Genomic DNA, 216,368 nt, shown 5'->3' with positions numbered 1-216,368 from the left:
TACCTTGCGCCTGTGGCCCCTTTTTTCCCTCCTGGCGGGGATAGGCCTTGGGGGCTACCTGCCCCTGGCCTTGGAGGTTTTGCGGGGCCTATCCGTGAACACCTTCCACTACCAGGCCTTCCACTGGGCCTATACCACGGGGATGGCCTTCCTCCTCCTCGCTTTGGCCCACCGCTTGGCCCAGGGGCCCCTTAGGGCTCCCTTGGCCTTTTGGGGCCGGTATTCCTTGCAGATTTACCTTCTCCACCCCATGGTGGTGCGCCTTTTGGAGAGGTACCCGGGCTTTCCCGAGCCTTTGGGCTTCAAGCCGGCCTTCTTGATTTACCTCCTTTTGGCCCTGTTCCTTCCCCTTTTCCTGGCCCGTTTCCTCACCCGCTTGGGGGTTTCCCCCTTGGTGTTTGGGCGACGAGGCTTTGGGTGTGGCCTTTCCTTTTCCTGGGCCTTCTGGGGCTTGGGGCCTTAAGGCCTCCTGGGGGTTCCTTTCGCCTCGAGGGCCAAGGCCTCCGCTACGTCCGGGAAGGGGTTTCCCTCTACGCCGGCCTGTGCCGGCCTTCGGGGAAGGCCGAGGCGGCGGTCCTCCTGGTGCCCGGGGGGTTCGGTCCCCCCACGGAGGCCATGGAGGAGCGGTGCCGGCGCTATGCGGAAAAGGGCTTCTTAGCCATCGTGCCCCACCTGAGGGGTCGGGGGCAAAGCGGGGGCCGGGTTACGGGCTGCCTGGAGGAGGCGGCGGACCTTGCCCACCTGGCCCGCCTCCTGCCCCAGCTTGGGGTAAAGCGGCACGCCTACGCCGGCTACTCCCTGGGGGCCTGCGTGGCCCTAAGGGCCGCCGCTAGGGAGGGGGCTTCCAGGGGGGTGGCCTTCGTCATCGGCCCGGTGGATTTCGCCGAACAGGTGGCCCTCCTGCGCCAAAGCCGCCCAGAAGCCCTAAGGCGGTGGCGGGAGCTCTTTGGGGGCCTGCCCGAGGACTGCCCCGCCTGCTACGCCCAGCAAAGCCCCCTGCCGGAGGCGGCCCGCCTCCGAGCCCCCCTCCTCATCCTCCAGGGGGGCAATGACCCCCTCATCCCCCCCACCCAGGCCTGCTCGCTCCGGGACGTGCGGGAGGCCTCGGGCCGCCGGGTCTTCCAGGTGGCCCTGACCCGGGAGGGGATGCCCTGGACGGGCCCCCTTACCAAGGGACGGGCCTGCCTAAGGCCCACAGGCTTCGGACCCTTAGGGGAAGACCACCTGGTCCTTTTCCCCGACCTCCACCACGCCGTGGTGCCGGCCATGGAGGCTTTGGTGGAGCGCTTTTTAGTGGGTTGGCTAAAGCCTTGACAGGCCCAGGCCTTTGCCGCATAGTAAGGCTTGCGGCCATACCTTGGAGGGTTGGCCGAGCGGTTGAAGGCGGCGGTCTTGAAAACCGCTGTGGGCCTTGGGCCCACCGGGGGTTCGAATCCCTCACCCTCCGCCAAGAGCATGGAGAGGTGGCCGAGTGGTCTAAGGCGGCACCCTGCTAAGGTGTTGCACCGGGAAAACCGGTGCCGCGGGTTCGAATCCCGCCCTCTCCGCCAAGCTGGCCCGGCCTAAGGCCGGGCCTTGGTGTATGGTGCTTCCCCTTCCTCCCCTTAAGCCTTGCCGCTTCCTAAGGCGGAAAAACCGCTTCCTGGTGGAGGCGGACGTGGGGCCTTTGCACCTCCCCAACTCCGGGCGCATGGCGGAGCTTCTCCTCCCGGGGACGCCCTGTTACTACCACCCCAAGCCTACCCCCAAGACCCTAGGCCGGATGGTCCTGGTGGAGGCCCAGGGGGTTCTGGTGGGGGTGGATGCGGGCCTGGCGGGCCGCCTCCTGGAGCTCCTTTTGCGGGAAGGCCTCCTGGGCCCCGTGGAGGGGCTTAGGCGGGAGGTCCCTTTGGCTGGGGAGAGGCTAGACTTCTTCGCCCTTCTTGGGGGGAGGGAGGCCTACTTGGAGGCGAAAAACTGCAACCGGGTGGAGAAGGGCCTCGCCCTCTTCCCCGATGCCCCCACCGCCCGGGGGGCGCGGCACCTCAGGCTTCTCGCCGCCTTGGCCCGGGAGGGAAAGGGGGCCTACGCCCTCTGGTTCGTGCAGCACCCCCTGGCGGAGGCCTTCGCCCTGGACCCCGCCGATGGGGCCCTCTACCGGGCGGCCCAGGAGGCCCTGGAGACGGGGGTTGTCCTTAGGGCCTACCGGGTGCGGCCTACCCTGGCGGCCTTGGTGGTGGAGGGGGAGCTCCCTTGGGCCTCACCCCCCCAGGAGGATCTGGAAGGCCACCATGAGGGCCACGGCCAGGGTTAGGACCGTGGCCACCCCTTCCGCCTCCGCCTCCTTGAGGGCGTCGGGGAGGATTTCCGCCACCGCCATCCAGATCATGGCCCCGGCGGCGAAGCCAAGCCCCACGGGGAGGACCGGCCGGAAGGCCTCCACCAAGAGGAAGGCGGGCACGGCCATGAGGGGCTGGGGCAGGCTGGAGAAGACGCTCCAGAAGGCGGCCCCCAGGACGCTCACGCCCCGGGGAATGAGCACCAGGCTGATGGCGAGCCCCTCGGGGATGTTGTGGATGGCGATGGCCAAGGTGATGAAGACCCCCAAGGCCTCCCCACCCCCGAAGGCCACCCCTACCCCCACCCCCTCGGCGAAGGAGTGGAGGGTCATGATGCCCACGATCATGAGGGCCTTGCGGGCATCCAGGCCCTTGAGGTCTCCAAAGCTTACCTCGCGCCCTTCCAGATAGCGGTGGGATAGCAGGATGAAAACGAGCCCCAAGGCTACGCCCAAAAGGGTGCGGCCCAGGCTGTAGGCCACCCCCTCGTAGATGAGCCCGAAGCTGGCCGCCAGCATGAGCCCGGCTGCGGCAGCATTGGCCAGGCCCAGGTGGCGTTTGAGGATCTGCTTGGTGAAGAGAAAGGGCAGGGCTCCCAGGCCGGTGGCGATGGCAGTGAAGAGGGCATAGAAGAAGACGCTCCAGGGGGAGATGGGTAGGGCCTCCATACCGCATCTAGCTTACTGCAAGCGATTACTAATATCAATAAGCCAGTCCCGTACCGCCTCCGCCACCGCTTGCCGGTTCCGGTCTAGGAGGAGGTCGTGCCCGCTTTCCGGGAAGACCCGGTAGGCCTTCTCCGGGCTTCCCAAAAGCGCATGGTAGCGGCGTACCCCTTGGACCACCCGGTCCCGCCCTGCCTCCACCACCAGGGCAGGGGCCTTGACCCGGGGGAGGACCCCTGGGGTCAGGCGCATGAGGTGGAGGAGTTCCCCCACCGCCCGGGTGGGGAAGTAGGGGTAGTTGGGGTTTTGCTTCCTAAGGGCAGGGTCTTCCACGGAGTTGGGCCCGGGAAAGCGGGGGATGAGCCAGGCCAGGTAGGGGGCCAGGGGCGCCAAGGGGTTTTTCAGGGAAAAGGCGGGGGCCAGGGCCACCAGGGCCCTTGTGGGGTGGGCCGCCGCCAGGTGGGCGGCGAGGAGGGCCCCCATGGAAAGCCCCACCACCCCCCGGGGCTCGGGGAGGGCCAGATAGGCTTCCTCTGCGGTAGCTAGCCAGTCTTGCCAGCGCACCCTTAGGAGGTCCTCGGGCCGGGTGCCGTGGCCGGGCAGGGCGGGCTGGGCCACGGCGAAGCCCGCCTCCCGCAGTACCCCAGGCAAAGGCCCCAGGGTGAGGACGGGATGGGAGGTGAAGCCGTGCAGGAGAAGGAGGTGCATACTCCAGAATACCCCGCCTGGACGCCTCCAAGGTGGCATGGTAAAACGGGGGAGAATGCTTGAGGGTAACCTTGCGGAGTTCCCCTTTCCCTCCCTGGTGGGCGCCCTAATGAGCGCTGGGCGCACGGGGAGGCTTTGGGTGAGGTCTCCCCACCTCGAGGGGGAGGTTTATTTGCAGGGCGGCCAAGTGGTCCATGCCCGGGTCCAGGCTGGGGAAAAGGCCTTGGAAGGGGAGGAGGCTTTGGACCTCTTGGCGGGGCTCAAGCGGGCCCCTTTCCGCTTTGAGCCGGAAACCCTTCCCCCCCGCACCACCCTCCTGGGGGGACTGGCCGTCCCTGTCCGGCTGGCGGAGGCCCAGGCGGTGTGGCAGTCCCTAAGCCTCCCTTCGGACTGGGGGTATGTCCTCCGCCTACCCAGCCAAGGGGGAACGGCGGAACTCACCCCGGAGGCTTTAAAGGTCCTGGCCCAGGTGGAGGGGAAGCGCATCGCCGAGGTCCTGGCGGCCCCCGGGGTGTTGCGCCTTGCCCGCATCCTCCACACCCTCCTCGGGATGGGGGCTTTGGAGGCGGTGCCGGTGGTGGAGGTGGCCCCGGAGCACCTTTTGGTCCTGCCCATCTACGGTCCGGGGCACGGGATCGCCTACGTGGACGAGGCCCTTTATGCGGCGTGGGCCCGGGCCATCCGCCACGGGTTCCGCCTGCGGGTCACCCCCCCCGGGACCACCTTGGAGGTGCGGCCCAGGCCCAACATCCCCGGGCGGCTTGGGCTTTTGGAGGAGGACCTTAAGCGCCTGCGCCTCAGGCGCGGGGACAAGGTAGAAGCGGTGCCGGAGGTTTAGCCTATGGATATCCTGACCCTGAACGAGTATCTCAACCGCATCGTATACGGCTTCCCCATGAAACTGGTCTTTCTTCTCGTGGGGGCTTACCTGGTTATTTTCCAGATCCGCTGGTTTAGCGCCCCCTTCCGGATGATGCGGGTTTCCTTCAGCGAGACCTTCGGGGCCATCCGGGAAAGGGCGTACGGCTTCGGCGGCCAGATCACCCCCTTCCAGGCCACCATGGTGGCCCTTTCCGCCACGGTGGGGACCGGGCACCTCCTGGGGATGCTGGCGGCGGTTTTGGTGGGGGGCCCAGGGGCGGTCTTCTGGATGTGGGTGGGCTACTTCTTTGGCACGGGGAGCAAGTTCGCCGAGGCCACCTTGGCGGTCCACTACCGCCGCCGCTTCGCCGATGGCTCGGTATCCGGCGGGCCCATGTACTACCTTTCCCGGGGCTTGCCCCGCCTCCGCGTTTTGGGTTTCCTCTTTGCCCTTTTCGCCGCCGTGGCCGCTTTTGGCATCGGCAACCTGGCCCAGGCGGGGGCGGTGGGGGGAGCCTTGACTCCTTTGGGGGTGCCCCCAGCCCTGGTGGGGCTTGGCCTCGCCCTTCTGGTGGGGGTGGTGCTGGGTGGGGGGATTATGCGGGTGGCCCGCTTTGCCCAGGTGGTGGTGCCGTTGAAGCTCCTCCTCTTTTTGGTGGCGGTTTTGCCCCTTCTCGTCCTGTACGGCGGGGGTATCCCCGAGGCCTTGGCCCTGGTGTTCCAGGCGGCTTTTACCCCGGAGGCTGCTCTTGGAGGGGCAGCGGGGTATAGCCTCTACGCCGCCATCAACGCCGGGCTTGGCCGGGGTATCTTCGCCAACGAGGCGGGGCTGGGTTCGGCGGCCATCGCCCACGCCCAGGCCCAGGTGGACCACCCCGTGCGCCAGGGCTTCTGGGGGGTGACGGAGATGTTCGTGAGCTTCCTGGTCACGAGCCTCACCGCCCTCACCTTCATCGCCTCGGGGCTTTGGCGCCAGGGCGGAAGCGCCGCCGAGGCCGCCCAGGCCCTCTTCCAGGCCCATCCCCTGGGAGGGGCTATCCTAGCTGCCACCGTGGCGGTGTTCGCCCTTGGGACCATGGTCTCCTGGGGGTTTTACGGGGAAGAGGCGGCGGCGTACCTCCTCGGCGAGGGGGTGCGCTGGCCCTACCGCCTGACCTTTGCCGTCTTGGCCTTTGTGGGGCCCTTGGGGGGCCTCGAGGCCTTCCTGGCCATCTCCGACACCCTCAACGGCCTCATGGCCATCCCCAACCTCCTGGGGCTTGTCCTTTTGGGGCCTGTGGTGGCCCGCCTGGTCTACGGCTTCTTCCGGGGGGAGCCTTGGGTGCCGCCCCGCTAGCGGAAGAGCTCCCGGATGGCCTTTTCCAGCTCCTCCCCCGCCTTGCGGTCCAGGGTGAGCTTCACCTTGAGGGCCACGCGCAAGGCCTCCTCTTCCAGGGCCTCCCGGCTTTCGCAGGCTTGAAGCCGGGGGATGAAGGGGCCGGCCCGGGGGCCTAGACGGGCTTTGAGGAGGTCCACGAGCTTCCCGCAAAGCGCCTTGGGGCCCTCCACGGGGAGGATGAGGCCCCGCTTGAGGAGGCTCGCCAGGATGGCGTAGGCCTTTTCCCCTAAGCCGCTATCCCGCACCACCTCCTCCTCCGTGCGCCGGCCATCGCAGAGGGTATAGACCCGCCACTCCTCGGGGGAGGGCTTCCAATCGGCCTCAGGAGGGTTGGGGTTGCGGCGGAAGACCATGGCTACAAGGAGGCCACGATGGCGTCCACCAGGCGCAGGACCAGATAGACGAAGACCGCTCCCAAGAGGAGGACCAAGGAGAGGAGAAGGAGGAGGAGGCTAGCGGGCTCGCTCCAGGTGAGGAGGAGGATAGCGAGGTAGGCCAGGGCGAAGAAGGCGATGAGGAAGAGCATCTGCCCACCCCGTTCCCCCATCACCCCCCCGGGGATGGCCCGCTTGAGCCGGAGGCCGTAAAGGACGTTGTAGACCATGAGGAGAAGCCCTAGGAGAAGCAGGATTTTTGCCATAGCCCTATTCTACAACCTACCACTCCCGGATGGGCACGAGTTCGCCTCCCTCCACGTTTTTGCGCACGGGGCGGTAGCGGCGGTCAAACCAGATCTCCAAGACCGCCCGGTCCAGGCTTTGGGGAGCCACGATCTCCTTGCGCACGTAGTAGCCCTCCTCCGTGGGGCTAATCTCCATGCTCTTGGAAAGCCTGAGCTCCACCACCTCCCCGCTTTGGGTGCGCACCCGCACCCGGAAGGCCAAGGGGCCCTCCGGCTTCACGTGGGGGTCTTGGCGGAAGGGCCACATTACGCCTCCTTGAGGTCGGCCACCTTTGCCCCCGTGAGGGCCAGGAGCTCCTCGGGCGTGGCGCGGAAGAGGGCCCTTGGCGTGCCTGCCGCCGCCCAGACCTCTCCGTGGGCCAGAAGGTCCTGGTCCAAAAAGGCGGGCAGGGGGGTGGTGTGGCCCAGGGGGGGCACCCCTCCGATGGCGAAGCCCGTCAAGGCCCGCACCTCCTCCGGGGTGGCCCGGCGTAAGGGGTCCCCGGTCAAAGCCTCTGCCTTCCTCAGGTCCAGGCGGTTTTGGCCGCTCACCAGGAAGAGATAGGCCCCCTTTTCCCCCACGAAGACCAGGCTCTTCACGATCTGGCCCACCTTCGCCCCCACCGCCTCCGCCGCCTCTTGGGCGGTGCGGGTGGAGGCGGTGAGCTCCACCACCCTCAGGTGGCCAAAGCCCCGGGCTTCCAAGGCCTCCTGCACGCGCCGGGCGGAGGGGCTCATAGGGCGTAGAGGAGCTCGGCCAAAAGGGCGGTGCGCCGGGGGATTTCCGAGACCACCACGTACTCCGTCCGTTGGTGGGCGTCCCCGCCGAAAAGCCCCAGGCCGTCCAGGGTGGGGACCCCCAGGGCGGCGGTGAAGTTGCCGTCGGACCCCCCGCCCACCCGGCCCGGCTCCAGGCGGAGCCCTAAGGCCTCCCCGATGGCCTTGGCCTTGGCGAAGAGGGCGAGGCTCGCCTCGGTGGGCTCCATGGGGGGGCGGTTCAGGCCTCCTGAAAGTTCTAGCCGGGCCCCGGGGAGGACGGGGGTGAGGCCCCTAAGGGCCTCTTCCACCCGACGCACCTCCTCGAGGGTCCAGGCCCGGAGGTCCAACTCCACCCAGGCCTCTTCCGCCACCACGTTGCTCACCGTGCCCCCCCGGACCACGTTGGGGCCTAAGGTGGTGCCCTTCTCCCGGTCCTCCAGGGCCGCCACCTTCAGGATCTGGTGGGCCAGCTCCAGGATGGCGTTCACCCCCTTTTCCGGCTCCACCCCCTGGTGGGCGGCCTTGCCCCGGGCCTTCAGGCGGTACAGCCCCACCCCCTTGCGGGCCACCTTCAGGTCCCCCGTGGCCGTGGGGGGCTCTAGGACCAGGACGGCCCTCGCCTTCTTGGCCGCCGCCTCAATGAGGGGGCGGCTTTCCTTGGAGCCCGTTTCCTCGTCGGGGGTGAAGAGGATTTCCAAAGGGGGAAGCCTCCTCCCCGTGGCCTCGGCGTGGCGGAGGGCGTAGAGGAGGGCGATGATCCCCCCCTTCATGTCGTAGACCCCAGGGCCCACCGCCTTGTCCTTTTCCAGGTGGAAGGGCTCGGGGAAGCTCCCCTTGGGGTGGACGGTGTCGTAATGGCAAAGCACGAGGACGGGCGCCCCTTCCCCCTCCCGCCGCAGGAGGAGGACGGGCCCTGCGGGGGTGTCCTTGCGGGAGAGCCGCCCCTCCAGGGGCCCGAAGGCTTCTTCCAGGAAGGCGGCGGCTTCCTCCAGGCCTGCCCGGTCCCCCGAGGGGGATTCCCGGCGCACGAAGGCCTCGAGGTCCCTGAGGAACTCGGGGAGCTTGGCTTGCATCCAGGCCAGGGTTTCCATGCCCCCATTATGCCCCGGGGATATGGGGGAGATGTGTCCTTAGAAGGGCAGGGTGAGGGTGAAGGCGGCGGCGAAGCCTTCCCCCTCAGGCCTTAAGGTGAGGAGGAGGTCGGCGCGGAAGATGCCGTCTTGGCGGTTGCCCACCCGGGGCAGGCCCCGCTGGGCGTAGGGGGGCTGGGCGTAGACCTGGCGCTGGGCCTCCTCGGGGAAGAAGAGCTGGGTGGCGAAGCCCCTGCCTCCCGCCTCCACCCTTAGGTGCAGGTGGGGGGTGCGGCTTGGGTACCAGCCAGGGAAAAGGGTGAGGAAGGCCACTTCCCCCTTCTCGTCCGTGGCCTGCCATCCTCGGCAGAAGGTCCCGGGGGCGTTGACCCCGGAGTAGCGGCCCAGGGCGTCCGTGTGCCAGAGGTCCACCCGGGCCCCCCCCAGGGGACGGCAGGCGGCGTTTTGCACCTTGAGGGTGAGGCGCAAGGGAACGCCGGGAAGCCCTTCCCGCAGGTCCGATCTTTGGGGCACCTCCCGGAGGTAATAGGGGCCTTCCGTGAGGGCGGGGGTGGGGCGGCAGGCCCCCTGGGCCCGGGCCAAGGGGAGGAGGAAAAGGCCCATGAGCGCACGCCTTCGCATCACCGCCTCCTTAGGAGGAGGTCCACCTCTAGCCGGATGCGGTTCTCCACGCTGAGGAGGATGGGCACCCGGGGCTGGGTGAGGCGGAACCTCTCAAAGGGGAACTCCGTCTTCAAAAAGACCCTCACCTCCTGGCCCCGGAACTCCGCTTCCCCCTCCCAGACCGCCTCCGCCGTCACGTCCCGGAGGGTCAGGTCCCCCACCACCTGGATAGGGACCTTGCCGCTTTGGGGTAAGGGGTTGGGAAGGCCCTTCACCTCCTTGGGGCGGAAGGTGGCGGTGGGGAAGCGGCTCGTCTCCAGGGTGTTCTGCCTCAGGTAGTTGTCCCGGCGGGACTGGTCGCTCCTTAGCTCCCTCAGGTCCACCACGAACTCCCCGCTAATCCGCCCTCCCTGGAGGACCACCCGGCCCTCCACCGCCTTGGTGGTGCCCACGGCGTCGGCAACGCCCACCTGCAGAAGTTCCTCCTTCACCCGGTAACGGGCCTCCCCCGAGGCTACCTCAAAGGTTTGGGCCAGGGCTGGTACAAAAAGGGCCAAGCTCCACACAAGCCACCGCATCCCGTTCACCCCCTCGCTATAAAAAGCGTAGCTAGGGAGGGTTAGACCTAGGTTAGAGGGAAAGGATTTAGACTTGAGCCATGACCCGGGCCGTGCTCTTTGACGTGGGGAACACCCTGATCCTGGCAAGCCCCCGGTTTTGGCTCCTGCCCTTTTTGGAGGAGCGGGGCCTGAAGCCGAGGAAAGATCCCAAGGAAGCGGCCCTCGCCGCTTTCCGCTTCTACGAGGAGAACCACCTGGCGGCCAAAGACCTGCCCACGGCCCTCACCCTCTGGCGGGAGTTCCACCGGAGGCTTTTTGCGGGCATGGGCCTCGAGGCCGAGGCGGAGGCCCTTTCCCGGGAACTGGTGGAGAACTGGAAGAACCCCCGTTTCTGGCCCATCACCCCCGGGGCCCAGGAGGTCCTGGAGGTCTTGAGGGAGCGGGGCTATTCCCTGGCCGTGGTCTCCAACTGGGACGCCACCTTGCCGGAGATCCTGGAGGTGGTGGGGTTAAGGCCCTACTTCCAACACCTGGCGGTGAGCGCCCTTTCCGGGGTGGCCAAGCCCCATCCCAGGCTTTTCCAGGAGGCCCTGGAGGCCCTGGGCGTGGCCCCGGAGGAGGCGGTGCACGTGGGGGACTCGGAGGCGGACCTTTTGGGGGCGGAGGCCGCCCGGGTGAGGCCCCTCCTCTTTGACCCCTTGGGCCAAAACCCCAAGGCCCTCCACCCCTTGGAAAGGGTGCTAGACTTCCTCCCATGAGCGTGCGGGCGGCCATCTGGGGGGAGAAGCAGGAGGCCATAGAGGAAAGCCTCAAGGCGGTGGACGAGGACCTTTTCCGCTACATCCGCGACTTCGCCTACGAGGAGGTCCTGGCCCGGCCCGGGCTGGACCTGAAGACGCGGGAGCTCCTCGCCATCACCGCCCTCATCGCCTTGGGAAGCCCTAAGGAGCTCGCCACCCACCTGGAGGGCGCCCTGCGGGTGGGGGCCACGGAGGAGGAGGTGCGGGAGGCCATCCTCCAGTCGGCCCTCTTCCTGGGCTTCCCCCGGGCCCTGGCGGCCATGAGGCTTTTCCAGAAGGTGCGAAAAGGCCGTGGTGCTCCTCACGAGGGGGAAGGATAGGGCGCTTTTGGAAAGGCTGGCCGCCTGGGGGATCAGGGCGGCGGAAGTGGCCCTCCTGGAGCAGGTGGACCTCCCCGGCCTGGCCCGCCTGCCTGAGGCCCTGGGGGAGGGCTTTGACTGGGTGGCCGTCACCTCCAAGGAAGGGGCGCGGCGCCTCCTTGGCGCCTGGGAGCGGGCGGGAAGGCCCCCCCTAAGGGTGGCGGCGGTGGGGGAGGGGACGGGGGAGGTCCTGCGGCAAGGGGGGCTTCCCCCCGCCTTCCTCCCGGAAAGGGCCACGGCCAAGGACCTGGCCGAGGCCTTTCCGGAGGCGAAGCGGGTCCTCTTCGTGGCGGGGGACCTGGCGGGAGGGGAGCTGGAGCGGGGGCTTCGGGGGCGGGGGGTGGAGGTGGTGCGCCTCGAGGTCTACGCCACCCGGGAAAGGGCGCTCTCCCCAGCGGAGCGCCGCCTGCTGGAGGAGGCGGAGGTGGCGGCCTTCTTTAGCCCAAGCGGGGTGCGGGCCTACGCCCGCTGGACGGGGAGGCGGCCCAAGGCGGCCTGCATCGGTCCCGCCACGGCGGAGGCGGCGAGAGGGCTTGGCTTTGCCGTGTACGAGGCCCCGCGCCCGGGGCTCGAGGGGCTATGGGAGGCTATCCTTCGGGCCCTTTGAGGGACGGGTGTCCCTACCCGGCTTGGGTATACTGGCGGGAGGCTATGGCCCTGCCCCTCTACCTGGTGGGCCTTTCCCACAAGACCGCTCCCGTGGAGGTGCGGGAAAGGGCGGCCTTGGACCCGGCCGTGGCCCTTCCCGCCGCCCTCCGGCGCCTGGGCAAGGCGGTGGTGCTTTCCACCTGCAACCGCACGGAGATCTACGGGGTGGGTGCGCCCGAGGAGGCCAAGGCCCTCCTTCGGGAAAGGGGTGTGGAACCGCGGTACCTGTACGTGAAGGAGGGGATGGAGGTCCTCCGCCACCTCTTCCGCGTGGCTGCGGGGCTGGACTCCTTGGTGGTGGGGGAGGCGCAGATCCTCGGCCAGGTACGGGAAGCCCTTTTCCTGGCCAGGGCGCACAAGGCCACGGAAAGCCTTTTGGAAAAAGCCTTCCAGTCCGCCATCGCCCTGGGCAAGCGGGCCCGGAGCGAAACCGCCATCGGGGCTGGGGCGGTGAGCGTGGCCTACGCCGCCTTGGACCTGGCCCAGGCCGTCTATGGCGACCTCACGGGGCTCACCGTGGCGGTCCTGGGGGCGGGGGAGATGGCGGAGCTTTTCCTCACCCACCTCCGCGCCCACGGGGTGGGGCGGGTTTTGGTGGTGAACCGCACGGCGGAAAGGGCCAAGGCCTTGGCGGAGCGCTTGGGCGGGGAGGCCTTTGCCCTGGAAGCCCTGCCCCAGGTCCTGGCGGAGGCGGACCTGGTGGTGGCCTCGGCGGCCGCCCCCCACTACCTGGTGCGCCCCGAGGACCTGCCCCGGCGGGCCAAGCCCCTTTTCCTCATAGACATCGCCCTCCCGAGGAACATTGACCCCAGGGTGGGGCGGCTTCCCCACGCCTACCTCTACAACCTGGACGACCTGCAAAGGGTGGTGGAGAAAAACCTCAAGGCCCGCCTGGGCGAGGTGCCCAAGGTGGAGGCCCTGATAGAGAAGGCCCTGGGCGACTACCTGGAGTGGTACGCCGGCCACCGGGTGCGGGAGGCCATCCGGGCCCTGGAGGAGAGGCTTCTTAGGGAAGTGGCCAAGGAGTTTCCCCACGCCGACCCCCTCACCTGGCACAAGGAGGCGGGCCGCCGGGCCCACCCCTTGATCCTGGCCCTCAAGGCCCAGGCCCGGCCATGAGCCTGGCGAGCGTCCTGGCCTTTTTGGGCCTGGCCCTTTTGGCCTTGGGGTGGTTTTGGCCCCGGGGGCTTGGGCTTGGGGCTTGGCTTTACCTAGGGGCCGCCTTGGCCGATGCGCTATCTAAGGGGGTTTTTTCGGGGCCGGCCCAACCCGCCTTGGTCCTCGGGGGCCTTTTGGCCCTGCGGGGCGAGGCCCTCGCCCTTCGCCCTAAGCTTTCCTCTTTGCGCCGCTATCTCCTCGCCCTCGCCTTGGTCCTCGGCCTTTTCGCCCTAAAGGCCCTGCCCCACCCCCGGGGGGAGCTTCCCCTTTTCCTCACCCTCTTCCACGCCGGGGCCTTTTTGGTGGCCTACCTGGCCTTGGCCGTGGGGGTGGGGGCGGGGGTGATGTGCGCCCTGCAGGACCTGCGCCTGCGGGCGCACCCGGAGCGAGCCCTGGGGGCGCCTCCCCTTTGGAGCCTAAGGCGGCTTGAGCGGGGCTACCTGAGGGTGGGCTACGGGGCGGCCACCTTGGGCTTGGGAAGCGGCATGGCCTGGGCTTTTAGCTACTTCGGGAGCCCTTTGAGCTTAGATCCCAAGGAGGTTTCCGCCTTTTTGGGCTGGCTCCTTTTTACCCTTTACTTTCTCCTGGAAGACCGGCTTCGGGGCCGGGTGCGGGCGGGGCTTCTCCTCCTCGCCTACGCCCTTCTCCTCTTCGCCTTCCTGGGGGCGCCCTTCCTGGGGTCCCGGCACCCCTCGAGGCTCCCCCCTTAAATATAGCAAGCAACACTTGACAATCTATAAATCCCCGGTTTATCCTTTTGGCTAGGAGGTGAGCATGGGGCTAGGGCACTGGGACCGGGAGGCTCTCCTGGAACGCCACCGGGAGCGCCTTTGGGAGGCGGAGCGGGAGAGGCTTCTCCTTCCCCTGCGCCGTCCCTGGCGGGTGCGGCTTGCCCAGGCCCTTTGGCGCCTGGCCCAGGCCTTGGCGCCCGAGGTGCGGTGGGAGGTGGCCCGTGGAGGCTAAGCGGCGCATTCTGGAGAGGCTACGGGCAGGCGCCACCACCCCCGAGGAAGCCTGGGGGGGATGGGGCCTGGAGCTCCAGGTGGGCAGCCTGGAGGCGAGCCTTCCCGTGCGGGAGGGTGCCCACCGGCTTTGGGTGGGACTAGGCCACGCTAGGCTCCCTTTCCTCCCTGGCTCCAGCGTGGCAGCGGCCCAAGCCCAAGCGGGCCACGGGGCTTGGGAAGGGCATGGGCTTGGGGACGGCCGGGCCCACCTGGAGGCCCGGGTGCGGCTTGGCCATCGGGAACCTGGGACGAAGGAGGCGTGATGGAGGAGAAGCGGAGGGTTCTGGAGATGGTGAAGGCGGGGGAGATTGGGGTGGAGGAGGCCCTGGCCCTTCTAGAAGCCCTGGGGAATGGCCCCAAGGCCTCCTCCCCGGCCCGGCTTTTGCGGGTGCGGGTGGACGGCCACGACCACGGCAAGCCGGTGAAGGTGCACGTCAACCTTCCCCTGGCTTTGGCGGAGCTTTTGGAGAAGCTCCTGCCCGAGGAGACCCAGCTCACCCTGGGGCGCCAGGGGGTGAGCCTGAAGGAACTCCTGGCGGTGGTGGGCCAAGGGGTGCCGGAGGGAAAGCTGGTGGAGGTGGAGGCGGAGGAGGAGGGCAAGCCCGTGCGCATCCTGGTGGAGGTGGTTTGAAGGTTCCCCTTTCCGCCCTTCGCCCCCGTTTCCTTTACCTGGGGGTGTGGTGGGGGAAGGTGCCCCTGGGGCTCGTCCTGCCCCTCTGCGCCCTCGAGGGGCTCCTTCTGGGGGTCCTTTGGATGGAAAAGGGGCGGGCCCTCCGGGGCCAGCGCCCCCGCATCTCCCTTCCCCTGGGGGCGGTCTTTGCCCTGCGGGCGCTTCCGCCTGCGGTCTTCGTGGAGGTGGAGGCGGAGGGGGTGAAGGTAAAGGTGGGACTATGGTGATGCGACCGCTTCCCGTGCGTTGCCCGGTTTGCGAAAGCCCGTTGGCGGCGAAGGTCCTTTTCTGCCCTGCCTGCGCCACGGAGGTTTCGGGGCGCTTCGCCCTAAACGAGTTCGCCCTCCTTCCCAAGGAACACCTGGACTTCCTGCGGCTTTTCGTGAAGGCCCGGGGGAACCTCAAGGAGGTGGAGCGCCTCCTAGGGGTTTCCTACCCCACGGTGCGGGCCCGGTTGGACGCCCTCCTGCGGGCGTTGGGTTACGAGGACGAGGCGGAGCCGGAGGGTGCGGAGGCGGCGCGCCTGGAGGTCCTGGAGGCTTTGCGCAAGGGGGAGATCAGCGTGGAGGAGGCGGTGGCGCGCTTGCGGGGAGGGAAAAGCTGAAGGCCGTCCCCTTGCCCACCTCGCTTTCCACCCAGACCTCCCCCCCGTGGGCCTCGAGGATGGCCTTCACGATGGCAAGCCCAAGCCCAGAGCCTCCCCGTTCCCGGTCCCGGGCCTTATCCACCCGGTAGAAGCGCTCAAAGAGGTGGGGGAGGTGCTCCTCGGGGATGCCCTCCCCGTCGTCCTCCACCCGCACCACCACCTTGTCCTTAAGGTCAAAGGCCCTGAGCCAAACCTGCCGGGCCCCGGCCTTGAGGCTGTTGGACACCAGGTTGGCCAGGACCTGGTGGAGCCGGTCGGGGTCCCCCCGGACGTACACCTCCGGGGGGGCTTCCACCAGGATCTCCCCCTCAAAGCTCCTTTTGAACTCCTCCCGCACCTCCTCCAAGAGGTCCAGAACCCGCACGGGGATGGGCTCTATGCGCCAGCTTCCGCTTTGGGAAAGCTCCAATAGGTCGGAAACCAGCTTCCCCATGCGCTCGGCCTCCCGCCGGACGGTTTCCAGGCTTTCCCGCTGGACCTCGTTCAGGGGGGTGCGGCGGAGGAGGTAGCCCACGTGGCCCAGGATGGCGGTGATGGGGGTCCTGAGCTCGTGGGAGGCGTCTTGGAGGAAGCGGGTCTGGGCCTCAAAGGCCTTTTGCATGCGGGAGAGCATCCCGTTTAGGGCCTTGACCAGGGCCGCCACCTCGTCCTCCCCTTCGGGCTCGGGCAGGGGCTCGGGGCGCTCGGGCATGGCCTCGGCCTTCCGGGCTACCCACTCCAAGGGGGAAAGGGCCCGGGCCACCAGGTTCCGCGCCAGCAGGACGCTTAGGAGGAGCACCAAAAGGGCGGTGCCGGCGTAGATGCGGGTGAACTGGGTGAGGGTGGCCTCTATCCCTTCCGTGGGCCGTCCCACCAGGAGGAGGCCCTTCCACACCGTGCCGGCCACGTTCACCTCCACCCGGCGGGCGTAGACCAGGAGGGGAAGAGGCGTTCCTTCCCGGGGTAGCTCCACCCGGGCCCAGACCTCCCCCCGGGCCAGGAGGGCCCGGTAGTCCCCCTCCTTGAGGAGGAGGCGCCCGCTCCCCAATGCGGGGCTTTTCTGGAGGCTAATCCCCCCTTCCCGGGCCAGAAGGGCGGGGTCCTCCTCGGGGAGGAGCTGGAGTTCGGCGTAAAGGCCGGCGGGAAGGCCCGCCTCCAGGAGGGGCTGCCCCCCGAGGTTAAGGAGGCGCACCACCTGGTTGCTGGCCTCCAAAAGCTCTGCCCGGAGGCTTCGGTAGAGGAAGCTCCGCAAGACCCCTTCCAGGGCTACCCCGAGGACCACCAGGGTGACGAAAAGGAGGCCCGCCGTGAGGAGGGTGATGCGGGTGCGCAGGGTCATGGAAGGGGGGTTAGTCCTCCCTAAGGACGTACCCCACGCCCCGCACCGTGTGGATGAGGCGGCGCTCCCCCCCGGCCTCCAGCTTCTTGCGCAGGTAGCCGATGTACACGTCCACCACGTTGCTTCCCCCTTGGTAGCCCGGCCAGACCTTCTCCTCTATCTCGTAGCGGCTAAAGACCTTGCCGGGGTTCTTGGCGAGAAGCTCCAGAAGCTCAAACTCCTTGTTGGAAAGCTCAATGCGGCGGCCGCTCCGGAAAACCTCCCGCCCCTCCACGTTGATGATGAGGTCCGCCACCCGGATTTCCCCGGTGATGGCCGGGCTTACCCGGCGCAGGTGGGCCCGCACCCGGGCGAGGAGCTCTTCTATGGAAAAGGGCTTCACCAGGTAGTCGTCCGCCCCGGCGTCCAGGCCCTCCACCTTGTCCTCCACCCGGTCCTTGGCGGTGAGGATAAGGATGGGCACGTTGGAGGTCTTGCGGATGCGCTTGGCCACCTCAATCCCGTCCATCACGGGAAGCATCAGGTCCAGGATCACCAGGTTGGGGTTCACCTCGCGGAATCGGGAAAGGCCGGTGATGCCGTCGTGGGCCACCTCGGTGCGGTAGCCCTCCGCTTGGAGCTCTAACTCTATGAAGCGGGCGATGTCCTTCTCGTCCTCCACGATGAGGATTAGAGGGGCTTCCATACCCTCCAGGATACTCACTTTCTCATGAGAAAGCTAGGTGTAGAGGCTGAGGACCGCCAGGTACATGAAGAGGCTCCCCAAAAGCACCAAGAGGTGCCAAAGCCCATGGAAGCCCACCGCGTGCGGCCAGGGGTTGGGGTGCTTGCGCCAGTAGACCAAGGCCCCCAGGGTGTAGAAAGCCCCCGCCAGGGCCATAAAGGCGAAGGTGGAAAGGGGTAGGGCCAGGCGGGGGAGGAAGAGGACGGAAAGCCACCCGAGGCCCAAGTACGCCAAGGTGTAGAGCCAGCGGGGGGCCCTGAGGAAAAAGAGGCGGAAGCCCACGCCCAAAAGGGCAAGCCCCCAGACCAGGCCCAGGACCCATCCGGCGCCCTCCCGCATGCCTTCCAGGAGGAAAGGGGTGTAGCTTCCGGCGATGAAGAGGAAGATGGCGGCGTGGTCCAGCCGCCTTAGCCAGGCGAGGGCCCTTTCCCCCACCTTTAGGGCGTGGTAGAGGGCGCTGGCCCCAAACATCAGGGCCATGGTGAGGCCGAAGAGGAGGAGGCCACCCCAGGCCTCCTTGGGGGCTAGGAGGAGGAGGATTAGGGTTCCCATAAGGGCTAAGGGCACCCCCAAGGCGTGGCTTAGGGCGTTAAAGGGTTCGCGGACCATGCCCGAGCTTACCCCAAGCCCAGGCTCTTTTCCACCTCGGCCACCTTCCTCACCGTGCGCAAAAGGGCGTCGGGGTTGAGGCTAAGGGCGTCAATGCCCCGTTCCACCAGGAAGGCGGCGAACTCGGGGTAGTCGGAAGGGGCCTGGCCGCAGATGCTCACCGTTTTGCCCCGGGCGTGGGCCTTCTCTATGAGGAGGGCGCAGAGGGCCTTCACCGTTTCCCGCCTCTCGTCAAAGAGGTGGGCCACCCGCTCGGAGTCCCGGTCCAGGCCCAGGGCCAGTTGCGTGAGGTCGTTGCTGCCGATGGAGAAGCCGTCAAAGAGCTCGGCGAAGGCCTCGGCCTCGAGGACGTTGGAGGGGATCTCCGCCATCACGTAGACCCTAAGCCCCTCCTCCCCCCGCCTTAAGCCCCCTTCCGCCATGGCCTCCAACACCTTCGCCCCCTCTTCCGGGGTGCGGCAGAAGGGCACCATGACGTGGAGGTTTTTCAGGCCCATCTCCTCCCGCACCCGCTTCACGGCGGCCACCTCCAGAAGGAAGCCCTCCTTGTAGTCCGGGTGGTAGTAGCGGCTCGCTCCCCGCCAGCCCAGCATGGGGTTCTCCTCCTTGGGCTCAAAGAGGTGCCCCCCCACCAGGCGGGCGTACTCGTTGGTCTTGAAGTCGGAAAAGCGCAGGACCACAGGCCTCGGGTAGAAGGCGGCGGCGATGAGGCCGATGCCCTGGGCCAGGCGGTCCACAAAGTAGGCCCGCTTGTCGCCGTAGGCCTCGGTGAGGGCCTCCACTTCCCGCTGGAGGCTTGGGGGCAGGGTTTGGAAGCGGGTGAGGGCCAGGGGGTGGATGCGCACGTGGCTGGCGAAGATGAACTCCATCCGGGCAAGCCCCACGCCATCCGTGGGCAGGAGGCTCGCTTTCAGGGCCTCCTCCGGGGTGCCCACGTTGACCAGGATCTGGGTGCGGGTGCGGGGCAGGCTTTCTGGGTGGACCTCCTCCACCTCAAAGGGCAAGGCCCCCCGGTAGACCCGGCCCACCTCCCCCTCGGCGCAGGAGACGGTGACCTCCTCCCCCTCCGGGATAGCCCGCGTGGCCCCCACCGCCCCCACCACCGCCGGCACCCCCAGTTCCCGGGCCACGATGGCGGCGTGGGAGGTGCGCCCGCCCCTTTCCGTGACGATGGCCGCCGCCTTCTTCATGATGGGCTCCCAGTCGGGGTTGGTGGTTTCCGTGACCAAAACCTCACCCTCCTGGAAGCGGTCCATCTCCCTGGGGTCTTTGAGGATGCGGGCCCGCCCAGCGGCGATGGCCTCCCCCACCGCCAGGCCCTCCACCAGCACCTCTCCCCGGGCCAGGAGCCGAAAGACCTTAAGCACTGGGCTTTTTTGCGAATGCACGGTTTCGGGCCGGGCCTGGAGGATGAAAAGCTCCCCCGTGGGCCCGTCCTTGGCCCACTCAATGTCCATGGGGGTGGGGGCGCCCCGCTTCCTAGAGTAATGGTCCTCAATCTTCAAGGACCAATCGGCAAGCTGCAGGGCCTCCTCGTCCTTCAGGGCGAACTGGTGGCGCAGGTAAGGGGGGGTGGGGCGGTTTTTCAGGCGGCCTTCCTTGGGGTCAAAGGCCAGGGTGAGCTCCTTGGTCCCTAGGCGCTTGTACACGAGGGCCTTGTACCCCGCCCTTAAGGCCTCCTTGTGCACGTAGTACCCGTCCGGCACCACCCGCCCCTGGACGATGTTCTCCCCGAGGCCGTAGATGGCGGTGAGGTAGACGAAGCCCCGGTGGCCCGTGTCCGGGTCCAGGGTGAAGATGACCCCGCTGGCGGCGGTGTCCGCCCGCACCATGCGCTGGACCCCCACGGAAAGGGCCACCTTCAGGTGGTCAAAGCCCATGTGGGCCCGGTAGCTGATGGCCCGGGCGGTGAAGAGGCTGGCCATGGCCCGCTTCACGTGGAGGAGGAGGTCCTCTTCCCCTTGCACGTAGAGGTAGCTTTCCTGCTGCCCGGCAAAGCTCGCCGTGGGCAGGTCCTCGGCGGTGGCGCTGGAGCGTACGGCCACGGGGATCTCCTCCTCCCCCGCCTCCTCGGAAAGCTGGCGGTAGGCGGCAAGGATCTCCTCCTTTAGGTCCTTGGGGTACTCCCCTTTAAGGATCAGGTTGCGGAGGCGGCGGCTCGCCCCTTGGAGGGCCTTGGGGTCTTCCACGTCCAGGCCCTTTAGTTCCTGGGCGATGGCCTCCCTTAGGCCGTTATGCTCCAGAAAGTACCCGTAGGCCTCGCTGGTGGTGGCGAACCCCCCGGGCACCTTGACGCCCAAGGGGGAAAGCTCCCGGATCATCTCCCCCAAGGAGGCGTTCTTGCCGCCCACCAAGGGGACGTCCTCCAGGCCCACCTCGTGGAAGAACCGCACCCACCTCATGGCACCCCTCCTTTCCTCAAGACCTCCTTCAGCACCCCTTCGGCGCTTTCCCCCTCGTAAAGGGCCTCCTCCGTGAGGAAAAGGCGGTGGGGAAGGGCAAGGAAGGCGGCATCTTTGAGCTCCTTCCAGTCTACCAGGGGCTTGCCCCTGAGGTAGGCCAGGGCCTTGGCCAGGGCGAGCCAGGCCTTGGCCCCCCGGGGGGAAAGCCCCATGCGAAGCCGCTTGTCCTCCTGGGTGAGGAAGGCCACATGGGTGATGGCGAGAAGGGCCTCCTTGGCCACCCGCACCTCCATGGCCTCCCGTTGCGCCTGAAGGAAGTCCACGCCTTGGGGCTCGGGGGGTTGGGGTTCTTCCGTGAGGATCCTGAGCCACACCTCCCGCCTGGGGGGGCGGAAGGGGATTTTGGCGGTGAAGCGGTCCAGCTGGGCCTCGGGGAGGGGGTAGGTGCCCTCCAATTCCAGGGGGTTTTGCGTGGCGATGACGAAGAAGGGCTCGGGCAAGGGGTAGCGCACCCCGCCCGCGGTTATTTGGCGTTCCTGCATGGCCTCGAGGAGGGCCGACTGCACCTTGGGCGGGGCCCGGTTGATCTCGTCCGCCAACACCACCTGGGCGAAGATGGGGCCCTTAACGAACGCAAACCTTCCCTCCCGGAAAACCTCGCTCCCCGTGAGGTCCTGGGGAAGGAGGTCGGGGGTGAACTGGATGCGCTTGTAGGATAGGCCGCTTCCTTTGGCGAAGCTTTCCGCCAAAAGGGTCTTGCCCAGGCCTGGTACCCCTTCCAGAAGGGCGTGCCCGCGGGCCAGGAGGGTGGCCAAGAGGGCCTCCACGGCCTCCTCCTGGCCGAAGAGGGTCCCGTTCAGGGCTTCCTGGAGGCGCCTTAGGGCCTCCACCTACCCCTCCTGGGCCCGGCGCTCCTGGACGATCTTCTGCGCCAGGTGCGGGGGCACCTCGGCGTAGTGGCTGAACTCCAAGGTGTAGGCCCCCGCCCCCCCGGTGAGGCTCGGGAGGGTCTTGTAGTACTCCAGCACCTCGGCCAAGGGCACCTCGGCCCGCACGGCGCTCAGAGCGCCTTCCTGCTCCATGCCCAGAATGCGGCCCCGGCGGGCCTGGAGGTCGGAAAGGATGTCCCCCACCCGCTCCTGGGGGGCCAGGACCTTGATCTGGTAGATGGGCTCCAGGAGGACCGGGCTCGCCTCGGCCATGACCTTCTTGAAGGCCAGGCTGGCAGCGATCTGGAAGGCTAGGTCGGAGGAGTCCACCTCGTGGTAGGAGCCGTTGTAGACGATGGCCTTGAAGCCCATCACCGGGTAGCCCGCCAGGACCCCCTTCTTGGCGGCCTCGAGGATGCCCTCCTCAATGGCCTCCTGGTACTTGCTGGGGATGACCCCTCCCGTGATGCGCCACTCAAAGCTGTACTCGGGGGCGGGCTCCAGCCTAAGCCACACGTCCCCGTACTGGCCGTGCCCTCCGGTCTGCTTCTTGTACTTGCCCTGCCCCTCCGCCACCTTGCGGATGGTTTCCCGGTAGGGCACCTTGGGCACGGAAAACGCCACCTCCACCCCGTAGTCGGCAAGGCGCTCCTTGGCGGTGGTGAGGTGGAGCTCCCCATGCCCCCAAAGGAGGAACTCCCCGGTTTCCTCTTGCCTTTCCAACTTGAGGCTCGGGTCCTCCTCCAAGAGCTTCCTCAAAGCCTCCCCCAGCTTGGCCTCGTCCGTGCGCCCCTTGGGGTAAAGGGCCACGGGGACGTTGGGTTCGGGCAGGCGGGCGAAGGGCACGGCCTCGCTTTCCGGCTTCTCCCCTTGCCAGAGGATCATCCCCCGGTGGAGGGTTTCCGCCTTGGGCAGGCCCAGGATGTACCCCGCCTCCGCCTCTTCCACCTCCAAAAGGTCCTTGCCCATGGGCACGTAGAGGTGGGGGAGGCGCACCGTCCCCGCCTCGCTTTGCAGGGTGTCCCCGGGCTTCAGCCTTCCCCGGTAAAGGCGCACGTAGGCCACCTGGCCCATGAAGGGGTCCACCTGCACCTTGAAGACCTTGGCCAAGGGGGGGCCCTCCCCGAAGCGCTCCTCGGGGGAGGGGAGGGCTTCCAGGATCAGGTCCAGAAGGGGGAGGACGCCAATCCCCGTCTCCCCCGAGGCCAGGGCCACGGGGTAAAGGAGTCCCCGGCGCACCGCCTCGTGGAAGGCCTTTTCCAGGGCCTCTCCCGTGACCTCCTCTCCCTCCAGGTACTTTTCCAGGAGGCCCTCGTCCGTCTCCACAATGGCCTCCAGCACCTCCTGCCGAAAGCGCTCCGCCCGCTCCCTTTCCGCCTCGGGCAGGGGCACCTCCACCTCCTTGTTCCCCTCGAGGCGGTAGGCCTTGCCGTGGAAGACGTCAATGAGCCCCACCCAGCGCCCCCCTTCATAAAGGGGAAGGTCAATGGGGAGGATGGGCCCCAAGGTGGCCCTTAGATCCTCCAGGAGGGCGTAGTAGTCCCCGCCCTTGTCCAGCTTGGTCACCACCACCATCCGGGGCAGGCCCAGCCTTTCCGCCACGGTCCAGGCCCTTTCCGTGCCCACCTGGACCCCGCTTTCCGCGGACACCGCCACCAAGGCGGCGTCCGCCGCCTCCAAGGCCCCCCGGATCTCCCCCACGAAATCCCCGTACCCGGGGGCGTCCAGGAGGAAGATGCGGTGCTCCTTGTAGCGCAAGGGGGCCACCCCGGTGCGCACCGTGGTGCGGTGGAGCTTGGCCTCGGGGGTGTAGTCCGTGGTGGTGGTGCCCTCCTCCACCCGGCCCATCCGCTCCTTGGCGCCCGTGTGGTAGAGAAGGGCTTCCGTTAGGGTGGTCTTGCCGCTACCTGCGTGGCCCACCAGGGCTAGGGTACGGATCATGGTCCCTCCTTCTTGGTGCCCATAGTATAGGGCCAAGGAGGGGGCGATTGTCCCAAATCCTTTACGTGCCGAAAAAGCTCTTGGAGGAGACCCGGGCCCACCTGCAAAAGGAGGCCCCTCGGGAAGGGGTGGGGCTATGGGCGGGCCGGAGGGAGGTGGAAAGGGTCATCCCCCTCCCCAACGCCCACCCGAACCCCCTCACGGGCTACCTGGCGGAGCCCCTGGCCCTTCTCAGGACGCTTAAGGCCTTGGAGCAGGAGGGGCTTTCCCTCCTCGCCATCTACCACTCCCACCCCGCTGGCCCCGCCCTCCCAAGCCCAAGGGACATCAAGGAGGCCCGCTGGCGCGTGCCCTACGTCATCTTCGGCACGGATGGGGTACGGGCCTTCCTCCTCCCCGAGGGGGAGGAGGTGGCCCTGGCGGTCCTATAATCAGAGGCATGCGCACGGCGGAGATCCGCGAGAAGTACCTCTCCTTCTTTGAGGGCAAGGGCCACCTGCGCCTGCCCTCCTTCAGCCTCATCCCCGAGAACGACCCCTCCCTCCTCTTCACCTCGGCGGGCATGGCCCCCCTCAAACCCTACTTCCTTGGGGCCAAGCCCATCTTCGGGGGCAAGGAGTGGCGAAGGATCACCACCTGCCAGGAATGCCTCCGGGTAGGGGATATAGAGAACGTGGGCCGCACCTCCCGGCACAACACCTACTTTGAGATGCTGGGCAACTTCTCCTTCGGGGACTACTTCAAGAAGGAGGCCATCCTCTGGGCCTGGGAGTTCCTCACGGACCACCTGAAGCTGGACCCGGCCCGGCTCTGGGTTACGGTCTACCAGGACGACGACGAGGCCTACGCCATCTGGCGCGACCTCGTGGGGGTGCCGGAGGAAAGGATTGGCCGCTTCGGGGAGGACGAGAACTACTGGCCGGGGGGAGCCATCACCCACGGGCCCAACGGGCCTTCGGGCCCCTGCTCGGAGATCTTTTACGACCGGGGACCGGCCTTTGGCACCCCGGACGAGACCGGGCCCAACACGGGGAGCGGGGACCGGTTCGTGGAGATCTGGAACCTGGTCTTCACCCAGTACGACCGCCAAGGCCCCATCCCCGGCCCCGGCATCCTCAAGCCCCTGCCCCAGAAGAACATCGACACGGGGATGGGCCTTTACCGGGTGGCGGCCATCCTGCAGGACGTGGAGGACTTCTACCGCACGGACACCTTCTTCCCCCTCATTGAGCAGGTGGCCCTTTGGAGCGGTAAGCCCTACGAGGGCAAGGCAAGCGTGAGCCACCGGGTCATCGCCGACCACGTGCGGGCGGTGGTGGCGGCCTTGGCGGACGGGGTGACCTTTGCCAACACGGGCCGGGGCTACGTGATCCGCCGCCTCCTCCGCCGCGCCCTGAGGCACGGCTACCTCCTGGGCCTCAAAGGGCCTTTCCTCCACCGCCTGGCCCCCGTGGTGGCCGAGCTTTTGGGCGACTTCTACCCGGAGATGCGGGAGAACCTCCCCATGGTGGAGAAGCAGATCCGCCTTGAGGAGGAGCGCTTCCTGGAGACCCTGGAAGGGGGGTTGAAGCGCCTGGACGCCCTCCTCTCCGGCCTTAAGCCGGGGGAGGTGCTTCCCGGGCAGGAGGCGTTCCGCCTTTACGATACCTACGGCTTCCCCCTGGACCTCACGGTGGAGATCGCCGCCGAAAAGGGCTTTGGCGTGGATACCGAGGGCTTCCAGCAGGCCCTCGAGGCGCAACAGGAGCGCTCCCGGGCGGCCATGGCCTTTGAGCGGGAGATCTTCAAGAAGGGCGCCCAGGTGTTGGAGGAGCTCTACGCCGAGCGGGGGGCCACGGAGTTCTTGGGCTATGGGGCCCTCGAGGCCGAGGGGGAGGTGTTGGCCCTCCTGGCCGGGGACCAGAGCCTAGGGGAGGCGGGCCCCGGCACCGAGGTCCAGGTGGTCTTGGACAAGACCCCCTTCTACGCCGAGGGGGGCGGGCAGATTGGGGACTTCGGCCTCTTGGAGTGGCCGGGGGGCCGGGCGCGGGTGGAGACCACCCAAAAGACGGAAAGGGGCATCTTCCTCCACAAGGCCCGGGTGGAGGAGGGCGTCCTGCGGGTGGGGGAGCGGGTGCGGGCAGTGGTGGACCCGGGGCGGCGGGACACCGAGCGCCACCACACCGCCACCCACCTCCTCCACGCCGCCCTTCGCGCCGTCCTCGGCCCCCATGTGCGCCAGGCGGGGAGCCTGGTGGCCCCGGACCGCCTTCGCTTTGACTTCACCCACCCCGAGCCCCTGACCCCGGAGGAGCTGGAGCGGATTGAGCTCCTCGTCAACCGCTGGGTCATGGCGGACTTCCCCGTCACCTGGCGCTACATGCCCCTGGAGGAGGCGAAGAGGGAAGGGGCCATGGCCCTCTTCGGGGAGAAGTACGGGGAGGTGGTCCGGGTGGTGCGGGTGGAGGGGAGCCCCCTGCCGGGCCTGGAGTCCAAGGAGCTCTGCGGCGGCACCCACGTGCGCCGCACCGGGGAGATCGGGGCCTTCCTCATCCAGAAGGAGGAGGCGGTTTCCGCCGGGGTGCGCCGGATTGAAGCGGTGGCGGGGGAGGCGGCCATCCGCTTTGCCCGGGGCATCCTAAACCGCCAGCGGGCCCTCGCCGAAAGGCTTTCCGTGGGGGAAAGCGCCCTGGAGGAGCGCTTGGAGAAGCTCCTTTCCGAGCTCAAGGCCAAGGAGCGGGAGGTGGAAAGCCTTAAGGCGCGCCTGGTCCAGGCGGAGCTCAGGAAGGAGGTGGCCCTTTCCGAGAAGGGCGGCCTCCGCTACGCCGTGGTGGAGATGCCTGGGCTGGACGGGGAGGCCTTGCGCCAGGCGGCGGACGACCTGGTGGAGCGGGGGGCGGATGTGGCCCTGGTCCTCTCGGAGGGGCGTGCGGTCCTGAAGCTTTCCAAGAAGGCAAAGGAGAGGGGCCTCGAGGCGGGGAGCCTCTTCCGTGCCCTCACCGAGCGGGCGGGGGGCCGGGGGGGCGGCAAGGGGGCCTTGGCCCAGGGGGCGGGGCTGGACCCGGCGACGGCCAAGGAGGCCCTGCCCGGGCTTTTGCCCGTAGAATAGCCCCATGGGAACCGCGTTTGGCCTGTTGGCGGCCGCCCTCTCCTGGGGGCTTTTCGCCCTCACCTTTGCCCGCTACCAGAGGCGGCCTGCCCTGCACAACGCCCTTTATTCCCTAGGGCTTTTCCTCTTCGCCCTGGCGGTGACGGCGGAGCTTTGGGCGCGGCTTGTGGGGGCGTGGGACCCCGCCCTTTACCGCCTTTGGTACCTGGCCGGGGCCATGCACGGGGTGACCTTCCTGGGCCTAGGGAGCCTTGCCCTCCTCAACCCCAGGGCGGCCCGGGGGCTTCTCCTCCTCCTCAGCCCCTTGGTCCTCTACGGGCTTTGGCTGGTGGCCTCGGCCCCCCTGGACCTAAGCGCCCTTCCCAGCCCTTACGCCCCCTCGGGGAAGGCCTTCCCCGAGCCCAGCCTCACCTCCCCTAGGCTTTGGACCATCCCCTTTAACCTCCTGGGCACCCTTCTCATGGCCGGGGTGGCCCTCTACACCACCCTTCTCTTCTGGCGGCAAAACCCCTTGCGGGCCCAGGGCACGGCCCTCATCCTCGTGGCCGCTTTGGTGCTCGCCTCCACCAGCACCCTGAACCGGTTCGGGGTGGTGGGCCTGGAGGAGCTGGGCCGGGCCTTGGGGGTGGCCCTCCTCTACCTGGGGGTGGTCTTGGCGGACCGGAGCGCCTATGCGGGTGGGCGCGCTTGACGTGGGGGAGGCCCGCATCGGCCTGGCGGTGGGGGAGGAGGGAAGCCCTTTCGCCTTCGGCCGGGGGTACTTGGTGCGGAAGGGCCTCGAGGCCGACGTGGAGGCCCTTTTGGCCTTTGTGCGGCGGGAAGGGTTGGGCAAGCTGGTGGTGGGGCTTCCCCTGCGCACCGACCTTAAGGAGAGCGCCCAGGCCCAAAGGGTCCTTCCCCTGGTGGAGGCCTTGAGGGCCCGTGGGGTAGAGGTGGAACTCCTGGACGAGCGCTTCACCACCCAGCTCGCCCAGAGGCGGCTCGCCCACGCCCCCAAGCGGGTGCGGCGGGACAAGGGAAAGCTGGACGAGCTGGCCGCCGTGGCCCTATTGGAGGACTACCTTGCCCGAAGGCTCTAGGAAGTGGCTTTGGCGGGGGGTTTTGGCCCTCTTCCTCACCTTCGCCCTCCTCCTCGCCTACGCCCTTTGGCTTCTTGGGCCCACGGGGAAGAAGGCCTTGGTGCGCATCCCCCGAGGGGCCAAGGGGGCGGAGGTGGCGAGGCTTTTGGAGGAGGCGGGGCTTCTGCGCTCAGGGTATCTTTTCTCCGCTTACCTGCGCTTTTCCGGGCGGGAGAGGCGGCTCGTGCCGGGGGTGTACCGCCTCAAGGGGGAAGGGGCCTTCCGCCTCGCCCGCGCCCTCACCGGGGGGGAAAAGCCCTTGACCCTCACCCTCACCTTCCCCGAGGGGGAAAGGGCCAGGGACTATGCGGCCCGGCTTTCCCAGGCAGGCCTGGACGGGGAAGGCTTCCTCGGCCTCGTGGAAAACCCCGGGCCCCTAAAGCCCCCTTACGTGGAGGGGAAAACCCTGGAAGGCTTCCTCTTCCCCGCCACCTACACCTTTGACCTCCTCGCCCCCCCTGAGGAGGTGGTGCGGGCCATGCTCCGCCGCTTTGAGGCGGAGCTCACCCCGCCCGTGCGGGCCCTCCTGGCCGAGCGGGGGCTTTCCGTCCACGCCTGGGTGACCCTGGCCTCCATCGTCCAGGCGGAGGCGGGAAGCGAGGCGGAGATGCCCTACATCGCCGGGGTTTTCCTGAACCGCCTGGAAAGGGGGATGCCCCTTCAGGCGGACCCCACCGTGGCCTACGCCCTGGGCAAGCGCCTTCCCGAGCTTTCCCGAAGGGCGGGGGATTTCGCCGTGGACTCTCCCTACAACACCTACCGCTACGCTGGCCTTCCCCCTGGGCCCATCGGCAACCCGGGGCGGGCGGCCCTCCTGGCCGTCTTAAACCCCATCCGCCAGGACCCCAAGGGCCGGCCCTACCTCTACTTCTTCCACGCCCAGGGGAGGCTTTACCTCAACGCCGACTTTGCGGCCCACCTCCAGGACCTTGCCCGCTACCGCTACTCCTCCCCGTAGCGGAGAAGCCTAAGCTGGGCGTAGGCGAAAAGCAGGGTGAGGAGGAGGATGACCACGGTGACGGCGGCGGCGTAGCCTAGGCGGAAGTTCTCAAACCCCGCCTCGTAGAGGTAGTACCCCAGGACCCGGGTGGCTCCATAGGGCCCGCCCCGGGTGAGGAGGAAGACGGCGGCGTAGGACTGGAGGGAGAGGATGGTGCCCACCACCACCAAGAAGGCCACCGCCGGGCGCATGAGGGGAAGGACCACATAGCGCAACGCCTCCCACGGGCCTGCCCCGTCCACGTAGGCGGCCTCCAGGAGGGTTTTGGGGATGGCCTTGAGCCTTGCCGAGGCCACCAGGACCCCGTAGCCCAGGTGCCGCCAAAGGGTGAAGAGGACTACCATGGCGAGGGCCCAGAACCCCTCCCGGTCCCACGGGGGGATGGGGAGGAACTGGGCCAGGGCCCCGTACTCCGGGGTGAAGAGGGTGTACCAGGAGAGGGTGGCCCCGCCCAGGGTGACGAGCCCCGGCAGGAAGAGGAGGCTTTTGGCGAAGCGCTCATAGGGGGCCCCTTCCAAGGCCACGGCAAGCCCCAGGGATAGCCCCACAAAGAGGGGCAGGGCCAGGAGCATGAACTTGAGGGTTACCCAGAGGCTTCCCCAGAAGGCGGGGTCTAGGAGGAGGTCCCGGTAGTTTTTGAGCCCCACGGGTTTGGGCTCGGAAAGCCCCGACCACTCCCAGGTGGAAAAGCGGATTACGTCCAAAAAGGGGTAGAGGACGAAGACCCCTAAGGTCAGGAGAGCGGGGAGGGAGAAGAGGACCAGAGGCAGGCGGCGCACGCTAGAAGAGGTAGAGGAGGCTTAGGCGGAAGGGGAAGCGGTCGGAGGTGGCGGCCTCGAGGGCGATGGGCTCCAGGTAAAGCCTCAGCCCCAGGCCCCAGGCCAGGTGGAGCCCGCTTCCCGCCTGGTACCCGAGGCCCAGGGTGCCGGAAAGGGCCCCACCCGGAAGCTCCAGGCTCGCCACCGGCCCCACGTGGACCCCAAAGGGGTAACGGAGGTCCAGGCCGAGCCCCACGGAGGTGTAGAAGTCGGCAAGGACCAGGCCCGGGAAGAGGTTGGCCTTGAGGAGGGCGTGGAACTCGGGGTTTTGCGCAAGGAGGACCTCGGCGTCCAGCCCCGTGTCAATCCCCAAGGGGCTAATGGGGAGGAGGAGGCTTCCTTGCAGGTAGGCTCCCTTGTCCGGGGCGTAGCCCACGCCCAGGGTGTTTTCCGGGTAGGCCGGGGCCTGGGCCAAGGCCAGGCCCAGGAGGAGGAGCAAAGCCAGGGCGCGCTTCATATCCCCCCCATCCTACCAGGTAGCATGGGCCCATGCCGGTGGCTTTTTCCCTAGAGCCTTTGGAAGGATTTCTTCCCGCTAAGGCGGTGCCGCTTTTGGTCCTGGTGGGCCTCACCGGGGTGGGGAAGAGCACCTTGGTGGAGGCCCTTGGCCTTCCCCGGCTTCCCGACCGCAGGGAGCTCGTGGACCGGTATGTCCTTCCCCGCTACGGGGCCAAGCCCCCCATTCCCCGGGAGGAGCGCTTCCGCTACACCCGGCTTTTCCGCGAGGAGTTTCCGGGCGGGGTGGCGGAGGTCCTGGCGCGGGGGTATGTGGAGGCCAGGGGCCTCCTCCTCTTTGACGGCCTCAGGGGGGAGAAGGAGGTGGCCTTCGCCCTAGAGCACCTGCCCCGGGCCCACTTCGTGGTCCTCCACGCCCGGGAGGCCACCCGCCTCAAGCGCCTCCTTTCCCGCCAAGACGCCTTTGACCGGGTGGCCCTGAAGCCGGAGGAGTGGGCGGACCTCCAGGCCCTGGCCGAGGGGGTGCTTTCCCGGGAGGAGCTGGAGGAGGCCTTGGCCCTGGCCCCCCTGGAAGAGGTCCTCGCCAAGCTCAAGATTGTGGCGGAAGAGAAGAAAAACTACGACCCCGAAGGCCCCTTGCGCCTCCTCACGGGGCATCCCCGGGCCCTCCTCCTGGACACCGAGGCCCTCACCCCGGAAGCGGAGGTGGCAAGCGTCTTGGGCTTCCTACGGGAGAAAGGGCTTCTAGAATAGCGGGTATGGCGACCCTAAAGGACTTCCGCCTCATCCCCTTCCGCATCCCCCTCAAGGCCCCCTTGCGCTGGGGGAAGGCCTCCGAGCTCGCCGCTTTGGAGCACGCCCTTTTGGAGGTGGAGCTTTCCGATGGCTCCGTGGGCCGGGCGGAGGTGGCCATCCGGCCCACCATCTACGGGGAGACCTTGGGCAGCGTGGAGGCGGGGCTTCGCTACCTGGCCCCCCGCCTAAGGGGCCTCGAGGCGGACGACCAGGAGGCCATCCGGCAGGTGCTGGAGGCCTTCCCCTTCAACTTTGGCCTCAAGGGGGCCCTGGACACCGCCATCTGGGAGGCTTGGGCGCGGAGCGAGGGGGAGGAGCTCCACCAGGTCCTCAAGCCCGCCAAGCACCGGGTGCGGGTGGCCTACATCCTGGGCTTGGGCGGGGAAGAGGAGGTCTTGGAGGACGCCCGCCTGGCCTATGGGGCGGGGGTTAGGGTCTTCAAGGTCAAGGTGGGGCGGGACCTGGAGGAGGATACCCGGCGTATCCGCCGCCTGAAGGAGGCCTTCCCGGACGTGGACCTTTACGCCGACGCCAACGAGGCCCTTTCCCCCAAGGAGGCCGAGGGCTACCTGGAGGCCTGGAAGGCCCTGGGCCTCCGCTACGTGGAGGAACCCTTGCCCATAGAGGAGGTGGAGGCGAGGAGGCGGCTTAAGGAAAAGCGCATCCTCCCCCTCATCGCCGACGACTCGGCCATGACCCCCAGGGATCTCAGGCGGGAACTCCTCCTGGACACCTTTGACATCCTGAACCTAAAGCCCGCCCGCACCGGCGTCACCTGGACCCTGGAGATGCTCGCCTTGGCCCGGGAAAAGGGGAAGAAGGCCATGGTGGGAAGCCAGGCCCAAAGCAGCTTTGGCGCCTACCAATCCGCCCTCCTCGCCTTCCAGCAGGGGGTGACGGAGCCCTGCGAGCTCGCCTTCCACCTGAAGGCCGAAGGGGGCTTCTTCCCCTTCCCCGCCTTCCGGGAGGGGTGGCTTTATTGGGAGGACCTGGTGGAGGGCCGCTTGGACGAGGTGGCCTTCGCCCGGTATGCCCTAAAGGAGGTCTAGGGCTTCCCGGAAGTCCCGGAGCACCCCCTTGGCCCCCGCCTCCAGGAGGCTTTCCGCCCCGTGCCCCGTGAGGAGGGCGTAGGTGGGGATGCCGGCCCCCACGGCGCTCCTTACCCCAGAAGGGGAGTCCTCAAAGGCCAGGGCTTCCTCTGGGGCCACCCCCAGGCGCGCTAAGGCCACCCGGTAGGGGAGGGGGTCGGGCTTGCCCCGGCCCACCTCCTCCGCCAGGACCAGGAGGGGCGGCTTTAGGGAAAGGGCTTGGAGCACGTGGTGGGCGTTTTCCCTAGGGGCGTTGGTGACCACCCCCCAGAGGAGCCCTTGGGCCTCCGCTTTTTGGAGAAGGTTGCGAAGCCCCGGGGTGGGCTCAAGCCCCTGGGCGAGCTCGCGAAAGCGGGCCTCCTTGGCCTCTATGAGGCGATTTGCCTCTTCCCCCTCGAGGCCCAAGAGGTCCCGCACGATCTCCGGGTTGAGCCTCCCCGAGATGCGCTCCCGGTAGAAGACCGGGTCCACGGAAAGCCCGTAGGGTCTTAGCACCTCCCGCCAGGCGGGGAGGTGCAAGGGGTCGGTGTCCGCCAGGGTGCCGTCCAGGTCAAAGAGGAGGGCCTTAACCATGGGTCTCCCGCTCTAGCCCCTGAAGGAGGAGGAAAATCCCCGCCGCCAAGGCCAAAAGCCCCAGGGGAATCCCCCCTTGGGGCAGGAGGGCGAAGAGGGCGGGGATCAGGGTGCTCCCCGTGGCCCCGGCGTACATGAGCCCTCCCAGGGCCTTGTGCCCAAAGCGGGCCTGCACCAGGGCGAAGAGGGTGGAGAAAAGGGGCCCGAGGAGGAAGCCCGTCAGGGGGAAGAGGAGGGCGGTGGGGGGAAGGAGGTTGAGGCAAAGGAGCCCCATCACCCCCATCAGGAGGACCTTTAGGGCGAAGAGGGGCCTTGCTGCCACCCGCCTTGCCAGGAGGAGCCTTCCCAAGGCCAGGAAGAGCCAGTAGAGGGAGAGGAGCACCCCCCCTAGGGCGGTGGGGTGGCCCAGGGCCTCGAGCCAGACCCGGTTCCAGGTGGCCAAGGCCCCTTCCAGCCCCGTGTACAGGGCCACCAGGAGCAAAAAGGGCCATAGCCGCCCCCCCTCGCCCTGGTGCGCGTGGGCCACCGCCGGGGCGTTCCAGACGAGGAGGGCGGCCAGAGAGGCTAAAAGCCCCGCCAGGGCGAGGAAGAGGCCATAGGGCAGGAAGGTGAGGGCGAAAGGGGTAAGGACCGCCCCCAGGCCAAAGGCCACGTTCACCCGGTTTAGGAGCTCCACCCGTCTCCTTGGGTCCAGCTCCCCCACGAGGCTATTGCCGTGCACGTTCATGGTGCCCTCGCCAAGGCCCAGGAGAAAGGCCAGGGCCACCACCCAGGGGAAGGTGGGGGCCAAGGCCAGGCCCAGGAGGGCTAGCCCCACCAGGAATAGCGCCCCCGGAAAAAGGGGGTGGCGCCTTTCCCCTTGGGCCAGGCGCACCCCCAGGAGGAGGCCCAAGAGGAGGGCGGTGAAGAAGAGGGAAACCTCCTCCCCCACCCCGTACCGGGCCCGCCAGAGGGGGAGGGCCGCCCCCGGGAGGGCCACGATGACCCCCACGAGGAAAAGGGCGAGAAACGAGCCCCAGAAAAAGCGCACGTCCGCCATTCTCCCCCTTCCTGACCCTTTGGTCAATAATGGGAGGCATGGAGGCCCTGTTGGCCAAGGCCCTTTCCGGGGAAGGCTTCTTCGCTTTTCCCGGTGTCCTCCTGGTGCGAGGGCCCGACGCCCTTTCCTTCCTCCAGGGGCAGTGCACCCGGGACCTGAGGCGCCTTGCCGCCCCCGCTGGGGCCCTATTCCTCAACCACAAGGGTCAGATAGAGGAGGCGGCCACGGTGTTCCCCCACGAAGAGGGCTTCCTCCTCGCCCCCTGGGGCACCCTGGAGGGGCTTCTGAAGCGGCTTAAGCGCTACATCGTCTTTGATCAGGTGGCGCTCCAAGAGCTTCCCCTTTACCGGTTGGTCTACACGGATGGACGGGAGGCGATAGGGGAAAAGCCCGAGGGGGCGTGGCCTGAAGAGCTTTACCCCCTCTACACCCTCCTCAAAGGCCTTCCCCTCCTCTCGGACATCCGCGGGGAACTCCCCCAGAGCGTGGGCCTCCTTTCCCTGGTGGACTACGGCAAGGGGTGCTACGTGGGCCAGGAGATCATGGCCCGCACCGAGGGCAAGGCGGTCCCTTACCGCCTGGTGGGCCTGCGGGCCGAGGTGGCGGGGGAGGCCCCGGCGGAGCTCCTTTGGCAGGGCAAGCGGGTAGGGGAGGTGAAGCGCCTCGAGGCCACCCCCTTTGGCCCCTTGGGCCTAGGGGTGGTGCGGCAGGAGGTGCCCTTCGGGGCGGTGGTGGAGGGGGGCGGGGGGCGGTACCTCCTCTCCCCCCTTCCCTTTGAGTGAGGTTAAGGAGGCGGCGTGGAGCGGGCAGAGCTCATCGGGGTAGGCACGGAACTCATCTACGGGGAAACCCTGGACACCAACACGGCGGAGCTGGCCAGGAGCCTCAAGCCCTACGCCCTCAAGGTGGAGAGGACCCTCCGGGTGGTGGACGAGCCCGAGCCCTTGGCCAAGGAGGTGCGGGCCGCTTGGGAAAGGGCGCGGCTTGTGGTCCTCTCGGGGGGGCTTGGCCCCACCCCGGACGACGTGACCCGGGAGGCGGTGGCCCTGGCCCTGGGGGAGCCCTTGGAGCTGGACGAGGCCATGCTGGCGGAGATTGAGGCCTTTTTCCGCGCCCGTGGGCGGGATATGCCCGCGGCGAACCGCAAGCAGGCCCTGAAGATTCCCTCGGCCACCTGGCTTAAAAACCCCGTGGGCACCGCCCCGGGTTGGTGGTTGCGCAAGGAGGGGAAGGACCTCGTCCTCCTCCCGGGGCCCCCTCCCGAGTGGCGGCCCATGTGGCGGGAGGTGCTTCCCAAGCTTTCCCTTCCCCAAAGGCCCTACGCCGAGCGGGTCTTCAAGACCTGGGGCATCGGGGAGTCGGACATCGTGGAGCGGCTTGGGGAGCTTTTTGTCCGGGGCGAGGAGGTGGAGGTGGGCACCTACCCCAAGCTCCACGGGGTGGAGGTGGTGGTCCGGGGCCGGGAGGACCGGGTGGCGGAGCTTTCGGAAAGGATTAAGAAAAAACTCTTACGGGAAATCTGGGGCGAAGGGGACCTGACCCTGGCCGAGGCGGTGAAACGGCGCATGGAGCGGGAAGGGGCCACCTTGGCCACCATGGAAAGCCTCACGGGGGGGCTTCTTGGGGCGGAGATCACCCGGGTTCCGGGGGCGAGCCGCTTCTACCTGGGGGGCGTGGTATCCTATTCTGTAGGGGCCAAGGCCCGCTTCGGTGTGCCTGAGGAGCTTTTGGCCAAGACGGTTTCCGCCGAAACGGCCAAGGCCATGGCGGAGGCCGCAAGGTCCCTTTTTGGCGCCACCTACGCCCTGGCCACCACGGGGGTGGCGGGGCCAGACCCCTTGGAGGGCGAGCCGGTGGGCACGGTCTACGTGGCCCTGGCGGGGCCTAAGGGGACGGAGGCCAGGCGCTACCGCTTTCCCGGCGACCGGGAGGCGGTGCGGCTTCGGAGCGTTTACGCCGCCTTGGCCCTTTTGCTGACATGAGGCTTTTCTACGCGGTCTTTCTTCCCGAGGAAGTGCGGCGGGCCCTGGTGGAGGCCCAGGAGAAGGTGTCCCGCTATAAGGGCTGGAAGGAGGTGGCGCCCCACCAGCTCCACCTCACCCTCCTTTTCCTGGGCGAGAGGCCGGAAGGGGACCTCGAGGACCTCCTTTCCCTAGGCCACCGCCTGGGGCGCCTCTATGCCCCTTTCCCTGCCCGCATCCGGGGCACGGGCTACTTCCCCAACGAGGGTACCCCCAGGGTCTGGTTCGCCAAGGCGGAGGGGGAAGGTTTTTCCCTCCTGGCGGGGGCCTTGAGGGAAGGGGTGGCGGAGCTTTTGGGGGAGGAGGCCCTCAGGGCGGGCGGGGACAAGCCCTTCAAGCCCCACATCACCCTGGCCCGGCGCAAGGCCCCCGCCCCGCGGGTGCCCCCGGTGGTCTTCGGCCTGGAGTGGCCGGTGACGGAGTTCGCCCTGGTGCGTTCCGAACTCAGGCCCAAGGGACCCGTGTATACCATTCTGGAAAGATTCCCTTTAAGAGGTGACCATGGACGAGAACAAGAGGAAGGCGCTGGAGAACGCCCTAAAGACCATTGAGAAGGAGTTTGGCAAGGGGGCGGTGATGCGGCTTGGGGAGATGCCCAAGCTCCAGGTGGACGTGATCCCCACGGGCTCCTTGGGCCTGGACCTGGCCCTGGGCATCGGGGGCATCCCCCGGGGCCGGGTGGTGGAGATCTACGGCCCCGAGTCCGGGGGCAAGACCACCTTGGCCCTCACCATCATCGCCCAGGCGCAGAAGCAGGGGGGTGTGGCCGCCTTTGTGGACGCCGAGCACGCCCTGGACCCCCTCTACGCCGCAAGGCTGGGCGTCAAGGTGGAAGACCTCCTGGTTTCCCAGCCGGACACGGGGGAGCAGGCCCTGGAGATCGTGGAGCTTTTGGCCCGCTCTGGGGCGGTGGACGTCATCGTGGTGGACTCCGTGGCCGCCTTGGTGCCCAAGGCGGAGATTGAGGGGGATATGGGGGATGCCCACGTGGGCCTCCAGGCCCGGCTCATGAGCCAGGCCCTGCGCAAGCTCACCGCCGTCCTGGCCAAGAGCAACACCGCCGCCATCTTCATCAACCAGGTGCGGGAGAAGGTGGGGGTGATGTACGGCAACCCCGAGACCACCCCAGGGGGCGGGCCCTCAAGTTCTACGCCAGCGTGCGCCTGGACGTGCGCAAAAGCGGCCAGCCCATCAAGGTGGGGAGCGAGGCGGTGGGCATCAAGGTCAAGGTCAAGGTGGTGAAGAACAAGCTGGCCCCGCCCTTCCGCGAGGCGGAGTTGGAGATCTACTTCGGCAAGGGCTTTGACCCGGTCATGGACCTGGTGAACGTGGCCGTGGCCGCCGGGGTCATTGAGAAGGCGGGGAGCTGGTTTTCCTACGGCGAGCACCGCCTGGGCCAGGGCAAGGAGAAGGCAGCGGACTTCCTCAAGGAGCGGCCCGAACTCCTGGAGGAGATCCGGGCCAAGGTCCTGGAGCGGGCGGACCAGGTGGTCCTCGCCGCCAGCGAAGAGGGGGAGGAATGAGCCTTCTGGACCTGGTGCTTTTGGCCCTGGTCCTCCTCCTTTCGGCGGCGCTTTTCCTAAAGCGTAAGGGCGAGGACCGCACGGGGGAGGAGGCGAGGCGCCTCCTCGAGGCCGCCAAGGAGGAGGCGAGAACGGCCCTGGAGGCGGCCCGGAAGGAGGCCAAGGAGATCCTGGAAACGGCCCGGCACGAGGCCAAGGCCCTAAGGGAGGAGGCGGAGGCCCGGGCCAAGGTTCTTAAGGAAGAGCTGGAGGCCGAGCTCAGGCGGCGGGCGGAGGCCGCCGAGGCCGAGGCCAAAACCCGCCTGGCCCAGCTGGAGGAGCGCCTAAAGGCCGAGCGGGAAGAGCTAAGGGCGGAAAGGGAGCGGCTTAGGGGCCTTCAGGAGGAGCTAAAAGCGGAAAGGGAGCGCCTTAAGGAGGAAAGGGAGGAGCTTCGCCGGGAGGCGGAAAGGCTTTCCAAGCGGGGCGAGGCCCTGGATGCCCGGGCCCTAAAGCTGGACGCCCTGGAGGAGGCCCTTGCCCAGAAGGAGGAGGCCCTCAAGGCCAGGGAAGCGGGGCTTTGGGAGCGGGAAAAGGAGATTGAGAAGAAGCTTTACGAGGTGGCGGGCCTCTCCCCGGAGGAGGCGCGCAGGCTCATCCTGGAAAAGCTAGACCAGGAGCTGGAGGAGGAGAAGGCCCAAAGGGTGCGGGCGGCTTTGGAGAAGGCCCGCCTCGAGGCCCGGCGGGAGGCGCAGAAAATCCTGGCCCAGGCCATGCAGCGCCAGGCCTCGGAAACCGCCGCCCAGCTGGCCGTTTCCGTGGTCCCCATCCCCTCCGATGCCATGAAGGGGCGCATCATCGGCCGGGAGGGGCGGAACATCCGCACCTTTGAGGCCCTCACGGGGGTGGACCTCATCATTGACGACACCCCGGAGGCGGTCCTCCTCTCCTCCTTCAACCCCATCCGCCGGGAGATCGCCCGCATGGCCCTGGAGGAGCTCTTAAAAGACGGCCGCATCCACCCAAGCCGCATTGAGGAGGTGGTGGAGAAGGCCAAGCAGGAGATGAAGACCTTCATCTACGAGAGGGGGGAGGAGGCGGCCTTGGAGGCCGGGGTGGTGGGGCTGAAGCCTGGCCTCATCCAGCTCCTGGGGCGGCTCCACTTCCGCTCCAGCTACGGCCAGAACGTCCTCAAGCACTCCATCCAGGTGGCCCACCTGGCGGGGATTATGGCGGCGGAGCTGGGCCTGGACGCCGTCTTGGCCAAGCGGGCCGGGCTCCTGCACGATATCGGCAAGAGCGTGGACCGGGAGGTGGAGGGGAGCCACGTGGAGATCGGCATCGCCTTGGCCCGGCGTTTCGGCGAGCCCAAGGAGGTCATTGACGGCATCGCCCACCACCACGACCCCGAAAACGCCGAGACGGTTTACGCCGTCTTGGTGGCCGCCGCCGACGCCCTTTCCGCCGCCCGCCCTGGGGCCAGGCGGGAAAGCCTGGAGGAGTACCTCCAGCGCCTCGAGGCCCTGGAGCGCATCGCCCTCTCCTTCCCCGGGGTGGAAACGGCCTTCGCCGTGCAGGCGGGGCGGGAGGTGCGGGTCATCGTCAAGCCGGACAAGATCACCGATGCCAAGGCGGTGCTCCTGGCCCGGGAGATCGCAAGCCGCATTGAGCGGGAGATGAACTACCCCGGCCAGGTCCAGGTAACCGTGGTGCGGGAGAGCCGGGCGGTGGAGTACGCCCGATAGGCTAAAATGGGGCGATATGCTTCGGGGCGAGGACATCGGGATTGACCTGGGGACGGCCAGCGTCCTCATCTACGTGCGGGGGAAGGGGATTGTCCTCCGCGAGCCCTCGGTGATCGCCGTGGTGCAGGGGAAGCGGGAGGTGAAGGCGGTGGGGGCCGAGGCCTACCGGATGCTGGGGCGCACCCCCGGCAACATCGTGGCCGTGCGCCCCCTAAAGGACGGGGTCATCGCCGACTACGCCCTTACTGAGCGCATGCTCCTCCTCTTCCTGCAGAAGGTGCTTTCCCCCTTAAGCCGCTTCTTCAAGCCCCGGGTGATGGTGGGGGTGCCCTCCGGGGTCACGGACGTGGAGCGGCGGGCCGTGGTCCAAGCGGTCTCCGCCCTGGCCCAGAAGGTCTACCTCATTGAGGAGCCTTTGGCGGCCGCCATCGGGGCCGGCATCAACGTGGCCGAGCCCACGGGGAGCATGGTGGTGGACATCGGGGGAGGCTCCACGGACATCGCCGTGATCTCCTTGGGGGGCATCGTGCGCTCGGAAAGCCTCCGCATCGCCGGAAACGAGATGGACCAGGCCATCATCCGCTACATCCGGCAGAAGTACAACCTCCTGATCGGCGAGCGCACCGCCGAGGAGCTGAAGATCCAGCTGGGCCGGGCCAAGCTCCTTCCTGGGGAGGAGAAGGAAGTGGCGGAGGTCCGGGGGCGGGACCTCATCACCGGCCTTCCCCGCACGGCGGAAATCCCTGCGGAGGACGTGGCCGAGGCCCTTAAGGAGCCTTTGGAGAAGATTTTCCAGGGGGTGAAGGGCGTGTTGGAGACCACCCCGCCCGAGCTGGCCTCCGATATCTACGAAAGGGGCATCCTCCTCACGGGAGGCGGGGCGCTTCTCAAAAACCTGGACGTGGCCCTGCAGGAGGCCACGGGGGTGCCCGTGGTGGTGGCGGAAAACCCCATTGAGGCCGTGGCCCTGGGCACGGGGAAGGCCTTGGAGATGCTCCACGTCCTCGAGGACACCATCCTCTCCTCCGACGATGTCCTCCGGAGGTGACGCTTGGACATCCAGGAGATCCTGAAGCTTCTCCCCCACCGCTACCCCTTCCTCCTCATAGACCGGGTGCTCCAGGCGGACGAGAAGGGTTTCCGCGCCCTGAAGAACGTGACCTTCAACGAGCCCCACTTCCAGGGGCACTTCCCCGGCTACCCCATCATGCCGGGGGTGCTTATCCTGGAGGCCATGGCCCAGGCGGCGGTGGGCACCATCGCCAAGCAACCGGGCTTCGCGCCGGGGGGGCTCGTCTTCCTGGTGGGGGTGGAGGAGGCCCGCTTCAAGAGGCCCGTGGTCCCGGGGGACACCCTCATCCTGGAAGGGGAACTCCTCTTCTTCCGCCGCGGCCTCGGCAAGGTGGCGGTGAAGGCCTTGGTGGAGGGGGAGGAGCGGGCGAGCGCCACCCTTAGCTTCGCCGTGCGGGAGGGGTGATGGACCTTGCCGCCTACCTGAAGCGGGCCCGGGGCGGGCGGGTGGTGCGCACGGGGTTTTTGGAACCCGAGGACCAAGCCCTCCTGGAAGAGATGGCCCGGGCGGAGGGGCTGAAGGTTTCCCTGTTCGGGGGCTTCCCCTTGGCCGAGCGCAAGGTGGCCATCCTCTACCCCGAGGAGGTCCCTAGCGTCCAGGACCCCGTGGAGGTCTACCTTCTGGAGAAGGAGCCCCCGGACCTGGGGGAGGCCATGGGGGACGTGGAGGCCCTGGAGGAGGGGTTTTTGGTGACCCTCCTTCCCGAGGGGAAAAAGGCCCTTCTGGAGGCGGGCTATACGCTCCATCCCGCTCCCGAGGCCGTTTTCAAGGCCAGCAAGGGGGTGCGCACCTTGGTGGTGCCCTCCCTCCGGGTGGACGCCCTGGGGGCCAAAGGATTCGGGGTTTCCCGGAGCTACTTCGTGCAAGGGGTGAGGGCGGGGAAGGTGCGCCTAAGGGGCAAGCTCGCCTCCCCCAAGGACGAGATGCGCCCCGGGGATACCCTCTTGGCCGAGGGGTTGGGAAGCCTCCGCCTCCTGGAGGTCCTGGGGTCCACCCGGAGGGGTAACTTCAAGGTGAAGGTGGAGGTGGAGCGGGGCTAAGTGTGAGCCCCCCCACTTGCCGTGAAAACCCAACCAGTTGTACTATCTCCGGCGAAAACCCCAAGATCTGGGGGTGCGTGGAGGGGTTATGGAACGGTATTTCTTTGACGAGCACGCCCAAGCCATTGCCAAGCGCCAGTATCTCCAGCCCGGTGACGGGGACATTCTGGGCATGTTCCGGCGGGTGGCCCGGGAGATGGCCAAGGTGGAGCGCCCGGAGGAAAGGGCCCATTGGGAGGAGAAGTTCTACGAGCTCATGGCCACGAAGCGCTTCTCCCCCGGCGGGCGCATCCTGGCGGGGGCCGGCACCGCCCACGGCAACCTTCTCAACTGCTTCGTCCAAGGGGCCACGGAAAACCCGCCGGAAAGCTTTGCCGGCATTATGGAGGTGGCCAAAAAGCTCGCCCTCGTCACCAAGGTGGGCGGGGGGAACGGGGTGAACCTGGACCCCTACCGCTCCAAGGGCGGGAGGAGGCGGCGGCCGGTTCAGGGCGTGGCCTACCTAGCCGCAAGCCACCCCGATGTGGAGGACTTCATCCGCGGCCTCATGCGCCCTCCCATCAACCCCGATGGCCCTAAGGAAGAGATCGCCCTGAAGAACTTCGCCCGGGTGGTCTACGGGGAGGCCTCCCCCGAGCTCAAGGCCTTGGCGGAGCGCTACGGGGTGGCCCTGGCCCAAGAGCCCCCGGAGGACGCCATCCGGGTGCCCGACGACATGGGGGGCATCGTGGACGCCGCCAGGGAGGCGGCGGACCGGGCGAGGCGGGGGCTTGTCGCCCACGTGGACTTCTCCCTTCTCCGCCCCGAAGGAGCCCCCATCCGGGGCAGCGGGGGGACCAGCTCGGGGCCCGTGAGCTTCCTCTTTGAGATCTTTGACAACTTCCTGGAGTGGGCGGCCTGGGGGGCGGAGGTGGCGGGCCCTGTGGCCACCTTGCGCTACGTCTACGCGCCCGTGCTCCGGGTGGTGCGGCAGGGGGGATGCCTCCATCCGGACACCCTGGTGCACACCGACCGGGGCACCTTGCGCCTGCGGGAGCTTGTGGACCCCTTCAGGCGGGGCTGGCAGCCCCACACCCTGAGCGTGGCCACCGATGAGGGCTGGCGGCCGAGCCCTGAGGGGTACAACAACGGCGTGGCCTCCACCCTGCGGGTGGTGCTGGAAAACGGCCTCGAGGTCCAGGGAACCCCCAACCACAAGCTCAAGGTTCTCCGGGAAGACGGGACGCGGGCGTGGGTGGAACTCCAGGCGTTGAAGCCTGGGGACTGGGTCATCTGGGTGCTGGACGAGCACACGGGGACCCCGGTCCAACTGGCTCCCTTGGACGAGCCCCTCCACCCCAACGCTACCCCCATCCGCACCCCGGAGGTGCTCACCGAGGACCTGGCCTTCCTCCTGGGGTTCTTCTTCGGGGAGGGATTTGTGAGCGGGGACCGCATCGGCTTCTCCGTCCACGAGGAAGAGCCCATGAAGGAGGAGATCAAGGGCCTCTTCCGCAAACTCTTTGGGCTGGAGCTCCGGGAAGAAAGGAAACCCGCTGACCGGAGCCTTACCTTGGTCGTCCATAGCCGCCCCCTGGTCACCTGGCTCAGGAAAAACGGCCTGCTTAAGGGGAAAGCGCGGGAGTTGGAGGTTCCGAGGGCCATCCGCCAAAGCCCCCGTCCTGTCCTCGCTGCCTTCCTCCGGGGCCTCTTTGAGGCCGACGGGACCGTGACCGCAGGCTACCCCATGTTGACCACCGCCTCCAGGCGCTTAGCCCAGGATGTGATGGTTCTCCTGGGAGGGCTTGGCATCCCCTCCAAGCTTCTCCGCTACAATCCCCTGCCGGGGCGCTTTTCCAAGGCCGAGCACTACCGGGTTCGGGTGGTGACCGCCAAAGGCCTGGAGCGGTACCTGGAGCGGATCGGGGTGCCCCAGGGCTCTCGCCTTCAGGTCCTCTACCAAAGCCAACCGGATACCCGCCGGGAGTCTAGCTGGCCCTTGCCCCACGCCCAGGGGCTGCTTGGCCCCCTCCTTGCGGTGGCGGCAAAGGGCAGGAAGGGCCACGCCTCTCCCTACACCTCCTTGCGCAAAGACCTCCTCCGCTACCTCCGGGGGGAGCGCCAGCTTACCGCCACGGGGTACGCCCTGGTCCAGGAAAAGGCCCAAGGCCTAGGCCTGGAGGCCGAGTACTTCGCTTACAACGAGTACTACGTGCGGGTAGCGGCCGTGGAACCCGCCGGCGAGATCCTTACCCTGGACCTTTCGGTGGAGGGCAACCACACCTACCTGGCCAACGGTCTGGTAAGCCATAACACCCGCCGCGGGGCGGGGATGGCCACCCTCGCCATTGAGCACCCGGACCTCTTGGACTTCCTCACCGCCAAGGACCTGGACCGGGAGAAGGCGGAAGGGGACATCTCCACCTTTAACATCTCCGTCCTGGTGAGCGACGCCTTCATGCGGGCCCTGGAGGAGGATGCCCTTTGGCCCGTGACCCCCATTGAGGTTCCCGGCAAGTACTACCCTTACCCCCTGGAAGGCCCCTACACCGGGAAGCTCCCCGAGCTCCCCGAACGGGAGGACGGGGCCAAGGCCATCCCCCTCTTTGGGGGCAAGGTTCCGGCCCGTTGGCTGTGGCACGAGATCGCCTGGCACGCCTGGGCCACGGGGGAGCCGGGGCTCATCTTCGTGGACCGCATCAACGCCCTTTCGGCCCTGAAGGGGTTGGGGGAGCGTTTTTGGATTCGTTCCACTAATCCGTGCGGGGAAATCCCTCTCACGGTGGGCGAGCCCTGCGACCTCGGGGCCCTGAACCTCGCCGCCTACGTGAAGGACGGGGAGTTCCAGATGGAGGCCTTCCGCCAGGACGTGCGCACCGCCATCCGCTTCCTGGACAACGTCCTGGACGTGAACCAGTTCGCCCTGAAGGACAACGAGGAGGCGGCCAAGCGGCTAAGGCGCCTGGGCCTTGGGGTCATGGGCCTCGCCGACATGCTCATCCGCCTGGGCCTCCCCTACGACTCGGAAGCGGCCCGGGAGAAGGTCTACGAGATCATCTCCGCCATGCGGGAGGAGGCCATCAAAGCCTCGGAGGCCCTGGCGGAGGAACGGGGCCCCTTCCCCCTTTACAAGGCGCACGCCGATTACTTCCAGGCCCTTGGCATCCGTCCCCGGCGCAACGTGGCCGTCCTCACCGTGGCCCCCACCGGCACCACCAGCATGCTCATGGGGGTCAGTAGCGGGATTGAGCCCGTCTTCAGCCCCTTCGTCTGGCGCAGGATTGGCGGGGAATACAAGCCCCTCCTCCACCCCCTCTTCGTGGAACTCATGGAGGGCTACCCGCCCGCCCCCGGCTACGAGAAGGACGGGAAGTGGGACTGGGACAAGATCATTGAGGAGATCCAGCGGGACGGCCACGGCTCCGTGCAGAGCCTCCCCTTTGTCCCCGAGCCCATCCGCCAGGTCTTCCGGTGCGCCCACGACATCCACCCCTTGGACCACGTGCGCATGCAGGGGGTTGTGCAACGGGCCTTCGACGCCGAGGGGTACGCCGCCAACTCGCTATCTAAGTGCATCGCTAAGGGTACCCTGATTCCTACTTCCAAAGGGCTCATCCCTGTTGAGGAGATTGCCCCACCCCATCCCGAGGACACCTTTGCCCCGGTGGACGGCTTGTACACGGCGGAGGGATACCGCATCACCGCCCACTACTTCGCCGGCAAGAAGAGGGGGGTTCGGGTGCGTCTAGATAACGGGGCGGAGCTGGTGGGTGCTTGGGAGAGCCACCGCATCCTCACTCCCCAAGGCTGGCGCCTGATGCGGGAGCTTAAGCCTGGGGACCTCGTTTTGGGCAAGCTGGTTCCCGCTCATGGCCCTGGGGGAGCCCCGATTTCGCTGGAGTTTCCCCTGCGCACCAACGCCAAGGTCCTTCCTCTGCCCGAAAGGATGAGCCCCGAACTGGCCCTTTTCCTGGGGATGTTGGCTGCGGATGGTTCCACGGTGGAGAGCACCGGTTTTGTGGGCATAGCCACGAAGAGCCCGGAGGTGGAAGCGGCCTTCCGGGATGTGGTCCAACGGCTCTTCGGTGCGGAGCCCAAGGTGACGGTGGACAAGCGCACGGGGGTGCGCAACCTGTACCTTACCTCCAGGCGCCTGACGCGTTATGTAGAGGCCTTGATCGGCAAGGGGGCTGCTGAGAAGCGGGTGCCACGCCAGATCCTTCAGGGGAACGCCGAGGAGAAGCTGGCCTTCCTCAAGGGGCTGACCCTGGACGGCTATGCCCGCCCGGATCTGGGTCTTGTGGTTTACGAGGGCAAGAGCGCCCGGCTTGCTTACGAGGCCGCGGAGATGGCCCGGAGCTTCGGGTTGCCCCAGGTGTACCAGGGGCGCAAGAAAGTAGAAGCGCCTAAGGGGACGTACTTCGTCCATTCGCTGGTCGTTTCGGGCCCCCTGCAAGAGCTGGTGGAGCCCATAGAGGTCCATAAACGGATTCCCCGGGTGGACAGGCAGTACAGGGTGTTCGTTCCGGAGGAGGTTGTGGAGGCCACCCGGGTGGGGGTGCGCCATCCTGGATACGCCAATCTAAAGTCGGTGAGGAGCAGGGGGGTTTCCCACGTTTACAACCGCACCGCGGACCGCCTGGGTTGGCCCACGGAGGTGTTGGCCTTTAGGGTGGTGGAGGTGGAGGATGTGGGCGAGGTGGAAATGTACGACATAGAGGTGGAGGAGGTCCACCGCTATGTGGTAAACGGCATTCTTTCCCACAACACCATCAACCTGCCCCACGAGGCCACGGTGGCAGACGTGGAGGCGGCCTACGCCGAGGCCTACCGCACGGGGTGCAAGGGGATCACCGTCTACCGGGATGGCTCCCGGGAGTTCCAGGTGCTCACGGTGAAGAAGGAGGCGAAGGAAGCGAAGGGGGAGCAAAAGGAAAAGGCGCCCGAAGGGGAACCTTGGGTGGCCCAGGCGAAGGAGCCGCAGGCTCAGGAGAGGCCAGGGGGTCCCGTCTACGAGCGCCCGGGGCGGCTCATGGGCTTCACGGACATGGTGAAGCTCCTCACCCCCGAGGGGGCCAAGCGGAGCTTCCTCGTCACGGTGAACCTCCTCGGGGACCGGCCCATTGAGGTGATCCTCACCTCGGGCAAGGCGGGGGACGAGGCCAACGCCGATAGCGAAGCCTTAGGCCGGGTGGTGTCTATCGCCCTGCAGTACGGGGTGCCCCCCGAGGCCATCGTCCGCACCCTTCGGGGCATCAACGGGGGGCTTTACGGCACCTACCAGGGGCGGCTTGTTTCCAGCAAGGCGGACCTCATCGCCGTGGCCCTGGAGACCATCCCTCAGGCCTTCAAAAAGGGTCTCCCTCCGGAGGAGGCGCAAGAACCCCTCCCGAGCCTTTCCGGTGGGGGCCTGGCCCTTCCCGGGGCCTTGGCCTGCCCGGTGTGCGGGGAGAAGGCCTTGGTGCGGGAAGAGGGTTGCTACAAGTGCCAGGCCTGCGGCTATTCCAAGTGCGGCTAGGGGATGGTTCGGGTGAAGATCTGCGGCCTCACCCGCCTCGAGGACGCCCTCCTCGCCGAGGCGCTTGGGGCCTATGCCCTGGGCTTTGTCCTGGCCCCCGGGTCCAGGAGGCGCCTGGCCCCGGAAGCGGCCCGGGGGATCTCCCGGGCCCTGGGGCCCTTCGTGGTGCGGGTGGGGGTCTTCCGGGACCAGCCCCCGGGGGAGGTGCTCAGGCTCATGGAGGAGGCCCGGCTCCAGGTGGCCCAGCTCCACGGGGCAGAGCCCCCGGAGTGGGCGGAGGCCATTGGCCGCTTCTTCCCCGTCATCAAGGCCTTCTCCCTGGATGGCCCCGCCAGGCCGGAGTGGGCAGGGTACCCCGCCTGGGCCCTCCTCCTGGATAGCCCCTCCCCGGGAAGCGGGAAGCCCTACCCGAGGGCCTGGGCCGAACCCCTTCTGGGGACGGGGAAGCGGGTGATCCTGGCCGGGGGGATCACCCCGGAGAACGCCCCCGAGGCCCTGGCCCTCCGGCCCTACGCCATAGACCTGGCGAGCGGGGTGGAGGAGGCGGTGGGGGTGAAGAGCCGGGCGAGGCTCGAGGCCCTTTTCGCCCGGGTGCGGGCCTTTATGATGGGGGCGTGAAGGGCCATCCCTTCTTTCCCCATCTCATGGCCATGCTGGAGGCGGCGGACCTCGCCCGGGGCATCCACGCCTACTACCTGGCCAAGGGCTTTACCCAAGGGACCAAGTCGGGCCCCACGGACCTGGTGACCCAGGCGGACCGGGAGGCGGAGGCGGCCATCAAGGACCTCCTCCTCTCCCGCTTCCCCGAGGCGGGGTTCTTGGGGGAGGAGGGGGGGAGCGAGGGGGGGAAGGCCCTCCGCTTCGTGGTGGACCCCTTGGACGGCACGGTGAACTACGCCCACGGCTTCCCCTTCTACGGGGTTTCCCTGGCCCTGGAGGTGGAGGGGGTGGTCCAGGCGGGGGTGGTGATGGACACCGCCCGGGGGGAGGTCTTCTACGCCCTGAGGGGCGGGGGGGCGTACCTGGACGGGCGGCCCATCCGGGTCACGGAGCGGGCGGAGCTTTTGGGAAGCCTCCTCGCCACGGGCTTCCCCTACGACGTGGCCCAGGACCCCGAGAACCTCACCTACTTCGCCCGGGCCCTAAGGCGGGGGCTTCTCGTGAGGCGGCCGGGGGCGGCCGCCCTGGACCTGGCCTACGTGGCGGCGGGCCGCCTCGAGGGCTTCTGGGAGGTGAAGCTCAACCCCTGGGACGTGGCGGCGGGGTGGCTTTTGGTGGAGGAGGCGGGGGGTAGGGTGACGGACCTGGAGGGGAGGCCGTACGCCTTGGGCCACCGCTACATCGTGGCCACCAACGGCCACATCCACGAGGCTTTGCTCCGGGCCCTCTTGCAAGATTAGAATGGGGGCATGGACCTGGAGGCCAAGAAGAAGGTTCTTCGGAGCTTTACCTACGGGCTTTACATCCTCACGGCCAGGGACGGGGAGGCGTACGCCGCCGGCACGGTGAACTGGGTGACCCAAGCCTCCTTCACCCCGCCCCTCATCGCCCTGGGGGTGAAGCGGGATAGCCACCTCCACGCCCTCCTAGAGCGCACGGGGAAGCTCGCCCTCATGACCCTCGCCGCCGACCAGAAGGCCATCGCCCAGGACTTCTTCAGGCCCACGGTGCGGGAGGGGAATACCTTAAACGGCCACCCCTTTGAGCCTTCCCCCACCCTGGGCCTGCCCCTCCTCACCGAGCTCCCCTACTGGCTCGAGGCCGAGGTGCGCCACCTCTACCCCGGGGGGACCACAGCGTGGTGGTGGCGGAGGTGGTGGGGGCGGGGGTGCGGTACGAGGCCAAGCCCCTCGTCATGTGGGACACGGGCTGGTTCTACGGGGGCTAGCCCTGGCAGCGGGGGCAGAAGTGGGTGCTCCGCCCCGCCACCACCTGCCGCCGGATGGGCGTGCCGCAGGCGGGGCAGGGGAGGCCCTCCCGTCCGTAGACGGCGTGGCGCTCCTGGAAGCTCCCTGGGCGGCCATCGGGCTGTTGGTAGGTCCGGTCGGAAAGCGTGCTTCCCCCAAGGGCGAGGGCCTCGGCGAGGACCTCCCGTAGGGCCCGGTAGAGCCTTTCCCCTTCCCCTGGGCTAAGCTCCTGGGCCGGGCGCAAGGGGTGGAGGCGGGCCCGGAAGAGGGCCTCGTCGGCGTAGATGTTGCCCACCCCCGCCGCCAGGGTCTGGTCCAGGAGGAGGGCCTTGAGGGGCTTGGCGCTCCGGCGAAGCCCTTGGAGGAAGCCTTCCAGTTGGAAACCTTCCGAAAGGGGCTCGGGGCCGAGGCGGCCCAGGAGGGGGATTTCCCGGTAATCTCCCCGTTCCACCACCCAGAGGCGGCCGAAGCGCCGGGGGTCGTGGAAGTGGAGGAGAAGGGAGGGAAACTCCAGGGTGAGCCGGGTATGGGGGGTGGCCTCGAGGCGGAAGCCCCCCGTCATCCCCAGGTGGACCACCATCTCCAGCCCCCCGGAAAGGGCGAAGAGGAGGAACTTGCCCCGGCGCCCGAGGTCCAATAGGCGCGCTCCTTCTGCCCGTTCCGTGTGGCGGTAGCGGCCGGGGTCCTGGTGGCGCACCCTTAGGAGGGGTTTCCCCTGGAGGAGGGGGAGGAGGCGCCTTCTTGTGGTCTCCACCTCGGGAAGCTCAGGCACGGGGCCTCCGCGCCGCCAGGAGGCGGTAAAGGGGCTTCCCCAATGGGCTTAGGAGGTAGAGGAGGGGAAGGAGGGGCCAAAGGGGGGGGAGGCGGCGGGCCAGGTGGAGGAGGGCAGGGTAGCCCCGGTAGACCCTTTCCCCTTCCAGGACGTGGAGCTCTTGGAGGAGGGCCTCCTTTTCCAGGTCTGTGGCCGTCTGGAGGGGCTCCACCCGGAGGTCCTTCCGGAGGTCCAGGGCCTTTAGGGCCTCTCCCAAGGCCCGGCAGTAGGGGCATTGGGCGTCAATCAGCACCCGCATGGGCCTCCACGGGGACGGGCTCCCCCTTCTCGTTCACCGCCACGTAGGTGAGGATGCCCTTGGTGGCCAGGGTGCGGCCGTTTTCCTGGCCGAACCGCTCCTTGTACACCTCCACCTCCACGGTCAAGGAGGTGCGCCCCACCCGCACCACCCGGGCCACCACCTCCAGGAGGTCCCCGGTGCGGATGGGCACCTTGAACTCCACGCTCCCCACCGCCACCGTGACCACGGGCTTTTTGGCGTAGCGGGCGGCGGCGTAGGAGCCCACCTTGTCCATGAGGCCCAGGACGAAGCCGCCAAAGGCGGCCCCCAAGGGGTTGGTGTGCTCGGGGAAGACGAGCTCGAGGGTCCGCGCCTCCATGCCCTTAGCCTACAGGAGGCTGTCCGTGAGGCGGGCCATCTCCTGGTCCTTCTCCGTGATGCCCCCGGCGCTGTGGGTCCACCATTCCACCTCCACCTGGCCCCACGCCACGGTGAGGCGGGGGTGGTGGCCCTTGGCCTCGGCCAGCTCCCCCACCCGGTTGGCGAAGGCCAGGGCCTCCCGGAAGTCCTTAAAGCGGAAGCGCTTGTAGAGGCGCTCGGGGTCTTGGCGCACCTCCCAGTCCATGCCCTAAGGGTATAAGGAAAATCCCCGGGCCCATTGTGCCCGGGGGCGGTTTGGTTGCGGGGGCGGGATTTGAACCCGCGACCTTCGGGTTATGAGCCCGACGAGCTACCAGGCTGCTCCACCCCGCGTCGCCATCCTTAACTATAGGGAAGCTTGGCCCCTTTGTCAAGCCAAGGTGACCCGGTCCCGACCCGCCTCCTTGGCCCTGAGGAGGGCGTAGTCCGCCTTCAGGATCCACTCCTCCAGCTGGCCGTCCCCTGCCGGCACCTCCCCCCCGGCGATGCCGGCGGAGAGGGTAAGGGCGTAGGGGATGGGCTCCACCCGCTCCGTGCGGAACCGGGCCCGGATGCGTTCCACCACCTCCTTGGCGGCCTGGCGGTTGGCGCCGTAGAGGAGGAGCAAGAACTCTTCGCCCCCGTAGCGCACCGCCAGGTCCTCCCGGCGGACGCTGGCCTGAAGGATGCGGCCGAGGCGCTTCAGCACCTCGTCCCCCACGGGGTGGCCGAAGGTGTCGTTCACCCGCTTGAAGCGGTCAATGTCCAGCATCACCACGCTCACCGGGGCCTGGTACCGCCCGGAAAGGGCCAGGAGCTTGGGGAGCTCCGCCTCGAGGCCCCGCCGGTTCAAAAGCCCCGTGAGGGGGTCGGTGAGGGCCAGGGTGCCCCACTCCACCTGTTTGAGCACCTGGCGAAGCCGCTCCCCCAGGAGGGAAAGGAAGCCTGGAGGAATGTTTTCCTTTAAGGGCTCCCGCAGGTAGAGGTAGGCGGCATCCCCGTTTAGGGGTACGGGAAGGATGTGGGGGGTGCGCGCCCCCACCAGGCCCCGCCGGCTCCGCACCTCCAGGCCCACGGCCTGGGGCAGGAGCACCTGCGCCGCTCCCAGGGCGCCCAGGAGGGCGGCCTCGGGGCTCAGGGTCTGGGTGACGCGAGGGGAGAGGCGGGCGAGCTCTTCCAGGAAGCGGGTCCAGCGAAGGCGCTCTTCCTCCGTGTGCCGCCACCCCCGATGTTGGGCGTAGAGAAGGCCCAAAGCACCCATAAGCCCGGCGTAGAGGGAAAGGATGCGGATGGGCCAGGGCGTGGGTTCGGCTAGCAGGGTGGCGGGCAGGAGGAAAACCCCTCCAAGGGCCACGACCTGGGTGCTGAAGGAGGTGCTTCCCTGGTTTTCCGCCGCCACCCCCAAGGCCAGGAGCAAATAGCCTAGGGGCCAGAGGAGGTGGACCGGGTGGCCCGTGGGGTAGCCGCCTTGGGCTTCCAGGTAGGTGTAGGTCAGATCGGCCATAAAGACCAGGAGGAAGCCCACACCCCAAAGGGCCCTGCTACCCAGGAAACGTTTTTGGAAAATGGGTTCTAGCCGGGGTAGGAGGAGGAGAAGAAGCCCGGTGTCCCAGGCGGTGTAAAGCCGGTCCACGCCCAGGTCCCCTTGCCAAAGGGTGGCGAGGCCAAAGGCGCCCACGGGAAGAAGGAGAAGGGTAAGCCTGGGGGGGTGGCCCGGCACCTGCAGGATGGCCCAGGTGAAGGCCCCATAACCGAAGATATAGGGGAACTCAAAGGCCAAGGCCCCAAGGGAGCGCTCCCTTGCGAAAAGGTCGCCCAGGGTCCAGCCCAGGTCCCCTAACCCCCAAAAGAGGAGGCCAAGCCCCCAGGGGAAGGCGCGCCGCCAAAGGAGATACCCACCCGCCCCAAGGGCCACCAAGGGGGTAAGGAAGCGTTCGCTCCAGGGAGCGGTGGGGGGAAATAGACCGAGGAATAGGAGCAGGGCTAGGAGCCCAAGCCCATAGGGAACCACGAACCCAGTTTAGCCTAGGCGCCTAGGGGAGCTTGGGGGGTGTGGCCAGGGCCTCGAGGGCCTCCCGCAAGACCTCAATGCCCTTTAGGAACTCCGGGACCTCCACGTGCTCGTAAGGGGTGTGGTCCAGGGTGGAATCCCCAGGGCCGTAGGCCACCATGGGCACCTGCCAATGGGGCGCCAGGACGTTCATGTCGCTGGTGCCCGTTTTCAGCTTGAAGACGGGCTTCCCCCCGGCCTTGCGGATGCCCTGGCGCAAGGCCCGGGTCAGGGGGGTGTCCTTGGGGCCCAGGTAGGGCACCTCCCGCCCGAAGAACTCCAGCTCAATGGTGGGGGGGGCGTAGGCCGTGAGGTGGCGGATGGCCTCCTCCGGGGGAAGCCTCGGGGGCAGGCGCAGGTCAAAGAACATCTCCGCCACCTGCTTGAGCTCGGCGGGCTGGATCTTGAAGTCCCGCAGGGTGTACTGCACCTGGTCAAAGGGGCGCTGGCCCACGTTCATGGCCTCGGCCCAGGCCTTGATGGCCACGAAGTAGCTGATGAGCTCCTCGGCGGCGTTGGGCTCGTGGTGGGCCGAGTGGAAGTTGTCCTTTTCCCGCCTGGCCTTCACCAAGAGCCTCCCCTTGTACCCCAGGGTGATGCCCTCCCACCCCGAGGGCTCCCCGATAACCACGTAGTCCGGCTTGAGGCGCGGGGCCACGAAGCGGGCGCCCTTGGAGCTTGGCGCCTCCTCCTCCGTGGCCCCCACCAGGTGGACGGTGAGGCGCCTTCTTGCCTCCTCGGAAAGCCCTGCTGCGGCGAAGATCATGGCCACGAAGGGCCCCTTGGCGTCCACCGCCCCGCGGCCGAAAAGCCTGTTTCCCTCTAGCCGCACGGGTACCACCCCGGGTACGGTGTCAATGTGCCCCAGGAGGACCACCTGGAGGGGGCCTTCCCCTACCTGGCCCCGGGCGTTGTCCGCCTCGTCCACGAAGCCCTTGAGCCCGAGCCTTTCCATCCCCTCCGCCAGGTATTCCGCCACCAGGCGCTCCTGGCCGGAGGGGGAGGGGATCTCCAGGGCCCCCTTGAGGAACTCCACGGGGTCCAAGGCCATCATGCCAGGAGCACCGCCTTGACCGCCTCCACCACCCTTTCCAGGTCCTCCTTCTCAATGACGAGGGGCGGCAGGAAGCGGATCACCGTGGGCCCCGCCTGGAGGGTGAGGATGCGGTGCTCCTTCTCCAGGCGTTCAATGTAGGGGGCCACCTTCTCCTTGAGCTCCAGGCCCACCATGAGGCCCAGGCCCCGCACCTCCCGGATCTTGGGGGAGGGAATTTCCCGAAGCTTTTCCATAAACCAGGGGCCAAGCTCCGCCGCCCGCTCCCAAAGCCGCGTGCGTTCCAGGTAGCGCAGGGCCGCCACCCCGGCGGCCATGGCCAGGGGATTGCCGCCGAAGGTGGTGCCGTGGCCCCCCTTGGGCATGCTCTTCGCCACCTCCTCCCGCATCACCGCCACGCCCAAGGGCACCCCGCCCCCGATGGCCTTGGCCAGGGTGAGGATGTCGGGCACGATCCCGTAGTGCTCAAAGGCAAAGCGCTTCCCCGTGCGGCCCATGCCGGTCTGGATCTCGTCCAGGATGAGGAGGGCACCCTTTTCCTGGGTGATCTCCCGCGCCGCCTGGAGGAACTCCCGGGTGGCGGGGCGCACCCCACCTTCCCCCTGGACGGGCTCGAGGATGACCGCGGCCGTCTCCTCGTCCACCGCGCGCTTAAGGGCCTCCACGTCGTTATAGGGGATGAAGGCCACGGGCTCCACCAAGGGCAGGAAGGGCTCCCGGTACTTGGGCTCCCAGGTGACGGAGAGGCTGCCCATGGTCCTGCCGGAGAAGCCCCGCATGGCGGCCACGAACTTCTTCCGCCCCGTGTGGGCCCGGGCGAACTTGAGGGCCGCCTCGTTGGCCTCGGTGCCGGAGTTCACCGGGAAGACCCGGTTGAGCTCAGGGGGGAGCAGGGAAACCAGGGTGCGGTAGAACTCCCCCGCATGGGGGTGGGGAGGGTCTGGGGCATGCTCATGAGGGTTTCCGCCTGCCGCTTCACCGCCTCCACCACCTCGGGGTTGCTGTGGCCTAGGTTGGCCACCCCGTAGCCGCCCACGCAGTCTATGTACGCGTTGCCCTCGGCGTCCCACACCCTGGCCCCTTGGCCCCGGACCAGGAGGAGGTGGTGCTTGGTGTAGACCCCGGTGTCCAGGGTGAGCTCTGCCTCAAGAAGCGTTTGCCAGTCTTCCCGTACCATGTGCACCCCCATAAAGAAAAGCCCCCGGGACGGGCCCGGGAAGCCAGGCTTCCCAGGCCGTGCTAGGGTTTGCGCCGGGCGGCCATCTCCCTTCCAGGGTAGGGGGGCTTTTCCCCGGTGTCAACGGGATAGACTTTAGGGGTGCTGGCCTACGTGGGCCTGGGTTCCAACCTGGGGGACCGGGCGGGCTACCTCCTGGCCGCCCTGTCCCGCCTTTCCCGCTTGCCCAAGACCCGCCTTTGCCGCCTCTCCCCCGTGTACGAGACGGCGCCCGTGGGCCCCCCGCAACCCTTCTACCTGAACCTGGTGGCGGAGCTGGACACGGGCCTCGGCCCAAGGGAGCTCCTCCAGGCCCTCCTGGAGGTGGAAAAGGCCCTGGGCCGGGAGCGCAAGGAACGCTGGGGTCCGAGGACCATTGACCTGGACCTCCTCCTCTATGGGGACCTGGTCCTGGAGGAAGAAGGGCTTCAGGTGCCCCACCCGCGCCTCCACGAGCGGGCCTTCGTCTTGGTGCCCCTGGTGGACCTCCTCCCCGAGGGACGGCACCCCACCTTGGGGGTGCGCTTCGCCGAGCTCTTGGCGGCCCTTGACGCCTCCGGGGTTTCGCTCCTTGTGCTATAGTGGGGGCATCGCGGGCAAGACCGCGCGAGGAGAAGGAAAGTGGAGCTAGAAGCGGGAAGCATCGTGGAAGGCCGCGTGGTGCGGGTAACGGATTTTGGCGCCTTTGTGGAGCTCCCGGGTGGGGAGCAGGGGCTCGTGCACATCTCCCAGATCGCCCACGAGTTCGTGAAGAACGTCCGGGACTTCCTCAACGAGGGGGATATCGTGCAGGTGATGGTGAAGGGCCGGGACGCCAAGGGGCGGCTGGACCTTTCCATCAAGGACCTGACCCCGGCCCCCGAGGGGGCGCCGCCCCCCCGGCCCCGGCGGCTCCCCAAGCAGTCCCCGGAGTTTGAGAACAAGCTCAAGAGCTTCCTCCGGGGCACCGGGGGGTTCGGCGGCGGGAAGGGCAAGAAGGGCGGCCGCAAAAAGCGCTAGCGCCCGAAAGGGACCCCGGGGGGTTTATCCCTCCGGGGGTTTGCCGTAGAGTAGGGGGGTATGGCGAAGCCCCTCGAGGTCACCGACCAGAACTTTGACGAGCTCTTAGGCGGTCACCCCTTGGTTCTCGTGGACTTCTGGGCGGAGTGGTGTGCCCCTTGCCGCATGATCGCCCCCATCCTGGAAGAGCTCGCCCAGGACTACGAGGGCAAGCTGGTGGTGGCCAAGCTGGACGTGGACGAGAACCCCAAGACGGCCATGCGCTTCCGGGTGATGAGCATCCCCACGGTGATCCTCTTCAAGAACGGCCAGCCCGTGGAGGTCCTGGTGGGGGCGCAACCCAAGCGCAACTTCCAGGCCAAGATAGAGAAGCACCTGCCCCAGGCATGAGGATTGCCCTGGACGCCATGGGGGGGGACCGGGCCCCGGGGGTCACGGTCCAAGGGGCCCTCTTGGCGGCCCAGGAGGGGGTGGAGGTCCTTCTGGTGGGGGAGGAGCACCGGCTTCGGGAGGAGCTTGCCCGCCTGGGCGGCCGGCTTCCCGTCCATCACGCCCCGGACTGGATCCGCATGGAGGAGCACGCCACCGAGGTGCGCAAGCGCCGGGAAAGCTCCATCTGGGTGGCCCTGGAGCTCCTCAAGCGGGGGGAGGTGGACGCCGTGGTCTCCATGGGCCACACCGGGGCCACCATGGCGGCGGCCCTTTTCGTCCTGGGAAGGGTGAAAGGGGTGGAGCGGCCGGCCCTTTTGGTGGAGTTCCCAAGCCTAAAGGGGCGCACCTTCCTCCTGGACGGCGGGGCCAACGCCGACTGCCGCCCCCCCTTCCTGGTGCAGTTCGCCGCCATGGGCCTGGCCTACGCCGAGGCGAGCGGCGTGCCAAGCCCCCGGGTGGGCCTCCTTTCCATCGGGGAAGAGGAGGGGAAGGGAAACGCCCTCACCCAGGAGACCTATCCCCTTTTGAGGGAGGCCTTGGGCCCCCGCTTTTTCGGCAACGTGGAGGGGCGGGACATCTTCTTGGGTACGGCGGAGGTGGTGGTCACGGACGGCTTCACGGGCAACGTGGCCCTGAAGCTGGCGGAAGGGGAGGCCAAGGTCCTCTTCACCTGGATTAAGGAGGCCTTCGCCGCAAGCCCTTGGGCGAGGCTCGGGGCCTTCCTGGCCCGGGGCGCCTTGCGCCGGGTGAAGGCGCGGGTGGACCCTTCCCAGTACGGGGCCATGCCCCTTCTCGGGGTGGAGGGGGCGGTCTTCATCGGCCACGGCTCGGCGGACGCCCTGGCGGTGAAAAACGCTCTCCTCCGGGCCCGGGCCCTGGTCGGGGCGGGGCTTCTTACGCGGGTGCGGGAGGCCTTGGCCGCCCTACACGTCTAGGATCACCCGGGCCCGCCACCTTCCCCCTTCCTGGGCCACCTGGAGGCCGTGGAAGGTGGCGCTTTTCACCTCGCCCTGGAAGCCGAAGGCCTCCTGGAAGGGCTCCCCTTGGAGGCTTGCCTGGAGGCGGAACCCCCCTTCTTCCGGGGCGATCCGCACCTGGGCCCTTCCGGGCACGAAACCCTTGGTCTGGATGAGGTAGAGGAGCTCGTTCAGGTAGCGCACCAGGAGGGTGTCCAGGTCCTCCGCCCAAAGGGAGAGGCGCCGCCTCCTCTTTCCCCCATCCGGGGGGTTTTGGAACATCACCGCAAGGAGCCCCTTGAGGGCGGCCTGGAAGAGGCCCTCGAGGCTTTCCGCCTCTACCTCAAAGCCGATGTCGGCGGTGTGGTCCAGAAGCCTCACCACCATGGCCCCTCCACCAGGCCCGCCTCCCCCACCACGTGGAAGGTTTCCGTCCAGAGTCTTTCCGGGTGGCGTTCCAGGAAGGCGAGGACGGACAGGGCCTGGGTCCTGTGCTGGGCGATGGCCCTGAGCTTTTCCCTCAGGGCCCACTCGGGGAGGCGCAGGCGGTGGGTTGGGGGGTAGGGCCCTTCCGGGCGCACCATGTAGACCACCCGGGCGAGGCCCCGGGCCGCCCCTTGGACGTAGCGGCTTGCTGCCACGTGGTCGGGGTGGCCGTTGATGCCGTCCGGGGGGAAGGTGACCACGAAGCGGGGCCTTAGGGCCTGGAGGCGCTTCCGGATGGCATCCTCCGCCTCGGGGTGGTCCAAGAGGCCTTCCCCCTGGGCCTTGCCCCGCTCTCCTTCTTCCGCCTCCTGGGGCAAGCCGTTGGGGAAGGAGAGGACCTCGAGGAAGTCCACCCGGAGGATTGCCGCCGCCCGGGAGAGCTCTTCCGTGCGCACCTCGGGAAGGGCCTCCGGGGGGCAGAGGCCCAGGGTCCTCCCCGCCTCCCCCCGGGTGAGGGTGAGGATCCCCGTCCGAAGCCCCGCCTCCTTGGCCAGAAGGAGCGCCCCCCCGGTCCCGAAGCTCTCGTCGTCGGGGTGGGCGACCACCACCAGAAGGTCCAGCATCAGGGCATGGGGTGGGCGAGGGCCAGGGCCCGCACCGCCTCCCTCAAGGCCTCGGAGGGGCCTTCCGTGAGGGCCCGGTCCATGAGCTCCGCCACTAGGGGCATCTCCTCCGGGGTGAAGCCCCGGGTGGTGATGGCGGGGGTGCCCACGCGGATCCCCGAGGTGATGCGGGGGGGCTTGGGGTCAAAGGGAATGGCGTTCTTGTTCACGGTGATGCCCACGGCGTCCAGGCGCTCCTCCGCTTCTTTGCCCGTGAGGCCCTTGGGGCGGAGGTCCACCAGGAAGAGGTGGTTGTCCGTGCCCCCGGTGACGATGCGGTAGCCCCTCGCTGCAAGCTCCGCCGCCAGGCGCTGGGCGTTTTCCACCACCCGGCGGCTATACTCCTTGAACTCGGGCTGCATGGCCTCAAAGAAGGCCACCGCCTTGCCGGCGATGACGTGCTCCAGGGGCCCCCCCTGGATGCCGGGGAAGATGAGCTTGTCAATCTTTTTGCCCAGCTCGGGGTCGTGGGAGAGGATCAGGCCCCCTCGAGGGCCCCGCAGGGTCTTGTGGGTGGTGCTGGTCACCACGTGGGCGTAGGGGACGGGGTTGGGGTGGAGCCCCGCCGCCACCAGCCCGGCGAAGTGGGCCATGTCCACCACCAGGTAGGCCCCCACTTCGTCGGCGATCTCCCGGAAGGCCTGGAAGTCCCAGAGGCGAGGGTAGGCGCTGGCCCCGGCCACGATCACCTTGGGGCGGTGTTCCCGGGCCAGGCGGCGCACCTCGTCCAGGTCTATGCGCTCGGTGTCGGGCCGCACCCCGTAGGAAACCACCCTGTAGAGTTTCCCGGAGAAGTTGACCTTGGCCCCGTGGGTCAGGTGCCCCCCGGCCGCCAGGTCCATGCCCAAAAGGGTATCCCCCGGCTCCATTAAGGCCATGTAGACCGCCATGTTGGCCTGGGAGCCGGAGTGGGGCTGGACGTTGGCCCAGGCTGCCCCGAAGAGGGCCTTGGCCCGCTCTATGGCCAGGGACTCCACCTGGTCAATGACCTCGCACCCCCCGTAGTACCGGGCCCCGGGGTAGCCCTCGGCGTACTTGTTGGTGAGGACGCTTCCCACCGCCTCCCGCACCTGCTTGGAGACGAAGTTCTCGCTGGCGATGAGCTCTAGGCCCTCCCGCTGCCTCTTTTCCTCTAGGGCGATGAGCTGGAAGATGGCCTCGTCGCGGACGCTGGTGCCCACCATAGGGCGATTATAGGCCCTCCCTCCCTGCTAAGCTAAGGCCATGAAAGGGAATGCCTTCACCATCGTGAAGTGGGGGGTCCTCCTGGCCCTGGCCGTTTTGCTCCTCACCATTCTCCTCATCAACTTCACCACAAGCCGCGACCTGCCCGAGCTGGTGCGGGTGCAGGTGGAGCGGTACGCCGTGTGCAGCTACTGGTTTTTCGGCTGGCACCTGGCCTCCACGGGGGCCTTCGCCTTTGCCTTTTTGCTGGTGGGCTTGGTGTTGGGCTTCCTCCTGGGCTTCTTCCTGAGGCGGCGCTAGAGGAGTTCCAAGGCGAGCTTTTCCCCTTCCTCGGGGACGCCCGCTGGGTAGCGGCCGTTAAAGCAGGCGAGGCAGACGGGCCCCCCGATGGCCCGCTTGACCCCCTCCTCGGAAAGGAAGGCGAGGGAGTCGGCCCCGATGTAGGCCCGTATCTCCTCCAGGCTCTTCTGGGCGGCGATGAGCTCCTTGCGGGCCGCCGTGTCTATGCCGTAGTAGCAGGGGAAGCGGATGGGGGGGCTGGAGACGCGGAAGTGGACCTCCTTGGCCCCCGCTTCCTTGAGGAGGGCCACGATGTGGCGGCTGGTGGTCCCCCGTACGATGGAGTCGTCAATGAGGACCACCCGTTTGCCCCGCACCGCCGAGGTGGGGGAGAGCTTCAGCCGGGTCTTCAGGTCGCGCAGCTCCTGGGTGGGCTGGATGAAGGTGCGCCCGGCGTAAGGGTTTTTGTAGAGGCCGTACTCCAGGGGGAGGCCGCTTGCCCGGGCGTAGCCGATGGCGGCGCCAATCCCCGAGTCGGGGACAGGCACCACCATGTCCGCCTCCGCCGGGGCTTCCCGGAAGAGCTCCTCGCCCATCCTCACCCGGGCGGCGTAAGCCTCGGTGCCGTCCAGGAGGCTATCGGGCCGGGCGAAGTAGATCCACTCAAAGGCGCATGGGGTGGGGTTTGGGGGAAGGGCTTGGAGGCTTTGGAGCTCCCCCTCCTCCACCCAGACCACCTCCCCGGGCCGCACGTCCCGCAGGTACTCCGCCCCGAGGAGGGCAAGGGCCGGGGGCTCGGAGGCGAAGGCGTAGCCCCACGGGGCCTTGCCGATGGCGAGGGGCCGCACCCCGTGGGGGTCCCGTAGGGCGAGGAGGGTTTTGCGGTCCATGAGGAGGATGGAGTACCCCCCTTCCAAGCGCCGCATGGCCTCGAGGGCCGCCTCGGGGAGGGAGAGGTGGGGAAGCCGGGCTAAGAGGAGGAGCATGACCTCGGTGTCCGAGGTGCTCTGGAAGGTAGCCCCCTCCTGGAGGAGGCGGTCGCGGAGGGGCTTGGCGTTCACGAAGTTGCCGTTGTGGGCGATGGCCAGGACCCCGTGGGCGGTGCGGGCGGTGAGGGGTTGGGCGTTGAAGCGGAGGTTGGACCCCGTGGTGGAGTAGCGGGTGTGGGCGAGGCCCATCCGGGCCCCGGGTAGGCGGAGCCTCCCCAGGCGCTCCTCGGTGAAGACCTGGTGGACGAGGCCCAGGTCCTTTTCCACCAGGAACTCCTTCCCGTCCGTGACGGCGATGCCGGCGGCCTCCTGGCCTCTATGCTGCAGGGCGAGGAGCCCCAGGTGCAAAAGCCCCGCCACGTCCAAAGGCGCTTGGCTCCAAAGGCCTAGGACGCCGCACTCCTCCTGTGGCTTATCCATCCAGGACCTCCCGCAAGGGGCGTTGCCAGATGGCCTTAAGCTCGGCCACCTCCCACTCTAGCACCCCCTTGGGGGTGAGGACCGTGAGGGTCTTCCCCCCCGTCTCCCCCAGGATGCGGTAGGGAAGGCCTTGGGTCTCCAGGCGGGCCGTGGCCTCCTTCAGGCGGTCCTTGGCCACGGTGAAGAGGATGCGGCTAGGCGCCTCGCCGAAGAGGGCCTCGAGGCCTTCTTCCCGCACCTCCACCGTGGCCCCAAGGCCGTAGGGGAAGGCCATCTCCGCCAGGGCCACGAGGAGCCCCCCTTCCGCCAGGTCGTGGGCGGTGTCCGTGAGGCCCAGGGCGATGAGCTCCCGGATGGCCTCCTGCACGGCCTTCTCCCGCCCCAGGTCCAGGGCAGGGGGGTGGCCCACCTCGAGGCCCGTGAGGAGGTAGAGGACCTCGCTCGCCCCAAGGGTTCCCCGTTCCTCCCCCAGGAGGACCACCACCTCCCCGGGCCGCCTAAAGCCCATCTCCGCCCGGCGCCCGAGGTCCAGGACCCCCACCACCCCCACCATGGCCGTGGGGGGGATGCGCTTGCCGCCCGCCTCGTTGTAGAGGGAAACGTTGCCGCTCACCACGGGCACGCCCAGGGCGGCGCTCGCCTCCTTCAGCCCCTCAAGGGTTTCCTTGAGCTCGTAATAGCCCTCAGGGGTTTCCGGGCTTCCCAGGTTGAGGCCGTCCGTGTAGGCGAGGGGCTTCGCCCCCACCACGGAGACGTTCCGGCAGGCCTCGGCCAGGGCGTGCATGGCCCCAAGGCGGGGGTGGAGGCGGCTATACCGGGGGTTCTGGTCCACCTTGGCGGCGATGCCCAGGTTCGTGCCCTTGATCCAGAGGATGGCGGCGTCCCCCTTTCCCGGCACCAAGGCGGTGCGGGTGCCCACCTGGTGGTCGTAGCGCTCGTAGACCGCTCCCCGGCTCGCCAGGTTGGGGGAGGCGAGGAGCCTTGCCAGGACCTCCTTGGGGTCCGCCTCGAGGGGGGGAGGGGGGGTTTCCCGTAGGCGTTGCACCTCGGGGTCTTCTTGGGCCAGGCGCACGTAGGTGGGGGCTTCCGCCAGGGCCTCCGTGGGCACCTCCGCCACCACCTCTCCCCTATAGAGGACCCGGAAGACCCTCTCCGGGATGGTCCGGGCCACGGCCACGCAGTCCAGGCCCCACCTGCGGAAGACTTCCTCCAGCTCCGCCTCCTTCCCCTCCTTGGGCACCAGGACCATGCGCTCCTGGCTTTCGGAAAGGAGGAGCTCCTCGGGGGCCATGCCCGCCTCCCGGGTGGGGACCCGGTCCAGGTCCAGCTCCACCCCGAGGCCGGACTTGTGGGCGAGCTCGGCCAGGCTAGAGGTGAGGCCCGCCGCCCCCATGTCCTGGACCCCTTCCACCAGGTCCTTCTCTATGGCCTCGAGGGTGGCCTCCATAAGGAGTTTTCCCAGGAAGGGGTCCCCCACCTGCACCGCCGGGCGGTCCTCCTCCTTCTCCTCCCGAAGCTCCCGGCTGGCGAAGGCCGCACCCCCGATGCCGTCCCGCCCCGTCTTGGCCCCGGCGTAGTAGATGGGCCGGCCCAAGGAGGCCCGGCTTCGCTTGAGGTTTTCCTCCCTTAGGAGCCCCAGGCACATGGCGTTCACCAGGGGGTTTTCCCGGTAGCCCTCGTGGAAGTAGAGGTCCCCGCCCACGGTGGGGACCCCGATGGCGTTCCCGTAGAAGGCGATGCCGGAGACCACCCCCTTGAAGAGGTAACGGCTCCGGCCCTCCGGGGGGCCAAAGCGCAGGGAGTCCAGGAGGGCGATGGGCCGGGCCCCCATGCTCATGATGTCCCGGAGGATTCCCCCCACCCCGGTGGCCGCCCCTTGGAAAGGCTCCACGGCGGAAGGGTGGTTGTGGCTTTCGATCTTGAAGGCCACCGCCCAGCCTTCCCCCAGGCGCACCACGCCGGCGTTTTCCCCGGGGCCCTGCAGGACCGCCTCCCCTTCCTTGGGCAGTTCCTTGAGGAGGGGGCGGGAGTTCTTGTAGGCGCAGTGCTCGCTCCACATCACCTTGAAAAGGAGGAGCTCCACCCGGTTGGGCTCCCGCCCAAGCCGCCTAACCATCTCCCGGTACTCCCCCTCCGGGATGCCGATTTCCTTGGCTAAGGCTTCCATCACTCCAGGAGGGGGAGGAGCTCGCGGTGGTCCTTCACCTTGGCCGTGGGCTTCACCTCCCCGTTCACCTCCCTTAGGCCCACGTACTGCACCGCCCAGGGGTAGCCGGCGCCGAAGGCTCCCTTGATGTCCGTGTGGGGCAGGTCCCCGACGTGGAGGGCCTCCTCGGGGGGGATGCCCAGGGCCTCGAGGGCCACCTGGAAGGCCTCGGGCTTGGGCTTCACAAACCCCGTTTCGTCGGAGAAGCTATAGGCCTGGAAGACGTCCAGGCCTTGCCGCCGGAGGTGCTCCCTTAAGAGGCGGCCCGGGGTCACGCCCGTATCGGAAACGATGGCCAAGGGGTACTTCCCCGCCAGGGCCTTTAGGACCTCCACCCCGGGCAGGGGCTTGAGGTCGGCGAGGAGGGAGGTTTCCTCCAGCCTCCTTGCGGTGAGGGCGATGAGCCCGGGGTCGTGGGGGGCCCCGAGGAGGGCGAAGATGCGGGCCACCCGGTCGTACACGGACATGTGCTCCCCCGCCTTCCAGGCCTCCTCAAAGGCCAAGGCCGCCTGCCGGTAGGCCTCCCGCACCTCGCTTTCCTCCGCCGGGTGCCCCGCCTCGGAAAGGGCGTCCAGGAGGATCTCGTACCGGGCGGGCATGACCTTTTCCAAAAACGCCTCCCCCTCGGTGAAGAGGGTGCCCCAGAAGTCAAAGGTGATGGCCTTGGGTTTCATGGCTTAACCTCCTTCTAAACCGCTAAAAGCCCCAGGAAGAGGGGAAGCCCGTCCTCCCCTCCCAGCATGGGGTCCACGGCCCGCTCGGGATGGGGCATCATGCCGAGGACGTTGCCCCGCTCGTTCACGATGCCGGCGATGTCGTTCAGGCTCCCGTTGGGGTTATAGTCCCTTTCCCCGGCTAAAGGGGCGTAGCGGAAGACCACCCGCCCCTCTTCCTCTAGCCTCCTTAGGGTCTCGGGGTCGGCGTAGTAGCGCCCCTCGGCGTGGGCGATGGGCAGGCGGAGCACCTGCCCTTGGGCGTAGCGGCGGGTGAAGGGGAGATCGTTCCTTTCCACCCGCACCCCCACCTCCTTGCAGGTGAAGTGGAGGTTGAGGTTGGCCAGGAGGGCCCCGGGGAGGATGCCCGCCTCGGTGAGGATTTGGAAGCCGTTGCAGACGCCGATCACGTACCGCCCTTCCGCGGCGAAGCGGCGCACCGCCTCCATCACCGGGCTCTTGGCGGCCAGGGCCCCCGCCCTCAGGTAGTCCCCGTAGCTAAAGCCCCCGGGGAGGAAGACCCCATCAAAGCCCTTGAGGTCCCTTTCCGTGTGCCAGACGAAGGCCGCCTGTATGCCCGCCTTCTCCAGGGCGAAACGGGCGTCCTCGTCGCAGTTGGAGCCGGGGAAGCGGACGATGGCCCACCTCATAGCTCTTTTAGGGCCTCGAGGGCGTAGACCTCCATCACCGGGTTGGCGAGGAGGCTTCCGAGGAGCTTGGCCTTCTCCTCGGCCTGGAGGAGGTTTTCCGCCGAGAAGACGATTTCCAAAACCTTCCCCACCCGCACGGACTCCACCGGGTGGCCGAGGTCCTTTAAGACCCCCTCCACCGCCCGGCCCTGCGGGTCCAGGATGCCGTCTTTGAGCTCTATGAGGAGCGTGGCCTGGTACCTTGGCATCTACCCTCCCAAAACCCGCCTCAGGACCTCCTGGTACGCCGCCTCCACGCCCCCCAGGTCCTTGCGGAAGCGGTCCTTGTCCATGGGCTCCCCCGTGGCCATGTCCCAAAGGCGCATGGTGTCGGGGCTGATCTCGTCGGCGAGGAGGATTTCCCCCTCCCTTTCCCCGAACTCCAGCTTGAAGTCCACCAGTTCCAGGCCCCTTTCCGCGAAGAACGCCTTCAGGATCTCCCCCACCCGCAAGGTGGTGGCCTTCACCGCCTCTAGGGCCTCGGGCGTGGCGAGCCCTAGGGCGAGGACGGCGTCCTCGCAGATCAAGGGGTCCCCCAGGGCGTCGTTCTTGAGGGAGAACTCCACCAAGGGAGCCTTGAGGGGCGTGCCCTCCTTTAGCCCGTAGCGCTTGGCGAAGCTCCCCGCCGCCTTGTAGCGGAGGATCACCTCCAAGGGGAGGATCCTCACCCGCTTCACCCGCATCTCCCGCTCCGAGAGCTCCTCCACGAAGTGGGTCTTGACGCCCCGTTCTTCTAGGAGGCGGAAGAGGGCGGCGGAAACCTTGTTGTTCACCACCCCTTTACCGGGGATTATCCCCCGCTTTTGCGCGTTGAAGGCGGTGGCCTCGTCCTTGAAATAGACCCTTAGGGTGTCCTCCCCTTCCGGGTAGAGGACCTTGGCCTTGCCCTCGTAAAGCTTCTCCATGCCCCTCCTTATGGCCCAAAGGCCCTTTCCCCCATTCTAAAGCCCAAAGCGGGCGTAGATGGCGTCCACGTGGCGGAGGAAGGCCCTGGGGTCAAAAAGCGCCCTTAGCCTTTCCCCCTTGAGGGGGTTTTCCGGGTCGGCTTCCAAAAGCTCTAGGAAGCTTTTCCCTTCTTCCCAACTCCTCAAGGCGTTCCGTTGCACCAGGGCGTAGGCCCTTTCCCGGGGCAGGCCTTCGGCGATGAGGGCGTTTAGCACCTGCTGGGAATAGACGAGGCCCCGGGTGAGGTCCAGGTTCCGCTGGAGGTTTCCCTCAAAGACCTTGAGCCCCTCCAGGATGCCCTTAAGCCGCCTTAAGGCGTAGTGGAGGGCGGTGGTGGCGTCGGGGAGGATGACCCTTTCCACTGAGGAGTGGGAGATGTCCCGCTCGTGCCAGAGGGCGATGTTCTCCAGGGCGGGGTGCAAATAGCCCCTAAGGAGCCGGGCCATTCCCGTGAGGTTTTCCAGGCCTACGGGGTTTTTCTTGTGGGGCATGGAGGAGCTTCCCGTCTGGCCCTCGCGGAAGGGCTCTTGGGCCTCGAGGACCTCCGTGCGCTGGAGGTGCCTTAGCTCCACCGCCACCCGCTCCAGGTTGCCCCCCAGGATGGCCAGGGCGGCGAGGACCTCCGCATGCCGGTCCCGGGGCACCACCTGGGTGGAGATGGGCTCCACCTTGAGGCCAAGGCGCTTGGCCACGTGGGCCTCCACCTCGGGGGGGACGTGGGCGTAGTTGCCCACGGAACCCGAGAGCATGGCCACGCCCATGGTTTCCCTGGCCCTTTGAAGCCGTTCCTCGTCCCTAAGGAAGGCGGCGTAGAAGGAGAGGAAGCGGAGGCCGAAGCTCGTGGGCTCGGCGTGGACCCCGTGGGTGCGGGCGATGGCGGGGGTGTGCTTGTAGCGGAGGGCGAGGGCCTTGAGGGCCTCCTGCACCCCCTTAAGCGCCTCCAGGATGAGGTCCAAAGCCCGTACCAAAAGGGCGTTTTGCGCCGTGTCCACGATGTCCGAGCTGGTGAGGCCCAGGTGGAGGTAGCGCCCCACCTCCTCGTCCCCGGTCCACTCCACCAGGGCCCGGGTGAAGGCCACCAGGTCGTGGCGGGTGGTTTCCTCTATCTCCGCCACCCTTTGGGCGAAGGCTTCGGTGAGGGGTTTTTCCTCCAGGGTTTGGAGAAGCCTCGCCGCAAGGCCCCGGGGCACCTGGCCCAGGGCCTCCCAGGCCTCGAGGGCGTAAGCCTCCACCAGGGCCCACATGCGGTAGCGGTTTTCCTCGGACCAAAGGGCCGCCATCTCCGGGGTCTGGTAGCGGGGCACCATGCCTAAAGGCTACCGGCTTGGGCTCCTGTCCCGCTACCCCGGGTTTTTGGGGCCCAGGGGGTGGGGGTACTTGACACGTTCCAGGGGTCTTGGTAGTCTTTTCTTTGCGCTGCCTGGTAGGCGGCGGGGGATCTTGAAAGCTGGGGTGGATGGTTGAGGATGTGAGGCCATGCGGGAGCGTGGCCTTTGAGGGTCAAGATGCTAAGGGCCCACGGTGGATGCCTTGGCACCCGAGCCGATGAAGGACGTGGCTACCTGCGATAAGCCAGGGGGAGCCGGTAGCGGGCGTAGATCCCTGGATGTCCGAATGGGGGAACCCGGCCCGTGGGAACACGGGTCACCGCCGTTTGGCGGGGGGAACCTGGGGAACTGAAACATCTCAGTACCCAGAGGAGAGGAAAGCGAAAGCGACTCCCTGAGTAGCGGCGAGCGAAAGGGGACTAGCCTAAACCGTCTGGCTTGTCCGGGCGGGGTAGTGGGGCCCTCGGATACCGAATCCCTAGCCTAGCCGAAGCTGTTGGGAAGCAGCGCCAGAGAAGGTGAAAGCCCTGTAGGCGAAAGGTGAGGGGATAGGTGAGGGTACCCGAGTACCCTGTGGTTCGTGGAGCCATGGGGGAATCTGGGCGGACCACCGCCTAAGGCTAAGTACTCCGGGTGACCGATAGTGGACCAGTACCGTGAGGGAAAGGTGAAAAGAACCCCGGGAGGGGAGTGAAATAGAGCCTGAAACCGTGGGCTTACAAGCAGTCGCGGCCCGTTGAGGGTTGCGGCGTGCCTATTGAAGCATGAGCCGGCGACTCACGGTCGTGGGCGAGCTTAAGCCGTTGAGGCGGAGGCGTAGGGAAACCGAGTCCGAACAGGGCGTTTAGTCCGCGGCCGTGGACCCGAAACCGGGTGAGCTAGCCCTGGCCAGGGTGAAGCTGGGGTGAAACCCAGTGGAGGCCCGAACCGGTGGGGGATGCAAACCCCTCGGATGAGCTGGGGTTAGGAGTGAAAAGCTAACCGAACCCGGAGATAGCTGGTTCTCCCCGAAATGACTTTAGGGTCAGCCTCAGGTGCTGACTGGGGCCTGTAGAGCACTGATAGGGCTAGGGGGCCTACCAGCCTACCAAACCCTGTCAAACTCCGAAGGGTCCCAGGTGGAGCCTGGGAGTGAGGGCACGAGCGATAACGTCCGTGTCCAAGCGCGGGAACAACCGAGACCGCCAGCTAAGGTCCCGAAGTCTGGGCTAAGTGGGAAAGGATGTGGCGTCGCGAAGACAGCCAGGAGGTTGGCTTAGAAGCAGCCATCCTTTAAAGAGTGCGTAATAGCTCACTGGTCGAGTGACGCTGCGCCGAAAATGATCGGGGCTTAAGCCCAGCGCCGAAGCTGCGGGTCTAGGGTGTATGCCCTAGGCGGTAGGGGAGCGTTCCCGATGCCGATGAAGGCCGACCCGCGAGGGCGGCTGGAGGTAAGGGAAGTGCGAATGCCGGCATGAGTAACGATAAACAGGGTGAGAATCCCTGTCGCCGTAAGCCCAAGGGTTCCTACGCAATGGTCGTCAGCGTAGGGTTAGGCGGGACCTAAGGTGAGGCCGAGAGGCGTAGCCGAAGGGCAGCCGGTTAATATTCCGGCCCTTCCCGTGGGTGCGATGGGGGGACGCTCTAGGCTAGGGGGACCGGAGCCATGGACGAGCCCGGCCAGAAGCGCAGGGTGGGAGGTAGGCAAATCCGCCTCCCAAGAGCTCTGCGTGGTGGGGAAGCCCGTGAGGGTGACAACCCTCCGAAGCCAGGGAGCCGAGAAAAGCCTCTAAGCACAACCCACGGGAACCCGTACCGCAAACCGACACAGGTGGGCGGGTGCGAGAGCACTAAGGCGCGCGGGAGAACCCTCGCCAAGGAACTCTGCAAGTTAGCCCCGTAACTTCGGGAGAAGGGGTGCTCCCCGCGAGGGGAGCCGCAGTGAATAGGCTCTGGCGACTGTTTACCAAAAACACAGCTCTCTGCGAACTCGTAAGAGGAGGTATAGGGAGCGACGCTTGCCCGGTGCCGGAAGGTCAAGGGGAGGGGTGCAAGCCCTGAACCGAAGCCCCGGTGAACGGCGGCCGTAACTATAACGGTCCTAAGGTAGCGAAATTCCTTGTCGGGTAAGTTCCGACCTGCACGAAAAGCGTAACGACCGGAGCGCTGTCTCGGCGAGGGACCCGGTGAAATTGAACTGGCCGTGAAGATGCGGCCTACCCGTGGCAGGACGAAAAGACCCCGTGGAGCTTTACTGCAGCCTGGTGTTGGCTCTTGGTCGCGCCTGCGTAGGATAGGTGGGAGCCTGTGAAGCCGCCCTTTCGGGGGCGGTGGAGGCGCCGGTGAAATACCACCCTGGTGCGGCTGGGGGCCTAACCCACGGGAGTGGGGACAGCGCTTGGCGGGCAGTTTGACTGGGGCGGTCGCCTCCTAAAGGGTAACGGAGGCGCCCAAAGGTTCCCTCAGGCGGGACGGAAATCCGCCGGAGAGCGCAAGGGTAGAAGGGAGCCTGACTGTGAGGCCTGCAAGCCGAGCAGGGGCGAAAGCCGGGCCTAGTGAACCGGTGGTCCCGTGTGGAAGGGCCATCGATCAACGGATAAAAGTTACCCCGGGGATAACAGGCTGATCTCCCCCGAGCGTCCACAGCGGCGGGGAGGTTTGGCACCTCGATGTCGGCTCGTCGCATCCTGGGGCTGAAGAAGGTCCCAAGGGTTGGGCTGTTCGCCCATTAAAGCGGCACGCGAGCTGGGTTCAGAACGTCGTGAGACAGTTCGGTCTCTATCCGCCACGGGCGCAGGAGGCTTGAGGGGGGCTCTTCCTAGTACGAGAGGACCGGAAGGGACGCACCTCTGGTTTTCCAGCTGTCCCTCCAGGGGCATAAGCTGGGTAGCCATGTGCGGGAGGGATAACCGCTGAAAGCATCTAAGCGGGAAACCCGCCCCAAGATGAGGCCTCCCACGGTGTGAAGCCGGTAAGGACCCGGGAAGACTACCCGGTGGATGGGCCGGAGGTGTAAGCGCCGTGAGGCGTTGAGCTGACCGGTCCCAATCGTCCGAGGTCTTGACCCTCTTTGCCCTGATGAGTCCACCCCAGCTTTCCTCCCCCGTCGCCAAGGCGGGCGCAGGGATTTTGAAAAGCAAAACACGAGAATCCCCCGTGCCCATAGCGGCGTGGAACCACCCGTTCCCATTCCGAACACGGAAGTGAAACGCGCCAGCGCCGATGGTACTGGGACCGCAGGGTCCTGGGAGAGTAGGTCGGTGCGGGGGATTTTCCCTTTGCGGGAGTAGCTCAGTCGGTAGAGCACGACCTTGCCAAGGTCGGGGTCGCGGGTTCAAGTCCCGTCTCCCGCTCCAACCTTTGCCCGGGCCTATGGCCCGGGTTTTTTTATTGCACGCTCTCGTCGGAAAGCCAGTCGGCCCAGGTTTCCAGGTGGGCCACGTCGGATACGCCGAGCACTTCCCGGTTGGGTAACTGGATGCGGGTGATGGAGGTGTTGGGGATGTGCACCCGGCGCCAGGCGTGGCCTTCCAGGTCCAAGGCCAGTTTGAGGGCCGCCCGGATCACGCCCCCATGCGTCACCAAGAGGTGGCGGCCTGGGGGAAGGCTTTCCCAGAAGGTGAGGAGGCGCTGGGCGAGGTCCGCCATGCTCTCTCCTCCAGGGCGGGGGGTGTGCCAGGGGTCTTCCTGGGCCTTTCGCACGAACTCGGGGAAACGGGCCTCGGCCTCCTCCCGGCCCAGGCCGGCGAGCTCCCCCACGTCAATCTCCCGAAGGAGGGGGGTGGTCCTTAGGGGAAGGCCCAGGACCGACGCCAAGGGCTCGGCGGTTTCCTTGGCCCGGCGCAGATCGGAGGAGAAGAGGCTGTCAAAGGCGAGGCGGCTTCGGGCCAGGCGCTGGGCCAGGCGGAAGGCCTGGCCGATGCCCACGGGGGAGAGGGGGACGTCCAAATGGCCTTGGAAGCGCTTCTTTACGTTCCATTCCGTTTCGCCGTGGCGGATGAGCCAAAGCTCCTTCATAGGAGGCGCACTCCGTTCCCAGGGACCACCCGGCCCACCCGGTAGCCCTCCACCAGGGCCAAGGCCTTTTCCGCTTCGCCTTCGGGGAGGATGAGGATGAGCCCGAGGCCCATGTTGAAGACCCGGTACATCTCCTCCTCGGGGATTTGCCCTAAGCGTTGCAGGTAGGGAAAGATGGGGGGAATGGGCCAACTGCCCCTTTGGATTTCGGCGCCCAGGCCTTCGGGAAGGGCCCGGGGGAGGTTTTCCGGAAGCCCGCCGCCCGTGATGTGGGCGATGGCGTGGATCTCCACCCCTCCTTCCTTGAGGCGCAAGAACTCCTTTAGGTAGGCCCGGTGGGGGCGGAGGAGGGCCTCCTTGAGGCTTTCCCCCAGCTCCGGCACGGGGACGAGGAGGTCCTGCCCGGCCACCACCTTGCGGATGAGGGAGTAGCCGTTGGTGTGGGGGCCGGAGGAGGGGAGGGCGAGGAGGACGTCCCCTTCCCGCACCCGCTCGGGGCCCAGGATCTCCGAGCGCTCCACCACCCCCACCAGGGTGCCCGCCACGTCCCAGGCCCCTTCCCGGTAGACCCCGGGCATCTCCGCCGTCTCCCCGCCCAAAAGGGGGATGGAAAGGGTCCGGCAGGCCTCGGCCAAGGAGGTGAGGAGGGCGGCGAGGATGGGCTCTTCCAGGCGGCTTGCCGCCAGGTAGTCCAGGAAGAAGAGGGGCCTAGCCCCCTGGCAGAGGAGGTCGTTCACCGAGTGGTTGACTAGGTCAAAGCCGAGTCCCGAAACGTCCCCGGCCTCGAGGGCGAGGAGGGTCTTGGTGCCCACCCCGTCTGTGGTGGCCACCAGGACGGGGTGCTCCATCCCCTTTAGGGCCCTGGCGTCAAAGAGCCCGCCAAAGGCCCCTAGGCCTCTAAGGACTTCCTCCGTGTAGGTGGCGGCGATGGCGGCCTTGGCCCGCCTGAGGGCCTCGGCCTTGGCCTCTATGTGGACCCCGGCCTCCTCGTAGCGCATCGGCCCTATCCTACCCCAAGGGCCTCCTGGAGGAGGCGGCGCACCAGGTCGGGCCGGGCCTGGCCCTTGGTCCTCCGCATCACCTGGCCCACCAGGGCGTCCAAGGCCTTGAGCTTGCCTTGGCGCACACTTTCCGCCGCCTCGGGCATGGCGGCGATCACCTCGGCCACCACCCCCTTTAGGGCGGCCTCGTCCGCCACCACCCTTAGCCCCCGTTCCCGCACCAGGGCCTCGGGGTCTTGGCCTTCCAGGACCTCGGGAAGGAGCGCCTTGGCCACCCGGCTCGTGATCTCTCCCCGTTCGAAAAGGGCCACCAGGCGGGAAAGGCCTTCGGGGGTGAGGCGGGTTTCCTCCAGGGTGAGGCCCTGTTCGTTAAGGAGGCCCGCCACGTCGGCCAAAAGCCAGTTGGCAAGGGCCTGGGGGGAGGCTTCCCCTAGGGCCAGGGCCCGGTCCAGGAAGCGGGCGAGGGAGGGGGTGTAGGCCAGGACCTCGGCGTCCTTTTCCTTGATGCCCAGGGAGCGGTAGCGGGCTTCCTTTTCCCAAGGGAGCTCGGGAAGGTTGGCCCGGATCTCCTCTACCCAAGGGCGAGGGATGGGGATGGGAGGGATGTCGGGCTCGGGGAAGTAGCGGTAGTCCGCCTCCTCCTCCTTGGTGCGCATGGGGTAGGTCTTGCCGCTACCCTCCTCAAAGCCCAGGGTGGCCTGCTTGACCTTTTCCCCCCGCCTAAGGATTTCCGTTTGCCGGCGGATCTCGTACTCCAGGGCCCGCTGGACGCTTTTAAAGGAGTTCAGGTTTTTGATCTCCACCTTGGTGCCCAAGGGCTCCCCTGCCCGGCGCACGGAGACGTTCACGTCGGCCCGTAGCTTTCCCTCCTCGGGGCTCGCCTCGGAGATGCCCAGGGTCTGGACCAGGGCCTGGATGCGCTGGAGGAAGAGCCGGGCCTCCTCGGGGGTGGTGAGGTCGGGCTCGGTGACGAGCTCAAGGAGGGGGCTTCCCGCCCGGTTCAGGTCTAGGAGGGTGCGGCCCTCCAGGTGGAGGCTTTTCCCGGCGTCCTCCTCCAGGTGGAGGCGTTTGATGCGCACCTTTCGCCCTCCCAAAGGCAAGGCCCCCCCTTCCCCCAAGGGCAGGTTGTACTGGCTGATCTGGTAGTTCTTGGGCAGGTCGGGGTAGAAGTAGTTCTTGCGGTGGAAGAGGAGCTTCTCCGGCACCCGGCTTCCCAGGGCCAGGGCGAGGCGCAGGCCGAACTCCACCGCTTTCCGGTTGGGGACGGGCAGGGTCCCGGGAAGGCCTAGGCAGATGGGGCAGACGTGGGTGTTGGGCTCGGCCCCAAAGTAGTCGGCTTGGCAGCCGCAAAAGGCCTTGGTCCGGGTTTTCAGGTGGAGGTGGACCTCGAGGCCGATGACGGCTTCGTACATGCCCTAAAGTTTACCCGTTAGCGCTTCGCCCCTTCCTGCACCCCAGCGAGGCGCATGAACTCCTTGGGGTCCACGGCCCGGGCGAGGCCTAGCTCGTAGGTGATGAGCTTGCGCTTGTAGAGGTCGGCCAGGCAGGCGTCCATGGTGATCATGCCGTACTGGCCCCCCGTTTGGATCACGCTCCTCAGTTGGTGGCTCTTGCCCTCGCGGATGAGGGCCCGCACCGCTGGGGTGGCGATCATGAGCTCGTAGGCCAGGACCCGCCCCCCGCCAAAGGCCTTGGGGAGGAGTTGCTGGGTGAGCACGGCCACCAGGTTGTTGGAAAGCTGCACCCGCACCTGCTCCTGCTGGTTTTCCGGGAAGACGTCGATGATGCGGTCAATGGTTTCCGGGGCGGAGTTGGTATGCAGGGTGCCCATGACCAGGTGGCCGGTTTCGGCGGCGGTGATGGCGGCGGCGATGGTTTCGTAGTCCCGCATCTCCCCCACCAGGATCACGTCCGGGGCCTGGCGCAGGACGCTCCGTAGGGCCTTGTGGAAGCCGTGGGTGTCGGCGCCGATCTCCCGCTGGTTGATGATGGCCTTCTTGTGGCGGTGGAAAAACTCTATGGGGTCCTCAATGGTGACGATGTGCACCGGCTTGCGCTCGTTGATGTAGTCGATCATGGAGGCCAAGGTGGTGCTCTTACCGCTTCCCGTGGGGCCCGTCACGAGGACCAGGCCCCTTGGGGCCATGGCGATCTCGGCGATGTTCTTGGGCAGGCCCAGCTCCTCAAAGCTCTTGATGACGGCGGGCACCACCCGGAGGACCCCGCCCACGCTTCCCCGCTGGAGGAAGACGTTCACCCGGTAGCGCCCTTTGCCGGGGAGGCTAAAGGAGAAGTCCAGCTCCTTCTCCTCCTCAAAGATGCGCTGTTGCTTCTCGTCCATCAGGGCGTACATGAGGCGCCGGGTGTCCTGGGGGCTTAGGGGCTCGTACTCCGTGGGGTGGAACTCCCCGTCCACCTTGATCATGGGGGGAAGCCCTACGGTGATGACCAGGTCGCTCGCCCCCCGTTCCACGGCCAGGGTCAGAAGGTCCACGATATCCGGATTCTTGGGCATGACTGCCTCCTTCACTCAATGGTACGCGCCAGGACCTCCTCGAGGGTGGTAATCCCCTGGAGGGCCTTGTAGACGCCGTCTTCCCGCAAGGTCTTCATGCCCTTCTTGCGGGCGATCTCCTTGATTTCCGTGGCCGACTTGCCCGCCACGATGGCGTGCCGGATCTCGTCGTCCACCACCAACAGCTCGTGGATGGCGTAGCGGCCCTTGTACCCCGTGCCCCCGCAGCGCTCGCACCCCGTGCCCTTGTAGAGCTTTGCTCCTTGCATCTCCTCCTCGGGGATACCGAGCCGGCGGAGGACCTCGGGGTCGGGCTTCACCTCCACCTTGCAGTGCTCGCAGATCCTGCGCACCAAGCGCTGGGAAAGGACGCCGATGAGGGCGGCGGAGATGTTGAAAAGCTCCACCCCCATTTCGTCCAAGCGGGTGATGGCCTGGGCGGCGTCGTTGGTGTGCAGGGTAGCGATGACCAGGTGGCCGGTGAGGGCCGCCTCCGTGGCGATCTTGGCGGTCTCCGGGTCGCGGATCTCCCCCACCATGATGATGTCCGGGTCCTGGCGCAGGAAGGCGCGCAAGGCCCGGGCGAAGGTGAGCCCGGCTTGGGGGTTCACCTGGGTCTGGTTGATGCCGGGGATCTCGTACTCCACGGGGTCTTCAATGGTCTGGGTGTTCTTGTCGGGGGTGGCGATGCGCTTCAGGATGGAGAAGGTGGTGAAGCTCTTGCCGCTTCCCGTGGGGCCGGTGATGAGGAAGATGCCGTAGGGCTTGGAGATCACTTCCTGGAAGCGCTCAAAGACCCCGGGGGCGAAGCCCAGCCCCTCTATCTCGGGGATGTCCGCCGCCTTCTTCAAAAGGCGCATCACCGCCTTTTCCCCGTAGACCGTGGGGAGGGTGGAAAGCCTGAGGTCCGCGTCAATGGCCCCTTCCCGGTAGCGGACGCGGCCGTCCTGGGGGAGGCGCTTTTCCGCGATGTTGAGCCCGCCCATGATCTTGATGACGCTGATCACCGGGCCCAAGGCCCCTTTAGACAAGGTGGTGTATTGGCGCAGGGTACCGTCAATGCGTAGGCGCACCAGGACGTCCGACTGGCGGGGTTCTATGTGAATGTCGGAGGCGTCCTGAAGGTAGGCCTCCCGGATCACCTGCTTGACGAAGCGCTGGGCGGCGCTTTCGTCCAGCTCCGTGGTGAGGGCTTCTTCCTCCGCCTGGTACCCCTTGGAGAGCTCCTTGGCCAGCTCGCCCAGCTCCTCCTTGCCGTAGAAGCGCTCAATGAGCTTGACGATGGCCGCCTCGGTGGCCACGGCGGGGGTCACCTCGTACCCCAGGCCCTTCCGCTTCAAGGCCAGGCGCACGTCGTCCAGGGCCAGGATGTTCCGGGGGTCCTTCATGAGAAGGACCAAGGTTTTCCCCTCCAGGTGGTGGGGGAAGACGCCGTAGCGCCGGGCTAGGTCCTCGGGGAGGAGGAGGGCGGCGCCGGGGTCTGGAGGATTTTCCTGGGGGTCAATATAGGGGTAGCCCAGCTGGTGGGCCACCGCCTGGGCCAGGGCCTCGGGCTTGAGCTTGCCCGACTGGACCAAGGTGTCTTCCAGGCGGCCTCCCCCTTGGCGTTGCTTCTTGAGGGCCTCCTCCACGTCCTCGGGGCGGGCCAGGCCAAGCTCCACCAGGATCTCCCCCAAGGGCTTCGCTTTGGGGAGGCGCTTTTGCACCTCCAAGGCTTCCCGCAGGTGTTCCCGGCTCAGGCGGCCTTCCTGAACCAAGACCTCTCCTATACGGCCCTTCTCTGGGTAGGCCTGGTGGAAGAGGGCTTCCCAGGCCTTGGACAGGGTGAGGTAGAAACGGGCCGGGCGGCCCAGAAGCTCCTCCACCGCCTGCTTGTGCCGGGGGTCGGCCAGGACCACCTCCACTTTGCCCTCGCGGATGGCCACGGGAACGGCGCTATAGCGCAGGGCATCCGAGCGCAGGAGGAGGGCGGTGGCGGCGGGGTCGGGGGTTAGCCCCTCGGTGGAGGGCAGGAATTCTAGCCCCTTTTGCTCGGCCAGGGTCCGATAGAGGACCTCCTCGGAAAGCCCCTTTCGCACCAGGATCTGGCCTAAGAGGTCCCCCGTCCGCTCCTGTTCCACCAAGGCCTCTTCCAAGGTTTCCCGGTCAATGAGGCCCTTTTCCAGAAGGAACTCCCCTAGGCGGAGTTCCCCTTGGCTTGGCCCCGTGGGTGGGGGCGGAAGGGGTAGGCCGAGCTCAGGGTAGTTCTTGGCCAGGGCGTACTGGAAGGCGCTCTTGGTGGTTTGGTAGGGCTCCACCACCAGGCCCGTGAGGTCTTCCACCTCCTCGAGGGCCAAGGTGTCCAAGGGGTTCACGAAGGCCACCCGCACCACCCCCGCCTCCTCGTCCAGGGCAAAGGGGATGGCGCCCAGCTCCTTGGCCTTCTCCGCCGGTAATAGGGCCTTCACCTTCGGGGGGATTTCCAGCTGGTGGAGTTCCACCAGGGGGATGCCGAAGTGGTCCTCAATGGCCTGGGCGATGCGCCTTTCCGAGAGGAGGCCCGATTCCACGATGACCTCCGCCAGGCTTCCCCCCACCTCCCGGTGCTTCTCCAGGGCCAGCTGGAGTTCCTCGTCCGTGAGGAGCCCGGCGTCCAAAAGGATGGCCCCAAGCCGCTTGTCGCCAATGGTCAGCACGCTCATGGACTCCCTCCCCAAGGTTTCCTAAATGGAGTCTCCAGCATCCGTATGAAACGCGTGTAAAAGAATTCCTTTTCCCGCAAGGGGGGCACCAGGACGGTGTAGGCCCCCACCAGGTTCCCCCCCAGGATGTCGGTGAAGACCTGGTCCCCCACCACCGCCACCTCCCGGGCGGGAAGGCCTAGGGCCCTAAGGGCCTTGTGAAAGCCCAGCCAGGGTTTCAGGGCGGGGGCGTGGCCGGGAAGGCCAAGCCGCCTTTGCACCCGGGCGAAGCGCTCGGGCAGGGCGTTGGAGAGGAGGTAGATGGGCACCGCTTCCTTCAGAGCGGAAAGCCAAGCGGCGTACTCGCTGGGGAGCACCTCTTCCCCGTAGGGCAAGAGGGTGTTGTCCAGGTCTAGGATAACCCCCTTAAGCCCCCGTGCCTCAAGCCAAGCGGGGGTGAGGTGGAGGAGGGAAGGGAGGACCTCCCGGGGGAAAAGCATGGCCTTATTGTGCCACGCCCTAAGTGAACATCGCCTTAATGGGGAAGCATCACAAGCCCCCACATCCTTCCCGTCCTCCCCCGGTCGCGGCGGTGGGAGAAGAGGGCCTGTGAACAGGCGGTGCAAAGCCCCACCCGGTAGGTGCGTTTTGGGGAAATCCCCGCCCTTTCCGCCTGGAGGAGGATGGCCCTTTCCAGGTCCAAAAGGTACTTGCCGGGGGCGCTTTCGTCCTTGCGGAAGGTGGGAAGGCCGGCCCCTTGGAAGGCCTCCGCCACCTCCTCCCCCACCTGGTAGCAGCACCCCCCGATGCCGGGGCCTATGGCCAGGTGGGCCTCCTTGGGGTCCAGCCCCAGGGCTTCCAGGAGGGCGAGGGCCTTGGGCAAAATCCCCCCCACCACGCCCCGCCAGCCGGCGTGCAGGGCGGCCACCGCCCCTTGGGGGTGGTAGAGGAGGAGGGGGTAGCAGTCCGCCACCCCTACCCGGAGGAGGAGGCCCGGGGCGGTGGTGAGGAGGCCATCCCCTTCCCAAACCCCAGGGCCCTCCACGAGGTGGAGGGCGGTGCCGTGCACCTGCTTAAGCGCCGCCACCGGGGGGTGGCCGAAGGCGCTGAGGACCCGGCGCTGGTTCTCCGCCACCTTCTCCGGGTCGTCCCCGGTGGCGGGGGAGAGGTTGAGGCTATGGAAGGGGCCTTCCGAAACCCCGCCGAGCCGGGTGGTGAAGCCGTGGGGTGTGGGCAAGGGGGTGGTGAGGAGGGGAACCACGGGACCATTCTGCCATGGGGAATGTGCCCTTTACCCCTAAGCTTCACGGGCTAAGGTGTATAGTAGCCCCTATGAAGACGGACCAGAACCAGCTCCGTTTCAACCAGGCCCTCTTGGTCCTCCTTCTGCCCCTGGCGGCCCTGATGGACCTCCCCTGGCTCGTGTACGCTCTTTTCCTCCTCATGGCGAGCCAGCACACCCCCTACGACCTGATGGTGGCCCTAAAGCGCCTCCTGCGGGTGCCCCCAAGGCTGGCGGAGGAGGACCCCAGGCCCCACCGGTTCGCCCGCACCCTGGGGGCGGTCTTCCTGGGCTTGGCCTCCCTTTTTCTCCTCTTGGGGCTAGAGGGGGTGGGCTACGCCTTGGCCCTTTTGGTGGCCCTCTTGGCCTTCATCAACCTGGCCTTTGGCTTTTGCCTGGGCTGCTTCCTTTACCTTCACCTCCGCTACGCCCGGGCCCTTTTCACCGGGAAATAACCTCTAGGAGGCGCACCATTTCAATGGCGGTGAAGACCGCCTCGGCGCCCTTGTTCCCGGCCTTACCCCCGGCGCGCTCTTGGGCCTCCTCGGGGGTGTTGGTGGTGAGGACGCCGAAAACGATGGGCTTTTCCGTCTGGAGCATGGCCTGCATGAGGCCGCTTGCCGCCTGGGCCGCCACGTACTCAAAGTGGGGGGTCTCCCCCCGCACCACGGCCCCTAAGGCCACCACGGCGTCCACATCGGGGCGCTGGGCCAGGCGCTTAGCCACCAGGGGAAGCTCAAAGGAGCCGGGCACCCAGGCCACCAGGACCTCGGCCGGATCGCCCCCGAGCCGGGCGTAGGCCTCGAGGGCCCCCTCCAAGAGGAGCTTGGTCACCCGCTCGTTGAAGCGGCCCACGGCGACGGCGAGCCGCACCCCCTTGGCGGTGAGGATGGGGGAGAAGGTCTTGGGCCTCATGGCCCCAATATACTTTTTGCGTGGAGCGCTACCTCCTGGTGGCCTTGGGCGGGGCCTTGGGCTCGGCCTTGCGCTACGGGCTTGGGGCCTACGTCCAAGGGCTCTTGGGCCCGGGTTTTCCCTACAGCACCCTTTTCGTGAACGCCCTGGGGAGCTTCCTCATCGGGGCGGTGCTTCGGCTTTCCCTAGAGGGGGCCCTTTCCCCTGAGGCGCGGCTTTTCCTGGCGGTGGGGGTCCTCGGGGGGTTCACCACCTTCTCCACCTTCAGCTACGAGACCTTAACCCTCCTGCAGGACGGGGAGGTGGCCCGGGCCTTGGCCTACGTGGGCCTAAGCCTTTTCCTAGGGCTTTTGCTGGTGTACTTGGGCTACCGCCTAGCGGGGCTTCGCTAGCCCACCTCCAGAACCTCCGCCAGGTAGGTGAGGGCGAGCTTGTAGGAGAGGGGGCCAAAGCCGGAGATGATCCCCCGGCAGGCCCCGGCGGTCACGGAGTGCTGGCGAAAAGCCTCCCGGGCGTGGAGGTTCGTCAGGTGGACCTCCACCACGGGGAGGGGCTGGGCCCGGATGGCGTCCAGGAGGGCGTAGGAGTAGTGGGTGAGGGCCCCGGGGTTGAGGACGATGGCCAAAAACCCTTCCCGGTGGGCTTGCTGTACCCACTCAATGAGCTGCCCCTCGTAGTTGCTCTGGCGGAAGGCCACCCCGAGGCCAAGCTCCGCGCCCCAGGCCTCACAAAGGGCCTCCAGCTCCTCCAGGGTGGTGCGGCCGTAGACCTCAGGCTCCCGCGTTCCCAATAGGTTCAGGTTGGGGCCGTTTAGGATCAGCACCATAGGGGCTCCTTTCCCCCTAGCATAAGGCCATGCCCCGCCTTTTTTCCCTCGCCTTCCTCCTTCTCGCCGCCTGGGCCAAGACCCACACCGTGGCCCCGGGGGAGACGCTCTATGGCATCGCCAAGCGCTACGGCACCACGGTGGAAGCCCTGGCCCGCCTCAATGGCCTCGCCGACCCCAACCGCCTCCGGGTGGGGCAGGTCCTGTGGGTGGGGCCGGAGGAAAGGGCCCTTCCCCGGGGCAAGGTCCTTTTCTGGCCCCCGGTGCAGGGGCGGGCCTTCGGCCTTCGGGTGGAGGGCTACACCTCGGGCGAGGCGGAGTTCCTCGGGGTACGCTATCCCTTGGTGCCCGGCTCCCGGGGGCTTTGGGGGCTCCTGGCGGTGGGGGCTTTGGTGGCCCCAGGGGAGTACCCGCTACGCCTCCTCCTGGAGGGGGAAGCGGTTTCCCTAACCCTGCTGGTCGCCCCGGGGCAGTATGGCCAGGAGGCCCTGGCCTTGAGCCCAAGCCTCGAGGCCCTCCTCCAGGACCCGGAGGCGAAGGCGGAGCGAAAGCGGGTGGTGGCCGCCTGCCCCAAGGAAGGGCCCCTTCTTGCCAAGGCGTTTCTTGCCCCCGTGGAAGGGGCCAGGGTCACGAGCCCCTTCGGCACCCGGCGGCGTTACGGGAACCGCTTCGCTTCCTACCACGAGGGCCTGGACCTCGCCGCTCCTTTGGGCACCCCGGTGCGGGCGGTGGCGGAGGGGGTGGTGGTGCTCTCCCAGAGGCTTCGGGTGCGGGGCGAGGCCGTGGTCCTGGCCCACGGGATGGGGCTTTGCACCGGGTATTGGCACTTGTCGGAACGAAGGGTGCGGGAAGGGGCAAGGGTGCGGGCGGGGGAGGTTTTGGGGCTCCTCGGGAGCACGGGGCTTTCCACCGGGCCTCACCTGCACCTGGAGGTGCGCCTCCAAGGGGTGCCCGTGGACCCGGCCCCCTTTTTCCGGGGGCTTCCCCTACCCTAGCCGGAGGAGGGAGAGGACCTCCACGTGGTGGGTGAAGGGGAAGAAATCGTAGGGCCGCACGAAGGCCAGGCGGTATCCCCCCCGCACCAACTCCCCCACGTCCCGGGCCCAGGTGGCGGGGTCGCAGGCGATGTAGAGGATCTCTTGGGGCCGGCTTTCCAGGAGGTAGGCCCGCACCTCCGGGGCGAGCCCGGCCCGGGGTGGGTCCACCGCCACCAGGTCAAACCGCCCAAACCGAAGGGCTTCCCGGACATCCCCCCGGTGGAAGCGGAGGTTTTCCACCCCAAGCCGCCTCCGGTCCGCCTCGCCCCGGCGCACCGCTTCTTTGCTCACCTCCACCGCCACCACCTCCCGGTAGCGGGGGGCGAGGAGGAGGGAGAGGAGGCCGCTTCCGGCGTAGAGCTCCAAGGCCCTTTCCCCCCCTGAGGCGAGCCCGGCGGCTTCGGCGAAGAGTTCCCCGGCCGCCAAGGGGTTCACCTGGCTGAAGCTTTCCACGCTCACCGTGGCGGTGAGGGGGCCAAAGCGCTCTAGAAGGGTTCTCTCCCCGTGGAGGGGCGTGACCCGGCCGCGAAAGCGCCCCTTGGCGGAAGGTTCTGCCCAGACCACCCCGGCGAAGCCCTCCTTCACCAGGGCCTTGGCGGGGCGCTTTAGGGCCTCGAGGCTCCCCCCGATGAGGCCTAGGAGCACCCTCCCCTCCAAGAGGCTACCCCTAAGGGCCACCTCCTCCACGGGAAGGGGCCAGGTCTTTAAGAGGGCGAAGGCGGAGGCCAAGGGCTCGGCCAGGAGGGGGTCCTCCTCCAAGGGGTAGAGGGCGTGGCTTTCGGGAAGGCGGTAGGCGAGGCCCCCCAAGGGGTAGCGGGCGTACTGGGCGGCGGTGCGGTAGCCCAAGGGCCTGGGCGAAGGGCGGATGGGCAGGAGGGAGGCTTCCAGCTTGGCGATGCGCGCCAAGGCGTCCCCTACCAGGGCCTCCTTGAGGGGGAGCTGGGCCTCGTAGGCCAGGGGGAGGTCGGCGGAGGGGGGAAGGGGATGGGGGTAACGCTGGGGGTGGGGCTCTAGGATTTCCACCTCTTCCAGAAAGAGGGTTCCCTTTCGCCGCACGGGTACCCCCCGCACCACCTCCCCCGGCAGGGCCCCCTTGACCAGGATGGCCCCTTCCTCCGTGCGGGCGAGGCCGTACCCTCCCGGGACGAGCTTTTCTATCCGTGCCTGCATCCCCTTACCCTAGCAGAAGGCCCGGGATAAGATGAAGGGGTGATCCGGGTACTGCTAGCGGACGACCACGCCCTCTTCCGCCAAGGGCTCAAGAGCCTCTTGGAGGCGGAGGGGGACTTCCGGGTGGTGGGGGAGGCCAAGGATGGCTGGGAGGCCATGCGGCATGCCCTCGAGGCCAAGCCGGACGTGATCCTCATGGACATCCAGATGCCGGGCCTGGATGGGGTCCAGGCCACCCAGGCCATCCTCAAGGAGTGGCCCGAGGCCAAGGTCATCATCCTCACCATGTACCGCCAGGACGCCTACGTGTTTGAGGCGGTGAAGGCGGGGGCCCGGGGCTACCTGCTAAAGGACACGGACGCGCAGGAGCTCATTGAGGCCATCCGCCGGGTGCACGCCGGCGAGGTGCTTTTGGATGCGGAGCTTGCCGGGCGTATCATCCAGGACTTCCGGGCCAAAAAGGAGGCCCAGGCCCCCTTGCACGCCGAGCTTTCCGAGCGGGAGGTGCAGATCCTCAAGCTGGTGGCCCAGGGCTACACCAACCTGGAGATCGCCGCCGAGCTCGGCCTTTCCGAGAAAACGGTGCGCAACCGCCTTTCCGAGATCTTCCAGAAGCTCCACCTGAACAACCGCACCCAGGCGGCCCTTTACGCCATCCGCGAGGGGCTCGCCCAGCCCGAGCCCGAAGAGTAGTGGACCCGGTGCGCCACCTCTTGGAGCTTGCCCCCTTGGTGGGGGAGGAGGCGCGGGGGGCCTATGTGGCCCGCCACCTCCCCGGGGCGCAGCGGGACGGGGTGGGGAACGTGTGGGCGGGGGAGGGGAGGGTCCTCCTTCTCGCCCACCTGGACACCGTTTTGACCCCGGTTTCCCCCAAACGGGTGGGGGAGCGGCTTTATGGCCCTGGGGTGGGGGACAACTCGGCGGGCGTGGCCGTCCTCCTCTCCCTACCCCCTTGCCCGGGGTGGTGCGGGGCTTCACCGTGGGGGAGGAGGGGCTTGGGAACCTCAAGGGGGCCCGTGCCCTGGTGGAGGCCTTGAGGCCCCAGGTGGTGGTGGCGGTGGACGGCTATTTGCCCGGGGTGGTGGACCGCGCCCTGGGCTCGGTGCGCCTGCGGCTTCGGCTGCGCGGCCCCGGGGGCCACGCCTGGGGGGACCGGGGAAACCCTAACCCGGTCTTCGCCCTGGCGGAGGCCTTGGCGGGGCTTCCCCCTTTGGTGGCGGGCCTCGAGGCCAGCCTGAACGTAAGCGGCCTTAAAGGGGGCGAGGCGGTGAACGCCATCCCCGAGGAAGCCGAGGCTCTTTTGGAGGTGCGCTCCCCCGACCCCCTTCTCCTGGAAGACCGGGTGGAAAAGGCCTTGGACCTGGTGGCGGACGTGGCCAGGCGCCACCGGGTGGCGCTTTCTTGGGAGGAGCTCGGCCGTAGGCCTGCGGGAACCACGGCCACTTCTGGGCTTCTCCAGGCGGCGGAGGCGGCCTTGGCCGCCGTTGGGGAAAAGCCCCTTTTCCAGCCTGGCTCCACCGATGCCAGCGCCGCCATTGAACGGGGTATCCCCGCCCTGGCCCTGGGCGTTTACCGGGGAGGAGGGGCGCACACGCAGGAAGAGTGGGTCCTCCCCCAAAGCCTCTGGGAGGGCCGCACGGTGCTTCTCGCCTTTCTTGAGCGCCTTGGCGTAGGATAGGGCGTATGCGCGTGGGCGTCCTCAAAGGCTTCCTCTCCCGGCGGTACCTGGGCTTCTGGGAGGCGTACTTGGAGGCGTTGGGCGTGGAGGTGGTGCGGGCCGAGGCGGCCCCCGACCTCCGCCAGCCCTACTGCCTCCCGGTCCAGGGGCTTCTCGCCCAGGTGGAGGCCCTGAAGGGCAAGGTGGACTACCTCCTCCTCCCCGACCTCCAGGCTGGGGTGGAGTCGGAGAAGGGCGGGGGGCAGTGCCCTTGGCTTTTGGACCTGGAGGCCGCCCTCCTCCGCTACTTCCCCGGGCTTCCCCCGGTGCTCAAGGTGCCGGCGGAGCTTTCGGATAGGGTCTTGGGGCGGGCCGGGGAGGTGGGGCAGATCCTCACGCAAAACCCCATGCTGGTGGGCCGGGCCCTGGACCGGGTCAAAAGCCTCCTTAAGCCCCCTCCTCCCTTCAAGTCTCCCCCGGGGAGCGTGGGGGTGGTGGCCCAGCCCTACCTCCTGGAGGACGAGGCCTTCCGGGAGACGGTGGAGGAGGCCCTGCGCAAGGTGGACCTCCTTCCCTTCTTCCCCGACCTGCCCCCGGAAAAGCTTCGGGAAGAGGGGGATAAGCTCCTCCCCATGGATCTACCCACGGACAAGGAGCTTGTGGGCATGGTCCACTACCTCCACCGCCTGGGCCGGGTGAAAGGCCTCCTCCTGGTGGTTTCCTACGCCTGTCCCCCCATCCCGGGCCTCCTGCGGCGGGCGGCCCGGCGGCTGACCAAGCCCCACCGCCTCCTCACCCTGGGGGAGGACTGGACGGAAAGCCTAAAGGCCCTCAGGGCGGAGATGGCGGCCCTATAGGGGCTCCACCCCCCAAAGGGGAGGGGGTTTTGCGGTAGACTCAAGGGCATGACCGGTCGGTCAGTTCCCCCCTTGCGCCGCCTTTTGCCCTACCTGTACCCCTACCGCTTCCGCTACGCCTTGGGGGTAGGGCTTGGGCTTCTTTCCATCTTCTTCTTCGTCCTCGGTCCCTACTTTCTGCGCCTGGCGGTGGACGCCATCGGGCACGGGGGTCCCTATGGGCGCTATGCCCTGTTCCTCCTCCTCTCCGCTGGGGTAAGTGCCCTCCTCTCCTACTTCATGCGCCGCCTGGCGGTGGTGGCCAGCCGGCAGGTGGAGTATGACCTGCGCAGGGACCTCTTCCACCACCTCCTCCGCCTGGACCGCTCCTTCCACCAGAAGACCCGGGTGGGGGACCTGATGAACCGCCTGAACACCGACCTCTCCGCGGTGCGGGAGATGGTGGGGCCGGGCATCATGATGGGAAGCCGGCTTTCCTTCCTGGTCCTCCTGGCCTTCGCCTCCATGTACGCCGTGGATGCCCGCCTGGCCTTCTACCTCACCCTGATCCTCCCGGCCATCGCCGGGGTCATGTTCTACCTCCTCCGGCTGATAGACCGCCGCTACCGCGAGGCCCAGGAGGCCTTTGACGCCATCAGCACCCTGGCCCAGGAGGCCTTCAGCGGCATCCGGGTGGTGAAGGGGTACGCCCTGGAGGGGCGGATGCTCACCCGCTTCCAGGACCTCAACCGGGCCTACATGGCCAAGAGCCTGGCCCTGGTCAAGGTGGAAGGCCCCATGCAGGCCCTTCTGGGCTTCCTCATGGGCTTTGCCTTCCTCACCGTCCTCTGGGCCGGCGGGGGGATGGTGGTGCGGGGGGAGCTTTCCGTGGGGGAGCTGGTGCAGTTCAACGCCTACCTGGCCCAGCTCACCTGGCCCATCCTGGGCCTGGGCTGGGTGATGGCCATGTACCAGCGGGGCCTCACCAGCCTGAGGCGCCTTTTGGAGCTTTTGGACCAGGAGCCCGCCATCCGCGATGAAGACCCCCTGCCCCTCCGCCTGGAGGACCTTTCCGGGGAGGTGCGCTTTGAGGGGGTGGGCCTCCAGCTGGGGGGGCGCTGGCTCCTCAAGGACATCACCCTCACCGTGCCCGAGGGCATGACCCTGGGCATCACTGGGCGCACCGGGGCGGGGAAGAGCCTCCTGGCCGCCCTGGTGCCCCGGCTTCTGGACCCCACGGAGGGGCGGGTCTACGTGGGGGGGTACGAGGTGAAGCGGATTCCCCTGGCCGTCCTGCGCCGGGCCGTGGGGATGGCCCCCCAGGAGCCCTTCCTCTTCAGCGAGACCCTGATGGAGAACATGGCCTTTGGCCTCGAGGCCCAAGACCCCGAGCGGGTGGCCTGGGCCGCCCAGCTGGCCGGGGTCCACGAGGAAATCCTGGCCTTCCCCAAGGGCTACGAGACCGTCCTGGGGGAAAGGGGGGTGACCCTTTCCGGGGGGCAAAGGCAGCGGGTGGCCCTGGCCCGGGCCCTGGCCAAGCGCCCCAAGGTCCTCATCCTGGACGATGCCCTAAGCGCGGTGGACACCGAGACCGAGGCCAGGATTCTCCAGGGCCTGAAGACGGTGCTGGGCCGCCAGACCACCTTCCTCATCTCCCACCGCACCGCCACCCTGCGCCATGCGGACTGGATCATCGTCCTGGAGGGGGGAGGATCGTGGAGGAGGGCACCCATGAGAGCCTCCTGGAGGCGGGCGGCCTCTACGCCGAGCTGGACCGCATCCAGCGCATGGAAAGCGAGGTGGAGGGATGACCCACGAGGACGCCTACAGCAAGGCCTTTGACCGGGTGCTCTTCGCCCGCATCCTGCAGTACGTGAAGCCCTACCGCCTGCAGGTGGGCCTGGCCCTCCTCTTCCTCCTCCTCACCACCCTGACCGCGGCCGCCACCCCCCTCTTCTTCAAGTGGGCCATTGACGGGGCCCTGGTGCCCAAGGAGGCCAAGCCCCTGGAGGAACGCTTTTCCCTCCTCCTCTGGGTGAGCCTGGGCTTTTTGCTGGTGCGGGGGCTCAACTTTGCCGCCACCTACGGCCAGACCTACCTCATCCAGTGGGTGGGGCAGCGGGTGCTCTTTGACCTAAGGAGTGCCCTCTTCGCCAAGCTCATGCGCCTCCACCCGGGCTTCTACGACAAAAACCCCGTGGGCCGCCTCATGACCCGGGTCACCTCCGATGTGGACGCCATCAACCAGTTCATCACCGGGGGGCTGGTGGGGGTCATCGCCGACCTCTTCACCCTCTTTGGCCTCCTGGCCTTCATGTTCGCCCTAAGCCCCAAGCTCACCCTGGTGGTCCTCCTGGTGGTGCCCGTGCTCCTTTGGGTCACCGCCTGGGTGCGCAACGGGATGCGCCTGGCCTACCGGGAGATGCGCCTGAGGCTTGCCCGGGTGAACGCCGCCCTGCAGGAGAACCTTTCCGGGGTGGAGACCATCCAGCTTTTCGTCCGGGAGAAGGACCGGGAGGCCCGCTTTGACCGGCTGGCCCAGGACCTCCTGCGCGCCTGGGTGGAGATCGTGCGCTGGTTCGCCCTCTTCTTCCCCGTGGTGGGCTTTCTGGGGGACCTGGCCGTGGCGGGCCTCCTCTTCTACGGCGGGGGAGAGGTGGTGCGGGGGGTGGCCTCCTTGGGGCTTCTGGTGGCCTTCGTGGACTACACCCGCCAGCTCTTCCAGCCCCTGCAGGACCTCTCCGACAAGTTCAACCTCTTCCAGGGGGCCATGGCCAGCGCCGAGCGCATCTTCGGCGTGCTGGACGCCGAGGAGGAGCTCAAGGACCCCACCTCCCCCAAGCCCGTCCAACGCTTCCGGGGGGAGGTGGTCTTCAAGGACGTGTGGCTGGCCTACACCCCCAAGGGGGTGGAGCCCACGGAGAAGGACTGGGTCCTGCGGGGGGTTTCCTTCCGCATCGCCCCCGGGGAGAAGGTGGCCCTGGTGGGGGCCACGGGGGCGGGGAAGACCAGCGTGGTGAGCCTTATCGCCCGCTTTTACGACCCCCAGCGGGGCGAGGTGCGCATAGACGGGGAGGACGTGCGCAACTACCGCCAGGAGGAGCTCAGGCGGCACGTGGGCATCGTGCTCCAGGACCCCTTCCTCTTCTCCGGCACCATCCTGGACAACCTGCGCCTCTTTGACGAGAGCATCCCCGAGGAGCGGGTGGTGGAGGTGGCCCGCTTCCTGGGCGTGCACGAGGCCATCCTCCGCCTGCCCCAGGGCTACCACACCCGGGTGGGGGAGCGGGGGGCGGGGCTTTCCACGGGGGAGAAGCAGCTCCTGGCCCTGGTGCGGGCCCTGCTGGCCAGCCCCGACATCCTCCTCATCCTGGACGAGGCCACGGCCAACGTGGACTCCGAAACGGAAAAGCGCCTGCAGGAGGCCCTCTACAAGGCCATGGAGGGACGCACCTCCCTGATCATCGCCCACCGGCTCTCCACCATCCGCCGGGTGGACCGCATCCTGGTCTTCCGCAAGGGGCGGCTGGTGGAGGAGGGGACGCACGAGGCCCTCCTGGAGCGGGGAGGGTACTACGCCACCCTCTACCGCCTGCAGTACGCGGAGCCATGACCTACCGGGAGGCCTTGGAATGGCTCTACGCCCGGCGCCGCCAGGGGGAGCGGGGCACGGGGCGGGTGCGCGCCTTGCTGGAGCGCCTGGGCCACCCCGAAGGGGCCTTCCGGGCGGTGCACGTCCTGGGCACCAACGGCAAGGGGAGCGTGGTGGCCTACCTGGAAGCGGCCTTCCGGGCGGCAGGCGTCCCCTTTGGCGCCTACACCAGCCCCCACCTCCAGGACTTTCGCGAGCGCATCCGCACCCACCTGGGCCTCATCCCCGAGGAGGAGGTGGTGGCCTTCGCCGCCTGGGCCCGGGAGGAGGCCTGGCCCGAGCCCCCCGGCTTCTTTGACCTGGCCACCGCCTTGGCCTTCCACCACTTCCGGAAGGCAGGGGTGGCCCTGGCCGCGGTGGAGGCGGGGGTGGGAGGGGAGAAGGACGCCACCAACGCCCTGGCCCACGTGACCCTCACCGTGCTCACCAACGTGGGGGAGGACCACCTGGAGGCCCTGGGGGGAAGCCTCCAGGCGGTGGCCCAGGACAAGGCCGGGGCCTTTCGCCCCGGGGTGCCGGTGGTCACCGGGGCCAGGGGGGTGGGCCTCGAGGTGGCCCGGCAGGTGGCCGAGGCCAGGGGGGCACCCCTTTATCCCCTGGACCCCGAAGACTCCCTCTTTGCCCTCCCGGTGCCTCCCGGGCTTAAGGGCCGCTTCCAGGAGGAAAACGCCCGCCTGGCGGCGGCCGCCCTGCGCCTTCTGGGCTTTGCGGAAGAGGTCATCGCCCGGGGGCTCAGGGAGGCCCGCCACCCTGGGCGCTTGGAGCGCTTCTTGCTGGAAGGGGTGGAGGTCTACCTGGACGGGGCCCACAACCCCCCTGCGGCGGCGGCCTTAGCCCAGGAGCTCCCCGCCTACCACCTGGTCTTTGGGGCCTTTCCCCGGAAGGACGTCCGGGGGTGCTGGCCCACCTCCTGCCCCAGGCCCGAAGCGTCCGCTACACCCGGGCTGGGGAGGGCGCTTTGGGCCCCGAGCTGGGGAAGCCCTTCTTTGAGGAGCCCTGGGAAGCCCTCCTGGACGCGGTGGAGGCCGCCAGGAAGGATGGGCTTCCTATCTTGGCCACGGGGTCCTTGTACCTGGTGGGGGCCCTGCGGGGCCGCCTTACTCCCTAGCCTCCGCCAGCACCTTGCCCGCGGGGTCGGCGAAGACCACCCGCCGCACCCGCTCCAGCTCCAGGATCACGTAGGGGCTGGTGAGGGCCTGGGTGACGATGGCCCCTGGCCTGGGGCTTTGCAGGTTCAGGATCACCCGCGCCACCTCCCCGCCGTAGGTGACCCCCACCACCTCCATGGCGTACCCCCCCGTGGGCTTCAGGCCCCAGAAGAAGGCGGCCACGCTCCGGGTGCGGAAGTCCACGCTGGGGGCAGGGGGACGGGGGATGCGGTTGCCCACCGCCAGGTTCCAGACCTCGGCGAAGCGGGTGGGGTTGTTGGCCAGGAAGGCCCGGGGCTCGGTCTCCTGATAAGCGGCGTTGGCGCCGCGGTCCAGGATCTGGTAGGGAGGCGTGGGCGGGGTCACCAGCTCCACTCTAAGCCCGTACTGGACCAGGAGGGCGCCCACCCGGTAGCCGTCGGGGGTGGGGTCTAGGGTGAGGGGCCTGAGGACGGGCTCGCTGAGCTCAAAGACCACCACCTGCCGCCCGCCCCGCCGGGCCAGGATTTCCCGCAGGAGGACCTGGGTCTCGGGGCCGGTAAAGGCGTAGAGGTCCGGGGTCAGGTAGTTGGCGGGCTGCACCAGGGCCCGCTTTTCCCCTTCCCGCATGGCGGCCGTGAGGCGGACCCAGCCCACGCCGTCATAGAGCCAGGTGGCCCGCAGGTTGGCCTGGGTTCGCACCTCCACCAGGTTCCCCGAGAACCCCCTCACCGCCTCGGCCGCCGGCCTCAGGGCGGGCCCCACCTCCCTGAGGACCGGGCTTCCCTCCACCCAAAGGGCCCCGGGGACGGCCCAGAGGTTCTCCCCGGTGCCCTTTTCCAGCCGCAGGACCTTGGGCCCCAGCTTCACCTCCCGGGGCTCCCCGTAGAAGTAGGTCCAGCGCTCCGTGGCCTCGGGGAAGAGGAGCTGGGCCTCGGCCACCCGGTAGCCCGAGCCTTCCAGCACCTCGCAGGCGGAGAGGAGGGGCACCAGGAGGAGGGTGGCGTACAGGGCTTTTCTCATGGTTCCATGATACCCCTCTAGGGGATGGGGGTGTTGAGCCTTTTTTAAGCCTTGGCCGGGGGTAGGAGGGCGGGCTAGCGGCTCCTGGGGTCCAGGGCGTCCCGCAGGGCGTCGCCCAGGAGGTTGAAGGCCAGGACCAAGCCCACGATGGCCAGCCCCGGGAACGTGGCCACGTGCGGGGCCACCGCCAGGTACTCCCGTCCCCGGGCCAGCATCAGCCCCCACTCGGGCTCCGGGGGTCTGGCCCCCAGGCCCAGGAAGCCCAGGCCGGCGGCGAAGAGGATGGCGATGGCCATCTGCAGGCTGGTTTGGATCAGGATGGGCCCCAGGGCGTTGGGGAGGAGGTGGCGGAGGAGGATGCGGGCGTGGCTTGCTCCCAGGGCACGGGCGGCCTCCACGTAGTCCAGGGCCTTCAGGGAGAGGACCACGCCCCGCACCAGCCGGGCGTAGATGGGGATGGCGGCGATGCCCACGGCGATCATGGCATTCCCCAGCCCCGTGCCCAGGATGGCCACCAGGACGATGGCCAAGAGGATGCCGGGAAAGGCCAGCATCACGTCCACCAGGCGCTGGACCAGGAGATCTATCCGCCCCCCGAAGTAGGCGGAGAGGGCTCCCAGAGGGGCTCCCAGGAGAAGCCCGATGCCCACGGCCACCAGCCCGATGGTGAGGGAGACGGGGATGCCGTAGAGGATGCGGGAGAAGAGGTCCCGGCCCTGCTCGTCCGTGCCCAGGAGGTAGAGGCGCACCGGGCCCTCCACCCCGAAGAGGTGGAGGTTGCCCGTAAGGCCAAACCAGCGCCACTCCTCCCCCCGCACCCAAAGCCGCACGGGGTACTTCTCCTCCCAGCGGACCTGGACCCCCTCCAGGGGATGCCGGAAGACCGGGCTCACGAAGAGGCCTATCTGCCCCTCTGGTCCCCGCAGGCTCACCCCGGCCAGGGGGGGCACGTAGGCCGCCCGCAGGTCCTGGGTGTAGGGGGAGTAGGGGGCGAGGAGGGGGGCGAGCACGCCCCCGAGGAGGTAGAGCCCCAGCAGGACCAGGCCCGCCTGGGCCAGGCGGTTTCTCAGGAAGCGGCGCAGGGGTCTAGTCATAGCGCACCCTCGGGTCAATCCAGGCGTAGAGGAGGTCCACCAGCAGGTTGACCAGGATGAAGCTGACGGCCACCAGGAGCACGGCCCCTTGGACCACGGGGTAGTCCCTGGCCAGGATGGAGCCCACCAGGAGCTGGCCGATGCCCGGCCAGGCGAAGATGGTCTCGGTGATGACTGCCCCTGCCAGGAGGCTACCGAACTCCAGGCCCGCCACCGTGACCACGGGGATGAGGGCGTTTCTGAGGGCATGCTTGAAGATGACCACCCGCTCCGCCAGGCCCTTGGCCCGGGCGGTGCGGATGTAGTCCTGGGAGAGCACCTCCAGGAGGGTGCCCCGGGTCATGCGGGCCAGGAGGGCGGTGGCGTTCACCCCCAGGGTGATGGCGGGCAGGACCAGGTGGGCCAGGGTGCCCTTGCCGGCCACGGGGAACCAGCCCAGCTCCACGGAGAAGATGAGGATGGCCAAAAGCCCAAACCAGAAGACGGGCATGGAGACCCCCAGGAGGGCCAGGACCATCACGAAAAGGTCCAGCCCGCTTCCCGGGCGCAGGGCGGCCAGGATGCCCAGGGGGATGCCCGAGAGGAGGGCCACCAGGATGGCGGCGCTGGCCAGCTCCACGGTGTTGGGGAAGTAGGTCCTTAGCTCCAGGAGCACGGGGCGGCGGCTCCGGGCCGACTCGCCCAGGTCGCCCTGTAGGAGGGCTCCCAGATAGATGGCAAACTGCTCGGGGAGGGACTTGTCCAGGCCGTAGCGGGCCCGGATGGCCTCGAGGGTCTCCGGCGTGGCGAACTCCCCCGCCAGGAGCACCGCCGGGTCCCCCGGGGCCAGGCGCACCATGAGGAAGACCAGGAGCACCACCCCGAACAGGGTGGGCACGGCGATCAGCAGGCGGCGAAGAGCGTAGGTGAACATGTTCCTCCGCACCTTACCCCGTGGGGGGTACCCCCCCACGGGGTAGGGGCAATGGGGCCTCCTAGCGGAAGCGGGCCTTGTAGGCCAGGTAGCGCTCCGTGGGGTGGACGATGAAGCCCTGGACCTCCTGGCGGATGGCGGTCACCTGCACCTCGGAGTGGAGGAAGAGCCAAGGGGCATCCCGGAAGATGCGGGTCATGGCCTCGCGGTAGAGCTGCTGTCTGCCCTGGGGCAGGGTGGAGATGCGGGCCTGGGCCAGCAGCTTGTCCACCTCGGCGTTCTTGTAGAAGGCCCGGTTAAAGCCCGGGGCCCACTGGCTGGAGTGGAAGAGGGGGTAGAGGCCGTAGTCCGCATCCCCCGTCACCGTGCCCCAGCCCAGCATGGCCATCTGGATCCGGTTTTCCTTCAGGGGCCGCTGGGTCTCCTGCAGGTAGGCCCCCCATTCCATGGTCTGGATGGTGGCCTCCACCCCTACCCGCCGCAGCTGGCCCTGGATGGCCTCACACACCTGGATGTCCTGGAAGTAGCGGCCCGTGGGGCAGTGCAGGGTGATGCGCAGGGGGGTGCTCACCCCTGCCTGGCGCAACAGCTCCTGGGCCCGCTGGGGGTTGTACTCGTAGCGGCCGATGCTGGCATAGCCAAAGATGCTGGGGGCGATGGGGGCATCGGAGATACGGCCAATCCCTCCCAGGACGAACTGCAGGATCTCCTCCCGGTTCACCGCGTGGTTCAGGGCCTGCCGCACCCGCACGTCGTTGAAGGGGGGGCGCTGGGTGTTGAAGTAGATGTAGATGGTGCGCAGGCTGGGGGTGCGCACCACCTCAATGGCCCGGTTGGCCTGGAGCCGGGGGATGTCCTGGGGCGGGATGCGCACCGCCACGTGGGCCTGTCCCGTCTCCACCAGGGCCACCCGCGTGGTCCCCTCGGGTACGGGGATGAAGCGCACCTGGGGGATGGCGGGTTTTTCGCCCCAGTAGTTCTCATTGCGCACCAGGTCCACGAACTGCCCTTTCTGCCAGGCCTGGAAGCGGTAGGGACCGGTGCCCACGGGGTTGTCCCGGTACTGGGCCCCGAAGCGCTGGATGGCCGTGGGGCTCTGCATGGCAGTGGAGCTGTGGGTCAGGTGGGCCAGCACCGGGGCAAAGGGGTTCTTGAGGCGTAGCCGCACCGTGTGGCTGTCCACCACCTCCACCCGCTCCAGCTCGGAGAGCAGGAAGGCGAAGGGGCTGGCCAGCTCCCGGGAGACGAAGCGCTCCAGGTTGAACTTCACCGCCTCGGCGTTGAAGGGGGTGCCGTCGTGGAAGGTGATGCCCCGCTTGAGGCGGATGGTGAGGGTCTTGCCCCCGTCGGAAAAGCTATGCCCCTCGGCCAGGAGGGGGACGATCCGCCCCTCGGGGGTGAGTTCAAAGAGGGTTTCGCTGATGTGGGTTACCACTGTGGCCGAAGGGGAGTCCTGGGCCAGGGGGGCGTCCAGGGTGATGGGGTCGGTGCCTTGGGCCACCACCAGGCGTTGCTGGGCCCAGGCACCCGCCAGGGCCAGTAAACCGAGGGCCAGGAACAGCTTTCTCATACTCGCTCCTTTCTGGGGACCACCCTTGTAATTCAGGCCAAGTATAATGCGCCCCCTTCCGGGGGCGCAAGCCGGGGTATGGGCTCAGCCTTCCCCCAGGTAGGCCTTCTGCACCTCGGGGTTTTGCGCCAGCTCCCGGGCAGGCCCAAAGAGGGTGATCTCCCCCGTGGCCAGCACGTAGCCCCGGTGGGCGATCTGCAGGGCCAGCCGGGCGTTTTGCTCCACCAAGAGGATGGTCTTGCCCTCCTGGTTCAGCTTCTGGATGGTTTCAAAGATGAAGTCCACCAGCACCGGGGCCAGGCCCATGGAAGGCTCGTCCATGAGGAGGATCCGGGGGTTTTGCATGAGGGCCCGGCCGATGGCCAGCATCTGTTGCTCCCCGCCGGAGAGGGTGCCTCCCTTCTGGCCCCGCCGCTCGTAGAGCCGGGGGAAGAGGGCGAAGACCTGGTCCTTCCGCTCCTGAACCACCTTGCGGTCCGTCTCCAGGTAGGCCCCGATCTCCAGGTTCTCCTCCACGGTGAGCCGGGGGAAGATCCGCCGCCCCTCGGGCACGTGCCCCACCCCCAGGGCCACGATCTGGTGGGCAGGGAGGCGGTGGATGGGCCGGCCCTGGAAGAGCACCTCCCCCTGCCGCGGCTTCACCAGGCCGCTGATGGTGCGCAAGGTGGTGCTCTTGCCCGCCCCGTTGGAGCCAATCAGGGTGACGATCTCCCCTTCCTCCACCTTCAGGGAGACCCCCTTCAGGGCGTGGATGTGGCCGTAGTAGGTGTGGACGCCCCGGAGTTCCAGGAGGCTCATGCCGCACCTCCTGCCGCCCCCTTGCCCAGGTAGGCCTCGATGACCCGGGGGTTCTGCCGCACCTCCTCCGGGGTGCCCTCGGCGATCTTGGAGCCGTACTCCAAGACGGCGATGCGGTCGGAGATGCGCATCACCAGGCGCATGTCGTGCTCAATGAGCACGATGGTGATGCCAAGCTCCTCCCGTAGCCGCCCGATGAAGTGCTGGAGCTCCTCGGTCTCCTTGGGGTTCATGCCGGCGGCGGGCTCGTCCAGGAGGAGAAGCCGGGGCTTTAGGGCCAGGGCCCGGGCGATCTCCAGCTTGCGCTGTTCCCCGTAGGGGAGGTTTTTGGCCAGCTCGTCCTTGCGGTGGAGGAGACCCACGTATTCCAGGAGGCGCTTGGCCTCCTCTTCGGCCCGCTTCTCCTCCCGCCGCGCCAGGGGGGTGCGGAAGACCGCGTGGAAGTAGGGCACGCGGATGTGGATGTGCATGCCCACCAGGAGGTTTTCCAGCACGGTCATGGCCCCGAAGAGGCGGATGTTCTGGAAGGTGCGCCCCACCCCTTCCTTGGCCACCCGGTCGGGGGGGAAGCCGGTGATGTCCTTGCCGAAGAGGAGAATCTTCCCCTCGTCGGGGGCGTAGATGCCGGTGAGGAGGTTGAAGAAGGTGGTCTTGCCCGCCCCGTTGGGGCCGATGACGGAGAAGATCTCCCCCTGGTTCACGGTGAGGCTCACGTCGTTGACGGCCACCAGGCCGCCGAAGCGTTTGGTGGCGTGGGCGACCTCGAGGGCCTTCATGCTTCCTCCATCTCCGCCTTGTGCCGCTTCTCGGGGATGAGCCCCTCCGGGCGGAAGATCATCATCAGCACCAGGATAAGGCCGAAGACCAGGCGCTCGTACTTGGCGGGGTCCACCTGGCTCGGGATCTGGGGCAGGCTGGTGCGCACGAACTCGCTGAAGGTCTTGAGCACGTCCAGGTTGAGGATGGTGAGGGCGGCCGCCCCCAGGATGGCCCCGGGGATGGACCCCATCCCGCCCAGGATCACCATGCCCAGGATGGTGATGGAGGCCAAAAGGGTGAAGGACTCGGGGGAGACGAAGGTGCGCTGGGCGGCGAAGATCACCCCCATGACCCCGGAAAAGGCCGCCCCGGTCATGAAGGCCAGGAGCTTGGTGGGCAGGAGGGGGATGCCCATGGAACGGGCGGCGATCTCGTCCTCGCGGATGGCCACCCAGGCCCGGCCGAAGCGGGAGTTGGCCAGGTTCACGTTCACCAGCACCACCAGACCGATCATGAGGAGGACCAGGAGGTAGAAGAAGAGCTGGTAGTCCGTGGTCTGGTCCAGGCGCACCCCCATGGCGGCCATCAGCTCGCGGAACCAGTCAATGGGCGGGCGCTGGATGGGGGTGATGCCCTGGGGGCCGTTGGTGAAGTTGATGGGGTGGTCCAGGTTGTTGGCCAGGATGCGCACCACCTCCCCCAGGCCCAGGGTGACGATGGCCAGGTAGTCCCCCCGGAGCCTTAGGGCGGGCAGGCCGATGAGGAGGCCGGTGAGGGCGGTGGTGACGATGGCGATGAGCATGAAGAGGTACATGTACTCCCCGGGCAAAGGGAAGTTCCCCGCCAGGAAGTTTCTTGCCTGCTCGGAGCCGAAGATGGCCCAGGTGTAGGCCCCCACGGCGAAGAAGGCGGCATAGCCCAGGTCCAGAAGCCCCGCCATGCCCACCACCACGTTGAGCCCCAGGGCCATGGCCGCGTAGATGCCGATCTGGATGCCCAGCTCAAAGACGAAGGTGTTGGCGAAGCCCGCCAGGGGCACGCTGATGAGGAGGATGGCCAGGCCCAGGGCCGCTCGGATCCAGGTGGGGACCCGGGGCAGGGTGGTGAGGGCCACCAGGATGCCCACCAGGCCGATGAGGCCCAGGGTGTTCCCTGAGCGCACCAGGCCCACGGTGAAGGCCAGGGTGAGGAGGGCCAGGTTCAGGGTCCTGAGGTTGGGGGAGAGGCGCAAAAAGGCCGCCGCCGCCAGGGCCCCCAGGCCGAACAGGTTGGCTAGGGCCCCAGGGGCCAGGAAGGCCAGGCCCAGGTAGGCCAGGCTGAGGAGGAGGGAAAGGGCGCTCATACCTTCTCCTTGACCACCTGTCCCAGGAGGCCTTGGGGCCGCAGGAGGAGGATGAGGATCAGGATGAGGAAGGCCACCACGTCCTTGTACTCGGTGCCGAAGTTGCCGTTTGTGAGGATGGGCAGGTAGGTGCCGAAGAAGTTTTCCAGCTGGCCCAGCACCAGCCCGCCCAGCATGGCCCCGGGAATGTTGCCGATGCCCCCCAGGACCGCGGCGGTGAAGGCCTTGAGGCCGGGCAGGAAGCCCACGTAGGGGGTGATGGTGGTGTACTGCAGGGCAAAGAGCACCCCCGCCACCCCGCCCAAGGAGCCCCCGATGAGGAAGGTGCGGGAGATGATGCGGTCGGGGTCAATGCCCATGAGGCTGGCAGTGGAGAGGTCCTGGGCCACGGCGCGGATGGCCACCCCCAGCTTGGTGCGGTTCACCAGGTAGGTGAGGCCCAGGAGCATGAGGATGGAGACCCCCATGAGGACGAAGGATTTGGTCTGGGCGAAGATGGCCCCCCCGAAGAGGCTCACCGAGCCCTCCAGGTCCTCCACCGTGCGCATGCGCAGGAAGAACTCGTTGTGCCAGAGCCCCTCAATGAGCCGCACCAGGTCCTGCAGGATGAAGGAGACCCCGATGGCGGTGATGAGGGGCACCAGGCGGTTGGTGGTGCCCCGCTTGCGCAGGGGGCGGTAGGCGAAACGCTCCACCAGGATGGCGGTGAGCCCGGCGATGGCCCCGCCCAGGAGGAGGGCCAAAAGGAGCAGGAGGAAGCCATTCCCCACGTGGGGGGCCAGGTAGCGGAAGACCTCCACCCCCACCACGGCTCCGATCATGAAGATCTCGGAGTGGGCAAAGTTTATGAGCTCCAGTACGCCGTACACCATGGTGTATCCCAGAGCCACCATGGCGTAGACGAACCCCAGCACAAAGCCGTCAAAGATGACCTGGGGGAGTAGAGCCAGAATCTGTTCTAGCAAAACGCCTCCTTTCTCCGGGCCAAGGGGGTGGCCTCGAGGCCACCCCCTTGAGGCTTGGGCAGAGTTTACCTGGCGCCGGGGGCCGCCATCTCAATGGTGCGGATCAGCTTGTTGTCGGCCCAGTTGCCGGTGCTGGCCACCTGCATGACGAAGTACTTGGCCTTCTTGTTGTCGCCCTTGTCGTCAAACTCAATGGCCCCGGTGAGGCCCTCCATCTTGACCTTGCGCACCTCCTGGGCCACCTGCTCCCGGGTGGGCTTCTTGCCCCCGGCGGCCTTGATGGCGGCCTCGAGGGCGGTGAGGATCACGTTGGCGGAGTCGTAGGCGTAGATGCCGAAGCCCTCCATGTCCTTGCCGAACTTCTGCTTGAAGCGCTCCGCCACCGCCTTGGCCTTGGGGAAGGCGGAGACGGGGCCGGCCACGGTGGTGTAGTAGGTGCCGGCAGCGTTTTGCGCACCCGCCAGGCGCAGGAACTCGCTGGAGTCCAGGCCGTCGCCGCCCATGAGCCGGGTCTTGAGGCCCCGCTCCCGGAGCTGCTTCAGGAAGGGCCCAATCTGGCTGTAGATGCCCCCGAAGTAGATGAGCTCAGGGGTGGGACGGGCGCCGCGGATCTGGTTGATGATGGGCACGAAATTGGACTGCTCCTCAGTGCCCACGAAGGCCACCGCTTTGCCGCCCAGGGCCTCGAGGCGCTTCCTGAACTCCTCGGCCAGCCCCTGGCCGTAGGCGGTCTTGTCGTGGATGACGAAGACGTTCTTCACCTTCAGGTTGTTGAAGGCGTACTCCGCCCCCACCGGCCCCTGCACGTCATCCCGCCCGCAGATGCGGTTCACGTTGGGAAGCCGGCGGTCGGTGACCCGGGGGTTGGTGTTGGCCGGGGAGACCATGACCAGGCCCACCCGGGCGTAGACCTCGCTGGAGGGGATGGCCACGCCGGAGTTCAGGTGGCCCACCACGCCCAGGATGTCGGGGTCGTTGATGATGCGGTTGGCATTGGCCACGCCCACGTCGGGGTTGGCCTGGTCGTCGTAGGGTACCAGGACCAGGTCAAAGCCCAGGGCCTTGAACTTGGCCTTGGCCTCCTCCACCGCCAGCTCCGCCCCCAGCTTGATCTGCTCCCCCAGGGCGGCCTGGGGGCCAGAGAGGGGGGACTGGGTGGCGATCTTGATGACGTTGGCCTGGCCCAACGCCATGCCCAAGGCGGCTACACCTGCTACCAGAAGCCCGATTTTCCTCATAGGCACCTCCTTGAAAGGCACGCGTTCGCGTTGCGGCCCTATTCTACGGGGGGGTAGCGGGCTTTGTCAATGCCCCCACGGAAAGTTTATGCCTGACCCACGGGTCAGGCATGCAGAAACCCCCACCCGGTACGGGGGCCGGGTGGGGGGCAAGGGGTCTAGTACGTGGCCAGGTACTGGTCCAGCTCCCACTGGTGGACCGTGACCCGGTAGTCGTCCCACTCCATCTGCTTGGCCTGGAGGAAGTGGGTGTAGACATGCTCCCCCAGGGCTTCGCGGATCACAGGGTCCTTCCTCAGGGCCTCGAGGGCCTCCCGCAGGGTACCGGGGAGCTCGCGGATCTTGTGCTTGCGGCGGTCGCGCACGCTCATCTGGTAGATGTTGCGCTGGATGGGCGGGGGCGGCAGGAGCTTCCGCTCAATGCCGTCAATGGCGGCGGCGGCCATGACCGCCAGGGCCAGGTAGGGGTTGGAGGAGGGGTCGGGCATCCTGAGCTCCGCCCGGGTGCCCACCCCCCGGCGGGCGGGGATGCGGATCATGGCGGAGCGGTTGGAGGCGGACCAGGCGATGTTGGTGGGGGCCTCGTACCCCGGGGTGAGGCGCTTGTAGGAGTTCACCAGGGGGTTGGTGATGGCCACCATGCCCTCGGCATGCTCCAGGAGCCCGGCGATGAAGTGGAGGGCGGTCTTGGAGAGCTGGTACTCGGCGTTGGGGTCAAAGAAGGCGTTCTGCCCGTCCTTGAAGAGGGAGAGGTGGGTGTGCATGCCGCTGCCGTTGATGCCGCGGATGGGCTTGGGCAGGAAGGTGGCGTGGAGGCCATGGTTCAGGGCCACCCGCTTCACCACCCACTTGAAGGTGGCGATGTTGTCCGCGGTGGTGAGGGCATCGGCGTACTTGAAGTCAATCTCGTGCTGCCCGGGGGCCACCTCGTGGTGGGAGGCCTCAATCTCAAAGCCCATGGCCACCAGGGCGTTCACCATGTCCCGCCGGGCCTCCTCCCCCTTGTCCACCGGGGCCAGGTCAAAGTAGCCCGCCTTGTCGTGGGTCTCCACCGTGGGCAGGCCCTCGGGGGTGCGCAGGAAGAGGAAGAACTCGGGCTCGGGGCCGGCGTACATGTTGTCAAACCCCAGCTTCTGCAGGCGCTCCACCTGGCGCTTCAGCACGTACCGGGGGTCCCCCTCAAAGGGACGGCCATCGGGGTAGGTGACGTCGCAGATGAGCCGGGCCACCCGCCCCCGCGTGGGGTCCTCCACCAGGTCGGGCAGGATGACGAAGGTGTTGTAGTCGGGCTTGAGGAGCATGTCCGACTCCTCAATGCGGGTGAAGCCCTCAATGGAGGAGCCGTCAAACATGATCTCCCCGTCCAGGGCCTTCTCAAACTGGGAGGCCGGCACCTCCACGTTCTTCACCACCCCGAGGATGTCGGTGATCTGCAACCGCAGGAAAGTGACCTTTTCCTCTTTCAGCGCCTTGAGGATCTCTGCCTTGGTGTACCCCATCTTCCGCCTCCTTTGCCGCCTTGCCCAGGGTTTTTCGCCAACAACCCGGGCAGGTTGTGCAGAGTGTACGGCATAAATCTGCATGATGTCAAGTCTTTGCTGAACGGGCGTGCCAAAAATCCCGGACGCCCGGCCGGGTCCCTCTTGACCCTTTCCTGACCCAGGGGCGAATAGACTGGTCGGTGGAGGGGCTTATGGTAAAACGGCGCAACCTATTGAAAGCGGGAGCGGCCCTGGGGGCTTTGGGGCTTGGCCTGGGGCGGGCCCAGGGGGCCTTCACCCTGACCCTGGTGCACACCAACGACACCCACGCTCACCTGGAGCCCATGGAGCTCACCCTCTCCGGGCAGCGGGTCAAGGTGGGGGGTGTGGCCCAGCGGGTGGCCTTCCTGGACCGCCTCCGGGCCCAGCGGCGCAACCTCCTCCTCCTGGACGCGGGGGACGTCTTCCAGGGCACCCTGTACTTCAACCAGTACCGGGGGCTGGCCGACCGCTACTTCATGCACCGCATGCTCTACCGGGTGATGGCCCTGGGCAACCACGAGTTTGACCTGGGCCCTGGCCCCCTGGCCGAGTTTTTGCGGGGGACCAAGTTCAAGGTGGTCTCCGCCAACGTGGGGGTGGAGCGGGAGCCAAGGCTCAAGGGGCTGATCGCCCCCTATGCCGTCCTGAGCGTGGGGGGGGAGAAGGTGGGGGTGATCGGCCTCACCACCCCGGACACCCGGGAGATTGCCAACCCCGGGCCCACGGTGGACTTCCTGGACCCCTACGAAAGCGCCCAGAAGGCGGTCTTTGAGCTGCTTAAGCAGGGGGTGAACAAGATCGTGGTCCTCTCCCACCTGGGCTACGGGGAGGACCTGAAGCTGGCCCGGCGGCTGGTGGGGGCCCAGGTGATCGTGGGCGGCCACTCCCACACCCTCCTGGGAAGCTTCCCCCACCGGGAGCTCACCCCGGCGGGTCCCTACCCCACGGTGGTGAAGAACCCCGAGGGCAAGGACGTCCTGGTGGTGCAGGCCTGGGAGTGGGGCAAGGTGGTGGGGGTCCTCGAGGTCACCTTCGGCCCCAAGGGGGAGGTGGTGGCCTACAAGGGGGAGCCCTTCCTCATGATCCCCCAGGTGGCCCCCGAGGACTTCTTCGCCAAGGAGGCCCTCATGGCCTACGCCCAGCCGGTGATGGCCCTCATGGGCCAGGTGATCGCCGAGGCCCGGGTGGACCTGGTGGGCGAGCGGGCCATCGTGCGGCGGCGGGAGAGCAACCTGGGCAACCTGATCGCCGACGGCATGCTCTGGAAGACCAAAAACGCCGGGGTGCAGATTGCCCTGCAAAACGGCGGGGGCATCCGCGCCTCCATCCCCAAGGGGCCCATCACCGTGGGTAAGGTCTACGAGGTCCTGCCTTTCGGCAACACCCTGGTGGTCATGGACCTGAAGGGTAAGGAGATCAAGGCCGCCCTGGAGAACGGGGTCTCCCAGTGGGAGCAGACCGCGGGCCGCTTCCTCCAGGTGGCCGGCCTGCGCTACGCCTTTGACCTTTCCCGGCCGGCGGGGGACCGGGTGGTGCGGGTGGAGGTGAAGACGCCCCAGGGCTTCCGTCCCCTGGACCTCGAGGCCACCTACCGGGTGGTGGTCAACAACTTCATCGCCGCCGGGGGCGATGGCTTCACCGTGCTCAAGGAGGCCCAGGGCTATAGGGTGGACACCGGCTTCAGCGACGCCGAAAGCTTCATGGACTACCTCCGGGAGCTCAGGGTGGTGGAGGCAGGGCTGGAGGGGCGGATTGAGGTGCTGAACGAGCCCCGTGGGGAAAAGCCCGCTTACTGGGCCTACGGGGGCCTGGTGGGGGCTTAGGCCCCAAGGCCAGACCCCCCGGGGCCAGCCCCGGGGGGTCTTTCCGTCCCCTTATCCTGCAGGGGTCAGAACCTGCACCGGGTCTCCCACCCGCACCAAGCCCCCCACCAGCACCCGGGCATAGAGCCCACGGCCGCCAAAGAGGAGCTTGGGCAGGCGGAGGTCAAACTGGGAGAGGCTCTGGCACACGGTGCAGACCTGGGCCAGCTCCAGAAGGGCCTCCCCCACCTGGAGCCGGGCCTTTGGGGGTAGCCCGTGGGGGTCCAGGTCCAGGAGGAGGTTTTCCCCCAGGGCGCCATAGGGCAGGGTAATCCCGGCGCCAAGGGCCTTCTCGTAGGCGGAAAGCCCCGCCACCAAAACCGCCCGGTCGGGGTCCTTGCCCGCGTGCCGGTCCCCCCTGGCGCCAAACCCGGCCACCAGCTCCAGGGCCTCCACCGGGGGCTTGGGAAGCCCCGGGGTGGTGCCCAGGTGCAGGGAGACCACCCGGCCCGTCATGGCAGCTTGAGCCCCTGGCGGAGCTTGAGGACCTCCTCGGGGGTGAGGGGTTTGGCCCGGGCGGCCTTGACCTCCTCGGGGGCGTAGGCCTTGAAGCCCTGGGGGGCGCCCCAGGCGGCCAGGTGGTTCAGCACCAGGGCCAGGTCCTCGTCGGAGAGCCAGGCAAACCCCGGCATGATGCCGCTATACTCCTGCCCCTCAATCTTCAGGGTTCCCTGGACCCCATAGAGCACGGCCAGGAGGAGGTAGTCCCGGCCTCCCTGGGCCTTTAGGAGCTTTTCCGTGTGGCCCTTCAAGGGCGGGAAGATGGGGGGGTTGCCCTCGCCCTGGGGGCCGTGGCAGCCCAGGCAGTTGGCGTAGACCTGGGCCCCCGTCTTGGAGGCGGGGGCGGCCGCCACCGGGGCCGGGGCGGGCGGCGGCTGGGTGCCCAGGTAGAGGGCCAGGTAGTCCAGGATGGCCCCCCGTTCCTCGGGGGTGACCTGGAGGCCGCGGGAGACCATCTCGGTCATGATGGCGTCCCAGCGCTCCCGGGAGAGCCGCTCCCGGGCCACGAAGCCGATGTCGTGGCAGGCCTGGCACTTGGCCAGGACCAGCTCCTTGCCCGGGCCCTCGGGGAGGGTGTACTGGCTCAAGGCCCAGTACCCGCCAAGCCCCAGGGCCAAGGCGCCCAAAAGAACCAGGGTTTTCCTCATGGGTAAAGACTACCTCCCTCTTCTTGGGGCCGCCATGGGGCGGCCCACAAAGCCCCCGGGGAAACCCCCGGGGGCAACCGCAAGCCTCAGGCCACGGTGAAGTTCACCCGCATCACGCCGCTGTACTCGTAGCCCCGCTCGTTCCAGGCGATGTTGCCGTCCAGGGGCTGGCTACGGCCCAAGGCGTCCCAGGCCCGGGCCATGACCTCGTGGGCCCCGGGCCGCAGGTAGACCGTGGCCCGCCAGCGCACCCAGCCGAAGGTCTTCTCCTTGCGCTCCAGTTCGGCCTGGTGCCAGGTGCGGCCGCCGTTGGTGGACACCTCCACGCTCACGATGGGGGCGATGCCGTCGTTGAAGGCCACCCCCTCCACCCGCACGTAGGGGCCCCGGACGGTCTGGCCCTCGAGGGGGGCGAAGATGAAGCTGTTGAGGGTTACCAGCCAGTTGGAGCGGGAGTTGGCGAAGTTGTAGGGGTAGGTCTTGCCCGGCTCCTGGGGGAGGAAGGGGAGGCTGGTGTTGGGGATGGTGGGCACCCGGTAGCGGGGCATCTGCTCGGCGGTGGTGTTCTCCCCCTCGGTGAACTCAATCTTCTCCACCCACTTCACGTTGTTCACCCCGAAGTACCCGGGGAAGACCAGCCGCACCGGCCCCCCGTGCACCGCGGGCAGGGGCTCCCCGTTCATGGAGAGGGCTAGCAGGGCGTTTTCCAGGGCGTGGATGGGCACGGAGCGCACGAACTCGGGGGCGTTCCCCTGGCGGCTGGCGTGGGCGGTGATGTGCAAGGCCTTCTCCCCCAGCTTCACCCCCTTGGCGGCCAGGAGGTCCTTGAGGCGCACGCCGCGGAAGGTGACGTTGCCCACCCCACCCCGCTTCCAGGGGTTGCCCGAAGGGCGGGGCTGGTAGAGGGTGCGCCCGTTCCCCGAGCACTGCAGGACCATGGTGACCTCGTGCTGGGGGAGGGTCAGGAGCTCCTTGGCCTCAAAGGTAAAGGGCTTGTCCACCAGGCCCCCCACCTGGATCTTCCAGCCCTCCAGGTTCGCCCCCTCCACGGTGTTGTACCCGGGCAGGTCCACGTTGTTGCGGATGTAGAGGAGCTCTTTGGGGGTGCGCTCGGGGTTGGCGGCCAGGAGGTCGTAGGGGGTCTCCAGGACGATGGGGCGTTGGGAGAGCACGATCAGCTTGGCGTTTTTGCCCTTTACCAGCTGGTCCGCCGTGGGGGCCTGCTGGGCCAGCCCTCGTCCCCCCGCGGCCAGCACCGCCGCGCCCAGGCCCATGAGCTTCAAGGTGGTGCGCCGGTTCACCTTTTCCATACCTTGCCTCCCGTGCGAGCCGGGGGGACTTTTGTCCCCGCTTTCCGGTTGCCCCCAATCTAGGCGGCACACCTTACCCCTGTCAAGTGAGGGTTTGCCCTCCTGAAGCCCATAGCTAAGGGAAAGGTCAAGGAGTCTACAGGGGGGTATGGGGAGGCGTATCATGGAGGACATGCTCAAGGGCGAAGGCCCGGGTCCCCTCCCTCCCCTCCTGCAGCAGTACGTGGAGCTCCGGGACCGCTACCCCGAGTACCTCCTCCTCTTCCAGGTGGGGGACTTCTACGAGTGCTTTGGCGAGGACGCCGAGCGCCTGGCCCGCGCCCTGGGCCTGGCCCTCACCCACAAGTCCAGCAAGGACTTCACCACCCCCATGGCGGGCATCCCCATCCGGGCCTTTGACGGCTACGCGGAGCGCCTCCTCAAGATGGGCTTCCGCCTGGCGGTGGCCGACCAGGTGGAGCCGGCGGAGGAGGCCGAGGGCCTGGTGCGCCGGGAGGTGACCCAGCTCCTCACCCCGGGCACCCTGGTCCAGGAGACCCTTCTCCCCAAGGAGGCCAACTACCTGGCGGCGGTGGCCACGGGGGACGGCTTTGGCGTGGCCTTCCTGGATGTGTCCACCGGGGAGTTCAAGGGAACGCTCTTGCAGAGCAAGAGTGCTCTTTACGACGAGCTTTTCCGCCACCGGCCCGCCGAGGTCCTCCTGGCCCCCGAGCTGCGGGAGAACGAGGCCTTCCTGGAGGAGTTCCGCAAGCGCTTCCCGGTGATGCTCTCCGAGGCCCCCTTTGACCCGGAAGGGGAAGGCCCCCTGGCCTTGCGCCGGGCCCAGGGGGCGCTTCTCCGCTATGCCGCCCGGACGCAGGGGGGAAGTTTTGTCCCCAGGCCTTTCCGCTTCTACGACCCCGGGGCCTTCATGCGCCTGCCCGAGGCCACCCTGCGGGCTTTGGAGGTCTTTGAACCCCTGCGGGGGCAGGACACCCTCTTCGGCGTCCTGGACGAGACCCGCACCGCCCCGGGCCGCAGGCTCCTGCAGGCCTGGCTCCGCCATCCCCTCCTGGACCGGGGGCCCCTGGAGGCCCGGCTTGACCGGGTGGAGGCCTTCGTGCGGGAGGGCACCCTTCGGGAAGGGGTGCGGCGCCTCCTCTTCCGCCTGGCCGACCTGGAGCGGCTCGCCACCCGGCTGGAGCTGGGGCGGGCGGGGCCTAGGGATTTGGCTGCCCTGCGCCGCAGCCTGGAGATCCTGCCCGAGCTCAAGGCCCTCCTGGGGGAGGAGGTGGGGCTTCCCGAGCTCTCCTTCCTCCTGGCGGAGCTCCGGGCTGCCCTGGTGGACGACCCCCCCCTGAAGCTCTCCGAGGGGGGGCTCATCCGGGAGGGGTACGACCCCCACCTGGACGCCCTGCGCCAGGCCCACCGGGAGGGGGTGGCCTACTTCCTGGCCCTGGAGGAAAGGGAGCGGGAGCGCACCGGCATCCCCACCCTGAAGGTGGGCTACAACGCCGTCTTCGGCTACCACCTGGAGGTGACCCGGCCCTATTACGACCGGGTCCCCCCGGAGTACAAGGCGGTGCAGACCCTCAAGGACCGGCAGCGCTACACCCTGCCGGAGATCAAGGAGCGGGAACGGGAGCTCTACCGCCTCGAGGCCCAGATCCGCCGCCGGGAGGAGGAGGTCTTCCTGGAGGTGCGGGAGAAGGCCAAGAAGGAGGCCGAGGCCCTCAGGGAGGCGGCCCGGGTGCTGGCCGAGCTGGACGTCTTCGCCGCCTTGGCCGAGGTGGCCGTGCGCCACGGGTACACCAGGCCCCGCTTCGGAGAGCGCCTTCGCATCCGCGCCGGGCGCCACCCGGTGGTGGAACGCCGCACGGTCTTCGTCCCCAACGACCTGGAGATGGCCGGGGAGCTCATCCTGGTCACGGGGCCCAACATGGCGGGGAAGAGCACCTTTTTGCGCCAGACCGCCCTCATCGCCCTGCTGGCCCAGATGGGGAGCTTCGTTCCCGCGGAGGAGGCGGAGCTTCCCCTTTTTGACCGCATCCTCACCCGCATCGGCGCCTCCGACGACCTGGCCGGGGGGCGGAGCACCTTCATGGTGGAGATGGAGGAGGTGGCCCTCATCCTCAAGGAGGCCACGGAGCGGAGCCTGGTCCTCCTGGACGAGGTGGGGCGGGGCACCTCCAGCCTGGATGGGGTGGCCATCGCCACCGCCGTGGCTGAGGCCCTGCACGAGCGGGGTTGCTACGCCCTTTTTGCCACCCACTACTTTGAGCTCACCGCCTTGCCCCTACCCCGGCTTAGGAACCTGCACGTGGCCGCCAAGGAGGAGGAGGGGGGGCTTACCTTCTACCACCAGGTCCTGCCGGGCCCTGCCTCCAAGAGCTACGGGGTGGAGGTGGCCCGGATGGCCGGCCTGCCCAAGGAGGTGGTGGAGCGGGCCCAGCACCTCCTCAGGGCCATGGCCGCCCGGCGAGAGGGGCCGGGGGAGGCGGTTTTGCAGAGGCTCCTGGCCTTGGACCCCGACCGCCTCACCCCTCTGGAGGCCCTCCGCCTCCTCCACGAGCTCAGGGCCTTGGTCCTGGGGACCCCCTTGGGTACCATGAAGGGGTGAGGGTCTGGCCGCGCCGCGGGCCTGCTTCCCCGCTGGCCCGGGTGGGGGCTCCATGATCCGGCCCCTGCCCGAGTCCCTCCGGGGCCTTCTGGCCCGGGGGGAGGTGCTCCTTTCCGTAAAGGACGCGGTGCGGGAGCTTTTGGAAAACGCCCTGGACGCGGGGGCCAAGAGGGTGCGGGTGGAGCTTTGGGGTGGGGGCCTGGAGCGGCTGGTGGTGGAGGACGACGGAGCGGGCATCCCCCTGGCCGAGCTTCCCCTGGCCGTGGAGCCCTACGCCACCAGCAAGCTGGAGACCCCTGAGCGCATCGCCACCCTGGGCTTCCGCGGCCAGGCCCTTTATGCCCTTAGGCAGGCGGCCCACCTGCGCCTCCGCTCCCGCCCCCGGGGGCAGGTGGGGGGCGGGCTCCTCCTGGCCTCGAGGGAGGAGGTGGCCCTCCAGGAGGTGCCAGCCCCCCCGGGCACCCGGGTGGAGGTCCTGGGCCTCTTCCGGGGAGAGGGGCGGGACCCGGCGCGGGAGGCCCGGGGGGTGCAGGAGCTCCTCAGGCGCTACCTCCTCCACCACCCCCACCTCTCCCTGGCCCTCTTCGTGGAGGGGGAGGCCCGGCTCCTTTTCCCGGGTTCGGGCCTCAAGGAAGCGGCCCGGCTGGCCTTTGGCCGGGTCCTGGCCCAGAGGCTTATTCCCCTCGAGGCCCACCAAGGGGAGATGCACCTACTAGGCCTCCTTTCCGGCCCCCAGGCCTCCCGCACCCGGCCCGACCTCCTCTTCCTGGCGGTGAATGGCCGCCCCGTGGCCTGGCCCGAGGGGCTCCTTAGGGCCCTGCGCCGGGCCTACCGCGAGCTTCTCCCCGAGGGGCACTTCCCCCTCGGGGTGGTCAACCTTACCCTTCCCCCAGAGGCCTTCCGCCTGCGCCTGGACGCCCGCAAGGAGGAGGTGGCCGTGGCGGAAGGGGTAGAGGCCTTCCTGGAGGAGGCCCTGCGGGAGACCTTCCAGCGCCACAGCCTGGCCCGGGCCCTGCCGGAGCCCAAGCCCCTCCTGCCCCTCCTGCCCCCCACGCCCTCGGGCCTCCCCCGGCTACGCTACCTGGGCCAGTTCCGGGAGAGCTACCTCCTGGCCGAGGCGGGGGACACCCTCTACGTGGTGGACCAGCACGCGGCCCACGAGCGGGTGATCTTTGAGGAGTTCCAGCGGAGGCTTGGGGAAGAGGGGCTACGCCCCCTGCCCCGCCCGGTCCTGGTGGAGCTCGCCCCCGAGGAGGAAGCCCTCTTAGAGGAGGGGCACCCAGCCCCCCTCTTCGCCTACGAGCCCTTCGGCCCGGGGCGGGTGCGGCTCCTGGCCGCCCCCCCCTTTCTCCACCCCTACCCCCTGCTCCTGCCCGAGGTCTTCCGCGAGGCCCTAAGGGGGGAGGGGAGGAGCCTCAAGGACCTCCTGGCCCGCCTGAGCTGCCTGCCCGCCCTGAAGGCCGGTCACCCCCTGGGCCGGGCCGAGGGCCAGGCCCTTCTGGACGCCCTCCTGGCCTGCGAGACCCCTTGGGTCTGCCCCCACGGCCGGCCGGTGCTCCTGGCCCTTAGGGAGGAGGACCTCATCCGCCGCTTTGGCCGCCGCTCGGGGGCCCGGGCAGGAGGAGAATCCCGTCCTCATCGGCCACGAGAAAGCTCCCCGGAAGAACCCTCACCCCAAGGAGGCTGAGGGGCACATCCACCTCCCCCTTCCCCTCCTTGGCGCTTTTTTTGGGGGTGGCGGCCAGGGCGCGGACGCCGATGGGCACCTCCTTCAGCTCCACCGCATCCCGCACCGCCCCGTGGACCACCACGCCCGCCCAGCCCCGCTCCCAGGCCAGCCGGGCCAGGTTCCCTCCCAAAAGGGCGGTGCGCAGGGAACCTCCCCCGTCCACGAAGAGGACCTGGCCCTGGCCTCCCTCCTCCAGCACCCTTCGCACCAGGGCGTTGTCCTCAAAGACCTTTAGGGTCCGGACCCGGCCGAAAAAGTGGGTTTTGCCGCCGAAGTCCCGGAAGACCATGGGTAGGGCCTCTGCCTCAGGATGGGCATCGGAAAGGTCCGTGGTGCGCCATGCCATGGGTATATAGTAGCCCCCATGGACGAGGCGCGGCTCCTCATCACCTGCCCGGACCGCCCCGGCATCGTGGCCGCGGTCTCGGGCTTCCTCTACGCCCATGGGGCCAACATCACGGATTTGCAGCAGCACTCCACCGATCCCGAAGGGGGGACCTTCTTCATGCGGGTGGCCTTCACCACCCCGCACCTGGACCTCTCCCGCCCCGCCCTGGAGCGGGCCTTCCAGGAGGTGGTGGCCGAGCGCTTCGCCATGGCCTGGCGCCTGGCCTACGCCTCGGAGCCCAAGCGGGCGGCCATCCTGGTCTCCCGGCCGGCCCATGCCCTGCTGGAACTCCTTTGGCGCTATCGGGTGGGAGAGTTGCCCATGGACCTGCGCCTGGTGGTCTCCAACCACCCCCACCACCGGGAGGAGGTGGAGCGCTTCGGGGTGACCTACCACCACGTACCCGTGGAGCCGGGACGCAAGGAGGAGGCCGAGGAGCGCATCCTTGACCTCCTCGAGGCCGCGGGGGTGGAGGTGGTGATCCTGGCCCGCTACATGCAGATCCTCTCCCCGGCCTTCGTGGCCCGCTACCCCATGCGCATCCTCAACATCCACCACTCCTTCCTCCCCGCCTTCGCCGGGGCCAATCCCTACCGCCAGGCCCACGAGCGGGGGGTGAAGCTCATCGGGGCCACGGCCCACTACGTGACCGAGGAGCTGGACGCCGGCCCCATCATTGAGCAGGACGTGGCCCGGGTCTCCCACCGCCACTCCGTGGAGGACCTGCGGCGGATCGGCCAGGAGTTGGAACGCACGGTCCTGGCCCGGGCGGTGCGCTGGCACCTGGAGGACCGGGTGATCGTCCACGGCAACAAGACCGTGGTCTTCGTCTAATCGCCCCCTAACCCCCGGGGCTTAGGGTAAGGCCAGGAGGTGGCGCATGAACCTCGGGCGTTCTTTCGTGGGTTTTCTGGTGCTCTCCCTCATGGCCGGGGCGGTGCTCTGGTGGGGGCTTGGGAACGGGCAGACCCAGCGTCCCCAGGCTTCCCAGGCGGCCCCTGCCGAGGCCGGGCTTCTGGAGTACGAGCGCAACACCGTGGAAATCGTGGAGCGCTACGGGGACGGAGTGGTGTACGTAGGGGTGGTGGCCCGCCCCCAGAACGTGCAGCTTCCCCCGGGGTTTGAGTTCTTTGCCCCCTTCCTGCCTCCCCAGGAGGGCACGGGCTCAGGGTTCGTCATTGACAAGGAGGGCTACATCCTCACCAACTACCACGTGGTGGAGGGGGCAAGCCGCATCACGGTGAAGTTCCACAACGACCCTAAGGAGTACACCGCCCGCCTGGTGGGGGCAGCCCCGCCCCTGGACCTAGCCCTCCTGCGGGTGGACGCCCCTCGGGAGAAGCTGGTGCCTCTGGTCCTAGGGGACTCGGACCGCATCCGCGTGGGGCAGAAGGCCATCGCCATGGGTAACCCCTTTGGCCTGGAGTTCACCGTGACTCAGGGGATTGTCTCCGCCATCCGCGAGAACCCCGGGGCCATCGGGGATGACTCCGGCCTGGTGCCCCAGGTGATCCAGACGGATGCCGCCATCAACCCTGGCAACTCCGGTGGGCCCCTCCTCAACTCCCGGGGGGAGGTGATCGGCATCAACACCGCCATCTTCACCCCCACGGGCCAGATGGGGGCGGCCCAGTTCGCCGGGGTGGGCTTCGCCCTGCCCATCAACCTGGTGAAGCAGTACCTGCCGGAGCTTAGGGCGGGCAAGACCCTCACCGCTGAGGCCATCATCCGCTCCCGGCCCCGGCTTGGGGTTGCCCTCATCCCCCTCTCCGTGTACCCGGAGAGGCTACGCCAGCAGTACAACCTGCCCGCAAGCGGCCTCATGGTGCAGGAGGTGGAGCGAAATAGCCCCGCCGAGCGGGCTGGCCTCCGCCCCCCCACCCGCTTCGCCTACGTCCAGCTGGCCAGCGGGGAGACCCTCCAGGTGGGGGTGGACGGGGATGTGCTCCTCAAGGCGGATGGGGTGGCCCTCACCTCCATCGCCCAGCTACGCCAGGTCCTCTACGCCAAGAAGCCCAATGAGGCGGTGGTCCTCGAGGTCTGGCGCCAGGGCCGCACCCTCACCCTGAAGGTGGTCCCCCAGGTCCTCCGCTAGGGGGGCCACAGGAGGCGGACCCTGAGGCACCCCCCTTCCACCGGGAACCAGGTGCCGCCCAGCCGTAGGGCCAGCCCCACCTGGGAGCAGTAGCGGAGCTCCCGCCGCCTTTCCTGAGCCAGGGCCTGGTTCCAGGCGTACTCCCCGCCCGTGTAGTAGGCCTCCGTCTCCGGGTCGGTGTAGGCCTTGAAGCCCTGGAACCCGCGAACGAGGCGGAACTCCAGGAGGACCGGCCTCCCCGTTACCGAGTTCATAAACTCCACCCGCCCGCTGTCCCAGGGGGTGAGGAGGAGGTAGGTCTTCTTCCCTTCTTCCTCCACCTCCACCACCCGCACCAGGGCGAGGAGGAGGCCAAGCCCCAAGACCAGGAGGAGCCCACCCACCCCCCTGGCGGGTGGGCTTCCTTGGGCCGGAGGCCCGTCTGCTGGCTTGCCGCGTCCTGGGCTCAAGGGCGGCTGGCCCTAGCGGAGCGCCCCCACCTCGCGGAAGTAGCGCAAGGCCCCCTCGTGGTAGGGGATGGTGCCCCCCACGAAGCGCACCGCATTTTCCAGGCTGGTGTCCCGGGCGGCGGCCACCGCCTGGCGCAGGGTGGCCAGGTTTTCAAAGGTGGCCTTGGTGAGGGCGTAGGCGGCCTCAGCGGGCAGGCTCTCGGGGCAGACGAAGAGGTTCCAGAAGGCCAGGGTGGGGGTGTCGGTGCGGGCCCCGTAGGTGGCCTTGGGGATTACCCCGGGCCCGGCCAGGCCGGGGAAGCGCCGCTGGAAGGTCTGGACCACGGTGCTCTTGGGGTCCAGGGGCACCAGGTAGATGCGTTGCCCCTTCCGGGCCAGGGCGGCGGAGAGCTCGGTGATGGCCCCGGTGGGTAGCCCCCCGGACCAGAAGAAGGCGTCAATGTTGCCCTCCGCCAGGGCGTTGGCGCTCTCCTGGGCCCCCAGGCGCTCCTGCTTGGCGAAGTCCTTGGGGGAAAGCCCCGCCGCCTGGAGCACCAGGAGGGCCTCCACCTCGGTGCCCGAGCCCGGGGCCCCGGTGGAGACCCGCTTGCCCTTCAGGTCCTGCACCACCCGGATTCCCGACCCCTCCCGGGCCACGATGTGCAGGAAGTTGGGGTACATGGCGAAGAGGATGCGGGCGCTCTTGGCAGGCCTTTCCCGGAAGCGCTCGTGTTGCCCGGTGAAGGCCAGGTAGGCGGAGTCGGGGAGCACGGTGCCGCAGTAGAAGGTCCCGCCGCCGGTGCGGGTTTCCAGGAGGAGGAGGTTGTCGATGGAGGCCGCGGTCTGGATGGCCTGGGCCTCGGCCACCCCGGCCTTGTTCCAGACCTCGGCCAGGGTGGTGCCGTAGTAGAAGTACACCCCTCCCACCCCCCCGGTGGCGATGACCACCCGGGGCTTCTGGGCCGCAGCCATACCCAACAGGGCCAAAAGGGCAAGCAACACGCCTCTCATAGCCTTTCTCCTTTCGCTCCTACCCTAAGCCCCCTTTCCCGCCGGCGTCAAGCCCTTGAAGAAGAAGGGGAGGCCGAGGAGGAAAGCCAGGAGGTTCAGGGGACCGTAGGGGACAAAGAGCATCACCGCCAGAAGGCCCAGGGTCCAGGCCTCCCAGCGCCTTAGGGGCCTGCGGGTGTACCCGGCCCCGGAGGCCGAGAGGTAGATGATGCCCGCGGCCACGGAGAGGAAGCGCTCCAGGATCATCGCCCAGGCCTCGGCCGGCGGGGAGTTCTCCAGGACGGGGACGATGAGCAAGGCGGTACCCGAGTAGGAGAGGAGGAAGAAGAAGCCCACCAGGTACTTGGACAGGGCCACCCGGGCGGCGTACACCCCGGTCTGGAGGGGGTTGGTGCCGAAGACGCTGCTGGCGGCGTAGGCGGAAAGGGCTACCGGCGGGGTCACGTCCGCCAGGACCGCGTAGTAGAAGAGGAACATGTGGGTGGCGAAGATGGCGGCGGACTCGGGGATGCCGTTTTCCTTGGCCAAGGCGATGATGGCCGGGGCGGTGAGGGCCGAGGTGAGCACGTAGGTGGCCGTGGGCGGCACTCCCATCCCCAGGACCAGGCTGAAGACGGCGGTGATGAGGGTGGCCAGGAGGAGGCTCTCCCCGGAGACCTGCTGCAGGAGCTGGCTGAACTTGGAGGGCAGGCCGGAGATGACCATCATGGCGAAGATGAGGTTGGCGGCGGTCACCGCTGTGCCGATGGGCAGGAGGGTGCGGAAGCCCTCGGCCAGCCCCTCGAGGACCGGCCCAACCCCCCTAGGCCTTAAGGTGGGGTCCAGGTAGGTGAGGACGATGAAGAGGACCAGGGCCAGGCTGGCGGCCGTGCGCACCTCGTACCCCAGGTAGAGCATGGCCACGATGAGGAGGATGGGGAGGAAGATGAAGCCGTAGCGCAGGAGGTAGCGCCTCCGGCTCATGCCCAGCTCCGGGGCCACGGCCTTCAGCCCTGCCTTCCGGGCGTAGAACTCGTTGAAGGCCAGGACGGTGGTGAGGTAGAGGAGGGCGGGGCCGATGGTCATGACGATCACCTTCAGGAGGGGGATCTGGAGGATCTCCACCATGATGAAGGCGATGGAGCCCAGGACCGGGGGGGTGATGAGGGCGATGGTGCCGGCGGTGGCCACCAGGCCGGCGGCGATGAGACGCTCGTACCCTGCCCGCTCGTAGAGGGGCTTGGTGAGGGCGGCCACGAACTGGGTGTCCGCGGCCCCGCTGCCCGAGAACATGCCCATGAAGACGCTGGCCACCCCGGTGACCCGGCCCGGGGTGGCGGGGTGTTTGCCCACCAGGGCCAGGGCGTAGTTGGCCACCACCCTGCCCAGGCCTAGGGCCCCGATCATCCCGGAAAGCAGGGTGAAGTAGACCAGGTACTTGGCGGAAACCCCGGTGATGAGGCCGTAGATGCCGGCCTCCGTCTCGTTGAAGGTCTTGCCCAGGAGGAGGTCAATCCCCTGGGGGCTTCCCTTGAAGGCCCCGGGGAAGAGGTTAGCGTAGAGGTTGTAGCTGAAGAAGAAGAGGACCAGGACCGGCATCACCGGGCCCAGAAGCCGGTACACCAGCCCCAGGACCAGCATGATGAGGCCGAAGGACATGGCCATGTCCCAGGGCTGGGGCAGCACCGCCCGGTAGACCAGCTCCTCAAAGTAGCGGAGCTGGTACAGGGTAGGGAAGAGGGCCAGGAGGACCGCCAGGAGGTCGGCGGGGCGCTTCAGGCCGGGCAGAAGGGCCGGCAGGACCGCCACCCCCCAGTAGAGGAGGCCCACCGCCTTGGCCTCCCAGGGGAGGCTGACCCCGGGCACGCTGGGGAAGAGGAAGTTGTAGAGGGGGACCAGGGTGAAAAGCGCGTAGATCCAGGCGCCCAGGGTGCGCTTCCTGGGCAGGTAGAAGGAGACCAGGTACCCTCCTAAGAGGAGGAAGAGCACGTGGGTGCTCCGCTGTAGCTGGACGATGTCCAGGATGGGGATCTCCGCCCTGGCCAGGGGGGTGAAGGGGTGGAGGACCAGGTAGAGGCTGTAGAGGGCCCCCAGGATCAGCACCCAGCGGGTGAGCCGGGCCAAGGGGGTTTCAGGGGTTGTGGGGCGTTCCAGTTCCATCCTTGCCTCCGAAAACGCCCGGGGCCTGGGGAGGCCCAGGGCACCCGGGCGCGGCTTGGGACTACTTGATGAGGCCCTTCTCCTTCAGGTAGCGCTCGGCCCCCGGGTGGAAGGGGATGGGGAGCTTGCCGTAGAGCTTGGCGGTGGCCTCGAGGCTGGTGTCCTTGGCCGCGGCCACGGCGGTGCGCAGGGTGTCCAGGTTCTCAAAGACCGCCTTGACCATGGCGTAGCCGGCCTCGGCGGGGAGGCTTTCGGGGCAGACCACCACGTTGCCCGTGGCCAGACCCGGCACATCCGTGCGGGTGTTGTAGACGCTCTTGGGCACGGTGTAGGTGTCCACCAGCCCGGGGAAGCGCTTCATGACCACCTGGGCGGTGGTGCTCTTGGGGTCCACGGGGACGAGGTACACCCGGTCCCCCTTGCGGGCCAGGGTCTGGGAGAGCTCCACGATGGAGCTGGTGGGCACGCCCCCCACCCAGAAGAAGGCGTCCAGGGTGCCTTCGGCCAGGGCCTTGGCCCCCTCGGCCACGGGCAGGCGCTCCCGCTTGGCGAAGCTCTCCACCTTCACCCCTGCCCCCTGGAGGACCAGAAGGGCCAGGTTCTCCGTGCTGGAACCGGGCTGGCCAGTGGAGACCCGCTTGCCCTTCAGGTCCTGCACCACCTTGATGCCCGCCTTCTCCGTGGTCACGATGTGGATGAAGGAGGGGTACATGTAGAAGAGGACCCGCTGGGCCTTGGCGGGCCGATCCTTGAAGCGGGGCTCCTCCCCGGTATAGGCCACGTAGGCGGAGTCCGTGGTGGTGAGGGCGCAGTAGTAGGTGCCGCCCCCCGTGCGGTCGCGCAGGAGTTGCAGGTTGTCGTAAGACCCCCCGGTCTGCACCGGCTGGGCCTCCACCACCCCGGCCTTGTTGAGGATGTCGGCCATGGCGGTGCCGTAGTAGAAGAAGACGCCGCCGGTGCTCCCGGTGCCGATGACCACCCTGGGCTTCTGGGCCAGGGCCAGGCCCAGAAGCGCAAGACCGATGAGTATAAAGGCTTTCTTCATGGCCACCTCCCGTATACTTTTGCGCCCCTAACCTACCCCACCCCCGTAGGTCTGTCAAGGCCGGGAGAGGCCGAGAAGCCTTACCTGGAAGGCCCTCAGGAGATCCGTCTTGCTGAGGATGCCCAGGAGGCGCCCCCCTTCCACCACCAGGGCCCGGGTGTAGTTTCTTTCCGCCATCCGCTCCAAGGCGGTAAGGGCTTCCTCCTCGGGGGAGAGGACCAGGGGGGGTTGGAGGTAGCGGCCCACGGGGGCTTGGGGGTCGGCCCCGTCCAGCCCTTCCAGCCCCACCACTCCCAAAACCCTTTCCCCCTCCACCACGGGGAAGCCCGAGACCCGGTGGGCTAGCGCCAGCCCCAGTACCTCCCGGACGCTCAGCTCGGGGGGAACGGTGAGGGGGTCTTGGGTCATCAGGTCACGCACCTTGAGGCCTTCCAGGGCCTGGGCCAGGAGGGTGGACTCAGCCTCGGCCCTCGAGGCCATGTACACGAAGAAGGCGATGAGGATCAGGAAGGGGTTGAAGACCACCAGGCCAAAGAGCCCCAGGGCCAGGGCCACCGCCTGGCTTAGGGCGGCCGCCTGGCGGGTGGCCTGCAGGTAGGGCTTGCGCAGGGCCAGGAGGGCCCGGTAGACCCGACCCCCGTCCAGGGGCAGGGCGGGGAGGAGGTTGAAAAGGCCCAGCATGAGGTTCACCAGGGCCAGGTAGTGGGTGAGGAAGCCCAAGGCCCCCGCCTCCACCCGGCCCAGGCGGAAGAGGAGGGCCAGGGCGAAGCTCACCAGAGGCCCTGCCAGGGCCACGGCCAGTTCCCTCCGGGGCTCCTTGGGGAGCCGTTCCATCTGGGCCATGCCCCCCAGAAGCCATAGGGTGATGCGCCGGGTCTCCACCCCGTAGCGCCGGGCGGTCAGGGCGTGCCCTAGCTCGTGCAGGAGCACGGAGAGGAAAAGCCCCAAGGCGGCCAGAAGGCCCAGGAGGAAGGGCCAAGGACCCATCAGAAGCCCAGGGTCCTGGGGTAGGCCGAAGAGCTCCAGGTAAAGGGGCAGGTTGCTACCGATGAGGAAGGCCAGCAGGGGGAGGACCAGGAGGAAGGAGGGGTCCAGGTGGATGGGGATCCCCAGGAGGCGGAAAAGGGGAAACCCACGGCCGAACATGCCTCAGTATAGGCCCCTTCCCCAGGGCCTCGGCTTGATAATGACCGGTCAGTCAGGGGTAGGATAGGGGGGTGCTGGCCCTCGCCCTTCTCCGGGACACCCGCTACCGCACCTACTGGTTGGCCCTCTTCACCTCCCAGATGGGCACCTGGATGCAGGCGGCGGCCCAGGGTTGGCTGGTCCTCCTCCTCACGGGAAGTGCGGAACGGCTCGGCCTGGTGGTGGCCCTGCAGTTTTTGCCCTCCTTGCTCTTCTCCCTCCCCGCCGGGGTCCTGGCGGACCGCTACCCCAAGCGCCACCTCCTCCTCCTCACCCAGGGGGGCATGATGCTTCTGGCCTTCCTCATGGCCCTTCTCATCCTCACCGGCTGGGTGCGCTACGGCCACGTGCTCCTCTTCGCCTTCCTCTACGGGGCCCTGAACGCCATGGACCTGCCCGTACGCCAGAGCTTCACCGTGGAGTTGGCGGGCCGGGAACGCTACCCGGGGGCCATCGCCCTCAACTCCTTCGGCTTCAATCTAAGCCGCCTCTTAGGACCAGCCTTGGCCGGTCTCCTCATCGCAGGTTTTGGCGTGGGCATGGCCTATCTGGCCAACGCCCTGTCCTTTCTCCCCCTCCTTTTGGTCCTCCGGGGCGTACCCCCGGGCCCCGCGGCCGGGGAGGGGGACGGCCGCTTCCTCCGGGAGGCCCTGGAGGGGGTGCGCTTTGTCCTGGAAAACCCCCTGGTGCGAAGGGTGGTGGGGCTTGTGCTCTTTGCCAGCCTCCTGGGCATGAACTTCCAGACCCTGGTGCCCGCCTACGCCCGCCTGGTCCTGGGGCTTTCCGCTACGGGCTACGGCTTCCTGGTCTCCAGCGTGGGGGTGGGGGCCTTGGGGGCCGCCTTGGTCATGGCCTTCACGGGAAGGCCCAGGCCAGGCCGCCTTCTCCTGGGGGTCTTCGCCCTGGCCCTGGCCCACCTGGGGCTTTTCCTGCCCCAGGCCTCCTGGGTGCCCCTCTTCCTCGCCCTGGGGGGGTTTGGCATGATCTCCGTCCTCATCAACGCCAATACCCTGGTGCAGCTCTCCGTGCCCGACCGCCTTAGGGGCCGGGTCATGGCGGTCTACAGCCTGGTCATGCTGGGCACCGGCCCCCTGGGGGCCTACCTCACGGGGCTTCTCTTTGAGCTTCTGGGGGGGCGGCTGGCCGCCTTAGCCTTGGGCGGGGGGGTGTTCCTGGTGGGCCTTTACCAGCTCCGGCCCTGGCCTAAGGGCGCCAGTCCGCCGGCCTAGGCCCAAGGCCGAGCCGCCAGGCCACCCCCTGGGCCACCCTTTGCCCGGCCTTGCCGTCCCCGTAGGGGTTGGGGGCGGCCCGCATGCGGGCCAGGGCCTGGGGGTCTTCCAGGAGGCCCTTCACCGTGCGGTAGACCCCTTCGGGCTCGGTGCCCGCCAGCTTGAGGATGCCCGCCTCCAGCCCCTCAGGCCTTTCGGTCACGTTGCGCAACACCACCACCGGCACCCCCAGGGCGGCCCCCTCCTCCTGTAGCCCCCCGGAGTCGGTGACCAGGAGGAGGCTTTCCCGCATGAGGGCGGCCATGGGGCCGTACTCCAGGGGGTCCAGGAGGACGAAGTTCCTCACCCCCTTCAGCACGGGGAAGACCGCCTCCCGCACCACGGGGTTCAGGTGCACGGGGTAGACGAAGGTGAGCTCGGGGAAGGCCTCGGCCACCCGTTTGAGGGCCCGGGCCAGCTCTGGAAGAAGGGGCCAGTTCTCCCGCCGGTGCATGGTGACGGTCACGTAGGGCCCCGGGGGGAGCCCCTGGGGGAGGCGGCCTAGGCGGGCGGCCAGGAGCACGGCGTCCACCCCCGTCTGCCCCGTGACCAGGATGCCCTCCTCCCCTTTGCCCTCCCTGAGGAGGTTGGCCTTGGCCAGGGGGGTGGGGGCGAAGTCCAGGTCGGTGAGCACATCGGTGAGGCGGCGGTTGGCCTCCTCGGGGAAGGGCTCCTTGAGGTTGCCGCTCCTCAGGCCCGCCTCCACGTGGCCCACGGGCAGGCCCACCAGGAAGGCGGCCCAGGCCACGGCGAAGGTGGTGAGGGTGTCCCCGTGGACCAGCACGTAGTCCGCCCGCATCTCCTCCAGGGCCCGGGCCGCCTGGGGCAGGATGCGGGCGGCCAGGTCGGGGAGGGCCTGGCGTTCTTGCATTACATCCAGATTGCGGTCCTCCTGGATGCCGAAAAGGGAAAGGGCCTGTCTAAGCTGCTCCCGGTGCTGGCCGGTGAGGAGGACCAGGGGCTTGAGGTGGGGTAGGTCCTTGAGGGCCAGGTAGACCGGGGCCATCTTGGTGGCCTCGGGCCGGGTACCGAAGGCCAGGACGACCCGCTTCATTCCCCCCTCCAAAGGGCGCGTAGCCGGCGGTAGGTCACCCAGCTCAGGCCGGCCACGGTGGCCAGAAGGCTTGCCAGGATGGCTTCTTTAGGCATTCCCAGGTAGACCATGGCCAGCAGGTTGAAAAGGAGGGCCACCCCCCAGAGGACGAAGGCCACCCGCCGCTGGGAGAGCCCCCGGGCCAGGAGGCGGTGGTGGAGGTGGTCCTTTCCGGGGGTGGCCAGGGGGTTTTGCCCCTTGAGGAGGCGGCGCACCACCACCTGGGTGGTGTCCAGGATGGGCAGGAGGAGGAAGAGGGCCGGGGGCAGGAGGCCCAGGAAGGTGGTGAGCTTGAGGTTGCCCAAAAGGGCGGTGGCCGCCAGGGTGTAGCCCAGGAAGTAGGCCCCGGCATCCCCCAGGATGATGCGGCTGGGATGCAGGTTGTGCCGCAAAAACCCCAGGGCCGCCCCCCCCAGGGCGGCCAGGACCAGGGTGCCCGCGGCCCAGTAGGGGAACTGGGCGCTCACGAAGAGGAGGCTCATGGCGCTGATGAAGGCAATGCCCCCTGCCAGGCCATCCAGGCCGTCCATGAGGTTCAGGGCGTTGGTGATGCCCACCACCCAGAGCCAGGTGAGGAAGAGGCCCAGGGCCGGGTCCAGGGGGGTGCCGAAGGCGGCCTCAAAACGCACCCCCACGGCCATGAGGAGGAGGGCGGCCAGGGTCTGCACGAAGAGGCGGAAGAGGGGCGGCAGGCCGAACTGGTCGTCAATGAAGCCCACCAGGACCAGCCAGGCCCCCCCGAGGAGGATGGCCAGCACCTGGATGAGGACCTGTTCCACCAGGATGGGCCTTAGGAAGGCCGCGGCCACCAGGGCCAGGACCACGCCGGCGTAGACGGCCAGCCCCCCGGCGTTGGGCAGGGGCTCGCGGTTGAGCCGCCTTTCGTTGGGCTGGTCGGCCCAGCCCACCTTGAGGGCAAAGCGGCGCACCTGGGGGATGAAGCGCCAGGTGAAGAAGAGGGCCAGCAGGAAGGCGAAGACCACGGTGAGCCAGCCCGTGCCCGAGGGCTCGGCGATGCCGATGCGGCGGAGGAGCTCGGTCATTTCGTCCCGTAGATGCGGTCCCCGGCGTCCCCCAGGCCCGGGACGATGTAGCCGTGGTCGTTGAGGCGCTCGTCAATGGCCGCCACCACCACCTCGGTGTCGGGGTGGTCCTTGGCGATGCGCTCCAGCCCCTCGGGGGCGGCGATGATGCACATGAGCTTGATGCCGCTGGCCCCCCGTTCCTTCAACAGGGAAAGGGCATGGCTGGCGCTTCCCCCGGTGGCCAGCATGGGGTCCAGGAGGAAGACCCGGCGCTCGGCGATGTCCGGGGGGAGCTTGGCGTAGTACTGCACGGGCTTGAGGGACTCGGGGTCGCGGTAGAGCCCAATGTGCCCCACCCGGGCGTGGGGCACGAGCTTGAGGATGCCCTCCACCATGACGAGCCCCGCCCGGAGGATGGCCACCAGGGCGAGCTTCTTGCCGGAGAGGACCTTGACCCGGGCGCTAGCCACGGGGGTTTCCACGGTGGCCTCGGTGAGCTCCAGGTCCCGCATGGCCTCGTAGGCCATGAGGAGGGAAAGCTCCTCGGCGAGCTCCCGGAAGTCCTTGGGGCCGGTGCGCTTGTCCCGCAGGTGGGCCAGCTTGTGCTGGACCAAGGGGTGGTCCACCAGGGTGATCCTCATCCTCCAGAGCCTAACATGCCTGCCCCCTTCGGGGAAGGCAGTCCCTGAGGAAGCTTTCCGCCCGGGGGAGCTTTTCCCGAAGGGCCTCCTGGAAGCCCTCCGGGTGCTTGGTGCGGAACCAGTGGAGGTCATGGAGGTAGGTGAGGGGGACGTAGAAGGCCAGGCGCGCCCGCACCTCCAGGGGGTAGAGGCGGGCTAAGCGGAAGAGGGCCTCCCGGGCCGGGGCTTCCCCCAGGAGGTCCAGGCTCCCCGTCTTCAGGAGGGCCAGGTCCCGGGCCGGGTCGTCCCCTCCCGAGCGGACCCAGTCCACCAGCATCACCTCCGGGCCCTCCTGGCCTCCTTCCTTCACCAGGAGGTTGCCCGCCCAGGCGTCCCGGTGGCAGAAGCGCCGCTCGGCCCCGGCGGCCAGGTCCACCTCCCGCTTGAGGGCCCTGATGAGGGCCAGGGCCTCGGGCAGGTCAAAGAGGCTTTCCGCGAAGCGCTCCAGCCGGGCCAGGAGCTCTTCCCGCCCCACGTACCCGGGCTCGGGCAGGCGGTGGAGGGTGAGGAAGAGGTGGGAGAGGGCAGCCAGGGTCCTGGGGGTGAAGGCCTCGGGGGAGAAGGGCCTGCCGGGAAAGCGGCGGGTGATGAGGACCCCTTGGCCCTCCACCTCCGCCACCCCCAGGACGAAGCTTCCGAGGCCCGCCCGGGCCATGCGGCGGGCCTCGAGGGCCGCCAGGTGGGCCTCGGGGGCCTGGTAGACCTTGTAGACCCGCTCCCCGTCGGTGTAGACCCGGGCCTCAAAGCCGCCCAGGGGGTGAGGCGGGCCAGGGCTTGGGGGGAGAGGAGGCCCTTCAGGGCCGGAAGCGCCACAGGGCCTATTCTAAAGGCCTCCTGCCAGGGCTTAAGCCCCCAGGGTAACCTGAGGGCGTGGAGCTCCTGCGCCCCGAGGCCACCCTCCTCGCCCTGGGGGACAGGGTGGTCTCCTTTGACCGGGAGGGCCGGCCCTACCACTACTTCCGCCAGGGCCTTACCTTCAAGCGCGCCCTGGACGGAAGCCTCCACCTGCGCTTCCGGGATGGGGAGAGGAGGCGGAGACGCCTGGCCGAGGAGGAGGCCCTAGTCGTCTACCGGGAGGTCCTGGAGCTGGCGGCGGCCCACCTCCAAGACCCCGGGCGCCGGGCCGAGGTCCTGGCCTGGACCCCCGAGGGGCTCCTGGACCCCACCCCCTACCGCCGGGCCTACGCCTGGCCGGTCTCCATCCTGCCCCCGGACGCCTACCTCAGCGTGGTCCTCCAGGCCACCACGGGGTGTAGCTGGAACCGTTGCGCTTTTTGCTCCTTTTACCAGGACCGCCCCTTCCAAAAGCGTAGCCCTGAGGCCTTCCGGGAGCACGTGGAGCGGGTGCTGGCCCTTTTGGGCCGGGGGCGGCTTTTGCGCCGGGGGGTCTTCCTGGCGGACGGCAACGCCCTGGCCCTGGCCGAACCCCTCCTCCCCCTCCTGGAGGCGGTGGGGGAGGCCTTTCCCGGGGAGCCCGTCCTGGGCTTTTTGGACCTCTTCACCGGCCTCAGGAGGCCCGCCTCCTGGTGGAGGCGGCTTCGCGCCCTGGGCCTGCGGCGGGTCTACCTGGGCCTGGAAACGGGCCACGCCCCCCTCCTCGCCCTCCTCCGGAAGCCGGGCCACCCCCGGGAGGCCTTGGCCTTGGTGGGGGCCCTGAAGCGGGCGGGCCTGGGCGTGGGGGTGATCCTCATGGTGGGGGCGGGGGGGAAGCCCTTCGCCGAGGCCCATTTCCGGGAAAGCCTCGCCCTCCTCGCCGAGCTTCCCCTGGACCGGGAGGATATCGTTTACCTCTCTCCATTCCAGGAAAATCCCGGTACCCCCTACGCCGCCTTGGGCTTGGAGCCCCTTCCCGACGTGGAGGGGGAGCTTAGGGCCTGGGCGGAGGCCGTCCGGCGCCTGGGCCTCAGGGCGAGTCGGTACGATATCCGGGAGTTCCTCTACTGAACCTCTTGAACCTCCAGCTCCCCGGCTTCCGCCTGGAAGCCCACCGCCTTGTGGGTGCCGTCGCAGAAGGGCTTGTTCGCGGAGTGGCCGCAGCGGCAAAGGGCGAGCTTGGCCCTTTCTAGCCTTCTTTCCTCCCCGTTGAAGCGGAAGGGGGTTCCCTCGGGCAGGTCCAGGACCAGGGGCCCGTTTTCCCGAAAACGGAGGCGCATGGCCTCAGGATACCCCGTATAGTGGGGGTATGCGCTGCCCGCAAAACGCTCAAGAGGGGCTTCCCGTGCCCCTTAGGGCGGTGAAGAACTTCCTCACGGGAAGGGCTTTGGCCCGTCTGGACCCGGGCGTGGGGCACTACCTCTGCCAGGACCCGGCCTGCCCGGTGGTCTACTTCGGGGCGGACGGGGTGTACACCCGGGAGGAGGTGCGCTTTCCCGTGTACGAGAAGGGGGCTTCCCTGGTGTGCTACTGCTTTGACTGGACCCGGGAGGCCATCCGGGAAGCCCTCCTGGCCGGGCGGGACCCGGTGGCGGAGGTGGAAGCGGGGGTGCGGGCCAAGCGGTGCGCCTGCGACCTGCGCAACCCCCGGGGCAGGTGCTGCCTACCTGCGTTAAAGGCGGAGGTGGCGAGGCTTGTGGCTCCTTCCCCTCGAGGCCCTCTTCCTTGAACGCCTAAAGGCCCTGGCCCCGGAAGACCCCTTGGTCCTGGCGGTCTCTGGGGGCGGGGACTCCGTGGCCCTCGCCCACCTGGTCCACCGCCTGGGGCGGAAGGGGGTGGTGGCCCACCTGGACCACGCCTTGAGGCCTGATAGCGCCGAGGACCTGGCCTTCGTCCACGCCCTAGCGGAAAGGCTTGGCTTTCCCTTCTTCGCCGAGCGGGTGGAGGTGGGAAGGATCGCTCAGGAGCGGGGGGAGAACCTGGAGGCTTTGGCCCGGGAGGTGCGCTACACCTTCCTCCACCGGGTGGCCAAGAAGGTGGGGGCCAAGGCCATCCTCACCGCCCACACCCTGGACGACCAGGCGGAGACCGTCCTCCTCAAGCTCCTCCAGGGCACGGCCCGGGGGCTTGGCATCCGGGAAAAGGAGGGCCTGGTGGTGCGGCCCCTCCTTCCCTTCCCCCGGGAGGCCCTCCGGGACTACCTGAGGTCCTTGGGGGAGGTCTGGCGGGAGGACCCCACCAACCAAGACCCCAGCTGGGACCGGAACTACCTGCGCCTTAGGGTTTTCCCCCTTCTTCTGGAGCGCTTTCCCCGGGCCCGGGAGGCCCTGGACCGCTTCGCCCGGGCCCAGGAGGCGGAGGACGCCACGCTGGAAAAGGAGGCCAAAGCCCGTCTCCTCCCCGACCCCCGCTTTTTCGTCCCCGCCTACCGGGTAGCCCCCCTGCTCCACGCTCCCCCTGCCCTGCGCCGCCGGGTGCTCCGCCAGGTGCTAGAAGGCCTCTCCCTCCGCCCGGAGGCCCGGCTCATCGCCCTCTTGGAAGGGGCCTTGACGGGTAAGCCCGCCACCCTGCCGGAGGGCTTCCTCGCCCGCCGCAAAGGGGGGACGCTTTTCCTCATCCCCCCTTCGCCCAAGCTTCCCCTGCCCCCGGGCTTCCGCCCCCCCGAGCCCGGGGACTACCTGGAGATGCCCTACGGGAGGAAGCGCCTACGGGACTTCCTGGCGGAAAAGGGGGTGCCCAAGGAGCTCAAGGGCCTTTGGCCCGTGCGGGCGGAGGGGAAGCGGGTGGTGGAGGTCCTGGGCCTCTACCCCCTGGGGGAGGAGGAGCGCCAAATGGGCCTGGCCCTGGCGGAGGCCAAGGAGGCCCTGGCCCAGGGGGAGGTGCCTGTAGGGGCGGTCCTGGTGGTGGGGGAGAGGCTTTACCGGGCCCACAACCGGGTGGAGGCGGAGGGGGACCCCACGGCCCACGCCGAGATGCTCCTCCTCCGGCAAGCGGGCAAGGAGGCCCGGGGGGGGCGGATGTACGTGACCCTCGAGCCCTGCCTTATGTGCCAGCATGCCCTCAACCAGGCGGGGGTGGAGGTGGTCTACGGGGCGGAGAACCTGAAGGAGGGGGCCCTCACCCGGTTTGGCCTTCGGGGGAAGGTCTTGGGTGGTGTGCGGGAAGGGGAATGTGCTAAGCTCTTAAGGGATTTCTTCGCCCGGCTCAGGGAGGGGTGCCGGAGCGGTTGAACGGGCCGGTCTCGAAAACCGGTAGGCCCCCCAAGGGGCCTCGCGGGTTCGAATCCCGCCCCCTCCGCCAAAGGCGGCCTTTGGCCGCCTTTTTCTATCCCCCATTTGGGGGATACGGCCCTGGCACCTCTGGACCTAAGATGCGTGGAGGGAGGTAGGGGTGCGCGCTAGAGGACTCAGTTTGGTGGAGCTACTCGTGCTCCTTGCCGTTTTAGCGGTGGTTTTGGCCATGGGAGCCTTAAATGGGCGAAGGACCCTTTTAGGCCAGGAGCATGCAGCTTTCCTTAGCACGCTCCAGAACGTCTTCTGGCAGGGGGCTACTGAGGCAGCAAGCCGAGGGGTGAACCTTACCCTAGAGCGCAACGGGAGCCGATTGGAGTTGAAGCAGGGTTCTACGGTGTTGCGCACTTGGGACATACCTCAGGGGGTAGTCCTGTCCCTGGGGAATGGGTCCATCGTCCGGTTCACCCCCCCGGGTAAGGTGCAGGATCCCCAAGGGCAACCCCTTACCCAACCCCTCACGTTTACCGCCACGGTCAACGGGAAGACGTATACGTACACCATCTCTCTTATCGGGGAGGCGAAGAGGGTGCCATGAGAAGAAGCGCTCAGGGACTCACCTTGTTGGAAGTGCTTATCGCTCTTTCCATCTTGGCCTTGGTCTTGTTGGCCTTTAACGCCGTCCTGGTATCTAGCCTGAGGCAAACCTCCGTTTCCGGTGCCCGTACCCAGGCGGTGCAAATCCTCAACTATCTGGGCCGGAGGATTGTGGGAGGGGATTCCTTCCTCCTCTCTGGTTCCACGTCTATCGTGTACGGGTATGGGGAGCTTCGACAAAACTTCCCCGACCTTCCCCAGGAAGCCCGTTTCGCCAACCCAGACCTCTACCGAGCGGAGATCCGCAATGCGGGAAGCCCCAGTTGGGCGAACAACCTCGGGGTAAGCGTGAACGAGTACCGTATCCAGGTGTGTTGGCGCCAGGCCGGACAGGAACACTGCACGGAAGCCCGCACCTTCTCCGCGCCACCTTCGGGCTCCGGTTCCGCGCCCCCTCCTTTGGAGGGCATCAACTGACGGGAGGAAGCCATGTGGAAGAGAACAGGCTTCACGCTTTTGGAACTACTCGTTGCCCTGGCCATCCTGGCCACGGTGATGGCCATCGCTTACGGCGGGATGGTCCAGTTCATGGGCTTTCGTTCGGATGTGGACGCCGCAGCAAGTGCCCAAGCCAAGCTTAGGCGGATCGTTGAGGTGTTTACCCAGGACCTGCGCAGCGCAGTCTTTGGCGGTCTGGCCTCCACCCCCTATCCCTCTGGTGAAGGGAGTATCTCCTTTGCCCTCATTGATGGGGGAGCAGGGTATCCGGTCCTACCCCATGATAGTGGGAGCAACAGTAGCTTCAAGCAGGCTGCCGAGGCCAAGATACTGGTTTTGGCAAGCCAGGCTTCTGACATAGGGATCTCGGCCGGGGACTATGTCCTTATGGTTAACGCCAATGGGGATGGCGTTATCCTTCCGGTCACCCGGGTGAACGCCGTGGGTGGACAGCCTAACCGTTGGCACGTAGTCCATGCTGGTTGCGGCAACACCATTGACTATACGCCCAACACGCTTCTTTTCCGGGTACGCACCCTCGGGTTTAGATACAACCCCAACACCAAGGAGCTTGTCTATCGGGATGGTTCCGGGGGTGAGATCCCCGTGGCCTTTAGCCTAAGCCGCTTTGCGATCCGCTATGTTTACGAGGCAGGACAGGGGGATGTTCTGGTGAACCCCGGAGGCTACAGCTATGCCAACCCTACGGGTACACCGCCGTTCCAAGTTACGCAAAACAACAAAACGTACACCTTAAGGCGCCTGTCCTTGGTGTTGGGTGCTGAGGTGTTTTCCCGCGGCCGCTCTGTGGACCGGGTGTACACGAGCCAGGTAGAGCTTTCCTCCAACACCCAGTACCAGGTGCGGCGCATCGTGCCTTGCCGATAGGGGGAGGGAGTATGCAGCAAAGGGGCATTGCTTTGGTCATCGCTCTGGCCACGGTTCTCGTGGTTTCAGGCATAGGAACCCTGCTTTTCCTGCGCACCTTGGGCGAGATCCGCCATAGTGGTCAGGACCAAGCCATCGTCCAGACCCTGATGTTGGCCCGCGGTGCGGCGAACACGGGGGGCACGTTCTTGAGCACCACGGCTCGGGACCGCCTGAGTGCCATTGTGCGGGGTACCGCCAGCACCACGGACTGTTGGGCCTATGGGGGAAGTAGCAACTGTCAAACGGGCTCCCAGCCCGATCCCGTGGCTGTAGCCCAGGCACTGGCGGGGGTGGCTTCGCAGCTTCAAGCCCAAGTGGATAGCTACCTCTGCCCAGGGGGGACGCTGCGGAACCTTTCCCCTTCCGGCCTAAACGCCACGGTGACACTTAGGGTTCATTTCACCGCAACGGCGTGTGGGCAAAACCTTCCGCCCAACACACGCCTTCCCAACGGCCGTTTTGTAGAAGGAGCCCCGCGGACGGCCACAAGCGGGGCCTCCCAGACGTATGCCCTTCCCTTCGTCATGGTGGCTGAGGCAGGTTTTGGGCCTTACCGCCGCAACATTGTCCTTCAGGGAGAGTACCGCTTTGTGGTGGGGCGGGCCAGCTTTTCCAGGTGGGCGCTCTTTACCCATATCCATACCCTTCCCAATGGGACGGATGTTTGGTTTACGGACCGAACCCTCTTTGACGGGCCTGTGCACACCAATAGCCATTTCCGTTTTTACCGGCAACCTTGGTTTGGGGGGGAGGTGACGAGCGCAGGGTGTACGAGACTGGGGAATACCAGCTGTAGTGGTCAAACCAGGCCCGGGGCTTATTTCTATGGCGTTAACGGAGGCAACCTTGTGCTCGCCAGCAACATGCAACCTTCGGCTAACGCTCCTTCCTACAGGAACACATATGGTACCCATGCTCCCCAGTTCGCCGCGGGGGTGGACTGGAACGCTTCCTTTATCCCTCTGCCCCAGAACAACCAAGATCAAAGGAGTGCAGCGCAAAGCGCAGGCCTGTACTTCCAACGCACCGTTACCCGCTTGGAGCTTAGGCGGGTGTGTGTGAATGAGACCACGGGCCTCGAGGTGCCCTGCAGCCTTTCCCTCCCCGTGGGGGTGACCAAGTACCAGTACATTACCGTAACCTACTGCCAAAACAACAACTGCAGCCAGACCAAGACGGAGAAGTACCGCTACGGGGAGGACCGGAAGCTTTACCAGGAGGTTACCCAGGGCACCACCACCTCGTGGCAGGCCGTGCAGCGCAACGGAAGCGACGTTTACTTCAACGGGGTTATCTTTAGCGATAGGGAAATCCGAGGGCTCCAAGGACCCCCGCGAACCAACGCCAACGATCCCAATACCGCAGGCCCTGCCCTTGCCGAGTTTGCCCAGATCACCGTGGCGGCCACGGACACCATCCAGATCACCGGGGATCTTAAATACGAAACGCCCCCGTGTTCCGGGGTGCCCACCCGGAACCCGGATGGTACGGTAACCCCAGCCACCTGCGATAACCTCAACGTCAGGAATGTGTTGGGTGTCTACAGCCAAGATGGCGATGTGGTCATAGACGAAAATGCGCCCAGGGATTTGCACATCCACGGCTCCCTGATGAGTGCTGGCGGCGTGGTGACGGTGGAGAACTACAACAACATCCCGGAAAAGGGTAGCGTTTACCTGATTGGGGGCATCATTGAGAAGTACTACGGGGCTTTTGGGACTTTCAACGGCCAAACTGGGCAGAACTCCACAGGATACGGCCGGTCCTTCACCTATGACCGCCGCTTCCTGCAAGGGGTGGCCCCACCTTTCTTCCCCACCACGGGGCAGGACCAGGTGACGGGGGTGGCGGTTTTCAGTTATGGGCAGCGGGAGCAAGTGTACTGAGGTGGGCTAAAGGGGAATGAGCTGAAACCCCCACCGCCCCCCCAGGACGCCCCAGGCCGCCAAAAGGGCTTCCGCCTCTTGGCGGCATGGGGGTAGGCCTTGGAGGAGGAGGTAAAGGAGGCTTACCATCTCCCCGATCACCACGAAGCCGTAGCGCCTTTCCTCCTCCTCCCAAAGGGCCTCCATTTTGCGGTGGGCCATGCGCCAGGGGACGGGCAGGAAATGCCCCTTGGGGGCTATGGCTTCGGGGGCGCAGAGGGCGGGGTCGCCCGCGGTGAGGAGGCCCCGGCAGGCAAGGGGCCTATAGGGATAGACCCCGCAAAGCCCTTCCTCCAGGAAGGGGCAGGGGGTGCGGCTTCGGAAGAAGCGGCTTGGGAAGTCCGCCTCGTCTTTTCCCTGGGAGAGGAGGGCGAGGCGCCCCGGGCCCTCCTGCAGGATCCGGCCCCGTTGCGCCCCCGTGAGGTGGGGGAGGAGGGCTTCCCCCTCGAGGCGGGAAAGGGTGACGAGCCCGAAGCAACAGGCGAAGCACCCCGCCCGGCAGGAGGGCTTCTGGCCCTTTTTCGCCAGGTAGTCGGCGAGGTCCAGGTCCAGGGCGCGCCAGGCTTCCTCAGGGGTCATCGCCGCAAGCGGTAGGTCCCCTTCCGGGGGTCAAAGGGGCAGGCGCGGAAGGCCACGTGGGGGCAGAAGCGCCTATACCGGCGCACCTCCTCCGCCAGGCCTCGAGGCAGGCCGCACCTGGGGCAGCGGGCGGGCCGCCTGGGCCATAGGAGGTAGGCCAAGAGGAGGAGCCCCAAGAGGGCGAAAAGCTCCATCGCCCTCAGTCTAGCCGGGTAAACTGGGACCATGCCCGCACCCTTTTTGGAGCCTTTGGTGCCCGGGGTTTCCCCGGCTGTGTCCGCCTGGATTAGGGGTTTGGAGGAGGTCGCCCTCCACCTGGAGAAGTGGGCCTTTGACCTATCCGAAGAGGCCTTCTGGTGGCGGCCCAAGGAGGGGGCCAACCCCATCGGCGGCCTGGTGCGCCACATCACCGGAAGTTCCTTGCGCCTGGGCGCCTACGCCCTGGGCCTTCCCCTCCCCGAATGGGCCAAGCGGGGCCGGGAGTGGGAGCTCCAGGGGGAGGCGGAGCCCAAGGAGGCGGTGGTGGCCCGTTTCCGGGAGGCCTGGGAGGGGCTCCTTGCCGGCCTCAAGGGGGTGAAGGAGGAGGCCTTGGCCGAGGAGGTCGCCGTGGGCCACCTGGGGGTGCGGGCCCCCAGGGCCCACGTCCTCCACCACCTGGTGGAGCACGCCCAGCACCACGCCGGCCAGGTCATCTACGCCCGGAAGCTCCTCTAGGGCGTTTGCCCCCTGGGCTTGGGCGTAAGATGGGGGCATGGAACGGGTTGGTCTGCGCGCGGCGCCCAAGCTTACCCTAAAAGCCCTGGAGGAGGCCCTACGGGGGGTTCGCCTCCCCGAGGCCAAGGTCTACCTCATCACCGACTGGCAGGACCGAAGGGACCAGGCCCGCTACGCCCTCCTCATCCACGGGGGGAGGAAGGACCTCCTCACCCCCGACGCCTTCGGCCCCGCCTTCCCCGGGGGGAAGGAGGCCTTGGCGGAGCTTGTGGCCCTCCTCCTGAAGGGAGGGGCGAGGAGGTTCTACGAGGCCGTGGTCTCCCCGGGGGAGATGACGGCCCTGTTGGACCTGCCTCCCGAGGAGCTCGTCAAGCGGGTGGTGGCCATTGCGAACCCTGCCGACCCAGGTATCTACCTCCAGAAAGCGGCTTAGCAACCTTCTTCACAAAAAAGGGGCCAGATTCCCGATTAGGGTGATGCCTGGAGGTGGCCTATGCGTGCCGTGGTGCTCACGGGCTTTGGTGGCTTGGACAGGTTGGAGGAGAGGGACCTCCCTGTGCCCGAGCCGGGACCCGGGGAGGTCCTGGTGAGGAACCTCGCCGTGGCTGTTAACCCGGTGGATGCCAAAATCCGGGCCGCAGGGCGTTGGGCTGGGGTGGAGCCCCCTTTCGTGCTGGGTTACGATGCCGCGGGGGTGGTGGCCAAGGTGGGCCCTGGAGTGAAGGACCTCCAAGAGGGGGATGAGGTTTACTACACCCCGGAGATTTTCGGCAACCCCCATGGAACGTATGCGGAGTTCACCCGGGTGCCGGCTAGCCTTGTGGCGAGGAAGCCCAGGAACCTCTCCTTTGCTGAGGCCGCGGCCATTCCCTTGGCCGGAGGGACGGCTTGGGAGGCGGTGGTGCGCCGTTTGGCGGTCCGTCCTGGGGAAGCGGTGCTCGTCATGGGTGGTGCAGGGGGCGTGGGCTCCTTTGCAGTGCAGTTTGCCAAGGCGGCTGGGGCCTTCGTTATCGCCACGGCAGGCCAGGAAAACCTTCCTGTGCTGAAGGAACTCGGGGCGGACCTTGCCCTGGACTACCGGGGCCCTTGGCAGGAGGAGGTGTTGCGGGCTACGGAAGGCTTCGGTGTGGACGCTGCCTTTGAGACGGCGGGGGAAAACCTGGTGGAGCGGGTTATTCCTGTGGTGCGCCCGTTTGGCCGCATCGCCACCATCCTCCCCCCCCAAGGGAACCTTGCTGGCCTGTACACCAAAAACCAAACCCTCTACGGGGTTTTCCTCACCCGGGAGCGCAGGCGGTTGGAGGAGATGCGTCCCCTTTTTGAGCGAGGCCAGGCCAAGCCCCTTTTGGCCGAGGTCCTGCCCTTTAGCCTGGAGAACCTGCGCAGGGCCCATGCCCGTATGGACTCGGGCCACGGGCGGGGCAAGGTGGTTTTGGTCTTTCAGGCGTAAAGGAGCCTAAGCCTGGCCGCCTCCTCCGCCAGGAGAGGGAGGCGGCTTAGGTCTACCCCCGTGGCCAAGCCCTTTTCTTCCAGGAAGGGCAGGACCCTTTCCGTGGGCAGGTTGCCCACGAGCTCGTCCCCAGCGAAGGGGCACCCCCCTACCCCCGCCAGGGCCCCTTCCAGCCAGAAGACGCCCGCCCGCAACACCGCCTCCACCTTGGCCAAAACCCCCTCGGGCCGGGCGTGGAGGTGGGCCCCAAGCCCTTCGGGGCCAAAGCGCTCCACGGCCCGGCTCAGCACGGCGAAGACCCGCTCGGCGTCCGCCACCCCGTAGGTGTCCGCCAGGGCGATCTCCTTTACGCCCAGGTCCCGGAGCCGGGCGATGGCCTCGAGGACCCCCTCCACGCTCCAGGGGTCCCCATAGGGGTTGCCGAAGGCCATGGAGAGGTAGACCACCAGGCCAAGCCTGCCCTCCACCTGCCTAACCATTTCCGCCACCAGGGGCCAGGACTCGGCGATGGAGCGGTTCGTGTTCGTGCGCTGGAAGGTTTCCGAGAGGGAGAAGGGGTAGCCCACGTGGGTGAGGTTTTCCGCCCCTAGGGCCCTTTCCAGGCCTTTCTCGTTGGCCACGATGGCCAGGTAGGTGCGCCCCTCGGGGGGAGGGAGCGCCCGAAGCACCGCCTCGGCGTCTTGCATCTGGGGCACCCACTTGGGGGAGACGAAGCTGGTGAGGTCCAGGTGGGAGAAGCCCGCCTCCAAAAGCTTCTTCAGGAAGGCCACCTTCTCCTCGGTGGGGATGAAGCGGGAAAAGCCCTGCCAGGCATCCCTTGGGCATTCCACCCAGCGCGCCCTCTCCATGGCCGCCTCATACCTGGAAGACCCCGACCCTCAAGGGCTCCCTTTCCGGGTTCAGGGCGCAGGCCTCGAGGGCCTTGATGAGCCACTTCCGCGTCTCGTGGGGGAAGAGGATCCCGTCCACCCAAAGCCGGGCGGCGGCGTACCGGGGGTCTAGGGTCTCCTCGTAGCGCCCCTTGATGCGCTCGTAAAGCGCTTTGAGCTCCTCATCCGAGGGTTCTTGGCCTTGGCGCTTGAGCTTTTCCACCTCCAGTTCCAAAAGGGTCTTGGCCGCCTGGGCCCCGCCCATCACGGCGTACTTGGCGCTGGGCCAGGCGAAGAGGAAGCGGGGGGCGTAGGCCTTCCCCGCCAGGGCGTAGTTTCCCGCCCCGAAAGAGCCCCCGAGGATTAGGGTGATCTTGGGCACCACGGAGTTGGAGACGGCGTTGACGAGCTTGGCGCCCCGGCGGATGATCCCCGCCTGCTCCGCCTCCTTGCCCACCATGAAGCCCGCCACGTCCTGGAGGAAGAGGAGGGGGATGCCCATCTGGTTGACCTCGAGGATAAACCGCGCCGCCTTGTCCGCCGCCTCGGGGTAGATGACCCCGCCCACCTCAATCCGCCCCTTCTTCTTCAAGATGAGGCGCTGGTTCCCCACAATCCCCACGGGGAAACCGCCGATGCGGGCGAAACCCGTGACCAGGGTTTCCCCATAGGACGCCTTGTACTCCAAAAACTCCGAGCCGTCCACGATCCGGGCGATGACCTCCCGGAGGTCGTAGGGCCTGGAGCCGTCGGGGGAGATGAGGCCGTAGAGGTCCTCTATGGGGTAGAGGGGCTCCTTGGGCTCCTTCCGCCCCTCGGCCCAGGGGGCGAGCCGGGGGGGCGGGTAGAGGGCGGCGAGCTCCCGGATGCGTTCCAAGGCGGCCTCGTCCGTGGGCTCGTAGAAGTCCACGGTGCCCGAGACCTCCGCGTGCATCCTCGCTCCCCCAAGCTCCTCCGAGGAAACCTCCTGCCCGATGGCCGCCTTCACCAGGGCGGGGCCCGCCAGGTAGAGGCCGCTCCCCTCCGTCATGATGAGGACGTCGGTCATCACCGGGAGGTAGGCTCCCCCGGCCACGCAGTTGCCCATGATGGCGCTGATCTGCGGGATGCCTAAGGCGGACATCCGGGCGTTTAGGTAAAAGATGCGGCCGAAATCGTCCTGGTCGGGGAAGACCTCGTCCTGGAGGGGCAGGAAGACCCCGGCGGAGTCCACCAAGTAGACCGTGGGGATGCGGTTTTCCAGGGCGATGGTCTGGGCCCGGATCACCTTCTTGGCGGTGATGGGGAAGAAGGCCCCCGCCTTCACCGTGGCGTCGTTGGCGATGATCATCCAGTCCCGGCCCCCGATGCGGCCGAGGCCGGTGATGACCCCGCCCGCCGGCGCCCCGCCCCATTCCTCGTACATGCCGTAGCCGGCGAAGGCCATGAGCTCGTAGAACTCCGTGCCCGGGTCTATGAGCCTTTGGATGCGCTCCCGGGCGGTGAGGCGGCCCTTTTGGTGCTGCCGCTCCATGGCCCTTGGGCCCCCGCCTTGACGCACCTTCTCCAGGCTTTCCCTAAAGTCCCGCACCAGGGCCACCCAGGCGTCCTTGTTGGCCTTGAAGGTGGGGTTTTCCCGGTCCTCGGGGCGGAGGGCGGTTTCCAGCATGGCCTGAGTATAACGCTTTTTCGCCTAGGAGGAAAAAAGCGTGCCCTCCTGTGGCGGGGGGCAGGGGAGGCCCTTTTGCCTTTCCTCCTCCGCCCGGCGCCGGGCCTCCCGGTCCACCCGCTCGTTTTCCGGGTGGCCGGCGTGGCCCTTCACCCAGTGGAAGCGCACCCGGTGGGGGGCCATCGCCTTCAGGAGGGCCTGCCAGAGGTCCTGGTTTTTCACCGGGCCCCCTTCCGCCCTCCGCCAGCCGTTTTTTTGCCACCTTTCCAGCCAGCCTTGGGCGAAGGCGCGCTCTAGGTACTGGCTATCCGTGTAGAGGTCCACCTCGCAGGGCTCCTTGAGCGCCAAAAGGCCCTCCACCGCCGCCTTAAGCTCCATGCGGTTGTTGGTGGTGCAGGGCTCCCCTCCCGAAAGGAGCCTTTCCCGGCGCCCATAACGGAGGAGGGCTGCCCACCCCCCGGGCCCCGGGTTGCCCAAGGAGGCCCCGTCGGTGAAAAGCGCCACCCGCTTCACGCCCCTAAGCCTACGCCTCTAGGGTCTTGCGCGTGTCCTGGGGGGCGGGGATGCCCCCGGTGAGGAGGGTGTAGGCGGCGGCGAGGGAGACGCCGAGCCCGGCCAGGAGGAAGACGGTGGGGGCGCCTATGGGGCCTTCCAGGGCCCCGCCCAGCATGGTGCCCAGGAGGACGGCGGCGTTCATCACGGCGCCGAAGGCGGCGAAGATCCGCCCCCGCATCTCCTGCGGGGTGTTGAGTTGCAGGATGGAGCGGGCGGGGACGATGAAGGCCATGTTGAGGAACCCTCCCACGAAGAAGGCCACCAAGACCCAGGCGAAGACGGGGAAAAGCCCCACGGAGGCCTCAAAGAGGCCGAAGAGGAGAAGGGCGAGGAGGAAAAGCCTTTCCCGAGGCACCCTATGGAGGAGCCTGGGCAGGGCAAGCCCCCCCAGGATGGCCCCCAGGGCCATGGCCGCCTCCATGAAGCCAAAGCCCGCAGAGCCCACCTTTAGCCACTTGAGGGCCAGCACCACCCCGAGGGCGGTTTCCACCGAGCCGAAGGCGGCGGCGGCGAAGAGGGTGCCCACGGCCCGGCGGATGGGAGGGGTTTGCCAGAGGTGGCCTAGCCCCTCCTTCACCCGGGCGAAGAAGCCCGCCTTGGACACCCTTTCCGGCCGCAAAGGGGGAAGCCCGAGGAGGAGGAACCCCGAGGCCAAGTAGGTGGCGGCGTCCAGGTAAAAGGCGTAGGCGGGCCCCACCGCCGCCACCAAGACCCCGGCCGCCCCCACGAAGAGAACCTCGGAAAGGCGGTCTGCGAGGAGGATGAGGCTATTGGCCTCGTCCACCTCCTCCTGGGGCACCAGGTCGGGGACCACGGCGTTTTGGATGGGGTCGTGGAGGTCGCGGAGGAGCTCTATGAGGAAGACCAGAAGGAGCAAAAAGGGCAGGCTTTTGGCCCCGAGAAGGGGGATGAGGGCCACCAGGGGGGCCCTCAGGAGGTCGGACCCGACGAGGAGGCGCTTGCGGTCTTGGGTGTCGGCCCAGGCGGAAAGGAGGGGGGAGAAGACCACGGTGCCGAGGAGTTGCACCCCTAGGGTCAAGGAAACCCACAGGGCGTTTTCCGTGAGGAGGTAGATGAGGACGAGAAGGGCCACCCGGTGAATCTTGCTTCCCGCTTGGGAGACCAGATAGGCCAGGATGAGCCGGGCAAAGGCTTTGTGCCGGAGGACTTTCATAAAACCCCCTTCCCGGGGATTATACCAGGGAAGTGGGGCCCTTAGGGGTTAGGCGCCACCAAGTAGGCCAGGCGCCTGCCTTCCCGGGCCAGCACCAGAACGTCCTCCGGCAGGCGGTAGACCAGAAGGTCCTTGAGCCTTCGGGGGACCTCCCCCGCCTGGCCCACGTAAAGGGCGTCTTCCCGCAGGCGGAGGGAGAGGACGCTTTGCCCCACCTTTAGGCTCAAGGGTTCGGGGGTTAAGGAGACCAGGTGGACCTCCCCGCCCAGGGTCTCTCGGGTGGGGGGGCGGCGGCCCAGGTACTCCTTTAGCGCTTCCGCCAGGGTTTGGGCCTCCCGGGGCAATGCCAAGGCCTCGCCCACCTGGGCGAGGGGGGGGTAAGGGTCGGTGGGGCCCAAGCGCCTTAGGGTTAGCTCTAAAAGCTTGCGGGCGAAGTCTTGTAGGTTTTCCTCGGGGGCTTGGCGGAACTTTTCCGCAAGCTCTTTCCCGAAGCCCTGGGGTTGGAACTCCCCTTTAAGCTTGGCGGAGAGGGCCCGGAGGAGGCGCAGGTAGGCGTAGTCCTCCTTAGGGGACAGGAGGAGGGCGAGGAGGCGGCCTTCGGCTAAAAGCTCGTAGAGCCTAAGGCCGCTTCGCGCTTCCAAGCGGAGGTGCAGGAGGTTGCCTTCCCGCACCGCCCAGACCTCGAGGTCCTCCCAAGGGATCACCAAGGTCTCTTCCAGGACGTGGTCCTCTCCCCCTAGGCCGAGGTGCCAGACGCCCTCCACCTGGCTTAGGGTAAGGACCAGGGGCCCCAAGGGGACCCGGCCTGGGGCAAGGGGAAGGGTGCGGAGGCTTTCCTCCCCGCCCCCGGGCTCGGGCACCTTGGGCCAGGGGGTTTCCCCTTGGGGGGTAGGGAGCAGGTTGAGGAGGGCGAGGACCTTTTCGGAGGCCACCTGGAAGCGGCGCTTTTCCTCCTCCAAAAGGAGTTCCCGCCGCCTTTCCTCCTGGGCCTCCTTTTTTAGGCGCTCCTCCAGCTGGGCGATCTCCTGGGGATGAGCGCCCAGGCGCCGGGCCTCCTCCAGGGCCCGCCGTAGGGCGAGGAGGTCCCGCTTGGGGGGAAGGCCGTAGGCCTCTTCCCACTCCAGGATGCGGTTCAGGAAGCGCCGGACGTAGGCCTTCGTCTCCTCGGGGGGCAAGGGGAGGTCCTCGGGGATGCGGAGGGTGGTGTCCAAAAACTCCAGGAGAAGGGCCTCCGCCACCTTGGGGTCCTCCAGGTCCAGGAGGCTTTCCGAGAGGGAAGGGATGGGGTGGGTGGGGGTGAAGCGGGAGAGGTTGAAGTCCCGTTTGAAACCCTCCTTTTCCCGGTAGTCCAGGTAGTTTTGCAAGAAGGCGTGGATGAGCCTGAGCTCCTCCCGCCTGCCCGAGAGGAGGTCCTTGGCCCGGGCCTTGGCTTCCCGTTCCGCCCATAGCCGCCACACCTTTTGGGCCAGGGCCTTTTGGGCGGGGGCGGTGTCGGGGGGGGAAAGGGCTTCGGGCTCTTCCGGGACCAGGGTGGGGAGTTCGGGAGGGGGTGGGGGAGGCTCGAGGCGCTGCCTTAGGGCCCGGAATCGGGCGTCTGCCTGGCGGAAGCGCTTGGCTAGGGGGCCGGGGAGGCGGGTCTGGGCCAGGAAGGCGCGGAGGGCCAAGAGGGCCTTCTTGCCCCCCTTGGGGGTGCGGCCCGCCACCAGGTCCTCCACCCGGTACTCGTAGAGGTCCACCAGGTCGGCCAGGTGCTCCACGTTTCCATCCTATACAATGAGACCGATGCGCCTGGCTCCCCGGTTTAGCGTGGCCGCCGTTTCCCACGTGGGCCGCCGCCAGAACAACGAGGACTTCCACCGGGTCCTTAGGCTGGAGGTACCCCAAGGCAACCTCCTGCTCTTGGCGGTGGCGGACGGGATGGGGGGGCTGGAGGCCGGGGAGTGGGCGAGCAAGGTGGCCATTGAGGCCCTGTCCGAGGCGGTGCGGGCCTACGCCGAGCACCTCTCCACGGGCCGGCCGGCGGTGGGGCTTTCCAAGGTCATGGAGAAGGCCTTTACCCTGGCCCAAAAACGGGTGGAGAAGGAGGCGGAAAAGCCGGGAAGGAAGGGAATGGGCACCACCCTCACCGCCTTCCTCTACGCCGACTGGCTCAAGGAGGGGGTGGTGGGGCACATCGGCGACTCCCGGGCCTACCTCCTGGGGCTAGGGGGGCTTAAGCGCCTCACGGAGGACCACTCCTGGGTGGCGGAGAGGCTTCGGGAAGGGGTGCTTACGCCCACGGAGGCCGAGCGCCACCCCTACCGCCACGTCCTCACCCGCGCCCTAGGTTTGCCCGAGGCCCGCTTTGACGTGATCCCCGTGCGCCTGGCCCCCGGGGAAGGGATTTTGCTGGCCACGGACGGGCTTTATGGGCTGGTGCCTGAGGAGGAGTGGACTTTGGGCAAGGATTTGCAAAGGAGCCTCGAGGCCCTCTTGGCCGAGGCGCTTCGCCGGGGCGGGGACGATAACGTCACCGCCGTGGCCCTACGGGTGGAGTGATGCAGGGGCTTTTGGCCGTTCTCCTGGTACTCCTCACCGTCCTGTTGGCGGTGCGGCTTTCCCCGTGGCCCCTCCTTTTCCTCCTCGCCCTCCTTTCCGGGGCGGGCGTGGCTACGGGGGCTCGGACGGAGGGGGTCCTTCCCTGGCTCCTCCTGGCCCTGGGCGCCTGGGCGGCCCCCCGGGTCTACCTGGGAGCGAGGCGGAGGCCCGCCCGCCGCCCGGCCAAGGCGGCCAAGCGGGAGGGGCCCAAGACCACGGAGGAAACCCAGGCCCTTGCCCAACGCTACGAGATCCTGGAGAAGGTGGGCGTGGGGGGCATGGCCACGGTCTACAAGGCCAAGGACAGAAAGGCGGGCCGCCTGGTGGCCCTAAAGGTGCCCCAGGAGCGTTTTGTGGGCGATCCCCGCTTCGTGCGCCGCTTCCACCGGGAGGCGGAGGTCTTGGCCAAGCTGGACCATCCCAACATCGTCAAGGTCTACGACCACGGCCAGGTGGACGGGGTGCACTTCATCGCCATGGAGTTTTTGGAAGGGGAGGGCCTGGACAAGCTCATTGAGGAAAGGCGCATAAACCTCGGGCAGGCCACGGCCATCCTGGCCCGGGTGGCGGACGCCCTCAAGCACATCCACGCCCAAGGCATCGTCCACCGGGACATCAAGCCGGGGAACATCATGATCCTCAAGGGGGCCCTAAGGGGAGATGGGGTGGACCCAAGGGGCGTGCGCCTCATGGACTTCGGCATCGCCGCCGGGAAGGTCCTAACCCGGCTCACCATCACGGGGGCCCGCATCGGCACCCCCGTCTACATGAGCCCGGAACAGGCCAAGGGGCAGAAGCTGGACCACCGCTCGGACATTTACTCCCTGGGCATCGTGCTCTACGAGGCCCTCACGGGCCAGCCCCCCTTCACGGGCGGGTACGAGACGGTGATCCACCAGCAGATCTTCCAGGTGCCCACCCCGCCCAAGCAGCTCAGGCCCGAAATCCCACAGGCCCTTTCGGACCTGGTCCTCAAGATGCTGGAGAAGGACCCCGCCAAACGGCCTAGCCTGGACGAGGTGATCCGGGGCCTCGAGGGGCCCTGGGAGGAGGAGAAGGGCCTGCCGCACCCCTTCTACCTCCTCCTTGGGGTGGAGGCCAAGAAGGGAAGCGTGCGCCTTTTGGACCCGAAGGGCACCGCCTCTCGGCTCATCTCCGGCATCGGTTCCGCCCCGGGCCACTTCTCCGCCCCGCCCCTTTCCGTGGCCGCCGACCCCCAAGGGGGGATTTGGGTTTCCGTCTTTGAGCACGGGGCCAAGCTCCTCCACCGCTTCTCCCCGGAAGGGGAGCTTCTCCTTTCCGCGGGGCCTTATGGGATGAAGCCCGGGGAGTTCCTCTTCCCCGCCTCCTTGGCGGTGGCGGACGGGGCCCTTTACGTCCTGGACGCCGAGACCGCCACCATCAGCCGCCTGGACCTGGAAGGGCGGTACCAGGGGCGCTTCGGCGGGCAGGGGCCGGGGCGCGGCACCTTCCAAGACCCCAAGGCCCTGGTGGCGGCGGGGGGGTTCCTCTTCGTCTTGGACTACGGCAACCGCCAGGTGCAACGCCTAAGCCTGGACGGGCGCTACCTCTCCCGCTACGCCTTCCGCCGCTCTAAGGAAAGCGAGGAGCTCAGGCTCCTTGGGGGCGTGGGGGCGGACGGCCATAGGCTTTACCTCTACGACGTGGAGGCGGCCAAGGTGCGGGTGGTGGATTTCTCCGGAACGCTCCTCGCCTCCTGGGCCCTGCCTCTCCTGGAAGGGGAGGACGCCCGGAGCCTGGTGGAGCTTCTGCCCTGGGAGGGCATCCTCTACGCCGCCCGCAGGGGGTCAAGCCGCCTCCACCGCCTGGACCTGAAGACGGGGGAGGCCCTCCCGCCCTTGGAGGTCTACGCCCCCGTGCGGGCCTTGGGGGTATGGCGGAACCCGGCATGAGGGTCCTCGTGGTGGAAGACGACCCTGGGGTGCGGGAGGCCCTCACCCTGGGGCTTTCCCTGGAGGGGCACGAGGTGAGGGCCACGGAAAGCCCCGAGGAGGCCTTGGCCCTCCTGCCTTGGGCGGAAGCGGTGGTCCTGGACGTGCTCCTGCCGGAAGGGGATGGGTTTTCCCTCTTAAGGGCCATCCGCGCCCGCTCGGAGGTGCCCGTGCTCATGCTCACCGCCTTGGATGCGGTGGAGTGGCGGGTGAAGGGCTTGAGGGAGGGGGCGGACGATTACCTGGTGAAGCCCTATAGCCTCCAGGAGCTTCTGGCCCGCCTCGAGGCCCTCGGGCGGCGGGCCCGAAGGTCCGAGGAGGTCCTCGCTTACAAGGACCTCCGCCTCTACCCGAAGCGCATGGAGGCCTACCGGGGCGAAAGGCGGCTTCCCCTTTCCCCCAAGGCCTTCCTCCTCCTCAAGGCCTTCCTGGAGAACCCCGAGGAGGTGCTCTCCAAGGAGGCCCTGATGCTTAAGGTCTGGGGCGAGGTGGTGGAGCCCGCCACCCTGGAGGTCCACCTCTCCGCCCTGCGCAAGGCTTTGGGGGAGCCTAATCCCATCCAGACCCTCCGCGGCTATGGGTACCGCCTTTCCCTCCCTTAGGGCGAGGCTTTTCGCCCTCCTTTTCCTGGCGCTTTTGCTCCTCGCCTTTCCCCTCGCCCTCCTCTCGGCCCGGGAGGCGGAGCGGGCGGCCACGGAGGATCTGCGGCGGGCCCTCTTCTCCCGGCTTTTCCTCCTCAAGGAGGAAGGCCCTCGGGACGAGGAGGCCCTATTGGCGGAGCTCTTCCGCCTGAGCCAGGTCTATGGGGGCGGCACCGGGTTCGTGGTGGGGGAGGCGGTCAAGACCACGGAGCTCGCCCCCTTCGCCCTGCCCCCCGCCCTCCTCCAGGCCCTCGCCGAGGGGCGGGCCTACCAGGGGGTGTGGCGGGGGGTGCTTTACGTGGCCCTGCCCCGGGAGGGCGGGGGGTTTGGCCTGGCGGTGCCCTTGGAGGGGGTGGCGGGGCTTGGGCGTCGCCTTCTCCTCCTCTACGCCACCTGGGGGGGTGGGGTGCTCCTTGGGGTGTTCGCCTTGGCCGCCCTGGGGTTTTCCTGGGCCTTGAGGCCCCTGAAGGAACTCGCCCAGGTCCTTCAGGGCCGCGCCCCCCAGGACCTTTCGCCCCTTCCGCCCCCCCAGGTGGCGGAGCTTAGGCCCGTGGTGGAGGCGCTCAACGGACTCCTCGCCCGGGTGCGGGGGCTTCTTGAGGAGCTCTCCGAGAAGGAGGCCCAGGCCCGCCGCTTCGCCCGCCACGCCTCCCACGAGCTCCGGAACCCCTTGGCCGCCCTAAAGGGGTACCTGGAGGTCCTGGCCCGCAAGGGCGAGCCCAGGGCCCTGGAGGGGGCCTTGCGGGAGGTGGGGCGCCTCGAGGGCCTCCTCTCGGGCCTCCTTAGGCTTTCCCAACTGGAGGCCACCCCCCTGCGCTCCCTTCCCCTGGACCTGGGGGCCTTCCTCAGGGAAAGGGGGGTGGCGGTGGAGGGGGAGGCCCGGGTCCTGGCCGATCCCGAGCTTCTGGCCCTGGCGGTGGAGAACGTCTTGGAAAACGCCCGCCGCCACGGGAAACCTCCGGTGCGGGCGGAAATCCTCAAGGAGGGCGAGGGGGTTTGGCTTTGGCTCGTGGACAGCGGCCCCGGCTTTCCCGAAAACCTCCTCCCCCGGGTCCTGGAGCCTTTTGTCCACGGGGGGCGGGGAACGGGGCTCGGGCTTGCCCTGGTGGCGGCGGTGGCTCGGGCCCACGGGGGAAAGGCCCGGGCGGAAAACCGGGGTGGGGCGGCGGTGGGGCTTTACCTGCCTTTGGCTTGGCTTAAGGTTTCCCCCGCTGCGGGCTTTGGCCAAGGGGGCTAGGTTGGGGGTGGGAGGTGATGGGGATGCGCAAAGCGCTTTTCGGTGTGTTCCTTTTGGTGGTGGGCCTTTCCTTGGCCCAAGGGACGGAGTACCGCCAGGCGGCCCTGGCGGCCTCGGCCTTGGCCCGGCTGCAGGCCGTGGCCCAGACCGCCCAGGGGGAGGCCAAGCTTCTGGACTGGGCCAAGGCGGTGAAGACCAGGGCGGAGAAGGCCTTTGAGGCCAAGGCCTACTTCAAGGCGGCCCGGGAGGCCCAGGCGGCCCTCCTCCTCTACCGGGCGGCCCAGGGGGAGCCTCAGGTGAAGGCGCCCGCCCGCCCTGCCCCCCGCATGGGCTTCCGCCACGGCTACGGCCCTAGGGATGGGGGCTGGAAGGGAAGGGAGATGGCCTCCCGGGTGGCGGAGCGGGCCAGGCTTGCCGTGGACCGGGCGGAGAAGGAGCTCGCCTACTACCGCGCCCAGGACCCCTTGGTGAGGGACCTGGTGGCGGAGGCCAAGGGCAGGCTGGAGAAGGAGCCGGGTAGGGCTTTTCTCCTGGCCCGGGCGGCTTTGGCCCTCGTTTCGGCGGAAAGGGGCTTCTAGATGCGGGGGCTCGCCCTTCTCCTCCTTTTGGGCCTGGCCTGGGCCCAAGGAGGGGAGGAGCGGGCCCTTGCCCGTTGCGTGGAGGTGGTGCGGACCCTGGAGGTGCAGGCGCTCTACCGGGAGGATGGGGTGGTCCTGGTCCTGCTGGGCCGGGAGCGCCCCCTTCTCCTTGTGGCCCTCGAGGGGGGAAGGCCCATGCCCCACGCCGGACCCCCTCGAGGCCGCCCCTTGGGCAAGCGGCCCCTGCCCTTCCTGCGCGAACTCACCCTGGCCCGCTTCGTGGCGGTGGGGGAGAAGGAGTACCGCTGTTTCATCCTCTACCGGGGGCGGGTGGTGGGGGTTTTGCGCCTGGCAAAGGATTTTTCCCCGTTGCCCTTGGAAGGCTTTTCCCCTTGAGTAAACTAAGGCCCTATGAAGCCGGGCCTCTATCCCGTGGTGGGGCCGCCGGCTTCGGGGAAGACCACCTGGGCCCTGGAAGAGGCCTTAAAAGCCCTGGGGCGGCGGGAACGGGTCTGGTGGGTGGGGCTTCCCCACCAGCGCCCCTACCTCTACCGCCTCCTGGCGCAGAGGGGGGCTTTTTTGGGCTTGGAGTTCCTCTCCTTCCAAGCCCTTTACTACCGGGTGGTGGCGGAGGCGGGAAGGCTTCGCCCCCTTCTGCCCGGGGCGGGGCGGGTGGCCCTGGTGGGGGAGGCCTTGCGCACGCTTTTCGGGCCCCAGGTGGCCCCGGGGGAGGCCCGCCTCTTCGCCCGGGCCATCGCCGAGCTCAAGCGCTTTGGCCTACCCCCCTTTGCCCTGCCCAAGGAGGGGGAGGCGGGGCGGCTAAGGCGGGTTTACTTCCTCTACGAGCGGCTTAAGGGAAAGGCCCTGGACTACGACGACTTCCGCCACCTGGCCGGGAAGGTGCCCCTAAGGCTTTTCCCGAGGCCGGGCCTGGTGGTGGTGGACGGCTTCCGGGAAATCGGCCCCTTGGACCTCCGCTTCCTCCGCCGCCTGGCGCAGGAGGTCCCCGTCCTCCTCACCCTGGAGCTCCTCCCCGAGGGGCTTGAGCCTATAAAGGAGCTTTCGCCAAGGCCCATCCGGCGCCGGGTTTACGCCCTCGCCAACCCCGTGGAGGAAAGCCGCTACCTCCTCCGGGCCCTGAAGCGGGCCCTCGCCCCCAAGGAGCTGGGCGGGGAGGGGCTTAGCCCGGAGGAGATCCTGGTGGTGGCCCCGGAAGGGCGCATCCCCGGGCTCCTCGTCCTCAAGGAAGAGTACGGCCTTCCCCTGGTGGACGGCAGGGAGCGGGCCTTGGCGGACACGGAGGAGGGGGAAAGGGTCCTCGCCCTCCTCAACCCCTTTCCCACGGGAAGGGACCTCTTGGCCTTGGGGTTTTCCCACTTGGGGCGGAAGGCCCTCCGCCTGGGCCTGGCGGGGGAGGAGGCCTTGAGGGCCCTGGCGGAGCGGGAAGGCCTATTGGAGGAGTGGCAGGCCTTCTGCGCCCTAAGGGTTCCAGGGGGGGACCCCTTGGCCTGGGGGGAGGCGGTCCTGGAGCGGCTTGGGGTTTCCGCCAAGGAGCCCTTCCTCGCCCGGCTCCGCCTGGCCTTGCGGGTGGACCGGATAAACCCCCTTCCCTGGTGGCGGAGCCTCCTTCTGGACGAGACCCTGCCGCCCGAGCCGGAGCAGGGCCTCCCCCTCCTTCCCCCCTTGCGGGCCACGGGGGTGAGGGCCCGGCGGGTTTACGTCCTGGAGTGGCTCGCCGGGCGGTACACCCTGGGGGAGAGGGAGGACTACTTCCTCCTGGAGGAGTTGCGGGAGAGAGGCCTTCTCCAGAGGCTTCCCCGGCGGCTTCGGGGGCTAGACCCCCTGTTCCAAGAGGAGATGGCAAGCCGGGGGGAGGAGGTCTTCCTCCTTTATCCGGAGGCGGGGCCCTCGGGGCCCTATGCGCCCTTGGAAAAGGGGGAAAGGCCCGAGCCCTTGCCCCCGGCAAGCCTTTTGGAGGCCCTCCCCTGGGAGCCCTTCACCCCCCCTTCGCCCCGGAGCCAGGCCCCGCCGCCCCACCTCGAGGTCCTCCGCCGCTACCAGGAGTGCCCCTTCCGCGCCTATGCGGAGCGCTTTGGGCTTTGGGATAGGGAGGAAGGCGCGGGCTGGCACCTTCTGCCCAAGGAGCTTGCGCGCCTAAAGGAAGACCCCGAGGTGGGCCCTTGGCTTAGGGCGCACCAGGACCACCTGGAGGGAATGGCGTTTTGGAGGCCTTGGCGGGGCAAGCGCTATGCCCTTCGGCTGGATGGGGTGCGGCGGGAGGGGAAGACCCTGCACCTCTACCGCCTCCTGCCCCAGGGGAAAAGCCCCGACCTGGACCCTAAGAGCCGCTGGACAGAATGGATGGCCTTGGAGGCCCTCTTGCAACGGGAAGACGTGGACAGGGTTTACCTCTGGACCTGGACCTGGCTTGAGGCCCCTAGGCTCCAACGGCAAACCCCTTACCGCAGGGACCAGTCCGTGCCCGCCGCGAAGGAGATCCACCCACACTTGGAGGAGGCCCTGCGGGGTTGGGAAGCGGGGGTTTTCCCCCCAAGGCCAGGCCCTCACTGCTATACCTGCTCCCTGGGCGATGTCTGCCGCAAGGAGGCGCTATGAAGCTCTACGTGGCCTCGGCGGGTACGGGAAAGACCCACGCCTTGGTGCAGGAGCTTTTGGCGAGGCTTAGGGAGGGGGTGCCCCTAAGGCGCATGGCCGCCATCACCTTCACCCGCAAGGCGGCAGAGGAGCTAAGGGAGCGCATCTTGGAGGCGGTGGCTGCCCTGGGGGACGGGGAGGCGAAACGGGAGGCCCATGGGGCGGTCTTCACCACCATCCACGGCTTCATGGCCGAGGCCTTGCGCCACACCGCGCCCCTCCTTTCCCTAGACCCCGACTTCGCCGTTTTGGACGAGTTTCTGGCGGAGGGCATCTTCTTGGAGGAGGTGCGAAGCCTCCTTTACCTCAAGGGCCTTCCCTCGGATTGGGAGGAGCTCCTACAGAAGCTATACCAGAAACGCTCCTTGGCGGAGGCGTTTTCCCCCGCTGGAGAGGAGAACCGCTTCCTCGTCACCCTTTACGGGGAGGCCCTTTCGGGCTACCGCAAGCGGCTCTTGGAAGCCTTAGGCCCGGGCGACCTCGAGGCCCTGGCCCTCCGCCTCGTGGAAAACCCCCTGGCCCTTTCCCGCCTGGTGGGGCGCTTTCCCCACCTCTTTGTGGACGAGTACCAGGACGTGAACCCCGTGCAGGCCCGCTTTTTCCAGGCCCTGGAGGAGGCGGGGGCCAGGGTGGTGGCGGTGGGGGACCCCAAGCAGTCCATCTACCTCTTCCGCAACGCCCGGGTGGAGGTTTTCCGCCAGGCCCTATCCCGGGCGGAGAGGTGTGAGCTTCGGGAAAGCTATCGCCATGCCAAGGCGGTGGCCGCCTTCCTCAACCGCTTCCTGGATCTATTCCCGAAGGAAGAGCGAGCTTCCCTGGAGCCCCGTAGGGCGGAGGAGGGCCGGGTGGAGGTGCACTGGGTGGTGGGGGAGGGCTCCTTGGAGGCCAAGCGGGCCTTTGAGGCGCACCTCTTGGCGGAGAGGCTTAAAGCGCTCCACGGGGAAGGGGTGGGCTTCGGGGAGATGGCCGTCTTGGTGCGAAGCCGCGCGAGCCTTCCCTTTCTGGAAAGGGCCTTCCGGGCGCAGGGGGTGCCCTATGTCCTGCGGCGGGGGCAGAGCTTTTTCACCCGGCCCGAGGTGCGGGACCTCTACCACGCCCTGAGGCTTTCCCTCCTGGATGGCCCCCCTACCCCCGAGGAGCACCTTTCCCTCCTCGCCTTCCTGCGGGGGCCTTTTATGGGCCTGGACCTGGGGGAGGTGGAGGAGGCCTTGGAGGAGGAAGACCCCTTGCCCCGCCTGCCCGAGGAGGCCAGGGTGCGCCTGGATTGGCTTAAGGGTTTGGCGAATAGGAGGCCTTTGGAGGCCCTAAGGACTTTGGCCCAGGAGGAGGGTTTCTTAAAGAGGCTTCCTCCCCGGGCCCGGGCCAACCTGGACGCCCTTCTCCTCCTAGCCGCCCGCGAGCGCTTCCCGGACCTCGAGGCCCTCCTGGAGTGGCTTAAGGTGCGGGCCCAGGACCCCGAGGCCGGGGAACTCCCCGAGGGGGGCGAGGGCGTGCAGCTCCTCACCGTCCACGCCGCTAAGGGCCTGGAGTGGCCGGTGGTGGCGGTCTTTGACCTGGCCCGGGGGGAGCCCCCGGACCAGGAACCCCTCCTGGTGGGGGAGGGGGGAGAGGTGGCCCTGAGGGGTACCCCAGGCTATCTGCCCTTGGCCAAAGCCCTTAGGCAGGCCCAAAGGGAAGAGGCCCGGCGCCTCCTCTACGTGGCCCTTTCCCGGGCCAGGGACGTCCTCCTCCTCACGGGAAGCCTCTCCGGGCGCCCCGGGCCCTGGGCGGAGGCCCTCTTAGCCCTGGGCCTAGGACCCGATGGGGAAGACCCCTTAGTGCACCGCCACGTCCTGGGCCCCATCCCCAAGGCGCCTTTGAAGAGGGTGGAGGAGAACCCCAAACCTGCCCCCTACGCCGGCTGGCGCCTCGCCCCAAGCCCCTTGCCCCGGGTCTACTCCCCGAGCGCCCTGCGCAAGGAAGAGCCGAAGCCCCTGGCGGAAGCCTTGGAGGGGGAGGCCATGCCGGAGCACGCCCGGGCCCTGGGCACCCTGGTCCACTACGCCATCGCCCGCAACCTGGACCCCAGGGACAGGGCCGTCATGGAAGCCCTCCTCCTCCAGGAGGTGGTCTTTCCCTTTGCCGAGGAGGAAAGGGAGGCCCTCCTCGCCGAGGTGAAGGGCCTCCTTTCCCGCTACCACGCCCTTTTGGGCGGGGCCCTGCCTGCCCTTGCGGACCGGGCCGAGGACCACCCCGAACTCCCCCTGGTCCTTCCCCTGGAGGGCACCGTCTGGTACGGGGTTCTGGACCGCCTTTACCGGGTGGGGGATAAGTGGTTCTTGGACGACTACAAGACCGACCAGAAGATGCGCCCCGAGGAGTACCGCTTCCAGCTCGCCCTCTACGCCGAGGCGGTGCGAAGGGCCCTCGGGGTGGAGGCGGAGGCCCGGCTCGTCTACCTGCGGCACGGCGAAGTCCACGCTTTTTCCCAAGAGGACCTTCGGAAGGCCCTAAAGGAAGACCCCCCGGGGTGAGCCCGGGGGGCCAAGGGGGAAACGCCTAGCGCTTGGAGTACTGGGGCGCCCGGCGGGCTTTGTGCTTGCCGTACTTCTTCCTTTCCACCATGCGGGGGTCACGGGTGAGGAAGCCCAAGGGCTTGAGCTTGGCGCGGTAGTCGGGGTTGTAGCGCAACAGGGCCCGGGCCACCCCCAGCTTGATGGCGTCAATCTGGCCGCTCTTGCCCCCGCCCGTCACGGTGATGTAGGCGTCAAAGCGGCCCAAGGCGTCCACCACCCTAAGGGGCTCCAGGGCGGCCACCGCCCGCACGATGCCCTGGAAGTAGTCCTGGAAGTCTTGGCCGTTCACGGTGACCTTGCCGCTTCCGGGCCTTAGGAATACCCGGGCCACCGCCTCTTTACGCCTACCGGTGCCGTAATACTGCTCCATCACTGGACCTCCAGCTTCACGGGCTTCTGCGCCTGGTGGGGGTGGGTGGGCCCGGCGTAGACCTTAAGCCGCTTGAAGAGCTTCCGGCCCAAGGGACCCTTGGGGAGCATGCCCTTCACCGCATGCTCCAGCACCCGCTCGGGGTGGGTGGCGAGCATCTTTTCCGCCGGGATCTCCTTAAGGCCCCCCTGGTAGCCGCTATAGCGGGTGTAGATCTTCTGCTTGAGCTTCTTCCCCGTGAGGCGGATCTTGTCGGCGTTGACCACCACCACGAAGTCCCCCATGGCCACGTTGGGGGTCCAGTCGGGGCGGTGCTTGCCCCTAAGGAGGGTGGCGATCTGGGTGGCGAGCCGCCCCAGGGTCTTGCCCTCGGCGTCAATCAGAACCCAACGGGGCTCAATCTCCTTCGGCACGTACGTCTGCATGACCAGGGCCCTCCTGAAAGTTCTTGCCGGGGGATCGGGGGACCCCGCAAGAACGCCAAAGAAGACTCTACCACAAACCAAGCCCTTCCGCCAGATGTGGTAGGCTAAAGTCCCGTGAACGGGGTTTCCGATAGCCCAAAAAGGCCCAGGAAGTACGTATTCGTCACCGGGGGCGTGGTGTCTAGCCTGGGGAAGGGGATCCTAACCTCCTCCCTGGGGGCCCTTTTCCGGGCCCGGGGGTACCGGGTCACGGCCATCAAGATTGACCCCTACGTGAACGTGGATGCGGGCACCATGCGTCCCTACGAGCACGGGGAGGTTTTCGTCACCGCCGACGGGGCCGAAACCGACCTGGACATCGGCCACTACGAGCGCTTTTTGGACATGGACCTCTCCCGGGGGAACAACCTCACCACGGGCCAGGTCTACCTGTCCGTGATCCAGAAGGAGCGCCGGGGCGAGTACCTCTCCCAGACGGTCCAGGTCATCCCCCACATCACCGACGAGATCAAGGACCGCATCCGCAAGGTGGCGGAGGAGCAGAGGGCGGAGGTGGTGGTGGTGGAGGTGGGGGGCACGGTGGGGGATATTGAAAGCCTCCCCTTTCTGGAGGCCATCCGCCAGTTCCGCTTTGACGAAGGGGAGGAGAACACCTTCTACATCCACCTCACCCTGGTCCCCTACCTGGAAACCAGCGAGGAGTTCAAGACCAAGCCCACGCAGCACTCCGTGGCCACCCTAAGGGGAGTGGGCATCCAGCCCGACGCCATCGTCTTGCGCTCGGTGAAGCCCGTGCCTGAGGAGGTGAGGAAAAAGGTGGCCCTCTTCACCAACGTCCGTCCCGGGCACGTCTTCTCCAGCCCCAACGTGGAGCACCTCTACGAGGTACCCCTCCTTCTGGAGGAGCAGGGCCTGGGCCGGGCGGTGGAGAAGGCCTTGGGGCTTGAGCCCGTCTTCCCCAACCTCTCCTTCTGGCAGGAGGCGGTGAGGGTCTTGAAGCATCCCGAGCGCACGGTGCGCATCGCCATCGCCGGCAAGTACGTGAAGATGCCCGACGCCTACCTTTCCCTCCTCGAGGCCCTGAAGCACGCGGGCATCAAGAACCGGGCCCGGGTGGAGGTGAAGTGGGTGGACGCCGAGGCCCTGGAGGCCGGGGACCTGGACGAGGCCTTCGCCGACGTTTCCGGCATCCTGGTGCCCGGAGGTTTTGGCGTGCGGGGGATTGAGGGCAAGGTGCGGGCGGCCCAGTACGCCCGGGAGCGGAAAATCCCCTACCTGGGCATCTGCTTGGGCCTCCAGATCGCCGTGATTGAGTTCGCCCGCCATGTGGCGGGGCTTAAGGGGGCCAACTCCACGGAGTTTGACCCCTACACCCCCCACCCCGTGATTGACCTCATGCCGGAGCAGCTGGAGGTGGAGGGCCTAGGGGGGACCATGCGCCTCGGCGACTGGCCCATGCGCATCCGGGAAGGCACCCTCCTCCGCCGCCTCTACGGCAAGGAGGAGGCCATGGAGCGCCACCGCCACCGCTACGAGGTGAACCCCCTTTACGTGGACCAGCTGGAGCGGGCCGGGCTCGTCATCTCCGCCATCACCCCGGGGATGCGGGGCCGGGGGGCGGGGCTGGTGGAGGCCATTGAGCTCAGGGACCACCCCTTCTTCGTGGCCCTCCAGAGCCACCCCGAGTTCAAAAGCCGCCCCATGCGCCCTTCCCCTCCCTTCGCCGGCTTCGTGGAGGCGGCCCTGCGCCACGGCTAGCGGAGGAGGCTTGCCGCCTGCCGGGCCACCCGGCCGGAAAACCCCTTTTGCAGGGCGAAGCGGAGGGCCTCCTCCTCTTCCTGCCCCCTGAGGGGCCGGCCCAGGTGGTGGGCCACCGCCTTGAGGTAAAGGGCCTTGTCAAAGGGCGGGAAGGTGAGGACGAGGCCAAAGCGCTCGGAAAGGGCCAGGGTGTCCTGAAGGGCGTCCCAGGCCTCGGGGGCCTCCCCGGGCAAGGGGTTTTCCCCTAAGCGCCTTACCAGGTGGCGGCGGTTGGAGGTGGCGACGAGGAGGACGTTTTCCGGAGGGCCCTCCAGGCTCCCCTCCAACAGGGCCTTTAGGTGGTGGAAGGCCTCGCCGTCGGGGTCCAGGGAGAGATCGTCCAGGAAGAGGAAGAAGCGGTGGGGGAGGAGGGCGAGGGTTTCCAGAAGGGTTTCTAGCCGGGAAAGCGCCCGGGGCTCCACCTCCACCATCCGGGCCCCTTCCAAGCGCAAAAGCCCCTTGGCGGCGGTGCTTTTCCCCGTGCCCCGCGCCCCGTAGAGGAGGGTGTGGAGGGCGGGCCTGCCCGAGAGGAAGCGCCGGGCGTTTTCCTCCAGGGCCTGGCGCTGGGCCTCGTAGCCCACGAGCTCATCCTCCCGGGGGAGGCGGGGGGAGGGAAGGGGGTGCACCTCCCCGTCAAAGCGGAAGGCGCGGTAGAGGGCGAAAGGCCAAGGCCCGTGGGCCCTTAGGACCTCCACCAGGGCGAGGGGGTCGCGGGCGAGAAGGGCCCGAAGCGCCCCCTCCTCCGCCGGGTGGGGTGGGCGCTCCCCTAGGTTTCCCAAAGGGTATTCCTGCCGCAGACGCTCCAGTTCCAGGTAGAGGGCCTCCAGGTCCAGTCGGATGAGGTCCAAAAGCCCCGGGGTGGGCCTTAGGGCGCGGAAGGCCCAAGGGGCCTTGAGGAGAGCCTGGGCCAGGGCGTAGCCCCAGGGTTCCCCCTCCGGGAGGTCCAGGGACAGGAGGTCTAAGGGGGTCTTGGGATGGTCCATGGGCCCATGATAAGAAACCCCCCGGGTTTCCCCGGGGGTCTTCTGGTGGGCCGCACAGGACTCGAACCTGTAACCCACCGATTAAGAGTCGGTTGCTCTACCGGTTGAGCTAGCGGCCCAAACGCCAAAAGCTAGTGTAGCCCCCCCTTTTTCCCCTGTCAATAGACGTAGAGCACCGCCCGCCCCGCCAGCACCACCACCCGCACCTCCCCCAGGGCCTCGTTCTCCAAGGTGCGGGCGGTGGCCGCCAAGGGGGTTGGGGGAAGGTTAAAGCGGGCCCCTTCCAGGGCCAGGGTGGCCTCGAGGAAGGGGACGAGGCTAAAGGGGGTACCCGCCCCCAAGGGGAAGGCGTGTTCCCCGGGAAGGAGGGGGTAGGCCCAGGTGAGCCCGTCCGTGAGGGCCACCCTCACCCCCCTTTCCGCCAGGGCGAAGGCCAGGGCCAGGTGCGCCAGGGTGTGGTCCAGCCTCCCCCCGATCCCCCCAAGCAGGAGCACCTCCTCCGCCCCCAGGGCTAGGGCCTTCCGCAGGAGGGCTTCCCCGTCCGTGAGGTCCTTTTCCCGGGGCAACACCTCCTTGGGGGCGGCGAGGGCCTCCTGGAGCCAAGGGGGGCTTGAGTCAAAGTCCCCAAGCCAAACCTCCGGGGTGAACCCCAAGGCCAGGGCGTGCCTTCCCCCCGAGTCCGCCGCCAGGAAGCGGAAACCCTTGAGCCTTTCCCGCAGGGCCTCGCTAACCAGAAGGGGGCCTCCCAGGAAGAGGGCGAAGCGCCTCATCCCTCCAAGGCTACCGCCTGTGCGAGGTCCAGGTGGAGCCCCACCGCCTCGCCCTCTTCCGGGCCTTCGGGGGCCTCGAGGTAAAGCCGTAGCCCTTCCAGCCGCACCCATAGCCCCACCCGCCCCCCGTAGAAGAGCCTTTCCGCCACCACGCCCCGCCACGCTCCACCCAAGGAGAGGGCCCTAGGAGGGAGGAGGTGGACCTTAGGGGGTAGGCCCAGGCGGGCGCTTTCCTCGGGGCCAAGGAGGTTTTTATGCCCCAGGAAGCGGGCGGTCCAGGCATCCTTGGGCCGGGCGTACACCTCCTCGGGCCGGCCCACCTGCACAAGCCGGCCCTCCCGTAGAAGGGCGACCCGGTGGGCGAGGAGGAAGGCCTCCTTCTGGTCGTGGGTCACGAGGAGGGTGGTGATCTTTTCCTCCCGTAGGGTTTTCCGCAGGAAGAAAAGGAGTTCTTCCCTGAGCCTTAAGTCCAAGGCCCCCAAGGCCTCGTCCAGGAGGAGAAGCCGGGGCCTTGCCGCCAGGGCTCGGGCTAAGGCCACCCGCTGCTTTTCCCCACCGGAAAGGGCCTCGGGGCGCTTCCCGGCATGGGGGGTGAGCTCCATGCGGCGAAGGAGTTCCAGCACCCGCCCTTCCCGCTTCTCCCGGGGCCAGCGGGCCTCCACCAAGGGAAAGGCGATGTTCTCCGCCACGGTGAGGTGGGGGAAAAGGGCGTAGTCCTGGAAGAGGAAACCCACCCCCCGCCTCTCGGGGGGCAGAGGGGTGAGGTCCAGGGGGCCTAGGCGCACGTAGCCCCGGTCCGGGGTGAGGAGCCCGGCCACCAGGCGGAGCAAGGTGCTCTTGCCGCTTCCCGAGGGGCCTAGGAGGGCCAGAACCTCCCCTTCCCTTACCTCCAGGCTCACCTCCAGGCGAAACCCGGGAAAGCCCTTTGCCAAAGCGAGGGCAAGCACCCCTCCATTAAAGCAAGGCCCAGGGCCTTTAGGCCCCGGGCCCACCCAGGCTCCTTACTTGAGCCCCAGCTTCTTCCGCTCCTCCAGCACCTGTTGGGAGGTGAGTTTCTTGTCCCGCAAGGCCTTAACCTCGGCGGCGGTGAAGGGCTTGAAGCCCTGGACCTTCTTGTCATCCCCCCAGGCGGTGGCGATGTGGTTGAGAAGGGCGGCGATCTCCTCGTCCTTGAGCCCATTGAAGCCGGGCATAGCCCCGTTGTACTTCATCCCCTTGACCTCAATCTGCCCCTGGAGGCCCCAAAGGAGGACCTTGATCAGGTACTCCCGCCCCCCCTGTTTGGCGAGGATCTCCGCCACGTGGCCGGCAAGGGGCGGGAAGGCCCCGGGCAGGCCTTGGCCATTGGCTTGGTGGCAACCTGCGCACTGGGCGTAAAGCTTAGCGCCGTCCGCCTGGGCCAAGGCCAGGCCGCCGAGAAGGAGGAGAGCGATAAGGGTCCGCTTCATCTTTACCCTCCGGGGTATAGGGTAGTTTGTCCCTTCAAGCCCGTCAAGGGGGATGCCTTTAGGAAACCTTAAGCTCTGCGCCCAAGGCGCTTTACGGGAGAGGGGTATGCGTTTCCACTTCTTATATGCACTATTACACGGGGTATAATGTGAAGGATTGCTCTAGCGTGTGTAACTACCCCTTGATTTTTAGCTGGTAAACCTGGTAAGGTACAAATGTCCTTGGGTGTACCGAGGCGGTGTAAAGTATGTACGCGTACCGGGTACTTTGGCTGACGCTGCTGATGGGCCTGGCCTTGGCCGCGCCGGATTTTGGCCGCTGGTATCCCTTCCGTGAGGCCCAGGTCCTGGCCCAGGAGCACACCCGGGTCCTCATGGTGTACTTCCATAGCCCCCACTGCCCCTACTGCGACCAGATGAACACCTTTGTCCTCTCCGATCCTGGGGTAAGCCGCCTTTTGGAGGAGCGCTTCGTGGTGGCCTCCGTGGGCACGGAAACCCCGGAGGGGCAGGACCTGGCCCGGCGCTTCCGCGTGCCGGGCACCCCCACCTTTGTCTTCCTCGTCCCCAGGAAGGGGGCGTGGGAAGAGGTGGGCCGGTTTTTTGGCAGCCGGCCCCGGGCGCAGTTCCTCATGGAGTTGCGCCAGATGTGCGCCAAGGGAGGTGTGTGTGAATAGGCGAGCTTTTTTGAAGGCAACCGGTGTGGCCCTTTCCGCCCTCGCCGTGGCGGGGCTACCGGCCATGGCCCAAGGGCTGGAAGGGGAGGACCTGGCCAACCTGGAGAAGGCCTTACAGGAGGCCTTGGGCAAGGGCTTCAAGGACCTCACCCCCTCCAACCTGGTGAAGCTCACCATGCCCGCCATCGCCGAAAGCGGGGCCAACGTGCCCGCCGAGGTGGAGGTGAGCCTGCCCTCCAATCAGGTCAAGGCCATCCACCTCTTCGCCGACAAGAACCCCACGCCCCGGTTGGTGACCTTCATGCCCATGAAGGCCCTTCCCTACTACGCCACCCGGGTCCGCCTGGCGGAGACCACCGCTGTCCGGGCCGTGGTGGAGACCGCCGACGGCAAGTTGCTTCTGGCCTCGGCCAGCACCCGCGTTACCGTGGGGGGCTGCGGTTAAGGAAAGGAGGTAGAAGATGCCCATCCGCACCATCGTTCGCCTGACCCCGGCCAAGCCCAAGGCGGGAGAGGAGTTCCGGCTCCAGGCGGTAGCCCAGCATCCCAACGAACCTGGCACCCGCCGGGATGCCCAGGGTAACCTCATCCCCGCCAATTACATCAACCTGGTGGAGGTCTACTTTGAAGGGGAAAAGGTGGCGGAGGCCCGGCCTGGCCCCTCCACCAGCGCCAACCCCCTTTACGGCTTCAAGTTCAAGGCGGAAAAGCCGGGGACCTTCACGGTGAAGCTTAAGGACACCAGCGGCGACACGGGGGAGGCTCAGGTCAAGCTGGAGCTGGCCTAAGGCAAGGCGCCCGGATTCCCGGGCGCCTTTATGGAGGTGGATATATGCGGCCCAAGGCGTGGTGGGTGGTAGGTGCGGCCCTTCTTTTGCTCCTTGGCTTGGCCCAAGAGGTAGACCCCCGGGAGGAGGCCAAAAGGCAAAAGGAGCTCCTCCTCCAGACCGCAGGCATCCTGCCCACGGAGCTCGTGGTCCAGCAGGGTGAGGAGCTTTTCCACCGGAAAGGCCCTAGCGGCAAGACCATGGCCGAATGCGATTTCGGCCTGGGAAAAGGGGTCTTGGAAGGGGCAGCAGCCCGGCTTCCCCGCTATTTCCTGGACACGGGCCGGGTGGAGGACCTGGATCACCGCATCCTCACCTGCATGACCAAGGTGCAGGGATTCCCAAGGGAAGCGGTGAAGCGGTCCGAGGTGGTGGCGGTGGCCTTTTACATCGCCAGCAAGTCCACAGGCCATAGGATTAACGTCCGCCTCCTCTTCCCCCAGGAGAAGGAGCTTTATGCCCTCGGGGAGAAGCTCTTCTACGCCCGCACCGGGGCCAGGGATGTGGGCTGCGCCACCTGCCACGTGACCTACGTGGGCAAGCGGGCTGGCGTCCTGCCCTACGCCGACGTGCTGGGCAAGGATCAGTCTTGGACCCACTGGCCTGCGTACCGCTACTCCAACGACCAGACCTGGACCATGCAGGACCGCATCCGGGCCTGCTACGGCAACATCGCCCACCCCCAGCCGGACCTCTACTCTTTGCCCATCCTCGCCTTGGAGCTCTTCCTGGCCTATCACAACAACGGGGCGGTGGTGGAGGAGTGGCCCGCTTTTGTGCGGTGAGGAGGGAGCATGAAGAAGGCTATTTTGGTCCTCTCGGTTCTTTCCTTGGTAGCTTGGGGCTTGGCCCAGCGCTACTTTAGCGAGAAGGAGCTTCAGCTCATTCAAAGCGGGGGTAAGGCCTACGCGGGGGTCTTCCAAAACCAGCGCCCGGACCAGGCCCTTTGTTCCCTCCACCGAAACCGCCTACCTGCCGACCTCCTACCCCAGTTCCTGGAGGAGCAGCGGGCCCTCATCAAGTACCCGCAGAACGGGAGGCTAATGGGGGACTGGAAGAAGGGCGGGGCCATCTTCAACAACCTGCAAAAGGCCAACTGCTTCTCCTGCCACTTCGGATCCCCGGTACACCTTGGGGGGACGTGGGGCCCAGCTTGGAGAAGTATGGGCTTAAGAGGGGCCAATCGGAAGCGGTACAGCGCTACACGTATGAGGTGATTTACAACGCGTGGGCCTACTTCCCCTGCACGGTGATGTACCGCTTCGGCGCCCAAGGCCTTCTTAGCCCCGAGGAGATCGCTGACGTGGTGGCCTACCTTTTGGACCCGGAATCCGAGTTCAACACCAAGCCGGCGGTGGGGTCTAGATGAACCGTAGGGACGTCCTTTTTCTCCTCTCCACCCTTGCGGGCTTGGGGCCCAAGGCCCTCGCCCAGGTATTGGAAAACCCGGCCCGCCTCTACGAGCTTCCCCCCTATGGGGAGGCCACCCTCCTTTACTTCTCCGACCTCCACGCCCAAGCCTTTCCTCACTACTTCATGGAGCCCCCTAATCTCATCGCCCCCAAGGCCTTGATGGGGCGGCCCGGTTACCTCACGGGGGAGGCCATTCTCCGCTACTACGGGGTGGGGAGGGGAACGCCCCTTGCGTACCTGCTCTCCCACCTGGACTTTGTGGCCCTTGCCCGCGCCTTCGGCCCTATAGGGGGGTTTTCCGCCCTCACCGCCCTCATCCGCGACCAAAAGGCCCGGGCGGAGGCGGAAGGGGCCAAGGTCCTGGTCCTGGACGGGGGGGATACCTGGACCAACTCCGGCCTTTCCCTTCTCACCCAAGGGGAAGCCCTGGTGGAGTGGCAGAACCTCACGGGGGTAGACCACATGACCTCCCACTGGGAGTGGACCTTGGGGCGGGAGCGGGTGGAGGCCCTTTTGGGGCAATTCCGCGGGGAGCACCTGGCCTATAACGTGGTGGACGAACTCTTCGGCGACCCCCTTTTCCCCGCCTACCGGCTCCATCCCGCAGGCCGCTACACCTTGGCCGTGGTGGGGGCGGCCTACCCGTACGTGAAGGTATCCCACCCGGAAAGCTTGACCGAGGGGCTTTCCTTTGCCCTGGACGAGAAGCGCCTGCAGGAGGCGGTGGACGCCGCCCGGGCCGAGGGGGCGGACGCCGTGGTCCTCCTCTCCCACCAAGGCATGCAGCTGGACGCCGCCTTGGCGGAGCGCATCCGGGGCATTGACCTGATCCTTTCCGGCCATACCCACGACCTGACCCCTTTGCCCTGGCGGGTGGGCAAGACCTGGATCGTGGCGGGAAGCGCCGCCGGCAAAGCCCTGATGCGGTTGGACCTAAAGCTGAGGAAAGGCGGCCTCGCCAACCTCCGGGTGCGGGTCCTGCCCGTTTTGGCGGACCACCTGCCCAAGGCGGAGGACGTGGAGGCGTGGCTTAGGGAAAAGGTAGCCCCGCACCGGGAGCACCTCTTTGCGCCCTTAGCCGTTACGGAAACCCTCCTTTACAAGCGGGATACCCTGTACTCCACCTGGGACCAGCTGGTGGGTCAGGCGGTAAGGGCCCTTTATCCGGAGGTGGAGGTGGTCTTTAGCCCGGCGGTGCGCTGGGGCACCACGTTGCTCCCGGGACAGGCCATTACCCGGGACCACCTTTACGCCTACACCGGCTTCACCTATCCCGAGCTTTACCTCTTCTACTTGCGGGGGGCGCAAATCCAGAGCGTTTTGGAGGACATCGCCAGCAACGTCTTTACCCCTGACCCCTTCTACCAGCAAGGGGGGGATGTGAGCCGGACCTTTGGCCTTTCCTACGTCCTGGACCCCGACGCCCCCACGGGCAAGCGGGTGCGGGAGGTGTCCGTGGGGGGTAAGGCTTTGGAGCCGGACCGCCGTTATCTGGTGGCGGCCTATGGGGGTAGGCTCCAGCGGCTTGGGGAGGCCAAGCCGGGCCACGAGCCCAGGCCCATCTATGCCGTACTGGAGGAGTACCTGAAGGGGGTTGGGCGGGTCAGGGTGGTGCCCGAGCCCAACGTGAAGGTGTTGGGCCGTAACTACCGGATACCGGAGGTGATGGGATGAAGCGAATAGGCATTGCGGCGCTAGGGCTTATCCTTCTCGGCCTCGTCCTTGCCCAGGCGGGTCCTTTCCGAGCCCGCCTCGAGGCCGCCCTACACTCGGGAGGGCATGAGTTCGCCCAGGTCATGCTTTCCCAGGACAAGGCCCAGGCCCTTTGCTCCCAGTACCGGGACAAGCTTCCCCCGGACCTCATCCCGCAGTTTTTGGCGGAGCAGAAGGCCCTGATTAAGTACCCGGCCAACGGGAAGCTCATGGGGGATTGGAAAAACGGGGAGAAGGTCTTCACCGATCCCAGGCGGGGCAACTGCTACGCCTGCCACGCCGGGGACCCCAACGAGGTGGCCCACGGCACCATGGGGCCAAGCCTCACGGGCTACGGCCAGCGGGGCACCGCAGAGGCGGTGGTGCGCTACACCTACGAGAAGATCTACAACGCCTGGGCCTTCGTCCCCTGCTCCCTCATGTACCGGGGCGGGGTCCATGGGCTTTTCACCCCGGAGGAAACCGCCGATCTGGTGGCCTTCCTCTTGGACCCCGAGTCCCCCATCAACCGGAGGTGAGCCGTGCGGAGGAAACGACTTCTCCTTCTGGGTCTTGCGGCCTTGGGCGTCCTTGGAGGGTTTTGGGCCTACACCCAAGGGCAGAAGCCCCTGGACCCCTTTGAGGAGGCCATGCGCCAGCGGCAGATGTACCTGGAAACCTTCGGGGTCCTGCCGGGGGAGCTTTTCGTGGAGGAGGGCAAGGAGCTCTTCTTCCGTAAAGGCCCAAGCGGCAAGACCCTCGAGGCCTGCGACTTCGGCAAAGGCCCTGGGGTCTTGGAAGGGGTTTACGCCATCTTGCCCAAGTACTTCCCGGACACCAAGCGGGTGGAGGACCTGGAAACCCGGGTCTACACCTGCATGCAACGGGTGCAGGGCTTTAAACCCGAAGAGATTAAGCGGGACGAGGTGAAGGCCATTACCGCCTACATCGCTTCCTTCTCCTCCAAGGCCAAGATTCAGGTGGTTCCCAAGCACCCGGTGGAGCTTGCCATGTACAACCTGGGGCGGGAGCTCTGGTACCAGCGGGCGGGGGCCCGGGACATGAGCTGCGCCGTCTGCCACGACCAGTACGCCGGGCGGCGGGTGCGGCTTTCCCCGGTGCGGAGCCCCAAGGAGGGCCTAGGGAACGAGTGGCCCGCCTACCGCTTTGAGGCGGACAAGCTCTACACCATGGAGGACCGCATCGCCTTCTGCTACGAGTCCATCGCCATTCCCGCCCCCGAGTTCTACTCCGAGCCCTACATTGCCCTTACCCTGTACATGCTGGCCGAGGCTACCAAAGCCGGGCACTCCTTTGAGGAGTTGCCCTTCTTCACCCGCTAGCCATGCGCCGCCGCCACCTCTTTGCCCTTTTGCCCCTTTTCCTCCTCCAGGCCCGGGGGGAAGGGGAGGACTGGGTGAGGGCCTTTGGGGCCTTTCTGAAAGGCGTGCCCCCGGCGAGCTACCTGGTCTACCCCACCGAGGCCAAGGACCTCCTCCTCTTTGAGCCCTTCATCCTGGACGTGCGCACGGCGGAGGAGCGGAAAAGGGGGTATATCCCGGGCTCCGTGCACATCTACGCCGGCGAGGTGCCGGACCGCTTGGCGGAGCTCCCCAAGGACAAGGAGGCCCTCATCCTCGTTTACTGCAACTCGGGGAGCGTTTCTGCGGTGGTGGCGGCCTTTTTGCAAGCTCTTGGCTACAAAAACGCTAAGAATATCGCCCACGGGTTCAAGGGCTGGCTGGACGCCGGCCTGGAAGTGGAGGGAGGAACATGAAAAAGGTATTGGCACTGGTGGTGGCGTTGGGCCTCTCCTTGGCCCAGTCCTTGGTGGTGCAGGTTCAGGGCAGCTTGGAAAGCGTGGAAGCCCGGGTGCTGGAGGCCCTGAAGGGGGTGGGCCTGGAGCCCGACCGGGTCTTGAACCTGGGGGAGCAGGTGCGCCAGGTCACGGGCCCGGGCTTCCCGGACTACCGCCTGGTGGTTCTGAAGCCGGAGCAGGGGAGCCTGGAGGCGGTGAGCAAGAACCCCATGGCGGCCATCGTCCTGCCCCCCACGGTCTACATCATCGGGGAAGGGGATAAGTACCTGGTGGGCACCTTTGACGGAAGGCTCCTATTCAGCATGCTCGGGGTCTACGGGGGCCAGGTGGAACGGCTCACCTGGCGCCTCGAGGCGGCCTTGGGCCGGCTCGGCCTGGTGCGCAAGGTCTCGCCGGCCATGATGCCGGACCCCGGTAGCGGCATGATGCCCGCCCTCCTTTACCGGGTGCGGGGGGCCAAGGTGGAGGACGTGGTCCTCATGGTGGAGACCGAACTCACCTCCGCCGGCCTCAACCTCTTGCCCAACGTGAAGGTAGGCCCGGTGACCGTGATCATGCCCTGCAAGAGCGAGTGGGCCCGGATCATGTTCCTCACCCAGCCCGCCGGCGGTTTCGCCGCCCCTTGCCGCTTCTTCGCCATGCAGATGGGCCCTGATGTGCTGGTGGGGGCCATTGAGCCCATGCTCATGACCATCATGCCCGGGGTCATGGGCTCGCCAGCGGTTACAATGCTCCAAGAGGCCAGGCAGGTGATGACGGGCATCCTGGAAGCCGTGGGCGGGGAGCCCTACCGCCCTGGCCAATAGAGGAGGGAGCTATGGGAAAGGTGAACCGGAGGGATCTTCTGAAGACGGGGGCTGCCCTGGCGGCGGCCGGGGCTTTAGGGGGCAAGGCCTTCGCCCAGGAGTTCTACGCCCGCCCCGCTACCCTGCTCCCCCGGACCCGCAAGCCCCGGGTGGTGGTCATCGGGGGCGGCTGGGGCGGGACCACGGTGGCGCGGAAGCTCGCCCAGTCGGGGGTGGACGTGGAGGTGGTCCTGGTGGAGCAGAAGCCCATCTTCATGTCCTGCCCCATGTCCAACCTCTTCCTGGCGGGGGTCAAGCCCTTGGAGTGGCTCGTCTTTGACTACACCAATGTGGTCAAGGACGGGGTGATCTTTGTCCAGGAGAAGGTCTTGGACATCAACCGCGACCGCCGCCTGGTGCGGACCACGGGCGGTTACTTGGCCTACGACTTCCTGGTGCTTGCCCCCGGCATTGACTACATGTACGAGGCCATCCCCGGCTACGCCGAGGCCAAGCACCTCCTGCCCGTGGGCTTTAAGCCCTTTGAGCACATCGCCCTAAGGCGCATGCTGGACCAGTTTGACGAGACGGGGGGCGAGCTCGTCATGTACATTCCCACCCCTCCCTACCGCTGCCCCCCGGGCCCCTACGAGCGGGCGGCCATGCTGGCCTGGCGGCTTAAGAGCAAGGGGGTGAAGGGCAAGCTCATCGTCCTGGACGCCAATCCCCAGCCCGTTTCCAAGGCCCCGGGCTTCCTCGCCGCCTACAACGAGCTCTACAAGGACTACCTGGAGTATGTGCCCAACACCCGCATCACGGGCCTGGACTACGAGAAGAAACGGGTGCTTACAGAGCTGGGCGAGGTGCCCTTTACCCTTGCCAACATCATCCCCCCCATGAAGGCGGGGGAGCTTGTCCGGGTGGCGGGGCTTGGGGAGCGCTGGGCCAACGTGCGCATCCCCTACTTCCTCTCCGAGCAGGACGACCGCATCTACCTGGTGGGGGACATCACCGGCAACACCCCTTACCCCAAAAGCGGCATGGTGGCCTACGTCTCCGGCACCATCGTGGCCCGGCACCTGGCGGAAAGGCTTCGGGGCAAGCCCCTGGCGGAAATCCCCCCCGAGCTTCCCCAGAACATCTGCTACTCCTTCGTGGACTCCGAGGAGGCCATCTGGGTCTCCGCCAACTACTCTTGGGACGAGGCGGCCAGGCAGATCCGGGCCCAAAGCGCCGTGGACAACCAGCGCTCCCAGGCCAACGGCCAAGCGGCCTTTGGCTGGGCCACGGGGATTTGGAACGACATGTTCGGCCCCGCCTGAAGCCTTCGTTCCCGCCCCCCTAGGGGGGCGGGTTTTTCTTGCGCCTGAACGATACGATGGGAGGGTATATGGACCGAAGGAAGTTTTTCCGGCTGTTGGGGGCAGGAAGCCTCTTCGGCTTCCTCAAGGCCAGGGCCCAGACACCCCCTTGGGACGAGGAGACCTTCGCCCCTACCAAGACCCTGGGGGCTCCCCTTTCCGAGTACGGGAGCCGAAGCCCTTTTGAGGAAGGGGTGGTGCGCTACATCTCCCCCAACCTGCGCACCCGCCACTCGGGGGCGGATTTCGCCCCCTTGGAGCGGCTGGAGGGGGTCATCACCCCCAACGGCCTCCACTTTGAGCGCCACCACGCCGGGGTGCCCCAGGTGGACCCCAAAAGCTACCGCCTGGTGATCCACGGGATGGTGGAAAGGCCCCTGGTCTTCACCTTGGAGGACCTCAAGCGCTTTCCCTCCGTGACCCGCACCTACTTCATTGAGTGCGCCGGCAACGGGCAAAACGGCTACCGGGAACCCCCAGACCCCAACCTCACCGCTACCCGGAGCCGGGGCCTCGCCTCCAACGCCAGCTGGACCGGGGTACCCCTGGCCCTCCTCCTCAAGGAGGCGGGGGTGAAGCCGGGGGCCAGGTGGCTTATCCCCGAGGGCATGGACGCCGCCATGTACACCCGCTCCCTGCCCCTGGAGAAGGCCATGGAGGACGTCCTGGTGGCCTATGCGCAAAACGGGGAGGCCTTGCGCCCCGAGCAGGGTTATCCCGTGCGCCTGGTGGTGCCGGGCTGGGAGGGGAGCATCCAGGTGAAGTGGCTGAGGCGTATCCTGGTCACGGACCAGCCCGCCATGGCCAAGGACGAAACCAGCGAGTACACGGACGTCATGGCGGACGGCAAGGTCCTCGCCTTCACCTGGGTGATGGAGCCCCAGTCCATCGTCACCTACCCCTCGGGGGGGCAGGTGATCAAGCCGGGCTTCCACGAGATTAGGGGCCTCGCCTGGAGCGGTTTTGGCCGCATCACCAAGGTGGAGATCTCCTTGGACGAGGGCAGGACCTGGCGGCAGGCCACCCTCGAGGCCCCCGTGGAGCGCTACGCCTTCGTCCGCTTCAAGATGCCTTGGCAGTGGCGGGGCGAGGAGGTGGTGCTTTGGAGCCGGGCCTGGGACGAGAAGGGCAACACCCAGCCCACCCGGGAGGAGTTCTTCCGGCGTTGGGGCAAGAACAACCGCTACCACTACAACGCCATCCAGGCCTGGCGTATCCTGCCCGATGGCCGGGTGGTCAACGGGGATAGGCCCCTGGGCGTGCGGGCCGTGGGCCCCGTGGGTGGGTGCGACGGGGAGGTGTTTGATGGCTAAGAAGGTCTTCTTCGTGGTGGCTCTTTTGGGTTTGGCGCTGGGGGCGCGCTACGGCCTCGGCACCCCCATTTCCGAGGAGCTCGCCGCCCAGTACGACCTGAGGCCCGTGGTCCTGCCCGATGGCCGGGGGCTTCCCCCGGGGGAGGGAAAGGTGGCGGAGGGGGAGCGCATCTACGCCGAGAAGTGCGCCTCTTGCCACGGGGCCAGGGGGGAGGGCTACCCCTTTAACCGCCTGGTGGCCGAGCCCTTCCCCATCACCCCGGACACGGAGCCCGTGGAGTACGCCATCGGCAACTACTGGCCCTACGCCACCACCCTTTACGACTACATCCGCCGGGCCATGCCCTTCGGGGCCCCGGGAACCCTCACGGACGAGGAGGTCTACCACCTGGTGGCCTTCCTCCTCTACATGAACGGCATCATTGAGGCGGACGAGCCCATCAACCAGAAGACCCTGCCCCAGGTGCGCATGCCGGCCCGGGAGCTTTTGGACGTGGACCCGGAGACCAAGCGCCGCTTCCCCTGGCTCACCCTGCCCTAGGATGGAGGCATGACCCTTTCCCTAGGCGCAGCCTTTTTGGCGGGGGTGCTCTCCTTCCTCTCCCCGTGCGTGCTTCCCCTGGTGCCCACCTACCTCTTTTACCTGGGGGGGGAAAGGGGGCGCCCCCTTTTCAACGCCCTCTTCTTCGTTTTGGGCTTTGGGGCGGTGTTTTTTCTCCTGGGGCTTCCCTTTACCCTCCTTGGGGGGCTCCTCTTTGAGCACCGCCAGACCCTGGCCCGCATAGGGGGGGTGGTCCTGGTCCTCTTCGGGCTTTACATGCTGGGCCTGAGACCCAAGTGGGGGGTTCCCCTCCGCTACGAAGGGGAGACGGGCCGTCCCTTGGGGGCCTTCCTCCTCGGGGCCACCCTGGCCCTGGGCTGGACCCCCTGCATCGGCCCCATCCTGGGGGCCATCCTCACCCTCACCGCCGTGGGGGGTGGGGTGGGGTTCCTCCTCGCCTACATCCTGGGCCTTGCCGTGCCCTTCTTGTTGGTGGCCCTCTTCGCCGAACGGCTCAAGGGGTGGCTTAGGCGGGCGGGGCGGCTTTCCCACTACGTGGAGGTTTTCGCCGGGGTGGTGCTGGTGCTGGTGGGGGTGCTCCTCTTCACCGGGACGTATTCCGCCCTGAACACCTTTTTCCTGCGGATCACGCCGGAGTGGCTGCAGAAGTACCTCTAGGGACGCTTGTCCCCCGGGGATACCCCTAAACTGAAGGGGAGCATGTTGCGCCTCGAGGCCGTTTCCAAGCGCTTTGGCCGGGACTGGGTCCTGAAGGACCTCACCTTTACCCTGGCCCGGGGGGAGGTGGTGGCCCTTCTCGGGCCCAACGGCTCGGGCAAGACCACCCTCCTGAAGCTCATGGCGGGGCTCTTGAAGCCCACCCGGGGCCGGGTGGTGCGGGAGGGGCGGGCGCTTTTCCTCCCCAACCCCCCCGCCTTCCACCGCCACCTCACCGCCCGGGAGCACCTCCTTTACGACCTGGCCTTCCACGGCCGGGAAGGGGACTGGCAAGGGGCCTTGGCCCGGTACGGCCTTCCCGAGGACCTGCCCCTTGCCGCCTTTTCCAGCGGCATGAAAAAGCGCCTGGCCCTCGCCCGCCTGGAGCTTCTCTCCCCAGACCTTTGGCTTTTGGACGAGCCGGAAACCGCCCTGGACACAGAGGGACGGGAACTCCTTCTAAAGGCCTTGGGCAAGGGGCGGAAGGGAGGCGGGGTGGTCCTCGCCACCCACGACCGGGCCCTGGCGGAGGAGGCGGCGGACCGGGTCCTTTGGCTGGGGGCGGCGTGAGGGCGGAAACGCGAGGGCGCCCGGGAAAGGGGGGCTTGGGGGTGGGGCGGGTCTGGCTCCTTGCCCTCCGGGACCTGCGCCTTGAGGTGCGGGACCGGGCGGGGGTGCTTTCCGCCCTCACCTTCTTGGCGGTGATGCTCTTCGTCATGGCCCTGGCCCTGGGCCCGGAGGAGGGGGCGTTGCGCCGGGCCGCCCCGGGGGTCTTGTGGGTGGCCTTGGCCTTCCTCGCCACCCTCCTTTCCACCCGGGCCTTCGCCCTGGAGGTGGAGGACGCCACCTTGGACGACCTCCTCCTCACCCCCGGGGGCAAGGAGTGGGTTTACTTTGGGAAGCTCCTTTTCCAGATGCTCCTCCTCTTGCCCCTTTCCGCCCTGGCCCTTTTCCTGGCAGCGGGCCTTTTCTATCTGCCCCTGGAAAAGGCCCTTACCCTCTTCCTCACCCTGGCCCTGGGGGGGCTTGGCTACGCCAGCGTGGCCACCTTTTACGCCGGGCTCCTCGCCCGGCTAAGGGGAAGGGAGGTGCTTTTGCCCCTCCTCCTCTTTTCCTTGGTGGTACCCGTGGTCCTGGCGGGGGTGAGGGCCACGGTGGGGCTCTTGGAGGGGTTTCCCGTGGCGGAGGTGGCTTCCTGGTGGCAACTCCTCCTGGTCTTTGACCTGGTCTACCTCACGGCGGGGGCGTTGCTTTTCCCCTTGGTTATGGAAGGGTAGACGGCCACAGATTTTTCACCGGGGGGCCGGCTATGCTTAGGTGCGTGGAGGCAAGCGATGCTTAAAGCGGCACACCCTGAACGACCGGATGCCCTCACCTGGGCCTTCTTGGGCCTAGGGGTTCTCCTTTTGCCGGTGGGGTTCTACCTGGCCCTTTCCGCCCCGCCGGACGTGAACCAAGGCTATCTGGCCCGGATCATGTACCTGCACGTGCCGGGGGCTTGGCTTGGCTACCTGGCCTTTTTCGTCACCTTCCTCTACTCCCTCCTTTACCTCTTTCGCCAGGACCCCCGGTACGACCGGGTGGCCATGGCCAGCGCCGAAATCGGCCTCGTCTTCATGGGCCTGGCCTTGGTGACGGGGATGCTCTGGGCCCGCCCCACCTGGGGGGTGTACTGGACCTGGGAGCCCAGGCTCACCACCACCGCCATCCTTTTCGCCGTGTACGTGGGCTACTTCCTCCTTAGGGGGGCCATAGAGGACCCGGAGCTTCGGGCCAAGGCGGCGGCGGCGGTGGGGGTTTTGGGCTTCATCAACGTGCCCATCAGCTACATGTCGGTGAAGTGGTGGCGGAGCCTGCACCAGACCCAGTCCATTGACCTCACCACGGGCAAGATCCACATGGACCCCGCCATGCTCCAGGCCCTCCTCTTCAACCTCCTCGTCTTCACCCTGCTCTACCTGGGCTTCGTGCGCTTTAGGGCTTTGGTGGCGGCCCTCGAGGCCAGGAAGGAGGAGGCGTGAACGAGGTCTTCGTCACCTGGGTCTACGCCCTCACCTACCTCACGGTCTTCGGCTACCTGGCCTACCTCTTCTGGCGCTATAGGAGGGTCCGATGAGGGCCAAGTATCTCCTAGGCCTTGCCGTCATCCTGGGGGCCTTGGGCTACCTCATCTTTGGGGGCCTGGGGCAGAACCTGGTCTATTTCCTCACCCCTTCGGAGTACCTCCAGGACCAGGCCCGCTACCAAAACCGCCCCGTGCGCCTGGGGGGCCTGGTGAAGCAGGGCACGGTGCAGTACGACAAGGACCGGCTGGAGCTCCGCTTCGTCCTCACGGATGGGGTGGCGGAGGTCCCCGTCCTCCACAAGGGCACCCCCCCGGGGATGTTCAAGGAGGGGCAGGGGGTGGTGGTGGAGGGGCGCTTCCAAGACGGGGTTTTCCAGGGCACCAACCTCCTGGTGAAGCACTCGGAGACCTACCAGGCCCCCAAGGCGGGCTGGACCCCGGAGGAGGTGCGCAAGCTGATTGAGGAGGCCAAATGACCCCTGCCCTTTTGGGCCACCTGGGCGTGAGCCTGGCCCTGGCCTTTAGCCTCCTGGGCCTGGCCCTCGCCCTCCTCGCCTACGGGCAGGGGGATGGCCGTTTCCTGCAAGGGGCGAGGCGCCTGGTCCTCCCCGCCTTCCTCGCCGCCTTGGCCGCCTTTTTGGCCCTGGAGTGGGCGCTTCTCACCCACGACTTCTCCTTGGCCTACGTGGCCCGGAACCACTCCCTCCAGGATCCCCTTTGGGTCACCCTGGTCACCCCTTGGGCGGCCCTGGAGGGAAGCATCCTCCTCTGGGGGCTCTTGCAAACCCTTTACACCCTTTTGGCGAGCCGCCGGGGCCTGGACCCCTGGCGGGCCTCCTTGGTCCTCGCCGTGCTCTTCGGCGTCCAGGCCTTCTTTTTTGGGGTCATGGCCACCATCGCAAGCCCCTTCGCCACCCTCCCCAACCCTCCCCAGGACGGGGTAGGCCCCAACCCCCTCCTGCAGAACCACTGGATGATGGCCGTCCACCCCGTGCTCATGTACCTGGGCTTCGTGGGCCTGAGCGTTCCCTTCGCCTACGCCATCGCCGCCATGGCCACCCGCCGCTACCAGACCTGGGTGGAGGAGACGCGGTGGTGGACCCTGGTGGCCTGGGGCTTCCTCACCGCGGGCAAGGTGGCGGGGATGTGGTGGAGCTACGAGGTCCTGGGCTGGGGCGGGTACTGGGCTTGGGACCCGGTGGAGAACGCCAGCTTCGTCCCTTGGCTTCTCGCCACGGCCTTTCTCCACACCGCCCTCGTGCAGAAGACCCGGGGGGCTTTCAAGGCCTGGAACTTCGCCTTCATTACCCTGGCCTTTGCCGCCACGGTCCTCGGCACCTTCCTCACCCGTAGCGGTGTGATCCAGTCCGTGCATGCCTTCGCCGAGGGGCCCGTGGGCCCGGCCTTCTTGGGCTTCTTCCTCCTCGCCACCTCCCTGGGCCTAGGGCTCCTTTCCCGGGTTTCCCGGGAGGTGCGGGACGTCGTCTTCTTCCACCCCTTTTCCCGGGAGGGCGCCTTGCTCCTTGGGGCCTTCTTCTTTGCGGGCTGGGCCTTGGTGGTGGTCCTGGGCACCTTCTACCCCCTTTTGGTGGAGGCTTTTGCCGGGGCCAAGGTGAGCGTGGGGGCCCCCTTCTTCAACCAGCTTTCCGCCCCCATCGGGGCCGGGATCCTGCTCCTTATGGGGGTAGGGCCCTTGCTCCCTTGGCGCAGGCCCAGGGCGGAGGTTTTCCGCAACCTCTACCTGCTCCTTGGGGTTCTCCTCCTGGGTACCCTGGGAGGCCTTCTGTGGGGGTATACCGTGGGGGCTTCCCTGGCGGTGGGGCTTTTCCTCTACAACGTGGCCGCCATCCTCCTCCTGGTGCGGGAAGGGGTCTTGGCGCGGGTTGCGGCGGGGCTTTCCCCCTGGGGCTTTTTGGAGAACCAAAGGCGGGTGGGAAGCCTCGTGGTCCACTTCGCCGTGGCCCTCATGGGCCTTGCCATCGCCTTCAGCCAGACCTACCGCCTGGAAAGCGAAAAGACCCTTTACCGGGGGCAGAGCTGGGAGGTGGCGGGCCTAAGGCTCACCTTCCAGGGTGTGCGGGCCTTGGACGAGGGGCGGCGCTTCGCCGTGGAGGCCCTGGTCCAGACGAACCGCTTTGGCGAGGTGAGGCCTAGGCTCCACTTCTACCCCCAGATGAACGCTCCCTTGCCGGCCCCCAAGGTGGTGTACACCCCGGGGAACGACTACTACTTCCTCCTCATGGACTTTGACCGGGAGAAGGGGGAGTGGGCCTCCTTGCGCCTCATCGTCACGCCCCTGGTCTTCTGGATGTGGGTGGCGGGAGGGCTCATGGCCTTGGGGACCCTGTACATCCTTTGGCCGGTTTCCCGTAGGGAGGAGGCCCGGGGGGTGAGCCCGGCATGAGGGCCTGGCTTTGGGTGCTTCTCGTATTGGCCTTGGGGGGGTTATTCCTCTGGGGCATGCAGCGGAACCCCAAGGAGCTCCCCTCGGTTCTGGCCAAGGAGCGGCGTCCCGCCCCCGACTTCACCCTGCCCGTCCTACCCCCTTACCGGGCGGAGTGGGGGGAGGCGTTCCGCCTTGCGGACCACCTGGGCCAGCAGCCCATCGTCCTCAACTTCTGGGCCAGCTGGTGTTACCCTGCCTGCTACGAGGAGGCCCCGGTGCTGGAGGCCGCTTGGCGCGCCCATCGGGGCCGGGTGCTTTTCCTTGGGGTGAACACCCAGGACAAGGAGCCGGAGGCCCTCCGGTTCATCGCCCAGTTTGGCCTCACTTTCCCCCAGGTCTTTGACCCCCGGGGCCGGGTGGGGGTGGACTACGGGATGTACGGGGTGCCGGAAACCTTCTTCATAGACCGGGAGGGGCGGGTCCTGGCCCGCCACGCCGGGGCCATAGACCAGGCCACCTTGGAGAAGTACCTAAAGGAGGTGTTGCCGTGAGGTGGGTTCTCCTCGCCCTTTTGCTTGTGCCCGCCCTGGGTCAAGCGGGGCCTCCCCCTGACCTTTCCCCGGAGGTCTTCCGCATCGCCCGGGAGCTCCGCTGCCCCGTGTGCCAAGGGGAGAGCGCCGCCGAGAGCAACTCGGGGGTGGCGGTGGAGATGCGGCGCCTCATCGCCGAGATGCTTCAGGAGGGCAAGACGGAGGAGGAGATCAAGGCCTTCTTCGTGGACCGGTACGGGGAGTGGATCCTGTACGAGCCCCCTAGGCGGGGGGTGACCCTTTGGGCGTGGGTGTTGCCCGGCTTGGCCCTTCTCCTCTTGGGCTTGGGCCTTTTCGCCTACTTCCGCCCCAAGAGGGTACCCCAGGACCTTCTGGAGGAGGCGGAGCGCCGCCTGAAGGAGCCCCCGGCATGACCGCCACCCTCCTTTTCCTCATCCTTTTCCTCCTGGGGCTCGCCCTGGCCCTCAGGCCCCTCCTGGGCCCAAAGGAGCCCTTTCCCGAGCCGCCCAGGCGGGAGGAGCTTCTTAGGGAGCTGGAGGTTTTGCGGGCCGAGGTGGAGGCCCTCGAGGGCGAGGAGAAAAAGCTGGCCCTCGCCCGCATGGTGGCCTTGGAAAAGGCCCTGGAGGGCTACCGCCCGCCGGAGAAGCGCCCCCTCAACCCCTTGCCCGTGGCCCTGGCCTTGGGGGTGGTGGTCCTCCTAGGGGTGGGCCTTTGGCGCTACACCCTTCCCCGCCTGCCCGGGGAGACCACGGTGACGCAGCGGGCCGAGGCTCGGGAGCTCAAGGCCTTGGCGGACAAGGCGAGGAGGACGGGGGCGGTGGAGGACCTCCTTGCCTGGGGCCGGAGGGCCTATGCGCTTCAGGCCTTTGACCAGGCGGCGGAGGCCTACCTGGAGGTGCTGAAGAAAGACCCCAGGAACGTGGAGGCCGTGCGGCGGGTGGGCATCCTCCTCTTCATGGGGGGAAGGCTAGAGGAAGCCCAGATGTTCCTGGAAATCGCCCAGCACGCCGATCCCAAGGCCGCAGAGGGCTGGCTTTTCCTGGGCAACCTCTACTTCCAAAAGGGGGAGATGGACCGGGCCATCGCCGCTTGGGAGCGCTACCTGGAGGTGGGGGGCGAGGCCAAGGAAAGGGTGGAAGGCCTCATCGCCATGGCCCGGGCCCAGGCCCAAGGGGGCAAGGATGGGCAAAGCGTCTACCTGGCCCGCTGTGCCCTTTGCCACGGGGCGGAAGGGGAAGGGGGTGTGGGGCCGAGGCTTAAGGGAAACCCCATCCTGAAGGCGCCGGAGGCGGTGCGGGAGATCGTGCTCAAGGGAAGGGGCCAGATGCCCCCCGTGCCCCTCTCCGAGGGGGAGCTTGCGGCGCTTTTGGCCTACCTCCAGGGTCTATGAGGCGGAGGGACCTCTTCTTCTACGTGCCCGTGGCCGTGGCCGGGGGTTTTTTCGCCTGGTTCGGCCTGCGCACCTATAACCTTCGTTTCCGGCCCCGGCCGGAGGTAGGGGAGCCCACTTGGAACGATGGTCCCAAGGTGGCGGTGGCCCGCCTGGGGGAGCTAGAGGTATGGCAGGCGAAGCCCTTTGCCTATCCCCTGCCCCTAGGGGAGCTTAAGTCCTTCCTCCTAAGGCTTCCCGAGCCCGCCCCTGGGGGGCTTTCCCTAGAGGGGGAGCACTACATCGCCTTTAGCCGTATCTGCACCCACCAGGGGTGCACCCTGAACTACGTCCCCGACCCCGAGGCCGCCTCCATCCTCTACAACTTCCGCTACGAGAGGCCTTTTCTGGGTTGCCCCTGCCACTTTGGCGCCTTTGACCCCTTGCTGGGCGGAAAGGCGGTGTACGGTCCACCCCGGTTCCCCCTGCCCCGGCTGCGCCTCGAGGCGGAGGCGGGCACCCTTTACGCCACGGGCCACGAGGTGCCCCTGAGGCCCATGGAGGGCGTATAGTGGCGCCATGGACCTAAGCACCCGGGCGGTGCACGGGGCGCAGGCCGAAACCCCGGCGAATGCGCCCGCGCTTCTCCCCATCTACCAGTCGGCGGCCTGGTGCTTCCGCGATCTGGACGAGGTGGATGCGGTCTACGAGGGCCGGCTTCCCGGGGCCATTTACGCCCGTTCGGGCACCCCCAACCACCAAGCGTTGGAACGCCTCCTGGCCGCCTTGCACGAGGGCGAGGCGGCCTTGGCCACGGCGAGCGGCATGGCCGCCTTCACCGCCCTTTTCCTGGCTTATGTCAACCCCGGGGGCCGGGTGGTGGCCTCCCGGGACCTCTACGGCACCACCTGGGGCCTCCTTAAGGATTTCGCCCGCTTTGGGGTGGAGGTGGTGGGGGTGGAGGCCACGGACCTAGCCCAGGTGGAGGCCAGCCTTACCCCAGGAAGCCTGCTTTTGGTGGAGACCCTTTCCAACCCCAGGCTGCGGGTGGCCGACCTACCTGCCCTGGCCGCTTTGGCCCGTGACCGGGGGGCTCTTTTGGTAGTGGACAACACCTTCGCTACCCCCTATCATGCCCAGCCCCTAAAACAGGGGGCCCACCTGGTGGTGGAAAGCCTCACCAAGTTCCTCTCCGGCCACCACCAGGTGCTCCTGGGCGGGGTGGTGGGGGCTCGGGACGTGGTGGAGCCCCTGCGCCGGGTGGCGGTGCGGGCCGGCTTGGTGCCCAATCCTTGGGCGTGCTGGCTGGGGGTGGAGGGGGTGAAGACCTTGGCGGTGCGCCTGGAGCGGGCCTCGGCCACGGCGTGGCGCTTGGCCCGTTTCCTGCAAGCCCACCCCAAGGTGCGGGCCGTGCACTACCCGGGCCTTGCCCACCACCCGGATCATCCCGTGGCCAACCGGGTTTTGGAGCGGGGCTATGGCGCCATGCTCTCCTTTGAGCTTCCCCCAGAGCGGGCGGCGGTGAACCGCTTCCTCCGGAGCCTAAAGCGGGTGCGGCTTGTCCTTTCCTTGGGGGGCGTGGAGACCACCCTTTCCCACCCGGCCACCTCCTCCCACCGCTTCCTTTCCGAGGAGGAACGGGAGGCTTTGGGCCTGCACGAGGGGTTTTTGCGCCTTTCCGTGGGGCTTGAAGACCCGGAAGACCTGGAAGCGGAGTTTTCCGAGGCCCTCGAGGCCCTTTAACCCTCCTTTAGGCGTACCCGCACGAACCGATCCCGGCCCCTTTGGAGCACCCGGGGGCGGGAGAGTTCCACCTCCAGGTTGGGGTCGGCGATGACCTCCCCGTCCATCCGCAGGCCCCGGTTCTGGATAAGCCTTCTGGCCTCGGCGTTGGAGGGGGTGAGGCCCGCCAGGGTGAAAAGCCGCGCCACCCAGATCCGCCCCTCCTTGAGCTCGGAGGGGGGAATGGCCACCTCGGGGATGTCCTCGGGGATCCCTCCTTTGGCCACCTCGTCGTACCGGGCCTCCGCCTGCCGCAGCTCCTCGGGGCCTGCCTCCTTGTCCCTTCCCAAGGCCTTCCAGTCATAGCCCAGGCTCTCGTAGAAGGCCCGGTCCAGGCGGGCGGGGATCCTGGGCCTGGCGTAAGCGGCGGTGAGGAGGCGGGCCAAGACCCGGTGGGCGGGTACCGGCCCCGCCTGGAGGAGGGTTTCTATTTCCTCCTCCGTAAGGTCCGTGAGGAGGCGGAAGTAGCTCGGGAGCAGGGGGTCGGGGACCCGCATGAGCTTTTTGAACATCACCTCGGGGGGCTCGGCCACCCCGATGTAGTTGTCCAGGCTCTTGCTCATCTTTTCCCGCCCGTCCAGGCCCACCAGAAGGGGCATGAGGAAGCAGACCTGGGGGTCTTGCCCGTAGGCCCGTTGCACCTCCCGCCCCACCAGGAGGTTGAACTTCTGGTCCGTTCCCCCCATCTCCACGTCGGCCCTTATGGCCACGGAATCGTAGGCTTGGGCGAAGGGGTAGAGGAACTCGTGCAGGGAGATGGGGACGCCCGCCTCGTAGCGCTTTTTGAAATCCTCCCTTTCCAGCATCTGGGCCACGGTCATGAGGGAGGTGAGGCGCACCACCTCCTTGAAGGAGAGGTGTTCCAGCCACTCGGAGTTGTAGCGGAGCGCAAAGAGCTCGGGCTCCTGCCTTAGGATTTTCCCGGCCTGCTCCACGTAGGTCTTGGCGTTTTCCCGGGTTTCCTCGAGGGTGAGGGGCGGTCGGGTCTTGCTCCGGCCCGAGGGGTCCCCGATCATCCCGGTGAAGTCCCCGATGATGAGGACCACCTTGTGCCCAAGCTCCTGGAACTGGCGCATCTTCCTCAGGACCACCGCATGTCCCAGGTGGAGGTCGGGCCTCGTGGGGTCCGCCCCCAGCTTCACCGTGAGGGGTCTTCCTTCTCGGAGCTTGGAGAGAAGCTCCTCCTCGGGGATGATCTCCTCCGCCCCCCGCTTGAGGAGGGCGAAGGCTTCCTCTGGCGGAATCTGGCCCGTGCCTGCCATGTGCCCAAGTATACTTAGGACAATGCGGAGCCTGCTCCTTCTGGCCTTGGCGGCCTTGGGCCTTTACTGGTACGCCGAGCGGTACGGCCTCGCCGTGGGCTATCCCCCTTTCTTGCCCGTCTTCTACTGGAAGTACACCGGGGAGGCCCGCTACCCCTTGCGGGTCACGGGGCTTTACGATGCGGTGAAGGTGAAGGTGGCGGGAAGCCTCCAGGAGGGGAGGCTGGAGGTGGCCCTGGTGCAGGGGGAAAGGGTGGTGGGGGGGCGCGCGTACGCCGGGCGCTTCCAAGAGGAGGTGCGCTTTCCCGTGTCCCCCGGGGAGTACTTCCTCCGCTTCCGCCTTCAGGACGCCAAGGGCCAGGTGCGCTACGACTGGGTGGCCACCAAGTTTGCCCCATAAGGCGGGGGTGTGCTACACTTAGGCCTGGTCTGCCCCGAGGGGGCATAAGGGGAGAACGATGGCGCAGAAGAAGCCCAAGAGGAACCTTTCCGCTTTAAAGCGGCACCGGCAGTCCTTGAAGCGCCGGCTTCGCAACAAGGCCAAGAAGTCGGCCATCAAGACCCTGAGCAAGAAGGCCGTCCAGTTGGCCCAGGAGGGCAAGGCGGAGGAGGCCATCAAGATCCTGCGCAAGGCCGAGAGCCTCATTGACAAGGCGGCCAAGGGGTCTACCCTGCACAAGAACGCCGCCGCCCGCAGGAAGTCCCGGCTGATGCGCAAGGTGCACCAGCTCCTTTCCGCCCAAGGGGCTAGCGCCTAAGGAGGGAAGGCATGGGCAAGGGCGACCGTCGCACCCGCAGGGGCAAGATCTGGCGGGGCTCCTACGGCAAGTACCGCCCCCGCAAGAAGAAGTAACCGAAGGGGGTTGGAAGCCTAGGCGCGCCTAGGCTTCCCCTTCCTTTTCCATCTCCCAGGTGAGGTCCCTTAAGAGCCAGCCCCGCCCCGGGGGTGCGACCTCCCCGGTGCTTAGGGCCTGGACCAGGTAACGGCGCACCAGGCCCACGGGCACCCCGCTGGCGATGACCTCGCCCAGGTTGCGGGTGCCGTCCAGGAGGGCCTGGAGCTGGCCGTACTCCTCCAGCGTCTTGCCCTTCCGGCCCTGGTAGCGGATGCGCAGGGCGTACCAGGCGTAGCGGCGCAAGGGGTAGAGGTCCCCTTCCCTGACCCCCATGTAGGCCCGCTCCATGGCGATGAGGAGGGGTACGCCCCAGGCCTTGGCGGCGGCCCGGACGCTTTTCCCCCCCTGGAAGACCTCTAGGGGCGGTTTGGGGCGGATGGCCTCCAGGACGCGGCTCGGGGAGTCCACCAGGGTGCGGAAGCGATCCCACTCGTCGTTGACCCGGGCCCACTCCCCCAGCAGGGCGGCGAAGGGGAGGAGAGGGGGTTCTTGGGAAGGGGGGCTGGGCTGGAAGCGGAAGGGGCCTTCCTTGGGGTGGAGGGGGAAGGTGAAGAGGGCCTCGAGGCCCTCCCAGTCCAGGATGGCCGCCCCCACCACCTCCCCGGCGGAAAAGCGCAAGGAGAGGGGCAAGGGGCCCACCTGCACCGCCAAAACCCCCGAGCGGCGGTGGCCGTGGATGAGCTCTAGAAGCTCCGTAAGAGGGATGGTGTTCAGGTTCCCTTCCAAAAGTATCCCTCCCCTAGGTTCAGGACCAAGGTCTGGCCCTGGCCGCGGTAGGCCTCCAGGGCCTGGGCTACCCTTTCCTCCTCCCCTTGGCGCACCAAGGCGGCCACGGTGGGGCCAGCCCCGCCCACGAAGGCGGCCAAGGCTCCCGCCTCCAGGGCCCCTTCCAGGGCCTCCAGGACCCCGGGCATGAGGTGGGCCCGGTGGGGTTGGTGGAGGCGGTCCCGGCAGGCCTCCTTTAGGGCCTCGAGGCGCCCGGAGCATAGGGCAGCGGGCCAAAGGGCGCTTCGGGCCAGGTTGTAGACGGCATCGGCCAAGGGCACCCTTTCCGGTAGGGCCGCCCGGGCCAAGGGGGTGGGCACCGCGTAGGGAGGCACGGCGAGGACGAAGCGCACCCCTTCAGGCCTCGGCAGGGGGATGGCCAGGGGGGGTTCGCTAAGGGCGGCCACAAATCCCCCGTAGACCGCGGGGGCCACGTTGTCCGGGTGGCCCTCCAGTCGGGCCGCTACCCGGAAGACCCCATCCCGGCCCAGCCGCCCCCCGGAAACCCAGTCCGCCAAGGCCACCCCCGCCACCAGGGCGGCGGAGGAGCTCCCCATACCCCGGGCCAAGGGGATGGGGTTGAAGGCGCGGATGAAGAGGGGCTCCGCCTTCAGGCCCAAAGCCGCCATCCCCGCCCGGTAGCCTTGGTGGATGAGGTTGTCCGTCCCCTCCACCTTGCCCTCCCCTTCGTAGAGAAAGGCGTCCTCCCGGGCCGGCGTGGCCTCCACCTCCAGGTAGAGGTCCAAGGCCGCGCCCAGGGCGTCAAAGCCCGAGCCCAGGTTGGCCAGGGTGGCGGGGACGTAGAGGCGGGGTGCCATGGCGAAGCCCTCGCCCAAGACTATACCAGGGCGAAGGGGAGGCCTAGGCCCTTTTCCAAGGCCCGCCGCGCCCGGGGCAGGGCCTCCGCCACCTCCCGGGCCAGGAGGCCCACCCCCCTTTCCTCCGCCAGGAGGTCCCCGGCAAGGCCGTGGAGGTAGACGGCGAGCCTTGCGGCGTCAAAGGGGGGAAGCCCTGCGGCCAGGAGGGCGGCGATGGCCCCCGCCAGGACGTCCCCCGTGCCCCCGGTGGCCAGGGCGGGGTTGCCCGTGGGGTTCACGGAAAGCCGGCCTCCCTCCGCCACCACCGTGGGGTTTCCCTTGAGGACCACGGTGAGGCCCGTGGCCTCCGCCAGGGCCCGGGCGGCGGCCAAGGGGTCCTGGGCCACCGCCTCTGGGGGGGCGCCAAGCAGCCTTCCCGCCTCCCCAGCGTGGGGGGTGAGGACCGCCTTCACGCCGGCCTGGCGGTAGAGGGCCACCACCTCGAGGTGCAGGGCGTCGGCGTCCAAGACCGTGGGGAGGCCCGCCTTGAGGGCTTCCAGGGCCCAGGCCTTCCCCCAGGGTCCCCCGCCCATGCCCACCGCCAGGGCCTCCACCTTCACGGGGGGGAGAGCAGGGGCGGGCACGGGGTGGAAGACGGCCTCCAGGGGTTCCAGGGGCGTTCCCTCCGGGAGGACGAGGTGCACGAGCCCCGCCCCCATGCGGTAGGCGCCCAGGGCGGCGAGGAGGGGAGCCCCGGCGTAGCGGAGACCATCCCCGCGGTAGCCCCCGAGCACCCCCACCCGGCCCACGCTCCCCTTGTGGGCGGTGAGGGGGCGCTTGGGGAGGAGGGGCCTTAGGGCCTGGGGGGTTGCCACCTCGGGGAGGTCTTCCCGCTCCAGGAGGGCTTGGGGCAGGCCGATCTCGGCCAGGAAGAGCTTGCCGCAGGCCTCCCGGTAGAGGAGGTGGGGGGTTTTCAGGGCGGCGAAGGCGAGGGTGGCCGTGGCCCGCACGTGGGGGGAGAAGGGAAGGCCCGAGGGGAGGTCCAGGGCGAGGACGGGGAGGCACGAGGCGTTCACCCGGTCCACGAGCCCGGCGTAAAACCCCTCCAGGGGTCCCTTGAGCCCGGTGCCGAAAAGGGCGTCCACCAACACCTCTCCTTCCCGCCAGGAGGCCTCCTCCAGGGGGAGGAGGGGAAGGCCTAGGGCCTCCAGGGCCTGGCGCATTTGGAGGGCATCCCCCCCTTGCCCGCTGGCGGCGTAGACCCGCACGGGCACCCCCCCAAGGAGGAGGTGCCGGGCCAGGGCCAGGCCGTCCCCGCCGTTATTCCCCTTGCCGGCGAGGACCACCGCGGGGGCCTTACCGAAAAGCCTCCGGTAAACGCGGGCCGCCTTCATCCCCGCCCACTCCATGAGGAGGAGGGTGGGGTAGCCCATGGCCGCCGCCTTTCCGTCCGCTTCCCGCATGGCCTCGGGGGTGAAAAGCCGCATCCCCTTTAGCCTACCGCGCTAGGATGGGGTGAGGATGGCAGGGCTTGCCGAGGCGCGCAAGCGGCTTGAGGAGGCCAAACGGGTGGCGGTCCTCACGGGGGCCGGCATCTCCAAGCCCTCGGGCATCCCCACCTTCCGGGACGCCGAGGGGCTTTGGCGGAACTTTAACCCCTTGGAGTACGCCACCCCCGAGGCCTATGCCCGGGACCCGGAGAAGGTCTGGGCCTGGTACGCCTGGCGCATCGCCAAGGTGCGGGAGGCCAAGCCCAACCCCGCCCACCACGCCCTGGTGGAGCTGGAAAGGAGGGTGCTCGCCCGGGGGGGAAGCTTCCTCCTGGTGACGCAGAACGTGGACGGCCTCCATGCCTGGGCGGGGAGCCAGAACCTGGTGGAGCTCCACGGCAACCTCCTCCGGGCCCGGTGCGAGGCCTGCGGGGTGCGCTTCCCCCTTCCCGAGGCCTTCACGCCCCCGCCCTTCTGCCCGGCTTGCGGCCACCGGGCCCGGCCCGATGTGGTCTGGTTTGGGGAGTTCTTGCCCGAAGGGGCCTGGGAGAGGGCGGAGAGCGCCTTCGCCGAGGCGGACGTGGCCCTGGTGGTGGGCACCAGCGCCGAGGTGGAGCCCGCCGCCTCCTTGGGGCGCATCGCCTTCGCCGCCGGGGCTTACCTGGTGGAGGTGAACCCCGAGCCCACCCCCTTGACCCCCTTGGCCCACCTCTCCTTGCGCCAGGGGGCGGTGGAGGGGCTTGGGGCCTTGGTCTATGGGGAAGGCTAGCCTGCGCCTCCTCGCCGACCTGTGCACCCTGGGCCGGGGCGGGGTGGTCCTTCTCCTCCTGGGAGAGGTGGGGGAGGGGCCGGAAGCCTTGGCGAAGGTGGTGCACCTCCTCCTCCTGGGCTGGACCCTGGACGTTCTGGACGGCATGCTGGCCCGGGCCTCGAGGCGGCCCTCCCCCCTCGCCCCCTGGGACTATCCCCTGGACGCCGGCCTCGCCTGGGCGGGCTTCGCCTACCTGGTGGGGGCGGGCCTAGTGCCCGTGGGCCCTGGCCTCGCCTGGATGGTCGTGGCCCTCACCCTCCTCCTCCGCTACCCCAGCAAGAGCCTCTCCATGCTCCTCCAGGTGCCCGCCACCTTCGCCCCCTTCTATTTCGCCGCCTTCCTCGCCCCCGAGGCCTTCCGCATGGCCTTGCTCTGGGCCCTTTTGGCCCTCCTTCTGGACGGAAGGCGCTTCCTTGGGGTGGTGCGGGAGTTCCTGGAGGGGGCCTCCTAGCCCACCCTGCCCCGCCCCCGGTCCAGGAGGTAGAAGAGGAGCCCGGAGAGGAGGGCGAGGAAGGCCGCTAGGGCGAGGGCTTCCCGAAAAGGCCCTTCCCCAGGCCGGCCCAGGCGCTCGTAGATGGCGAGGGTGAGGGTGGTCCATTCGGGCCGCCAGAGCACCAGGCTGGCCCCGAACTCCCCCAGGATGGCGGCCAGGGCCAGGGCCACCCCGGAGGCCAGGGCGGGGCGGAGAAGGGGGAGCTCCACCCGTAGGAGGGCGCGGAACGGGGTAGCCCCCAGGGTCCTCGCCGCCTCCAGGAGGCTTGGGGGGAGGCTCTTTAGGGCCGGGAGAAGGGCGCGGGCGAGGAGGGGGTAGGCGAGGAGGGCGTAGGCGGTGAGGAGGAGGGCGAAAGAGCCCCGAAGGCCAGGGTAGGCCACCAGGTAGCCAAGCCCCACCGCCACCGGGCTCACCATGAGGGGAAGGAGGCCCAGGAGGTCCAAAAGCCCGCTCCGCCTCGCCGCCACCCCGTAGGCCACCCCTAGGGGCAAGGCCAGGAGGAGGGTGAGGAGGCTAAAGCGCAAGGTGTTGGCCAGGGCTAGGGAAAGGGGGGTGAAGTCCTCCGAGGTCCAGGCGGAGAGGAAGGCCTGGGGGCTTGCCCGGAGGAAAAGGGCGAAAAGGGGGGCGTAGAGGAGGAGGAAAAAGACCCCAAGCCCCACCGGGTAGGCCCAGGAGGCGGTGGGGAGGAGGGGGCCTGGGGGAAGGGGGTAGGCCCGGAGGCGCAGGTAGAGGAAAACCGCCATGGCCAGGGTAAAAAGCTGCCAGGCCATGAGGGCGGCCGCCTCGGGGAAGGCCAGGCGGTGGGCGAGGAGGGTGTAGACCTCCACCTCCAGGGTAGCGTACCTAGGCCCCCCCAGGAGGAGGGGTACCCCGAAGGCGGAGAAGGTGTAGAGGAAGACGAGAAGCCCCGCTCCCCCCAGGGCGGGGAGGAGGAGGGGAAGCCCCACCCGCAGGAAGGCGCGGAACGGGGTAGCCCCCAGGGTCCTCGCCGCCGCCAGGGGCCCCTCGAGGCCCAAGGCCACCGGGAGGAGGACCCTTAGGGCGAGCCCCAGGTTGTAGAAGACGGCCGCCAGGAGGAGGAGGGCGAAGGTGCCGTAAAGGTCCACCCCCAAGACCCCCCGGGGGCCCAGAAGGGCCAAAAACCCCAGGGCCACCACCGGGGTAGGGAGGACGAAGGGCAGGGTGGAAAGGGAAAGGTAAAAGGCCCTTAGGGGAAATCGCCGCCGGAAGAGGAAGGCCAAGGGAAGGGCGAGGGTAAGGGTGAGGAGGGCCGAGGTCAGGCCGTACCCCAGGCTAAAGCGGTAGCGTTCCCAGTAGTAGGGGTTGGTCCAGGCGCTCCAGAACCCTTCCCCTAGGCCCAAAAGGAGGATCCGGAAGAGGGGGTAGAAGAGGGCGAAGCCGAGGAAAAGGAGGACCAACCCCCCGGCGAGCCGCGCCATCCCCTAGCGCCGCCCCCGGCGCACCGCCTCCGGGCTTTGCCCCTGGAGGACCACCTTGGTCCACTCCTCAATCCAGCGCTCCCGGTTCTCCGCCATGCGCTTGGGGTCAAGCCGGACGCTTCCCAAGGGTTCCGGGGCGAAGCGGAAGACCTCGGGGAGCTTGGCGTCCCGGCGGGCGGGGTACATCCACATCTCCGTGGGGATGTTCTCCTGCACGGGGCGGGAGAGGAGCCAGTCCACGAGCCTCCTCGCCCCTTCCAGGTTCTTGGTGCCCTTTAGGATGCCCACGAACTCCACCTGGAAGAAGGCAAGCTCGGGGAAGAGGTTCCCCGTGGGGGGCTCTTGGTACTTGCCCTCGGAGTAGTAGACCTCGGCGGCGGGGCTGGTGGTGTAGGAGACCACGAGGGGCCTATCCCCCTTGTACAGGGTGAAGTGGGTGTAGTAGGCCTCGCTCCAGCCCTTGGCCACCCGCACCCCGCCGTCCCTAAGCCTGGCCCAGAAGTCCAGGTAGCCGTCCTCGCCGAAACGGGCCACGGTGGCCATGAGGAAGGCGAGGCCGGGGGAGCTGGTGGCGGGGTTTTGCACGACGAGGAGCCGGGCGTACTCGGGCCGCGCCAGGTCCTCGGGCGCCTTGGGCAGGGGCCTATTCTGGAAGTAGGCCTTATCGTAGTTCAGGCTTACCCAACCGTAGTCCACGGGGAGGGCCCGGAAGGTGGGGTCCAGGAGCAGGGTGGCCTTGAGGCTTTGGATCGCCGGGCTCCGGTAGGGGAGGAGGATGTCCGCCTCCAACGCCCGGGAAAGGAAGGTGTTGTCAAAGCCGTAGAGCACGTCGGCGATGGGGGCGTTCTTGGTGAGGATGGCCCGGTTCAGGGTCTCCCCGGCATCCCCCGCCTTGAGGATGCGGAGCTTGAGGCCCGTTTCCCGCTCAAACTGGGCGATGAGGCCCTTGTCCAGGGAGAAGCTTTGGTGGGTGAGGAGCGTGACCTCTTGGGCCAGGCCGAAGGCCAAAAGGAAAAGGAGCGCCAAGGCTTTCCGCATAAAACCCCTCCTTGTCACCGGGAGGGGCCCGTCACCTTCCCTACGCCGGCATTACCCGGATCAGGTTCCAAGGGTATCTCTCAGCCCCTTTTGGGGCACCCCCGGTGACGCCCTCAGTCTACCACCCTTGGGGGGTGAGGACCTGGGTGAGGGCGCTGCGGAAGGCCTCGCCGAAGGCCTCGGGGGCGTCAATCCAGGGGTAGTGCCCGGCCTCCGGCACCACGCGGATGGGTGCCCGAAGGCGCTCCGCCACCTCCTCGGCGTAGGGGTAGCTGGTGCCGTCCCGCTCCCCCACCACCACCGCCAAGGCCTTGGAGGAGGGGGTGAGGTAGGGGGTGTAGTCCAGGCGCCAAAGCCCGTTTTGCAGGAAGGCCAGGGCCGGGGTGTCGGGGCCTAGGATCCCCGAGCCCTCCGCCAGCCACTCGTACTCCAGGCGCCCCCTTGGGCTTGGGAACATGAGCCGGTCAAAGAGGAGCTTGGGCTCGGCCTTAGCCAAGGCGGCCTTGAGGTTTTCCTCGGGGTCTTCCCCTGGGGTCAGGCCCGCTGCCTCCGCCAGGCGGGCGGCAAGCCAGGGAAAGCTCACCCAAGGCCCGAGGAGCACGGCCCCTTCCGCCTCGGGGTAGCGGCGGAGGATCTCCAGGGCCACCACCGCCCCGAAGCCGTGGGCCAGGAGGCCAAACCGCTCTATCCCCAGGGCCTCGGCCAGGGCCAGGGTGTCCTCCACCAAGGCGTCCACGGTGAAAAGCCTGGGGTCTTGGGGAAGCTCCAGGCTCCGCCCCGAGCCCCGCTGGTCAAAGTAGACCACGCGGAAGCCCTCCAGGTAGTCCTGGAGCCCTTCCCGGAGGACGTAGGCGTTGCCCCCGGGCCCCCCGTGGAGGACCAGAAGGGCGGGGGCGTGGGGATCCCCCACGTCCTCCACGTAAAGCTCCGCCTCCCCTACGGGGATGTAGCCGATTTCTTCCCGCATCCCCTATAGACTACCCCATCCTCCAGGGTAAAGGCCCAGACCCGAACCCCCGGGAGGCCTTCCGCCAGGGCCCTGGCCTCCTCCGAGGCCCCGAAGACCTCCAGGAGGAAGACCCCTTCCCCCGCGAGGAGCCAGCAGGGGTGGGGAAGCTTGTGGGCCAGGGCCTCCAAGGCCTTCCGATCCTTGCCCTCCACGAAAAGCACCCTCATCCCTTTCCCCAAAGCCGGTGGTAGAGGAGGACCTCGGCGCTCTCCTCCAGGGTGGTGAGGAGGCTATAGGCCTCCAGAAGGGCCTCCTCCGGCTTTTCCTTCGTCCCTTTGGCGAAGGCCCCATGCCCTCTGAGGAGGCAGACGGGGTGGTGCCGCAGGGCCTCCGCCACCGCCAGGGCCGCCTCTTCCGTGGCGGAGGTGGTCTTGGGGGAGAGGACGGGGACCTCTTTGAGGTAGATCTGGCCCTCGAGGTCCAGGGGCACAAGTTTTTCCAAGCTCAGGGAAAGGGCCACCGCCACCCGAGGGTGGGCGTGGGCCAGGGCCATGGCGTCCGTGCGCCGGTAGACCTCCCGGTGGATGATGCTCTCCACGCTGGCCCCCGGGGGGAAGGGGCCCTCCAGGGGCACCTCCAGGAGGTCCTCCGGGGTGAGCCGCGCCTTCTGTACCCCGCTTTTGGTGATGAGAAAGCCCTCCTTAGTGCGGGCGGAAAAGTTGCCGGCGGTGGCGGAGATGAGGCGCTGGGCGAAAAGGTCCTCCCCCACCTGGCGGAAGGCGGTGTAGAGCCTAGCCAGCATGGCCCCATTATGCGGGAAAAGGCGGCGGGGAAGCCCCGCCGCCCCATAAGCCCGCCCTTAAGCTTGCTTGCCCGGTTGCTCCCGCCTGGGTGCCCGGCGGACGGGGGCCTCCTTGGTGGCCTCCACCGCTTCTTTGCGGGCCTCCTCCAGGGCCTTCAGGGTCTTCTGGTCCACCACCTGGGTGAAGCGCACGAAGTCCGAACCGGTGCCGGCGGGGATCAGGCGGCCCAGGATGACGTTCTCCTTGAGGCCGATGAGCTCGTCCTTCTTCCCGGCGATGGCCGCCTCGGTGAGGACGTGGGTGGTGTTCTGGAAGCTGGCGGCGGAAAGCCAGCTCTTGGTGGAGAGGGCGCTCTTGGTCACCCCCATGAGGAGGGGCTTCCAGGCCACCGGGGTCTTGCCCTCGGCGATGAGCCTTTCGTTCAGGGCCTCCACGTCCCACTTCTCCAGGACCTGGCCCTCCAGGAGGCGGCTATCCCCGGGGTCGGTCACCTCCACGTACTTGAGCATCTGCCGCACCACGATCTCAATGTGCTTGTCGTGGAGCTTCACGCCCTGGGCCCGGTAGACCTTCTGGATCTCGTCCACCAGGTAGCGCTCCACCGCCTCGGGACCTTTGGCCTCGAGGAGCTGGTGGGGATCAATGGCCCCGCGGGTGAGGGGTTGGCCCGCCTCCACGTAGTCCCCGTCCTTCACCACCAAGCGGGCGTCCTTGGGGAGCTTGTACTCCTTGGCGAAGCCTTCCGACTCCACGAAGACGGAAAGCTTGTCCTCGGTTTCCTCAATGCGCACCACCCCGTCAATCTCGGAGATGACGGCCTTGGCCTTGGGCCTGCGGGCCTCAAAGAGCTCAATGACCCGGGGTAGACCCTGGGTGATGTCCGTGCCCGTGGCCACACCGCCCGTGTGGAAGGTGCGCATGGTGAGCTGGGTGCCCGGCTCCCCGATGGACTCCGCCGCCACCACGCCCACCGCCTCGCCGATGGACACGGGCCGGGCCATGGAGAGGTCGTAGCCGTAGCACTTCTGGCAGACCCCGTAGCGGGTCTGGCAGGTGAGGGGGCTCCGCACCGGCACCTCCTTGATCTCCCCGGCCTCTGCCCCCTTGATGAGGAGGTTCACGTCCTCCAAGGAGAGGTAGCGGCCCTCCTCCAGCCGCACCCCCTGCACCTCCACCTCCCGGGCCAAAACCCGGCCGTAAAGCCCCGCCTCAATGTCCGAGCGCTTCCTTAGGCGCAGGGAACGGGTCACCTCGTCGGGCTGGAAGAGGGGGACGGAGATGTAGTTGGTGGTGCCGCAGTCCGCCTCCCGCACCACGATCTCGTGGGCCACGTCCACCAGCTTCCGCGTGAGGTAACCGGAGTCGGCGGTCCTCAAGGCGGTGTCCGCCCCACCCTTACGCGCCCCGTGGCTGGAGATGAAGTACTCCAAAACCGTGAGGCCCTCGCGGAAGGAGGAGCGCACCGGCACCTCAAAGGTTTCGCCCGAGGGCTTTTGCATGAGGCCCCGCATGCCGCAAAGCTGGCGGATCTGCTGCGGGTTACCCCGGGCCCCGGACTGGGCCATCACGTAAAGGGGGTTGAAGGGGTAGTTCTCCTCAAAGTTTTTGAAGACCGCCTGGGTGATCTTCTCCGTGGTCTCCGTCCAGAGCTGGATCACCTGGTCGTACCGTTCCCGGTCCGTGAGGAAGCCCATCTCGTAGGCCTGTTCAATCTGGCGGAGCTTGCGGTCGGCCTCCTCCAAGTACTTCTGCTTTTCCGCCGGGATCACGGCGTCGTCAATGCCGATGGTGATGCCGCTCGTGGTGGAAAGGGTGAAGCCGTAGTACTTGAGGGCGTCCAGAAGCCGGGCCGTTTTCTCAATGCCCAGGCGCAGGAAGGACTGGTAGACCAGGTCCTTGAGGGAGTTCTTTTCCTGGGGGACGTCCATCTGCAGGAGTTCCTGGGCTACCTTCTCGTCCCCCACCGCCTCCCCCACGATGCGGGCGAAGAGAATGCGGCCCGGGCTCGTCTCCAGCCGCTTGCCCAGGTAGCGCACCGTGACCACGTCCTGGAGGTCCAGGAGCCCGTGGGCCACGGCCAAAAGGGCCTCGTCGGGGTTGGCGAAGACGAACTTGAGCCGGCCCACGGTGGTCTCCTTGCCCGCCACCTTGATGGGGGCGTTCAGGGCCACCTCGCCCCGCTCGTAGGCGGCAAGGGCCTCCTCGGGGGTGGCGAACTCGAGGCCTGCCCCCTTCTTCTCCCGCCGCACCTGGGTGATGTAGTAAAGCCCCAGGATGATGTCCCGGCTGGGCTTGGCCAGGGGTTCGCCGGAGGCGGGGGAGAGGAGGTTGTGGGCGGAGAGCATCTGGATCCGGGCCTCCGCCTGGGCGAAGGAGGAAAGCGGCACGTGCACCGCCATCTGGTCCCCGTCAAAGTCGGCGTTGAAGGCTTCGCAGACCAGGGGGTGGAGCTGGATGGACTGCCCCTCCACCAAGACGGGCTGGAAGGCCTGGATGCCCAGGCGGTGCAGGGTGGGGGCCCGGTTCAGGAGGACCACCTTCCCGTGGATCACCTCCTCCAGGGCGTCCCACACCTCGTCCTTGATGTCCCGCTGCCGCTCCAGCATGCGCCTGGCCGCCTTGACGTTGGGAGCGATACCCTTTTCCTCCATCTTCTTGAGGAGGAAGGGCTTGAAGAGCTCCAGGGCCATGCGCTTGGGCAGGCCGCACTGGTGGAGCTTGAGCTGGGGACCCACCACGATCACCGAGCGGCCCGAGTAGTCCACCCGTTTGCCCAAGAGGTTCTGCCGGAAGCGGCCCTGCTTGCCCGAGAGGACGTCGGTGAGGCTCCGCAAGGGGCGGTCGGAGCCGGGGTTGGTCACGGGGGCCCCGCGGCGGCCGTTATCGATCACGGCGTCCACCGCCTCCTGGAGCATGCGCTTCTCGTTGCGGATGATGATCTCCGGGGCCCCTTGGGCGAGGAGCTTCTTCAGGCGGTTGTTGCGGTTGATGAGGCGACGGTAGAGGTCGTTGAGGTCGCTGGTGGCGAAGCGGCCCCCGTCCACCTGGACCATGGGGCGGAGGTCCGGGGGCAGGACGGGGACGGCCTCGAGGATCATCCACTCCGGCCGGTTGCCGGAGTCCAGGAAGGCCCGCACCACCTCGAGGCGCTTCCGGGCCTTGGCCCGCCGGGCCCGGGAGGGGTGCTTCATCTCCTCCAAAAGCTCCTTTTCCAGCTTCTCCAGGTCCAGCTCCTTGAGGAGGGCCTGGATGGCCTCGGCCCCCATGCGGGCGTCAATGTCGTAGGACTCCACCACCCGCACCACGTTGCGGACCAGGTCCACCTCCACCCGGCCGTAGATCTCGCTCTTGACCTTGCCCCCGTCCGCCAGCACGTCCCCGGGGGCCACCCGGTCCCCGGTGGAGACCTCCACGTCGTCCTCAAAGGGGTAGACCTTGGCCTTCATCACCACGATGCTGGCGGGCTCGTGCAGGTGGACCACGCCCTCGGCCTCGGCGATGACCTCTTCCTCGGGGTCAATGGCGGCCACGATCTTGTCCCCCGGCTCCACCTTGGCGCCCTCGGGCACCACCACGTTCATGTGGGGGGCCACCCGGTACTCCTTGGGCTCGGTCCATTCCAAGGAGAGGGTGAGGTAGACCTGGTCCCCTTCCTCCTCCGCCCCCACCACCTTGGCGTGCATGTGCCGGGGTAGGCGCAAAAGGCCCTTGCCTTCCGCCAGGGGCTGCCCCGCCTCCACGATCTCCCCCTGCACCACCTGGGGTACAAGCCCCACGGGGAGGAGGTAGCGGGCCACGGGCTCCTCGTTTTGCAGGAGGGTGAGGAGGTAGCCTTCCTGAAGTTCCTTAAGCTCCACCACCCCTTCCTCCTCGGCCCGCAGGAGGTAGGGCTCGGCAAGCTCCGCCAGGATCTCCCCGGGCTTATAGGCCTCCTTCTCCACCCAGGCGGCGAGGGGCAGGCGCACGGAGGCCCGTTCCCTCTTCAGGTAGTCCACCACCACCCGGCGGGGGAAGCGGTAAAGGGCCACCCCGTCCATGCGGCTCACCACCCCGGGGGCGAGCTCCTGGCCCTTTACCACCTCCTCCCCGTCCTTCACCAGGGCGTCCGTCCCCGTGGGCAAGGGGTAGGTTTCCTGCTTGCCGTAGCGGAGCTCCCGGTACTCCTCGTCGCTGAGGAGCTGGCGCTTCTCCACGGGGATGCCGTTCAGGATGGCCCCTTTAGGGTCCAGGACGATGTACTTGCTGAAGTAGAGCACCTGCTCCAGCTCGGTGGCGGAGAGGTCCAAAAGGGTGCCGATCTTGGAGGGTACGTCCTTGACGAACCAGATGTGGGCGGCGGGGGTGGCGAGCTCAATGTGCCCCATGCGGTAGCGGCGCACGATGCTCTTGGTCACCTCCACGCCGCAGCGCTCGCAGACCTTGCCCTCAAAGCGCTGGCGCTTGTACTTGCCGCAGGCGCACTCGTAGTCCTTGATGGGGCCGAAGATGCGCTCGTCAAAGAGCCCGTCCCGCTCGGGCTTTAGCGTGCGGTAGTTGATGGTTTCCGGCTTCTCCACCTCCCCGTAGCTCCAGGAACGGATCTTCTCCGGGGAGGCCAGGGCGATGCGGACCTTGCGAACTTCCTTTTTCATCTTTCCTCCAGTTAGCGCTTGGATGCCAGCCCCTCAAAGATGTCCACGGGATTGTCCTTTTCGTCCAGGGTCTGCACGTCCAGGGCCAGGGCTTGGAGCTCCTTCACCAAGACGCGGAAGGACTCGGGCACGCTGGGCTCGGGCACGTCCTCGCCCTTGATGATGGCCTCGTACGCGGCGTTGCGGCCTTCTATGTCGTCGGACTTGAGGGTGAGCATCTCCTGCAGGGTGTGGGCGGCCCCGTAGGCCTCGAGGGCCCACACCTCCATTTCGCCGAAGCGCTGGCCACCGAACTGGGCCTTGCCCCCCAAGGGTTGCTGGGTGATGAGGGAGTAGGGGCCGGTGGAACGGGCGTGCATCTTGTCCTCCACCATGTGGTAGAGCTTCATGATGAACATCTGCCCCACCACGATGGGCCCCTCAATGGGCTCTCCGGAGCGGCCATCGTAGAGGACCACTTTGCCCTGCGTGAAGAGCTCCTTGAGCTGCTCCTCTGGGGTCTTGTCCGGGCTCACCAGGCCGAGCTTCGCCGCCCGGGCCAGGACCTCCTGTTCCCGCTTGTCCACGCCGAAGCCCTCCGCCTTCCGCTTGCCGAAATACAGGTCAAAGGCCTCGGCCAAGAGGGCCTTGATCTCGGGCTCCGTGGCCCCGTCAAACACCGGGGAGATGTAGCGCTGGCCCAGGAAGTACCCGGCCAAGCCCAGGTGGGTTTCCAGGATCTGCCCCAGGTTCATCCGGCTGGGCACGCCCAAGGGGTTCAGAATCACGTCCACCGGGGTGCCGTCCGGAAGGTGGGGCATGTCCTCTACGGGCAGGATCTTGGCCACCACGCCCTTGTTCCCGTGGCGGTTGGCGAGCTTATCCCCCACCTGGAGCTTGCGCTTTTGCGCCACAAAGACCCGCACCACCTCCCGCACCCCAGGCTTAAGCTCCACCCCTGGGTCCCCCCGCCTAAGGCGCAGGGTGCCCACCACGATGCCCCCTTCCCCAGGGGGCACCCGCAAGGAGGTGTCCTTCACGTCCCGAGCCTTCTCGCCGAAGATGGAGCGGAGGAGGCGTTCCTCGGGCGAGGGTTCCTGCTCGCCTTTGAAGCTGGTCCGGCCCACCAGGATGTCCCCGGGTTTTACCTCGGCGCCGATGCGCACCACGCCCTCCTCGTCCAGGTCGCGCAAGGCGGCCTCGGAGAGGTGCGGGATGTCCCGGGTGATGCGCTCGGGGCCAAGCTTGGTGTCCCGGGCCTCTATCTCGTAGCGCTCAATGTGGATGGAGGTGTAGAAGTCCCGCTTCAGGAGCTCCTCGCTGATGACGATGGCGTCCTCAAAGTTGTAGCCGTCAAAGGGCATGATGGCTACCAGGACGTTCTGCCCCAGGGCCAAAAAGCCCCCTTCCGAGGCGGGGCCGTCCGCCAGGAGGTCCCCCTTCTTCACCCTTTGCCCCACCACCACCCGGGGGCGTTGGTCCAGGGCGGTGCCCTGGTTGGAGCGCACGTAGCGGCGTAAGGGGTGTTCCACCAGGCGCCCGTCGGCGTAGCGCACGGCGATGCGGCGCCCATCCACCGCCACCACCTCGCCGTCCTCCTCGGCGTACAGGGCGGCCAAGGAGTCCCGCACCACCCGCTCCTCGAGGCCCGTCATCACCACGGGGGCCTGGGCGCGGATAAGGGGCACCGCCTGGGTCTGCATGTTGGAACCCATCAGGGCCCGGTTGGCGTCGTCGTGCTCCAGGAAGGGGATGAGGTTGGTGTTCACGGAGAAGACCTGCTTGGGGGAGACGTCCATGAACTCCACCTCCTCCGGGCTCACGATGACGGGCTCCCCCCGCCTTCTCGCCACCACCCGGTCCGTGGCGATGCGGCCTCCCTCCACGGGGGTGTTGGCCTGGGCGATGGTGTAGCGGTCCTCCTCCGTGGCGGTCATGTAGACCACCTCGTCCGTCACCACCCCGTTCACCACCCGGCGGTAGGGGGTGCGGATAAACCCGAGGGCATCCACCCGGGCGTAGGCGGCCAAGGAGGTGATGAGGCCGATGTTGGCCCCTTCCGGGGTCTCCACCGGGCAGATGCGGCCGTAATGGGTGCGGTGGACGTCGCGCACGTCAAAGCCCGCCCGCTCCCGGGTGAGGCCGCCAGGGCCCAAGGCGGAGATCCTCCGCTTGTGGCGCAAGGAGGAGAGGGGGTTGGTTTCGTCCTTGAACTGGGAAAGCTGGCTGCGGCTAAAGAACTCTCGGATGGCAGCCTCGAGGGGCCGGTTGTTCACGAGCTTGGCCGGGGTCAAGGTGTCCCCACCCATGACCATGCGCTCCCGCACCCCACGGGCCAGGCGGCTTAGGCCCACCCGGAACTGGTCGGCCATGAGCTCCCCCACGGTGCGGATGCGCCGGTTGCCCAGGTGGTCAATGTCGTCCACCTCGTGGCCCGGCACCCCGGCGGTGAGGGCGAAGAGGTAGCGGAGGGTGGGCAGGAAGACCTCATCCTTGAACTCCCCGTCCTCAAAGCGGGCCAGGGTGCGGCCCGAAAGGCGGATGCCAAGCTTCTCCTCCGCCTTGTAGCGGCCCGCCTCCCCCAGGTCGTAGCGCCGGGGGTCGGCCAGCAGGCCGTAGAGGTAGGCCAAGGCCTTGTCCTTCTTGGGCGGGTCCCCAGGGCGGAGCAGGGTGAAGAGGCGCACCAGGGCTTCCTCGGGGCGCATGGAGAGCACCGCCTCGTCCAGAAGCCCCTGCACCAGGTCCCCGTAGGCCCCAAGCTCCCGGTTTAGGGTTTCGGCATCGTACCCCAGGACCCGGAGGAGCAGGACCAGGGGGAACTTGCGCTTGTTGACCTTCATGGAGACGGTGCCGTTCTGCTCCAGCTCCAGGTCAATCCAAGGCCCCCGCTTGGGCAGGGGGATGATGCTGGCGATGTACCGCCCTAAGCGGGCCGGGTCCGGGGTGAAGTAAACCCCAGGGGAGCGGTGGATCTGGGAGACGATGACCCGGTCGGCCCCGTTGATGATGAAGGAGCCGTCCTCGGTCATCAGGGGGATGTGGCCCAAGAAGACCTCGTCCTCCTTGATCAGCCCCGTGTCCTTATGGATGAGCTGGAGCCGGGCGTAAAGGGGGGCCTGGTAGGTAAGGTCCTTCTGCCGGCACTCATCGGGTGGGAAAGGCGGTTCGCCGATGCGGTACTCCAAAAAGTCCAGGACCAGGCCGCCCTTGCCCTTGTCGCCCTCCTCAATGGGGAAGGTCTCCTTGAAGGCCGCCTGGATGCCCACGTTCTCCCGCTTTTCCGGGGGCACGTCGGCCTGGAGGGCCTTTTGGTAGGAAGCCACTTGGATTTCCGTAAGGGGAGGAAGGAGAATGACCTCTCGGATGCGACCGAACCGCTTAATCTCCATGCGTCACCTCAAAGGGGTAAGCGGGCCGCCCGAGGTAAGCTAACAGGGTTCTTCCGCAAGGGGAGTGCCCCTTGCGGTGGCTGGCTCTTACCGTGCTCCCTTGGCCCGACCAAAGAGCACAAACTGTAGCTTACAGGAGGTGGCCTAGCCCCGTCAATCCCCAAAGCCGGAAGGTCTTGACGCGCTGGGTATTCCTGGCTAAGCTAGACGTTGCGTGCGGGGGCGATTAGCTCAGCTGGTCAGAGCGCACGCCTGATAAGCGTGAGGTCGGTGGTTCAAGTCCACCATCGCCCACCACGGAGACCCCGGGCCCTAGGGCCCGGGGTTTGGGTTTTCCACCCGCACCACCAAGGTGTCGGCGATGAGGTCGTGCCAGGCTTGGCGCTTGGGGTGGAAGAAGGCCCAGAGGTAGCCGAGGAGAAGGGGCAGGGTGGAAAGGGTTTTGCCCACCACCTCCCGCATGAAGGCGGTGAGCCAGTCCACCGGTTTCCCGTCCAGCCGCACCACTTTGATCCCCAAGAGCATCTTCCCGGGGGTGGCCCCGTAAAGGGCGGTGAAGGCCACGTAGTAGGCCCAACCGGGTAGCCATTGGAAGAGGAGGTCCTGGGCCAGGGTGGTGGGGCCCAAGGGGTTTACCCCCGCTAGGGCCATGAGGAGGAGGGAGAGGGGCACGAGGACCAGGCTGTCCAGCAAGGAAGCCACAAGCCGCCGCCAGGGGCTCGCCACTACCATAGCCCACCTCCCAAGTAGCGGTACTCCAGGCGGAAGCGGCTTTGCGAGAGGAGGCCGAGGAGGGCTTCCGCTTCCCCCAGGCCAAGGGGGTTTTCCTCGCCGATAAGCTCCTGGAGGAGGCTCTTGGGCTTCTCGTACCGCACGAGCCGGAAGGTGCTAAGGCCAGCGAGCTCCGCTGCCCTTTGGGCAGCGTCCTCCAGGTAGCCTTCCCGGTCCACGAGGCCCAGGGCCACCGCTTGCTGGCCCGAGTAGATGCGGCCATCGGCCAAAGCCCTCACCCTTTCCAAGGGAAGGTTCCTTCCCTCGGCCACCCTGCGGACGAAAAGCTCGTAGGCCTCCCGCATGTAGGCCTTTAGCACGGCCTTTTCCTCCGGCGTGAGGGGCTTGAGCCCGGAGGCCATGTCCTTCAGGGCACCCTCCTTTAAGACCTCCACCCTAAGCCCTAGCTTTTCCAGAAGGCCGCTCACCTCGGGGATGACGGAGATGACCCCGATGGAGCCCGTGAGGGCCGTGGGTGGGCTGAAGATTTCCTGGGCGGCGGTGGCGGCGTAATAGCCGCCGCTTGCCGCCACGCTGCCCAAAGCCGCCACGAGGGGCTTGGCCTCCGCCAGGGCCTTCAGGCTCCGGTGGATGGCCTCGGTTTCCGTGACCCCGCCTCCGGGGCTGTCCACCAGGAGCACCACGGCCCGTACGCTTTCGTCCTCCCGGGCCTGGCGCACCTGGGAGAGGAGGTCCTCCAGGGCCTTGCCTGTGGGGATGCTTCCCTTTAGCTCCAGGAGGAGGACCTTTTCCCCTGTGCCGTATAGGGTAGATTCCCGCCACGTCCTTCCCGCCTCCCGGAAGCCCAGGCGGCCGAGGCCCACCACCACCAGGGCCACAACCCCTAGGAAGAGGAGGAGGGCTAGCCAGCGCTTCTGGTTCATAACCCTAGTTCAACATTCCCTTTTCAAAAAAGCAATGGGGAAGGCTGTGTGTTCCCGTTGTCCTGGGCTTAGGGGGAAAGCCTTTGGGGGGTCTTGGCACGGGGGTTGGGAAGGCTGGCTTCGCCAGGGGTTTACGCGCCCCCTCGGGCGCGGCTCGAATGCCTAGCCCTTCAGGGTATCCTTAGGCCGTGTTGCGGGTGGTGGTCCGGCCAGGCAAGGAGCGGAAACTGAGGAACTTCTACCCCAACCTCTACCGGGACGAGATCCAGGAGGCTCCTCCCGAGGCGGGGGTAGCGGAAGCGGTGGCGGCGGATGGGGGTTTCCTGGCGGTGGGCTACTACGATCCCCGCTCCAAGGTGCCTTTCCGAGCCTTCCGCTTTGACCCTGGGCCCTTGGACCGCCGCTTTTTCATCGGCCGCTTCCAGAGGGCTTTGCGGAAGCGGGAAGGGCTTGGGGTGTTCTACCGCCTGGTCCATGGGGAAGCGGACGGGCTTCCTGGGCTCGTGGTGGACCGCTTTGGGGAGGTATTGGTCCTCCAGGTGCGTTCCCGGGGCATGGAGGCCTTGCGGGGGGTGTGGTTGCCCGCTCTCCTCGAGGCCACCTCGCCCAAGGGCGTCTACGAGCGGAGCGACGTGGAGGCGAGGCGGCAAGAGGGTTTGCCCGAGCGGGTGGGGGTGGTCCATGGGGAGGTACCGGAGGTCTTGGAGGTGGAGGAGGACGGTCTCCTTTTCCCCATCCCCTTGGCCCTGGCCCAGAAGACCGGGTTTTACCTGGACCAGCGGGAAAACCGCCGCCTCTTTGAGGCCCTGGTCCGGCCCGGGGAGCGGGTTCTGGACGTGTTTAGCTACGTGGGGGGCTTCGCCCTCCGGGCCGCGCGGAAAGGGGCCTACGCCCTGGCGGTGGACAAGGACCTGGCGGCTCTTTCTGTCCTGGACCGGGCGGCCCTGCGGGCGGGGCTTCGGGTGGATATCCGCCAAGGCGAGGCCCTGGAGGTGCTAAAGGCGCTGGAGGGCCCGTTCCACCATGTCCTCCTGGACCCGCCCACCCTGGTGAAGCGCCCGGAGGAGCTTCCCGCCATGAAGCGCCACCTGGTGGACCTCGCGCGGGAGGCCCTGAGGCTCCTCGCCCCAGGGGGGTACCTCTGGCTTTCCGCCTGCAGCTACTACCTCAAGGTGGAGGACCTTCTGGAGGTGGCCCGTCGGGCTGCCGCAGACCGGGGGGTGCGCTTGCGGGTGCACACCGTCACCTACCAGCCCCAGGACCACCCCTGGAGCCTCCACGTGCCGGAAAGCCTCTACCTCAAGACGCTCATCCTGCAAGAGGATGCCCTCTGAGGGGGTATGATGGGAGGCGAAGCACCCTTGGGGTGCGTAAAAGGAGGCTAGTATGGAAGTGGCACGGGGTCTAGAAGGTGTGCTGTTCACGGAAAGCCGGATGTGCTTCATTGACGGGGAGGCGGGAAAGCTCTACTACTACGGCATCCCCATCCAGGAGCTTGCCGAAAAGAGCACGTTTGAGGAAACCACCTTCCTCCTCCTCCACGGCAGACTACCCAAGCGAGAAGAGCTACAAGCCTTCAAAAGGGATTTGGCTTCCCGCCGCGCCCTGCCGGAGCATCTCCTGGAGTCCTTCCGGCGCTATCCCGTTTCGGCCCACCCTATGAGCTTCCTGCGCACCGCCGTCTCCGAGCTGGGCATGCTGGATCCCGCAGAGAACGACATCTCCAAGGAAGCCCTCTACCAAAAGGGCCTGGACCTCATCGCCAAGTTCGCCACCATCGTGGCCGCCAACAAGCGGCTTAAGGAAGGGAAAGCCCCCATCCCCCCGCGGGAGGACCTTTCCCACGCCGCCAACTTCCTCTACATGGCGAACGGGGTGGAGCCTTCCCCGGAGCAGGAAAGGCTCATGGACGCTGCCCTGATCCTGCATGCGGAGCACGGCTTTAACGCCAGCACCTTCACCGCCATCGCCGCCTTTTCCACGGAAACCGACCTCTACTCCGCCATCACCGCCGCCGTGGCCTCCCTCAAGGGCCCCAGGCACGGCGGGGCCAACGAGGCGGTGATGAAGATGATCCGGGAGATCGGTACCCCGGAAAGGGCCCGGGATTGGGTGCGGGAAAAGCTCGCCAAGAAGGAGCGCATCATGGGCATGGGCCACCGGGTCTACAAGGCCTTTGACCCGCGGGCCGGGGTCTTGGAGCGCCTGGCCCGTTTGGTGGCGGAAAAGCACGGCCACTCCCAGGAGTACCAGATCCTCAAGATCGTGGAAGAGGAAGCGGGGAAGGTGCTCAACCCCCGGGGCATCTACCCCAACGTGGACTTCTACTCCGGGGTGGTCTACTCCGACCTAGGCTTTGGTCTGGAGTTCTTCACCCCCATCTTTGCCGTGGCCCGCATCGCCGGCTGGGTGGGGCACATCCTGGAGTACAAGGAGCTGGACAACCGCCTCCTCCGCCCCGACGCCAAGTACATCGGGGAGTTGGACAGGCCCTATATCCCCTTGGAGGAGCGCTAAGGTCCTTGGGGGGCTTGGGGCGTAAGGCCCCAGGCCCCTTTTACAGGCCACAAAAGGCTTCGTAGTCTATGAGTTCCCGTTGCGTGGGGTTATCCCCGCACACGGGGCAGGTGGGGTTGCGGCGCACCTTGAGCTTGCGGAAGCTGGCCTCCAGGGCATCGTAGAGGAGGAGGTGGCCCGCCAAGGGCTTACCCAGGCCCAAGAGGACCTTGAGGACCTCCGCCCCCATCAGGGCCCCCACCACGCCCGGAAGCACGCCGAAGACCCCGGCCTCGGCGCAGGAGGGGACGGAGCCGGGTGGCGGGGGTTTGGGGAAGAGGCACCGGTAACAAGGCCCCATGGTCCCTTCCTCCGTGGGGTGGTGGAAGACCGCCACCTGTCCGTCAAACTGGTAGATGGCCCCGAAGACCAGGGGCTTGTTGAGGAGAACGGCGGCGTCGTTCACCAGGTAGCGGGTGGGGAAGTTGTCGGAAGCGTCCACCAGGACCTGGTAGTCCTTGAGGATTTCCAGGGCGTTTTCCGAGGTGAGGCGGACGGGGTAGGCGTCAATCCGGACCAGAGGGTTTAGGGCCTGGAGGCGCTCCTTGGCCGCCAGGGCCTTGGGCTTGCCCACGTCCTCCGTGGCGTAGAGCACCTGGCGGTGGAGGTTGGAAAGCTCCACCCGGTCCATCTCCACAATCCCCACCCGGCCCACGCCCGCCGCCACCAGGTACTGGAGGACGGGCACGCCTAGGCCCCCGGCCCCCACCACGGCCACGGAGGCCTCCCTAAGCCGGGCCTGCCCTTCCGGCCCCACCTGGGGCAGGATCATCTGCCGGTGGTAGCGGTCCAGTTCCTCCTTGGTCCACATCTAGGCCTCCCGGGTGCCGAAGCCGGGGGGGAGGAAGTCGGGGTAGTCGGGGTTGCCCTTGCGGTCGGGAAGCCTCGGGACGAGGTCCGAGGGGTGGGGCTCCCCCTTGCGGCAGTAGGGGCAGTCGTGGCGCACCTTGTAGCGCACGGGGCGGGCGGGGATGCCCAAGGCGATGGCGTGGGGGGGGATGTCCCGGGTAACCACGGCCCCCGTGCCCACCATGGCGTCGTCTCCGATGCGCACCCCGGCCAGGATGGTGGCGTGGTAGGTGATGCGCACCCCGCTGCCGATGAGGGTTTCCTTCAGGGTCACGTCGGGGGAGGCCAGGACGTGGTGGGTGTGGCTGTAGACGTTGACGTAATCGGAAAGGGAGGTCCGGTCGCCGATCTTAATCCCCCCGATATCGTCCAAGAAGACGTAGCGGTGGACCACCACGTCGTCCCCTAGCTCCAGGTTGTAGCCCACGGAGAACTCCACGTTCTGGAAGAACTTGGGGTTTTTCCCCACCCGCTTGAAGATGAAGGGGGCCAAGGCCCGCCGTAGGGCCACCCCGGAATGGACGGACTGGCCGATGGGGGTGAGGTCCAGGACCTTCCAGAACCAGAGGAGGGGCTTCACCTTTCGGAACTTCTCCAGGTCGGTGGCGGCGTAGTACTCCGCCTCAAAGGTGATGCCCTCGGGGTCCAAGGCCATGGCCGCCAAGGGGTTCACTTCCAGGAGCTCGGGGTAGGGCCGGCCATAGAGGAGGCGGGCAAGCTCCTCCCGCACCAGGGCGTTCCGGTCCACGCCGGGGTCGGAAAGCTTTTCCGTGAGGCTTCCCAAGTAGCGGTCCAGGGCCTTCTGGTGCAGGGGGGCGATTTCGCGGGGAAGGAGCCAGGGCATAGGGTTATGCTACCCTTCCCGTGCCCAAGGGAAAACCCCCGGGCTCACCCTATGGAGGAGCGGTAGCCGAGTTCCCGTAGGGCCTCGGGGTCCTTGCGCCAGTCGGGGTAGACCTTGACCTCGAGGTCCAGGTACACCTTCCGGTTCAGGAAGACCTCCAGCTGCTTCCTGGCCGCCTGGCCGATTTCCTTGAGCTTCCGCCCCCCCTCCCCGATGACGATGCCCTTTTGCGAGGGGCGTTCCACGTAGAGGAGGGCTTTGATGTACAAAACCCCGTTTTCCCGCTCCGCCACCTCCTCGGTCTTCACGGCGATGGCGTAGGGTACCTCGTGCCAAAGCCGCTTCATGGCCTCTTCCCGGATGATCTCCGCCACCCATTCCCCGAAGTCCTGGTCGCTTTTGGCGAAGTCCTCGGGGTAGAAGAAGGGACCCTCGGGCAAAAGGGCCAAGAGTTCGGCTTTAAGCCCCGCCACCTGCTTCTCGTCCAAGGCGGAGAGCATCCGGGGTTCGGCCTCGGGCAGAAGGGCGTGGTAGGCCTTAAGGGCCTCCTCGGGGTACTTGGCGGCGTCCAGCTTGTTTCCCACGAGGAGGATGGGGACCTTGCCCACCAGGGGCTTGAGCGCCTTGGCCACCAGCTCGTCCTCCGGGGTGGGGGGGTGGCGCAGGTCCACCACCCAGACCACGGCGTTCACGTCCGCCAAGGCCTCGTAGACCTCCTGGTCCATGAATTCCCCCAGGGCGTCCATGGGCTGGTGCAGGCCCGGGGTGTCCACGAAGACGATCTGGCGGTTCCCCTCGGTGAGGATCCCCCTGAGGCGTTTCCTCGTGGTCTGGGGTTTGGGGCTGATGGGGGCCACCTTGACCCCCAGGAGGTTGTTGAGCAGGGTGGACTTGCCCACGTTGGGCTTGCCCACGAGGGCGATGAAACCGGAATACGTCTTTTCGCTCATGGTTTAGGTGATCCCGGCTTCCTGGATTTGGCCAAGGGGCCAGAAGCCGGACCTTCCAGGCTATTCAGTATACTCCAGGCCGTGGACCCCTTGGCCTTGGCCTTCCTCCCCGGGATTGGCCCCAAGCGACTTCTGGAGGCCCTTACCCAGGAAGAGCCTTTGGCCTTTCTCCGGGAGCGCTTTCCCGAGGTGGTAAGCCTTTACCCGGAAGCGGAAAGGCGCGCGGAAGGGGAAAGAAGACGGGCGGAGAGTTTGGGGATACGCATCCTCGGCCTTTGGGAGGAGGATTTTCCTGAAAGCTTAAGGAGGCTTCCCCAGCCCCCCACCCACCTGTACCTTCGGGGAGCGTTGCCTCCGGAGGAGCGGGCGGTGGCCGTCGTGGGTACCCGCAAGGCCTCCCCCTGGGCCCTGGGCTTCGCCCGGAGGCTTGCCCGGGAGCTGGCGGAGGCGGGGCTTTGGGTGGTTTCGGGCCTGGCCCGGGGCATAGACCGGGAGGCCCACCTGGGGGCTTTGGAAGGGGGCGGGCGGACCCTGGGCGTTTTGGGGAGCGCCCTGGACCGGGTCTATCCGCCCGAACACCGCCCCTTGGCGGGGCGCATGGACCTGGTTTCCGAGTTTCCCTTGGGGACAGGGCCTAAGCCCGAGTTCTTCCCCAGGCGGAACCGGCTCATCGCTGGGCTTGCCCGGGCGGTGTTGGTGGTGGAGGCTCCCCTGGACTCCGGGGCCCTCATCACGGCCAAGCACGCCCTGGAACTGGGAAAGGAGGTCCTGGCGGTGCCGGGCCGGCCCACGGACCCCGCCTCCTTGGGGGCAAACCGCCTCATCCAGGACGGGGCGTACCCCGTCCTCGAGGCCGGGGACGTCCTTTCCTACCTAGGGTTTTCCCCTAAGCCCAAGGCCCCTCCGGAGCTTTCCCCGGAGGAGGCCGCCCTTTACGCCCTCCTTTCCCAGGGGGAAGCGCTGCCGGAGGACCTGGCCCAGGCCGCGGGATTGCCCCCGGAAAGGGTGCTTTCCCTTCTCGCCCTCCTGGAGATCAAGGGCCTGGCCCGGGCCCTTCCCGGAGGGCGCTACGGGCCAGGCTAGCGAAGGCGGCTACTTGGCCTTCTCGTAGAGCTTCTTGGCGATCTCGTAGAGCTCGGCGGGGTGGAACTCGGGGGCGAACTCGGCGGCGTCGTGGCCGGCGTCAAACACGGGGCCGCCCGTGGGGGGGCCGTCCACCACCACCTCGCTCCCGTCCTCGGGGGAAGCCCCATTCCAGATAAGGCCCAGGTCCTGGTAATCGGAGGGGCTAAAGCGGTAGAGGTTGCGGTGGAAGCCCAGGTCCATGTACTTCTTGGCCTCGGGGATCTTGCTGTTGTCAATCCGGGGGATGGGGAGCATCTTGGTCATCTCCACCCCGGTAAGGGTTTCCAGGGCCTTGCCGTAGGCGGCGGCGTGGACCCCACCCCGCACCAGGAGGTAGCCGATCATCTCCCGGGCCACGGGGTTATCCGTCATCTCGTAGACCCGGAGCTTGTGGGTGCGGGCCGCCACCTCCAGGAAAAAGTTGTGGAGAAGGTCCAGGATGAGGTTGCCGCTGGTGAAGACGTACTCCCCGTGCCAGTGCTCTCCCATGGCCCCCATCACCAGGGTGTTGGCCCCCCCGGCGATGAAGTGGGCGGCGTTGCGGGCGTCCTTGGCGAAGCCCAAGGGGGCGCTCACGGGGTCTACCCCTTCCTCCAGGTCCTTTCCGGGGTTTTTGGCCAGGAGGCTGTTGATGGTGGCGGAAACGAGCTCAATGTGCCCAAGCTCCTCCGTGGCGATGTTGGCGATGAGGTCGTAGTAGGGCTTAAGCGCCTTCTTCCCCCGGAAGTTGAAGGACTGGTACATGTAGTTCATCAGGGTAGACATCTCCCCGAAGCGACCGCCCAGAAGGGCCTGCACCGCGGCGGCGGCGTTGGGGTCCTGCTCCTTGGGCATGGGCAACTCAATCTGCAACCGGTCTATTCTCAGGAACATACCTACCTCCTTTGCCTGGGCGGGCTTTCCCGCCCGGCACTTTCCACCTTAGGCAAGGGGGATTTATAAGTCCAATAGATTGCGTTGTTTCTGCCCATAAAATAGCATTATGAACATCACCTTAGCCCAGCTGCGCTACCTCGTGGTCTTGGCCGAGGAGGGGAGCTTTACCCGGGCGGCGGAGCGCGTGTACCTCACCCAACCCGCCCTGAGCGTTCAGATCCGGAAGCTGGAAGAGGCTTTGGGCGTGCGGCTTTTTGACCGTAAGAAGGGCAGGCCCACGGAGGTGGGGCAGGCGGTGGTGGCCCAGGCGCGGCGGGTGTTGGAGGAGGTGGAGCGCCTGAAGGCCTTGGCCCGGGGGGAGGAAGGGGTATTCCAAGGGTCTTTTCGCATCGGGGTCATCCCCACCCTGGCCCCCTACCTCCTTCCCCGCCTGCTCCCGCGGATTACGGAAAAGTATCCGGCCATCGAGGTGGCGGTGCGGGAGGAGCTTACCCCGGGTATCCTTAGGGGCCTAGAGGAAGGCCAACTGGATGCGGGCCTGGTGGGCACGGAGGAGAAGGTGCCCGGCCTTAAGGCCTACCCCCTCTTCACCGAGGCTTTCCTGGCCTACATTTCCCCACGCCACCCTCTCTATGCCAAGACGGCCCTTCACCCCTTGGAGATCCCGCTGGAGGACACGTGGGTGCTCTCGGAGGGGCACTGCTTCCGCGACCAGGTCCTTTCCGTTTGCCGGCCAAGCCTTAGGAGGCGGGCCGTGGAGTTCCAAAGCGGAGACCTGGAAACCCTCATGCGCCTGGTGGAGGAGGTGGGAGGGCTCACCCTCCTGCCAGAGGTGGCCCTTTGGACCCTCCCTCCCGGGAAGCGGGCCCACCTAAGGCCCCTCCTACCCCCTGGGGCCGGGCGCACCGTTTACCTCATCCACCGGGAAGGGAGCCTCAAGGCCTCGGTGGCCCAGGCTTTGGCGCAGGAGGCCCGGGAGGTCTTCGACGCCCTACGCCTTTTTTCCCACGGGGAAGATGGCGTTATGATGGGGGCGGAGGTTCGCCATGACCAAGCCTGAGGCCAAAGGCGGGGATGTGCACATCAAAGCGGGGCTTATCTGGATGAACGGGGCGCTGGTGCCCCAGGAGGAGGCCAAGACCAGCGTCTTAAGCCATGCCCTGCACTACGGGACCAGCGTGTTTGAGGGCATCCGGGCCTACGAAACCCCCAAAGGCCCCGCCATCTTCCGCTTGAAGGAACACGTGCGGCGCTTTTACAACTCCGCCAAGGTGCTGCGCATGGAAATCCCCTTCGCTCCCGAGGAGCTAGAGGAGGCCATAAAGGAGGTGGTGCGGCGAAACGGCTACAAAAGCTGCTACATCCGTCCCCTGGCCTGGATGGGGGCGAAGGCCTTAGGGGTAAACCCCCTGCCCAACAATCCGGCGGAGGTCATGGTGGCCGCCTGGGAGTGGGGGGCTTACCTGGGAGAGGAGGCGGTGCGCAAGGGCGCCAAGCTCATCACCAGCTCCTGGGCCCGCTTCCCCGCTAACGTGATGCCGGGCAAGGCCAAGGTGGGGGGAACTACGTGAACTCCGCCCTGGCCAAGATGGAGGCGGTGGCCGCAGGGGCCGATGAGGCCCTCCTTCTGGACGAGGAGGGCTACGTGGCCGAGGGGAGCGGGGAGAACCTCTTCTTCGTGCGGGACGGGGTCATCTACGCCCTGGAGCACTCGGTGAACCTCGAGGGCATCACCCGGGACACCGTGATCCGCCTCGCCCAGGACCTAGGCTACGAGGTCCAGGTGGTGCGGGCCACCCGCGACCAGCTCTACATGGCGGACGAGGTCTTCATGACGGGCACCGCCGCCGAGGTGACCCCCGTGTCCATGATTGACTGGCGCCCCATCGGGCAAGGCACCGCGGGGCCCATCGCCTTGCGCCTGCGGGAGGTCTATTTGGAGGTGGTGACGGGCAGGCGGCCCGAGTACGAGGGCTGGCTCACCTACGTCACTTCCTAAGCCAGTCCGCCAGCACCCTCGCGTAGAGCTCGGGGTCCAGGCGGGGCCTTTCGTAGAGCCCCGCCTTTAGGCGTTGCCGTTGGGCCTCAAAGAGGATGACCGCCGCCGCCACGCTCACGTTGAGGCTCTGCACCATCCCAAACATGGGGATCTTGATGGCCCCATCCGCCAGGGCCAAGGCCTCCTCGGAAACCCCCCACTTCTCCGCCCCGAGGAGGATGGCGGTGGGCTTGGTGTAGTCCACCTCGCGGAAGTCCTGGGCGTCCTCCCGGAGGGCGGTGGCGTAGATGCGGAAGCCCCTTTCCCGGAGGAAGCGGAAGGCGGAAGGGGTGTCCGGGTGGACCCGCAGGTAGACCCACTTGTGGCTTCCCCCGCTGGTCTCGTTGAAGGTGGGCACGCCCCCCGTGGGGTTCACGGCGTGGGCCTCGAGGACCCCCACGGCGTCGCAGGAGCGGAGGATGGCGGAGAGGTTGTGGGGTTTGTGCACGTTCTCCAGGAGCACCGTGAGGTCGGGCTGCCTTCGCTTGAGCACCTCTTCTATGCGCTTTCTACGGGTCTCGGTCACGGTTTCTCAGCTTAGCGATGAGGGGCTTGAGGAGGGAGCGCTTGAGCTTGAGGGCCTGCCGGTTCACCACGAGCCGGGCGGTGGAGTGGGCGAGGACCTCCACCTCCACAAGCCCCGCCGCCCTCAAGGTGGCCCCGGTCTGCACCACGTCCACCACGGCGTCCGCCAGGCCCGTGACCGCGGCGAGCTCAATGTTGCCGGAAAGCTCCACCACGTCCGCCACCCAGCCCCGTTCCTTGAGGAAGCGGGCGGTGAAGTTGGGGTACTTGGTGGCGATGCGGCGGATGGGGGAGGTGTCCCCCGGGCGCCTTATGAGGGAGAGCCGGCAGGCGCCAAAGCCCAGGTCCACGGGCTCGTAGAGGTCCCGCCCCGAGTCCAGGAGGACATCCTTCCCCACCACCCCGATCTCGGCGATGCCCAGGTCCACGTAGACCGGCACGTCCTTGTTGCGGAGCTCCAGAAGGGCCACGCCCCCTTCCTCCCCGTGGAGGAGGGCCCGGGGGTCCTGGATGGGGGGAAGGGGAAGGCCCGCCCGCCGGAGGGCCTCGTAGGCCTCCTGGAACATCCTTCCCTTGGGCAGGGCCACGGTGAGGGCGTAGCGCTTCACACCACCTCCCAGATGCGCTCCCCTTCCGCCAGGTAGGGGATGCCTTTGGCCTTGGCGTAGGCCACGGGGTCTTCCCCGTGGTAAAGCTCCACCCGCCTTTCCCGGGCGAAGTGGCGGAGGGCCTTCAGGTCCAGGGCCAAGACCTCAGGGGGTTCCTCCGCCTGGGGAAGCTTTAGGGCCTCCAGGGCCCGTTCCACCCCCAAGGCGAAGCCCGCCGCTTGGGGCAGAAGGGCCCCATCGTACCGCCCACCCCCCAGGAGGGGCAGGCCGAAGCCCGGGGTGTAGGCCCGGAAGAAGATGCCCGAGTAGTACTCGTACCGCCGGGCCATACCCAGGTCCAGGAGGACGGGCCTTTCCAGAAGCTTCAGGGTCCTCTCCAGGTCGGCCAGGGCCTTCTGCGCCTTGGGGGGAGGGGCAGGGCCTTGGCCTCCTTTAGGACCTCTGGTTCCCCGTAGAGGTCAGGGAGGGCGAGGAGGGCCTTCTTCACCCCTTCCGGCACCGGGTGGCGGGCGAGGAGGGCGGAAAGCTCGGGGAGGTTTTTGCGGTGGATGGCGGCCTGCGCCGCCCTTCTAGCCCCTTCCGGCAGGCCCGAGGCCTTGAGCACCTCCCCCACCAGGCTCGGCAGGCCCACCTCCACCACCCCGTCTAGGCCCAGGGCCTCGAGGGCGGCAAAGGCCAGGTGGAGGACCTCCGCGTCCGCCTTGGGCCCCGTGACCCCGATGAGCTCTAGCCCCACCTGGGTGTACTCGCGAAGCCGCCCAAGCTCCGCATCCCCTTCCCGTAGCCAAAGGGCCCCGGCGTACTGGAAGCGGTGGGCCCCTTCCTTCAGGTGGGGCCTTAGGAGCTTAGCGAGAAGGGTGGTGAACTCGCTCCTTAGGGCGAGCACCTCCCCCGTCTTGTCCACCAGCTTGAAGGCCCTTTCCGCCAGGGGATGGCTAGGGTCAAAGGCCTCGAGGGCGGGAAGCTCCACGGGCTCGTAGCCGTGCTGCCAGAAGAGCTTCTGGAGCCGCCTTTGGAGCTCGGCCTTGAGCCGGGCCTCGGGGGGGAGGAGGAAGCGGGTGCCTTCGGGGATCATTCCTTCACGAGGATTTCCACGCTGAGGATGCGGTCCGGGGTCGCCCTGGCCCCGGGGCCCTCCGTGGGGGCCAGGCGGCGCACCACCTCCATCCCCTCCACCACCTTGGCGAAGAGGGTGTACTGCCCCGTGAGGTGGGGGGTGGGGGCCAGGGTGATGAAGAACTGGCTCCCGTTGGAGTTGGGGTCCTGGGTGCGGGCCATGCCCACCAGGCCCTCCCGGTCAAAGGCCAGGCCCGGGACGATCTCCAGGCCAAAGGTGTAGCCGGGCCCACCCCGGCCCGTGCCCGTGGGGTCCCCCGTCTGGGCCACGAAGCCGGGGATGACCCGGTGCCAGACCACCCCGTCAAAGTAGCGGTGAAGGGCCAGGAAGACGAAGGAGTTCACCGTGTTGGGCGTTTCCTTCTCCAGAAGGTCCAAGAGGATATCCCCTTGGGTGGTCCTGAGGCGGGCGTAGTAGTCCTTGCCGGGCTTTAGCACCGGCTCAGGGGCCTTGAAGGAGCGCACGGGCTTTTCCGAAAGGTAGGGAAGGGGCTTCATGCTCTCACCCTTGCAGGCGCTAAGGAGGACGAGGAGAAGGAGGAGGACGCGCACCCCCATAGCCTACACCCGGGGCAGGGTAATGCCCCTTTGCCCCTGGTACTTGCCCTTGCGGTCCTTGTAAGTGGTTTCGGGCCTAGGGCCTTCCAGGAAGAGGATTTGCACGATGCCCTCCCCGGCGTAGACCTTGGCGGGGAGGGGGGTGGTGTTGGAGATCTCCAGGGTCACGTGGCCTTCCCAGCCCGGTTCCAAGGGGGTCACGTTGGCCACGATGCCGCACCGGGCGTAGGTGCTCTTGCCCAAGGCAATGGCGATCACGTTTTCCGGCATGCGGATGTACTCTATGCTCCGGGTGAGGGCGAAGGAGTTGGGGGGGATGATGACCTCTTCGCCCTCGTACTCCACGAAGCTCCGCGCGTCAAAGTTCTTGGGGTCCACCACGGTGGAGAAAACGTTGGTGAAGATCTTCCATTCCGGGGCGGCCCTTAGGTCGTAGCCGAAGGAGGAAAGGCCGTAGCTGATGACCCCTTCCCGCACGAGCCTCTCCTCAAAGGGCTCTATCATCCCCTTTTTGGCCATCTCCCGGATCCACCAGTCCGGCTTAATCATGCCTTCAACTATAGCGGTTAGGCTTTTCCTATGCGCAAGGCCTGGCCCCTTCTCCTCCTCCTGGCCGCCTGCGGCACCCAGGACCCGGGCGGGACGGGCCTCGAGGCCCTCCGCCTCACCGCCACCACCCTTCCCCCCGCCTACTTGGGCGAGCCCTATAGCGCCGCCTTCAGCGCCGAAGGGGGGGTGAGGCCCTACAGCTTCAGCCTGGAGGGTAGGCTCCCCCAGGGCCTCGTCTTCCAAGGGGGGCGGCTTAGCGGGGTGCCCAAGGAAAAGGGCCAGTTCTCCCTCATCCTCACCGTGGAGGACGGGGCCAAGAACAGCCGGGCCCAGAAGCTCACCCTCACCGTTTCCGACCCGCCCCTGCCTAGGCTTACCCTGGTGGCTCCCCAGGCCCAGGTGGAGGCCCCCTTCCTCCTCCTTGGGCGGGTGGAGGTAAGGGAGGCGGTGGGCTTCCAGCTGGAGCTTCCCCTGAAGGACCTCACCCCCGCCCTGGAAAGCCTTAAGGCCCTAAGCCCCGCCTACCTCCTGGACTTTGACCCCGCCTCTAGCCTCCTGCGCCTGGACATGGCCTTCGCCAAGCCCCTCAAGGACCAGGAGGCCTTCCGCCTCCTCCTCACCCCTGCGAAGCCCCTCGCCCCCAGGCTTTCCCCCAAGGTGGTCCTCTATGACAAGGAAGGAAAGCCCCTAGGCCAGCCCTTGCCCCGGGGCAAGCCCTTCGCCGCCCTTTGGGAGGTGGCGCAGAACCTGGGCAAGGAGGGCGAGGGCCTTAAGGGGGACCAAAACGGGGACGGCAAGGTGGACGGGGAGGACCTGAAAGCCTTGGCCGAGGGGTACTTCCCCAAGGCCTCCCCTGGCCAAGAAGAGGAGCGGGCGCCGTGAGGATCCGGCCCCTAAGGCGGGAGGAGCTGGCGGACTACCTGGCCTTGCGGGTCCAGCTTTGGCCCGAGGGCGGGGACGAGGCGGAGGAGGTGGAAGCCCTCCTGCGGGATCCCCAAGCGATGGCTTTCGTGGCGGAAGCCGAAGGGCGCTTGGTGGGTTTCGTGGAGGTTTCCCTCCGCCCCTACGCCGAAGGATGCGAAACCCGGCCCGTGGGGTATTTGGAGGGGTGGTATGTGCTGCCCTCCTGGAGGCGCCGGGGGGTGGGGCGGGCCTTGGTGGAGGCGGCCGAGGCCTGGGCCAGGGCCAAGGGGTGTCGGGAGATGGCCTCGGATGCGGCGCTCGCGAACCTCCTCGGCCAGGAGGCCCACCGCCACCTGGGCTACGAAGAGGTGGAGCGCATCGTCTGCTTCCGCAAACCCCTCTAGAGGGCCCGGCGGATGGCCTCGGCGTCCTCTTCCCGGTAGCCGTAGAGGGTGACCTCGAGGGTGTCCGGGGCCTTCTTGATCTCCTCCAGCATCACCCGCGCCACCTCCGCCACGGGAAGCCCCCCCACCCCGGTGCCCAAAAGGGGAAAGGCCACGGTCTTTAGGCCGAGCTCCACCGCCTTGGCTAGGGCGCTTTGGGTAGCCTGGCGCACCGTTTCCAGGCTCGCCGGCTCGTCTCCCAAGACGGCGGCGTGGATCACGTAGCGGACGGGGAGGTTCCCCGCCCCCGTGACCGCCGCCTCCCCCACGCGGATTTTGCCGATGCGGTCGCACTCCTCCTGGATGGAGGGGCCCCCTTTGCGCAGGATGGCCCCCGCCACCCCTGCCCCCAGCTTCAGGTAGTTGTTGGCGGCGTTGACGATCGCGTCCCCCTGGAACTCGGTGATGTCCCCTTGGGCCACGCGGATTCGGGCCATGCCTTCATTTTCCCTTACAATGGGCCTGATGTCACGGGACCTGTTGGGCCTCGAGGGGCGGATCGTCATGGTGACCGGGGCCGGCCGGGGCTTCGGGCGGGCCATCGCCCACGGCTACGGGCGGAACGGGGCCACGGTCATCGCCGTGGACCCGGACGTGGAGCTGGCCACCTCCGTGGCCTCCGAGGTGGAGGCCTTGGGGGCCACGGCCATCCCCATCCGGGGGGATATGAGCGTGGTCTTGGACGTGACCAACACCTTTGAGAAGGTGGAGGAGCTCTTCGGCCTTTTGGACGGCATCGTCCACGTGACCACCGCCGAGAGCAAGACCCCCTTCGTGGAGCTTTTGGAAGGGGAGTGGTACGACCTCATGAGCCAGGACGTGAAGAGTAGCCTCTACGTCCTGCAACACGGCCTCCGGCACCTGGCGGGTGGGGGGTTTGTCACCTTGGTCCTGCCCCCTTCCGCCCGCATGGAGCCCCACACCCTTTCCGTGCGCAAGGCGGTGGAGGGGCTCATTGAGGGGGCCAGCCGCACCTTCCCCGGGGTGCGGGTGAACGGGGTGGTGCCCTCCCGCGACCCCGTGGGGGAGGCCTACGACCAGGCCTTGGTGCGGGCCGCCTTGGGCCTTGGGTCCATGGTGTCCGAGGGCATCCGGGGGGTGGTGCTGGAGGTGCAGCTCCCCGAGCCCCCCACCTCCCCTGAGGTGTACGAGCTCCTGCGGGAAGTCCCATGAAATGCCCCTACTGCGGCCATCCCGACACGCGGGTGGTGGACTCCCGCCCCTCCGACGAGGGGGCGGCCATCCGCCGCCGCCGGGAGTGCCCCGGTTGCGGCCGCCGTTTCACCACCTACGAGCGCACGCAGCTAGAGCCCCTGATGGTGGTGAAGCGGGATGGGCGTAAGGAACCCTTCAACCCGGACAAGCTCCTCCGGGGCCTCCTCTTGGCCTGCGAGAAGCGCCCCGTGGACCAGGAGGCCTTGCGGCGTTTCGCCTACACCTTTGAGGACCAGGTGGCGGGCCCAGAGATTTCCTCGGAGGAAATCGGCCTTAAGGCCATGGCTTTCCTGCGCGAGTTGGACCACGTGGCCTACATCCGCTTCGCCTCCGTCTGCCGGGAGTTTGACTCCGTGGAGCGCTTCATTGAGGAGATCCGCCGCCTAGGGGGTGTTGACAAGAAGGGGGAAGGTTGATAGCATAGCTTTTGCTGCGCGGGCGAAAGCCCAAGCAGGGGGATCTTGAAAAGGGGAGAGCAGAGGTCCAAGCAAACACGCAACCAACGCCCTAGTGGCGTTTTTCTTTGGAGAGTTTGATCCTGGCTCAGGGTGAACGCTGGCGGCGTGCCTAAGACATGCAAGTCGGGCGGGCCATGGGGTTTTACTCCGTGGTCAGCGGCGGACGGGTGAGTAACGCGTGGGTGACCTACCCGGAAGTGTGGGACAACCCGGGGAAACTCGGGCTAATCCCGCATGTGGTCATGTCCTGTGGGGCATGATTAAAGGGCGAGAGTCCGCTTCCGGATGGGCCCGCGTCCCATCAGCTAGTTGGTGGGGTAAAGGCCCACCAAGGCGACGACGGGTAGCCGGTCTGAGAGGATGGCCGGCCACAGGGGCACTGAGACACGGGCCCCACTCCTACGGGAGGCAGCAGTTAGGAATCTTCCGCAATGGGCGCAAGCCTGACGGAGCGACGCCGCTTGGAGGAGGAAGCCCTTCGGGGTGTAAACTCCTGAACTGGGGACGAAAGCCCCGATGAGGGGGATGACGGTACCCAGGTAATAGCGCCGGCCAACTCCGTGCCAGCAGCCGCGGTAATACGGAGGGCGCGAGCGTTACCCGGATTTACTGGGCGTAAAGGGCGTGTAGGCGGCTTGGGGCGTCCCATGTGAAAGACCACGGCTCAACCGTGGGGGAGCGTGGGATACGCTCAGGCTAGACGGCGGGAGGGGTGGTGGAATTCCCGGAGTAGCGGTGAAATGCGCAGATACCGGGAGGAACGCCGATAGCGAAGGCAGCCACCTGGCTCGTTCGTGACGCTGAGGCGCGAAAGCGTGGGGAGCAAACCGGATTAGATACCCGGGTAGTCCACGCCCTAAACGATGCGCGCTAGGTCTCTGGGTTTTCTGGGGGCCGAAGCCAACGCGTTAAGCGCGCCGCCTGGGGAGTACGGCCGCAAGGCTGAAACTCAAAGGAATTGACGGGGGCCCGCACAAGCGGTGGAGCATGTGGTTTAATTCGAAGCAACGCGAAGAACCTTACCAGGCCTTGACATGCTAGGGAACCTGCCTGAAAGGGTGGGGTGCCCCGCGAGGGGAGCCCTAGCACAGGTGCTGCATGGCCGTCGTCAGCTCGTGTCGTGAGATGTTGGGTTAAGTCCCGCAACGAGCGCAACCCCTGCCGTTAGTTGCCAGCGGGTTAAGCCGGGCACTCTAACGGGACTGCCTGCGAAAGCAGGAGGAAGGCGGGGACGACGTCTGGTCATCATGGCCCTTACGGCCTGGGCGACACACGTGCTACAATGCCCACTACAGAGCGAGGCGACCTGGCGACAGGGAGCGAATCGCGGAAAGGTGGGCGTAGTTCGGATTGGGGTCTGCAACCCGACCCCATGAAGCCGGAATCGCTAGTAATCGCGGATCAGCCATGCCGCGGTGAATACGTTCCCGGGCCTTGTACACACCGCCCGTCACGCCATGGGAGCGGGTTCTACCCGAAGTCGCCGGGAGCCTTAGGGCAGGCGCCGAGGGTAGGGCCCGTGACTGGGGCGAAGTCGTAACAAGGTAGCTGTACCGGAAGGTGCGGCTGGATCACCTCCTTTCTAAGGAGCATAGGGCCTCTGCTTTCCCCTTTTCGGATCCTTGGGGGCGCCTTCGGGCGCCCTTTTTTGTTGCTGAGGAGCGGGGCCTTGCGCAGGAAGCGGCAGATGCGGACAGCCAGGAAGCGGGTGGTTTCCGCTGGGGGGTGGTCCTCCGGGGGGATCCTCCCGAGGTCCTGGTGGTGTCCCTAAAAGGAGGAAAGGTGGTCACCTTGCCCAAGGGCCAGGTGGAGCCGGGGGAACGCTACCCGGAGACCGCGGTGCGGGAGGTACGGGAGGAAACCAGGGTGGAGGCGGCGGTGCTCTCCCCCCTGGGAAAGGTGCGTTACTACTTCACGGTGAAGGATGGGGACGTCCCGGTAACGGTGAGCAAGGAAGTGCACTACTTCCTCATGGCCTACCGGGGTGGGGAGCCTCGGCCCCAGCTTTCCGAGGTGGAGGCTGCCTACTTCTTGCCGGTGGCCGAGGCCTTGAACCGGCTTTCCTACCCCAACGAGCGGGAGATGCTGCGCAAGGCCCTGTTGCGCTACCCTAGGGGCTAGGCCGGCTTGGCGCTGGGGTCCAGGAGGGCGAGGGCGGCCTCCTCGGGGGAGAGCTCGCCTTGGGCCACGCGCCGGACCAGTTCCCCGGCGCTTTGCGTGCGGCGCCGGCCCCATTCTTGGAGGACGCTTTCCACCTCAAACCGGGCCCGCTCCAGGCGGTGGCCTTCCAGGAGGCCATGCTCCAGGAGGTGGCGGTGGTGGGCCTCGAGGCCCTCAAAGAGCTCCTCCACCCCCTCCCCCGTGGCCGCCACCGTGGGGTAGATGGGGGGGCGCCAGCCCCCGGGCCTTGGGGGCGAGAGTTCCAGGGCGCTTTTGAGCTCCTGGATGAGCCGCTCCCCGCCCGGAAGGTCAAACTTGTTCACGGCAAAGAGGTCGGCGATCTCCATGACCCCCGCCTTGAAGGCCTGTACCGCATCCCCCGCCGCTGGGGTGAGGACGAGGAGGGTGGTGTCCGCCACCCGGGCGATGTCCACCTCGCTCTGGCCCACCCCCACGGTTTCCACGAAGATGCGGTCAAAACCGAAGGCCTCCAGGAGGGCCAAGGCGGCCACCGTGGCCCCGGCGAGCCCTCCTAGGGCGCCCCGGGAGGCCAGGGAGCGGATGTAGACCCCAGGGTCTTGGTGGTGGCGCATCATGCGGATCCGGTCCCCCAGGATGGCCCCGCCGGTAAAAGGGCTGCTGGGGTCTACGGCCAGCACCCCCACCTTCTCGCCCCGCTTGCGGGCCTCGAGGATGAGGCGGTCGGTGAGGGTGCTCTTCCCCGCCCCCGGGCTTCCCGTGATGCCCACCACCTTGGCCCTCCCTTGGCCCCGCACCCGTTTGAGGAGGGCCTGGCCCAGGGGGTGTCCCGCCTCCACCAGGGTGAGGGCCCGGGCCAAAGCCCGCACGTCTCCCGCGCGAAAGCGGCCTTCCAGATCCTCCAGGTGGGCTTCGTGCGCCATGGCGCTATTCTACGCTTTTTTGCAGGGACGCATCATTCCGCCAGGGCCACGCAGGCCACCTCCACCCGTACCCCCCGGGGCAGGGCTTTGACCGCCACCGTGGCCCGGGCGGGGTAGGGAGGGGCGAAGTAGCGGGCGTAGACCTCGTTGAAGCCGGGAAAGTCCTCCATATCGGCCAAGAAACAGGTGGTTTGGACCACCCGGTCAAGCCCCGAGCCCGCCGCCTCGAGGATGGCCTTGAGGTTTTCCATCACCCGCTCGGTCTGCGCGCGGATGTCCCCTTCCACCAGGGTGCCCTCGGGGGTGAGGGGGATCTGGCCGGAAACGAAGACGAAGCCCAAAGCCCGCACCGCCTGGCTGTAGGGACCGATGGCCTGAGGGGCTCTGTCGGTCTGGATGGCCTTCATGCCCCTATCCTACGGCGAAGCGGTAGAGCTTGCCCGAGAGGCTTGCCACCAGGACCTCTCCCGGCAAGGGGAGGGGAGGCACCTGCACCGCACCAAGCCCCGTGGCCTCAAAGACCACCTGGCCCCGCCGGTCCACCGCCAGGAAGCGGTCCTCCTCCGTGGCCACGAAGACGTGCCCCGAGGCGTAGGAAAGCCCCGCCGTCACCTTGCCCACCTCGAGGCTCCACACCTCCTCCCCCGTGGCGGCGTCCAAGGCCCGGAGGACCCCATCCCAGGCGGCCACGTAAACCCGCTCCCCATCCAGGGCGAGGCCTCCCCAGATCTCGCCTTCCACCGCCGCGTTCCAGAGGGTTTCCCGGCTCAGGGGGTCAAAGGCGTACACCTCCCCTTCCCAGGTGGGGATGAAAAGGAGGCCCCGCCCCGCCGCCACCGGAGCGTGGATGGGGCCCGTGCGCACCTTGTAGCGGAGGGCGCCCGTTTCCGGGTCTAGGGCGTAAAGCCACCCGTCCTCCGAGCCCACGAAGAGAAGCCCCCGGTAGAAGGTGGGGCTTGCGGAAAGGTGCCCCCCGGCCCGGAAGCGGAAAAGGGGGGCGTCCTTGTGGAAGGCGTACAGGGTGCCGTCGCGGCTCGCCACATAGACCCGCTCGCCCAAGGCCAAAGGGGCGGCGGTCACCTCCGCCCCCGTTTCCATGAACCACTCCAGGTGGCGGCCGCGGAAGCGCCGCACCTTCCCGTCCCAGCTGCCCACATAGACCCCGCCCCGCACCACCGGGGGGGCGGTGACCTCCTCGGGGAGGGCTTCCCGGCGCACCTCTCCCGTGAGGAGGTCCACCTCCACCAGGCCCCGCCCTACCCCCAGGTAAACCCTGCCCCCGGCATGGACCATCTCCCCGGGCCAGGCGGCCTCCCCCCCTAGGTCCAGCTTCCCCTTGAGGGCCAGCCGCCGGGGGTCGGGGGCCAAGGGGTAGTGGCCGGAGCGGCTGGCGCCCGCCCGGGGAGTGGCTAGGCGCAAGGCCTGGAACTCCCTCAGGGCGCTGTGGAAGAGGTCGGGGTGGGCGGGGCGCTCCTCGGGGTGTTTGGCCAAAAGGCCCAGGACCGCCTGTCCCACCCCTTTGGGGATGGCGGGGTTAAGGGCCTCCGGGGGCTTGGGCTCCTCGTACACGTGCTGGTAGAGCACCGCCTGGTCGTTCTCCCCCTCAAAGGGGGGGCGGCCCGTGAGGGTGCGGTAGAGGACGGCCCCTAGGCTGTAGAGGTCGGCCTTGGGGGTGAGGGGGAGGCCTTTGGCCTGTTCCGGGGCCATGTAGGTGGGGGTGCCCAGGGTATAGCCCGTGCGGGTCAGATGGCGGCTTTCCTGGAGGAGGTAGGCGAGGCCGAAGTCCATCACCTTGGGGTAGCCCTCCTTGGTGAGGAGGATGTTTTTGGGGGTGAGGTCCCGGTGGAGGATGCCCTGGGCGTGGAGGTGGGCCAGGGCCTCCATGACCTGGGCGGCCGCCAGGAGGATGCGATCCCCTTCCGGCCCCTCCTCAAAGGGGCCCAGCCGGTCAAAGGTGCCCCCTTCCACCAGCTCCATGACGAAGTAGGGCCGCCCCTCCTCCTCCCCCAGGTCCAACACTTGGACGATGCCGGGGTGGAAGAGGCGGGAAAGGGCCCGTACCTCCAGGAGAAACCGCTCCCGCTCGGGAGGCAAGGCGCGGGGGTGGAGGAGCTTGACCGCCACCCGGCGCCCCAAGCGCTCGTCCAGGGCTTGCCAAACCTCGGCCATACCCCCGGAACCCAGGGGGGCCTCGAGGCGGTACCGCCCGGCCAGGAGCATCCGGGTCATTTTAGGAGGTTTCTTCCTCGGGTTCCAGGCGTTTCAGGAGTTCGGCCAGCTCCTCCTTCCCTTGCTCCAGTTCCTGGACGATTTTGGCGATGGCCAGGCGCACCACCTCCGACTTGGAAACCAGGCGCTCGGGGCTGGAGAGGGCGTAGGCCGCCCGGGTCAAGAGGGCGTCCTGTTCCTCGGAGATGACCACCTGTAGCCGCTTCTTCTCCTTCTTGGGCATACCGCTCCTTGGCGGGTAGTGTAGCAAAAACCGCATCGCCTTGACAATGCACATGCCCCTGTATATCCTCATCTTGAGTAAGGTGAGTATGATGCTCACGGACACGGGGAGGCGGATTCTGCGGATTGAAGGGGGATCTCCCCTGTCCGGGGAGCTTCGGGTCTACCCGGCTAAAAACGCCGCCTTGCCCATTCTGGCGGCAAGCCTCCTCACCCCGGAACCCATCACCCTGGTGGAGGTGCCCAGGCTTCGGGACGTGGAGGTGATGCTGGAGCTTCTCGCCCACCTGGGGACCCATTACCAGTGGGAAGGGCGTACCCTGCACCTCCACACCCCCGAGATCCGCAACACCCACGCCCCTTACGAGCTGGTGGGGCAGATGCGGGCGAGCTTCATCGTCTGGGGTGCCCTCTTGGCCCGGGTAGGGGAGGGCAGGATCTCCCTGCCCGGGGGGTGCGCTTTCGGCGCCCGCCCCGTGGACCAGCACGTGAAGGCCCTCCGGGCCTTGGGGGCCGAGGTGGTGGAGGAGGAAGGGACCTTCTACGCCCGGCGCCTGCGCCCCCTTTCGGGGCGGGTGGTCTTTGACCTGCCCACGGTGGGGGGAACGGAGCAGGCCATGCTGGCCGTGGCCTTGGGGGGCGAGGCCACCTTGGTCCAGGCGGCCATGGAACCGGAGGTGGAGGACCTCGGCCGCTTCCTCTCCATGCTGGGGGTGGAGGTTCGGGGCCTGGGGAGCGCCATTGTGCATGTGAAAGGGGCAAGCCGCCTAAGGGGGGGGCGCTACCGCATCATCCCGGACCGCATAGAGGCGGGCACTTACCTCCTGGCGGCGGCGGCCACCCGGGGGTCCATTACCCTGCGGGAGGTGCGGCCCGACCACCTGGACGCCCTTTTGGACAAGCTCCACCAGGCGGGGCACCGCCTGGTGGTGGGGCCCGACTGGATCCGTTTCGCGGCCACCCCCGAGCCCGCGCCTTTTTCCGTGGAGGCCCGGGAGTACCCCGGTTTCCCCACGGACCTGCAGCCCATTGTGACCGCCTACCTGGCCACGGTGCCCGGGCAAAGCGCCGTGAGCGACCGGGTTTATCCCGACCGCTTCACCCACGTGGGGGAGCTGGCCCGCATGGGGGCGGAGCTCTACCTCCGGGACCGGACGCTTTTGGTCCACGGCCGGCGCCTCCACGGGGCCCAGGTGAAGGCCCTGGACATCCGCGCTGGCGGGGCCTTGGTGGTGGCGGCCTTGAGCGCGGAAGGGACCACGGAGATTGAGGGGGTCTACTTCCTGGAGCGGGGGTACGAGCACCTGGAGGAGCGCCTCAAGGCCCTGGGAGCCCGGGTGAGCACGGCGGAGATGGTCTTGGCCCAGGCGGCAGACTAGCCCCAAAGCCTTAAGGCTTCGGGGAACCGGAAGAAAAGCCGGTTCCTTTCCAGCTCGGGACTGTAGGCGGTTTCCACGTAGCCCGCCAGGCGGAGGGCCTCCAGCACCTCCCGGGCCACTGCCCGGTCCCCTTCCAGCTGGGCGGTGAGGAAGGCGAGGGCTTCTTCCTCCTCGTCCCCTTCGCCCACGAACTCCCGGTACTCCTGGTCCAAAGCCCGCATCAGGGCCTGGAGGTCTAAGGGTTTTTCCGTGAAGAACCAGCGGCTTTTGGCCCCGGGGAGGAAGTGGGCGTAGCCCTGGGCCTCGAGGGCCTGGGCCAGGCGCACCGCCTCGGCGTGGGGGTAGCCCCGCTGGACCAAGAGGGTCACCAGGGCGTCCCGCTCCCCGGAAAGCCCCTTGGGGTAGTCTTGACGAAGCCTTTGAACGAGTTCCCCGAGCTCCATGCTACCACCTCCGGTTTACTTATAATAAATGTTGCGCGAGGTATTATCAAGAGGGGGTTTTGCGGTATACTGAAAGCGGTATGGACCTGGACCTTCTCGCCAAACGCCTAGAGAGCCTCCGGGGGTATCTTTGACATCCCCGGAAAGGAAGCCCGGCTCAAAGAGCTAAACCAGCGCCTCGAGGACCCCACCCTCTGGCAGAACCCGGAGGAGGCCCGCCGGA

At 67.5% G+C, this 216,368-nt stretch carries 213 protein-coding genes, 7 tRNA genes, 3 rRNA genes, 12 pseudogenes and 1 riboswitch (2 of these 236 only partly in view); of the genes and pseudogenes, 122 read left to right on the top strand and 113 right to left on the bottom strand.

Annotated elements, in window-relative coordinates; genetic code table 11:
* From A0O31_RS03930 to A0O31_RS03910, 5 genes are all read left to right on the top strand, one after another.
* Positions 1–463 carry the end of an acyltransferase family protein gene (locus A0O31_RS03930; protein ID WP_071677912.1) on the top strand. The gene continues 608 nt to the left of window position 1, outside the view, so only the last 463 of its 1,071 coding nucleotides appear in the window; its start codon lies off the left edge, out of view; it ends in the stop codon at positions 461–463.
* The gene (locus A0O31_RS03925) at positions 418–1,314 is read left to right on the top strand and encodes an alpha/beta hydrolase family protein (RefSeq protein ID WP_071676759.1); all 897 of its coding nucleotides are present in this window, start codon (positions 418–420) and stop codon (positions 1,312–1,314) included. The genes A0O31_RS03930 and A0O31_RS03925 overlap by 46 nt, the downstream gene beginning before the upstream one ends.
* Positions 1,315–1,359: 45 nt before the next feature.
* Positions 1,360–1,450: transfer RNA gene (locus tag A0O31_RS03920), tRNA-Ser, on the top strand.
* A gap of 7 nt (positions 1,451–1,457) precedes the next feature.
* Positions 1,458–1,550, top strand: a tRNA-Ser gene (locus A0O31_RS03915).
* 32 nt (positions 1,551–1,582) lie between these two features.
* Entirely contained in the window at positions 1,583–2,293 is a 711-nt protein-coding gene (locus A0O31_RS03910; protein ID WP_071676758.1) for a DNA/RNA nuclease SfsA, read from the top strand.
* Here the strand turns inward: A0O31_RS03910 and A0O31_RS03905 are convergent.
* Both A0O31_RS03905 and A0O31_RS03900 read right to left on the bottom strand, forming a co-directional pair.
* A complete protein-coding gene (locus A0O31_RS03905) occupies positions 2,240–2,986 on the bottom strand; it encodes a ZIP family metal transporter (protein ID WP_071676757.1) in 747 nt (248 codons plus the stop codon). The two genes, A0O31_RS03910 and A0O31_RS03905, sit on opposite strands and share 54 nt — an antisense overlap.
* Before the next feature lie 12 nt (positions 2,987–2,998).
* Positions 2,999–3,691: an alpha/beta hydrolase gene (locus tag A0O31_RS03900; protein ID WP_071676756.1), complete on the bottom strand. Its 693-nt coding sequence runs from the start codon at positions 3,689–3,691 to the stop codon at positions 2,999–3,001.
* Between the two features lie 55 nt (positions 3,692–3,746).
* Here A0O31_RS03900 and A0O31_RS03895 point away from each other — a divergent pair, with 55 nt between their 5' ends.
* Both A0O31_RS03895 and A0O31_RS03890 read left to right on the top strand, forming a co-directional pair.
* Positions 3,747–4,529, top strand: coding sequence for a DUF4388 domain-containing protein (locus A0O31_RS03895; protein WP_071676755.1), 783 nt, complete (start codon positions 3,747–3,749; stop codon positions 4,527–4,529).
* Positions 4,530–4,532: 3 nt separating this feature from the next.
* A complete protein-coding gene (locus A0O31_RS03890) occupies positions 4,533–5,888 on the top strand; it encodes an alanine/glycine:cation symporter family protein (protein ID WP_071676754.1) in 1,356 nt (451 codons plus the stop codon).
* Here the strand turns inward: A0O31_RS03890 and A0O31_RS03885 are convergent.
* Genes A0O31_RS03885 through A0O31_RS03855 form a run of 7 tightly spaced genes read right to left on the bottom strand, consistent with a single transcriptional unit; the run spans position 5,885 to position 9,622 of the window.
* On the bottom strand, positions 5,885–6,283 hold the full coding sequence (locus A0O31_RS03885; RefSeq protein ID WP_071676753.1) for a helix-turn-helix domain-containing protein: 399 nt from the start codon (positions 6,281–6,283) through the stop codon (positions 5,885–5,887). The two genes, A0O31_RS03890 and A0O31_RS03885, sit on opposite strands and share 4 nt — an antisense overlap.
* Positions 6,284–6,285: 2 nt before the next feature.
* The gene (locus tag A0O31_RS03880) at positions 6,286–6,570 is read right to left on the bottom strand and encodes a hypothetical protein (protein ID WP_071676752.1); all 285 of its coding nucleotides are present in this window, start codon (positions 6,568–6,570) and stop codon (positions 6,286–6,288) included.
* Between the two features lie 16 nt (positions 6,571–6,586).
* On the bottom strand, positions 6,587–6,859 hold the full coding sequence (locus tag A0O31_RS03875) for a hypothetical protein (protein ID WP_071676751.1): 273 nt from the start codon (positions 6,857–6,859) through the stop codon (positions 6,587–6,589).
* Complete coding sequence (locus tag A0O31_RS03870) at positions 6,859–7,329, bottom strand: YbaK/EbsC family protein (protein WP_071676750.1); 471 nt, start codon at positions 7,327–7,329, stop codon at positions 6,859–6,861. Before A0O31_RS03870 ends, A0O31_RS03875 begins: the two co-directional genes overlap by 1 nt.
* Positions 7,326–8,441, bottom strand: coding sequence for a M20 family metallopeptidase (locus tag A0O31_RS03865; protein WP_071676749.1), 1,116 nt, complete (start codon positions 8,439–8,441; stop codon positions 7,326–7,328). The genes A0O31_RS03870 and A0O31_RS03865 overlap by 4 nt, the downstream gene beginning before the upstream one ends.
* 39 nt (positions 8,442–8,480) lie before the next feature.
* Positions 8,481–9,062: an intradiol ring-cleavage dioxygenase gene (locus A0O31_RS03860; protein WP_071676748.1), complete on the bottom strand. Its 582-nt coding sequence runs from the start codon at positions 9,060–9,062 to the stop codon at positions 8,481–8,483.
* Positions 9,062–9,622 carry a YceI family protein gene (locus A0O31_RS03855; RefSeq protein ID WP_071676747.1) on the bottom strand — a complete coding sequence of 187 codons (561 nt, stop codon included), beginning with the start codon at positions 9,620–9,622 and terminating at the stop codon, positions 9,062–9,064. The genes A0O31_RS03860 and A0O31_RS03855 overlap by 1 nt, the downstream gene beginning before the upstream one ends.
* 80 nt (positions 9,623–9,702) lie before the next feature.
* On the opposite strand from A0O31_RS03855, the gene A0O31_RS03850 reads away from it, so the two are divergent.
* From A0O31_RS03850 to A0O31_RS03805, 10 genes are all read left to right on the top strand, one after another.
* A complete protein-coding gene (locus A0O31_RS03850) occupies positions 9,703–10,362 on the top strand; it encodes an HAD family hydrolase (protein WP_071676746.1) in 660 nt (219 codons plus the stop codon).
* Complete coding sequence (locus A0O31_RS03845) at positions 10,359–10,724, top strand: carboxymuconolactone decarboxylase family protein (RefSeq protein ID WP_071676745.1); 366 nt, start codon at positions 10,359–10,361, stop codon at positions 10,722–10,724. Before A0O31_RS03850 ends, A0O31_RS03845 begins: the two co-directional genes overlap by 4 nt.
* Complete coding sequence (locus A0O31_RS03840) at positions 10,696–11,370, top strand: uroporphyrinogen-III synthase (RefSeq protein ID WP_071676744.1); 675 nt, start codon at positions 10,696–10,698, stop codon at positions 11,368–11,370. Before A0O31_RS03845 ends, A0O31_RS03840 begins: the two co-directional genes overlap by 29 nt.
* Before the next feature lie 44 nt (positions 11,371–11,414).
* The gene (hemA, locus tag A0O31_RS03835; RefSeq protein ID WP_071676743.1) at positions 11,415–12,530 is read left to right on the top strand and encodes a glutamyl-tRNA reductase; all 1,116 of its coding nucleotides are present in this window, start codon (positions 11,415–11,417) and stop codon (positions 12,528–12,530) included.
* Positions 12,527–13,279 carry a cytochrome c biogenesis protein CcsA gene (ccsA, locus tag A0O31_RS03830; protein ID WP_071676742.1) on the top strand — a complete coding sequence of 251 codons (753 nt, stop codon included), beginning with the start codon at positions 12,527–12,529 and terminating at the stop codon, positions 13,277–13,279. The genes hemA and ccsA (A0O31_RS03830) overlap by 4 nt, the downstream gene beginning before the upstream one ends.
* 64 nt (positions 13,280–13,343) lie before the next feature.
* Entirely contained in the window at positions 13,344–13,532 is a 189-nt protein-coding gene (locus A0O31_RS12695) for a hypothetical protein (RefSeq protein ID WP_071676741.1), read from the top strand.
* The gene (locus tag A0O31_RS12690; RefSeq protein WP_071676740.1) at positions 13,522–13,836 is read left to right on the top strand and encodes a hypothetical protein; all 315 of its coding nucleotides are present in this window, start codon (positions 13,522–13,524) and stop codon (positions 13,834–13,836) included. The genes A0O31_RS12695 and A0O31_RS12690 overlap by 11 nt, the downstream gene beginning before the upstream one ends.
* Positions 13,836–14,204 (top strand): SHOCT-like domain-containing protein, encoded by a 369-nt coding sequence (locus A0O31_RS03815; RefSeq protein WP_071676739.1) that lies wholly within the window; start codon positions 13,836–13,838, stop codon positions 14,202–14,204. Before A0O31_RS12690 ends, A0O31_RS03815 begins: the two co-directional genes overlap by 1 nt.
* Entirely contained in the window at positions 14,201–14,470 is a 270-nt protein-coding gene (locus A0O31_RS03810) for a hypothetical protein (protein WP_071676738.1), read from the top strand. The genes A0O31_RS03815 and A0O31_RS03810 overlap by 4 nt, the downstream gene beginning before the upstream one ends.
* Positions 14,464–14,847 carry a DUF2089 domain-containing protein gene (locus A0O31_RS03805; RefSeq protein ID WP_071676737.1) on the top strand — a complete coding sequence of 128 codons (384 nt, stop codon included), beginning with the start codon at positions 14,464–14,466 and terminating at the stop codon, positions 14,845–14,847. The genes A0O31_RS03810 and A0O31_RS03805 overlap by 7 nt, the downstream gene beginning before the upstream one ends.
* On the opposite strand, the gene A0O31_RS03800 is transcribed toward A0O31_RS03805, so the two are convergent.
* Genes A0O31_RS03800 through A0O31_RS03775 form a run of 6 tightly spaced genes read right to left on the bottom strand, consistent with a single transcriptional unit; the run spans position 14,801 to position 22,812 of the window.
* Positions 14,801–16,207 (bottom strand): sensor histidine kinase, encoded by a 1,407-nt coding sequence (locus tag A0O31_RS03800; protein ID WP_071676736.1) that lies wholly within the window; start codon positions 16,205–16,207, stop codon positions 14,801–14,803. The genes A0O31_RS03805 and A0O31_RS03800 overlap by 47 nt on opposite strands.
* A gap of 10 nt (positions 16,208–16,217) precedes the next feature.
* Positions 16,218–16,892, bottom strand: a complete 675-nt coding sequence (locus A0O31_RS03795) for a response regulator transcription factor (RefSeq protein WP_071676735.1) — start codon at positions 16,890–16,892, stop codon at positions 16,218–16,220.
* A gap of 33 nt (positions 16,893–16,925) precedes the next feature.
* Positions 16,926–17,540 (bottom strand): PAQR family membrane homeostasis protein TrhA, encoded by a 615-nt coding sequence (gene trhA / locus A0O31_RS03790; protein WP_071676734.1) that lies wholly within the window; start codon positions 17,538–17,540, stop codon positions 16,926–16,928.
* 8 nt (positions 17,541–17,548) lie between these two features.
* Positions 17,549–19,942 carry a phosphoenolpyruvate synthase gene (gene ppsA / locus A0O31_RS03785; RefSeq protein WP_071676733.1) on the bottom strand — a complete coding sequence of 798 codons (2,394 nt, stop codon included), beginning with the start codon at positions 19,940–19,942 and terminating at the stop codon, positions 17,549–17,551.
* Positions 19,939–20,832: an AAA family ATPase gene (locus A0O31_RS03780; RefSeq protein WP_071676732.1), complete on the bottom strand. Its 894-nt coding sequence runs from the start codon at positions 20,830–20,832 to the stop codon at positions 19,939–19,941. The genes ppsA and A0O31_RS03780 overlap by 4 nt, the downstream gene beginning before the upstream one ends.
* A complete protein-coding gene (locus tag A0O31_RS03775) occupies positions 20,833–22,812 on the bottom strand; it encodes an elongation factor G (RefSeq protein WP_071676731.1) in 1,980 nt (659 codons plus the stop codon).
* A gap of 56 nt (positions 22,813–22,868) precedes the next feature.
* Between A0O31_RS03775 and A0O31_RS03770 the strand changes: the two genes are divergently transcribed.
* Genes A0O31_RS03770 through mltG form a run of 5 tightly spaced genes read left to right on the top strand, consistent with a single transcriptional unit; the run spans position 22,869 to position 27,976 of the window.
* The gene (locus A0O31_RS03770; RefSeq protein WP_152024448.1) at positions 22,869–23,243 is read left to right on the top strand and encodes a M67 family metallopeptidase; all 375 of its coding nucleotides are present in this window, start codon (positions 22,869–22,871) and stop codon (positions 23,241–23,243) included.
* 8 nt (positions 23,244–23,251) lie between these two features.
* Positions 23,252–25,900 carry an alanine--tRNA ligase gene (alaS, locus tag A0O31_RS03765; protein WP_071676729.1) on the top strand — a complete coding sequence of 883 codons (2,649 nt, stop codon included), beginning with the start codon at positions 23,252–23,254 and terminating at the stop codon, positions 25,898–25,900.
* 4 nt (positions 25,901–25,904) lie between these two features.
* Positions 25,905–26,591, top strand: a complete 687-nt coding sequence (locus tag A0O31_RS03760) for a hypothetical protein (RefSeq protein ID WP_071676728.1) — start codon at positions 25,905–25,907, stop codon at positions 26,589–26,591.
* The gene (ruvX, locus tag A0O31_RS03755; RefSeq protein ID WP_071676727.1) at positions 26,572–26,979 is read left to right on the top strand and encodes a Holliday junction resolvase RuvX; all 408 of its coding nucleotides are present in this window, start codon (positions 26,572–26,574) and stop codon (positions 26,977–26,979) included. Before A0O31_RS03760 ends, ruvX begins: the two co-directional genes overlap by 20 nt.
* A complete protein-coding gene (gene mltG / locus A0O31_RS03750) occupies positions 26,963–27,976 on the top strand; it encodes an endolytic transglycosylase MltG (RefSeq protein WP_071676726.1) in 1,014 nt (337 codons plus the stop codon). Before ruvX ends, mltG begins: the two co-directional genes overlap by 17 nt.
* Here mltG and A0O31_RS03745 read toward each other — a convergent pair.
* Positions 27,961–28,797 carry a carbohydrate ABC transporter permease gene (locus A0O31_RS03745; RefSeq protein WP_071676725.1) on the bottom strand — a complete coding sequence of 279 codons (837 nt, stop codon included), beginning with the start codon at positions 28,795–28,797 and terminating at the stop codon, positions 27,961–27,963. The two genes, mltG and A0O31_RS03745, sit on opposite strands and share 16 nt — an antisense overlap.
* Before the next feature lies 1 nt (position 28,798).
* Entirely contained in the window at positions 28,799–29,293 is a 495-nt protein-coding gene (locus A0O31_RS03740; RefSeq protein WP_071676724.1) for a bioflim formation protein, read from the bottom strand.
* A 32-nt stretch (positions 29,294–29,325) separates the two neighbouring features.
* Here A0O31_RS03740 and A0O31_RS03735 point away from each other — a divergent pair, with 32 nt between their 5' ends.
* Positions 29,326–30,045: a DEAD/DEAH box helicase family protein gene (locus tag A0O31_RS03735; protein ID WP_071676723.1), complete on the top strand. Its 720-nt coding sequence runs from the start codon at positions 29,326–29,328 to the stop codon at positions 30,043–30,045.
* Positions 30,046–30,050: 5 nt separating this feature from the next.
* On the top strand, positions 30,051–31,136 hold the full coding sequence (locus A0O31_RS03730) for an enolase C-terminal domain-like protein (protein WP_071676722.1): 1,086 nt from the start codon (positions 30,051–30,053) through the stop codon (positions 31,134–31,136).
* Here the strand turns inward: A0O31_RS03730 and A0O31_RS03725 are convergent.
* Together A0O31_RS03725 and A0O31_RS03720 are read right to left on the bottom strand one after the other, a co-directional pair.
* Positions 31,122–31,748 (bottom strand): HAD family hydrolase, encoded by a 627-nt coding sequence (locus tag A0O31_RS03725; protein WP_071676721.1) that lies wholly within the window; start codon positions 31,746–31,748, stop codon positions 31,122–31,124. The genes A0O31_RS03730 and A0O31_RS03725 overlap by 15 nt on opposite strands.
* Complete coding sequence (locus tag A0O31_RS03720) at positions 31,741–32,787, bottom strand: MFS transporter (protein WP_071676720.1); 1,047 nt, start codon at positions 32,785–32,787, stop codon at positions 31,741–31,743. Before A0O31_RS03720 ends, A0O31_RS03725 begins: the two co-directional genes overlap by 8 nt.
* Before the next feature lie 38 nt (positions 32,788–32,825).
* On the opposite strand from A0O31_RS03720, the gene A0O31_RS03715 reads away from it, so the two are divergent.
* From A0O31_RS03715 to A0O31_RS03660, 12 genes and pseudogenes are all read left to right on the top strand, one after another.
* A complete protein-coding gene (locus A0O31_RS03715) occupies positions 32,826–33,569 on the top strand; it encodes a YgfZ/GcvT domain-containing protein (RefSeq protein ID WP_071676719.1) in 744 nt (247 codons plus the stop codon).
* Between the two features lie 15 nt (positions 33,570–33,584).
* On the top strand, positions 33,585–34,769 hold the full coding sequence (locus A0O31_RS03710) for a CinA family nicotinamide mononucleotide deamidase-related protein (protein WP_071676718.1): 1,185 nt from the start codon (positions 33,585–33,587) through the stop codon (positions 34,767–34,769).
* Positions 34,766–35,359, top strand: coding sequence for an RNA 2',3'-cyclic phosphodiesterase (gene thpR, locus A0O31_RS03705; RefSeq protein WP_071676717.1), 594 nt, complete (start codon positions 34,766–34,768; stop codon positions 35,357–35,359). The genes A0O31_RS03710 and thpR overlap by 4 nt, the downstream gene beginning before the upstream one ends.
* A pseudogene (gene recA / locus A0O31_RS03700) lies at positions 35,310–36,331 on the top strand (recombinase RecA). Before thpR ends, recA begins: the two are co-directional and overlap by 50 nt.
* Positions 36,328–38,052 (top strand): ribonuclease Y, encoded by a 1,725-nt coding sequence (rny, locus tag A0O31_RS03695; protein ID WP_071676716.1) that lies wholly within the window; start codon positions 36,328–36,330, stop codon positions 38,050–38,052. Before recA ends, rny begins: the two are co-directional and overlap by 4 nt.
* A gap of 16 nt (positions 38,053–38,068) precedes the next feature.
* Positions 38,069–39,100 carry a rod shape-determining protein gene (gene mreB / locus A0O31_RS03690; protein WP_071676715.1) on the top strand — a complete coding sequence of 344 codons (1,032 nt, stop codon included), beginning with the start codon at positions 38,069–38,071 and terminating at the stop codon, positions 39,098–39,100.
* A gap of 3 nt (positions 39,101–39,103) precedes the next feature.
* Positions 39,104–39,529, top strand: coding sequence for a 3-hydroxyacyl-ACP dehydratase FabZ (fabZ, locus tag A0O31_RS03685; protein WP_071676714.1), 426 nt, complete (start codon positions 39,104–39,106; stop codon positions 39,527–39,529).
* A complete protein-coding gene (locus A0O31_RS03680) occupies positions 39,526–40,164 on the top strand; it encodes an RNA-binding protein (RefSeq protein ID WP_071676713.1) in 639 nt (212 codons plus the stop codon). The genes fabZ and A0O31_RS03680 overlap by 4 nt, the downstream gene beginning before the upstream one ends.
* A gap of 88 nt (positions 40,165–40,252) precedes the next feature.
* Positions 40,253–45,661 carry an adenosylcobalamin-dependent ribonucleoside-diphosphate reductase gene (locus tag A0O31_RS03675; protein ID WP_084720301.1) on the top strand — a complete coding sequence of 1,803 codons (5,409 nt, stop codon included), beginning with the start codon at positions 40,253–40,255 and terminating at the stop codon, positions 45,659–45,661.
* 3 nt (positions 45,662–45,664) lie between these two features.
* Complete coding sequence (locus A0O31_RS03670; protein WP_071676712.1) at positions 45,665–46,279, top strand: phosphoribosylanthranilate isomerase; 615 nt, start codon at positions 45,665–45,667, stop codon at positions 46,277–46,279.
* A 26-nt stretch (positions 46,280–46,305) separates the two neighbouring features.
* Positions 46,306–47,061, top strand: a complete 756-nt coding sequence (locus A0O31_RS03665) for an inositol monophosphatase family protein (protein WP_071677910.1) — start codon at positions 46,306–46,308, stop codon at positions 47,059–47,061.
* 9 nt (positions 47,062–47,070) lie between these two features.
* Positions 47,071–47,549 (top strand): annotated as a pseudogene (locus A0O31_RS03660) (flavin reductase family protein).
* Here A0O31_RS03660 and A0O31_RS03655 read toward each other — a convergent pair.
* The 8 genes and pseudogenes from A0O31_RS03655 to lysJ form a co-directional block, all read right to left on the bottom strand.
* Positions 47,546–48,340 (bottom strand): DNA-formamidopyrimidine glycosylase, encoded by a 795-nt coding sequence (locus tag A0O31_RS03655; RefSeq protein ID WP_071676711.1) that lies wholly within the window; start codon positions 48,338–48,340, stop codon positions 47,546–47,548. The pseudogene A0O31_RS03660 and the gene A0O31_RS03655 sit on opposite strands and share 4 nt — an antisense overlap.
* Positions 48,333–48,638 (bottom strand): DCC1-like thiol-disulfide oxidoreductase family protein, encoded by a 306-nt coding sequence (locus A0O31_RS03650; protein ID WP_071676710.1) that lies wholly within the window; start codon positions 48,636–48,638, stop codon positions 48,333–48,335. The genes A0O31_RS03655 and A0O31_RS03650 overlap by 8 nt, the downstream gene beginning before the upstream one ends.
* A complete protein-coding gene (locus A0O31_RS03645; RefSeq protein ID WP_071676709.1) occupies positions 48,622–48,999 on the bottom strand; it encodes an acyl-CoA thioesterase in 378 nt (125 codons plus the stop codon). The genes A0O31_RS03650 and A0O31_RS03645 overlap by 17 nt, the downstream gene beginning before the upstream one ends.
* Positions 49,000–49,008: 9 nt before the next feature.
* A complete protein-coding gene (locus A0O31_RS03640) occupies positions 49,009–49,245 on the bottom strand; it encodes a 4a-hydroxytetrahydrobiopterin dehydratase (protein ID WP_071676708.1) in 237 nt (78 codons plus the stop codon).
* 51 nt (positions 49,246–49,296) lie between these two features.
* Positions 49,297–49,373 (bottom strand) — tRNA-Met (locus tag A0O31_RS03635).
* A gap of 37 nt (positions 49,374–49,410) precedes the next feature.
* The gene (locus tag A0O31_RS03630) at positions 49,411–51,030 is read right to left on the bottom strand and encodes a GGDEF domain-containing protein (RefSeq protein WP_071676707.1); all 1,620 of its coding nucleotides are present in this window, start codon (positions 51,028–51,030) and stop codon (positions 49,411–49,413) included.
* A gap of 22 nt (positions 51,031–51,052) precedes the next feature.
* Positions 51,053–52,123, bottom strand: coding sequence for a [LysW]-lysine hydrolase (locus tag A0O31_RS03625; protein WP_071676706.1), 1,071 nt, complete (start codon positions 52,121–52,123; stop codon positions 51,053–51,055).
* A pseudogene (gene lysJ / locus A0O31_RS03620) lies at positions 52,120–53,300 on the bottom strand ([LysW]-aminoadipate semialdehyde transaminase LysJ). Before lysJ ends, A0O31_RS03625 begins: the two are co-directional and overlap by 4 nt.
* A 141-nt stretch (positions 53,301–53,441) precedes the next feature.
* On the opposite strand from lysJ, the gene folK reads away from it, so the two are divergent.
* From folK to plsX, 4 genes are read left to right on the top strand one after another with little or no spacing between them, the layout of a single operon-like run.
* The gene (folK, locus tag A0O31_RS03615) at positions 53,442–53,921 is read left to right on the top strand and encodes a 2-amino-4-hydroxy-6-hydroxymethyldihydropteridine diphosphokinase (RefSeq protein WP_071676705.1); all 480 of its coding nucleotides are present in this window, start codon (positions 53,442–53,444) and stop codon (positions 53,919–53,921) included.
* A 39-nt stretch (positions 53,922–53,960) separates the two neighbouring features.
* Positions 53,961–54,338 carry an RNA-binding protein S1 gene (locus A0O31_RS03610; RefSeq protein WP_071676704.1) on the top strand — a complete coding sequence of 126 codons (378 nt, stop codon included), beginning with the start codon at positions 53,961–53,963 and terminating at the stop codon, positions 54,336–54,338.
* 60 nt (positions 54,339–54,398) lie between these two features.
* Positions 54,399–54,728 carry a thioredoxin gene (gene trxA, locus A0O31_RS03605; RefSeq protein ID WP_071676703.1) on the top strand — a complete coding sequence of 110 codons (330 nt, stop codon included), beginning with the start codon at positions 54,399–54,401 and terminating at the stop codon, positions 54,726–54,728.
* Positions 54,725–55,705 (top strand): phosphate acyltransferase PlsX, encoded by a 981-nt coding sequence (gene plsX / locus A0O31_RS03600; RefSeq protein WP_071676702.1) that lies wholly within the window; start codon positions 54,725–54,727, stop codon positions 55,703–55,705. The genes trxA and plsX overlap by 4 nt, the downstream gene beginning before the upstream one ends.
* On the opposite strand, the gene A0O31_RS03595 is transcribed toward plsX, so the two are convergent.
* The 3 genes from A0O31_RS03595 to glyA are packed head-to-tail and all read right to left on the bottom strand — an operon-like array spanning position 55,694 to position 57,998.
* Entirely contained in the window at positions 55,694–56,113 is a 420-nt protein-coding gene (locus A0O31_RS03595; RefSeq protein ID WP_071676701.1) for an archease, read from the bottom strand. The two genes, plsX and A0O31_RS03595, sit on opposite strands and share 12 nt — an antisense overlap.
* Positions 56,104–56,772 carry a PIG-L deacetylase family protein gene (locus A0O31_RS03590; RefSeq protein ID WP_152024446.1) on the bottom strand — a complete coding sequence of 223 codons (669 nt, stop codon included), beginning with the start codon at positions 56,770–56,772 and terminating at the stop codon, positions 56,104–56,106. Before A0O31_RS03590 ends, A0O31_RS03595 begins: the two co-directional genes overlap by 10 nt.
* 2 nt (positions 56,773–56,774) lie before the next feature.
* Complete coding sequence (gene glyA / locus A0O31_RS03585) at positions 56,775–57,998, bottom strand: serine hydroxymethyltransferase (protein ID WP_071676699.1); 1,224 nt, start codon at positions 57,996–57,998, stop codon at positions 56,775–56,777.
* A 40-nt stretch (positions 57,999–58,038) separates the two neighbouring features.
* Here glyA and A0O31_RS03580 point away from each other — a divergent pair, with 40 nt between their 5' ends.
* On the top strand, positions 58,039–58,299 hold the full coding sequence (locus A0O31_RS03580; RefSeq protein WP_071676698.1) for an LPXTG cell wall anchor domain-containing protein: 261 nt from the start codon (positions 58,039–58,041) through the stop codon (positions 58,297–58,299).
* On the opposite strand, the gene purF is transcribed toward A0O31_RS03580, so the two are convergent.
* From purF to purB, 7 genes are read right to left on the bottom strand one after another with little or no spacing between them, the layout of a single operon-like run.
* Positions 58,296–59,687, bottom strand: coding sequence for an amidophosphoribosyltransferase (gene purF, locus A0O31_RS03575; RefSeq protein ID WP_071676697.1), 1,392 nt, complete (start codon positions 59,685–59,687; stop codon positions 58,296–58,298). The two genes, A0O31_RS03580 and purF, sit on opposite strands and share 4 nt — an antisense overlap.
* Positions 59,680–61,854 carry a phosphoribosylformylglycinamidine synthase subunit PurL gene (gene purL, locus A0O31_RS03570; protein WP_071676696.1) on the bottom strand — a complete coding sequence of 725 codons (2,175 nt, stop codon included), beginning with the start codon at positions 61,852–61,854 and terminating at the stop codon, positions 59,680–59,682. Before purL ends, purF begins: the two co-directional genes overlap by 8 nt.
* Complete coding sequence (locus tag A0O31_RS03565) at positions 61,854–62,567, bottom strand: HAD family hydrolase (RefSeq protein WP_071676695.1); 714 nt, start codon at positions 62,565–62,567, stop codon at positions 61,854–61,856. The genes purL and A0O31_RS03565 overlap by 1 nt, the downstream gene beginning before the upstream one ends.
* A gap of 14 nt (positions 62,568–62,581) precedes the next feature.
* Positions 62,582–63,256 carry a phosphoribosylformylglycinamidine synthase subunit PurQ gene (gene purQ / locus A0O31_RS03560; RefSeq protein ID WP_071676694.1) on the bottom strand — a complete coding sequence of 225 codons (675 nt, stop codon included), beginning with the start codon at positions 63,254–63,256 and terminating at the stop codon, positions 62,582–62,584.
* Positions 63,253–63,504, bottom strand: coding sequence for a phosphoribosylformylglycinamidine synthase subunit PurS (gene purS / locus A0O31_RS03555; RefSeq protein ID WP_071676693.1), 252 nt, complete (start codon positions 63,502–63,504; stop codon positions 63,253–63,255). Before purS ends, purQ begins: the two co-directional genes overlap by 4 nt.
* Complete coding sequence (purC, locus tag A0O31_RS03550) at positions 63,505–64,200, bottom strand: phosphoribosylaminoimidazolesuccinocarboxamide synthase (RefSeq protein ID WP_071676692.1); 696 nt, start codon at positions 64,198–64,200, stop codon at positions 63,505–63,507.
* A 36-nt stretch (positions 64,201–64,236) separates the two neighbouring features.
* On the bottom strand, positions 64,237–65,547 hold the full coding sequence (purB, locus tag A0O31_RS03545; protein ID WP_071676691.1) for an adenylosuccinate lyase: 1,311 nt from the start codon (positions 65,545–65,547) through the stop codon (positions 64,237–64,239).
* Between the two features lie 191 nt (positions 65,548–65,738).
* On the opposite strand from purB, the gene A0O31_RS03540 reads away from it, so the two are divergent.
* From A0O31_RS03540 to A0O31_RS03530, 3 genes are all read left to right on the top strand, one after another.
* Positions 65,739–68,615: ribosomal RNA gene (locus tag A0O31_RS03540) — 23S ribosomal RNA — on the top strand.
* A gap of 84 nt (positions 68,616–68,699) precedes the next feature.
* A 5S ribosomal RNA gene (rrf, locus tag A0O31_RS03535) occupies positions 68,700–68,816 on the top strand.
* Between the two features lie 11 nt (positions 68,817–68,827).
* Positions 68,828–68,903, top strand: a tRNA-Gly gene (locus A0O31_RS03530).
* A gap of 31 nt (positions 68,904–68,934) precedes the next feature.
* Here A0O31_RS03530 and A0O31_RS03525 read toward each other — a convergent pair.
* Genes A0O31_RS03525 through pgeF form a run of 7 tightly spaced genes read right to left on the bottom strand, consistent with a single transcriptional unit; the run spans position 68,935 to position 77,001 of the window.
* A complete protein-coding gene (locus A0O31_RS03525) occupies positions 68,935–69,564 on the bottom strand; it encodes a histidine phosphatase family protein (RefSeq protein WP_071676690.1) in 630 nt (209 codons plus the stop codon).
* Positions 69,561–70,562, bottom strand: a complete 1,002-nt coding sequence (gene purM, locus A0O31_RS03520; protein WP_071676689.1) for a phosphoribosylformylglycinamidine cyclo-ligase — start codon at positions 70,560–70,562, stop codon at positions 69,561–69,563. The genes A0O31_RS03525 and purM overlap by 4 nt, the downstream gene beginning before the upstream one ends.
* A gap of 5 nt (positions 70,563–70,567) precedes the next feature.
* Positions 70,568–71,977, bottom strand: a complete 1,410-nt coding sequence (gene gatB / locus A0O31_RS03515) for an Asp-tRNA(Asn)/Glu-tRNA(Gln) amidotransferase subunit GatB (protein WP_071676688.1) — start codon at positions 71,975–71,977, stop codon at positions 70,568–70,570.
* A 17-nt stretch (positions 71,978–71,994) separates the two neighbouring features.
* Positions 71,995–73,080, bottom strand: coding sequence for a type IV pilus twitching motility protein PilT (locus A0O31_RS03510; protein WP_071676687.1), 1,086 nt, complete (start codon positions 73,078–73,080; stop codon positions 71,995–71,997).
* Between the two features lie 11 nt (positions 73,081–73,091).
* Complete coding sequence (gene pilB / locus A0O31_RS03505; protein ID WP_071676686.1) at positions 73,092–75,761, bottom strand: type IV pilus assembly ATPase PilB; 2,670 nt, start codon at positions 75,759–75,761, stop codon at positions 73,092–73,094.
* On the bottom strand, positions 75,758–76,240 hold the full coding sequence (locus A0O31_RS03500; protein ID WP_071676685.1) for a YqeG family HAD IIIA-type phosphatase: 483 nt from the start codon (positions 76,238–76,240) through the stop codon (positions 75,758–75,760). The genes pilB and A0O31_RS03500 overlap by 4 nt, the downstream gene beginning before the upstream one ends.
* A gap of 35 nt (positions 76,241–76,275) precedes the next feature.
* A complete protein-coding gene (gene pgeF / locus A0O31_RS03495; protein WP_071676684.1) occupies positions 76,276–77,001 on the bottom strand; it encodes a peptidoglycan editing factor PgeF in 726 nt (241 codons plus the stop codon).
* 71 nt (positions 77,002–77,072) lie between these two features.
* Between pgeF and A0O31_RS03490 the strand changes: the two genes are divergently transcribed.
* Positions 77,073–77,477: a DUF4395 domain-containing protein gene (locus A0O31_RS03490; RefSeq protein ID WP_071676683.1), complete on the top strand. Its 405-nt coding sequence runs from the start codon at positions 77,073–77,075 to the stop codon at positions 77,475–77,477.
* On the opposite strand, the gene ribH is transcribed toward A0O31_RS03490, so the two are convergent.
* Entirely contained in the window at positions 77,464–77,937 is a 474-nt protein-coding gene (gene ribH, locus A0O31_RS03485) for a 6,7-dimethyl-8-ribityllumazine synthase (protein ID WP_071676682.1), read from the bottom strand. The two genes, A0O31_RS03490 and ribH, sit on opposite strands and share 14 nt — an antisense overlap.
* Before the next feature lie 20 nt (positions 77,938–77,957).
* On the opposite strand from ribH, the gene crcB reads away from it, so the two are divergent.
* Entirely contained in the window at positions 77,958–78,329 is a 372-nt protein-coding gene (crcB, locus tag A0O31_RS03480) for a fluoride efflux transporter CrcB (protein WP_071676681.1), read from the top strand.
* Here crcB and aroQ read toward each other — a convergent pair.
* Positions 78,326–78,763: a type II 3-dehydroquinate dehydratase gene (gene aroQ / locus A0O31_RS03475; RefSeq protein WP_071676680.1), complete on the bottom strand. Its 438-nt coding sequence runs from the start codon at positions 78,761–78,763 to the stop codon at positions 78,326–78,328. The genes crcB and aroQ overlap by 4 nt on opposite strands.
* Before the next feature lie 29 nt (positions 78,764–78,792).
* Between aroQ and A0O31_RS03470 the strand changes: the two genes are divergently transcribed.
* Positions 78,793–79,758: a LysM peptidoglycan-binding domain-containing M23 family metallopeptidase gene (locus A0O31_RS03470; RefSeq protein ID WP_071676679.1), complete on the top strand. Its 966-nt coding sequence runs from the start codon at positions 78,793–78,795 to the stop codon at positions 79,756–79,758.
* Here the strand turns inward: A0O31_RS03470 and A0O31_RS03465 are convergent.
* Positions 79,750–80,970: a class I SAM-dependent RNA methyltransferase gene (locus tag A0O31_RS03465; protein ID WP_071676678.1), complete on the bottom strand. Its 1,221-nt coding sequence runs from the start codon at positions 80,968–80,970 to the stop codon at positions 79,750–79,752. The two genes, A0O31_RS03470 and A0O31_RS03465, sit on opposite strands and share 9 nt — an antisense overlap.
* 39 nt (positions 80,971–81,009) lie before the next feature.
* On the opposite strand from A0O31_RS03465, the gene A0O31_RS03460 reads away from it, so the two are divergent.
* The 6 genes and pseudogenes from A0O31_RS03460 to A0O31_RS03435 all read left to right on the top strand — a co-directional run bounded on the left by A0O31_RS03460 (position 81,010) and on the right by A0O31_RS03435 (position 88,223).
* Positions 81,010–81,663 (top strand): response regulator, encoded by a 654-nt coding sequence (locus A0O31_RS03460; protein ID WP_071676677.1) that lies wholly within the window; start codon positions 81,010–81,012, stop codon positions 81,661–81,663.
* Positions 81,663–82,648 (top strand): annotated as a pseudogene (locus A0O31_RS03455) (M20/M25/M40 family metallo-hydrolase). Before A0O31_RS03460 ends, A0O31_RS03455 begins: the two are co-directional and overlap by 1 nt.
* A 5-nt stretch (positions 82,649–82,653) precedes the next feature.
* Positions 82,654–83,484: a hypothetical protein gene (locus A0O31_RS03450; protein WP_071676676.1), complete on the top strand. Its 831-nt coding sequence runs from the start codon at positions 82,654–82,656 to the stop codon at positions 83,482–83,484.
* A gap of 48 nt (positions 83,485–83,532) precedes the next feature.
* Positions 83,533–85,274: pseudogene (locus A0O31_RS03445) on the top strand (ABC transporter ATP-binding protein).
* Positions 85,271–87,076, top strand: a complete 1,806-nt coding sequence (locus A0O31_RS03440) for an ABC transporter ATP-binding protein (protein WP_018111462.1) — start codon at positions 85,271–85,273, stop codon at positions 87,074–87,076. Before A0O31_RS03445 ends, A0O31_RS03440 begins: the two are co-directional and overlap by 4 nt.
* A pseudogene (locus tag A0O31_RS03435) lies at positions 87,073–88,223 on the top strand (bifunctional folylpolyglutamate synthase/dihydrofolate synthase). Before A0O31_RS03440 ends, A0O31_RS03435 begins: the two are co-directional and overlap by 4 nt.
* Here A0O31_RS03435 and A0O31_RS03430 read toward each other — a convergent pair.
* The 10 genes from A0O31_RS03430 to A0O31_RS03385 all read right to left on the bottom strand — a co-directional run bounded on the left by A0O31_RS03430 (position 88,213) and on the right by A0O31_RS03385 (position 99,443).
* Positions 88,213–89,265: a protease complex subunit PrcB family protein gene (locus tag A0O31_RS03430; RefSeq protein WP_018111464.1), complete on the bottom strand. Its 1,053-nt coding sequence runs from the start codon at positions 89,263–89,265 to the stop codon at positions 88,213–88,215. The pseudogene A0O31_RS03435 and the gene A0O31_RS03430 overlap by 11 nt on opposite strands.
* 74 nt (positions 89,266–89,339) lie before the next feature.
* Positions 89,340–90,359 (bottom strand): ABC transporter permease, encoded by a 1,020-nt coding sequence (locus A0O31_RS03425; protein WP_018111465.1) that lies wholly within the window; start codon positions 90,357–90,359, stop codon positions 89,340–89,342.
* On the bottom strand, positions 90,352–91,272 hold the full coding sequence (nikB, locus tag A0O31_RS03420; RefSeq protein ID WP_018111466.1) for a nickel ABC transporter permease: 921 nt from the start codon (positions 91,270–91,272) through the stop codon (positions 90,352–90,354). The genes A0O31_RS03425 and nikB overlap by 8 nt, the downstream gene beginning before the upstream one ends.
* Positions 91,273–91,333: 61 nt before the next feature.
* On the bottom strand, positions 91,334–92,842 hold the full coding sequence (locus A0O31_RS03415; protein ID WP_018111467.1) for a glutathione ABC transporter substrate-binding protein: 1,509 nt from the start codon (positions 92,840–92,842) through the stop codon (positions 91,334–91,336).
* 84 nt (positions 92,843–92,926) lie between these two features.
* Entirely contained in the window at positions 92,927–93,640 is a 714-nt protein-coding gene (locus A0O31_RS03410) for an ABC transporter ATP-binding protein (protein ID WP_018111468.1), read from the bottom strand.
* Complete coding sequence (locus A0O31_RS03405; protein ID WP_018111469.1) at positions 93,637–94,416, bottom strand: ABC transporter ATP-binding protein; 780 nt, start codon at positions 94,414–94,416, stop codon at positions 93,637–93,639. Before A0O31_RS03405 ends, A0O31_RS03410 begins: the two co-directional genes overlap by 4 nt.
* Positions 94,413–95,741: a branched-chain amino acid ABC transporter permease gene (locus A0O31_RS03400; RefSeq protein WP_071676675.1), complete on the bottom strand. Its 1,329-nt coding sequence runs from the start codon at positions 95,739–95,741 to the stop codon at positions 94,413–94,415. Before A0O31_RS03400 ends, A0O31_RS03405 begins: the two co-directional genes overlap by 4 nt.
* Positions 95,738–96,706 carry a branched-chain amino acid ABC transporter permease gene (locus tag A0O31_RS03395; RefSeq protein ID WP_018111471.1) on the bottom strand — a complete coding sequence of 323 codons (969 nt, stop codon included), beginning with the start codon at positions 96,704–96,706 and terminating at the stop codon, positions 95,738–95,740. The genes A0O31_RS03400 and A0O31_RS03395 overlap by 4 nt, the downstream gene beginning before the upstream one ends.
* A 65-nt stretch (positions 96,707–96,771) precedes the next feature.
* Positions 96,772–97,944 (bottom strand): branched-chain amino acid ABC transporter substrate-binding protein, encoded by a 1,173-nt coding sequence (locus A0O31_RS03390; RefSeq protein ID WP_026175073.1) that lies wholly within the window; start codon positions 97,942–97,944, stop codon positions 96,772–96,774.
* 158 nt (positions 97,945–98,102) lie between these two features.
* A complete protein-coding gene (locus A0O31_RS03385; RefSeq protein ID WP_018111473.1) occupies positions 98,103–99,443 on the bottom strand; it encodes a glutamine synthetase family protein in 1,341 nt (446 codons plus the stop codon).
* 194 nt (positions 99,444–99,637) lie between these two features.
* On the opposite strand from A0O31_RS03385, the gene A0O31_RS03380 reads away from it, so the two are divergent.
* Complete coding sequence (locus A0O31_RS03380; protein WP_018111474.1) at positions 99,638–101,290, top strand: bifunctional metallophosphatase/5'-nucleotidase; 1,653 nt, start codon at positions 99,638–99,640, stop codon at positions 101,288–101,290.
* Between the two features lie 51 nt (positions 101,291–101,341).
* Here the strand turns inward: A0O31_RS03380 and A0O31_RS03375 are convergent, their stop codons facing one another.
* From A0O31_RS03375 to A0O31_RS03365, 3 genes are all read right to left on the bottom strand, one after another.
* On the bottom strand, positions 101,342–101,785 hold the full coding sequence (locus A0O31_RS03375; protein ID WP_018111475.1) for an MOSC domain-containing protein: 444 nt from the start codon (positions 101,783–101,785) through the stop codon (positions 101,342–101,344).
* Complete coding sequence (locus A0O31_RS03370) at positions 101,782–102,477, bottom strand: c-type cytochrome (RefSeq protein WP_018111476.1); 696 nt, start codon at positions 102,475–102,477, stop codon at positions 101,782–101,784. The genes A0O31_RS03375 and A0O31_RS03370 overlap by 4 nt, the downstream gene beginning before the upstream one ends.
* A gap of 86 nt (positions 102,478–102,563) precedes the next feature.
* A complete protein-coding gene (locus tag A0O31_RS03365; protein WP_018111477.1) occupies positions 102,564–103,787 on the bottom strand; it encodes a sulfite oxidase in 1,224 nt (407 codons plus the stop codon).
* A 163-nt stretch (positions 103,788–103,950) separates the two neighbouring features.
* Here A0O31_RS03365 and mutS point away from each other — a divergent pair, with 163 nt between their 5' ends.
* Positions 103,951–106,386, top strand: coding sequence for a DNA mismatch repair protein MutS (mutS, locus tag A0O31_RS03360; RefSeq protein ID WP_071677909.1), 2,436 nt, complete (start codon positions 103,951–103,953; stop codon positions 106,384–106,386).
* 52 nt (positions 106,387–106,438) lie between these two features.
* The gene (mutL, locus tag A0O31_RS03355) at positions 106,439–108,073 is read left to right on the top strand and encodes a DNA mismatch repair endonuclease MutL (RefSeq protein ID WP_018111479.1); all 1,635 of its coding nucleotides are present in this window, start codon (positions 106,439–106,441) and stop codon (positions 108,071–108,073) included.
* On the opposite strand, the gene rraA is transcribed toward mutL, so the two are convergent.
* On the bottom strand, positions 107,967–108,461 hold the full coding sequence (gene rraA / locus A0O31_RS03350; protein ID WP_071676674.1) for a ribonuclease E activity regulator RraA: 495 nt from the start codon (positions 108,459–108,461) through the stop codon (positions 107,967–107,969). The genes mutL and rraA overlap by 107 nt on opposite strands.
* 18 nt (positions 108,462–108,479) lie before the next feature.
* On the opposite strand from rraA, the gene purU reads away from it, so the two are divergent.
* Together purU and A0O31_RS03340 are read left to right on the top strand one after the other, a co-directional pair.
* Entirely contained in the window at positions 108,480–109,337 is an 858-nt protein-coding gene (purU, locus tag A0O31_RS03345; RefSeq protein ID WP_018111481.1) for a formyltetrahydrofolate deformylase, read from the top strand.
* Positions 109,338–109,383: 46 nt separating this feature from the next.
* Positions 109,384–110,598, top strand: a complete 1,215-nt coding sequence (locus tag A0O31_RS03340) for a S1C family serine protease (protein ID WP_018111482.1) — start codon at positions 109,384–109,386, stop codon at positions 110,596–110,598.
* Here the strand turns inward: A0O31_RS03340 and A0O31_RS03335 are convergent.
* The 5 genes from A0O31_RS03335 to A0O31_RS03315 all read right to left on the bottom strand — a co-directional run bounded on the left by A0O31_RS03335 (position 110,595) and on the right by A0O31_RS03315 (position 116,367).
* On the bottom strand, positions 110,595–110,981 hold the full coding sequence (locus A0O31_RS03335; RefSeq protein WP_018111483.1) for a hypothetical protein: 387 nt from the start codon (positions 110,979–110,981) through the stop codon (positions 110,595–110,597). The two genes, A0O31_RS03340 and A0O31_RS03335, sit on opposite strands and share 4 nt — an antisense overlap.
* A 78-nt stretch (positions 110,982–111,059) precedes the next feature.
* Positions 111,060–112,037 (bottom strand): TAXI family TRAP transporter solute-binding subunit, encoded by a 978-nt coding sequence (locus A0O31_RS03330; protein WP_026175075.1) that lies wholly within the window; start codon positions 112,035–112,037, stop codon positions 111,060–111,062.
* A 24-nt stretch (positions 112,038–112,061) separates the two neighbouring features.
* Positions 112,062–114,176, bottom strand: coding sequence for a TRAP transporter permease (locus tag A0O31_RS03325; protein WP_018111485.1), 2,115 nt, complete (start codon positions 114,174–114,176; stop codon positions 112,062–112,064).
* Positions 114,177–114,237: 61 nt separating this feature from the next.
* Entirely contained in the window at positions 114,238–115,221 is a 984-nt protein-coding gene (locus tag A0O31_RS03320; protein ID WP_018111486.1) for a TAXI family TRAP transporter solute-binding subunit, read from the bottom strand.
* Positions 115,222–115,275: 54 nt separating this feature from the next.
* Positions 115,276–116,367 carry a site-2 protease family protein gene (locus A0O31_RS03315; protein WP_018111487.1) on the bottom strand — a complete coding sequence of 364 codons (1,092 nt, stop codon included), beginning with the start codon at positions 116,365–116,367 and terminating at the stop codon, positions 115,276–115,278.
* A gap of 71 nt (positions 116,368–116,438) precedes the next feature.
* Between A0O31_RS03315 and A0O31_RS03310 the strand changes: the two genes are divergently transcribed.
* A complete protein-coding gene (locus A0O31_RS03310) occupies positions 116,439–117,635 on the top strand; it encodes an MFS transporter (RefSeq protein WP_018111488.1) in 1,197 nt (398 codons plus the stop codon).
* On the opposite strand, the gene wecB is transcribed toward A0O31_RS03310, so the two are convergent.
* The 4 genes and pseudogenes from wecB to A0O31_RS03290 all read right to left on the bottom strand — a co-directional run bounded on the left by wecB (position 117,610) and on the right by A0O31_RS03290 (position 121,285).
* Positions 117,610–118,728 (bottom strand): non-hydrolyzing UDP-N-acetylglucosamine 2-epimerase, encoded by a 1,119-nt coding sequence (wecB, locus tag A0O31_RS03305; protein WP_018111489.1) that lies wholly within the window; start codon positions 118,726–118,728, stop codon positions 117,610–117,612. The two genes, A0O31_RS03310 and wecB, sit on opposite strands and share 26 nt — an antisense overlap.
* Positions 118,725–119,810 carry an MraY family glycosyltransferase gene (locus A0O31_RS03300; protein ID WP_018111490.1) on the bottom strand — a complete coding sequence of 362 codons (1,086 nt, stop codon included), beginning with the start codon at positions 119,808–119,810 and terminating at the stop codon, positions 118,725–118,727. The genes wecB and A0O31_RS03300 overlap by 4 nt, the downstream gene beginning before the upstream one ends.
* A complete protein-coding gene (upp, locus tag A0O31_RS03295) occupies positions 119,807–120,433 on the bottom strand; it encodes a uracil phosphoribosyltransferase (RefSeq protein WP_071676673.1) in 627 nt (208 codons plus the stop codon). Before upp ends, A0O31_RS03300 begins: the two co-directional genes overlap by 4 nt.
* 10 nt (positions 120,434–120,443) lie before the next feature.
* Positions 120,444–121,285: pseudogene (locus tag A0O31_RS03290) on the bottom strand (phosphotransferase family protein).
* 57 nt (positions 121,286–121,342) lie between these two features.
* Between A0O31_RS03290 and A0O31_RS03285 the strand changes: the two are divergent.
* Positions 121,343–122,416: a radical SAM protein gene (locus tag A0O31_RS03285; RefSeq protein ID WP_071676672.1), complete on the top strand. Its 1,074-nt coding sequence runs from the start codon at positions 121,343–121,345 to the stop codon at positions 122,414–122,416.
* On the opposite strand, the gene A0O31_RS03280 is transcribed toward A0O31_RS03285, so the two are convergent.
* Complete coding sequence (locus A0O31_RS03280; RefSeq protein ID WP_071676671.1) at positions 122,410–122,625, bottom strand: CDGSH iron-sulfur domain-containing protein; 216 nt, start codon at positions 122,623–122,625, stop codon at positions 122,410–122,412. The two genes, A0O31_RS03285 and A0O31_RS03280, sit on opposite strands and share 7 nt — an antisense overlap.
* 29 nt (positions 122,626–122,654) lie before the next feature.
* On the opposite strand from A0O31_RS03280, the gene A0O31_RS03275 reads away from it, so the two are divergent.
* The 7 genes and pseudogenes from A0O31_RS03275 to A0O31_RS13015 all read left to right on the top strand — a co-directional run bounded on the left by A0O31_RS03275 (position 122,655) and on the right by A0O31_RS13015 (position 128,486).
* Positions 122,655–123,074: a copper chaperone Copz family protein gene (locus A0O31_RS03275; protein WP_071676670.1), complete on the top strand. Its 420-nt coding sequence runs from the start codon at positions 122,655–122,657 to the stop codon at positions 123,072–123,074.
* Positions 123,040–124,575, top strand: coding sequence for a tRNA lysidine(34) synthetase TilS (gene tilS, locus A0O31_RS03270; RefSeq protein WP_071676669.1), 1,536 nt, complete (start codon positions 123,040–123,042; stop codon positions 124,573–124,575). Before A0O31_RS03275 ends, tilS begins: the two co-directional genes overlap by 35 nt.
* Positions 124,554–124,645 (top strand) — tRNA-Ser (locus A0O31_RS03265). Before tilS ends, A0O31_RS03265 begins: the two co-directional genes overlap by 22 nt.
* A gap of 524 nt (positions 124,646–125,169) precedes the next feature.
* On the top strand, positions 125,170–125,649 hold the full coding sequence (locus A0O31_RS03255) for a type IV pilus modification PilV family protein (protein ID WP_071676667.1): 480 nt from the start codon (positions 125,170–125,172) through the stop codon (positions 125,647–125,649).
* Positions 125,650–125,661: 12 nt separating this feature from the next.
* Positions 125,662–126,558, top strand: coding sequence for a PulJ/GspJ family protein (locus A0O31_RS03250; protein ID WP_071676666.1), 897 nt, complete (start codon positions 125,662–125,664; stop codon positions 126,556–126,558).
* 11 nt (positions 126,559–126,569) lie between these two features.
* Positions 126,570–127,358 (top strand): annotated as a pseudogene (locus A0O31_RS13435) (DUF4900 domain-containing protein); the annotation flags it as partial.
* 300 nt (positions 127,359–127,658) lie between these two features.
* Positions 127,659–128,486, top strand: a complete 828-nt coding sequence (locus tag A0O31_RS13015) for a hypothetical protein (protein WP_237259053.1) — start codon at positions 127,659–127,661, stop codon at positions 128,484–128,486.
* A 6-nt stretch (positions 128,487–128,492) separates the two neighbouring features.
* Here the strand turns inward: A0O31_RS13015 and A0O31_RS03240 are convergent, their stop codons facing one another.
* Both A0O31_RS03240 and A0O31_RS03235 read right to left on the bottom strand, forming a co-directional pair.
* The gene (locus A0O31_RS03240; RefSeq protein WP_071676664.1) at positions 128,493–129,104 is read right to left on the bottom strand and encodes a YkgJ family cysteine cluster protein; all 612 of its coding nucleotides are present in this window, start codon (positions 129,102–129,104) and stop codon (positions 128,493–128,495) included.
* A complete protein-coding gene (locus A0O31_RS03235; RefSeq protein WP_071676663.1) occupies positions 129,101–129,298 on the bottom strand; it encodes a hypothetical protein in 198 nt (65 codons plus the stop codon). Before A0O31_RS03235 ends, A0O31_RS03240 begins: the two co-directional genes overlap by 4 nt.
* A 31-nt stretch (positions 129,299–129,329) precedes the next feature.
* Here A0O31_RS03235 and A0O31_RS03230 point away from each other — a divergent pair, with 31 nt between their 5' ends.
* Genes A0O31_RS03230 through A0O31_RS03220 form a run of 3 tightly spaced genes read left to right on the top strand, consistent with a single transcriptional unit; the run spans position 129,330 to position 131,268 of the window.
* Positions 129,330–129,818 carry a DinB family protein gene (locus tag A0O31_RS03230; RefSeq protein WP_071676662.1) on the top strand — a complete coding sequence of 163 codons (489 nt, stop codon included), beginning with the start codon at positions 129,330–129,332 and terminating at the stop codon, positions 129,816–129,818.
* 37 nt (positions 129,819–129,855) lie between these two features.
* Positions 129,856–130,251 (top strand): DUF3197 domain-containing protein, encoded by a 396-nt coding sequence (locus A0O31_RS03225; protein WP_071676661.1) that lies wholly within the window; start codon positions 129,856–129,858, stop codon positions 130,249–130,251.
* A gap of 60 nt (positions 130,252–130,311) precedes the next feature.
* The gene (locus tag A0O31_RS03220; RefSeq protein ID WP_071676660.1) at positions 130,312–131,268 is read left to right on the top strand and encodes a zinc-binding dehydrogenase; all 957 of its coding nucleotides are present in this window, start codon (positions 130,312–130,314) and stop codon (positions 131,266–131,268) included.
* On the opposite strand, the gene A0O31_RS03215 is transcribed toward A0O31_RS03220, so the two are convergent.
* Genes A0O31_RS03215 through A0O31_RS03195 form a run of 5 tightly spaced genes read right to left on the bottom strand, consistent with a single transcriptional unit; the run spans position 131,259 to position 137,271 of the window.
* Positions 131,259–132,116 carry a hydroxymethylglutaryl-CoA lyase gene (locus A0O31_RS03215; protein WP_071676659.1) on the bottom strand — a complete coding sequence of 286 codons (858 nt, stop codon included), beginning with the start codon at positions 132,114–132,116 and terminating at the stop codon, positions 131,259–131,261. The genes A0O31_RS03220 and A0O31_RS03215 overlap by 10 nt on opposite strands.
* A 7-nt stretch (positions 132,117–132,123) precedes the next feature.
* Complete coding sequence (locus tag A0O31_RS03210; RefSeq protein ID WP_071676658.1) at positions 132,124–133,785, bottom strand: acyl-CoA carboxylase subunit beta; 1,662 nt, start codon at positions 133,783–133,785, stop codon at positions 132,124–132,126.
* A 24-nt stretch (positions 133,786–133,809) separates the two neighbouring features.
* A complete protein-coding gene (gene rnhA, locus A0O31_RS03205; protein ID WP_071676657.1) occupies positions 133,810–134,298 on the bottom strand; it encodes a ribonuclease HI in 489 nt (162 codons plus the stop codon).
* A 10-nt stretch (positions 134,299–134,308) separates the two neighbouring features.
* Positions 134,309–135,514: an MFS transporter gene (locus A0O31_RS03200; RefSeq protein ID WP_071676656.1), complete on the bottom strand. Its 1,206-nt coding sequence runs from the start codon at positions 135,512–135,514 to the stop codon at positions 134,309–134,311.
* A 41-nt stretch (positions 135,515–135,555) separates the two neighbouring features.
* On the bottom strand, positions 135,556–137,271 hold the full coding sequence (locus A0O31_RS03195; protein ID WP_071676655.1) for a hypothetical protein: 1,716 nt from the start codon (positions 137,269–137,271) through the stop codon (positions 135,556–135,558).
* A 25-nt stretch (positions 137,272–137,296) separates the two neighbouring features.
* On the opposite strand from A0O31_RS03195, the gene A0O31_RS03190 reads away from it, so the two are divergent.
* From A0O31_RS03190 to A0O31_RS03155, 8 genes are read left to right on the top strand one after another with little or no spacing between them, the layout of a single operon-like run.
* Entirely contained in the window at positions 137,297–138,052 is a 756-nt protein-coding gene (locus tag A0O31_RS03190) for a PP2C family protein-serine/threonine phosphatase (RefSeq protein WP_071676654.1), read from the top strand.
* Complete coding sequence (locus A0O31_RS03185) at positions 138,052–140,004, top strand: protein kinase domain-containing protein (protein WP_071676653.1); 1,953 nt, start codon at positions 138,052–138,054, stop codon at positions 140,002–140,004. The genes A0O31_RS03190 and A0O31_RS03185 overlap by 1 nt, the downstream gene beginning before the upstream one ends.
* Entirely contained in the window at positions 140,001–140,645 is a 645-nt protein-coding gene (locus A0O31_RS03180) for a response regulator transcription factor (protein WP_071677908.1), read from the top strand. The genes A0O31_RS03185 and A0O31_RS03180 overlap by 4 nt, the downstream gene beginning before the upstream one ends.
* Positions 140,620–141,921, top strand: coding sequence for a sensor histidine kinase (locus tag A0O31_RS03175; RefSeq protein WP_071676652.1), 1,302 nt, complete (start codon positions 140,620–140,622; stop codon positions 141,919–141,921). The genes A0O31_RS03180 and A0O31_RS03175 overlap by 26 nt, the downstream gene beginning before the upstream one ends.
* A gap of 23 nt (positions 141,922–141,944) precedes the next feature.
* Positions 141,945–142,499 carry a hypothetical protein gene (locus A0O31_RS03170; RefSeq protein WP_071677907.1) on the top strand — a complete coding sequence of 185 codons (555 nt, stop codon included), beginning with the start codon at positions 141,945–141,947 and terminating at the stop codon, positions 142,497–142,499.
* Positions 142,500–142,895 (top strand): hypothetical protein, encoded by a 396-nt coding sequence (locus A0O31_RS03165; protein WP_071676651.1) that lies wholly within the window; start codon positions 142,500–142,502, stop codon positions 142,893–142,895.
* A 15-nt stretch (positions 142,896–142,910) separates the two neighbouring features.
* On the top strand, positions 142,911–145,115 hold the full coding sequence (locus A0O31_RS03160; protein ID WP_071676650.1) for a PD-(D/E)XK nuclease family protein: 2,205 nt from the start codon (positions 142,911–142,913) through the stop codon (positions 145,113–145,115).
* On the top strand, positions 145,112–147,667 hold the full coding sequence (locus A0O31_RS03155; protein ID WP_071676649.1) for a UvrD-helicase domain-containing protein: 2,556 nt from the start codon (positions 145,112–145,114) through the stop codon (positions 147,665–147,667). The genes A0O31_RS03160 and A0O31_RS03155 overlap by 4 nt, the downstream gene beginning before the upstream one ends.
* A gap of 25 nt (positions 147,668–147,692) precedes the next feature.
* On the opposite strand, the gene rpsI is transcribed toward A0O31_RS03155, so the two are convergent.
* Both rpsI and rplM read right to left on the bottom strand, forming a co-directional pair.
* Positions 147,693–148,079: a 30S ribosomal protein S9 gene (gene rpsI / locus A0O31_RS03150; protein ID WP_039458497.1), complete on the bottom strand. Its 387-nt coding sequence runs from the start codon at positions 148,077–148,079 to the stop codon at positions 147,693–147,695.
* Complete coding sequence (rplM, locus tag A0O31_RS03145) at positions 148,079–148,504, bottom strand: 50S ribosomal protein L13 (protein WP_071676648.1); 426 nt, start codon at positions 148,502–148,504, stop codon at positions 148,079–148,081. The genes rpsI and rplM overlap by 1 nt, the downstream gene beginning before the upstream one ends.
* Positions 148,505–148,618: 114 nt before the next feature.
* Here rplM and A0O31_RS03140 point away from each other — a divergent pair, with 114 nt between their 5' ends.
* Positions 148,619–150,262: a CTP synthase gene (locus A0O31_RS03140; RefSeq protein ID WP_071676647.1), complete on the top strand. Its 1,644-nt coding sequence runs from the start codon at positions 148,619–148,621 to the stop codon at positions 150,260–150,262.
* On the opposite strand, the gene A0O31_RS03135 is transcribed toward A0O31_RS03140, so the two are convergent.
* The 5 genes from A0O31_RS03135 to cycA all read right to left on the bottom strand — a co-directional run bounded on the left by A0O31_RS03135 (position 150,259) and on the right by cycA (position 153,502).
* Positions 150,259–151,284 (bottom strand): DUF815 domain-containing protein, encoded by a 1,026-nt coding sequence (locus A0O31_RS03135; RefSeq protein WP_071676646.1) that lies wholly within the window; start codon positions 151,282–151,284, stop codon positions 150,259–150,261. The two genes, A0O31_RS03140 and A0O31_RS03135, sit on opposite strands and share 4 nt — an antisense overlap.
* Positions 151,285–151,327: 43 nt before the next feature.
* Positions 151,328–151,403, bottom strand: a tRNA-Lys gene (locus A0O31_RS03130).
* 39 nt (positions 151,404–151,442) lie between these two features.
* Positions 151,443–152,054, bottom strand: coding sequence for a thiamine diphosphokinase (locus A0O31_RS03125; RefSeq protein WP_071676645.1), 612 nt, complete (start codon positions 152,052–152,054; stop codon positions 151,443–151,445).
* The gene (locus A0O31_RS03120) at positions 152,051–153,001 is read right to left on the bottom strand and encodes an ABC transporter ATP-binding protein (RefSeq protein ID WP_071676644.1); all 951 of its coding nucleotides are present in this window, start codon (positions 152,999–153,001) and stop codon (positions 152,051–152,053) included. The genes A0O31_RS03125 and A0O31_RS03120 overlap by 4 nt, the downstream gene beginning before the upstream one ends.
* Before the next feature lie 54 nt (positions 153,002–153,055).
* Entirely contained in the window at positions 153,056–153,502 is a 447-nt protein-coding gene (gene cycA / locus A0O31_RS03115; RefSeq protein ID WP_071676643.1) for a cytochrome C-552, read from the bottom strand.
* 284 nt (positions 153,503–153,786) lie between these two features.
* Here cycA and A0O31_RS03110 point away from each other — a divergent pair, with 284 nt between their 5' ends.
* The 24 genes and pseudogenes from A0O31_RS03110 (at position 153,787) to A0O31_RS02995 (ending at position 172,761) form a co-directional block, all read left to right on the top strand.
* Positions 153,787–154,179, top strand: coding sequence for a thioredoxin fold domain-containing protein (locus A0O31_RS03110; RefSeq protein WP_420855818.1), 393 nt, complete (start codon positions 153,787–153,789; stop codon positions 154,177–154,179).
* The gene (gene soxY, locus A0O31_RS03105; protein ID WP_071676641.1) at positions 154,172–154,624 is read left to right on the top strand and encodes a thiosulfate oxidation carrier protein SoxY; all 453 of its coding nucleotides are present in this window, start codon (positions 154,172–154,174) and stop codon (positions 154,622–154,624) included. The genes A0O31_RS03110 and soxY overlap by 8 nt, the downstream gene beginning before the upstream one ends.
* Before the next feature lie 16 nt (positions 154,625–154,640).
* On the top strand, positions 154,641–154,967 hold the full coding sequence (gene soxZ / locus A0O31_RS03100; protein ID WP_071676640.1) for a thiosulfate oxidation carrier complex protein SoxZ: 327 nt from the start codon (positions 154,641–154,643) through the stop codon (positions 154,965–154,967).
* A gap of 44 nt (positions 154,968–155,011) precedes the next feature.
* Positions 155,012–155,791: a sulfur oxidation c-type cytochrome SoxA gene (gene soxA, locus A0O31_RS03095; RefSeq protein WP_071676639.1), complete on the top strand. Its 780-nt coding sequence runs from the start codon at positions 155,012–155,014 to the stop codon at positions 155,789–155,791.
* Between the two features lie 9 nt (positions 155,792–155,800).
* Positions 155,801–156,375, top strand: a pseudogene (gene soxX / locus A0O31_RS03090) (sulfur oxidation c-type cytochrome SoxX).
* Positions 156,372–158,093, top strand: a complete 1,722-nt coding sequence (gene soxB / locus A0O31_RS03085) for a thiosulfohydrolase SoxB (protein WP_071676638.1) — start codon at positions 156,372–156,374, stop codon at positions 158,091–158,093. Before soxX (A0O31_RS03090) ends, soxB begins: the two are co-directional and overlap by 4 nt.
* Positions 158,090–158,650: a sulfur oxidation c-type cytochrome SoxX gene (gene soxX, locus A0O31_RS03080; protein ID WP_071676637.1), complete on the top strand. Its 561-nt coding sequence runs from the start codon at positions 158,090–158,092 to the stop codon at positions 158,648–158,650. Before soxB ends, soxX (A0O31_RS03080) begins: the two co-directional genes overlap by 4 nt.
* Before the next feature lie 3 nt (positions 158,651–158,653).
* Complete coding sequence (gene soxA, locus A0O31_RS03075; RefSeq protein ID WP_071676636.1) at positions 158,654–159,454, top strand: sulfur oxidation c-type cytochrome SoxA; 801 nt, start codon at positions 158,654–158,656, stop codon at positions 159,452–159,454.
* Positions 159,455–159,456: 2 nt separating this feature from the next.
* Complete coding sequence (locus tag A0O31_RS03070; RefSeq protein WP_071676635.1) at positions 159,457–159,888, top strand: rhodanese-like domain-containing protein; 432 nt, start codon at positions 159,457–159,459, stop codon at positions 159,886–159,888.
* Positions 159,885–160,736, top strand: a complete 852-nt coding sequence (locus A0O31_RS03065) for a translation initiation factor 2 (RefSeq protein ID WP_071676634.1) — start codon at positions 159,885–159,887, stop codon at positions 160,734–160,736. Before A0O31_RS03070 ends, A0O31_RS03065 begins: the two co-directional genes overlap by 4 nt.
* Before the next feature lie 11 nt (positions 160,737–160,747).
* Positions 160,748–162,037, top strand: coding sequence for an FAD-dependent oxidoreductase (locus tag A0O31_RS03060; protein ID WP_071676633.1), 1,290 nt, complete (start codon positions 160,748–160,750; stop codon positions 162,035–162,037).
* 68 nt (positions 162,038–162,105) lie between these two features.
* Complete coding sequence (gene soxC, locus A0O31_RS03055) at positions 162,106–163,389, top strand: sulfite dehydrogenase (RefSeq protein ID WP_071676632.1); 1,284 nt, start codon at positions 162,106–162,108, stop codon at positions 163,387–163,389.
* Positions 163,382–163,930 (top strand): c-type cytochrome, encoded by a 549-nt coding sequence (locus A0O31_RS03050; protein WP_071676631.1) that lies wholly within the window; start codon positions 163,382–163,384, stop codon positions 163,928–163,930. The genes soxC and A0O31_RS03050 overlap by 8 nt, the downstream gene beginning before the upstream one ends.
* A 9-nt stretch (positions 163,931–163,939) precedes the next feature.
* Positions 163,940–164,608: a cytochrome c biogenesis protein CcdA gene (ccdA, locus tag A0O31_RS03045; protein ID WP_071676630.1), complete on the top strand. Its 669-nt coding sequence runs from the start codon at positions 163,940–163,942 to the stop codon at positions 164,606–164,608.
* Between the two features lie 42 nt (positions 164,609–164,650).
* Positions 164,651–165,217, top strand: a complete 567-nt coding sequence (locus tag A0O31_RS03040; protein WP_071676629.1) for an ABC transporter ATP-binding protein — start codon at positions 164,651–164,653, stop codon at positions 165,215–165,217.
* A 41-nt stretch (positions 165,218–165,258) separates the two neighbouring features.
* Entirely contained in the window at positions 165,259–165,924 is a 666-nt protein-coding gene (locus A0O31_RS03035) for a heme exporter protein CcmB (RefSeq protein ID WP_071677906.1), read from the top strand.
* A gap of 57 nt (positions 165,925–165,981) precedes the next feature.
* The gene (gene ccsA, locus A0O31_RS03030) at positions 165,982–166,668 is read left to right on the top strand and encodes a cytochrome c biogenesis protein CcsA (RefSeq protein ID WP_071676628.1); all 687 of its coding nucleotides are present in this window, start codon (positions 165,982–165,984) and stop codon (positions 166,666–166,668) included.
* Positions 166,669–166,759: 91 nt separating this feature from the next.
* Positions 166,760–167,188 (top strand): cytochrome c maturation protein CcmE, encoded by a 429-nt coding sequence (gene ccmE / locus A0O31_RS03025; protein WP_071676627.1) that lies wholly within the window; start codon positions 166,760–166,762, stop codon positions 167,186–167,188.
* Complete coding sequence (locus tag A0O31_RS03020; protein ID WP_071676626.1) at positions 167,185–169,116, top strand: heme lyase CcmF/NrfE family subunit; 1,932 nt, start codon at positions 167,185–167,187, stop codon at positions 169,114–169,116. Before ccmE ends, A0O31_RS03020 begins: the two co-directional genes overlap by 4 nt.
* Positions 169,113–169,649: a TlpA family protein disulfide reductase gene (locus A0O31_RS03015; RefSeq protein ID WP_071676625.1), complete on the top strand. Its 537-nt coding sequence runs from the start codon at positions 169,113–169,115 to the stop codon at positions 169,647–169,649. The genes A0O31_RS03020 and A0O31_RS03015 overlap by 4 nt, the downstream gene beginning before the upstream one ends.
* On the top strand, positions 169,646–170,062 hold the full coding sequence (locus A0O31_RS03010; RefSeq protein ID WP_071676624.1) for a cytochrome c-type biogenesis protein: 417 nt from the start codon (positions 169,646–169,648) through the stop codon (positions 170,060–170,062). Before A0O31_RS03015 ends, A0O31_RS03010 begins: the two co-directional genes overlap by 4 nt.
* A complete protein-coding gene (locus A0O31_RS03005) occupies positions 170,059–171,039 on the top strand; it encodes a c-type cytochrome (RefSeq protein ID WP_071676623.1) in 981 nt (326 codons plus the stop codon). Before A0O31_RS03010 ends, A0O31_RS03005 begins: the two co-directional genes overlap by 4 nt.
* The gene (locus A0O31_RS03000; protein ID WP_071676622.1) at positions 171,036–171,590 is read left to right on the top strand and encodes a Rieske 2Fe-2S domain-containing protein; all 555 of its coding nucleotides are present in this window, start codon (positions 171,036–171,038) and stop codon (positions 171,588–171,590) included. The genes A0O31_RS03005 and A0O31_RS03000 overlap by 4 nt, the downstream gene beginning before the upstream one ends.
* Before the next feature lie 7 nt (positions 171,591–171,597).
* Positions 171,598–172,761 carry a trans-sulfuration enzyme family protein gene (locus tag A0O31_RS02995; protein WP_071676621.1) on the top strand — a complete coding sequence of 388 codons (1,164 nt, stop codon included), beginning with the start codon at positions 171,598–171,600 and terminating at the stop codon, positions 172,759–172,761.
* Here A0O31_RS02995 and tyrS read toward each other — a convergent pair.
* Positions 172,758–174,062 (bottom strand): tyrosine--tRNA ligase, encoded by a 1,305-nt coding sequence (tyrS, locus tag A0O31_RS02990; protein ID WP_071676620.1) that lies wholly within the window; start codon positions 174,060–174,062, stop codon positions 172,758–172,760. The two genes, A0O31_RS02995 and tyrS, sit on opposite strands and share 4 nt — an antisense overlap.
* A gap of 22 nt (positions 174,063–174,084) precedes the next feature.
* On the opposite strand from tyrS, the gene A0O31_RS02985 reads away from it, so the two are divergent.
* The 3 genes from A0O31_RS02985 to A0O31_RS02975 are packed head-to-tail and all read left to right on the top strand — an operon-like array spanning position 174,085 to position 174,915.
* Positions 174,085–174,462: a hypothetical protein gene (locus A0O31_RS02985; RefSeq protein WP_071676619.1), complete on the top strand. Its 378-nt coding sequence runs from the start codon at positions 174,085–174,087 to the stop codon at positions 174,460–174,462.
* 58 nt (positions 174,463–174,520) lie between these two features.
* A complete protein-coding gene (rpsT, locus tag A0O31_RS02980; protein ID WP_071676618.1) occupies positions 174,521–174,820 on the top strand; it encodes a 30S ribosomal protein S20 in 300 nt (99 codons plus the stop codon).
* An 11-nt stretch (positions 174,821–174,831) separates the two neighbouring features.
* Positions 174,832–174,915, top strand: coding sequence for a 30S ribosomal protein THX (locus A0O31_RS02975; protein ID WP_071676617.1), 84 nt, complete (start codon positions 174,832–174,834; stop codon positions 174,913–174,915).
* A gap of 28 nt (positions 174,916–174,943) precedes the next feature.
* Here the strand turns inward: A0O31_RS02975 and A0O31_RS02970 are convergent, their stop codons facing one another.
* Genes A0O31_RS02970 through A0O31_RS02960 form a run of 3 tightly spaced genes read right to left on the bottom strand, consistent with a single transcriptional unit; the run spans position 174,944 to position 178,007 of the window.
* Positions 174,944–175,684: a DUF4388 domain-containing protein gene (locus A0O31_RS02970; protein WP_071676616.1), complete on the bottom strand. Its 741-nt coding sequence runs from the start codon at positions 175,682–175,684 to the stop codon at positions 174,944–174,946.
* Positions 175,669–176,541, bottom strand: a complete 873-nt coding sequence (thrB, locus tag A0O31_RS02965) for a homoserine kinase (RefSeq protein ID WP_071677905.1) — start codon at positions 176,539–176,541, stop codon at positions 175,669–175,671. The genes A0O31_RS02970 and thrB overlap by 16 nt, the downstream gene beginning before the upstream one ends.
* Positions 176,542–176,561: 20 nt before the next feature.
* Positions 176,562–178,007: a bifunctional ADP-dependent NAD(P)H-hydrate dehydratase/NAD(P)H-hydrate epimerase gene (locus A0O31_RS02960; RefSeq protein WP_071676615.1), complete on the bottom strand. Its 1,446-nt coding sequence runs from the start codon at positions 178,005–178,007 to the stop codon at positions 176,562–176,564.
* Between the two features lie 34 nt (positions 178,008–178,041).
* Between A0O31_RS02960 and A0O31_RS02955 the strand changes: the two genes are divergently transcribed.
* Both A0O31_RS02955 and A0O31_RS02950 read left to right on the top strand, forming a co-directional pair.
* Positions 178,042–178,779: an SIR2 family NAD-dependent protein deacylase gene (locus A0O31_RS02955; RefSeq protein WP_071676614.1), complete on the top strand. Its 738-nt coding sequence runs from the start codon at positions 178,042–178,044 to the stop codon at positions 178,777–178,779.
* On the top strand, positions 178,766–179,272 hold the full coding sequence (locus A0O31_RS02950; protein WP_071676613.1) for a hypothetical protein: 507 nt from the start codon (positions 178,766–178,768) through the stop codon (positions 179,270–179,272). Before A0O31_RS02955 ends, A0O31_RS02950 begins: the two co-directional genes overlap by 14 nt.
* On the opposite strand, the gene A0O31_RS02945 is transcribed toward A0O31_RS02950, so the two are convergent.
* From A0O31_RS02945 to rpoB, 7 genes are all read right to left on the bottom strand, one after another.
* Positions 179,269–180,753 (bottom strand): ABC transporter permease, encoded by a 1,485-nt coding sequence (locus tag A0O31_RS02945; RefSeq protein WP_071676612.1) that lies wholly within the window; start codon positions 180,751–180,753, stop codon positions 179,269–179,271. The genes A0O31_RS02950 and A0O31_RS02945 overlap by 4 nt on opposite strands.
* A 3-nt stretch (positions 180,754–180,756) precedes the next feature.
* The gene (locus A0O31_RS02940) at positions 180,757–181,791 is read right to left on the bottom strand and encodes a thiamine ABC transporter substrate-binding protein (protein WP_071676611.1); all 1,035 of its coding nucleotides are present in this window, start codon (positions 181,789–181,791) and stop codon (positions 180,757–180,759) included.
* Between the two features lie 19 nt (positions 181,792–181,810).
* Positions 181,811–181,904: riboswitch (TPP riboswitch) on the bottom strand.
* 5 nt (positions 181,905–181,909) lie between these two features.
* A complete protein-coding gene (locus A0O31_RS02935; RefSeq protein WP_071676610.1) occupies positions 181,910–182,758 on the bottom strand; it encodes an alpha/beta fold hydrolase in 849 nt (282 codons plus the stop codon).
* The gene (locus tag A0O31_RS02930) at positions 182,728–182,967 is read right to left on the bottom strand and encodes a hypothetical protein (RefSeq protein WP_071676609.1); all 240 of its coding nucleotides are present in this window, start codon (positions 182,965–182,967) and stop codon (positions 182,728–182,730) included. Before A0O31_RS02930 ends, A0O31_RS02935 begins: the two co-directional genes overlap by 31 nt.
* Positions 182,964–183,542 (bottom strand): fuculose-1-phosphate aldolase, encoded by a 579-nt coding sequence (locus A0O31_RS02925; protein WP_071676608.1) that lies wholly within the window; start codon positions 183,540–183,542, stop codon positions 182,964–182,966. Before A0O31_RS02925 ends, A0O31_RS02930 begins: the two co-directional genes overlap by 4 nt.
* A gap of 57 nt (positions 183,543–183,599) precedes the next feature.
* Positions 183,600–188,174, bottom strand: coding sequence for a DNA-directed RNA polymerase subunit beta' (gene rpoC / locus A0O31_RS02920; RefSeq protein ID WP_071676607.1), 4,575 nt, complete (start codon positions 188,172–188,174; stop codon positions 183,600–183,602).
* A gap of 11 nt (positions 188,175–188,185) precedes the next feature.
* On the bottom strand, positions 188,186–191,542 hold the full coding sequence (rpoB, locus tag A0O31_RS02915) for a DNA-directed RNA polymerase subunit beta (RefSeq protein WP_071676606.1): 3,357 nt from the start codon (positions 191,540–191,542) through the stop codon (positions 188,186–188,188).
* Between the two features lie 220 nt (positions 191,543–191,762).
* Here rpoB and A0O31_RS02910 point away from each other — a divergent pair.
* A tRNA-Ile gene (locus A0O31_RS02910) sits at positions 191,763–191,839 on the top strand.
* 15 nt (positions 191,840–191,854) lie between these two features.
* Here the strand turns inward: A0O31_RS02910 and A0O31_RS02905 are convergent.
* Together A0O31_RS02905 and sppA are read right to left on the bottom strand one after the other, a co-directional pair.
* Positions 191,855–192,274 (bottom strand): RDD family protein, encoded by a 420-nt coding sequence (locus A0O31_RS02905; RefSeq protein WP_071676605.1) that lies wholly within the window; start codon positions 192,272–192,274, stop codon positions 191,855–191,857.
* Positions 192,268–193,197 (bottom strand): signal peptide peptidase SppA, encoded by a 930-nt coding sequence (gene sppA, locus A0O31_RS02900; protein ID WP_071676604.1) that lies wholly within the window; start codon positions 193,195–193,197, stop codon positions 192,268–192,270. Before sppA ends, A0O31_RS02905 begins: the two co-directional genes overlap by 7 nt.
* A gap of 188 nt (positions 193,198–193,385) precedes the next feature.
* On the opposite strand from sppA, the gene A0O31_RS02895 reads away from it, so the two are divergent.
* Both A0O31_RS02895 and A0O31_RS02890 read left to right on the top strand, forming a co-directional pair.
* Complete coding sequence (locus A0O31_RS02895) at positions 193,386–194,531, top strand: class I SAM-dependent rRNA methyltransferase (protein ID WP_071676603.1); 1,146 nt, start codon at positions 193,386–193,388, stop codon at positions 194,529–194,531.
* 52 nt (positions 194,532–194,583) lie between these two features.
* The gene (locus tag A0O31_RS02890; RefSeq protein ID WP_071676602.1) at positions 194,584–195,714 is read left to right on the top strand and encodes a citrate synthase/methylcitrate synthase; all 1,131 of its coding nucleotides are present in this window, start codon (positions 194,584–194,586) and stop codon (positions 195,712–195,714) included.
* Positions 195,715–195,754: 40 nt separating this feature from the next.
* Here A0O31_RS02890 and A0O31_RS02885 read toward each other — a convergent pair whose 3' ends face one another.
* Genes A0O31_RS02885 through era form a run of 3 tightly spaced genes read right to left on the bottom strand, consistent with a single transcriptional unit; the run spans position 195,755 to position 198,396 of the window.
* Complete coding sequence (locus A0O31_RS02885) at positions 195,755–196,564, bottom strand: HesA/MoeB/ThiF family protein (protein WP_071676601.1); 810 nt, start codon at positions 196,562–196,564, stop codon at positions 195,755–195,757.
* Entirely contained in the window at positions 196,565–197,446 is an 882-nt protein-coding gene (locus tag A0O31_RS02880) for an acyltransferase (RefSeq protein WP_071676600.1), read from the bottom strand.
* A 44-nt stretch (positions 197,447–197,490) separates the two neighbouring features.
* Complete coding sequence (gene era, locus A0O31_RS02875) at positions 197,491–198,396, bottom strand: GTPase Era (RefSeq protein ID WP_071676599.1); 906 nt, start codon at positions 198,394–198,396, stop codon at positions 197,491–197,493.
* 81 nt (positions 198,397–198,477) lie between these two features.
* Here era and dprA point away from each other — a divergent pair, with 81 nt between their 5' ends.
* Positions 198,478–199,479, top strand: coding sequence for a DNA-processing protein DprA (gene dprA / locus A0O31_RS02870; RefSeq protein ID WP_071676598.1), 1,002 nt, complete (start codon positions 198,478–198,480; stop codon positions 199,477–199,479).
* Positions 199,480–199,488: 9 nt separating this feature from the next.
* Here dprA and A0O31_RS02865 read toward each other — a convergent pair whose 3' ends face one another.
* Complete coding sequence (locus tag A0O31_RS02865) at positions 199,489–200,394, bottom strand: manganese catalase family protein (RefSeq protein WP_071676597.1); 906 nt, start codon at positions 200,392–200,394, stop codon at positions 199,489–199,491.
* Between the two features lie 109 nt (positions 200,395–200,503).
* Between A0O31_RS02865 and A0O31_RS02860 the strand changes: the two genes are divergently transcribed.
* Together A0O31_RS02860 and A0O31_RS02855 are read left to right on the top strand one after the other, a co-directional pair.
* The gene (locus tag A0O31_RS02860; protein ID WP_152024391.1) at positions 200,504–201,457 is read left to right on the top strand and encodes a hydrogen peroxide-inducible genes activator; all 954 of its coding nucleotides are present in this window, start codon (positions 200,504–200,506) and stop codon (positions 201,455–201,457) included.
* Positions 201,444–202,396 (top strand): annotated as a pseudogene (locus A0O31_RS02855) (branched-chain amino acid transaminase). Before A0O31_RS02860 ends, A0O31_RS02855 begins: the two are co-directional and overlap by 14 nt.
* Here A0O31_RS02855 and trmH read toward each other — a convergent pair.
* From trmH to dcd, 5 genes and pseudogenes are all read right to left on the bottom strand, one after another.
* Positions 202,386–202,961, bottom strand: a complete 576-nt coding sequence (gene trmH, locus A0O31_RS02850) for a tRNA (guanosine(18)-2'-O)-methyltransferase TrmH (protein ID WP_071676596.1) — start codon at positions 202,959–202,961, stop codon at positions 202,386–202,388. The pseudogene A0O31_RS02855 and the gene trmH sit on opposite strands and share 11 nt — an antisense overlap.
* Positions 202,945–203,568, bottom strand: coding sequence for an ATP phosphoribosyltransferase (gene hisG, locus A0O31_RS02845; RefSeq protein ID WP_071676595.1), 624 nt, complete (start codon positions 203,566–203,568; stop codon positions 202,945–202,947). Before hisG ends, trmH begins: the two co-directional genes overlap by 17 nt.
* Positions 203,565–204,643: pseudogene (locus A0O31_RS02840) on the bottom strand (ATP phosphoribosyltransferase regulatory subunit). The gene hisG and the pseudogene A0O31_RS02840 overlap by 4 nt, the downstream one beginning before the upstream one ends.
* The gene (locus A0O31_RS02835) at positions 204,640–205,242 is read right to left on the bottom strand and encodes a peptidylprolyl isomerase (protein ID WP_071676594.1); all 603 of its coding nucleotides are present in this window, start codon (positions 205,240–205,242) and stop codon (positions 204,640–204,642) included. The pseudogene A0O31_RS02840 and the gene A0O31_RS02835 overlap by 4 nt, the downstream one beginning before the upstream one ends.
* Before the next feature lie 3 nt (positions 205,243–205,245).
* A complete protein-coding gene (gene dcd, locus A0O31_RS02830; RefSeq protein WP_071676593.1) occupies positions 205,246–205,791 on the bottom strand; it encodes a dCTP deaminase in 546 nt (181 codons plus the stop codon).
* Positions 205,792–205,821: 30 nt separating this feature from the next.
* Here dcd and A0O31_RS02825 point away from each other — a divergent pair, with 30 nt between their 5' ends.
* Together A0O31_RS02825 and aac(6') are read left to right on the top strand one after the other, a co-directional pair.
* Positions 205,822–206,673 (top strand): putative Ig domain-containing protein, encoded by an 852-nt coding sequence (locus A0O31_RS02825; RefSeq protein ID WP_071676592.1) that lies wholly within the window; start codon positions 205,822–205,824, stop codon positions 206,671–206,673.
* Positions 206,670–207,098, top strand: a complete 429-nt coding sequence (gene aac(6'), locus A0O31_RS02820; protein ID WP_071676591.1) for an aminoglycoside 6'-N-acetyltransferase — start codon at positions 206,670–206,672, stop codon at positions 207,096–207,098. The genes A0O31_RS02825 and aac(6') overlap by 4 nt, the downstream gene beginning before the upstream one ends.
* Here aac(6') and A0O31_RS02815 read toward each other — a convergent pair.
* Positions 207,095–207,574 (bottom strand): macro domain-containing protein, encoded by a 480-nt coding sequence (locus A0O31_RS02815; RefSeq protein WP_071676590.1) that lies wholly within the window; start codon positions 207,572–207,574, stop codon positions 207,095–207,097. The genes aac(6') and A0O31_RS02815 overlap by 4 nt on opposite strands.
* Positions 207,575–207,602: 28 nt before the next feature.
* On the opposite strand from A0O31_RS02815, the gene A0O31_RS02810 reads away from it, so the two are divergent.
* The 4 genes and pseudogenes from A0O31_RS02810 (at position 207,603) to A0O31_RS02795 (ending at position 210,931) form a co-directional block, all read left to right on the top strand.
* Positions 207,603–208,310: an SDR family NAD(P)-dependent oxidoreductase gene (locus A0O31_RS02810; RefSeq protein WP_152024390.1), complete on the top strand. Its 708-nt coding sequence runs from the start codon at positions 207,603–207,605 to the stop codon at positions 208,308–208,310.
* Positions 208,307–208,768, top strand: coding sequence for a transcriptional regulator NrdR (gene nrdR / locus A0O31_RS02805; RefSeq protein ID WP_071676589.1), 462 nt, complete (start codon positions 208,307–208,309; stop codon positions 208,766–208,768). Before A0O31_RS02810 ends, nrdR begins: the two co-directional genes overlap by 4 nt.
* Before the next feature lie 104 nt (positions 208,769–208,872).
* Positions 208,873–210,392 (top strand): 16S ribosomal RNA (locus A0O31_RS02800).
* Positions 210,393–210,479: 87 nt separating this feature from the next.
* Positions 210,480–210,931, top strand: a pseudogene (locus tag A0O31_RS02795) (NUDIX hydrolase).
* Here A0O31_RS02795 and meaB read toward each other — a convergent pair.
* The 4 genes from meaB to A0O31_RS02775 are packed head-to-tail and all read right to left on the bottom strand — an operon-like array spanning position 210,928 to position 214,324.
* Positions 210,928–211,872, bottom strand: coding sequence for a methylmalonyl Co-A mutase-associated GTPase MeaB (meaB, locus tag A0O31_RS02790; protein ID WP_071676588.1), 945 nt, complete (start codon positions 211,870–211,872; stop codon positions 210,928–210,930). The pseudogene A0O31_RS02795 and the gene meaB overlap by 4 nt on opposite strands.
* A gap of 32 nt (positions 211,873–211,904) precedes the next feature.
* Positions 211,905–212,279: a RidA family protein gene (locus A0O31_RS02785; protein ID WP_071676587.1), complete on the bottom strand. Its 375-nt coding sequence runs from the start codon at positions 212,277–212,279 to the stop codon at positions 211,905–211,907.
* 4 nt (positions 212,280–212,283) lie between these two features.
* Complete coding sequence (locus A0O31_RS02780; protein WP_071676586.1) at positions 212,284–214,101, bottom strand: protein kinase domain-containing protein; 1,818 nt, start codon at positions 214,099–214,101, stop codon at positions 212,284–212,286.
* A gap of 1 nt (position 214,102) precedes the next feature.
* Positions 214,103–214,324: a transcriptional regulator gene (locus A0O31_RS02775; protein ID WP_071676585.1), complete on the bottom strand. Its 222-nt coding sequence runs from the start codon at positions 214,322–214,324 to the stop codon at positions 214,103–214,105.
* Positions 214,325–214,412: 88 nt separating this feature from the next.
* Here A0O31_RS02775 and murA point away from each other — a divergent pair, with 88 nt between their 5' ends.
* The gene (murA, locus tag A0O31_RS02770) at positions 214,413–215,702 is read left to right on the top strand and encodes a UDP-N-acetylglucosamine 1-carboxyvinyltransferase (RefSeq protein WP_071676584.1); all 1,290 of its coding nucleotides are present in this window, start codon (positions 214,413–214,415) and stop codon (positions 215,700–215,702) included.
* Here murA and A0O31_RS02765 read toward each other — a convergent pair.
* A complete protein-coding gene (locus tag A0O31_RS02765) occupies positions 215,699–216,145 on the bottom strand; it encodes a hypothetical protein (RefSeq protein WP_071676583.1) in 447 nt (148 codons plus the stop codon). The genes murA and A0O31_RS02765 overlap by 4 nt on opposite strands.
* A gap of 80 nt (positions 216,146–216,225) precedes the next feature.
* Between A0O31_RS02765 and prfB the strand changes: the two genes are divergently transcribed.
* Positions 216,226–216,368 (top strand): peptide chain release factor 2 gene (gene prfB / locus A0O31_RS02760; protein ID WP_152024389.1). Its coding sequence is split into 2 segments (ribosomal slippage): positions 216,226–216,276 and positions 216,278–216,368, totalling 1,098 coding nucleotides (it continues 956 nt past the right edge of the window); the frame shifts between segments, so codons are not numbered across the junction.

The organism is Thermus brockianus (assembly GCF_001880325.1).
In the GTDB taxonomy this organism is placed as follows: Bacteria; Deinococcota; Deinococci; order Deinococcales; family Thermaceae; genus Thermus; species Thermus brockianus.
Note: the sequence above shows the minus strand (reverse complement) of the source record. Positions and strands in the feature narration are given on the sequence as shown.

Coding starts and splice junctions, on each gene's coding strand:
- A0O31_RS03060 (WP_071676633.1), top strand. CDS start 160,748: ATGGGAAAGGTGAACCGGAGGGATCTTCTGAAGACGGGGGCTGCCCTG.
- A0O31_RS02860 (WP_152024391.1), top strand. CDS start 200,504: ATGAACATCACCTTAGCCCAGCTGCGCTACCTCGTGGTCTTGGCCGAG.
- plsX (WP_071676702.1), top strand. CDS start 54,725: ATGAGGATTGCCCTGGACGCCATGGGGGGGGACCGGGCCCCGGGGGTC.
- ppsA (WP_071676733.1), bottom strand. CDS start 19,942: ATGAGGTGGGTGCGGTTCTTCCACGAGGTGGGCCTGGAGGACGTCCCC.
- A0O31_RS12695 (WP_071676741.1), top strand. CDS start 13,344: ATGGGGCTAGGGCACTGGGACCGGGAGGCTCTCCTGGAACGCCACCGG.
- hemA (WP_071676743.1), top strand. CDS start 11,415: ATGGCCCTGCCCCTCTACCTGGTGGGCCTTTCCCACAAGACCGCTCCC.
- A0O31_RS03280 (WP_071676671.1), bottom strand. CDS start 122,625: ATGCGCCTCCGTTTTCGGGAAAACGGGCCCCTGGTCCTGGACCTGCCC.
- A0O31_RS03720 (WP_071676720.1), bottom strand. CDS start 32,787: ATGGCGGACGTGCGCTTTTTCTGGGGCTCGTTTCTCGCCCTTTTCCTC.
- A0O31_RS03155 (WP_071676649.1), top strand. CDS start 145,112: ATGAAGCTCTACGTGGCCTCGGCGGGTACGGGAAAGACCCACGCCTTG.
- trxA (WP_071676703.1), top strand. CDS start 54,399: ATGGCGAAGCCCCTCGAGGTCACCGACCAGAACTTTGACGAGCTCTTA.
- A0O31_RS03040 (WP_071676629.1), top strand. CDS start 164,651: ATGTTGCGCCTCGAGGCCGTTTCCAAGCGCTTTGGCCGGGACTGGGTC.
- A0O31_RS03390 (WP_026175073.1), bottom strand. CDS start 97,944: ATGAGGAAAATCGGGCTTCTGGTAGCAGGTGTAGCCGCCTTGGGCATG.
- A0O31_RS03180 (WP_071677908.1), top strand. CDS start 140,001: ATGAGGGTCCTCGTGGTGGAAGACGACCCTGGGGTGCGGGAGGCCCTC.
- A0O31_RS03375 (WP_018111475.1), bottom strand. CDS start 101,785: ATGACGGGCCGGGTGGTCTCCCTGCACCTGGGCACCACCCCGGGGCTT.
- A0O31_RS03385 (WP_018111473.1), bottom strand. CDS start 99,443: ATGGGGTACACCAAGGCAGAGATCCTCAAGGCGCTGAAAGAGGAAAAG.
- A0O31_RS03400 (WP_071676675.1), bottom strand. CDS start 95,741: ATGAGCGCCCTTTCCCTCCTCCTCAGCCTGGCCTACCTGGGCCTGGCC.
- A0O31_RS02955 (WP_071676614.1), top strand. CDS start 178,042: ATGGCAGGGCTTGCCGAGGCGCGCAAGCGGCTTGAGGAGGCCAAACGG.
- A0O31_RS03315 (WP_018111487.1), bottom strand. CDS start 116,367: ATGTTCGGCCGTGGGTTTCCCCTTTTCCGCCTCCTGGGGATCCCCATC.
- rpsI (WP_039458497.1), bottom strand. CDS start 148,079: ATGGAGCAGTATTACGGCACCGGTAGGCGTAAAGAGGCGGTGGCCCGG.
- A0O31_RS02825 (WP_071676592.1), top strand. CDS start 205,822: ATGCGCAAGGCCTGGCCCCTTCTCCTCCTCCTGGCCGCCTGCGGCACC.
- A0O31_RS03000 (WP_071676622.1), top strand. CDS start 171,036: ATGAGGCGGAGGGACCTCTTCTTCTACGTGCCCGTGGCCGTGGCCGGG.
- A0O31_RS03110 (WP_420855818.1), top strand. CDS start 153,787: ATGGGCCTGGCCTTGGCCGCGCCGGATTTTGGCCGCTGGTATCCCTTC.
- A0O31_RS03855 (WP_071676747.1), bottom strand. CDS start 9,622: ATGCGGTGGCTTGTGTGGAGCTTGGCCCTTTTTGTACCAGCCCTGGCC.
- A0O31_RS03450 (WP_071676676.1), top strand. CDS start 82,654: ATGCGCGTGGGCGTCCTCAAAGGCTTCCTCTCCCGGCGGTACCTGGGC.
- A0O31_RS02880 (WP_071676600.1), bottom strand. CDS start 197,446: ATGCCCTGGCTCCTTCCCCGCGAAATCGCCCCCCTGCACCAGAAGGCC.
- A0O31_RS03795 (WP_071676735.1), bottom strand. CDS start 16,892: ATGGAAGCCCCTCTAATCCTCATCGTGGAGGACGAGAAGGACATCGCC.
- A0O31_RS03845 (WP_071676745.1), top strand. CDS start 10,359: ATGAGCGTGCGGGCGGCCATCTGGGGGGAGAAGCAGGAGGCCATAGAG.
- purB (WP_071676691.1), bottom strand. CDS start 65,547: ATGGTGCCCCGCTACCAGACCCCGGAGATGGCGGCCCTTTGGTCCGAG.
- A0O31_RS03440 (WP_018111462.1), top strand. CDS start 85,271: ATGACCCACGAGGACGCCTACAGCAAGGCCTTTGACCGGGTGCTCTTC.
- A0O31_RS02890 (WP_071676602.1), top strand. CDS start 194,584: ATGGAAGTGGCACGGGGTCTAGAAGGTGTGCTGTTCACGGAAAGCCGG.
- A0O31_RS03020 (WP_071676626.1), top strand. CDS start 167,185: ATGACCCCTGCCCTTTTGGGCCACCTGGGCGTGAGCCTGGCCCTGGCC.
- A0O31_RS03225 (WP_071676661.1), top strand. CDS start 129,856: ATGGAACGGGTTGGTCTGCGCGCGGCGCCCAAGCTTACCCTAAAAGCC.
- A0O31_RS03470 (WP_071676679.1), top strand. CDS start 78,793: ATGCCCCGCCTTTTTTCCCTCGCCTTCCTCCTTCTCGCCGCCTGGGCC.
- A0O31_RS03865 (WP_071676749.1), bottom strand. CDS start 8,441: ATGGAAACCCTGGCCTGGATGCAAGCCAAGCTCCCCGAGTTCCTCAGG.
- A0O31_RS03170 (WP_071677907.1), top strand. CDS start 141,945: ATGCGCAAAGCGCTTTTCGGTGTGTTCCTTTTGGTGGTGGGCCTTTCC.
- A0O31_RS03885 (WP_071676753.1), bottom strand. CDS start 6,283: ATGGTCTTCCGCCGCAACCCCAACCCTCCTGAGGCCGATTGGAAGCCC.
- A0O31_RS02885 (WP_071676601.1), bottom strand. CDS start 196,564: ATGTGGACCAAGGAGGAACTGGACCGCTACCACCGGCAGATGATCCTG.
- A0O31_RS03230 (WP_071676662.1), top strand. CDS start 129,330: ATGCCCGCACCCTTTTTGGAGCCTTTGGTGCCCGGGGTTTCCCCGGCT.
- mreB (WP_071676715.1), top strand. CDS start 38,069: ATGCTTCGGGGCGAGGACATCGGGATTGACCTGGGGACGGCCAGCGTC.
- A0O31_RS03340 (WP_018111482.1), top strand. CDS start 109,384: ATGAACCTCGGGCGTTCTTTCGTGGGTTTTCTGGTGCTCTCCCTCATG.
- A0O31_RS03890 (WP_071676754.1), top strand. CDS start 4,533: ATGGATATCCTGACCCTGAACGAGTATCTCAACCGCATCGTATACGGC.
- ccsA (WP_071676628.1), top strand. CDS start 165,982: ATGCTTAAAGCGGCACACCCTGAACGACCGGATGCCCTCACCTGGGCC.
- rraA (WP_071676674.1), bottom strand. CDS start 108,461: ATGGCATGGCGCACCACGGACCTTTCCGATGCCCATCCTGAGGCAGAG.
- rpoB (WP_071676606.1), bottom strand. CDS start 191,542: ATGGAGATTAAGCGGTTCGGTCGCATCCGAGAGGTCATTCTCCTTCCT.
- ccmE (WP_071676627.1), top strand. CDS start 166,760: ATGAGGGCCAAGTATCTCCTAGGCCTTGCCGTCATCCTGGGGGCCTTG.
- glyA (WP_071676699.1), bottom strand. CDS start 57,998: ATGGTGGGCACCAGCGTCCGCGACGAGGCCATCTTCCAGCTCATCGCC.
- A0O31_RS03125 (WP_071676645.1), bottom strand. CDS start 152,054: ATGAGGCGCTTCGCCCTCTTCCTGGGAGGCCCCCTTCTGGTTAGCGAG.
- A0O31_RS03900 (WP_071676756.1), bottom strand. CDS start 3,691: ATGCACCTCCTTCTCCTGCACGGCTTCACCTCCCATCCCGTCCTCACC.
- A0O31_RS02865 (WP_071676597.1), bottom strand. CDS start 200,394: ATGTTCCTGAGAATAGACCGGTTGCAGATTGAGTTGCCCATGCCCAAG.
- A0O31_RS03365 (WP_018111477.1), bottom strand. CDS start 103,787: ATGGAAAAGGTGAACCGGCGCACCACCTTGAAGCTCATGGGCCTGGGC.
- A0O31_RS03410 (WP_018111468.1), bottom strand. CDS start 93,640: ATGAGCCTCCTGGAACTCCGGGGCGTCCACACCTACTACGGCCACATC.
- A0O31_RS03015 (WP_071676625.1), top strand. CDS start 169,113: ATGAGGGCCTGGCTTTGGGTGCTTCTCGTATTGGCCTTGGGGGGGTTA.
- murA (WP_071676584.1), top strand. CDS start 214,413: ATGATGCTCACGGACACGGGGAGGCGGATTCTGCGGATTGAAGGGGGA.
- A0O31_RS02765 (WP_071676583.1), bottom strand. CDS start 216,145: ATGGAGCTCGGGGAACTCGTTCAAAGGCTTCGTCAAGACTACCCCAAG.
- A0O31_RS03675 (WP_084720301.1), top strand. CDS start 40,253: ATGGAACGGTATTTCTTTGACGAGCACGCCCAAGCCATTGCCAAGCGC.
- A0O31_RS03415 (WP_018111467.1), bottom strand. CDS start 92,842: ATGAGAAAGCTGTTCCTGGCCCTCGGTTTACTGGCCCTGGCGGGTGCC.
- gatB (WP_071676688.1), bottom strand. CDS start 71,977: ATGTACGAAGCCGTCATCGGCCTCGAGGTCCACCTCCACCTGAAAACC.
- ccdA (WP_071676630.1), top strand. CDS start 163,940: ATGACCCTTTCCCTAGGCGCAGCCTTTTTGGCGGGGGTGCTCTCCTTC.
- A0O31_RS02780 (WP_071676586.1), bottom strand. CDS start 214,101: ATGACCCGGATGCTCCTGGCCGGGCGGTACCGCCTCGAGGCCCCCCTG.
- A0O31_RS03050 (WP_071676631.1), top strand. CDS start 163,382: ATGGCTAAGAAGGTCTTCTTCGTGGTGGCTCTTTTGGGTTTGGCGCTG.
- rplM (WP_071676648.1), bottom strand. CDS start 148,504: ATGCAGACGTACGTGCCGAAGGAGATTGAGCCCCGTTGGGTTCTGATT.
- upp (WP_071676673.1), bottom strand. CDS start 120,433: ATGAGGATCACCCTGGTGGACCACCCCTTGGTCCAGCACAAGCTGGCC.
- rpsT (WP_071676618.1), top strand. CDS start 174,521: ATGGCGCAGAAGAAGCCCAAGAGGAACCTTTCCGCTTTAAAGCGGCAC.
- A0O31_RS03715 (WP_071676719.1), top strand. CDS start 32,826: ATGGAGGCCCTGTTGGCCAAGGCCCTTTCCGGGGAAGGCTTCTTCGCT.
- A0O31_RS02945 (WP_071676612.1), bottom strand. CDS start 180,753: ATGGCGCGGCTCGCCGGGGGGTTGGTCCTCCTTTTCCTCGGCTTCGCC.
- era (WP_071676599.1), bottom strand. CDS start 198,396: ATGAGCGAAAAGACGTATTCCGGTTTCATCGCCCTCGTGGGCAAGCCC.
- soxB (WP_071676638.1), top strand. CDS start 156,372: ATGAACCGTAGGGACGTCCTTTTTCTCCTCTCCACCCTTGCGGGCTTG.
- A0O31_RS03200 (WP_071676656.1), bottom strand. CDS start 135,514: ATGAAAGTCCTCCGGCACAAAGCCTTTGCCCGGCTCATCCTGGCCTAT.
- soxC (WP_071676632.1), top strand. CDS start 162,106: ATGGACCGAAGGAAGTTTTTCCGGCTGTTGGGGGCAGGAAGCCTCTTC.
- A0O31_RS03895 (WP_071676755.1), top strand. CDS start 3,747: ATGCTTGAGGGTAACCTTGCGGAGTTCCCCTTTCCCTCCCTGGTGGGC.
- A0O31_RS03300 (WP_018111490.1), bottom strand. CDS start 119,810: ATGACCGAGCTCCTCCGCCGCATCGGCATCGCCGAGCCCTCGGGCACG.
- A0O31_RS02815 (WP_071676590.1), bottom strand. CDS start 207,574: ATGGCCCGAATCCGCGTGGCCCAAGGGGACATCACCGAGTTCCAGGGG.
- A0O31_RS03250 (WP_071676666.1), top strand. CDS start 125,662: ATGTGGAAGAGAACAGGCTTCACGCTTTTGGAACTACTCGTTGCCCTG.
- A0O31_RS03565 (WP_071676695.1), bottom strand. CDS start 62,567: ATGAAACCCAAGGCCATCACCTTTGACTTCTGGGGCACCCTCTTCACC.
- A0O31_RS03740 (WP_071676724.1), bottom strand. CDS start 29,293: ATGAAGCGCGCCCTGGCTTTGCTCCTCCTCCTGGGCCTGGCCTTGGCC.
- purQ (WP_071676694.1), bottom strand. CDS start 63,256: ATGAGGTGGGCCATCGTCCGCTTCCCCGGCTCCAACTGCGACGAGGAC.
- A0O31_RS03910 (WP_071676758.1), top strand. CDS start 1,583: ATGGTGCTTCCCCTTCCTCCCCTTAAGCCTTGCCGCTTCCTAAGGCGG.
- A0O31_RS03510 (WP_071676687.1), bottom strand. CDS start 73,080: ATGCCCAAGAATCCGGATATCGTGGACCTTCTGACCCTGGCCGTGGAA.
- A0O31_RS03735 (WP_071676723.1), top strand. CDS start 29,326: ATGCCGGTGGCTTTTTCCCTAGAGCCTTTGGAAGGATTTCTTCCCGCT.
- A0O31_RS03065 (WP_071676634.1), top strand. CDS start 159,885: ATGAAAAAGGTATTGGCACTGGTGGTGGCGTTGGGCCTCTCCTTGGCC.
- A0O31_RS03860 (WP_071676748.1), bottom strand. CDS start 9,062: ATGCGAAGGCGTGCGCTCATGGGCCTTTTCCTCCTCCCCTTGGCCCGG.
- A0O31_RS02775 (WP_071676585.1), bottom strand. CDS start 214,324: ATGCCCAAGAAGGAGAAGAAGCGGCTACAGGTGGTCATCTCCGAGGAA.
- cycA (WP_071676643.1), bottom strand. CDS start 153,502: ATGAAGCGGACCCTTATCGCTCTCCTCCTTCTCGGCGGCCTGGCCTTG.
- ccsA (WP_071676742.1), top strand. CDS start 12,527: ATGAGCCTGGCGAGCGTCCTGGCCTTTTTGGGCCTGGCCCTTTTGGCC.
- A0O31_RS03500 (WP_071676685.1), bottom strand. CDS start 76,240: ATGCTTTTCCCCCGGGAGGTCCTCCCTTCCCTCCTCCACCTCACCCCC.
- A0O31_RS03175 (WP_071676652.1), top strand. CDS start 140,620: ATGGGTACCGCCTTTCCCTCCCTTAGGGCGAGGCTTTTCGCCCTCCTT.
- sppA (WP_071676604.1), bottom strand. CDS start 193,197: ATGAACCAGAAGCGCTGGCTAGCCCTCCTCCTCTTCCTAGGGGTTGTG.
- A0O31_RS02930 (WP_071676609.1), bottom strand. CDS start 182,967: ATGAGGGTGCTTTTCGTGGAGGGCAAGGATCGGAAGGCCTTGGAGGCC.
- aroQ (WP_071676680.1), bottom strand. CDS start 78,763: ATGGTGCTGATCCTAAACGGCCCCAACCTGAACCTATTGGGAACGCGG.
- A0O31_RS03370 (WP_018111476.1), bottom strand. CDS start 102,477: ATGAGGAAAACCCTGGTTCTTTTGGGCGCCTTGGCCCTGGGGCTTGGC.
- A0O31_RS03185 (WP_071676653.1), top strand. CDS start 138,052: ATGCAGGGGCTTTTGGCCGTTCTCCTGGTACTCCTCACCGTCCTGTTG.
- A0O31_RS03190 (WP_071676654.1), top strand. CDS start 137,297: ATGCGCCTGGCTCCCCGGTTTAGCGTGGCCGCCGTTTCCCACGTGGGC.
- A0O31_RS03625 (WP_071676706.1), bottom strand. CDS start 52,123: ATGATGGCCTTGGACCCCGTGGAGTTCCTCAAGGGGGCCCTGGAGATC.
- A0O31_RS03490 (WP_071676683.1), top strand. CDS start 77,073: ATGAAGACGGACCAGAACCAGCTCCGTTTCAACCAGGCCCTCTTGGTC.
- A0O31_RS02985 (WP_071676619.1), top strand. CDS start 174,085: ATGCGGAGCCTGCTCCTTCTGGCCTTGGCGGCCTTGGGCCTTTACTGG.
- A0O31_RS03320 (WP_018111486.1), bottom strand. CDS start 115,221: ATGAAGAAAGCCTTTATACTCATCGGTCTTGCGCTTCTGGGCCTGGCC.
- A0O31_RS02935 (WP_071676610.1), bottom strand. CDS start 182,758: ATGCGGGAAGAAATCGGCTACATCCCCGTAGGGGAGGCGGAGCTTTAC.
- thrB (WP_071677905.1), bottom strand. CDS start 176,541: ATGGCACCCCGCCTCTACGTCCCCGCCACCCTGGCCAACCTGGGCTCG.
- A0O31_RS03325 (WP_018111485.1), bottom strand. CDS start 114,176: ATGGAACTGGAACGCCCCACAACCCCTGAAACCCCCTTGGCCCGGCTC.
- A0O31_RS03215 (WP_071676659.1), bottom strand. CDS start 132,116: ATGGAGAGGGCGCGCTGGGTGGAATGCCCAAGGGATGCCTGGCAGGGC.
- soxZ (WP_071676640.1), top strand. CDS start 154,641: ATGCCCATCCGCACCATCGTTCGCCTGACCCCGGCCAAGCCCAAGGCG.
- mutL (WP_018111479.1), top strand. CDS start 106,439: ATGATCCGGCCCCTGCCCGAGTCCCTCCGGGGCCTTCTGGCCCGGGGG.
- A0O31_RS03235 (WP_071676663.1), bottom strand. CDS start 129,298: ATGGAGCTTTTCGCCCTCTTGGGGCTCCTCCTCTTGGCCTACCTCCTA.
- tyrS (WP_071676620.1), bottom strand. CDS start 174,062: ATGGCAGGCACGGGCCAGATTCCGCCAGAGGAAGCCTTCGCCCTCCTC.
- A0O31_RS03005 (WP_071676623.1), top strand. CDS start 170,059: ATGACCGCCACCCTCCTTTTCCTCATCCTTTTCCTCCTGGGGCTCGCC.
- A0O31_RS02925 (WP_071676608.1), bottom strand. CDS start 183,542: ATGCTGGCTAGGCTCTACACCGCCTTCCGCCAGGTGGGGGAGGACCTT.
- A0O31_RS03850 (WP_071676746.1), top strand. CDS start 9,703: ATGACCCGGGCCGTGCTCTTTGACGTGGGGAACACCCTGATCCTGGCA.
- A0O31_RS02785 (WP_071676587.1), bottom strand. CDS start 212,279: ATGAAGGCCATCCAGACCGACAGAGCCCCTCAGGCCATCGGTCCCTAC.
- thpR (WP_071676717.1), top strand. CDS start 34,766: ATGAGGCTTTTCTACGCGGTCTTTCTTCCCGAGGAAGTGCGGCGGGCC.
- A0O31_RS03465 (WP_071676678.1), bottom strand. CDS start 80,970: ATGCAGGCACGGATAGAAAAGCTCGTCCCGGGAGGGTACGGCCTCGCC.
- A0O31_RS03210 (WP_071676658.1), bottom strand. CDS start 133,785: ATGCTGGAAACCGCCCTCCGCCCCGAGGACCGGGAAAACCCCACCTTC.
- soxX (WP_071676637.1), top strand. CDS start 158,090: ATGAAGCGAATAGGCATTGCGGCGCTAGGGCTTATCCTTCTCGGCCTC.
- A0O31_RS03650 (WP_071676710.1), bottom strand. CDS start 48,638: ATGCGGGTGCTGATTGACGCCCAATGCCCCTACTGCCGGGCCTTGGGA.
- A0O31_RS03805 (WP_071676737.1), top strand. CDS start 14,464: ATGGTGATGCGACCGCTTCCCGTGCGTTGCCCGGTTTGCGAAAGCCCG.
- purC (WP_071676692.1), bottom strand. CDS start 64,200: ATGGAGAAGCTTTACGAGGGCAAGGCCAAGGTCCTCTACCCGGAAGGG.
- purL (WP_071676696.1), bottom strand. CDS start 61,854: ATGGAAGCCTTAGCCAAGGAAATCGGCATCCCGGAGGGGGAGTACCGG.
- rpoC (WP_071676607.1), bottom strand. CDS start 188,174: ATGAAAAAGGAAGTTCGCAAGGTCCGCATCGCCCTGGCCTCCCCGGAG.
- A0O31_RS03240 (WP_071676664.1), bottom strand. CDS start 129,104: ATGACCCCTGAGGAAGCCTGGCGCGCCCTGGACCTGGACCTCGCCGAC.
- A0O31_RS03580 (WP_071676698.1), top strand. CDS start 58,039: ATGAAAGGGAATGCCTTCACCATCGTGAAGTGGGGGGTCCTCCTGGCC.
- wecB (WP_018111489.1), bottom strand. CDS start 118,728: ATGAAGCGGGTCGTCCTGGCCTTCGGTACCCGGCCCGAGGCCACCAAG.
- A0O31_RS03165 (WP_071676651.1), top strand. CDS start 142,500: ATGCGGGGGCTCGCCCTTCTCCTCCTTTTGGGCCTGGCCTGGGCCCAA.
- A0O31_RS03430 (WP_018111464.1), bottom strand. CDS start 89,265: ATGAGAAAAGCCCTGTACGCCACCCTCCTCCTGGTGCCCCTCCTCTCC.
- A0O31_RS03070 (WP_071676635.1), top strand. CDS start 159,457: ATGCGCCGCCGCCACCTCTTTGCCCTTTTGCCCCTTTTCCTCCTCCAG.
- A0O31_RS03665 (WP_071677910.1), top strand. CDS start 46,306: ATGGCCATGCTGGAGGCGGCGGACCTCGCCCGGGGCATCCACGCCTAC.
- A0O31_RS02905 (WP_071676605.1), bottom strand. CDS start 192,274: ATGGTAGTGGCGAGCCCCTGGCGGCGGCTTGTGGCTTCCTTGCTGGAC.
- A0O31_RS03815 (WP_071676739.1), top strand. CDS start 13,836: ATGGAGGAGAAGCGGAGGGTTCTGGAGATGGTGAAGGCGGGGGAGATT.
- trhA (WP_071676734.1), bottom strand. CDS start 17,540: ATGGTCCGCGAACCCTTTAACGCCCTAAGCCACGCCTTGGGGGTGCCC.
- A0O31_RS03160 (WP_071676650.1), top strand. CDS start 142,911: ATGAAGCCGGGCCTCTATCCCGTGGTGGGGCCGCCGGCTTCGGGGAAG.
- alaS (WP_071676729.1), top strand. CDS start 23,252: ATGCGCACGGCGGAGATCCGCGAGAAGTACCTCTCCTTCTTTGAGGGC.
- A0O31_RS03800 (WP_071676736.1), bottom strand. CDS start 16,207: ATGACCCTGCGCACCCGCATCACCCTCCTCACGGCGGGCCTCCTTTTC.
- meaB (WP_071676588.1), bottom strand. CDS start 211,872: ATGGCGCACGAAGCCCACCTGGAGGATCTGGAAGGCCGCTTTCGCGCG.
- ruvX (WP_071676727.1), top strand. CDS start 26,572: ATGCGGGTGGGCGCGCTTGACGTGGGGGAGGCCCGCATCGGCCTGGCG.
- ribH (WP_071676682.1), bottom strand. CDS start 77,937: ATGAGGCCCAAGACCTTCTCCCCCATCCTCACCGCCAAGGGGGTGCGG.
- mutS (WP_071677909.1), top strand. CDS start 103,951: ATGGAGGACATGCTCAAGGGCGAAGGCCCGGGTCCCCTCCCTCCCCTC.
- A0O31_RS02835 (WP_071676594.1), bottom strand. CDS start 205,242: ATGGGGGTGCGCGTCCTCCTCCTTCTCCTCGTCCTCCTTAGCGCCTGC.
- purM (WP_071676689.1), bottom strand. CDS start 70,562: ATGCGCTACGAGGAGGCCGGGGTCCACATAGAGGCCAAGGCCGAGGCC.
- A0O31_RS02960 (WP_071676615.1), bottom strand. CDS start 178,007: ATGCGGCTTTTCACCCCCGAGGCCATGCGGGAAGCGGACGGAAAGGCG.
- A0O31_RS02940 (WP_071676611.1), bottom strand. CDS start 181,791: ATGCGGAAAGCCTTGGCGCTCCTTTTCCTTTTGGCCTTCGGCCTGGCC.
- A0O31_RS03135 (WP_071676646.1), bottom strand. CDS start 151,284: ATGGACCATCCCAAGACCCCCTTAGACCTCCTGTCCCTGGACCTCCCG.
- purF (WP_071676697.1), bottom strand. CDS start 59,687: ATGGATAAGCCACAGGAGGAGTGCGGCGTCCTAGGCCTTTGGAGCCAA.
- A0O31_RS03880 (WP_071676752.1), bottom strand. CDS start 6,570: ATGGCAAAAATCCTGCTTCTCCTAGGGCTTCTCCTCATGGTCTACAAC.
- A0O31_RS02995 (WP_071676621.1), top strand. CDS start 171,598: ATGGACCTAAGCACCCGGGCGGTGCACGGGGCGCAGGCCGAAACCCCG.
- A0O31_RS03380 (WP_018111474.1), top strand. CDS start 99,638: ATGGTAAAACGGCGCAACCTATTGAAAGCGGGAGCGGCCCTGGGGGCT.
- A0O31_RS03870 (WP_071676750.1), bottom strand. CDS start 7,329: ATGAGCCCCTCCGCCCGGCGCGTGCAGGAGGCCTTGGAAGCCCGGGGC.
- A0O31_RS03330 (WP_026175075.1), bottom strand. CDS start 112,037: ATGAGAGGCGTGTTGCTTGCCCTTTTGGCCCTGTTGGGTATGGCTGCG.
- A0O31_RS03730 (WP_071676722.1), top strand. CDS start 30,051: ATGGCGACCCTAAAGGACTTCCGCCTCATCCCCTTCCGCATCCCCCTC.
- A0O31_RS03725 (WP_071676721.1), bottom strand. CDS start 31,748: ATGGTTAAGGCCCTCCTCTTTGACCTGGACGGCACCCTGGCGGACACC.
- A0O31_RS03595 (WP_071676701.1), bottom strand. CDS start 56,113: ATGGTGGTGAGGCTTCTGGACCACACCGCCGACATCGGCTTTGAGGTA.
- A0O31_RS03640 (WP_071676708.1), bottom strand. CDS start 49,245: ATGGACTGGGAGGTGCGCCAAGACCCCGAGCGCCTCTACAAGCGCTTC.
- pilB (WP_071676686.1), bottom strand. CDS start 75,761: ATGAGCGTGCTGACCATTGGCGACAAGCGGCTTGGGGCCATCCTTTTG.
- A0O31_RS03220 (WP_071676660.1), top strand. CDS start 130,312: ATGCGTGCCGTGGTGCTCACGGGCTTTGGTGGCTTGGACAGGTTGGAG.
- A0O31_RS02810 (WP_152024390.1), top strand. CDS start 207,603: ATGTCACGGGACCTGTTGGGCCTCGAGGGGCGGATCGTCATGGTGACC.
- nikB (WP_018111466.1), bottom strand. CDS start 91,272: ATGTTCACCTACGCTCTTCGCCGCCTGCTGATCGCCGTGCCCACCCTG.
- A0O31_RS03760 (WP_071676728.1), top strand. CDS start 25,905: ATGGGAACCGCGTTTGGCCTGTTGGCGGCCGCCCTCTCCTGGGGGCTT.
- A0O31_RS03275 (WP_071676670.1), top strand. CDS start 122,655: ATGCGCTGCCCGCAAAACGCTCAAGAGGGGCTTCCCGTGCCCCTTAGG.
- purS (WP_071676693.1), bottom strand. CDS start 63,504: ATGCCAAGGTACCAGGCCACGCTCCTCATAGAGCTCAAAGACGGCATC.
- A0O31_RS03425 (WP_018111465.1), bottom strand. CDS start 90,359: ATGACTAGACCCCTGCGCCGCTTCCTGAGAAACCGCCTGGCCCAGGCG.
- A0O31_RS03875 (WP_071676751.1), bottom strand. CDS start 6,859: ATGTGGCCCTTCCGCCAAGACCCCCACGTGAAGCCGGAGGGCCCCTTG.
- A0O31_RS03525 (WP_071676690.1), bottom strand. CDS start 69,564: ATGAAGGAGCTTTGGCTCATCCGCCACGGCGAAACGGAATGGAACGTA.
- rny (WP_071676716.1), top strand. CDS start 36,328: ATGAGCCTTCTGGACCTGGTGCTTTTGGCCCTGGTCCTCCTCCTTTCG.
- A0O31_RS03255 (WP_071676667.1), top strand. CDS start 125,170: ATGAGAAGAAGCGCTCAGGGACTCACCTTGTTGGAAGTGCTTATCGCT.
- nrdR (WP_071676589.1), top strand. CDS start 208,307: ATGAAATGCCCCTACTGCGGCCATCCCGACACGCGGGTGGTGGACTCC.
- A0O31_RS03670 (WP_071676712.1), top strand. CDS start 45,665: ATGGTTCGGGTGAAGATCTGCGGCCTCACCCGCCTCGAGGACGCCCTC.
- A0O31_RS03405 (WP_018111469.1), bottom strand. CDS start 94,416: ATGAAGGCCCTCGAGGTCGCCCACGCCACCAAACGCTTCGGCGGCCTG.
- A0O31_RS03905 (WP_071676757.1), bottom strand. CDS start 2,986: ATGGAGGCCCTACCCATCTCCCCCTGGAGCGTCTTCTTCTATGCCCTC.
- A0O31_RS03645 (WP_071676709.1), bottom strand. CDS start 48,999: ATGGAGGCGCGGACCCTCGAGCTCGTCTTCCCCGAGCACACCAACCCC.
- soxA (WP_071676639.1), top strand. CDS start 155,012: ATGCGGCCCAAGGCGTGGTGGGTGGTAGGTGCGGCCCTTCTTTTGCTC.
- A0O31_RS02950 (WP_071676613.1), top strand. CDS start 178,766: ATGGGGAAGGCTAGCCTGCGCCTCCTCGCCGACCTGTGCACCCTGGGC.
- A0O31_RS02975 (WP_071676617.1), top strand. CDS start 174,832: ATGGGCAAGGGCGACCGTCGCACCCGCAGGGGCAAGATCTGGCGGGGC.
- A0O31_RS03775 (WP_071676731.1), bottom strand. CDS start 22,812: ATGATCCGTACCCTAGCCCTGGTGGGCCACGCAGGTAGCGGCAAGACC.
- dcd (WP_071676593.1), bottom strand. CDS start 205,791: ATGATTAAGCCGGACTGGTGGATCCGGGAGATGGCCAAAAAGGGGATG.
- purU (WP_018111481.1), top strand. CDS start 108,480: ATGGACGAGGCGCGGCTCCTCATCACCTGCCCGGACCGCCCCGGCATC.